This is a genomic window from Catenovulum agarivorans YM01, assembly GCF_000281085.1.
Classification (GTDB): domain Bacteria; phylum Pseudomonadota; class Gammaproteobacteria; order Enterobacterales; family Alteromonadaceae; genus Catenovulum; species Catenovulum agarivorans.
Genome location: NZ_JH767522.1, coordinates 1 through 184951 on the forward strand (window position 1 = coordinate 1; position 184951 = coordinate 184951).

The 184951-nt window shown below is 40.2% G+C and carries 158 protein-coding genes, 4 tRNA genes and 1 pseudogene; 64 read left to right on the forward strand and 99 right to left on the reverse strand.

Annotated elements, in window-relative coordinates; all coding sequences use genetic code 11:
- Together WSC_RS21665 and WSC_RS0102715 are read right to left on the reverse strand one after the other, a co-directional pair.
- On the reverse strand, nt 1–5077 hold a 5077-nt coding region (locus WSC_RS21665), incomplete at its 3' end, for a PKD domain-containing protein (RefSeq protein ID WP_040393795.1).
- A 112-nt stretch (nt 5078–5189) separates the two neighbouring features.
- The gene (locus WSC_RS0102715; RefSeq protein ID WP_016954364.1) at nt 5190–5897 is read right to left on the reverse strand and encodes a sulfite exporter TauE/SafE family protein; all 708 of its coding nucleotides are present in this window, start codon (nt 5895–5897) and stop codon (nt 5190–5192) included.
- 346 nt (nt 5898–6243) lie between these two features.
- Here WSC_RS0102715 and WSC_RS0102720 point away from each other — a divergent pair, with 346 nt between their 5' ends.
- Nucleotides 6244–7437, forward strand: coding sequence for a tyrosine-type recombinase/integrase (locus tag WSC_RS0102720; protein ID WP_016954365.1), 1194 nt, complete (start codon nt 6244–6246; stop codon nt 7435–7437).
- Between the two features lie 305 nt (nt 7438–7742).
- On the opposite strand, the gene WSC_RS0102725 is transcribed toward WSC_RS0102720, so the two are convergent.
- The 13 genes from WSC_RS0102725 to WSC_RS0102785 form a co-directional block, all read right to left on the reverse strand.
- The gene (locus WSC_RS0102725) at nt 7743–8657 is read right to left on the reverse strand and encodes a DUF4861 family protein (RefSeq protein WP_016954366.1); all 915 of its coding nucleotides are present in this window, start codon (nt 8655–8657) and stop codon (nt 7743–7745) included.
- Nucleotides 8658–8782: 125 nt separating this feature from the next.
- On the reverse strand, nt 8783–10252 hold the full coding sequence (gene gnd, locus WSC_RS0102730) for a decarboxylating NADP(+)-dependent phosphogluconate dehydrogenase (RefSeq protein ID WP_016954367.1): 1470 nt from the start codon (nt 10250–10252) through the stop codon (nt 8783–8785).
- Nucleotides 10253–10262: 10 nt separating this feature from the next.
- Complete coding sequence (locus WSC_RS0102735; protein WP_157447168.1) at nt 10263–11177, reverse strand: hypothetical protein; 915 nt, start codon at nt 11175–11177, stop codon at nt 10263–10265.
- On the reverse strand, nt 11170–11784 hold the full coding sequence (locus tag WSC_RS0102740) for a hypothetical protein (protein WP_016954369.1): 615 nt from the start codon (nt 11782–11784) through the stop codon (nt 11170–11172). The genes WSC_RS0102735 and WSC_RS0102740 overlap by 8 nt, the downstream gene beginning before the upstream one ends.
- Nucleotides 11785–11795: 11 nt before the next feature.
- Entirely contained in the window at nt 11796–12449 is a 654-nt protein-coding gene (gene larB / locus WSC_RS0102745) for a nickel pincer cofactor biosynthesis protein LarB (RefSeq protein ID WP_016954370.1), read from the reverse strand.
- A gap of 3 nt (nt 12450–12452) precedes the next feature.
- Nucleotides 12453–13355 carry an ATP-dependent sacrificial sulfur transferase LarE gene (gene larE / locus WSC_RS0102750; protein WP_016954371.1) on the reverse strand — a complete coding sequence of 301 codons (903 nt, stop codon included), beginning with the start codon at nt 13353–13355 and terminating at the stop codon, nt 12453–12455.
- Nucleotides 13356–13364: 9 nt separating this feature from the next.
- Nucleotides 13365–14654 carry a nickel-dependent putative hexonate epimerase gene (locus tag WSC_RS0102755; protein ID WP_016954372.1) on the reverse strand — a complete coding sequence of 430 codons (1290 nt, stop codon included), beginning with the start codon at nt 14652–14654 and terminating at the stop codon, nt 13365–13367.
- Complete coding sequence (locus WSC_RS0102760; RefSeq protein WP_016954373.1) at nt 14655–15140, reverse strand: gluconokinase; 486 nt, start codon at nt 15138–15140, stop codon at nt 14655–14657.
- A 3-nt stretch (nt 15141–15143) separates the two neighbouring features.
- Entirely contained in the window at nt 15144–16445 is a 1302-nt protein-coding gene (locus WSC_RS0102765; RefSeq protein WP_016954374.1) for a TRAP transporter large permease, read from the reverse strand.
- A 16-nt stretch (nt 16446–16461) separates the two neighbouring features.
- The gene (locus WSC_RS0102770) at nt 16462–16935 is read right to left on the reverse strand and encodes a TRAP transporter small permease (protein WP_016954375.1); all 474 of its coding nucleotides are present in this window, start codon (nt 16933–16935) and stop codon (nt 16462–16464) included.
- The gene (locus tag WSC_RS0102775; RefSeq protein ID WP_016954376.1) at nt 16932–17918 is read right to left on the reverse strand and encodes a TRAP transporter substrate-binding protein; all 987 of its coding nucleotides are present in this window, start codon (nt 17916–17918) and stop codon (nt 16932–16934) included. Before WSC_RS0102775 ends, WSC_RS0102770 begins: the two co-directional genes overlap by 4 nt.
- 115 nt (nt 17919–18033) lie before the next feature.
- Complete coding sequence (gene uxaC, locus WSC_RS0102780) at nt 18034–19467, reverse strand: glucuronate isomerase (protein WP_016954377.1); 1434 nt, start codon at nt 19465–19467, stop codon at nt 18034–18036.
- Between the two features lie 13 nt (nt 19468–19480).
- Nucleotides 19481–20953 carry a mannitol dehydrogenase family protein gene (locus tag WSC_RS0102785; RefSeq protein WP_016954378.1) on the reverse strand — a complete coding sequence of 491 codons (1473 nt, stop codon included), beginning with the start codon at nt 20951–20953 and terminating at the stop codon, nt 19481–19483.
- Between the two features lie 394 nt (nt 20954–21347).
- Here WSC_RS0102785 and WSC_RS21670 point away from each other — a divergent pair, with 394 nt between their 5' ends.
- The 3 genes from WSC_RS21670 to WSC_RS21675 all read left to right on the forward strand — a co-directional run bounded on the left by WSC_RS21670 (nt 21348) and on the right by WSC_RS21675 (nt 26354).
- Entirely contained in the window at nt 21348–22817 is a 1470-nt protein-coding gene (locus tag WSC_RS21670) for a glycoside hydrolase family 28 protein (RefSeq protein ID WP_082196102.1), read from the forward strand.
- 108 nt (nt 22818–22925) lie between these two features.
- Complete coding sequence (locus WSC_RS0102795; RefSeq protein WP_016954380.1) at nt 22926–24620, forward strand: glycoside hydrolase family 88/105 protein; 1695 nt, start codon at nt 22926–22928, stop codon at nt 24618–24620.
- Between the two features lie 288 nt (nt 24621–24908).
- Entirely contained in the window at nt 24909–26354 is a 1446-nt protein-coding gene (locus tag WSC_RS21675; RefSeq protein WP_016954381.1) for a sulfatase family protein, read from the forward strand.
- A gap of 49 nt (nt 26355–26403) precedes the next feature.
- Here WSC_RS21675 and WSC_RS0102805 read toward each other — a convergent pair whose 3' ends face one another.
- Nucleotides 26404–27645: a hypothetical protein gene (locus WSC_RS0102805; RefSeq protein ID WP_016954382.1), complete on the reverse strand. Its 1242-nt coding sequence runs from the start codon at nt 27643–27645 to the stop codon at nt 26404–26406.
- A 544-nt stretch (nt 27646–28189) separates the two neighbouring features.
- Here WSC_RS0102805 and WSC_RS0102810 point away from each other — a divergent pair.
- From WSC_RS0102810 to WSC_RS24810, 10 genes are all read left to right on the forward strand, one after another.
- Nucleotides 28190–31081, forward strand: coding sequence for a TonB-dependent receptor (locus tag WSC_RS0102810; protein ID WP_016954383.1), 2892 nt, complete (start codon nt 28190–28192; stop codon nt 31079–31081).
- A gap of 129 nt (nt 31082–31210) precedes the next feature.
- A complete protein-coding gene (locus WSC_RS0102815; RefSeq protein WP_016954384.1) occupies nt 31211–32908 on the forward strand; it encodes a right-handed parallel beta-helix repeat-containing protein in 1698 nt (565 codons plus the stop codon).
- Nucleotides 32909–33013: 105 nt separating this feature from the next.
- A complete protein-coding gene (gene tatA / locus WSC_RS0102820; protein ID WP_016954385.1) occupies nt 33014–33241 on the forward strand; it encodes a twin-arginine translocase TatA/TatE family subunit in 228 nt (75 codons plus the stop codon).
- Between the two features lie 61 nt (nt 33242–33302).
- Nucleotides 33303–34997 (forward strand): right-handed parallel beta-helix repeat-containing protein, encoded by a 1695-nt coding sequence (locus tag WSC_RS0102825; RefSeq protein ID WP_016954386.1) that lies wholly within the window; start codon nt 33303–33305, stop codon nt 34995–34997.
- 64 nt (nt 34998–35061) lie between these two features.
- Nucleotides 35062–36759: a right-handed parallel beta-helix repeat-containing protein gene (locus WSC_RS0102830; protein ID WP_016954387.1), complete on the forward strand. Its 1698-nt coding sequence runs from the start codon at nt 35062–35064 to the stop codon at nt 36757–36759.
- Between the two features lie 133 nt (nt 36760–36892).
- Nucleotides 36893–37159, forward strand: a complete 267-nt coding sequence (gene tatA / locus WSC_RS21680) for a twin-arginine translocase TatA/TatE family subunit (protein ID WP_016954388.1) — start codon at nt 36893–36895, stop codon at nt 37157–37159.
- Between the two features lie 6 nt (nt 37160–37165).
- Nucleotides 37166–37489: a Sec-independent protein translocase protein TatB gene (tatB, locus tag WSC_RS0102840; protein WP_016954389.1), complete on the forward strand. Its 324-nt coding sequence runs from the start codon at nt 37166–37168 to the stop codon at nt 37487–37489.
- A complete protein-coding gene (gene tatC / locus WSC_RS0102845; protein ID WP_016954390.1) occupies nt 37486–38217 on the forward strand; it encodes a twin-arginine translocase subunit TatC in 732 nt (243 codons plus the stop codon). Before tatB ends, tatC begins: the two co-directional genes overlap by 4 nt.
- Before the next feature lie 54 nt (nt 38218–38271).
- Entirely contained in the window at nt 38272–39105 is an 834-nt protein-coding gene (locus tag WSC_RS0102850; protein ID WP_016954391.1) for a type 2 periplasmic-binding domain-containing protein, read from the forward strand.
- A gap of 373 nt (nt 39106–39478) precedes the next feature.
- On the forward strand, nt 39479–39664 hold the full coding sequence (locus tag WSC_RS24810) for a hypothetical protein (RefSeq protein WP_157447169.1): 186 nt from the start codon (nt 39479–39481) through the stop codon (nt 39662–39664).
- A gap of 77 nt (nt 39665–39741) precedes the next feature.
- Here WSC_RS24810 and WSC_RS0102860 read toward each other — a convergent pair.
- The 4 genes from WSC_RS0102860 to trxA all read right to left on the reverse strand — a co-directional run bounded on the left by WSC_RS0102860 (nt 39742) and on the right by trxA (nt 43789).
- A tRNA-Arg gene (locus WSC_RS0102860) sits at nt 39742–39818 on the reverse strand.
- A gap of 88 nt (nt 39819–39906) precedes the next feature.
- A complete protein-coding gene (locus WSC_RS0102865) occupies nt 39907–41862 on the reverse strand; it encodes a CASTOR/POLLUX-related putative ion channel (protein WP_016954393.1) in 1956 nt (651 codons plus the stop codon).
- A 132-nt stretch (nt 41863–41994) separates the two neighbouring features.
- Nucleotides 41995–43263 (reverse strand): transcription termination factor Rho, encoded by a 1269-nt coding sequence (gene rho, locus WSC_RS0102870; RefSeq protein WP_016954394.1) that lies wholly within the window; start codon nt 43261–43263, stop codon nt 41995–41997.
- Nucleotides 43264–43459: 196 nt separating this feature from the next.
- The gene (gene trxA, locus WSC_RS0102875) at nt 43460–43789 is read right to left on the reverse strand and encodes a thioredoxin TrxA (RefSeq protein ID WP_016954395.1); all 330 of its coding nucleotides are present in this window, start codon (nt 43787–43789) and stop codon (nt 43460–43462) included.
- A 106-nt stretch (nt 43790–43895) separates the two neighbouring features.
- Between trxA and rhlB the strand changes: the two genes are divergently transcribed.
- Both rhlB and gppA read left to right on the forward strand, forming a co-directional pair.
- The gene (gene rhlB / locus WSC_RS0102880; RefSeq protein ID WP_016954396.1) at nt 43896–45158 is read left to right on the forward strand and encodes an ATP-dependent RNA helicase RhlB; all 1263 of its coding nucleotides are present in this window, start codon (nt 43896–43898) and stop codon (nt 45156–45158) included.
- A gap of 18 nt (nt 45159–45176) precedes the next feature.
- On the forward strand, nt 45177–46670 hold the full coding sequence (gene gppA, locus WSC_RS0102885) for a guanosine-5'-triphosphate,3'-diphosphate diphosphatase (RefSeq protein WP_016954397.1): 1494 nt from the start codon (nt 45177–45179) through the stop codon (nt 46668–46670).
- Between the two features lie 1126 nt (nt 46671–47796).
- Here gppA and WSC_RS0102890 read toward each other — a convergent pair.
- The gene (locus WSC_RS0102890) at nt 47797–48636 is read right to left on the reverse strand and encodes a DUF6279 family lipoprotein (RefSeq protein ID WP_016954398.1); all 840 of its coding nucleotides are present in this window, start codon (nt 48634–48636) and stop codon (nt 47797–47799) included.
- A 23-nt stretch (nt 48637–48659) separates the two neighbouring features.
- Complete coding sequence (locus tag WSC_RS0102895; protein ID WP_016954399.1) at nt 48660–49148, reverse strand: DUF4760 domain-containing protein; 489 nt, start codon at nt 49146–49148, stop codon at nt 48660–48662.
- 111 nt (nt 49149–49259) lie between these two features.
- Here WSC_RS0102895 and hemC point away from each other — a divergent pair, with 111 nt between their 5' ends.
- From hemC to WSC_RS0102915, 4 genes are read left to right on the forward strand one after another with little or no spacing between them, the layout of a single operon-like run.
- Nucleotides 49260–50192, forward strand: a complete 933-nt coding sequence (hemC, locus tag WSC_RS0102900) for a hydroxymethylbilane synthase (protein WP_016954400.1) — start codon at nt 49260–49262, stop codon at nt 50190–50192.
- Nucleotides 50176–50943 (forward strand): uroporphyrinogen-III synthase, encoded by a 768-nt coding sequence (locus WSC_RS0102905; protein ID WP_016954401.1) that lies wholly within the window; start codon nt 50176–50178, stop codon nt 50941–50943. Before hemC ends, WSC_RS0102905 begins: the two co-directional genes overlap by 17 nt.
- Nucleotides 50933–52207 (forward strand): uroporphyrinogen-III C-methyltransferase, encoded by a 1275-nt coding sequence (locus WSC_RS0102910; RefSeq protein ID WP_016954402.1) that lies wholly within the window; start codon nt 50933–50935, stop codon nt 52205–52207. The genes WSC_RS0102905 and WSC_RS0102910 overlap by 11 nt, the downstream gene beginning before the upstream one ends.
- On the forward strand, nt 52200–53399 hold the full coding sequence (locus WSC_RS0102915; protein WP_016954403.1) for a heme biosynthesis HemY N-terminal domain-containing protein: 1200 nt from the start codon (nt 52200–52202) through the stop codon (nt 53397–53399). Before WSC_RS0102910 ends, WSC_RS0102915 begins: the two co-directional genes overlap by 8 nt.
- Nucleotides 53400–53464: 65 nt before the next feature.
- Here the strand turns inward: WSC_RS0102915 and WSC_RS0102920 are convergent, their stop codons facing one another.
- The 4 genes from WSC_RS0102920 to nudC form a co-directional block, all read right to left on the reverse strand.
- Entirely contained in the window at nt 53465–56488 is a 3024-nt protein-coding gene (locus WSC_RS0102920) for a TonB-dependent receptor (RefSeq protein WP_016954404.1), read from the reverse strand.
- Between the two features lie 194 nt (nt 56489–56682).
- On the reverse strand, nt 56683–58080 hold the full coding sequence (locus WSC_RS0102925; RefSeq protein ID WP_016954405.1) for an SLC13 family permease: 1398 nt from the start codon (nt 58078–58080) through the stop codon (nt 56683–56685).
- Between the two features lie 135 nt (nt 58081–58215).
- A complete protein-coding gene (gene hemE / locus WSC_RS0102930; protein WP_016954406.1) occupies nt 58216–59283 on the reverse strand; it encodes a uroporphyrinogen decarboxylase in 1068 nt (355 codons plus the stop codon).
- Nucleotides 59284–59496: 213 nt separating this feature from the next.
- Complete coding sequence (gene nudC / locus WSC_RS0102935) at nt 59497–60324, reverse strand: NAD(+) diphosphatase (RefSeq protein WP_016954407.1); 828 nt, start codon at nt 60322–60324, stop codon at nt 59497–59499.
- 164 nt (nt 60325–60488) lie between these two features.
- On the opposite strand from nudC, the gene WSC_RS0102940 reads away from it, so the two are divergent.
- A complete protein-coding gene (locus WSC_RS0102940; protein ID WP_016954408.1) occupies nt 60489–60965 on the forward strand; it encodes an Rsd/AlgQ family anti-sigma factor in 477 nt (158 codons plus the stop codon).
- Between the two features lie 242 nt (nt 60966–61207).
- Here WSC_RS0102940 and WSC_RS0102945 read toward each other — a convergent pair whose 3' ends face one another.
- Nucleotides 61208–61978, reverse strand: coding sequence for a BamJ family beta-barrel-assembly machinery protein (locus WSC_RS0102945; RefSeq protein WP_016954409.1), 771 nt, complete (start codon nt 61976–61978; stop codon nt 61208–61210).
- A 242-nt stretch (nt 61979–62220) separates the two neighbouring features.
- Here WSC_RS0102945 and WSC_RS0102950 point away from each other — a divergent pair, with 242 nt between their 5' ends.
- Entirely contained in the window at nt 62221–63081 is an 861-nt protein-coding gene (locus WSC_RS0102950) for a WD40 repeat domain-containing protein (protein ID WP_237716276.1), read from the forward strand.
- Nucleotides 63078–63293 (forward strand): SlyX family protein, encoded by a 216-nt coding sequence (locus tag WSC_RS0102955; RefSeq protein WP_016954411.1) that lies wholly within the window; start codon nt 63078–63080, stop codon nt 63291–63293. The genes WSC_RS0102950 and WSC_RS0102955 overlap by 4 nt, the downstream gene beginning before the upstream one ends.
- Before the next feature lie 80 nt (nt 63294–63373).
- Here the strand turns inward: WSC_RS0102955 and WSC_RS0102960 are convergent, their stop codons facing one another.
- Nucleotides 63374–63586, reverse strand: a complete 213-nt coding sequence (locus tag WSC_RS0102960; protein WP_016954412.1) for a YheV family putative zinc ribbon protein — start codon at nt 63584–63586, stop codon at nt 63374–63376.
- 52 nt (nt 63587–63638) lie between these two features.
- Between WSC_RS0102960 and WSC_RS0102965 the strand changes: the two genes are divergently transcribed.
- Together WSC_RS0102965 and WSC_RS23860 are read left to right on the forward strand one after the other, a co-directional pair.
- Entirely contained in the window at nt 63639–65561 is a 1923-nt protein-coding gene (locus WSC_RS0102965) for an ABC transporter ATP-binding protein (RefSeq protein WP_016954413.1), read from the forward strand.
- 382 nt (nt 65562–65943) lie between these two features.
- Nucleotides 65944–66438, forward strand: coding sequence for a DUF2390 domain-containing protein (locus WSC_RS23860; protein ID WP_016954414.1), 495 nt, complete (start codon nt 65944–65946; stop codon nt 66436–66438).
- On the opposite strand, the gene WSC_RS23865 is transcribed toward WSC_RS23860, so the two are convergent.
- The 5 genes from WSC_RS23865 to panP all read right to left on the reverse strand — a co-directional run bounded on the left by WSC_RS23865 (nt 66406) and on the right by panP (nt 75071).
- Nucleotides 66406–69213, reverse strand: a complete 2808-nt coding sequence (locus WSC_RS23865) for an EAL domain-containing protein (RefSeq protein ID WP_016954415.1) — start codon at nt 69211–69213, stop codon at nt 66406–66408. The genes WSC_RS23860 and WSC_RS23865 overlap by 33 nt on opposite strands.
- Nucleotides 69214–69376: 163 nt before the next feature.
- Complete coding sequence (locus WSC_RS0102980) at nt 69377–70174, reverse strand: CLCA_X family protein (RefSeq protein ID WP_016954416.1); 798 nt, start codon at nt 70172–70174, stop codon at nt 69377–69379.
- A 6-nt stretch (nt 70175–70180) separates the two neighbouring features.
- Nucleotides 70181–70933: a 23S rRNA (guanosine(2251)-2'-O)-methyltransferase RlmB gene (gene rlmB, locus WSC_RS0102985; RefSeq protein WP_016954417.1), complete on the reverse strand. Its 753-nt coding sequence runs from the start codon at nt 70931–70933 to the stop codon at nt 70181–70183.
- Nucleotides 70934–70936: 3 nt separating this feature from the next.
- Nucleotides 70937–73402 (reverse strand): ribonuclease R, encoded by a 2466-nt coding sequence (gene rnr / locus WSC_RS0102990; RefSeq protein WP_016954418.1) that lies wholly within the window; start codon nt 73400–73402, stop codon nt 70937–70939.
- 1 nt (nt 73403) lies between these two features.
- Complete coding sequence (gene panP / locus WSC_RS0102995) at nt 73404–75071, reverse strand: pyridoxal-dependent aspartate 1-decarboxylase PanP (RefSeq protein WP_016954419.1); 1668 nt, start codon at nt 75069–75071, stop codon at nt 73404–73406.
- 168 nt (nt 75072–75239) lie between these two features.
- Between panP and WSC_RS0103000 the strand changes: the two genes are divergently transcribed.
- Nucleotides 75240–75554 carry a YebG family protein gene (locus tag WSC_RS0103000; protein WP_016954420.1) on the forward strand — a complete coding sequence of 105 codons (315 nt, stop codon included), beginning with the start codon at nt 75240–75242 and terminating at the stop codon, nt 75552–75554.
- Nucleotides 75555–75821: 267 nt separating this feature from the next.
- Nucleotides 75822–77996: a DUF6351 family protein gene (locus WSC_RS21695; protein ID WP_016954421.1), complete on the forward strand. Its 2175-nt coding sequence runs from the start codon at nt 75822–75824 to the stop codon at nt 77994–77996.
- 93 nt (nt 77997–78089) lie between these two features.
- Here WSC_RS21695 and WSC_RS0103010 read toward each other — a convergent pair whose 3' ends face one another.
- The 5 genes from WSC_RS0103010 to WSC_RS0103030 form a co-directional block, all read right to left on the reverse strand.
- Entirely contained in the window at nt 78090–79319 is a 1230-nt protein-coding gene (locus WSC_RS0103010) for a hypothetical protein (RefSeq protein WP_016954422.1), read from the reverse strand.
- A gap of 30 nt (nt 79320–79349) precedes the next feature.
- Nucleotides 79350–80156, reverse strand: a complete 807-nt coding sequence (locus tag WSC_RS0103015) for an outer membrane lipoprotein-sorting protein (protein WP_016954423.1) — start codon at nt 80154–80156, stop codon at nt 79350–79352.
- Nucleotides 80122–82461: an efflux RND transporter permease subunit gene (locus tag WSC_RS0103020; RefSeq protein ID WP_016954424.1), complete on the reverse strand. Its 2340-nt coding sequence runs from the start codon at nt 82459–82461 to the stop codon at nt 80122–80124. The genes WSC_RS0103015 and WSC_RS0103020 overlap by 35 nt, the downstream gene beginning before the upstream one ends.
- A gap of 33 nt (nt 82462–82494) precedes the next feature.
- Complete coding sequence (locus WSC_RS21700; protein ID WP_016954425.1) at nt 82495–83274, reverse strand: TetR/AcrR family transcriptional regulator; 780 nt, start codon at nt 83272–83274, stop codon at nt 82495–82497.
- Between the two features lie 183 nt (nt 83275–83457).
- Complete coding sequence (locus tag WSC_RS0103030; RefSeq protein ID WP_016954426.1) at nt 83458–84426, reverse strand: CobW family GTP-binding protein; 969 nt, start codon at nt 84424–84426, stop codon at nt 83458–83460.
- 227 nt (nt 84427–84653) lie between these two features.
- Between WSC_RS0103030 and WSC_RS0103035 the strand changes: the two genes are divergently transcribed.
- Genes WSC_RS0103035 through WSC_RS0103050 form a run of 4 tightly spaced genes read left to right on the forward strand, consistent with a single transcriptional unit; the run spans nt 84654 to nt 88798 of the window.
- On the forward strand, nt 84654–86171 hold the full coding sequence (locus tag WSC_RS0103035; RefSeq protein WP_016954427.1) for a YifB family Mg chelatase-like AAA ATPase: 1518 nt from the start codon (nt 84654–84656) through the stop codon (nt 86169–86171).
- 50 nt (nt 86172–86221) lie between these two features.
- The gene (locus WSC_RS0103040; RefSeq protein ID WP_016954428.1) at nt 86222–87400 is read left to right on the forward strand and encodes an FAD-dependent monooxygenase; all 1179 of its coding nucleotides are present in this window, start codon (nt 86222–86224) and stop codon (nt 87398–87400) included.
- 5 nt (nt 87401–87405) lie between these two features.
- Nucleotides 87406–87834, forward strand: a complete 429-nt coding sequence (locus WSC_RS0103045) for a lysozyme inhibitor LprI family protein (protein WP_157447171.1) — start codon at nt 87406–87408, stop codon at nt 87832–87834.
- Complete coding sequence (locus WSC_RS0103050; protein WP_016954430.1) at nt 87827–88798, forward strand: sulfite exporter TauE/SafE family protein; 972 nt, start codon at nt 87827–87829, stop codon at nt 88796–88798. The genes WSC_RS0103045 and WSC_RS0103050 overlap by 8 nt, the downstream gene beginning before the upstream one ends.
- A gap of 120 nt (nt 88799–88918) precedes the next feature.
- Here WSC_RS0103050 and WSC_RS0103055 read toward each other — a convergent pair.
- The 7 genes from WSC_RS0103055 to WSC_RS0103085 all read right to left on the reverse strand — a co-directional run bounded on the left by WSC_RS0103055 (nt 88919) and on the right by WSC_RS0103085 (nt 93148).
- Nucleotides 88919–88993 (reverse strand) — tRNA-Gln (locus WSC_RS0103055).
- 4 nt (nt 88994–88997) lie between these two features.
- Nucleotides 88998–89080 (reverse strand) — tRNA-Leu (locus tag WSC_RS0103060).
- 6 nt (nt 89081–89086) lie between these two features.
- A tRNA-Met gene (locus WSC_RS0103065) sits at nt 89087–89163 on the reverse strand.
- A 706-nt stretch (nt 89164–89869) separates the two neighbouring features.
- Entirely contained in the window at nt 89870–90961 is a 1092-nt protein-coding gene (gene ychF, locus WSC_RS0103070; RefSeq protein WP_016954431.1) for a redox-regulated ATPase YchF, read from the reverse strand.
- A gap of 10 nt (nt 90962–90971) precedes the next feature.
- Nucleotides 90972–91559, reverse strand: a complete 588-nt coding sequence (gene pth, locus WSC_RS0103075) for an aminoacyl-tRNA hydrolase (protein WP_016954432.1) — start codon at nt 91557–91559, stop codon at nt 90972–90974.
- 8 nt (nt 91560–91567) lie between these two features.
- Nucleotides 91568–92179: a 50S ribosomal protein L25/general stress protein Ctc gene (locus tag WSC_RS0103080; protein WP_016954433.1), complete on the reverse strand. Its 612-nt coding sequence runs from the start codon at nt 92177–92179 to the stop codon at nt 91568–91570.
- A gap of 165 nt (nt 92180–92344) precedes the next feature.
- On the reverse strand, nt 92345–93148 hold the full coding sequence (locus WSC_RS0103085; RefSeq protein WP_016954434.1) for a response regulator: 804 nt from the start codon (nt 93146–93148) through the stop codon (nt 92345–92347).
- Between the two features lie 278 nt (nt 93149–93426).
- Here WSC_RS0103085 and WSC_RS0103090 point away from each other — a divergent pair, with 278 nt between their 5' ends.
- Together WSC_RS0103090 and WSC_RS0103095 are read left to right on the forward strand one after the other, a co-directional pair.
- On the forward strand, nt 93427–93732 hold the full coding sequence (locus tag WSC_RS0103090) for an STAS domain-containing protein (RefSeq protein ID WP_016954435.1): 306 nt from the start codon (nt 93427–93429) through the stop codon (nt 93730–93732).
- A gap of 29 nt (nt 93733–93761) precedes the next feature.
- Nucleotides 93762–95414 (forward strand): fused response regulator/phosphatase, encoded by a 1653-nt coding sequence (locus WSC_RS0103095; protein ID WP_016954436.1) that lies wholly within the window; start codon nt 93762–93764, stop codon nt 95412–95414.
- Here the strand turns inward: WSC_RS0103095 and galU are convergent, their stop codons facing one another.
- Nucleotides 95415–96248, reverse strand: a complete 834-nt coding sequence (galU, locus tag WSC_RS0103100; RefSeq protein ID WP_016954437.1) for a UTP--glucose-1-phosphate uridylyltransferase GalU — start codon at nt 96246–96248, stop codon at nt 95415–95417. It abuts the gene before it with no gap.
- Between the two features lie 337 nt (nt 96249–96585).
- Here galU and WSC_RS0103110 point away from each other — a divergent pair, with 337 nt between their 5' ends.
- The 7 genes from WSC_RS0103110 (at nt 96586) to panC (ending at nt 102630) form a co-directional block, all read left to right on the forward strand.
- Nucleotides 96586–97104, forward strand: coding sequence for a cytochrome b (locus WSC_RS0103110; protein ID WP_016954439.1), 519 nt, complete (start codon nt 96586–96588; stop codon nt 97102–97104).
- A 25-nt stretch (nt 97105–97129) separates the two neighbouring features.
- Nucleotides 97130–97702, forward strand: coding sequence for a YceI family protein (locus WSC_RS0103115; protein ID WP_016954440.1), 573 nt, complete (start codon nt 97130–97132; stop codon nt 97700–97702).
- Nucleotides 97703–98412: 710 nt separating this feature from the next.
- Nucleotides 98413–98865 (forward strand): RNA polymerase-binding protein DksA, encoded by a 453-nt coding sequence (gene dksA, locus WSC_RS0103120; RefSeq protein WP_016954441.1) that lies wholly within the window; start codon nt 98413–98415, stop codon nt 98863–98865.
- Nucleotides 98866–98916: 51 nt separating this feature from the next.
- A complete protein-coding gene (gene gluQRS / locus WSC_RS0103125) occupies nt 98917–99792 on the forward strand; it encodes a tRNA glutamyl-Q(34) synthetase GluQRS (protein ID WP_016954442.1) in 876 nt (291 codons plus the stop codon).
- Nucleotides 99793–99894: 102 nt separating this feature from the next.
- Complete coding sequence (pcnB, locus tag WSC_RS0103130) at nt 99895–101268, forward strand: polynucleotide adenylyltransferase PcnB (protein ID WP_237716278.1); 1374 nt, start codon at nt 99895–99897, stop codon at nt 101266–101268.
- A complete protein-coding gene (gene folK, locus WSC_RS0103135; protein ID WP_016954444.1) occupies nt 101261–101743 on the forward strand; it encodes a 2-amino-4-hydroxy-6-hydroxymethyldihydropteridine diphosphokinase in 483 nt (160 codons plus the stop codon). The genes pcnB and folK overlap by 8 nt, the downstream gene beginning before the upstream one ends.
- A 38-nt stretch (nt 101744–101781) precedes the next feature.
- Entirely contained in the window at nt 101782–102630 is an 849-nt protein-coding gene (gene panC, locus WSC_RS0103140; RefSeq protein ID WP_016954445.1) for a pantoate--beta-alanine ligase, read from the forward strand.
- 812 nt (nt 102631–103442) lie between these two features.
- On the opposite strand, the gene WSC_RS0103145 is transcribed toward panC, so the two are convergent.
- The 3 genes from WSC_RS0103145 to WSC_RS0103155 are packed head-to-tail and all read right to left on the reverse strand — an operon-like array spanning nt 103443 to nt 107558.
- Entirely contained in the window at nt 103443–104699 is a 1257-nt protein-coding gene (locus WSC_RS0103145) for a glycosyltransferase (RefSeq protein ID WP_026016632.1), read from the reverse strand.
- On the reverse strand, nt 104695–105669 hold the full coding sequence (locus WSC_RS23870) for an LPP20 family lipoprotein (protein WP_157447172.1): 975 nt from the start codon (nt 105667–105669) through the stop codon (nt 104695–104697). The genes WSC_RS0103145 and WSC_RS23870 overlap by 5 nt, the downstream gene beginning before the upstream one ends.
- An 11-nt stretch (nt 105670–105680) precedes the next feature.
- The gene (locus WSC_RS0103155) at nt 105681–107558 is read right to left on the reverse strand and encodes a GNA1162 family protein (protein ID WP_016954448.1); all 1878 of its coding nucleotides are present in this window, start codon (nt 107556–107558) and stop codon (nt 105681–105683) included.
- Between the two features lie 127 nt (nt 107559–107685).
- Between WSC_RS0103155 and tusA the strand changes: the two genes are divergently transcribed.
- The 3 genes from tusA (at nt 107686) to WSC_RS0103170 (ending at nt 109897) form a co-directional block, all read left to right on the forward strand.
- Nucleotides 107686–107928, forward strand: coding sequence for a sulfurtransferase TusA (gene tusA / locus WSC_RS0103160; RefSeq protein ID WP_016954449.1), 243 nt, complete (start codon nt 107686–107688; stop codon nt 107926–107928).
- 85 nt (nt 107929–108013) lie between these two features.
- Nucleotides 108014–108196, forward strand: coding sequence for a MerR family transcriptional regulator (locus WSC_RS0103165; RefSeq protein ID WP_016954450.1), 183 nt, complete (start codon nt 108014–108016; stop codon nt 108194–108196).
- A 54-nt stretch (nt 108197–108250) separates the two neighbouring features.
- Nucleotides 108251–109897, forward strand: coding sequence for a putative bifunctional diguanylate cyclase/phosphodiesterase (locus tag WSC_RS0103170; RefSeq protein WP_016954451.1), 1647 nt, complete (start codon nt 108251–108253; stop codon nt 109895–109897).
- A 7-nt stretch (nt 109898–109904) separates the two neighbouring features.
- Here the strand turns inward: WSC_RS0103170 and WSC_RS0103175 are convergent, their stop codons facing one another.
- From WSC_RS0103175 to WSC_RS0103240, 14 genes are all read right to left on the reverse strand, one after another.
- The gene (locus WSC_RS0103175; protein ID WP_016954452.1) at nt 109905–110276 is read right to left on the reverse strand and encodes a DUF2750 domain-containing protein; all 372 of its coding nucleotides are present in this window, start codon (nt 110274–110276) and stop codon (nt 109905–109907) included.
- A 6-nt stretch (nt 110277–110282) separates the two neighbouring features.
- Entirely contained in the window at nt 110283–111584 is a 1302-nt protein-coding gene (locus WSC_RS21710; protein WP_016954453.1) for a capsule biosynthesis protein, read from the reverse strand.
- Nucleotides 111585–111618: 34 nt separating this feature from the next.
- Complete coding sequence (locus WSC_RS21715) at nt 111619–113664, reverse strand: capsular polysaccharide biosynthesis protein (protein WP_016954454.1); 2046 nt, start codon at nt 113662–113664, stop codon at nt 111619–111621.
- A 4-nt stretch (nt 113665–113668) separates the two neighbouring features.
- Nucleotides 113669–114934, reverse strand: a complete 1266-nt coding sequence (locus WSC_RS0103190) for an ATP-grasp domain-containing protein (RefSeq protein ID WP_016954455.1) — start codon at nt 114932–114934, stop codon at nt 113669–113671.
- A 3-nt stretch (nt 114935–114937) separates the two neighbouring features.
- Nucleotides 114938–116014 carry a DegT/DnrJ/EryC1/StrS family aminotransferase gene (locus WSC_RS0103195; protein WP_016954456.1) on the reverse strand — a complete coding sequence of 359 codons (1077 nt, stop codon included), beginning with the start codon at nt 116012–116014 and terminating at the stop codon, nt 114938–114940.
- Nucleotides 116011–116874, reverse strand: coding sequence for a glucose-1-phosphate thymidylyltransferase RfbA (rfbA, locus tag WSC_RS0103200; protein WP_016954457.1), 864 nt, complete (start codon nt 116872–116874; stop codon nt 116011–116013). The genes WSC_RS0103195 and rfbA overlap by 4 nt, the downstream gene beginning before the upstream one ends.
- Nucleotides 116874–117911 (reverse strand): dTDP-glucose 4,6-dehydratase, encoded by a 1038-nt coding sequence (rfbB, locus tag WSC_RS0103205; RefSeq protein ID WP_016954458.1) that lies wholly within the window; start codon nt 117909–117911, stop codon nt 116874–116876. Before rfbB ends, rfbA begins: the two co-directional genes overlap by 1 nt.
- Entirely contained in the window at nt 117896–119140 is a 1245-nt protein-coding gene (locus WSC_RS0103210) for a glycosyltransferase (RefSeq protein ID WP_016954459.1), read from the reverse strand. Before WSC_RS0103210 ends, rfbB begins: the two co-directional genes overlap by 16 nt.
- Before the next feature lie 15 nt (nt 119141–119155).
- The gene (locus tag WSC_RS23875; RefSeq protein ID WP_016954460.1) at nt 119156–121339 is read right to left on the reverse strand and encodes a bifunctional glycosyltransferase/CDP-glycerol:glycerophosphate glycerophosphotransferase; all 2184 of its coding nucleotides are present in this window, start codon (nt 121337–121339) and stop codon (nt 119156–119158) included.
- Nucleotides 121336–121761 (reverse strand): FAD synthase family protein, encoded by a 426-nt coding sequence (locus tag WSC_RS0103220; RefSeq protein ID WP_016954461.1) that lies wholly within the window; start codon nt 121759–121761, stop codon nt 121336–121338. The genes WSC_RS23875 and WSC_RS0103220 overlap by 4 nt, the downstream gene beginning before the upstream one ends.
- 3 nt (nt 121762–121764) lie before the next feature.
- Nucleotides 121765–123339 (reverse strand): polysaccharide biosynthesis/export family protein, encoded by a 1575-nt coding sequence (locus WSC_RS0103225; protein ID WP_016954462.1) that lies wholly within the window; start codon nt 123337–123339, stop codon nt 121765–121767.
- Complete coding sequence (locus WSC_RS0103230; RefSeq protein WP_016954463.1) at nt 123339–124523, reverse strand: KpsE/RkpR family capsule polysaccharide export protein; 1185 nt, start codon at nt 124521–124523, stop codon at nt 123339–123341. The genes WSC_RS0103225 and WSC_RS0103230 overlap by 1 nt, the downstream gene beginning before the upstream one ends.
- Before the next feature lie 84 nt (nt 124524–124607).
- Nucleotides 124608–125255, reverse strand: coding sequence for an ABC transporter ATP-binding protein (locus WSC_RS0103235; protein WP_016954464.1), 648 nt, complete (start codon nt 125253–125255; stop codon nt 124608–124610).
- Nucleotides 125252–126055 carry an ABC transporter permease gene (locus WSC_RS0103240; RefSeq protein WP_082196106.1) on the reverse strand — a complete coding sequence of 268 codons (804 nt, stop codon included), beginning with the start codon at nt 126053–126055 and terminating at the stop codon, nt 125252–125254. The genes WSC_RS0103235 and WSC_RS0103240 overlap by 4 nt, the downstream gene beginning before the upstream one ends.
- Nucleotides 126056–126240: 185 nt before the next feature.
- Here WSC_RS0103240 and WSC_RS23880 point away from each other — a divergent pair, with 185 nt between their 5' ends.
- Nucleotides 126241–128967: an alpha-amylase family glycosyl hydrolase gene (locus WSC_RS23880; RefSeq protein WP_016954466.1), complete on the forward strand. Its 2727-nt coding sequence runs from the start codon at nt 126241–126243 to the stop codon at nt 128965–128967.
- Nucleotides 128968–129653: 686 nt separating this feature from the next.
- On the opposite strand, the gene WSC_RS0103255 is transcribed toward WSC_RS23880, so the two are convergent.
- The 8 genes from WSC_RS0103255 to zapE all read right to left on the reverse strand — a co-directional run bounded on the left by WSC_RS0103255 (nt 129654) and on the right by zapE (nt 135957).
- Entirely contained in the window at nt 129654–130139 is a 486-nt protein-coding gene (locus WSC_RS0103255; RefSeq protein ID WP_016954468.1) for a ClpXP protease specificity-enhancing factor, read from the reverse strand.
- Nucleotides 130139–130771 carry a stringent starvation protein SspA gene (gene sspA, locus WSC_RS0103260; RefSeq protein WP_016954469.1) on the reverse strand — a complete coding sequence of 211 codons (633 nt, stop codon included), beginning with the start codon at nt 130769–130771 and terminating at the stop codon, nt 130139–130141. The genes WSC_RS0103255 and sspA overlap by 1 nt, the downstream gene beginning before the upstream one ends.
- A gap of 140 nt (nt 130772–130911) precedes the next feature.
- Nucleotides 130912–131652, reverse strand: coding sequence for a cytochrome c1 (locus WSC_RS0103265; RefSeq protein WP_016954470.1), 741 nt, complete (start codon nt 131650–131652; stop codon nt 130912–130914).
- The gene (locus WSC_RS0103270; RefSeq protein ID WP_016954471.1) at nt 131649–132917 is read right to left on the reverse strand and encodes a cytochrome b; all 1269 of its coding nucleotides are present in this window, start codon (nt 132915–132917) and stop codon (nt 131649–131651) included. The genes WSC_RS0103265 and WSC_RS0103270 overlap by 4 nt, the downstream gene beginning before the upstream one ends.
- A gap of 2 nt (nt 132918–132919) precedes the next feature.
- The gene (gene petA / locus WSC_RS0103275; RefSeq protein ID WP_016954472.1) at nt 132920–133510 is read right to left on the reverse strand and encodes a ubiquinol-cytochrome c reductase iron-sulfur subunit; all 591 of its coding nucleotides are present in this window, start codon (nt 133508–133510) and stop codon (nt 132920–132922) included.
- A 330-nt stretch (nt 133511–133840) separates the two neighbouring features.
- On the reverse strand, nt 133841–134233 hold the full coding sequence (rpsI, locus tag WSC_RS0103280; RefSeq protein WP_016954473.1) for a 30S ribosomal protein S9: 393 nt from the start codon (nt 134231–134233) through the stop codon (nt 133841–133843).
- A 15-nt stretch (nt 134234–134248) separates the two neighbouring features.
- A complete protein-coding gene (gene rplM / locus WSC_RS0103285) occupies nt 134249–134677 on the reverse strand; it encodes a 50S ribosomal protein L13 (protein ID WP_016954474.1) in 429 nt (142 codons plus the stop codon).
- A 179-nt stretch (nt 134678–134856) separates the two neighbouring features.
- Nucleotides 134857–135957 (reverse strand): cell division protein ZapE, encoded by a 1101-nt coding sequence (gene zapE, locus WSC_RS0103290; protein WP_016954475.1) that lies wholly within the window; start codon nt 135955–135957, stop codon nt 134857–134859.
- Nucleotides 135958–136026: 69 nt separating this feature from the next.
- On the opposite strand from zapE, the gene WSC_RS0103295 reads away from it, so the two are divergent.
- The 3 genes from WSC_RS0103295 to WSC_RS0103305 all read left to right on the forward strand — a co-directional run bounded on the left by WSC_RS0103295 (nt 136027) and on the right by WSC_RS0103305 (nt 139204).
- Entirely contained in the window at nt 136027–136464 is a 438-nt protein-coding gene (locus WSC_RS0103295; RefSeq protein ID WP_016954476.1) for a ZapG family protein, read from the forward strand.
- A 114-nt stretch (nt 136465–136578) separates the two neighbouring features.
- Entirely contained in the window at nt 136579–137955 is a 1377-nt protein-coding gene (locus WSC_RS0103300; protein ID WP_016954477.1) for a DegQ family serine endoprotease, read from the forward strand.
- 142 nt (nt 137956–138097) lie between these two features.
- Nucleotides 138098–139204: a trypsin-like peptidase domain-containing protein gene (locus tag WSC_RS0103305; protein WP_016954478.1), complete on the forward strand. Its 1107-nt coding sequence runs from the start codon at nt 138098–138100 to the stop codon at nt 139202–139204.
- Here the strand turns inward: WSC_RS0103305 and murA are convergent.
- Genes murA through WSC_RS0103340 form a run of 7 tightly spaced genes read right to left on the reverse strand, consistent with a single transcriptional unit; the run spans nt 139172 to nt 143751 of the window.
- The gene (gene murA, locus WSC_RS0103310; RefSeq protein WP_016954479.1) at nt 139172–140434 is read right to left on the reverse strand and encodes a UDP-N-acetylglucosamine 1-carboxyvinyltransferase; all 1263 of its coding nucleotides are present in this window, start codon (nt 140432–140434) and stop codon (nt 139172–139174) included. The genes WSC_RS0103305 and murA overlap by 33 nt on opposite strands.
- A gap of 24 nt (nt 140435–140458) precedes the next feature.
- Nucleotides 140459–140713: a BolA family protein gene (locus tag WSC_RS0103315; RefSeq protein WP_016954480.1), complete on the reverse strand. Its 255-nt coding sequence runs from the start codon at nt 140711–140713 to the stop codon at nt 140459–140461.
- On the reverse strand, nt 140710–141006 hold the full coding sequence (locus tag WSC_RS0103320; RefSeq protein ID WP_016954481.1) for an STAS domain-containing protein: 297 nt from the start codon (nt 141004–141006) through the stop codon (nt 140710–140712). The genes WSC_RS0103315 and WSC_RS0103320 overlap by 4 nt, the downstream gene beginning before the upstream one ends.
- Nucleotides 141003–141680: an MlaC/ttg2D family ABC transporter substrate-binding protein gene (locus tag WSC_RS0103325; protein WP_016954482.1), complete on the reverse strand. Its 678-nt coding sequence runs from the start codon at nt 141678–141680 to the stop codon at nt 141003–141005. Before WSC_RS0103325 ends, WSC_RS0103320 begins: the two co-directional genes overlap by 4 nt.
- Nucleotides 141681–141688: 8 nt before the next feature.
- On the reverse strand, nt 141689–142159 hold the full coding sequence (mlaD, locus tag WSC_RS0103330; protein WP_016954483.1) for an outer membrane lipid asymmetry maintenance protein MlaD: 471 nt from the start codon (nt 142157–142159) through the stop codon (nt 141689–141691).
- A gap of 3 nt (nt 142160–142162) precedes the next feature.
- Nucleotides 142163–142945, reverse strand: coding sequence for a lipid asymmetry maintenance ABC transporter permease subunit MlaE (mlaE, locus tag WSC_RS0103335; RefSeq protein ID WP_016954484.1), 783 nt, complete (start codon nt 142943–142945; stop codon nt 142163–142165).
- Nucleotides 142942–143751: an ATP-binding cassette domain-containing protein gene (locus WSC_RS0103340; RefSeq protein ID WP_016954485.1), complete on the reverse strand. Its 810-nt coding sequence runs from the start codon at nt 143749–143751 to the stop codon at nt 142942–142944. Before WSC_RS0103340 ends, mlaE begins: the two co-directional genes overlap by 4 nt.
- Nucleotides 143752–143948: 197 nt before the next feature.
- On the opposite strand from WSC_RS0103340, the gene WSC_RS0103345 reads away from it, so the two are divergent.
- From WSC_RS0103345 to WSC_RS0103410, 14 genes are all read left to right on the forward strand, one after another.
- Nucleotides 143949–144935, forward strand: coding sequence for a calcium/sodium antiporter (locus WSC_RS0103345; RefSeq protein WP_026016637.1), 987 nt, complete (start codon nt 143949–143951; stop codon nt 144933–144935).
- A gap of 6 nt (nt 144936–144941) precedes the next feature.
- Nucleotides 144942–145907 (forward strand): KpsF/GutQ family sugar-phosphate isomerase, encoded by a 966-nt coding sequence (locus WSC_RS0103350; protein ID WP_016954487.1) that lies wholly within the window; start codon nt 144942–144944, stop codon nt 145905–145907.
- Nucleotides 145907–146458: a 3-deoxy-manno-octulosonate-8-phosphatase KdsC gene (gene kdsC / locus WSC_RS0103355; RefSeq protein ID WP_016954488.1), complete on the forward strand. Its 552-nt coding sequence runs from the start codon at nt 145907–145909 to the stop codon at nt 146456–146458. Before WSC_RS0103350 ends, kdsC begins: the two co-directional genes overlap by 1 nt.
- Nucleotides 146455–147009 carry an LPS export ABC transporter periplasmic protein LptC gene (lptC, locus tag WSC_RS0103360; RefSeq protein ID WP_016954489.1) on the forward strand — a complete coding sequence of 185 codons (555 nt, stop codon included), beginning with the start codon at nt 146455–146457 and terminating at the stop codon, nt 147007–147009. Before kdsC ends, lptC begins: the two co-directional genes overlap by 4 nt.
- A complete protein-coding gene (gene lptA, locus WSC_RS0103365; protein ID WP_016954490.1) occupies nt 146996–147505 on the forward strand; it encodes a lipopolysaccharide transport periplasmic protein LptA in 510 nt (169 codons plus the stop codon). The genes lptC and lptA overlap by 14 nt, the downstream gene beginning before the upstream one ends.
- Entirely contained in the window at nt 147505–148230 is a 726-nt protein-coding gene (gene lptB / locus WSC_RS0103370) for an LPS export ABC transporter ATP-binding protein (RefSeq protein WP_016954491.1), read from the forward strand. The genes lptA and lptB overlap by 1 nt, the downstream gene beginning before the upstream one ends.
- 15 nt (nt 148231–148245) lie before the next feature.
- Nucleotides 148246–149751 carry an RNA polymerase factor sigma-54 gene (locus WSC_RS0103375; RefSeq protein WP_016954492.1) on the forward strand — a complete coding sequence of 502 codons (1506 nt, stop codon included), beginning with the start codon at nt 148246–148248 and terminating at the stop codon, nt 149749–149751.
- Nucleotides 149752–149780: 29 nt separating this feature from the next.
- Nucleotides 149781–150068: a ribosome hibernation promoting factor gene (gene hpf, locus WSC_RS0103380; protein ID WP_016954493.1), complete on the forward strand. Its 288-nt coding sequence runs from the start codon at nt 149781–149783 to the stop codon at nt 150066–150068.
- The gene (gene ptsN, locus WSC_RS0103385) at nt 150068–150514 is read left to right on the forward strand and encodes a PTS IIA-like nitrogen regulatory protein PtsN (RefSeq protein ID WP_016954494.1); all 447 of its coding nucleotides are present in this window, start codon (nt 150068–150070) and stop codon (nt 150512–150514) included. Before hpf ends, ptsN begins: the two co-directional genes overlap by 1 nt.
- Nucleotides 150515–150517: 3 nt before the next feature.
- Nucleotides 150518–151381, forward strand: a complete 864-nt coding sequence (gene rapZ / locus WSC_RS0103390) for an RNase adapter RapZ (protein ID WP_016954495.1) — start codon at nt 150518–150520, stop codon at nt 151379–151381.
- 74 nt (nt 151382–151455) lie between these two features.
- Nucleotides 151456–151728, forward strand: a complete 273-nt coding sequence (locus tag WSC_RS0103395) for an HPr family phosphocarrier protein (RefSeq protein WP_016954496.1) — start codon at nt 151456–151458, stop codon at nt 151726–151728.
- A 128-nt stretch (nt 151729–151856) separates the two neighbouring features.
- A complete protein-coding gene (gene mgtE / locus WSC_RS0103400; protein WP_016954497.1) occupies nt 151857–153215 on the forward strand; it encodes a magnesium transporter in 1359 nt (452 codons plus the stop codon).
- Between the two features lie 121 nt (nt 153216–153336).
- Nucleotides 153337–153594: a hypothetical protein gene (locus tag WSC_RS0103405; protein WP_016954498.1), complete on the forward strand. Its 258-nt coding sequence runs from the start codon at nt 153337–153339 to the stop codon at nt 153592–153594.
- Nucleotides 153587–153907 (forward strand): hypothetical protein, encoded by a 321-nt coding sequence (locus tag WSC_RS0103410; protein ID WP_016954499.1) that lies wholly within the window; start codon nt 153587–153589, stop codon nt 153905–153907. The genes WSC_RS0103405 and WSC_RS0103410 overlap by 8 nt, the downstream gene beginning before the upstream one ends.
- A gap of 217 nt (nt 153908–154124) precedes the next feature.
- Here the strand turns inward: WSC_RS0103410 and WSC_RS25565 are convergent.
- The 11 genes and pseudogenes from WSC_RS25565 to WSC_RS0103460 form a co-directional block, all read right to left on the reverse strand.
- Nucleotides 154125–154223: pseudogene (locus WSC_RS25565) on the reverse strand (IS982 family transposase); the annotation flags it as partial.
- An 89-nt stretch (nt 154224–154312) separates the two neighbouring features.
- Nucleotides 154313–154723, reverse strand: a complete 411-nt coding sequence (locus WSC_RS21730; protein ID WP_016954500.1) for a DUF6933 domain-containing protein — start codon at nt 154721–154723, stop codon at nt 154313–154315.
- Nucleotides 154724–154905: 182 nt separating this feature from the next.
- Entirely contained in the window at nt 154906–155214 is a 309-nt protein-coding gene (locus tag WSC_RS0103420) for a helix-turn-helix domain-containing protein (protein ID WP_016954501.1), read from the reverse strand.
- Between the two features lie 348 nt (nt 155215–155562).
- Nucleotides 155563–156894 carry a type II toxin-antitoxin system HipA family toxin gene (locus tag WSC_RS0103425; RefSeq protein ID WP_016954502.1) on the reverse strand — a complete coding sequence of 444 codons (1332 nt, stop codon included), beginning with the start codon at nt 156892–156894 and terminating at the stop codon, nt 155563–155565.
- Nucleotides 156894–157163, reverse strand: coding sequence for a helix-turn-helix domain-containing protein (locus WSC_RS0103430; RefSeq protein ID WP_016954503.1), 270 nt, complete (start codon nt 157161–157163; stop codon nt 156894–156896). Before WSC_RS0103430 ends, WSC_RS0103425 begins: the two co-directional genes overlap by 1 nt.
- Nucleotides 157164–157270: 107 nt before the next feature.
- Nucleotides 157271–158584, reverse strand: a complete 1314-nt coding sequence (locus WSC_RS0103435; RefSeq protein WP_016954504.1) for an ATP-binding protein — start codon at nt 158582–158584, stop codon at nt 157271–157273.
- Nucleotides 158585–158772: 188 nt separating this feature from the next.
- Nucleotides 158773–159648: a DNA adenine methylase gene (locus tag WSC_RS0103440; RefSeq protein WP_016954505.1), complete on the reverse strand. Its 876-nt coding sequence runs from the start codon at nt 159646–159648 to the stop codon at nt 158773–158775.
- A gap of 96 nt (nt 159649–159744) precedes the next feature.
- On the reverse strand, nt 159745–162336 hold the full coding sequence (locus WSC_RS23885; protein WP_016954506.1) for a hypothetical protein: 2592 nt from the start codon (nt 162334–162336) through the stop codon (nt 159745–159747).
- 21 nt (nt 162337–162357) lie between these two features.
- Nucleotides 162358–162918 (reverse strand): hypothetical protein, encoded by a 561-nt coding sequence (locus WSC_RS0103450; RefSeq protein ID WP_016954507.1) that lies wholly within the window; start codon nt 162916–162918, stop codon nt 162358–162360.
- Nucleotides 162919–162937: 19 nt separating this feature from the next.
- Nucleotides 162938–163579 (reverse strand): HIT family protein, encoded by a 642-nt coding sequence (locus WSC_RS0103455; RefSeq protein ID WP_016954508.1) that lies wholly within the window; start codon nt 163577–163579, stop codon nt 162938–162940.
- Nucleotides 163580–163832: 253 nt separating this feature from the next.
- Nucleotides 163833–164702 carry a YicC/YloC family endoribonuclease gene (locus WSC_RS0103460; protein WP_016954509.1) on the reverse strand — a complete coding sequence of 290 codons (870 nt, stop codon included), beginning with the start codon at nt 164700–164702 and terminating at the stop codon, nt 163833–163835.
- A gap of 181 nt (nt 164703–164883) precedes the next feature.
- Here WSC_RS0103460 and WSC_RS0103465 point away from each other — a divergent pair, with 181 nt between their 5' ends.
- Nucleotides 164884–165372 (forward strand): FKBP-type peptidyl-prolyl cis-trans isomerase, encoded by a 489-nt coding sequence (locus WSC_RS0103465; protein WP_016954510.1) that lies wholly within the window; start codon nt 164884–164886, stop codon nt 165370–165372.
- A 21-nt stretch (nt 165373–165393) separates the two neighbouring features.
- Here WSC_RS0103465 and WSC_RS0103470 read toward each other — a convergent pair whose 3' ends face one another.
- From WSC_RS0103470 to WSC_RS0103485, 4 genes are read right to left on the reverse strand one after another with little or no spacing between them, the layout of a single operon-like run.
- Nucleotides 165394–166149, reverse strand: a complete 756-nt coding sequence (locus tag WSC_RS0103470; RefSeq protein WP_016954511.1) for a phosphotransferase — start codon at nt 166147–166149, stop codon at nt 165394–165396.
- 10 nt (nt 166150–166159) lie between these two features.
- Complete coding sequence (pnuC, locus tag WSC_RS0103475; protein WP_016954512.1) at nt 166160–166837, reverse strand: nicotinamide riboside transporter PnuC; 678 nt, start codon at nt 166835–166837, stop codon at nt 166160–166162.
- On the reverse strand, nt 166830–167090 hold the full coding sequence (locus tag WSC_RS0103480; protein ID WP_016954513.1) for a hypothetical protein: 261 nt from the start codon (nt 167088–167090) through the stop codon (nt 166830–166832). Before WSC_RS0103480 ends, pnuC begins: the two co-directional genes overlap by 8 nt.
- 11 nt (nt 167091–167101) lie before the next feature.
- Nucleotides 167102–169195, reverse strand: coding sequence for a TonB-dependent receptor (locus tag WSC_RS0103485; RefSeq protein ID WP_016954514.1), 2094 nt, complete (start codon nt 169193–169195; stop codon nt 167102–167104).
- 240 nt (nt 169196–169435) lie between these two features.
- On the opposite strand from WSC_RS0103485, the gene WSC_RS0103490 reads away from it, so the two are divergent.
- Nucleotides 169436–170389: a GyrI-like domain-containing protein gene (locus WSC_RS0103490; RefSeq protein WP_016954515.1), complete on the forward strand. Its 954-nt coding sequence runs from the start codon at nt 169436–169438 to the stop codon at nt 170387–170389.
- Nucleotides 170390–170402: 13 nt separating this feature from the next.
- Here the strand turns inward: WSC_RS0103490 and WSC_RS0103495 are convergent, their stop codons facing one another.
- The 6 genes from WSC_RS0103495 to WSC_RS0103520 form a co-directional block, all read right to left on the reverse strand.
- On the reverse strand, nt 170403–171794 hold the full coding sequence (locus tag WSC_RS0103495) for an alkaline phosphatase family protein (RefSeq protein WP_016954516.1): 1392 nt from the start codon (nt 171792–171794) through the stop codon (nt 170403–170405).
- Between the two features lie 215 nt (nt 171795–172009).
- A complete protein-coding gene (eboE, locus tag WSC_RS23890) occupies nt 172010–173245 on the reverse strand; it encodes a metabolite traffic protein EboE (RefSeq protein WP_016954517.1) in 1236 nt (411 codons plus the stop codon).
- A gap of 16 nt (nt 173246–173261) precedes the next feature.
- The gene (locus WSC_RS0103505) at nt 173262–174155 is read right to left on the reverse strand and encodes a TatD family hydrolase (RefSeq protein ID WP_016954518.1); all 894 of its coding nucleotides are present in this window, start codon (nt 174153–174155) and stop codon (nt 173262–173264) included.
- A gap of 3 nt (nt 174156–174158) precedes the next feature.
- Nucleotides 174159–174950 carry an EboA domain-containing protein gene (locus WSC_RS23895; RefSeq protein ID WP_016954519.1) on the reverse strand — a complete coding sequence of 264 codons (792 nt, stop codon included), beginning with the start codon at nt 174948–174950 and terminating at the stop codon, nt 174159–174161.
- A gap of 12 nt (nt 174951–174962) precedes the next feature.
- Nucleotides 174963–175859, reverse strand: coding sequence for a UbiA family prenyltransferase (locus WSC_RS23900; protein WP_157447174.1), 897 nt, complete (start codon nt 175857–175859; stop codon nt 174963–174965).
- Between the two features lie 177 nt (nt 175860–176036).
- Nucleotides 176037–177209, reverse strand: a complete 1173-nt coding sequence (locus WSC_RS0103520) for a 3-dehydroquinate synthase (RefSeq protein ID WP_016954521.1) — start codon at nt 177207–177209, stop codon at nt 176037–176039.
- A 777-nt stretch (nt 177210–177986) separates the two neighbouring features.
- On the opposite strand from WSC_RS0103520, the gene WSC_RS0103525 reads away from it, so the two are divergent.
- Nucleotides 177987–184805 carry a starch-binding protein gene (locus WSC_RS0103525; protein WP_016954522.1) on the forward strand — a complete coding sequence of 2273 codons (6819 nt, stop codon included), beginning with the start codon at nt 177987–177989 and terminating at the stop codon, nt 184803–184805.
- Nucleotides 184806–184951 lie beyond the last annotated feature (146 nt).

Genomic DNA, 184951 nt, shown 5'->3' on the forward strand with positions numbered 1-184951 from the left:
CCCCACCACTCATACGATAGTCGCCGTGATAAGGAGAATCACCGGCTGCTATGATACTTGATGTACCAGAACCGCTAATGGTAAATTTTTCAATATCTGATGGAGACAGATCAGTGTCTGCTGCAAAAATCCAGTTTTCAGTTGGGTGCATAGCGATATAAGATCTATGTCGAATAAAACTTTGAGCTATCAAACTACCAGTCTCAGCATTGTAAGCATTAAAGTTTGTCCATTGGCCTGAACCCGAACTAATATAAAGTTTATTTCGACTATCTACCAAGATATCGAAAGGGTCTATGTCTACGCGCAACAAACTAGTCATAGATTCAGATGCAGTGTCAAACACGGCAACATAACCGTATTGTTCATCTTCCTGCCAACAACAACCATGTGCTTGAACAACCAAAGCAACATAAACTTTTGCACCATCAGGTGAAACCGTTATCGCCTCTGGAGGATAAGCTAATTGGAAAGATTTGGTTAATTGCACATCAGAAAAGTTCATCAAATAGACAGTGTTGTCTTCAGGGCTGATGTAATAAACGGTATCAGTTGCTTCAACATAAACGGCATCCGTTATATTTCCTGCAAGCTGATAAGCGCCGCGGTCATCTACCACCTGCCCTTCAACTGAACCAAAAACAACTGATACAAATTGTTTGCTAATATTTGTGTATCCATTAGCGTCTTTTACCTGTAAAGACACGGCATAACTACCACTCAATTGATACTGGTGCTCATAGCTGGTTGAAGTTGAGAACTCACTATCCCAAACACCATCGCCGTTTACATCCCAACGATATTGTAGAACATCATCAGAATCTGCATCTGTACTGCTTGAAGCGTCAAATACATAGGTATCAGTTGTTGAACCATCGGCTTCTGGCGTATAGCTAAAGCTAGCAACAGGAGCTGAGTTATCCGCACAATCCGCGCATGGGTGGTCTAACTCAGACAAGCTATAACTGCCAAAGCTATTTTCTATGATATACAGTTTATCGTTATAGAAAGATATCCACTCAGCCTGAACAACATTTTGCCGTGATATTTCCAACCAGCTGCTGGTGTTATAGGTAATCAACTCTGAGCCTTTTAATACAAACAACAAGCCGTTTGTTGTATCTTCAGCAACAGCAACTATAGCGGATGAATAGCTAGCATCTAATTGAGCAACCACTGAAAAATCTGATATCTCAGCTATTTGCCCCAGCGCATTAACCATATGCGAACCACCCGAGATTAACTGAGCAAATCCTTGAGCATAATAATTTGAAATATAGCCACTAGTCTGGCTGATGCTTGAGCTAGACAAGCTGAAAACATCTATCGAGTTATGGTCATACACAACTGCTTTATCTTTTTGTTCATTCAACAATATTGACGACAAATGATAAATTGAACCTGCACTGGTAACTTCTGAACCTGTGCTTGGGTTGTACATATGCAAATCAACCCATTGGCCTGAGCCTGGAGATACTAACAATCTATTGTCTTTTGTAATTGCGATATCGTATGGATCGACATTAATTTTAAAACTGTTGATAAGTGTATTTGTAGTGAGATCAATCACAGCAATATAACCATACTGGTCTTCATCCCACCAATATGGACTGTGCGCTTGTACAGCCAAAGATACGTACAGCGTGTTATTGTCGTTAGACAAAGCTAAGCTTTCTGGCTTGTAGGCAAAATCAAAATAGCTTTCAGTTTTACCCGTCGCCAAATCCACAGTGTACAGCCTATTATTGACCGCATCCGTGTTGAAGATTTTGCCTCGACTTGGCTCCAACAAAGTATCTGTTGGCGTGTAGTCAAGCAGATTAGCCGTTGAGTCGGTCACTGCTGTTGCTGCGATTTGACCTTGCTCTATCGAGAAACTTAAAGTTTTTTCAGCTGTTAAACCTGAGCTGTCACGCACTTGTAACTTAACGCTTTTACTACCCGGAACAAAAAACTTATGCTTAAAAGATGCGGTTGTTAAAAACTCGCTATCCCATTCACCATCATTATCAATATCCCAGCGATATTGAAGTTTTGTTGCATCATCTTCAGCATCTGAACTAGCCGACGCATTAAATTCAAATTCATCTGCTGTCGTCCCCATACTTGCTGGTGTATAAGTAAAATCTGCCATTGGTTCAGTGCTGATGCCACATGTAGTACATGGGTGGTCAAAGGTAACAAGCTGACTGCCTGAATTATTGTTATTCGCTAATAGGTAAATTTTTTCACCTATGATAGCCATATTCTGCGGATATAAGTTGCTATTAAAAGTTAATGCATCTAACTCAATTTGACCTTTGGTATTGAAATAACTAATTACCCCACTATCAGTGTGAGCAAATACAAGTGAGTTAGCATCATCAAACGCCACGGCGCGTTGAGCACTATACGAAATGTTCGAGTCAATCTGAAAAATTCGAGAAAAGCCTGCTTTCGTGAATATTTCTCCATAATTTGACGCAACATAGTTACCTAAATCAGAAATTATAGCTACATCATCAATTGATTCTGACAAACTAACAGTCGAACTTAGGCTAACTTGATTGCCATTGATAGTGTAGTAATTAACTTCCCGCCAACCTGTGATAAGTAACTGATTGTTAGCTGCATCAACAAGGACATGACTCGAATAGACTTGTGGAACATCTAAAGTAGTTGATTTAACTTCGTCTTGCGAAAAATCTAACGCTATTACTTCATTGTTGGAATCGTCTGAAATAACTAACAGGTCTTTAGTGACTGCATCAATGTCTTCAATACAGCCATGAGTCGGATGCAGTTTAACCTCGCTAAAATTAGATAAGTCTATTTTGGCTATATATTGAGTTAAGCCGTCAGAATAACAGTAAGAATTAGTTTCCGCAGAGATAACAAACAAAGTTTGATTACTTGGATCAATACTTATCGCACGAGGCTGCCCATACACAGGCAAGTACTGCTCAGCCATACCTGTTTGTAAATTAATCTGAATAACTTTTTTGTCTTCAACTGACAACACATAAGCTAGCTGTCTTTGCTGGTCGAATACTGCATAACTTGAACTAAAATCAAATTGATTGGCAGTTGCATCGGTAATAGCTATCGGGCTAGTGATACCTTGAGCAACATCAAAAGTTAATACTTTTTCTGCTACAGCGCCAAACTGATCTTTTACTCCAAGTTTTACAAATTTACTGCCGGCTAATGGAAATCTATGTTCGAAAGTCACTTGGCTAGAATACGCAGTTTCCCAAACACCGTCGTTGTTTATATCCCAACGATATGTCAAAGGGTTGTTGTCAGCATCCACAGTTGAGCTTGCATCAAATACATAAGTTTCACCTGTATCACCTGCACTTGGCGTGTAAGTATAATTTGCCACAGGCGTTGTGTTAGTTGAGCAACTCAAACAAGGGTGATTCTGTTTGACTGTATACAGCTTACCGCCCTGTAAGGTGACTGCGTAACTAAAGTACTGATCCATAGTGTAGATTATTGGCTCTCCAGCTACGGTTAATACCTTAAATGCTTCATTTGATTCTGCGTTTAACAATGTAACCGAACCATTTGCACTGGTTATCGCAACTAAATTCTGCGATTCATCCACCGACACATCAACAATATTTTGCACCGAGATAGAACTAACTACCGAGCCGGCTTCCAAACTATACACATCACCATATCGACTAATGGCATGTTCAAAATTCGGTAATACCCATGCACCATTGCTACTCCAATAAGTATAAGAGTCAGAAACTTGCTGCAAACCACTAGCGGTTACATTTAGTAGAATAATTGAGCTGTAATCGAATAAATAAACTTGGCTATCGCTCTTCTTAACAATTTTATCAATTGAATATTGATTAATGCGTTGACCTATTTGCAATCCCGTCGCTAAATCAAATAAAACTACGCCGTTATAGTCACCTTTTTCAGCAATTAATCTATTGTTGTCAAACATTGCAAAAGCACGCATTTCAAACGGCAACGAATAGGAATTTATTTTCTCCAACGTATCAACTTTAAACGCGTGTAAGTGGCTCGTCCCTGATACGTTGTAATCCGCAAACTCTTCAACAACCACAACATAAATGGTTTGTTTATCGTCTGAAACTTGCATTCGAGAAGGGGTAAAATCAAAGGTCTTTTTGCTAATTTGTTTGCCTGTGGTGATGTCATAGGCAAACAAGGCATTATTGTTTGCATCTAAAGCAAATAGTGTTTGAGTCTTGCTGTCTAACCATGTATTCGACAAATTGCTCGAGCTGTTTTCCCATTCAATCAACATACGGGTGACTGAATCAGAATCGTCGTCTATACCATCATTGTCATCATCTGTATCGGTAAAGTCACCAATACCATCTTGGTCAAAGTCAGAGCTTTCAGAATACTGTAATGGGAATAGATCTAATGTATCGGCTACCCCATCTCCATCATCGTCATCGTCTTGATTATTTGGAATACCATCCATGTCTAAATCAAACTCATCAAAGCTTGCTAAAGTGCCAACAAAATGTTCAATCGCGGCTTGCTGCTCGATTAAACTCCTGCCACCTTCAAAGGTAGCCAATACCGAGTCAATTTGACTCAACTGCGCAAAATTTGTAATCGGAGTATCAAAGTCCTGGAAGTTGATTTGAGCTTGCTCAATAGCGGCAATCGTCGTTTCTGAAATATCAATCCCATTGTTTGGCTGGTTATCATTATCAAGCGTTTGTAGTAGTCGCAGTAAATTAACAACCTTTGCAGCGTTAACATCTCTCGTTTCCATTAGTTCTAGCGGCGTCAATAAAGCCTGAGCTTGAATATCAGGAAACTCTATGCTGCCCAAATTAAAAGTAATAGTATCATCGGCGTGATAATTAAATTCACCGCTTTGGTTGGTTTTTCCAGATAGACCCGAAGAGGTTTGATAACTGATATTGTTGATTGGGCTGTCGGTTAAAACACCAACTAATTTAACTTTGTTTGAACCACCGTTCGACCCGCCACCATTTGGCTGCTCTGGCGTCGATGAAGAACCACCGCCACCACAGGCTGATAAAACAGAAATAAGGCCTGCGACTAATAGTCCATTCCTATTATTTTTTTTCATTTTCCATATCCAAATTGTTGTGATAAAGCTTAAATTTCAACCATGTATAATAAATTTATCTTGCGCAAAAGCCAAATCATTTAGTCATTAAATAATATGAATTAATTGATAATCAAAGGTATTTATAAAACAGCATCAAACTTGAAATTGTACTCATAGCTAGAATGCCATAACGTACTTGCTTCGCAGGGATTTTATTAATAATCAGGCGTGACGAATAAAAACCTAAAAACACCCCAGGCAAAGTAAAAGCGGATAACTTAATTTCGGCCCAACCAAACTTGCCAATAATAGCCAAAGCGGTTAGCGCAATAATACTGGAGCAGATAAAAAATACTGACATATTGGCGCGTATGGTTTGCGGCAATAAGTTTTGCCACAGCAAAGCAATTGGCGGCCCGCCAATTGCGGTAATAGTGCCTGATACAGCAGAAAAAAAACCGGCTATCACACCTGATGTGCCATTGATTGGCAACTTGAGTTTCATTAGCGACAAACTAATCAATATCAGTAGCATGGTTGAAAACATCAAAGCAAAAGTGCGCTCTTCAATACCGGCCAACACACTTGCCGCAGTGGCAGTACCAATTAACGCACCAACAATTGGCCACTTGAGAATATTGCTATCAATATAACTTTTATTGTCACGCGCGATAATCCAACACAAAAAGATCGAATTCAAAATCATAGGTGCAGGGATCATCTGGGGCATCACCATAAAAATCAGCGGAACGCTCAGAATACCCAAACCATAACCGATAATGCCTTGAACAAAAGCACCTAAAAATAATAGAAAGTTTACAATTAGAATTTCAAACAAGATAAATACTCAAGATCGCGCAATTACCTTCAAGGGTAACATATTTTCACAGTTACTCTGCTAGCAATTATGTTAATAACGCATATCAGAAAAACTTGGTAGCTAAACGATTGAAACAATAACAAGAGGATGTGTATAGCAAAGAAATGGCGCGCCTGGAGAGATTCAAACCACATTCCAACAACACACCAAGACACCCAACAACCACTTCAAAAACAGACACCTACAAAACAAAGACATCCAATTCAAGCCCTGAAGATAACGGGTATATATTAAGGTATTAGGGTACCAAATAGGGTATTTATAATCTATTCTTTTTACATTCCATACATGAGGTTCAGCCAACGTGAAGCGAAACTTAACAGACTCCACAATCAAAAAGTTAGAAGCACAAGAGAAAGGTTACAAAACAACTGATGGTGGTGGTTTATACATATATACCACGACGGCCGGTAACAAATCCTGGCGGTACGACTTTAAACTAAATGGGAAATACCAAACAGTGGTTCTAGGCACCTACCCTGAACTGAGCTTACTTGCTGCAAGAAAAATGCATGACGAATATAGAGACAGTGTTAAACAAGGTATTCACCCTAAACTTAAAGCAAAAAGAGATGAACAATTATCAAGGCCTTTTAGCTACTACGCACTAGAAATGCTTAAAACCCAAGAGTTAAGACAAGCCACGGAAATTAAAAAACGCAAAACAATGGAGAGACACTTGTTTCCAGTGCTAGATAAAATGGACGTGACTCAAATTACGGCTAACGACCTGCTTGATCTAATCAAACCAATTGCAAAGCAAGGCAAACGCGAAACAGCACAAATTTTAGCGACTTACTGCCGGCAGACATTTGACATCCTACTATCAAGGCAAATGATAAGCATTAACCCAGCAGAAAGTATTAGTCGGTTAATACCTAAACCCAAACCGCCGACTAATTTTGCCCATATTACGGATGAAAAAGAATTCGCCAAAATACTAATTGGTATTGAGAACTACGAAGGTGACTTTGTTGTAAAACAAGCATTGAAATTGATGGTACTTATATTCTTAAGACCATACAACATGAGGTTTTTAAAGTGGGAATACATTGATTTTAACGAAAAGCTGATCACCATTCCTGCTGACGAAATGAAAATGAACAGATCGCACAAAGTACCATTAGCTACACAAGCTATCGAAATTTTAAAAGCGGTGCAACCATTAACTATTGAAGATAAGTTTGTATTTGCTTCGGAGCGAAGCCGGAAAAGTAAGGTGATGAGTGAAAACACGCTAAACCAGGCGTTAATGCGGGTGATTCATCCAGAGACAGGCAAACCATTAGGCAGAGGTGTGATCACATCACACGGAATCCGCCATACGGTTTCAACCATGCTAAATGAGCTAAAATATGACTCAGATGCCATTGAATTATCGCTGGCACACATGGATAAAGACCGTATTCGCTCAACTTACAACAAAGCTGAATTGTTGCCGGAAAGAACCATCATGATGCAAGAGTGGGCGGATTATGTAGATAATTTAAAGAATTGATACAAATGAACTTTTAGTGGTAATAAACATTGCTAGAACCAAGGGTGAAAAAACTCCATAGGGCCTGTAATATGTATAAGCTGTATAAGCCCTACGAAAATGATTATTCACTTCCACCAGTACAAATATAAAAAAGCAGATGAAAGCAAACATCCTCCTATTTACACACTGCCGAAAATTTATGTGTTACCTTTGTCTTCTGGTGGGGAATTATAGTCCAGTGCCAGCACGGCAGACATCAAGGATTCAACTTACAACTACACCACGGCAGTTGTAACTTGCTTACTATATTTTGTTGAGCCGAATTATTTAGCCAATCCATTATTATTTAAATACGCTTGCCATTGAGCAAAAGTAACAATATCTTCAGCTTTTTCCCAGCCATAACCAGCTTTGTATTCAATTTGGCCTTTGCTATCGGTTTCTAATAAAATTAATGCGTGGCCTGTGTCACGAGTACCATTACTTAAAACCGTTTCAAAACGATTGATTCTTGCTGGGTCAACCACCACTGCCGTACCTAAACCGTAGCCGTCCATCACTTCCCAAGCAGCAAACCAACCTTTTTCTTGGCTTGTTACTGTCGTTGCTTTTTCATCGTGCGTGGTTATACCTACAGTAACAGGTAAATTAGTAGCTACTTGGCCATCAACAAAAAAGGTTGATTTTACATAAAATAAACGCTGACCGAGCTCTATGCTGATTAGTTTTTCTTCTTGGTAAGTTTTACCTTGAATATCGTGTTCATAATATAGTTTGAAACTGGTTTTAGCTGTGCTCTGCTCAAGCATTGTCCATCTAACCCAAGTTTCTAACGGCTCTCTTTTTCCGTTTAACCATAATGACGTGCCACCACAACCAGCAGTTGAACCAACATGGTAATTGTCTAAACCTTCGCCGTGGTCTTCATGATAGCTAATGCGTTGCTCTAAACTTTTTTTGTACCACTTGTTAACGATTGGATAGTTGACCCGTTTTAACCAACAATCAACACCAGAATTTTCAGATCCCCGACGCTTTGCTGGACCAAATGCTCTGAAGGCGACTAAATCATTTTCCCATGCAAAATCGTCTTTTCGCTCTGGTACATAGCGTGCAAATGTTGTTCTATTGTCTACTTGTTTTTCTACTATTGCACCTTCACTATTTGATTCATTTGTTAAAGTACAACCAATGAGCAAAGATGTGGTTAACGCAGTTAATACACAGGTTCGAAACATATTAGCCTCTCAATTTTTCTGATTTAGAAAAGTAAGGTTGGATTCTAGATAGTTAGAAAAAAATAGCACCGCGACTGCGGTGCTGGTTTACCCACTCAATGTGAAGATACATGGGTATAATTTATTTACACATCATAAGTGGTTGATGCAGTGTCACCACCACGGCCAGTCCAGTTAGTATGGAAGAACTGACCACGTGGTGTATCGATACGCTCATATGTATGTGCACCGAAGAAGTCACGCTGTGCTTGTAATAAGTTCGCTGGCAAACGTTCACTTCTGAAACCATCAAAATAGGTTAATGCAGCACTTAAACATGGAACCGCTAAGCCACTTGCAATGGCTTGTCCCACTACGTTTCTCCAGCCAGATTGTGCATCTGTTACTGTTTGACAGAAATAATCATCTAATAAAAGATTGTTCAAATCTGGATTAGTGTCAAACGCAGTTTTGATGTTACCTAAGAATGCTGAACGAATAATACAGCCACCACGCCACATTAATGCAATGCCGCCGTAGTTTAATTTCCAATCAAATTCTTTAGCAGCTTCTTTCATTAACTCGTAACCTTGAGCGTATGAAACAATTTTAGAAGCTAACAATGCTTGGCGTAAATCTTCGATAAAGGCAGCTTTGTCGCCAGAAAAACTAATTTGTGGACCTTTGATTTTTTTCGCAGCTTCTACACGTGTTGCTTTTTGCGCAGAAATACATCGTGCAAATACTGATTCAGCAATCAAAGTTAGTGGTACACCTAGATCAAGTGCAGTTACACCTGTCCATTTACCTGTGCCTTTTTGCCCTGCTGTATCTAAAATTTTCTCAACTAAAGCTTCACCGTTTTCATCTTTATAAGCGAAAATATCACGGGTAATTTCAACTAAGTAGCTGTCTAATTCAGTTTCATTCCACTGTGTAAAAACTTCATGAATTTCATCTGCGCTCATACCTAATAAGTTTTTCATTAAGTAATATGCTTCACAGATTAACTGCATGTCGCCGTATTCAATACCATTGTGGACCATTTTTACAAAGTGACCTGCACCTTCATCACCCACCCAGTCACAACATGGAATGGTTAATTCACCATTTTCATCGGCTACTTTTGCAGAGATAGATTGGAAAATATCTTTAACTGCTGGCCATGCTTCTAGTGAACCACCCGGCATAATAGAAGGACCTTTTAATGCGCCTTCTTCACCACCAGAAACACCAGAGCCAACAAATAAAATGCCTTTTTCGGCCAATGCTCGAACGCGGCGATTTGTATCAGGGTAATGGGTATTACCTCCATCAATAATGATGTCGCCTTTGTCTAAATACGGCACCAACTGCTCAATAAAATCATCAACTGGTTGACCAGCTTTAACCATTAACATAATTTTGCGCGGAGTTTCCAATGAAGCAACTAGCTCTTCAACATTGCTTGCACCACGGATATTCTTGCCTTCGGCGCGACCAGATAAAAACTTTTCAACTTTGTCGTAGCTACGGTTATATGCTGTTACCGTAAAGCCTTTCGACTCCATGTTTAAAATTAAGTTTTCACCCATTACGGCTAAACCAACTAGGCCGATATCTGATTTATCTTTCATAATAAAAATCCTAATATTCTAAATATTCACTAAAATTGACCCAAAGCTTCTCGTTTTGTAACGGTGTCTCTTTGGGTAAAATCGAGTTGTTGATTGGAATAACTTTCCACTTGTGCTGACTAATTATTTTTAATGTATCTAAGTATTGGTTGGTTGTTTGAAAGTATGCATCAAACTCTCCACTGTCTAACGCCTTTAACATCCCCTCTTCTATCAGCTCTGCTAGTTTGGGGTTAGACTTACTGACGAAGGGGTAAACAGCCGTTGGTAAATGCAATAATAAAGAAGGCTCCAGAGCCAGTGGTAAATTGGCATGCTTTTTAAGCTCTGGTGTAATTTCCATCACACCTCGTGGAATATAATCAAAGCGGCCACCTTCCAGCATTGGATATAAATTATGCACCTTAGTCGTCAATACTGAGTTGATGTCTTCAGCTTTAAACACTTTGGTTGTGGTCCAAAACCGTCCAACACCCGCTTTTAATTCTTTGAACTGAGTAAAAGTTCGTATTCCATCAAATTTTTGTTCGTTTCCTTGTCTAATCATTAATACTCTATAGCTCATGAGTCCTTTATACATAGGTACTCGTACAGGAATAAACCTTTCTTCAAATTCCTGGCTGGTGGCAAGCCACATTATGTCAATGTCACCAGAATCCATTCTTGTTAAAGCTTGCTCACGGGTCATTTTTTCATCTAAAGATTTGAGTTTCGGAACTTGTAAATCTGCATGTTCTAATGCCATTTCCAAGATGCGCGTGTTGTATTGTTGCAAAGCTGCTTCTTCAACATAATAGGTAATCGTACTCGCTTGAGCATTTACTTCGCAGGCAAAAAAAAGCGCGGCGACCTTGAGAATCTTAAGTAAAAGTATTTTATTTATCACTTTATTTACAACCAACATATTGCATAACAAACTATGCACCGAGCAACCAATAACCACCAAAACCAACCGACATGAACCCCATCCCATAGGTAAATCGAGACCTTAATCTAACAGAGGATTGAATATACCGAGTTTGCACCAACGCTAGCATAAAACCGAAAGAAGACATACCGAGCATACATCCTAGTGAAAACAATCCAACATGCTGCAAAAATTGTGTTTGTAACATGCTTGGCAACAATGCCAGTACAGGTGCACTGCCCGCTACACCATGCAACATGCCAATAAACAGAGGGGTATGGTCATGCTCAGCCAATCTGCTTTTGGTTAGATCAAAACTTCGATGAGCAACAGTTCGTAGCAAGCGAATGCCCAGATAAATCAACAACAGTCCTACAGCCAGTTCTGAGCAATAGACTAACCAGTTTGGTAACTTCAACCCAATAAATACAAGCAATGCTGACAAGAACAATAGCATACCGCCGTGGCCTAGCCCCCACTTACTGGCGTAGCGCAATATATGCGATATTTTGGTGCTAGTATTTGCGAAACTAGACATAGCTATAACATGATCGGCATCTAAGGCATGAACTAGACCAACAAACAAACCTAACGCAACAACATTAAGAAATTCTGCTTCTAACATAAGATCTCCAATTAGCTAAATTGACGCAGGATTTTCACTGCCGCTGCTGCTGCACCAAAACCGTTGTTAATATTGACAGTCACAATCCCCGGCGAACAGGATGATAGCGAGCTTGATAAAGCAGCTTGTCCACCCGCAGAAACACCGTAGCCAACTGCAGTAGGAACCGCTATTACTGGAGCGGAAACCAGTCCAGCCAATACACTGAATAGAGCCCCTTCCATACCTGCTGCAGCAATAATAATTTTGTACTGCCTAATCGTTTCTATTTTGTCGAGTAAACGCCATAAACCAGCAACGCCAACGTCTGCAATTACCGGGGCTTCTATAGCATTGAATAGTAAGGTACGCTGGGCTTCTGTCGCCACTGCCATATCCGAAGTCCCAGCACAGACGATACACACTTGTTTGTTAAATTTTTCGATTGGAGACAAGTTAGCAATTGCAGTTTTTGAAACAGATTCATAATCAAGTTGCTGACGGATATCAGGTTTAAGCGCTAACCATTGCTCGCTAGATAAACGTGTCATAAGCAACGGAGATTTTGCCGCTAAATTATGTTCGACTATAGCTTGTAAATCAGAATTACTTTTGCCTTCACAAAATACCGCTTCAGCAATGGCGGTACGATTTTTTCGTTCCGAATCCCAGATAAAATTATTCATGTTTTAACTCACTTGTCTGATTTCAATCTGCTGCCAGTGAGCAGATTTTTCATGTAAAAAGGCTGAGCCTTTTTTGTACTGGCGCACTTCAATAAAAACCCGACCTTGGTTAAAACAAGCTTGTGCTATTTGCGTCTCTAATATGGACAATTTATTTTTTAGCGGCAATTCAGTTAGTTCAACAACTACACCTTGATGTGTTATTCGGCATCGAATATCTTTAACTTGTGGCACAATTTCACGCACTAGTCGTTCTGTGGAATCTATAAAAATAAGATCTTCGGAAGTAACTTGTATACCCGTTTCAATTCTGCTGGCTAAACAAGGTTGTGCAGGTAAAGATTGCAAGTCTGTTAGCCCAAAATAAGCAGCTAACTGATATATTTCGGTTTTCGAAATGTTAGCTTCAACATATGGATGACGGACTTTGTTTTCGCTTGCAGCAACTAAGCCAGGGCGATAGTCAGCAAGATCATCAACATTGGTGCCAGAAAATATAGTGCCAGTGGAATGATCTTGAATACGTTGATACAAGCTACTTTTACAAAAATAACAGCGATTAACGGGATTACTCTGATAGCTTGGATTATCCAACTCTTTCGCATCTATTATCTGTAAGTTCCACTTATAATTGTGCGCGTACTCTTTGAGTCGAGTTGTTGCCGATAGGGGCACAGCAGGCGACGAGGCATGTAGTGCATTTACATTACAAGCAGAATACTTGTGCAAAATGTAACTCAGTAACATGCTATCAACTCCGCCACTGAGCGCGACTGATGCGGCAGTAAACTGCTGTGTAAATGCGAGTAAATTTTCCAACTTCGCTTTTAAGCCTGTCGGCATGGCGTTGGTGTTTTGGATAAACATATCCCCAACAATATCTAGATGAACATGTTTATCATGCATACCAACTTCCTATTTGTTCTCGAAGTTTTCTTTAGTTGCCCACAAGCCAAGCGCAGGATTGCTGACGTAAAAAATCTCTTCACCGTCTGGCATTGTGTTCCAACCGTTTTCAAACTGTTCAATTGGGTAACGTTTAATCATGTCATCGTAGTGACAATATTGATAATTGACCTGTTCAATTTCTGCTTGAGTCACTGCATCTTTTGGGCAATAGGTTACTGAAAATCTATTATCACTAGTGCCATGAATTAAGTGCGCAGCTGCAGAAAGGTTCGCTTTTAAATCTGGGTTTTGTTCAATCGCGGCTAAAGTTTCATCTGTTGTTTTGTAACCAAATTTGCGGATAAGCGCATCAATTGACATATCTTCCCCAAAACGTTTAAGCCCGGGTGCCAAAACAATAAGTTCACCTCGATCTGCAATCGCCATGCGGGTACGGTAAATCGATTTATTACCTAACCAAGTGGTTTTAAACTCAGTTGGGTCTAAATACACAACCGCTTTTTTAATCGGCTTATCTAATAAATTTAAGTTGTGTTGTTGGCTTAACAAACAAGCTTGTTCGTAGGTTTGGTAACCATCACCACAAAACACTCCTTTTAACGCCAATTTGCCGTTTTCGCTTCCCAGTACAGTTAAAATAAAATCAATCGGTAAATGGCTTAAAAATTGGTCAAAACCTTCATTTAATGCGCTACGTACGGGTGTACTAATACGCCCCATAATGCGCTCCATGCCATACGCCGCACCTAAAAAATGTGATTTGTGTATGGTGTCTTCACCACCTACTCCCACTAAGATGTTTTTGGTGTAGTTAGCCATACCAATTACTTCATGCGGCACTATTTGTCCAACGGAAACAATGGCGTCCCATTTTGGATCTAACAACATTTTATTTACCCCGACATCCATGGTGTAATCTAATTTGCCTTCGGATAATTCATTAATGCGCTGTGCCCCAATTTGCCCAACCACTTTGACATCTTCACGCCAGTAATGCGGATAAAAAACATCTTTTGGGATATCGTCACCAAACATCATGTCTAGCTCTGTGTCCGTCATAGGATCGTGCGTGCCCAATGCTGGCATAATTGCAACTTCGCAACTGTCTTTTAACTTATGGTACAAATAGCTAGTAATAAAACCGGCCTTTGAATGAAAACGAGTTAAATCTGGCGGCAGCAACAATATTTTTTTAGCTTGGCTTAAACGCTGGTTAATATAGTTATCAATAATTTCGGTTAGCTGCGCATCATCAATCAAGCCAGCTTTGGCAGTTTCATGAATAGAAAAATTCATTTAAATTTCCTCGATAATTTGCTTTACAACCACTTCTAACGGCTGATTGATATCAACAATAATTGCTTGATCTTGCGCTGGCTCTTCTAAGGTCGCTAGTTGAGATTTCAATAAATCAGATTTCATAAAATGCCCTTTACGTCCTTGTAAGCGGGTTAATAGAATCTCGAAACCACCTTTTAAATATATAAAAGTTACCAAGCCTGATAAGTTGCCAGCTAAACGCTCACGGTAGTCGTGCTTGAGCGCAGAGCACGCCAACACTGCACCGCCTGAAGCTTGCCAACTTTGCATTTGTTCATTTAATAGTTGTAACCAAGGCCATCTATCTTCGTCATTTAGCGCTATGCCCGCTGACATTTTGTCGACGTTGCTTTGTGGGTGGTAATCATCCGCATCATAAAACGGTATTGCTAACTGTTGGGCTAACAACTCACCAACACTGCTTTTTCCACAACCACTTACACCCATTACTACATAAATCATTTCTTAGCCCCCTAAGCCAAATACGCTTGGTAAAAACTCACTAATTGCTGGTACATAAGTCACTAGCATCAATACAGCTATCATGGCCAAATACAGTGGGATAAGCGGCTGAACCAGTTTTTCAATTGATGTTTTAGCAACTGCGCAACCAACAAATAAAACAGAGCCAACAGGTGGTGAAACCAAACCAATAGATAAGTTGAGTACAATCATAATGCCAAAATGCAACGGTGATATGCCTAAAGCTTCAGCAACTGGTAAAAAGATAGGCGTGAAAATCAATACCGCTGGAGTCATATCCATAAATGCGCCTATAACCAACAAACAAACATTAATCAATAACAATATTAATAAGGGGTTATCGCTAAGTGCTAATAGAAACTCACTAATGGCTTGTGGAATATTCACATAAGACATTATCCAAGACATAGCAGATGACGCGCCAATCAACAACATAACAATGGCGGTGGTTTCGGCTGATTTAAGTAAAATGTCTGCCATTTCACTCATTTTCACTTCTTTATAAATGATGACAGACAAAATAAGCGAATAGATAACCGCGATTGCCCCCGCTTCGGTTGCAGTAAATACGCCCGCGATAATGCCGCCAATCACAATAAAGATCAGTAATAAACTAGGAATCGCAGCTTTCACTTTTTGAGCAACAATGTTCAACGGCAAGCGCGCACCAGTCGGATAACCTTTCGCTTTTGCATAACCTGCGCACACCAGCATCAAAGACAAGGCCACTAAGATTCCTGGTAGATAACCTGCTACAAATAAAGCTGCAATCGAAACGCCACCACTTGCCACCGCGTAAATAATTAAAATGTTACTGGGTGGAATTAACATACCTGTTGTTGCAGATGTACAGGTCACAGCTGTAGCAAAGTTCTTGTCGTAACCATTTTTCTCCATTTGTGGGATCATAAAACTGCCGATTGCACTGGTAGCAGCAACTGCTGAGCCGGATATTGCACCAAACAAAGTACAAGACAACACATTAACTAAAGCTAAACCACCTGGCAAAAAGCCTATTAAGGCCATTGCACATTCAATTAATCGTTTAGCAATACCACCTCGTCCCATAATAAGTCCAGACAAGACAAAGAAAGGAATAGCTAATAATACAAAACTATTCACCCCTCCCGCTAATCGTTGAGCAACAGTGGTTACAGCTGGCGCATAATCAATTGTAAACAACATAGTGACGGCCGTTGCTATACCTATACTGAATGAAATGGGTACGTTTAGCAGTAACAAAACAAAAAACGTGACAACTAACACTAAACCGGAATAATCCATAATATTGCTACAGCCCCTATACTTTCGATGCTAACAGCTTGATTTTGTTCAAGCCAAATAAAACGATAACCAAACCAGACAAAGGCACCGCGAAATAGACATAACCCATTTTTATTTCTAGGGCCGCTGAGGTTTGAATGGGGTCCATGGTTAAATCCACCAAAGAGAATCCACCAAAAACCATAACGTTTAGTGCAAAACCAACCACTAAAATATGCGAGAGCATAGCGGCAAATATTTGGCTTTTTTTCGACAACTTGTTCACCACAATATCTAAACCTAGGTGCGAGCCCGTTTGATAGGCGTATGCTGCACCAAATAGACTCATCCAAATCAAAATAAAGCGCGCAGCTTCTTCAGTAACAGAACTAGGCGACTGCAACACGTAACGAGAAATAACCTGCCAAGTCACGCCAATAACAATTAACGTACTCAGTAACACTAATAATTTCTTTAATAAACTTTCGACATGTGAGGTCACAGTATTCATAATTCGTCCTCATTCATTTGAGCAATTTGCGCCAAATACCGACCAATACGTGTACCTTCAAAACTCGCATGGAAATCTTGTACAGCTTGAATAAACGGTGTTTTGTCAGGATAAATAACTTCCACACCGGCTTTTTTCACTTCAGCTAAGGCTTGTAACTCACCTTCTAACCAAAGTTCTTTTTGAAACTCAACCGAGTCGGCTACCGCTTTATCTAACCATTGCTTTTGTTGGTCGGTTAAATTGTTATAAACGTGTGCGCTACCCAAAATCACATCTGGTACGGCAGTATGTTCATTTAAAATATAATATTTGCTGATTTCGTAATGACGTGACAGGTAAAACGAAGGTGGGTTGTTTTCCGCTCCATCAACAACGCCTTGCTGTAGAGCGGCATATAATTCACCGAAAGAAATAGGTGTTGCGGCTCCACCAAAAGCATTGACCATCTTCACCGCAGTTTGGCTTTCCATTACACGAATTTTTTTGCTGGTTAAATCTTCAGGTGAGTCAACTCGAGTATCCGTCATGTAAAAGCTGCGACTGCCAGCATCGTAATAACCTAAACCAACCAAGTGCGCTTTACGAGTTTCGCTTAGCAAATTTTGTCCTACCTCACCATTCAACACAGACCATTTGTGTTCACGGGATTGGAAAATATACGGCAAGCTGAAAATTTTCATTTCAGGCACAAAACCTTCAATGGTTGCAGCAGAAACTTTGGTCATGGCCAAACTACCAATTTGCAACAGCTCAACCATTTCACGTTCGTTGCCTAACTGAGCACTTGGGTATATCACAATATCCATTTCACCATTAGAATAATGACGTAGGCGCTCAGCCATATAAATCATAGCTTTATGTACACTATGCTCAGTATCTAAAGTATGCCCTATCCTAAGTGTTGTTTTACTTTGCTCACCACTACAGGCTGTGAGCAACAAAAACACACTGAAACAAAAAAGTGTTTTAATCCACTGCATAAAAACCTCAAAAAAAGGAGACAGCCAAAGAGCAAGCTGCCTCCACAACACAAACGGGAAACGAGTGTGAAATCAAACCTCAAAAAATGTTCGCTGCTGAAAGTTAATGTTATATCTATTTATTGCTCGTATTTTGATACGCTTCTTTTGCTAACCGGTAAGTAAGGTCATGTGCTAAATCGAATGCAGCACTTTCAGAAATTCTGTGCTCAGCAACCATTTGCGCTAAAAAACGACAATCAATACGACGCGCAACATCGTGACGAGCAGGGATAGATAAAAATGCACGAGTGTCGTCATTGAAACCAACAGTGTTATACAAACCAGCAGTTTCGGTAATTGCATGGCGATAACGTAACATGCCTTCAGGTGAATCATGGAACCACCAAGCCGGGCCTAACTTTAACGCTGGATAATGGCCTGCCAGTGGCGCAAGCTCTCGTGTATAAGTTGTCTCATCTAACGTGAATAAAATAATGCGTATATCAGTAGAGTTGCCATATTTGTTTAACAATGGCTGCATGTTATGCACAAACTCAGCTTGAACTGGGATGTCTCCACCTTTGTCTCTGCCAAAGTTTTTGAACACCTGGCTATTATGATTACGATAAACGCCTGGATGAATTTGCATGACCATTCCATCTTCTAAACTCATACCCGCGAGCTCAGTCAACATTTGTGCACGAAACAATTCAGCTTGTTCGGCAGTGAAATTGCCTGAACGCACTTGGTTAAACAAACGTTCACATTCACTGGGGGTTAAATCAGCAGTCTTAGCGGTGGCGTGGCCGTGATCACTAGCTGTCGCGCCATGTTCACGAAAAAACGCACGGCGGTTACGTATTGCAGCTAAATACCCTTGCCAGCTCGCACAATCTTGGCCCGTTTTTTCAGCCAACAGATGCAAGTTGTTGGCAAAGTTACCACTTTCAGGGTCAACAATATCGTCTGGTCGGAAAGTGGTAATAACAGTTTTATCTATGCCTGTTCCTTTTAACTGAGCATGGTATGTTAAATCGTCTAAACCACCTTCTGTGGTTGCCAGCAATTCAATGTTGAATTTATCTAACAAAGCGCGCGGTTTAAACTCATCGCTGGCTAAAATTTCATTGATACGGTCGTAGAAATAATCGGCAGAGTCTTCAGTTAATTCGACTTCAAAACCAAATATGCTGCACAAAACGTGATCCATCCACATCCGTGATGGGGTGCCATGGAATAGATAATAGTGTTTGGCGAAACAACGCCAAATTTTTCGGTAGTCAGTTTCAACTAAACTCCCATCTAAACGCTTAATCCCCAAAGACTCCAAACTAACACCTTGGCTATACAACATTCTGAAAACATAGTGGTCTGGAATAATTAGCAATTCAGTTGCATTTGAGAAGTTGTTATTTTCTGCAAACCAACGTGGATCTGTGTGACCATGCGGACTAACAATTGGTAAGTCTTTTATAGATTGATATAAATCACGGCTGATACACTTGAGTTTGCTATCAGCACTAAACAAACGATCATCATGGATTGAGTATGGAGTAAAGCTGGTCATTTAAACCTCTAAATTATAATTGTGTGTTAGCTAATGAAGCTAAAAATGAATCTATTTCACTGTAAGCCTGTACGACCGAATCAACGAATTTCGGGTTTGCCAATAAATCTTTTTCAACAATGCCTTCAATCGATAAGAACGCTGCAACATCTTGTTTAGAATCACCCGAAAAGCCACGAACCACGACTTGCATCTGTTGTTTTTTTGGGTCTGAAATTTCGGTTTGCTGTTCAACGCTAGAAACTATAAAACGAATCCAAGCGGCAACAACTATGGACAAACGTTCAATTGAACGGCCTGTTGCCAAATTCTCTTTGATTGGTTCTAATGTGCGAACCGGAATTTTTATCGAGCCATCTGCTGCGATCTGGTTTAATAAATGGCGGATAGAGGGATTGTCATAACGCTCAAGAATCGCTTTTGCGTAGTCTGCTAAATCTAGCCCAACGGGCGCATCGATAGATGGAATGATTTCGTGTTCAAGCAGGCCACTAATAAAAGCTTTAATTTGGGTGTTATTAATCGCGTTGTATACAGTATCAATCGACAATAACGAACCAATATAAGCAAGTGCCGAATGAGTACCGTTTAAAATACGTAATTTGGCCTTCTCAAAACCAGCTACATCACTAGTAAAGGTTACGCCAGCTTTTTCCCATTGAGGGCGCTCAATGCCTGGAATATCTTCTATTACCCATTGAGCAAAAGGTTCTCGTTGAACTGGTACACTATCATTAAATCGACAGTTTGTTTCAACAGCTGAAACAGTTGTAACTTCCGTTTTTGGAGTAATACAATCTACCATAGTGTTCGGAAAATGTGCGTTGGCTTCAATCCATCGAGCTAACTCTGGGCGAATCTCGTTGGCCAGAGCAACCGTCGCTTTTTTCAACTTGTCGCCATTGTGCGGCAAATTATCACAAGCAATTACGTTAAATGCAGATTGAGACTTTAGAAAACGAACGTAAAAACCCGCAACCAATATACCTATCGCCGTTTTAGGTTCAAGAACGTGCTTGATATCGTGTTGTACGTTGGCCGAGTTTATGTCCAACTCGCCAGCTTCATTCAAACAATAACCTTTTTCAGTTACAGTGAGAGATACTAACTTAACTGATGGCAATGCTAACGTCTCCAAGATTTCTTGCATCTGTTTCGAAGCCACTAGAGCTTGCTTAATACAGCCAACAATCTGAAAGTTTTGCTCCTTGCCACATCTAACATTGGTGTACAAACCATCTTGTGCATTTATTTGGTTTTTAAGTTGTTCATTACTAAAAGCAACAGCACATATTCCCCAACGTAAATCACCGGTGAGGTTTAGTACCTCTTCATTAAATACCGCCTGATGAGAACGATGAAATGCACCTAGACCAAGGTGAACTATGCCGACCTCTAGTTTACGCCTATCATAGTTCGGTATTGCTATGCCTAGGTTAGCAACTAAGGTTGCGTGTTGAGTTAAATATTCATCGCTAAGCTGCATACGGTTACCTGTCAAAAATTAAAAAATTAAGTGCTTAAAAAGCTTTCCACCAAACCAAACTGGCAAAATAGCCTGCTCACTCAACTGATACATGTACGAAAATTTAAACAAGTGAGGCTCAAGCGAATTCAAACTCGTGCTATTAGTAATCTGCGAAAATTACCCGCTATTCACTCGTTAAGATGTTTGTTAATTTGTTTAACAATATTCATCCATCCAAGCGCACCAAGTCAACGTTTAACCTGATTTTAACTGTTTACATAACCGTTACAGGCCATGTTTCACGGGGCTTTTAATTGACACTCACCTATATTTTTGTAAGTTTCAACAAGGTAAATATTTAGTTAAAAACTTGAGTTTATCGAATAAACTTTTTAAATATCAGGATAAAAAAATGGCGATTAATGAAAGACGAGATTTACTAAAAAAAGCTTTGGCCCTTGGAGCAGTTTCTTCCGTGGGAATGAGTCTATCTTCATGTGCATCAGCAACAGGTACCAAGGCGATGCCAAACTTAGCTTCTGCAGATCCACAATTTGATATCAACACCGCTTGGTCAAAAGCTGATGAAATTGTCAACAATATCAAGCTACCTGTTATTCCGAAAGTCAGATTGAATATTGTTGATTTTGGCGCCAAACGTGGACAATCATTTGATTCACTTCCAGCATTAAAATTGGCCATTAAAGAATTAGCGCGATTAGGTGGTGGCACCATAGTCATTCCAAAAGGTATTTGGCAATTAGATGGCCCAATCCACTACGTCAGCAACATGGAAATCCATCTAGAAGAAGGTGCTCATGTTAAATTTGGCGCAGGTGGCGAAAATTACTTACCTCTAGTTAAAACTCGCTGGGAAGGTACTGAGTGCTACAATTATTCACCATTTATTTATGCACTAGCATGCCACAATATAGCGTTGACTGGTAAAGGGAAAATTGATGGTCAAGGGTTCGATAATTTTTTACCGTGGCGTAAAAAGCAAAAGAAAGACCAACGCAACCTAAGAGATATGGGTAGAGATGGCGTACCAGTTGAAGACAGAATTTTTGGCCCTGGCCACTACTTACGTCCACAATTTGTGCAATTTTTCAATTGTAAGAACGTATTAGTAGACGGAGTTACTTTAGTCGATTCACCATTCTGGTGTGTGCATCCGGTTTATTGTGATCAAGTAATAGTTAGAAACATTACTATCGATAGTGATCACATCAACAGTGATGGAGTTGATCCTGATTCAAGCAGCAATGTGCTTATTCAAAACTGTGTATTTTCAGTTGATGATGATGGCGTTGCCATTAAAGCCGGGCGCGATCAAGACGGTTGGCGAGTAGGTAAGAAAAGCTACAACATTGTTGTACGCGACTGTGAATATGTCGGGGCTAAAGGCGGTGGTATGGCCATAGGCAGCGAAATGTCAGGTGGGGTAAGTGACGTATATGTTGAAAATTACAAGATTCCAAAATGTCGTCATATGCTCTACTTCAAAGCAAATAACGATCGTGGTGGCAAAATTGAAAGAGTTTATATCAGAAATTGCCGTTCTGATTACGCTGAGTCGGTTATTATTTTCACCAACGACTACCACAGCTACCGCGGTGGCAACGCACCAACAACCTTCCAAGACATTTTGCTAGAAGACGTTAAATGTAAAGACTCAGAAGTCGGTTTACATATATTCGGCAATGCAAGTGCACCTGTGAATAACGTAGTATTAAGAGACATCGAGATAGGAAACTCAGTTGTTCCGGCACAAATTAAACATGTAAATAATTTACACATGTCAAATATAAAGATTAACGGCAAGAAATTTACCGAGGAAATGGCGCGAGCTCAACCTTTGAAAGCCGACCCTAAAATGTAATTAGTCTCACATATTCCAACATGGCACCTTTAGGTGCCATTAATTCTTAGGATACCAATCACAATGACATTAATAAAACACAGTAATCATAGGATAATCCAATCCTGTGTGAACATCTCCCTACTATGCTGTGTACTATTTGCAAACCCAGTTAAAGCTGCTTCTCCTAAAGAGGTTGCACATACAGTTGCACAGAACATTGTAAACTCAACCCAGTTTACCCTCGTAGATAAACCAGCAAGTTGGTCGCAGAAAGACAGTTATATCATTAGATTTAATGATATAACTGTCGAACCAAATCAAACCTATTTGGCTAAAACCAAAGTTGTATTGGATCTTGATGAATTTGAAAATCAACGAGATCCATCCCAGCAGAAATTGTTAGCACTTAGCCATACGCCAGGTAAACTGAAAGTTTTTCACAATGACAGCTTGGTTTTAGAGTCTACCAGCAAAAAAAATCAGTTTTTTAAAAAAGTAGACTATCAACTCAATCACTATGCCTCAGGTGTAGCGCTTAAATTCGTGGATGGTGACACTATCCAGTTAGAGTTTACCCCTTTTGATGCTAAGCCAAACATCATATTGGCACCAATTTACGCAGATACCGGCATGCGCTCAAGAAAAACTAAATTTTTGTTCGAGCTAGCTGGCAAGAAAGCGCCTTTCGCCTTGTCTAAACAATCACAATCAAGTACTGCAAAATGGGCATTGCAGACTCGGCCAATCATAACTGACATTGACGACAAACTAGATTTTTCAGATTTCCGTTATTTTACAGGCACCATATTGGATGCCATGCAGCAATTGAGTGATTACTACGACACCGACCAATTTCTGGCATATATGGAAAAACATCAATCGTTTTTCTTTACTCATTACCCGAATATCTTAAAACAACGAGAAGAACTGAACGTTATCGCTGGTCCATTCTCGCATGCAGACAGATTCATGCTGTTAGATGATTTTGGCCCCCAAACCGCAGCTTTTATTAATTCACTGGCTCGAGAAGGACGTAACCTATCTTTCTACAAAGAAAAACAAATGTTCTTGAAGCGAGCTCTAGAACAAATTCAGTATATACCTAGACTTGAAGACGGTACTTTTACTCGCGTAACACCTTATCCATATACAGTTCAATCTGATGACCTTTTCATGGGAGGCTTGTTTCTAATCCGCGCTAGTCAGTACTTAAATGACAAAGCTCTGCTAGAAGAAGCTCTTTTGCAGATACTTAACTTTCATAAACACTTGTTTGATGAGCCTACAGGTCTATACCGACATGCATATTATGCGAGCATAGACGAAAAAGCTTCAACAATTTGGGGGCGTGGCGTAGGCTGGATGGCCATGGTATACGTCGAATTGTTAGACATAATTCCGCCTGAACATCCAAAATATCAACACCTATTGCAAAACTTTATCGTCTTCTGTGACGCTATGGTGACCTATCAAAATAAAACGGATGGACGTTGGCATCAGGTATTAAACGATGACACGAGTTACTTAGAAACTAGCGTAACAGCCATGTTTTTGCGTGCTCTTGCAACAGGCGTTGCCGAAGGTTGGTTAACCGACCCAAAATATAAAAAATCAGCGCATTTAGCTTGGAAAGGGTTAACAAGCCAGATCGCACCTAATGGCGATGTAAAAGGCATAGTGCGTGGCACCCCCATATTCCCTTACCCAGAAGACTATAAAAAGCATACACCAAGGCTAAACGATCCGAGAGGATTAGGCGCAGTGATATATGCAACTATTGCTATGGACAAAATGTTAAAAGTTTATCCAGATGGCCAATAAATCTTAGCAGAAAAATGGCTGTACTTGCGGAAAATTGCAAGTCAGCCAACAAAAATGAAACATAAAGGTGTTGCTAAAAACAGCTTAAAGATATTTAGCCAAACACAAAGCTATTCTTTATTTTACAAACACTTGAAAAAGTTACCTCTATGTTCCTTAACTGTTTCCAAACCTCTCAACTATTGCCCAATGGGGATAGTTAGAAAATACTGGTAACAACATACTTACGTATAAAAACATTGCATGTGGAATTCACATGCAGAATATTAATGTCTAGGAGTTTGCAATATGGCAATTTTATGTCAGTTACAAAACAATATTTTCCCCAGAAGTTATAGCAGTTTCTGGGTACAACGCATCAACAGTTTGTTACTGTTAAGCTTAACGCTTTTGTGTATCTGTACACCGATAAATCTTCATGCTTCAACAGCAAAACCAAACATTTTAATCTTGGTAGCTGACGACGCAAGTTGGCGCGATTTCGGTGTTTATGGTAACGAACTTATCGATACACCAAATATCGATCGTATAGCAAACAATGGTTTTTTATCAACCAATGCATTTTTAACAACGTCTCAATGTTCCCCTTCTAGAATTAGCATTTTATCTGGCCGTTATCCTCACTCTACTGATGCTGAAGATTTACATATGCCAGCTCCTGAAGGTTTAAAACTAATCCCTTCATTTTTAAAAGATTTAGGCTACTCGAGCGCGTTAATTAGAAAATCACACTTGGGCAAGAACGGTGACAAGCAATTTGATTTTTATAGTAAAAACCTAGCTGATTTCCCAGAATTTTTGAACAAAAACGGTGACAAACCATTTTTTGCGTGGATTGGTTTTAAAGACCCACACAGGCCTTACCGCCCTACAAACATTGAGCCACCACAGAAGCCAGAAAATGTTAAAGTCGCACCATTCTTAATTGATGATACGGCAACCAGAGGAGACCTAGTTTTATACTATGAATATATTCGACGCATGGATGGGAAAATTGGTGTTTACATCGATGAATTACAACAAAGAGGTTTATTGGAAAATACACTCATAGTGTTCATTTCTGACAATGGTGCCCCATTCCCACGAGAAAAAGGTTCACTATATGATAGTGGCGTCAAAACCCCTTGGGTTATGCAATGGCCTGCTAAAATGCCTGCAGGTAAATCGAGTGATGCCTTAATCAGTGTTATCGACCTTGCGCCAACCTTATTAGACTTAGTGGGCATTAAGCAGCCTGCAAGCATGCAAGGTACGCCAATTAAAGGTTTAGTTGAAGGTAACCCAGCACCGCGAGATTATGTATTTTTTGAACGTAACTGGCACAATATCGACGAGCATATGCGAGGTGTTAGAAACCATAGATATAAATTAATTCGTAATGCTTACCTTGAACACCCACACGGCACCGCATCTGATATCGGTGACAGTCCTTCTTACTTAAGTTTAATTAAAGCACGAAACAACCAACAACTAACCAAAGCACAAGCTAGGTTATTTGAAATGCCACGGGCAGAATATGAGCTTTATGATGTTGAAAATGACCCGTATGAATTGAACAACTTAGCAGGGCAGGCTAAATATGCAGCCATTCAAGCTGAGCTAACAAAAGCGCTCGACAAGTGGCTTGCAGAAACCAATGACTTTCCGCCAAGTGAACGCCGTAGACACAACAATACCGATCTACACAGCGGCGTGAAGTTTGACCAAACCAAACTTCCACCACGCATAAACTAACCTAACAACAGGCTTGGGTAGAACCAACATTATCTACCCAAGCTCTGTTTTAAAGTGCGCCTTCAGAAATCTCTAATACCTGCTTAATTTCACTCTTATAATCAGCATAGTCATAACCATTTACTTCATAAAGCACATCGAAACTAGCTTGCAAATTTAAACTATTTGCTTCAAGTGCATTCTTTAATATCTCAAAGTCACTAGCGTAAGTTACAGCCCGAGTTGCTTGCATGATGCCAGTGTCAGTAAACCCGGTCAAAAACAGCCCTAAAGTACCATTATCGCGATTAAGTTTTGCAACTACGCCGAAGTCCATATGCTCTCCTTGCACATTACCAACCCTTCGATATTTGTTTTGATTTTTATCCGACAATGACTTTTGACAATCCTCTTCACAAAAATAATTGGAAGTTTCAAAATAGCTCCCTAATATCCCCATGGTTTTATACATACCTAAATAAATGAAGTTAGTATCACGTAATACTTTTGGATCAAGATCAGACAATGTTGTTATCTCATATTTAATACCGTTAAGTTCCAACATTTTGGTCACTTTAGTCAGTGTATACGCGGAAGATTGCATTAAAAAACGGTTGGAAGTTTTGCTGATATTTCCCGAACTTTCATCGAATTCTTTCAACCAATGAGTAAACCCTTCATCAGAGTTTACTTTTGGGTTTCTGGCCAAGAATCTTACGTTAGAATTTGGTTCCCTGTAATGGAACAAATATAAATCCCCCAAAACAACATAAGTTAATTTTTTGTTTTTGCCAAATTCAGACCAAAATAGATTTGCTGGATTATTCATCGTAGGTTTATTCGAATATTGCAAAAAATTGCTCGTCCATGACAAAAGCAGCAAGACACTCAAAGCAATAATAATCCATGTCCGTCTGTGAATTTGTTTGATATCAGACAACCCCCAACGAGTCTCTGTAGCTTCAACTTGATCTGTTGGGGTTAAAATCACTTCATAGCCACCTTTGGGAATAGACAGGCGGGCACTTATTTGACGCTCCTTGTCGGCGTTATAGATATCATCAATTTTTTTTCTGAGTTTATGTACATAAACTCTAACCAAAGAATCATTCGATGGATCATAACTTGTGTCTTTTCCAAAAACTTCAACACCAATAGAAATTTCTTTGGGCACCTCATTGTTTAAAGTTGAATTCACCAAATAAACAAATAATTTTGTAAAAATTGCTGATTTAGTAAATTGTTTAGCTTCTAAAAGACGCGATGCTTCTATTGCAATCGGGTCGTCGCTCCCATTAAAACGATCGGTCATGGCATAGCCCTATGGTTCTATATACAAGTTTCATCGATACGCAGCTAAGCAGCTAATTAAGCATTAGACAGGAAAACGTATGTAGTTAGTTAAAAATACGTGCCTAACAATTAGCTTGGATAAGTTAAACACAAATCTAATTATAACAGTTCTTTTACTTTTCGACCGAAATCCCAGTCCTGTGTAAGTGTTAAGCTGGATGCATTATTATCCTGAAAACAGCTGGATTATCAAATATGACCAACGTCCATTTAATGTAATTGCATTGGCTTTTTCATATTAGGACGTCTAATATTTAGTGATATTTCTTCTAGATACCATAGGGACAAAAATAAAAACTTGCATTTAAATTCAATTACTTACAAAAATCACCATTTTATCGGTAAATAAATAAAATTGCTAACCGTTGTGGTATTAACAGGTAACTTAGCGTTAACAATATGTTATTAACCGTTCTCCAACCCCCGTATTGTTGCGACAGGGTCGAAAAAGTTTAAATTTATGTAACGAACCAATTAAAAACAGTAACAACGGGTAGCAACAAATGAACAAAACACGTAACAAATTATCTTGGTGTATATCGACAATACTGTGTGCAAACTTTGCGGGGCTTTCAACTGCAGCTATGGCACAAGACGAAACAAAAGCTGAAGAGCAATCAATAGAAACAATTGAAGTTACTGGTCTGCGCAGACAATTGCATGCTGCAGCTCAAATTGAAAGAACCGCTAAAAACGTGGTTACAGTAATGACAGCCGATGATGTTGGTAGTTTCCCAGATCAAACCTTAGCTGAATCACTCTCTCGTCTAGCAGGTGTAGCAGTAGAGGGTGAAGAAGGTGAAGGACGCTTTATTTCAGTTCGAGGCCTACAACCAGCATTTGTTCAAGTCACTATCAATAATGCTCAATTAGGTGCATCTGATCCAAACGGAAAACGCTCGGTTGCGTTAGATGTTGTACCAGGCGACTTATTCCAAGAAGTTTCCGTCGGTAAAACATTATTACCAGATACAGATCACGATTCACTTGGTGCCAAAGTAGACTTACGACCTTTATCTGCATTTAGACGTGGAAAAGGCTCTTCGGCAAATATTTCTTTACGAACTCAATATAAAGAATTAGCAGAACAATTCGATCCAGACATTCGTGCTGACTTTACCAAAATCTTCAACTCCGGCGATAGTCGTTTTGGTATTGCTGCTGCAGTAAGTTACTCAGACTTTGCAGTACAAGGTGACCAATTACGCTCAACCTCAGGAAACGGTATTGAAAAAACCCTAAGCGCAGAACAAAAACAAGATAACATCGCAGATGACGAGCAAGTTATTTGGGCCATCCAAGAGCTAGACCAACGAATGGAGCGAGGCTCACGTGAACGTGTAGGCGGCACATTAGTGTTGGATTTTGAGCCTAATGATGCATGGCGTCTTCAACTATCCGGTATCTACGGAACACTAGACGATGATGATATTCGTGTACAGCAAGAAGTTGCGTTGCGAGGTGCAAGTGACAGCGAAACAATAGAAAGCGAAAAAGGTCACGGCATATTTAGTGACGTAAATATTGAGCGCCAAATGTTCTTCGTCCCCACTAAAGAAACAACTCAAGCGATTCATTTTGAGGGCGATTATCTATTTGGTAACGATGATTGGAAACTGAGTTTTGCCGTTGACCACTCAACTAATGATTTTGAATTTGGTCAAGCACGACGTGGTACCTGGATTCTTCGCGACACAATCGTCGATGCGACCTGGAGCGCAACCGATGCAGAATATACATTTTTAGGTACAGGTGATTTTGATAAGCCAGATAAAATTGATTATACATTTGTGCCAACACCAGCAGATTTCGAGTTAGTACAAATAGGTGCGGTCCGAGAGACCCGCCATGACGAAATAAACTCATTTAACATTGATTTACAACATGACTTTTATATTGGTGATAGCTTTGCCACATTTAAAGCTGGTATAAAATCCCGTGAGCGTGAACGTGGCTACAGTCGTGGTGCCAGATTTGAATCCATTAACACTAACGAAGAAAAAGAAGCTATTGAAAGCTTAGGTATACCAACAACATTAGATGGCTTACCTACCTTCGTGCCAGAAACAGGTTTTGACATCAACGGTGGTATACCTGGTGGTGCAGTATTTCCAACTATAGAGTTTGCCAGAGAATACTTAGAAACCGCACGTGCAGCTGTGGGTATCGAGCCAGACGCAACCACCGAAGATTATCAAGCTGGTGAAGATACTGACGCAGCATACGCCATGTTATCTGTTGAGTTATTACCAGAGCTTGAAGTTATCGCTGGTGTTCGCTACGAAAAAACTCAATATTCAGCTACAGGCTTAACCGATCGCTCTATTAGATTAGACAGATTAAACCCTGAGTCAGATCAAAATGACGAAATAATCACGGAAGATCTAGCTGACACATCAGCCTTTGAAACATACCGCCACAGCTACGATAATTATTTTCCAGCAGTGCATATTAGATATGATTATTCTGACGAAGTGGTTGCAAGATTGAGTCTTTCAAAAGGCCAAGTTCGCCCAGGCTTTGGCGAGGCCAACGGCATAATCGAAGAAACTTATGAATTTCTAGAACAAAGTGCTGATGTGAGTAATGAATGTTCTGGCTATACCAGTTTTACCTTTGAAGACAACACCTACTCTGTCTGCTCTAATCGTGAAAACTACACAATTAAAACTGAGGGTGGTAATCCATTCTTAAAACCACAAATTGCCAATCAAATTGACTTTAATCTGGGTTGGTATCCGTCTGCAGAATCAAGTTTAACCGCTTCTTTCTACTATAAGGACATCAAAGACTACATTATCCGTGTATCTACAAGTAACTCGGAACTGTTTCCATTGTTAGGTGGAAGTGAGGTAGACCCACTAACAGGCTTAGCTGCAACTGAGTTCATTAAACCTGTTAATGCCACTAGTGCTAAGTTGTTTGGTGCAGAACTAAATGGTCGCTACCAATTTAAAAGTCTTCCAGCACCATTTGATAACTTTTTAGTGACCGCAAATTTGGCGTTTATTGATGGTGAAACCAGCTCACCATTTATCGCAAACGGAGCCAAGATGTCGCTACTGGGGCAAGCTGATTTTATCGGTAATATGGCGCTCATTTACGAAGTTGATAAATTCAATGTTCAACTATCAGCTAAATATCGCACGGAACGTTTAGTTGAGATCAATGCAGATGTTCCTGAACGAACTGTCTACGATGAACCTGCGTTTAATTTAGGGATATCAGCACGTTACGACATAAGCAAAAAGCTTAGAGTATTTGGCAACATCCAAAACATCACAAATGAAACAGCTCAACGTTATTTCACTGGCGATGAAAGATCTGGGCGATTAGTTAATCGACGTGGTGAATTTGGTCGCACTATGCGAGTCGGAGTCGATATTAGATTCTAATCATCTTCAACTGGTGCCCGCTTTGTCTCAACAGAGCGGGCGCTAGCCTTATGTGTAAGCACATTAAGCAAGTAGCTTAAACCCACAAAACATACATACAACTAACATACACAACTAGAGGTATTTACTATGTCCATTAATAGACGAGAATTTGTGAAAGGTGCGGTTGCTACAGCTGTAGCAACCGCAGTTTGCGCTTCTATTGGCTTTTCTAACAGTGCCTACGCACTTGATTTAAACCATGAATTTAGTGCATACAACACCAACACCCCTGACTTAATTGTAAACGGAAATCAAGGATGGGGAATAACTCAGGTTAAAGTCCGCATTCCCGGTGCTTCTACAGTTAAAATCGCTACTAAATCACGGCCAATTGTAAATGGCGGTTCACTTGGTACCAGTTTAGTGATTGGTAAAAGTAGAATTTCCAACCACGAAATATCTGTACCTAATGGGCATGTCCTAACGGGTATAAAAATTAGCGCTGACGGAAAGTTATATGATGTGGCATTAAATACGGCTCCATTCCCAGCTGGATTGGAGGTTGGCAGCATTGTAAATGGTGGAGATACAGATCTACCGAGCGGTTCATTTGCCAAAGCTGCTGATGATGAATACATTACGGGTATCACATTGAAGGATACGTCTGGCGCTACATCTCCTACGCATTTGGGTCTTAAAGTTCAGAAATTATTAAGAAAAACCAGCATTGCTAATCAAAATCTAGTTGCACGAGTTAGAGATGACCTCATATTTTCTCAGTGCTTAAAAATCCATGTGTCTTCATCAAATGGTGATGATGCCAATGATGGCCTATTGCAAAGTACACCAGTAAAAACCTTAAATCGAGCCAAAGAAATTTGCCAGTTAAATACATCGGAGCTGGGCTTTGTTATTTTACTTAAAGGCGGTGATACCTTTAAAAATAACGATAATCCAATGACCAGTGCGATACTTACAGATCGCTTGCAAGCGGTGAAAAAAGAAAAATTCGCTTTCACTTGGGATCTAGACAAACACCTATTAATAACCACCTATAACAACGACAATCTCGCTGTACTTGGCAATGGCGGTTATGTAAAAGACAATCAGGCTGCTTCTTGTATTGGCGTAGATGCAAACTGTAAAAAAACCGTGGTATTTGAAAACCTCCATTTTACAAAGTGGCAAATTTACCCAATTTATTTATATTCGTATCGTCCAGATTTAGACAATACACTGACGGTACAGGACTGTTTGTTTACTGAAAACGGTACTTATTATTTCCCAGATGAAACCACTATCGTCAACAATTTGCCTGTATTTGGCGGCTCAATTATTCAAGTAAGACGTTCAGATGATGTGATTATTGCTAACAACATTATGAAAGATAATCATATTGCTCCGTATCATGAAACCAATACAGGCGGTAATGTCTACGATAGGTATCATGCCTTCTATATCGCAGATTCACTCAGAACCCAAGTATTTGACAATACCATAATGAATACTTCCGGTTCACCCGTGAAAATACGCACAAACAGTAGAGATGTGCGGGTAAGCAATAATGGATTTTATTACGCGGGAACTTCAACCCGAACCAACATAGTACAACAAGGCTGGTTGCGATTCAGTGGTGACTACAATATAGAAAAACGACCGCAAGACTGCACAGTTACTGGCAACGTGTTTTATGCTCCATTCCACACAGATGACTTTAATAATAATCAAACCAGTGGCGCCATTGTTTCGGCAATGATGTCTACATCCAAAGACTATATGACACAGGTTCATGGTTGGATGGGCAACAATGTCAGCGGTAATGATTATCAAGAGCAGTTTGAATAACGCGTCAATTTAAAACGCTAAATATTTATGCCGTTTACACGTGTAAACGGCATTACATCACGAGCATTCCAACCTTGTTACAACCCATTACCTAAGGAGCCAACTATGTTAGGTAGTATCAGTATATGGCAACTCGCCATTATATTAGTCATTGTCGTTTTACTGTTTGGTACAAAGAAATTTAAAAACATTGGCAGTGATTTAGGTGCGGCATTAAAAGGCTTTAAAAACGAATATAAAGCTCAAGATAGCACCAACCAAGATGACTCCGATTTTGCAGTAGCAAATCAATCAATACAAAACGAAAAGCCTCTATCTAATAGAAACGTTTAACAACCCCATTGTTGACTCATCGCCATTGATAGTGTTTCAACCACAACCAAGGTATTTACCTATGACCATGACTAGACGAAACTTTGTAAAAGGTGCAGTGGCGACAGCAGTAGCTACTGCAGTTTGCGCATCTATTGGATTTTCCCGTAGTGTTTATGCAATTAATTTGATCAATGAGTTTAGTGAAAACAACAACAAAACCTTGGATTTAATTGTAAAAGGCAATCAAGGATGGGGTATTACCCAAGTTACAGTAAATATTCCTGGCGCTTCTAGTATAAAAATAGCCACAAAATCTCGCCCCATTTTAAATGGGGGGTCACTTGGAGAAAGTATAGTTATTGGCAAAAGTAGATTGTCAAACCATAAAGTATTAATACCTACAGGACATGTTTTAACAGGTATAAAAATTAGCGCAGACGGCAAGTTATATGATGTGTCTTTACACACAAGCCCGTTCCCACAAAAGTTATTTGTTGGCACTACAGTTAATGGTGGAGACAACATAACAACGGGCACTTTTGCCGAAGCGGCTGACGGCCAATACATCAAGGGTATTACATTAAAAGCAACAACTGGTGCGCCCCCGCCGACTCATTTAGGCCTTACAGTTCAAAAGTTATTAAGAGAAGTCAATATTGCGGATCAACAGCGCAATGCACTTATTGAAAGTGACTCAATGCTTTCTAAATGCTTGAAGATTTATGTTTCGTCCTCATTGGGGAATGACACAAATGATGGCTTAGAGCCAAACAAGCCAGTAAGAACTTTAAATAGAGCCAAAGAAATTTGCCAATCCAATTTATCTAAACCTGGTTTTGCAATTTTGCTTAGAGGTGGCGATACCTTTAATAACAATGACATGCCCATGACCAGTGTTAGACTCGATAAGCGATTACAGGCGGTGAAAAAAGAAAAATTCGCCTTTATCTGGGATCTAAATAGACACTTGTTAATGGGGACATATGGTAACGATTCGCTGGCAATAATTGGTAATGGTGGTTATGTAAAAGACAACCAAGCATCTTCTGCTATTGGTGTAGATGGCAACTGCAAAAAAACCGTGATATTTGATAACTTACATTTCAAAAGATGGCAAATTTACCCCTTTTATTTATACGGTTACCGTCCCACGACTGGTAATGCACTCATCATACAAGACTGCGTCTTTACCGAAAATGGTAGTTATTATTTCCCTGATGAAACAACCATAGTAAACAAACTGCCTATATTTGGTGGTGCAATTATACAAGTCAGGCGTTCTGACGATGTGATTATTGCTAATAACATAATGAAAGATAATCATATTGCGCCATATTACGAGAAAAAAACCGGTGGCAATGTTTATGATAGATATCACGCCTTCTACATTGCCGATGCCACAAGAACCCGAGTTTTAGACAACACCATAATGAACACCTCTGGCTCACCAGTCAAAATACGCTACGAAAGTAGAGATGTTCGAGTGAGCAACAATGCTTTTTATTATGCCGGAACTTCAACCCGAACCAACATAGTACAACAAGGTTGGTTAAGATTTAGTGGCGAATCTAATCCAAAAAAACGGCCACAAGAATGCTCCGTTACTGGCAACGTATTTTACGGCCCATTCCACACAGATGAATTTAGCAACAATCAAACTGAAGGCGCAATTGTTTCTGCGATGATGTCGACATCAAAAGACTATATGACCCAAGTACATGGCTGGATGGGCAACAATGTCAGTGGCAATGACTACCAAGAGCAGTTTGAATAACACACAAATTACAAATTTTAAGCGGTTACATATCATCTACACAAACAACAAAAGGTATTTTGCTATGAGCATTAATAGACGACAATTTGTTAAAGGTGCTGTTGCCTCTGCGGTGGCTACTGCGGTTTGCACATCTATTGGATTTTCCCGCAGTGTTTATGCGGTTGACTTAGTTAATGAGTTCAGAGAATACAACAACAAAACCTCAGATTTAATCGTAAAAGGGAATCAAGGTTGGGGAATAACTCAAGTTAGAGTACGTATTCCTAAAGCTTCAAATATCAAAATTGCAACAAAATCAAGACCCATTATTGATAAAGCATCTCTTGGCACCAGTATTGTTATTGGCAAAAGCAAAAAATCAAACCATGAAGTAACCTTACCAGATGGCCATATTCTAACTGGTATAAAAATTAGCGCAGATGGCAAGTTATATGACGTATCTTTACACACTGCACCATTCCCTGAGAAGTTAAAAGTCGGACGTGTGGAAAATGGAGGCGACGCAGACCTCCCAAGTGGCGATTTTGCTAAGGCACCGGAAGATCAATACATCACGGGTATAACTTTAAAAGCAACCACTGAAGCAATTCCTCCTACTCATCTAGGTCTTAAAATTCAAAAATTACTCAGAAAAGTCAATATAGCAGACCAACAACGTGAGGCCCGCGTTAGAAACGATTCAATATTTTCTCAATGCTTAAAAATTTATGTTTCATCGTCTACCGGTGATGATGCTAATGATGGCTTTCCGCACACCCACGCAGTGAAAACATTAAACCGAGCCAAAGAAATTTGTCAATCAAACTTGTCTGAACCTGGCTTTGTTATATTGCTTAAAGGCGGCGATACATTTCAAAACAATGAAAATCCAATGACCAGCACTACACTCAGCAATAGGTTAGAAGCGGTAAAAAAAGAAAAATTCGCTTTCACTTGGGATTTAGATAAACACTTACTGGTGAGTACATATGACAACGACGAGCTCGCTGTACTTGGCAATGGCGGTTATGTAAAAGACAATCAGGCTGCTTCTTGTATTGGCGTAGATGCAAACTGTAAAAAAACCGTAGTGTTTGAAAACTTACATTTAAAAAGATGGCAAATTTATCCAATCTATTTATTCTCATATCGCCCTGATATGGGCAATACACTAACAATACAAGACTGTTTGTTTACTGAAAATGGTAGTTACTATTACCCAGAAGAAACAACCGTAGTAAATAAACTACCTATTTTTGGCGGTTCGGTCATTCAAGTAAGACGTTCAGATGATGTGATTATTACGAACAACATTATGAAAAATAACCATATAGCGCCTTACCACGAGACTAAAACCGGAGGGAATGTCTATGACAGGTATCACGCCTTCTATGTTGCAGATTCAGCAAGAACTAGAGTGTTAGACAATACCATTATGAATATATCGGGGTCTCCGGTCAAAATACGCACTAAAAGCCGAGATGTACGCGTTGCCAACAATGGTTTTTATTACACCGGGGCTTCAACTCGAACCAATATTGTTCAACAAGGCTGGTTGCGCTTCAGTGGCGACGCTAATGTAGAAAAACGACCACAAGAATGCACAGTCACAGGCAATGTATTTTACGCCCCTTTCCACACAAAAGAATTTGACAACAATCAAACCAGCGGCGCCATTGTTTCGGCAATGATGTCCACATCCAAAGACTATATGACCCAAGTGCATGGTTGGATGGGCAACAATGTCAGTGGCAATGACTACCAAGAGCAATTTGAATAAGTGTTTTTAGCTTGATAGTCGAAAAATGGTGCCGCTCACGAAAGTATGCGGCACTTCTTACATGATTGGGGTTGTTTAGCCGTGTAGCTTGCACCTTGTAGATTTTTTTATAAGCAAAACTTAGGAGTTCCTTATGTTAGGTGGTATCAGTATGTGGCAACTCGTTATTGTATTGGTCATAGTTGTACTATTGTTTGGTACAAAAAAATTAAAAAACTTAGGTGGCGATTTAGGCGCCGCGATTAGAGGCTTCAAAAAAGAATATGATGGAGATGAGCAAAATTCGGCACAATACACCAATAATTTAACTCCAGGCATAACGTCTAATGTTACTGAACCGTCCTCTGCTAAGGTAGACGCTACCCTAGCCGACTCCCTTAAAACCACCAAGCACGAGTAGTTTAGTATGTTAGATATTGGTTTTTGGGAGCTAGTTATAATAGGTGTTGTTGGACTCACAGTGTTAGGCCCAGATAGACTACCGAGTGCAATTCGCAGCGTAACATCTGTCATTCATAATGTTCGCCAAACAGCAAACAACCTTAAAGCTGAGTTAAATCATGAACTAAAGGTGAATGAATTGCAGCAGCAACTCAGCGAAGCCAAATGCAAAGAGGCTTTGGGACTGAATGAAGATAAAAGAAACTCACATGACCAAGAGAGTACCGACCTAAACAACTCAGAACATGTAAAAGCGAGTGGCTCAACTCAAAGCGCAGGCAAGTTATGAACAAATCACAACCTCTGATTAGCCATTTGATTGAGATTAGAAATCGGTTATTAAAGATAATATTAACTGTGCTGATAATTTTTATTGTTATGGTCGGGTTTGCAAACAACATTTACTCGTGGACTGCGCAGCCACTGCTGCAAGCACTGCCCGAAAATAGCAGCATGATAGCAACAGGCGTGGCCACTCCATTTTTAACGCCGTTTAAGTTAACCATGGTATTGTCTATTTTTGCCGCCATGCCATATACGCTTTATCATATTTGGGCTTTTATTGCCCCTGCCTTATATAAGGATGAAAAACGCTTAGTCGCTCCTCTAATGTTTAGTTCTTCTCTGCTGTTTTATAGCGGTATAGCGTTCGCTTATTTTGTGGTGTTTCCTTTAGCTTTTCAGTTTTTTGTCGGTACAGCACCAGAAGGTGTCACAGTATCAACCGATATCAACAGTTATTTAGACTTTGTGCTCAAGTTGTTTTTTGCTTTTGGCATTTCATTTCAAATACCTATCGCAATTATCTTGATAGTTTGGACAGGTATATCAACACCAGCGGCTATTGCCGAAAAACGCCGCTTTGTTGTGGTTGGCGCTTTTATTGCTGGTATGTTGTTGACGCCTCCAGACATAATTTCGCAATCACTACTTGCTATCCCCATGTGGTTTTTATTTGAATTCGGTCTGGTATGTGCTAGGTTTTATTGTAGATCAACTTGTGAGGGACCAAATTAAGCCACCTAACAATCTTTAGGTGACAGATTATCACCTTAAACTAGGGGGTTTATAGTGTCAGCGACAAAAGCAGGGTTTAATGACTTCCTCCACCTTAGCCCAGCACTTAGTTTGCTTTTAGTTGCATGGCTAACACCCTCACTCGCCATTTCGAAAGACATTGTTCTTGTAACACCAACAAGCTCCCCAATTGATGTCAGTGGAAACTATGCAAGTGCTCTTTTGCACGAAGCTCTCGAACTGGCAGCACCAAGCACATACAAGATTAGCTATAGTGAGCGAGTGGACGAAGCAAGAGCAGCAAAACAAATGCAGCAGGGAAGAAGTGTACAAGTTATGTGGGCAGCAGCTCGTACAGATTGGGAAGCGTCGTTAATAGTAGTAAAACACCCCATATTAAAAGGCTTAATGGGGCAACGCGTACTGCTAATAAACCGACAGAACCAACTACAATTTAGCAAAATAGAGTCAGTTGAAGAGCTCAAAAAACTTAGATTAGGTGCAGGGCATACTTGGTCAGTAACAGCAATTTTTCAACACCACCAGTTCAATGTAGTGACTAGCTCTAGTTATGAGGGATTATTCAAAATGTTAGCAAAAGACAGGTTTGATTATTTTCCTCGTGGTGTAAGTGAAGTACTAAACGAATTCGATGCTCGTAAAGCGCTATATCCAAACATGGCGATTGAAGAAAGCATTATACTCCAGACTGATTTACCCGTTTACTTTTATGTTACTCCGGTTGATCCCATACTTGCTCTGGATATTACGAATGGTTTAAGTGCAATAATTGAAAATGGCAGGTTTGATGAATTATTCAACCAACACTTTGCAGCTCTGCAAAAGATGCTCCAACTTAGCAAACGCAAAATTTTTCAGCTAAAATAGAATCGTACTTCCGCTCTATCTTCAGATTTAATAATCTCATAATATTCGAATAAATAAATGAATAACGCGGATAGACGATCCAAGTAAATTAGTGATCCAAAGGCGTCAATATCTGCCCACCTAACTTATCAGATTTCATAGGTTAACAACAATCACGTGAAATTCGAATCACAAGCAAGATAGCAACAATATAGAACAATGCTCTGAGCTATGGAGTTATATATACAATCATAAAAACTACAATAGCTTATTGCCCGCATTAATAGCGCCAACGAACACAAAAGAACAGTACTATTCGGTAGTTAACTTCCTAGACGCGTTATATATTAAGAGTAAAGACACACATGACCTAATGCTTATAAAAATAAAAAAGATGTGGGCACAAAAAGTCTATAGAAAAAATCAGCATGAATATCAATATCTAAACTTTAAATTAAAAAAAGAGTTGGCTGACATGCTAGAAGCCCTAACATTCAACGATAAGATGGAAAATAAACCATATATTGAGCAGTTAATTAAAGCTGAATATCAACGCAAATTTCAAGGCCAAAAAACATAATTAGGGTATAACTAAGGGTATCAGCTCAAAACCCAAACAATAAAAACCTTTAAATACAAAAAGTTGAAGTGAAAGGCTGGCGCGCCTGGAGAGATTCGAACTCCCGACCAAGTGGTTCGAAGCCACCTACTCTATCCAGCTGAGCTACAGACGCGCAATGCAGACTTGTGATTCTAGCTATCTAAATAAAAACTGCCAGCAATTTTTGCAGCTAACAGTTTAAATGTTTAATTTTTATTCGTTTATTCGCCTATCACAATTAATAAATCATTCGACAGCGAGGATATCCTTCGCTCAATTGCCGGGTTAAGTAAAATCGCTTGTTCAGTCGCTTCTGCTTGGAAAACACCTAATAACAACTCGTTATGGCTTTCGACAATTGGCTGCAGCTCTTCAACTTTGAGCATTTGTTTGTCGGTGTAATTACCCAGTGGCTTAAGGTAAATTTGAACTCCTTCTGCTTCCATTAAAGTATCAAACAAAACTTGATGCTCAGGAATTAACGCAATTTGAGATAACAAATGGCTCATCAATAAAGGCGTAATAAAAGTATCGGTTTTAGAGTGCTCCAAAAAGTTTTCATTTGACGGATCGCTCAATTCAATCAACACGTGTGGACGGTTTGGATATTGCTCTAGCACTTCATCGAGCGCCATGGAACCAACTAATACGCGCGCATCCGCCTCTTCGGCTGAATCTAACCTATCACTATAGACCAACAAGATAATATCCTGCTCCTGCGGGCTAAACTGTCTGACTTCGTTTTCCATCATGTAGTCAGCTTCTTGTAAAGTTAAATTAATGCGTGAACTGAATTTGCCCAATTTATTAATTTCTTGCTGACGTACTTGCGCAGACATAGTCGAGACTAAAGTCACATCAAAACTTTCATTAGTGTAGCTATCAAGCTCATGGATAATGTTAGGTACACGACGGTTCCAACCTAACAGCAAAAGTTTTTTGCGCGGTTTAACCTCTTTATTGTTGGTTTTAACTTTAGTTTTGTTCGGCAATACTGTTGGCCGAGCTGGCTGGATAGTCGGCTCTAATTGGCTCACATTCGATGCAACATAAACTAAGCTATCACTCGGGACAATTCGATGTTTTGCTTGTTCGCCCACAGCCAAATTAAAGCTCTGGCTAGTTTTGTCAATAAAACCAACTAGAATGGCGTTTTTGTGGTACAAACGCGCTTCCGTCAGGGCTTTCCCTATATGAGAACTAGCGTCTTTGATAAAAAAGCGCCCTTGATTTTGGCTATTGAGTAAATGGGTATACACCTTTAACAAATTTGGTGCGACTGCACATTGTGCCATTAATCGACTGATGGTTTGGTCGGTTACAACTATATTAGCTTGACCTTCATAAGATTTTTTCGCCAGCTTGGTATGGCGCACATCATCTAGTTCAACCACTAAACGCGGAAATTGGTTTGCGCCTTTAGCCAATACATTTAGGGTTAATAAACTTTTTATCGTTTCCACATCTGTCGTGACCAGTGAATCTGATCTTTGGTATTTGTTGGATAAAATAACCGCTGAAGCCTGTAAACAAGCGGCCCTGTGAATGGCTTCACTTTGCAGTGCATTACCAGAACGCAAAATTAATTGGCGCGACCATTTAGCTGGCAGTGATACTTCGGCTAATAATTGTTGATGAATAACAGCATTGGCTTCTTCGGCCAATAACACCAGAGTTGGATTTTTCTCTTTGTGCTGCTTTTTGTAAAAGCTTCGATTAACCTCAACACCCAATAATTCCCGAATAATAGGCACAACTCGAGTACTCATGCCTAAAATGACGATATGCTGTTTAATCGAAACAGGTGTTAACCCTTGTTCAAGCCGCTCCATAAATGCAATTAACCAACGGGTCATTATCGCAACCAGTGTACCCATAAATAGCACGTAACCACACAAGGTTAATAAGGTTGAAACTATACGCTTCCACGCCCCTTCATCATCACCTAAATAACCCGGATCGGTTAAACGCAAAAACGCCCACCAAATATCCTCGGCTAAGTTACTTTCATGCCCACTAATAGGTGCCAACAAAAAGCCACCGACCATAGACACCAAAGCAATCACACCAATTATCACAAATAATTGATAACCAGCGCCTTTAATTAATTGGCGTTCAACAAAAAATTTTAGGCGGTCAATTGGCTGCAATACATTAACATTGAGCGGAAGCGGCATTGAAAGAATTCCTTTATGAGTCGTGATTATCGCGGTTAATCGCAATAACGAAAAATGGCCGATGCAATAACTAAAAATTTAGCATTGCATCAGCCATTTTGAAACTATTTAGTTAACGCGATATGTCGCTGATTAACTACCTTTTTGGCGTTTCATCGCATCGAAGAATTCATCATTGGTTTTTGTCATAGACAATTTATCAATTAAGAATTCCATTGCGTCAGTTTCACTCATTTCATGCACTATCTTACGTAAGATCCACATTTTTTGTAGCTCTTCTTGTGAAGTTAATAACTCTTCACGACGCGTGCCTGAGCGGTTGAAGTCGATAGCTGGGAATACACGTTTTTCCGCAATCTTACGGTTTAAGTGTATTTCCATATTACCTGTACCTTTAAACTCTTCGTAGATAACTTCATCCATTTTAGAGCCGGTATCAATTAACGCAGTTGCGATAATAGTTAAACTACCACCTTCTTCTACATTACGCGCAGCACCAAAGAAACGTTTAGGTTTGTGTAATGCATTTGCGTCTACACCACCTGTTAATACCTTACCAGATGAAGGAATGACAGTGTTGTACGCACGTGCTAGACGAGTGATTGAATCAAGAAGAATCACGACGTCTTTTTTGTGCTCAACTAAACGTTTAGCTTTTTCAATCACCATTTCGGCAACTTGCACGTGACGGCTAGCAGGTTCGTCGAATGTTGAAGCAACCACTTCACCATTAACCAAACGTTGCATTTCAGTAACTTCTTCAGGGCGCTCGTCAATTAACAACACCATTAACACACATTCTGGGTGGTTAGCTGAAATAGATTGTGCAATGTTTTGTAGTAACATGGTTTTACCCGCTTTTGGCGGAGCAACAACCAAGGCACGTTGGCCTTTACCAATTGGTGAAGCTAAATCTAAAACACGTGCAGTAATATCTTCGGTACTACCGTTACCACGCTCCATCACCATACGCTCGTTGGCGTGTAGCGGAGTTAAGTTTTCAAATAAAATCTTATTGCGCGAGTTTTCAGGCTTATCAAAGTTAACTTGGTTAATTTTTAATAATGCAAAATAACGCTCACCTTCTTTTGGTGGACGAATTTTACCCGCGATAGAATCACCTGTGCGCAAATTGAAACGACGAATTTGTGAAGGTGATACGTAAATGTCATCTGGACCGGCTAAGAAAGACGAGTCTGCTGAACGCAAAAAGCCAAATCCATCCTGCAAAATCTCAAGCACACCATCACCAAAGATGTCTTCGCCACTTTTGGCATGCTTTTTCAAGATTGCAAAAATTATGTCTTGTTTACGTAAACGCGCCATGTTTTCGAGTCCCATAGACTCGGCTAGCTGGACCAATTCGTTAATAGGTTTGTTTTTAAGTTCCGTTAAGTTCATATTGGTGGGTTCTTATCTCAGAGACTGGCTGAAACAGTACTTGCTTGATTAGGATTAACAGGGAAAAATAATTAGACGTTGCACTTCGAATAAGTAACAACTAAAAAATAAGGTAGCACTTAAAATTAAATAGATCCAGAAAAAAGAAGCTCTTTTTTCTAGAGCTTCAATTTTCTAGTGATTAGCTAACCTAAAATTATAGGTTTTCGTCTAACCATTGCTTAAGTTGAGTCTTTGATAAAGCACCAACTTTAGTAGCAGCAACACTACCTGATTTGAACAATAATAAAGTAGGAATACCACGCACACCATATTTAGCTGGTGAAGCGTTGTTTTGGTCAATATTTAATTTACCTACTGTTACTTTGTCCGCGTAGTCGTTAGCAACTTCATCCAAAATAGGCGCGATCATTTTACAAGGACCACACCATTCTGCCCAAAAATCTACTAATACTGGCTTTTCAGAGTTTAATACATCAGACTCAAAGCTTGCGTCTGATAAAGTTAAAATGGCATCAGAGCTCATTAATTTCTCCAAATTTTGCGGCTAAAACCGTTGAGAATAAAACAGACTGTTTTTTTAATCTATTCGGATTCTTTTTGCAAGCTGAAACTGATATGCTTGAGCAACTATGACAATACAAACTCACTTATCACAGGTTGAATTTGCATCATTAAATTTGCATGCAAGTGTTCACCAAGCGTTAGCTGAAGCTAACTATAAACACTGTACACCTATTCAGGCTCAGAGCTTGCCAGTTGCATTGGCAGGCGGAGATGTTGCGGGTCAAGCACAGACTGGTACGGGCAAAACTATGGCTTTTTTGGTGGCAATGTTCAACCATTTAATGTCTAACCAAGCCCCACAGGACAGGACTTCAAAACAAATTCGCGCCGTAATACTAGCCCCTACGCGTGAACTGGTTGTACAAATTCATAACGACGCAGCTTTATTAGCAAAACATACAGGTTTAAAGCTGGCTTTAATTTATGGAGGCGAAGGTTATCAAGCGCAAACAGAGCAGCTTGAAGCTGGTGCAGACATAGTCATTGGCACAACCGGACGTATTATAGATTATTATAAGCAAGGTCTTATTGATCTAAGCAAAATTGAATCTGTGGTGTTAGATGAAGCCGATCGCATGTTCGATTTAGGTTTTATCAAAGACATTCGTTTTTTATTCCGTCGCATGCCTGCAGCTAAACAAAGACTGAGCATGTTATTTTCCGCTACCTTGTCTATGCGTGTACAAGAATTAGCCTACGAACATATGAATAGTCCAACCCATGTGCACATCGCACCTGAAGAAATGACTAATACGCGCATTAGTGAAGAATTATTTTATCCGGCTAACGAAGACAAAATGTTGCTTCTTCTAACTCTTATAGAAGATGAATGGCCAGATAAAGCGATTGTGTTTAGCAATACCAAACACGGTTGTGAAGATGTTTACCAATGGCTAAAAGCCGACAAGCACAGAGTTGGTTTATTGACAGGTGATGTCCCGCAGAAAAAACGTTTGAGCATTTTAAAGCAGTTTACTGAAGGTAAATTAGATATCTTGGTTGCAACGGATGTAGCAGCACGTGGTTTACACATTCCACAAGTGACTCATGTATTCAACTATGATTTACCAGATGACTGCGAAGACTATGTGCATCGTATTGGTCGTACCGGCCGAGCGGGGGCAACAGGTCATGCAATTAGTTTAGCCTGCGAAAAGTATGTTTATAACTTGCCAGCTATTGAGGAATATATAGATCATGCTATACCTGTAAGTAAGTATGATCCAACTGCATTGCTGGATGATGTAACTGCACCAAAACCACATTATAAAAGACGTATGCAAGGCGGACGTACCGACAGTAAACAAAGAACAAGAGGTCGTCGCTAGTTAAGGAGTATTGCCTATATGGCCGATCAGCATTATCCGATTTATGCTGCTATTGATTTAGGTTCAAACAGCTTTCATATGTTAATTGTGCGCTCTGTTGAAGGGAGCGTGCAAACTATAGGCAAAATTAAACGAAAAGTTCGATTAGCTGCTGGATTGCAAGATAATGGCGAATTAGACCAAGCCGCGATGGCGCGTGGTTGGGATTGTTTGTCATTATTTGCTGAACGCCTACAAGATATTCCTGCCAAAAATGTTCGTATTGTCGGCACAGCGGCGTTGCGCTTAGCGCAAAACGCCGATGTGTTTTTAGATAAAGCCGAAGAAATTCTCAATCATAGAATAGACGTTATTAGTGGTGAAGAAGAAGCTCGGCTTATTTATGTGGGCGTTGCTCACACCTCTGGCACCTCAGTTACAAAACTAGTGATTGATATTGGTGGTGCTAGCACAGAGATGGTCTGTGGCGAACGTTTCACCCCTATTGTTGTTAACAGCCTAAACATGGGCTGTGTTACTTACAAAAAGCGTTTTTTTGAAAACGACCAAATCACGCTACGCAATTTTGAAATGGCCACAGCTGCAGCACAATCGCAAATGTCAGGTAAATTACAACCTTATATGGCATTTGGCTGGCAAGCCTGTTTAGGCGCGTCGGGCACACCCCAAGCCATTCAAGAAGTATTAATTGCCCAAGGTGATAATGAAATGATCACCTTAGACAAGTTATTAAAATTACGTGATGCCTGCATAGACTGCGGCCATATTGATAAACTTAATATTATTGGTTTAGCCCACGAACGCCGTCCAGTATTTGTCAGTGGTTTAGCTATTTTAATCGCCATTTTCCAAGCGCTGAATATCAGCTATATGGTAGTGGCTGGCGGCGCCCTGCGTGAAGGCATTATCTACGGCATGATCCCTTGCTTGCAGCAACAAGACATCCGCCAACGCACTTTAACCAGTTTTATTCAACGTTATCGTTTAGATAAAGAACAAGCTTTTCGCGTTCGCGATATTGCGTTAAGTTTATTCGACCAGTTGCACGTGCATTGGGCGTTAGAGCAGCATGACAGCCGCGCTATTTTGGAAGCAGCCAGTGTATTGCACGAAGTTGGCTTAACTGTAGATTTTAAATTTGCCGCACGCCACGCCGCTTATATTTTAAGCAACACGGCAATCCCAGGTTTTAGTTTGGCACAACGCAAACTGCTTATTGCAATTGTTAAGAACTACCGCGAAGACATAGATATGGCTGAAGTAAACAGCCAAACCATGACCAGTCCAATATTAGCAGGCCAATTAACACGCTTATTGCGCTTAGCTGTGTTGTTAACCATGCGGCGTAAAGATGAAGTTTTACCAAAAGTGAAACTGTGCAGCACAGGTTTAAATGACTTAAACTTAACCTTTGAAGCCAATTGGTTAGCCGTGCATCCACTGATGGATAGCGAGTTGCAACAGGAACAAGAATATCAGCAAAAAGTAGGATGGCATTTTACTTTTAGTTGATGAGCGCTCTCTCGAATTGCATCCGTGCAATTCAAGTTTGGTTCGTTATTCGTAATTCCCACTAATTCATTGCTATTGGGTTTGTGGCAGAGACGCCGGCAGGCAAATGGAGTATTCCTCGCAAAAACGCTGCTAGTTCGTCCGTGAATCGCTCGCACAAAACTTCCATGTTTTGTGAAGTTTTGCTCGCAACACTTCCATTCACCTGCCTTTACAATTTTATGGCTGTAAAAACAACCGTGGCAATATTGCCAGATTGAAGCCTGTTTGAATGCTGGTTTATTGCTATTGGATTGGTGGCAGAGACGTCAGCAGGTAAATGGAGTATTCCTCGCAAAAACGCTGCAAGTTCATCCGTGAATCGCTCGCACAAAACTTCCATGTTTTGTGAAGTTTTGCTCGCAACACATCCATCCACCTGCCTTTACATTTTTATGGCTGTAAAAACAACCGTGACAATATTGCCAGATTGAAGTCTGGTTGAAAGCTGATTCATTGCTATTGGGTTTGTGGCAGAGACGTCGGCAGGCAAATGGAGTATTCCTCGCAAAAACGCTGCAAGTTCGTCCGTGAATCGCTCGCACAAAACTTCCATGTTTTGTGAAGTTTTGCTCGCAACACATCCATTCACCTGCCTTTACATTTTTATGGCTGTTTAAATGCTGATGGAATAGGCTAGAAATGCCGACAAAACTCATTTATTGCAGGTAGAAACTTAGCGCCATCATAGCCAGATTGAAGTCCGTTTGAATGCTGATTTTCTAAAACTTCAAAAAGTTAGGGATATCTTTTGTGAGCAGCCAGGGACTGGCGAAAAGCGATTTTAGAAAATTATGCTTCAAACGGGCTCGGTTACATAAATTCCAGCACCTTGAATTTTTGTGTAAACGGGCTGGAAATACCAGCGACTTGTTTGTTAAAAAGGTAAATGAGCATGTTGTGAGCAAAACTTCTCAAGAGAGGGACATCTTGTGAGAGCGCCCCATGGATGGGCTCGCAGCGGTTTTGTGAACAATATCTTATTCACCTTTTGTATTCTGTGGCAAAATTTTTCAGCAATTCAGGTCGTTAGACTCCCGACTAGCGACCAATAATAGGCAAACAACGGTTTGGTAAAATTTATAATTCAATAATCCTGATGTAATTTTCGAAAGGTCGACTCGTAATCATCTAACTCAGACAATAAATGGCGCTGTTGCTTGTCGGTTAAACCCAGCATTAATTTGTGGGTATTTTTGACATACAAACCGCGATTGCGCATTACGTTTTGCTGCAAAACTTCACTACGTAAATCATATGGGCGAGCAATTAATTGGCTAACTTTGGCTACATCAGATGCCAACAAAGCTTGCTCAAATGCCGCCAACCAATCATTTTGATACTGCAACCATTGACCGCGAGTGCCAACATATAAATCACTCTGCTGCGCAATTAACTGTTTCTGCTGTTTATTTAAGCGACCAAACCAGTCTTGATATTGTTCGACTTGCTTCTCGATAAAATTTTGATGTTTTTCTTCATCCGTTTGTTCATCCCACTCCTGCTGTTTTTCTTGGTTATTTTTGCGGATGTTACTGATTAACTGCTGCTTTTGTTCAGCAGATAAACTAACCGCGAGTTGGGCTAATTCTGGTGCGACATAAATAAGTACATCGCGCCAATACTTTTCAAATGCATTTACATGCTCAAGTAATGCAGCTTCATTTAATCCACCTTCGCCTACACCTTGGTTAAATTGCTGTTTAACCAAAGCAAACTGAGCTTGATACATAGGCAATTGCTGGCTTCTATGCCATTGATGCCACTGTTTAAATTGCTGATCAAACCTATCCTGCTGCGCGGAAGTTAAATCGACAAAGTCGTCTAAATACCAATCAGCCCACCAGTGCGCACGGTTGTACATAAACGACAAACTGCAACCGGCTAAGCTGAACATTAAAACGAGCAGAATAATTTTTTTAAACATGACTTTCCTTGTGTGTTGATGGGCTAGGCAGCGTCCGCCCAAGTTTGCACTATTGTTTGAGTTTTTTGATATAACTTGGGACTCAAATCTAAGCGTCTTTGTTCAATATATTGCTGAAAAAATTTGAACGCATAAATGATAGTATTGCCCATACTATCTTGGATCAGTTTTTCTTCGTATACACCATTTAATACGCCCGCAGCCAAAATCTCAATTTGATTTAGGTACATATGCACATCAGCGCGCAATTCTGAATCTTCTGCAAATGCTTGGTTAAGCTCGGCTAAACAAACTTGGTGTTGTTCACCTAGATATCCAAGTTTATGGCTGATATGACGCAAACTTTGATTTTTGCGAAAGTCTGCAATTGCATTTTGGGTAAGCACCATACGCTCCCATTCGTGTGAGCGCGCATGTAAATTAAATTGTTTGCGTGCATAAACAAAACCACTGGCAATAATGCCAATCATTAAAAACTGCACACTGATGTTAAGAACTTCGTAAATAGTCATAAATTTCGCACAAATTTCCCTGAGATATTTTGCAGTATACCTTGGGTCAGGCAGTTAGATAAGCTAAGATAAAGCCAGTTTTTAGCTAAATTCAAACAGATAGCCTCTCTTATGTCGAAACATTTAAAAATAGCCACCCGCGATAGTTTGTTAGCACTCTGGCAAGCTGAATATGTCAAATCTCGTTTAGAAGCCGCCCATACAGGTTTAACTGTATCACTGGTTAAAATTAAAACCAAAGGTGACAAAATATTAGATACACCACTGGCTAAAATTGGTGGCAAAGGGCTATTTGTAAAAGAGCTAGAAGTTGCTATGTTAAACGGCGAAGCGGATATTGCAGTCCATTCGATGAAAGATGTGCCTATGGAATTCCCAGAAGGTTTAGGCCTAGCGGTAATTTGTGAGCGTGAAGATCCGCGTGATGCATTTGTTTCCAATAACTATAAATCAATTGATGATTTACCTGAAGGTGCGGTTGTGGGCACTTCAAGTTTGCGTCGTCAATGCCAGCTGTTAAAACACAGACCAGACCTACAAATAAAATCACTACGCGGCAATGTACAAACTCGCTTGCGCAAACTAGACGAAGGTGAATTTGATGCCATTATTCTCGCGAGTGCCGGACTGATCCGCCTAGAGCTAGAAGAGCGCATCCAACAATTTATTGATAGCGACCTAATGTTACCAGCTGTGGGTCAAGGCGCTGTAGGTATAGAATGTCGGATAGACGATCAACAAACTCTAGATTTACTCGCAGTGCTTAACCATGCGGATACAGCCACTATAGTGACAACAGAGCGTGGCTTTAATACACGTTTAAATGGTGGTTGCCAAGTGCCAATTGCAGGGTATGCCGAGCAAAAAGGCTCTGAAATATTTTTCCGCGGTTTGGTTGCATCCGTAGATGGCAAACAAGTGTTCTACACAGAAAAATCTGGTTTACCAGAAGAAGCAGAACAAATTGGCATAGCCGCAGCAGAAGAATTGCTAAAAGCAGGTGCAAAAAGCGTGCTTGATGAAGTGTATGGGAACAAACAATAAGGTTTTACACTGTCGGCACGGCAGCAGCGCCCAACAACTCAACCAAAATTTAATAAGCGCTGGTTTTGAGCCTGTACACTTAGCACTATTTGATATTGTAGACGGCAGCGATTGTATATCGCTGTCTTCCAACAATTTTTCAGCGCAACTAACAAACATAGACTTAGTCATAATCACCAGCCAGTACGCGGTTGAAAAACTGACTCAGCAGTTACACCCAAGCGACTTAACAAAGCTACAACAAAAAAACACTATTGCAGTTGGTGATAAAACGGCAAAACAACTTAAAGCCGCGGGTTTTCACAACGTCCTTTTGCCTGAGAATAATGATTCCGAAGGCATACTCGCCCACCCACAAGTAAAACACAGTCAACAAGCAATATTGCTTAAAGGTGAACAAGGGCGTGATGCAATAGAACAAGCATTTAAACTGGCTAATAAAAAATTAACTACCTACAATATTTATAAACGCCAATGGTTAACTTTAACCTCAACTCAATTACAAACAGCATTGAGCTGTGATTATTTTGTCTTTACCAGTGGTGAAATTGCGTTAAAGTTATATCAAGCAGTTGAAAAACAGAATAAAAGTGAATTAAAGCCGTGGCTTGATGTCTGCACTTTTGTTCCTTCACAGCGTGTTGCATCTCAGCTCAGCCAATATGGCGCATCTGATGTTATCAATATGCAAGGCGCAAACAACTTAACCATAATTCAAGCTTTACAGGCGCATAAACAATATGACAGATAAAACGGAATCTGCGACTAACAAAGATACAATCACCACCGCAGAGCAAAACAATCAGCCAGCTTCTGAGCAAAGTGAAACACAAGTAGCTGAACAAACAAGCAAGCAAAAAGCTGATATCGACAAAGCGACCGAAACAGCAGAAGTAGCAGAGCCTGTTACACCAAAACCAACAGTTCAACCAGTCGCAACGCCCGCAACTGTACAAGCAGAAAAACCTGCAACTCAATCAAGCGGCAAAGGTATTGCTTGGCTAAGTTTATTAATAGCTCTGACAGCAGTAGGTGCAAGTGGTTACCTGTATTGGCAAGCACAATACAAACCACAAAATTGGCTGAGTCAGCTTAACCAAGTTGATGATAAACTTGGTCAAATCAGCAGCCAACAACAAGAATTTAATCAGCTTGGTCAGCAAGTACGTCAACAGCAACTCAATCAACAGCGTCAATTTGAGCAAGATTTACAAAACCGTCTACAAACATTTGCCAACGACTTAGCTCAGTCGCAACAGCAAACTTATGCAAATCAACAAGCTGAGTTATCCAGCTTGTTAAATCAAGTTAAACAAAACAGTCAAAACAACAAAAACAAACTATTACTCGATGATGTTGCCTATCTAGTAAAACAAGCGCAGTACAAACTGGTTTTAGAGAAAAATCCAGCAGCTGCGCTATTGGCTATGCAATTGGCTGCGAAGACTATGCAACAAAGCGACTTTAGCCAACATATCGAATTATCCGCAGCCATTAATCAAGATATTGGTGTGCTTACTGAGCTGGCAAAACAACAAAATCAAGATATGTATTTAGCTTTGGCACAAATAATAGGTCAAGTTCGTTTATTACCTATGCAACAAACTGAGCTAGGAACAGAGAAACAAGCGCACGCTGATCTCAAACCCACTACAGAAACCAGTTGGCAGAACTTAGCTATCGTTTGGCGTGACTTTTTAGAATTGTTCACACCGAAAAAGCGTAACGAAAGTGTCGAAGCTTTATTAACCCCAGAGCAGAGTCAGAATGTTGAACTGAATTTAATTAGTGTTTTACACCAAGCACAATGGGCGGCTTTAAATAAAAATCCACAAGTGCTGTCAGCTGCACTTAAACAAGCGGCAAATTGGTTGAGTATTTATTACCAAACCAATGATATTCGCGTGATGGACACGATAGACAAGTTAATTGAATTGTCTGAGCAAGATATCACGGGGCATTTTGACAAAGTAAAGCTGGCGTCACTTGAATTGGTGGTACAAAACCATGATTAAGATGCTTATTCTATTTATTCTAACCTGCTTGTTTTTGGCATTAGGCGCAGTGTTAGTTGAAGAAAAAGGTTATGTATTAATAAACCTTGCTGGCTATGTATGGGAAGCCAGCTTTTTTGGTTTCTTGTTTGTATTGTTACTGGCGTATCTGGGCTTTAAAGTAATTGAAACTTTTTTAATAGGCTTATTTAGAGCGCGCCGCAACTTTAGTGCATGGCGCAGTAAAAGCAAACAAGCATCTAGCCTACAAAGTCTATCTTCTGCAATTGAAGCTTTGTTTAACCAACAATGGAGCCGCGCACAAACCCTGAGTTTAAAACAAGTACATAATAGCCCTATCCCAGCTAGCCATTATTTAATTGCCGCCGAAGCAAGCAAACAACTAGGTGAGTTAGACGAAAGCAGTTTATATCAATTACGAGCGCAACAAGGCGGTAGCGAAAACGATAAGCAGTTAGCCACAGCTAAAAGTTTAATCAATGAAGAAAAATTTGCGCAAGCCATCACCACAATTGAAAAGGTACTAGAGCGCAATAACAAAGATTCAGCCGCTTTGTTATTGCTCGCGCAAGCTTATCAGCACAACCAGCAATTCGAATCACTGCAAAACATATTGCCAAAAGTAAAAAAATACACAGATATTAGCCCTACCGAGCTAAAAGCTATGTGTTTTGCTGCTTACCAAGCTCAGTTTAACCAAGCAGTAGAAGAGAAAAATTTATCTTTACTTGAGCAAAGTTTTAAACAAATTCATAAGCTGGTTGAGCCAAATCAGCCGATATTGCAAGTGTATTTAGCCGGCTTAATTAAATTAGAAGCCAACCAACAAGCAGAAAAGTTTTTTATTAAGTTATTTGAACAAACAGATAACCTTACTCAGCTTAATCGCCAAAATGAAAACAACCTCAAGCTGCTAAACGGTTTGCAGTTTACTCAACCACTTAAGCTGATTGCTTGGTTAGAAAAACAACTGAAAAAACAGCCAGACGCCGAGTTACTTAAAATAGCCTTAGCTATTTGTGCCTTGAAAAACTCTGACGTACAACTGGCGCAGCAAGCTATGGAAAGCGCGATTAAACAGCTAAAATCACCATATAGTTATCAGCTAATGGGCGATATTTATCAACAAGCCGGTATAGAGGGCAAAGCTAAACTGTGTTTTCAAAAGGGTTTAGAGCTGGCGATTAATTAAAAAGATTAAAGATAAAACAAAGGCAGCTAACGCTGCCTTTATAGTTGGAACTACTTAAGTCTAACTTATAATGAACCGCGGATACCAAATAGGAATTGGCGACCGTTTACATAACTCTCGTACGGTAAATGTAATTGAGTATCTACCCAAGTATTTTTCTTCTCATTGGTTAAGTTGATAATTTCGAAAGATAACGACATATCATCATTTAACGCATACTTAGAAGAGAATTTCCATGTACCCACTTCATCAGCACCACGACCATAGTTACCTTCGTTATTACGCGCGGCAAACTCTTTGGCATAGGCTGTGCGGTAGTTGTAAGAAATACGTGCACCCCATACATCATCTTCGTAATATAAAGTTGCGTTAAAGGTATTTTTTGAGGTACCAACTGGTTCAACTTGTAATGTTTCTCCAGTAAATGGGTTTTCTTCATCTACTTTAAAATCAATATAAGTATAGTTGGCTAAAATACCTAAATTGTTGAATGGCTCAGGTAACATATTAAGCGGCTGTTGGTAAATAAACTCAGAACCCCACATACCTTCAGCAGGCATATTCATTAACTGAGTAATTTCCCATTGTTTATCCGCTGACCATCTATCAACATCACCACCAATTCTTGCAAACCAATCTTCAGATACAGTACTTTTGGCTGCTTGTTTGCTCAACAATGCAATGTCTTTATAAAACACAGTTGCAGCAAGCAAAGACTCTTGCGCAAAATACCACTCTAAACCTAAGTCATATTGAGTGGCCTTTTCTGGTTCCAAAGTTGGGCCAGCGCCTACAGTAATTTTACCATCACCACCGTCAGTGTCACCGTAGCTAATCGAAATAGTTGGGCGAAGCTCAGTTAATGACGGGCGAGAAATTGCTTTTGAAGCACTAAAACGAGCAACTAGGTCATCAGTTAAATCAACAGCTAAATTGAATGAAGGTAAAAACTCTTCACCTGTACTTACAGTTTCAGTCCATTGCACACCAGCAGAAGGATCATTTAACAAATAAGTTGTTGTGCTGTAAGTACCAGACTGAACTTTCCATGCTGTATTAGTATTGTCTAAATAACGTACACCAAAGTTACCGCGTACGTCCATACCACCTAAGCTCGTATTGAAGTCTAACTGAGCGTATACAGCATCAACTTCCTCTTTGATACGGTAAGCTTCAGCATAACGCTCGCGAGCTTCAAAATATGGCGCATCACCATAAGCAGCTAAAATTGAGTTGAAATCTGGGGCAAACCATGTTGCTTGAGTTAAGGTTGAAGTATTTGGTACTTGCGCTGAATTACCAAACTCTTCACCTAACTGGGCTAAACTAGAGCCATAACTAGAATCCACTCGGCTGATGCTAGTGTCTCGAATCAACCCTGTTTCAGCTGTCTGAGTTTTCGACGCATCGTTCGGATCGTACGCCCAACGCCAATTATTACGGCCATTGTGGAATTCTGTTTCAAAGCTACGGCTATTTAGACCCGCTTTGAGGGTTAAATTTTCATTGAGCTGCCACACAACATCAAGTTTGATACTAGTGTTTTCACTCTCAATGGATTCAACCTCTTGACGCACTAAGCCAACTTGATAGTTGTTTCCATCAGTCATTAAATTTTCTAAATCATTTTTACTATAACTACCTTTTGCGTGAGATGGAGCAAATGCAAAAGATGCCATATCGCTATTGAGTGAACCTTGGGCTAAACCATTTGGAGTTTCATTCAACAACGCAACTGGATCAACGTTAGAATCAAAGCTGTATGCCAAATAAGAATCTTCGGCATCTAATGCCAGGGTGCGTTTATAAGGCACGTCTAAATCGGATGTACCTTTACCAACTAACAATTTAACTTGTAGTTCATCACTAATAAACCACTCAGCGTTAAATGACAATTGGTTAAACGTAGAAGAATACTTGTCTTTACGTGATTCAGAGCGAATAGTTGCATCAGAGAAAGCACCCGCAACAATAACACCTCTGTCATCAACCACTAAATTTTCAGCGTATTGGCGTGCAGAGTCGCTCACGACACCACTACTGTTCGCATTGTCTCGGAATAAAACTTCGTATTGATACTCGTTAACGTCTGTATCTAATTTAGCATGCAAATAATCTAAAGTTAGTACTAGATTGTCCATTGGTGCGAATTGCAACGCACCGGTGGCACCTAAGCGTTTTTGTTGTTGACTGTAAATAGAATAACGAGGAATACGCGGCATCCATAAACCATCTAAATCCTCATTGTCGTATATGTCGTTCTCACTAATAATTGTACGTGGTACTGCCAATAAGTGATTGGTTCCACCCTCAGACACTAATGTGCCATTTGGATCATATTTCGGGTTTAGCTTAGTCCAACGAACTGTTGTAGTCCCTTCTGATTGCACTATACCTTCAGAATAAGCAAGTGAACCTAATACGCCGAATTTATTATCCCAATTCTTAGTTGCCATAAATGACATACGCGGAGTTGTTTCTGCAGCAATATCGTTGTATCTAGCATTAACGTTGTATGAAAATTTTGCATCTTGGTATTGGAAAGGACGTGCTGCCTGTAGGTTAACATTACCACCTATACCACCGTCTTCTAGTTCTGCTGAAGGGGTTTTATCTACATCTACTTGGGTAAATAATTCAGATGCAAAAATATTAAAATCAAACGCTCTGTCTTTGTTCGAACCACCTGCAGCATCCGAACCACCGCCGGCCGCAGCCGATTCCATGCCATTTATGGTTGTTTTAACAAAACGTGAACCTAAACCACGTAAAGAAATTTGACGGCCTTCACCACCATCTTCTTCAACTGAAATGCCCGGGACGCGAGCTAAAGAGTCAGCAATGTTCAAATCAGGGAACTTGCCTATATCTTCAGCTAAAATAACTTCTTTTGAACCGACTGTATCACGCTTGGCCATCAAAGCTGCGTTTAAGCTGCTTCTAAAACCTGTGACTTTGATTACTTCAGCTGCTTCTTCAGCAGCTGATTCACTATCTTGCGCATGTGCAAATGTACCGGTAGCTAAGCCACCAGCAACAAGCATGCTTAAATATACTTTTGATAATTTAAAGGTATTTTGGTAACTCATTGTGTATCTCGCCTGTATGAAAATTGACTCAAACGATACTGAGCAGTCTCTAACGACTTTCACGGTATGTTAATTTGCCACCGGTAGCATTTCTACAAAGTGAAATACAAAAATTTCGGTTTGGCGAGGCGATTAGATAGCAAGTGTGCCACCGGTGTCAACATTTTTTTAAACTAGTTAACAAATTATTTTTATTAGGTGAGTAAGGTTAACGAGAGCAAGCTAATAATCATGGCTAAAATCAAATTTAATACCAGACCTTCACGCATCATGGTTTTTATATCAAACTTGTCTGCACCATAAACAATTGCATTTGGCGCGGTAGCTACGGGCAACATAAAAGCACAACTAGCACTCATAGCAGCAGGGATCATCAGTAATTTAGGATCTATACCTGCAGCAACACCCGCGGCGGCCAACACTGGCATCAACAAGGTTGTTGTTGCTGTATTACTTGTCACCTCAGTGGTAAAAGTAACAGCCAAACAAATCATTAATATCATTAGATAAGTTGGCAATTGCGCTAGACCAGTTAGACCTTGCCCCATCAATTCACTTAAGCCACTTTGGCTAAAGGCTTTGGCGATACAAATACCACCGGCAAATAACAACAACATGCCCCAGGGAATTTGGTTAGCCGTGTTCCAATCTAATAAATAACTTTTTTCGCCTTGATGATTTGTACCTTGTATGCAAAACATCGCGGCAACACCCAATAATGCTATAGTGCTATCACCAACTGTATTGTTGCCAATTAAACCGCTCCAACCTCCAAAAGGTTCGCTGCGGAAGATCCACATAGCAGCGACAATGCAAAATATCCCCAGAACCCGCTTTTCAGCTTGGCTCCATTCACCAACTTTAGTTAAGGTTAACTCGACTTTTTTGTCTAAGCCACGAGACAACCACAGCGCCATTAACGGAATGGCAATCAATACTATGGGTACACCTATTTTCATCCAATCCAAAAAGCTGAATTCAGTAGAAAACTGCTGCTGATAAACTGCAGCAAAAATGACATTTGGCGGCGTGCCGATCAAAGTGCCCATACCCCCAACACTTGCGGCATAAGCAACCCCCAACAACAAAACAATGCCAAAACGCTGTGAATTACAACCTTCGGCCAAAGCCAGTACTAAAGGCAATAACATTAAAGTGGTAGCGGTATTACTTACCCACATACTTAAAATAGCTGCAGTTAGCATGATGCCAAAAAGAATTTTTCTAGGATTATCTGCGCCAAAAAGCTGGATAAGGTTAACCGCTAAACGCTTATGCACACCTGATTTTTCCATGCCTTTAGACAGCATAAAGGCGCCCATCAACAGCAAAATAACATGAGAGCCCAAAGACGATGCAGCCGTTTTATGATCTATCACCCCAAACAATGGAAACAATGCTATGGGTATCAGTGAAGTAGCCGGAATTGGCAGCGCTTCGGTTATCCACCACACAGCTGTTAATGTGGTTATGCCTATAGTGGCACATATTGTGAAGCTCAAATTAAAACTGACTGCAATGAGTACAGAAATCACGGCCAAGGCAGGCGCTAACAATAATAATTTGATGTTTGAGGTCGATTCCGTTTTCATTTGTCTAAGCCGCTGTTTCCTATCGGGAATTGTCTATAGCTTAATAGTTGTCACAAATGATTGGAAGGGAAAACATAAAGGTCGGCGCAGTCTTTACGACTACGCCGAAACAACCTTCAGAATTGAACCAGCAGTTTACTCTGAATGGTAAACAGGGCTTAGCTCAGTAACCGCTTTGATAAAGGCCTCAGCGTTTTCTGGTTTTACTTCAGGGGTAATACCATGGCCTAAATTAAATACGTGCCCAGTACCTTGGCCATAACTATCTAAAATCATTTGTACTTCTTGACGAATTGTTTGTGGTGATGCGTATAGCACAGATGGGTCCATATTACCTTGCAACGCAACTTTGTCACCAACACGACGACGCGCTTCACCAATATCGGTTGTCCAGTCTAAACCAATACCATCACAACCTGTGTCTGCGATCCATTCTAACCATTGACCGCCACCTTTAGTAAACAAGGTTACAGGAATACGATTATCACCTGAGCCTAAATTTAAGCCATCAACAATTTTTGCCATGTAATCAAGTGAAAACTCTCGGTAGTTACGCGGAGACAATACCCCACCCCAAGTATCAAAAATCATTAATGATTGTGCACCAGCGTCAATTTGCGCATTCAGGTATTCAGTAACAGATTCAGCCAATTTAGTTAATAACAAATGCAAAGCTTCTGGCGCTTCATAACCCATGCGTTTAACTTTTGAGAAAGTTTTACTGCTACCACCTTCAACCATATAAGTCGCAAGTGTCCATGGACTACCAGAAAAACCAATTAGCGGTACATCACCATTTAATGCGGTACGAATGGTTGAAACTGCGTCCATCACATATTTTAATGATTTATTTGGATCTGGCACAGGCAATGCCGCGATATCTGTTAAGTCATTTAGCTGTTTGGTAAAACGTGGACCTTCACCAGTTTCAAAATATAAGCCCATGCCCATAGCATCAGGAATAGTTAAAATATCTGAAAACAGAATTGCGGCATCAAGCGGATAACGGCGCAATGGCTGCAAAGTGACTTCACAAGCCAACTCTGGATTTTTACACAGCGACATAAAATCACCCGCTTGTGCTCTGGTCGCACGATATTCTGGTAAATAACGGCCTGCTTGGCGCATCATCCAAATTGGCGTGCGGTCTACCTTGCGTTTTAATAAAGCATCTAAGTATCTTCTGTTTTTAAGTTCAGCCATTGTTTTTCCCAACTCACGTTCAGTTAACACACGCCGTGGCGCAATATTTTAAATAAAAAGTTTCTTTTAGATAATTTTGTTGCATCAAAATTATACATTTGTTATAAATATGTCGCGCTAGTGAAGATAACAAGCAGAAGCTCGAATAATCGGGACCTCAAGCACTAACATTCAGCCTTACCTTTGTAAGGCTTTTTTGTTTTTACCAAACAATTATTGACCGCCAGACAAATAATTTTCAACTAACTGACCAATCATCTTACCTGCAATTGAATATTCACCGGGCGTTTCTGGTAAAGCATCCAAAGTATACCAAGCTGCTTCAGCAATTTCCTGCTCATCTATGCTAATTTCGCCAGATTGATGATCTGCCACAAAACCAACCATAATTTGATGCGGGAATGGCCAAGGTTGACTACCTACATAGCGAATATTGTTAACCTTAACGCCCACTTCTTCTTCAACTTCACGAGCGACAGCTTGCTCTAAAGTTTCACCTGGTTCAACAAATCCGGCTAAAATTGAAAACCGCCCTGAACGACTTTTTTTGCCGCGAGCTAACAATAGCTTGTCACCATCTAACACAGCCATTATCACGCATGGTGATAAACGCGGATAACATCTATGTCGGCAATGTTTACAATGCATCGCCAGTTCCCACGAAACAGCATACATGCGCTTGCCACAGCGGCCACAAAATTTATGCGTTGCCAAAAAATGTTGAAATTGAATCGCTTTAGCGGCTATTGAGAACAAGTGTTCTTCCAGCTGAGTTTGGGTGATCAACTCACGAAATTCAATAAACTCAGCAGGGTATTCAGCAGCCAGTACCACAGAGCCAGCGTTAACCATATAAACTGGATGTCCTGCATGTTCACCCACTTGCATTGCCGAATTTGCTTTGAAGTCAACAAACAACTCGTCTGCGCTGCCGTAAGGCAACCAAGGTGTTGATGCTTGCAACCAGAGTTCATCTTGTTGAACAACAACCCAATATGCAGCTGATGAAAAGTCATTTTTATTTGGGGTATTTATCAGCATATTCGCAACTCATCTATCATTGTTGTTTTTTGATATTTCATTTCTTTATATTTTGTTAAATTTTTAGCACTTTTTTAACTAATTTGCCTTTGCTGTATTGCATTTTTTTCTCTGATGTCGTTAGATATCAACTCAGGAAGTAAGCCAAAAGGTGATTATCATTTATGTTGACAGAATTGCAAAAAGCACAACAAAAATACGGTGGCGCTAATAAAATAATTGACAGCTGGTTAGAGGAACGCAGAGATTTATTAGTACGTTACTGTAAACTTGCTGGGTTGCCGCCATTTGAAGCGGAAAAAGGTCAATTACCTAGTCATGAAGAAGTTATTCAATTCTGCCAAGTTCTTGTAGACTACTTATCAGCAGGCCACTTTGAAGTATTCGATAATATTGTTTCACAGTGTAAAGTCAATGGTGGTGAAAGTTTAGAATTAGCCAAAACCTTATGGCCTAAGATAAATACGACGACAGATATCGCACTTAAGTTCGATGCAACTTATGCAGAACTAGATGAAAACGCAGACTGGGGTAGTTTTGATACAGACTTGTCTGATTTAGGCCAAGCATTAGAAGACAGATTTGATTTTGAAGATCAGCTAATCAATAACTTGTTTACTAAGCACTCAGAAGTTGCTTAAAGGCTAAATTAATCAAGTAAAAATAAAGCTCAAAACACACAGCAAGCACACAGGGATATTAAAAAAAGCGGACTAGTTAACTAGTCCGCTTTTTTATTTTTGGCTCAATTAATAAGGTTTGAGCATAATTATCACAAAAACGCTGTAAATATATCCCTATACGCTTCGCTTTTTCATCCCTGAAAAAGAGATTTTGCTCTAAATTATTGCTCCAACCTTCTTAAGAACCTCAAATGAAATTTTTAGCCTTCGATTGAGATTAACTCAACATCAAAGATTAAAGTTGAGAATGGAGGAATGCTACCCGTACCATTTTCACCGTAAGCTAGGTTGTAAGGAATGTAGAAACGGTATTTAGAACCAACATTCATCAACTGAACACCTTCAGTCCAACCTGGGATAACACGGTTAAGTGGGAATGAAGCTGGTTGACCACGGTCAACAGAGCTATCAAACTTAGTACCGTCGATTAAAGTACCAGTGTAGTGAACAGTTACAGTATCAGTTGCAGCTGGTTTTTCACCTTCACCTTCAGTTAATACTTCGTACTGTAAACCAGACTCAGTAGTTTGAATGCCGTCTTTTTTAGCGTTTTCAGCTAAGAAAGCTTCGCCTTGCTCTAAGAACTCTTTACCTTCGTCAGCACGCTTAGCAGCGTCTAATTCTTGGTGTTCTTTTTGTAATTCTTGTAATGCAGCTTGGATAGCCGCTTGATCTAATTCAGGGTTACCCGCTAAAGCGTCAGCAACACCTTTTTTAACCATTTCGATATCTAGCGTTAAACCAACACCATTGATTTGCTCAACAGTTGATTTTAATTGAGTACCAAAGTTTACACCCAAGCCATAAGCTTGTTTTTCTTTTAAAGTTTGCAAAGTTACTGCCTCTTTTGTTTGAGTTTGTTCAGTAGTTTTAGCTTGCGTATTTGCTGCCTTATCTGCTTCTGCGTCTTTACCACAACCAGCCAAAACCAAAGCCGCTGCCAATGCGCTCACAACTCCCAATTTTTGCATATATAACACTCCAAATTGACTATAGCCTTAATCCAATTTCACTTTAGCTAATAAAATTGCATTAAGATTTCAGCGAGAAAACCACTTATACTAATGATATCTGCGCGATTAACAATAAATAATCCATGAAATTAACAATAATTTATCATTTCATGCTTTTGTGTTTAGTTCAGCTATTGCTGGCTTGTTCTAAGCCACATGCCACAGCTGAAATAAGCTTCAATCATGCTCCACATGGTAGCGTGAATTCATATTTATCCGAAGATGGACAATATAGTGTCAGCATCAACCACGACAATACTGTGTATTTTTGGAACCTGAAAAAACAGACTTTGACCTATGTATGGCAACAAAGTTCACAGCTAAACGATCCAATTTATTTGGCCCATATAGCGAGCAACAACCACTACGTAGTCACCGCCGCATCTAGTGCGTTTGCACTTTGGGACGCTCACAGTGGCAAAAATTTAGGCTACTGGCAAGTAAAAGATGCAAAAATCCGCGATATCAAGGTGAATAACAGCGCGACTTCGATATTCATCGCCCAATCTGATGGAAAAGTAATCGTGTTTAACCCGCAGCAGCAATCTCGCCTTGAGTTTTATGGCCACAGTCACAGCGTTAATAGCTTAGATATTGATGACAACGGCGACTGGGTGTTATCAGTAGCAGATGATTATTCGGCTTTGTATTGGCAGGCACAAAGTGGTGAAGTGAGATATAGGTACACTATGCCCAGCCGCATTCACTTTGGCAAAATACTCAACGATGAATTGGCTTTTATAAGTACCACGACGGATCTGCAAATTGTTGATTTAACTTCAGGTACAGTCAAAACCCAGCTCACGGGATTAGACAAAACTTACACAAGTGCAGCGTATTTCTATGCCGAAAAAAGCTACTTGATTACAGGACACTCACAACAACAATTAATGTTGTGGAATGTGCAATCTGGAAAATTGATTAAAAGTTGGACAGCACAAGCAAAATCGTCACGCGCTTTTGATGGTGGTATGATCCAAAGCATTGCAATTGATTCACTACACCCATATATAGTTAGCCAAAGTTCGATAGGCCTTACTGAATACTGGAAAATACCATGACCGACCAATTAGAAAACCGCATTGATGATTTAGAAACCCAGTTGGCTTTTCAGGAAGATACTATTCAAGCACTTAACCAAGCTTTAGTCAGCCAACAAACTCAGATTAGTGAACTTGAACATACCTTGCGTTTGTTAGCGAAAAAATTAAAAGGCATGCAGCCAGACGCGGTCGCGTCTATGTCAGAAGAAACACCACCACCGCATTATTAGTGCAGTTAAACCGACCTAGGTTTGAAGCATAATTTTCTAAAAACGCTGTTCACCATCCTTGGTCGCTCTGGTAATCAAAGCTATTCAGGTTTAAATACGCCAATAACATCGTTTTGTTTAACTCCAGCTTTGGCGACTTGAGCTTCGGTTTGGCTTTGAGTGTGACCACAATCAACACATTCAATACGCTCAACACCGTTGTCAAAAAACAACAATAAACTATCTTGGGCCTTGCACTTTGGACAAACGGCACCTGCGATAAAACGCTTTTTAAATTTCTTATCCACTTTCAAAAATTCACTCACCTAGTATGATACGCGCATAGTTTACCAGTAGATTGTATGTATGATCACCCTTAATCAAATTTCATTGCAGCGCGGCCAAGCATTTTTATTAGAACAAGCTAGCGCAACCATTCACGCCGGCCAAAAAGTCGGTTTAGTTGGCAAGAACGGCTGTGGTAAATCCAGCTTGTTTGCTTTGTTTAATCAAGAGCTGCAAATTGATCAAGGTGATTTTTCGCTACCAACTAACTGGCAAATAGCCCATGTTAAACAAGAGACTCCTGCCCTGAGCAAAAGTGCAATTGATTATGTCATTGACGGTGATAGTGAATATCGCAATTTATGCGCACAAATTGAAAAAGCACAAAATGCCCAACAAGGTGAAAAGGTTGCTCAACTCTATACAGAAATGGAGCATATCGACGGCTATACCATTCATTCACGCGCTGGCCAATTACTCAATGGTTTAGGTTTTAACGACAAACAGCACGATTTACCTGTCAGTGATTTCTCCGGTGGTTGGCGTATGCGCTTAAACTTGGCGCAAGCTTTGATATGTCGTTCAAACCTATTATTACTCGATGAACCAACCAATCACTTAGATTTAGACGCGGTTATTTGGCTGGCGAAATTTTTAACTCAATACCCAGGCACTTTAATTGTTATCTCGCACGATCGCGACTTTTTAGACCAAGTTTGCAGCCATATCATTCATATTGAGAACAAAAAAACCTATACTTACACAGGTAACTACAGTGCGTTTGAGCGCCAACGAGCAGCTCAACTAGAGCAACAACAAGCTATGTTCGAGCGCCAACAACGTGAACGCGCGCATATGCAGTCGTTTATCGACCGCTTTAAAGCCAAAGCGAGTAAAGCGAAACAAGCACAATCGCGTATGAAAGCTCTAGCAAAAATGGAAGAAATCGCCCCAGCGCATGCTGATAGCCAATTTCATTTTGAGTTTTATCTGCCCGAGAAAAATCCAAACCCACTAATTAATCTAGACAAGGTAGTTGCAGGATATAGCGACAACATCATCCTAAATAAAATAGCGCTTAACTTAGTTCCGGGTAGTCGCATTGGTTTACTCGGTCGTAACGGTGCGGGTAAATCGACCTTAATAAAATTGTTGGCCAATGACTTAGACGCGCTCGCTGGTGATGTGCGCCGCAGTGCAGGATTAAATATCGGTTATTTTGCTCAGCACCAGTTAGAACAGTTAGATGACGAAGCATCCCCTTTATTACATTTACAACGCTTAGCACCTAAACACACAGACCAACAATTAAGAGATTATTTGGGTGGGTTTGGTTTTAATGGCGATCAAGCGACTAGCGCGGTAGCGCCCTTTTCTGGTGGTGAAAAAGCCCGTTTGGTGCTCGCTTTATTGGTGTGGCAAAAACCGAATTTATTATTACTCGATGAACCAACCAACCATTTAGATTTAGATATGCGTCATGCATTAACCGTTGCTTTGCAAGGTTACGAAGGTGCTATGGTCATAGTGTCGCATGATAGACATATTTTACGCAGCACCTGTGATGACTTTTACCTAGTAGCCAACGGCCAAGTTAGCCAATTTGACGGTGATTTAGATGATTACGAAACTTGGTTAGTTGAACAAAGCCGCCAAGCTAAATCAGCCGAAAAATCGGTTGATAAAGTAGAAAACAAAACCAACTCTGCGCAAAATCGCCAAGACAAAAAACGCCGCGAAGCTGAATTTAGACAACAAACGCGTCCTCTGCGTAAAAAGCTGGAGCAGGTCGAACAACAAGTCGATAAGCTACAAAGCGCGTTATCTGATATAGAAACGCAACTTGCTGACAATGATTTATATTTGGCTGAAAATAAAGACAAATTAACTAAATTGTTGGCCGAACAAGCTGAAATCAAACCTAAGTTACAACAAGTCGAAGAAACTTGGCTTGAATTGGAAGAGGAATTGGCTGAGTTGCAGGCGCAATTTGACGCTGAGTAAGAATTCGCGGCACAGTCGTAGGAAATTACGCACAACTCACCAAACGCTGTACACCATCCTTGGTCGCTCCGGAATTATGTCCCTATAATTCAAGGTTGGTTCGTTTGTACACAATTCCCATACTCAGACGGCTTCGGCGCCGCGACCAGAAAATATAGCAACTCCTTAGTTTACCGAAAGGCCATTCGAGAGCTAATTTTCTAAAACTTCAAAAGGTAGGATACCTTTTGGGAGCGGCCATGGATTGGCGAATAGCGTTTTTAGAAAATTATGCTTCGGGTGGTCTTGATTCCACCAAAACTTGCAGCGAATATACACAGTGCTGCAGCAATTCAACTTGAATAGATTCAAATCAGATTTCATCAAACAAAACAGGAAAAACATGACCAGCACCACCACAAACCCATATTGGCCAATAATCTGTGAGTTATACGCAAATAAACAAATACAGCAACAATGCTTAAGCTGGCAAGACAACTATGGTGCAAACGTAAACTGGCTATTGTTAGCAGCGGTTTTACAACAACAAAACCATAGCTATACACAAACGACACTCGAACAAACCAGTCGTCAACTTGAAGAGTTTAGCCAACAACACACGCAACTTATCCGTCGGTGTCGCTACAACTGGCGCAGCTTAGAGCAAAATCCAAACTACCAACAAATAAAACAACAATTGCTAAATACTGAATTAGTGTTCGAACAATTAGAACAACAACTGATATTAGATTCGCTTAATAGCGCAAACGAACAAGCAGAACAAATCCAACAAGACGAGATAAGCTCAGCCCCATTTGACTGGTTAGTTGAATATTACCAATTACCCAAACAACAAACGACTATATTAATGGCACAAATCAGCAGCTTGATGCTGTAAATCATGGACATGCAGCACAAGTTCTTCGGCGGGAATAGGACGGCTAAATAAAAACCCTTGGGCCACATCACATTCAAGTGATTTTAAAAAGCGCACTTGGTCTAGATTTTCGACACCTTCGGCGACAACTTTGTACCCTAGGTTTTTAGCCATAGCGATAACGGTACGAACTATAATCTCATCTTCCTGCTCTATACCTATATCTTGAATAAACGACCTGTCTATCTTAATAGTTTCAACTGGTAATCTTTTTAAATAAGCTAAAGACGAATAACCTGTGCCAAAATCATCAACAGAGAAATGCACCCCCAGCTGTTTCAGTTGCTGCATTAATACAAAAGCTTTTTCACCATCTTCCATCATGGTGTTTTCAGTTATTTCTAATTCTAAGCAGCTAGTAGATAATTTATGTTGAGCTAACGCAAGCTGTAAAGTTTCGACAAACTTTACATCTTTCAATTGTGTTGGAGACAAATTAACTGCAAGTTTGACCTGCTGCAATCCTTGTTGATACCAATAAGTGTAATCGGCTAACGCTTGCTCTATCACCCATTGGCCAACGGGCACAATTAATCCTGTATCTTCCAATAAAGGAATAAATTTATCGGGTAACAAAATGCCCATTTTAGGGTGACACCAGCGCAATAAAGCTTCGACGCCTAAGATATTGCCGGTTTGTAAACAAATTTTAGGCTGGTAATACAAAACAAACTCTTGCTGTTGGATCGCTCTGTGTAACTCAGATTCTAAGGTTAATCGCTCAAACGCATGCGCATTCATTTCCTGTCGATAGAACATATAAGTATTGCGCCCCGCTGCTTTGGCGCGATACATAGCGACATCGGCATTTTTTAGTAAAGCTTGGCTGTCTTTGCCATCTTGTGGATAAACCGCAATTCCAATACTCGTTGTGACAAACAACTCGCGATCTGCAAGTTTCACAGGCTGGTTTATCAACTGAATAATTTTTTCAGCTGTGTGCCGTATTGCATTTTCATCTTTACAGTCATTCAAAATAACCGCAAATTCATCACCACCCAAACGTGCAACCGTATCACTGCCACGTAAACCTTTTCTCAGCTTATTCGCGACCTGTTTTAACAGAACATCACCTATATCATGGCCTAAAGTGTCGTTAATACGTTTAAAATGGTCGATATCAAAAAATAATAACGCCATTTGTTGCCTATGACGTTTAGCATTTAACCAACCCGTTTTAAGTCTGTCGTTAAACAAAGCTCGATTTGGTAAACCAGTTAAAACATCGTGGAAAGCTAAGTGGCGCAAGTTGGCTTGAATTTCCATACGTTCGGTAATGTCTTTACCGGTTGAAACAAAATGGGTGATTTCACCTTGGTCGTTTTTTAGTGGCGTAATGGTTTTTTCTTCATAATAAATTTCACCATTTTTTTTGCGATTGGTCAGCACATCTCTATATGCCTGGCCTTTTAAAATGGTCGCCCACAAATTTTTAATAAATGACTTGTCATGTTGACCTGAGTTAAACACATCTGGCTTGTTGCCAATTAACTCAGCTTGGCTATAACCCGTGGTTAAAATGGTTGCCTGGTTGACATATTCAATCGTGCCTTGCCTGTTGGTGATTAGCACCATATCGGCACTCTGCTCTAATGCACTGGATAACTGATGCATTTTACTTTGTGCTTGTTTACGTGCACGAATATCTAATAATGATGCCCGTAATAAACTACGACCTTGCCATTGGATAGATACCAAACGTAATTCACAATCAATTAAAGTCCCTGATGCATGTTTTATTTTAATCTCGGCCATAGGTGCTAAACAAGAGTTGGCGAGCTGCAACAGACTATCAAATGCATGACCGTAACCAACTAATTTACCATCTTTTTCAGCCAATAAATCTTGAATCGAATAATCATAAATACTTTGACCTGTTAAACCAAAAATAGCTTGAGATTTAGAGTTAGCCTGGAGAATTTTTCCACTGTTAGGATCAAATAAAACAATGGCTTCTGGTGCGTTTTCTATTAAAGCTTGGTTGGTTAATTCGATTTGTTCTAAAGCTGTTTGCGCTTGGCGATATTGAGTAACGTTACGCAGTACACTCACTCTAACTGAATCGCCACGATACATCATGCGTTTGCAAGTCCATTCGATATTGAGTGCTTTTCCTGTTGTGGTTTGAATTTTTATTTCGAGTTTATTGATGCTTTCGCTTTGCATCGCTTGAATAACCAGCTGTTTAACTTCAGGCATACACATGGCAGTAAAATCACGTTGCATCAATTCAGAGCGACTACCTTCAAGCATGCGACAGCTCGCATCATTGAGCTCTATAATTCGCCCACCTTGATGAATAATAATGCCATCTAGCGTTACTTTGTCGAACAACTGCAGTTTTTCTTTTATCTCTGTCAGCTCTTGCAACATGGTTTGGCGCTGAGCATCGTCCACTATACCTGCGATTGCGCCTTTATAATTACCTGATTCATCAAAAACCGGCCAAGTAACCAACATGGTATATATGGCATAACCTTCTTTATGTTGGAAAATTGCTTCGTGCTGTTCTTCATAGCCTTGGCGGCGACGGGCTAAATTAACTTTAGCAGCTTCGACACCTTTAATATCCAAGAAGTTAAACAGGTGTTGATTGAGCATTTGCTCTACGCGATAACCAAGCATATTGGCCATACTTGGATTGACATATTGGGTAATGCAGCATTCGTCTATTACCCAAATACCATAGCGGGCGCTTTGCACTATTTTTTCAAAGAATGCATCTGTGTATTCCATGTGCGAAGACCTAACATTAGGAGGTGGGTGGTTATTTACGAATTTATAACACTACATTTTCATTTAAACAAGTTTTAGCGATATCCTGCTTAAATTTCATCCAAAAACTCAGTAATTCTCTGCCAAAATGTCAATCAGCAGAAATAACTAACCATTTTTACGGCTAATAGCCTGTGAGGTTAACTGAGGATAAACCGCGCCCCAATTGCGCAAAGTAGCGGCTAAAAGCATGATTAATAGCAGCTCTATGCTGCTCAGTTGGAAATAACCCAAGTTTAGCTTCTTGCGTTTGTTTAGTGCCGCTAACAAGGTATTGGTTTTTCAACTGATGGTCTTGGACAAAAGCTTCAAAACAACGCGCAGCAAGTTCTTCTGGCAACGCGTAATATACTTGAGCAAGTTGTTTATCCACTTGCGCACAATGGGCAAATAATTTACTGGCAGACTCACCATCACCAGAGAGAAATATTTGTTTATAGATATCAACTAACAATAGATTCAACGGGTGTTCAATCAAGGAGTTGTCTAACAACCAAGCATGCGAGGCAAATTTCTGTTTAGCCCGTTTAAACACTTTGTCGGTAATATAGTGGTCAAATGCATGAAACCATTCATGTGCTAAAGCCCCTGCCCCAGCATTTTTAGCCAGCGCGAGCATATGCCGGTTTAACTCATAATGAGCTTGCACACCTGGCTGCCCACCAGTACCAAAAGCGAGCGATAGGGTATTGCGTAAAGATAAAACTTGCGGCGGTACTTGCAAAATTGTCGCTAAATCCATTAGCGCATCGTAAATAAGATTGGCTGCTTTAGTTTGTTCTTGTTGAGTTACCCAGCGACCGATATGAATGGCTCTAAAACCAAATTGGCGACGGATATCGGCAAAGCTAACATCTGCTTGCCGATATTGCTGACCATTTCTGTAGTAGTTTTTGCTGGCTAATGCCCCAGAATTAACCAAGAGAAATTAAAGGTTGTGCGCTAAACGTTGACGGACAATTTCAAATAAAGTCACGCCAGTGGCAACACTTACATTTAAGCTAGAAACACTGCCTGCCATAGGAATTGAGATAAGCTCATCACAGGTTTCTCGGGTTAACCTGCGCATACCATCCCCTTCTGCGCCCATCACTAAGGCAATCGGCCCTGTCAGTTTTGCTTGATAGACATCTTGGGTGGCTTCACCTGCGGTTCCAACGACCCATACACCCATTTGTTGGATGGCTTTAAGTGTGCGCGCTAAATTCGTCACTTGAATAAAAGGCACAGTTTCAGCAGCACCACAAGCGACTTTTTTCGCAGTTGCATTTAAGCCAACAGATTTATCTTTAGGTGCAATTACCGCATCAACACCCGCAGCGTCAGCAGTACGTAAACAAGCACCTAAGTTGTGTGGGTCTGTTACACCATCCAACACCAATAAAAAGGCCGGTTTAGTTAAATTTTCTAATAAGGTTTCTAGATCATTTTCATTTAACACAGGAGCAGGTCGAACACGTGCAACTATGCCTTGATGTTGTGGGCTTTGACATTTGTCATCAAGCGCTTTGCGCTGAGCAAACTGGACAGACACACCTTGTTTGCGTGCCAAATTGATAATGCTGTTTACTCTATCATCCTGACGACCTTTTAAACAAAAGAGTTCAATAAATCGTTCTGGATGGGTATTCATTAATGATTCAACTGCATGTATGCCAAAAATAATTTCAGATTTGCTCAAAGCTTATCTCCGCTTTTTAGCCGATTTTCGACTGGTTTTCTTTGCATGTTTTTTACTCGTGCTAGAGGCTTGTTTGCCACTGCTACTTTTTGAACTTTTATTGGCACTTTTACCTGTGCCTCGGCCTTTACCTTTCCCTGCTTTGGCTGGCCAAGCGTCACTTTTTTCACCACGCTTTTGTTGGTATTTATTATCTGACAACATTAGCTCTTGGGTTTTACTGCCGGCTGATTTTTTTCGACTTGAACTGCGTTTGTTATCCACTTGTTCTGAGTCTTTCGAGTTTCGACTGCGCCTGAGCTTTTCTTCTTCACTTTGGTATAAAACAAAATCGATTTTGCGCTCGTCTAAATTAGCCGACAAAACTTGAATGGTGACTTCATCACCGAGTTTATACACTTTGCGCTTTTGCTCACCGATTAATCTTTGTTTAGCGTTGTCGTAGATATAAAAGTCGTTATCAAGGTTAGCCACATGCACTAACCCTTCTACGTGAATATCATCTAACCGGACAAAAAAGCCAAAGCTGGTTACAGCTGAAATCACACCATTAAATACGTCACCAACATGATCTTGCATAAATTCGCATTTCAACCAACCAGCAACATCGCGTGTCGCTTCATCAGCTCTGCGTTCTGCCATTGAATTATTGATACCAAGCGCTTCTGCTTCAGCATCCGAATAACTGTGTTCACCACAACCAGCTTGCATCTGTTTCTGTTTGAGCAAAATGGCTTTAATGGTTCTGTGTACCACTAAATCTGGGTAACGGCGAATTGGCGAAGTGAAATGGGCATAAGCAGGCAAAGCTAAACCAAAATGACCATTGTTGTCTGGGCTATAGACAGCTTGTTTCATTGAGCGCAATAACATGGTTTGGATCAACTCTTGGTCTGGTCGGCCCTGAATACGATCAACTAATTGTTTAAAATGTACTGGTTTAATTTCACCAGCGAAGAAGTTGCTTTCAATGCCCAGCTCAGCCAAAAACTGTACAAATTGAGTGAGTTTTTCTCCATCTGGTGCGTCGTGCACTCGGTATAAAGCATTGCCATCGTGTTTAGCGATAAATCGAGCGGCAGCAACGTTAGCTTGGATCATACATTCTTCAATGAGCTTATGGGCATCATTGCGCACCACCAGCTCAATAGAATCAATTTTGCGCTGCGCGTTAAAAATAAACTTAGGCTCAGCGGTTTCAAATTCGATTGCACCACGCTGATGTCTTGCGTCTTTTAACGCATTGTACATAGCGTGTAATTCTTGTAGATGCGGCACTAAGCTTTGATAACGCTCAATCAGCTTTTCATCACCTTGCAAAATTTGACTAACTTTGTTGTAGGTCAGCCTAGCGTGTGAATTCATCACAGCTTGGTAAAACTGATAACCTGACAAACGCCCCTGCTCACTGACAGTCATTTCACAAACCATACACAATCGGTCAACTTGTGGGTTTAACGAGCACAAACCATTCGACAGCTGCTCAGGTAACATAGGTACAACTTGATCAGGGAAATAAACAGAAGTACCACGTAGTTGTGCTTCTGCATCTAACGCTGTTTTCGGGCGCACATAATAACTGACATCGGCAATTGCCACCCATAAACGCCAGCCACCTGACTTTTTCCGCTGACAAAAAACTGCATCGTCAAAATCACGCGCGTCTTCACCATCTATCGTCAATAAGGGTAATTCGCGTAAATCAACTCTGTCTAATTTGTCTTTTTCACCAACAAATTCTGGCACTCGCTCTGCCGCTTTTAAAACTGCATTTGGCCATTCGTGTGGAATTTCGTATTTGCGCAAGGCAATTTCAATTTCCATACCGGGCGCCATATGTTCACCTAGTACTTCAGTGATCTTGCCCGTAGCATTCATTTTTTTATTTGGTCGAGTTAATAAAGTAACCACTACCATTTGGCCGCTGCGAGCACCGTTTTTATGCTCGTTGGCAACAATAATTTCTTGGCTAATGCGGCTGTCATCTGGCATCACATAAGCAATGCCATGTTCAATAAAAATACGTCCAACAATAGATTCATTACGTGCTTGTAATACACGTACAACGCGACCTTCTTTGCGCCCTCTATTATCACTACCCAAAGCTTTGGCTAAAACTAAATCACCATGTAATACGGTCGCCATTTGGCCTTGCGCTAAATATAAATCTTTTTGCCCTTTGGGCAGGCTAACAAAACCAAAACCATCTTTATGACCAACCACTCTACCCACGACTAAACCCAACACCTCTGCTGTTGCATAGTTTTGTTGTTTATCAATAATCACCCGTCCTTCAGCTTCTAAAGCTTTTAAACATGCTGTTAGTTCGTGCTGAGCATCTTTGTCGTTGATATTAAATTGATTGCACAATTCAACATAAGAAATAGGCTGAGATTGCTCGCTGACAAATTGGCTAACTTTTTCCGCCAATAGTGGATGATAATTGAGTTGGGTTGAAGATGAATTCATTCTAATTGGTTGTTAACCTCTGGGTTAATTGATTGAGTTTAGGCAAGGCAATTTCGCTTTCTAATGCCAATACTTGTTGTTCAGCTAAAATATCTCGCAATATAAGCTCTGTTGTCAGTGGATTAGCCAACACCACTCGAAAAACCGTCACGACCTGACCATGGTATTTTGCGACATTAATCCGTGTTCGGCTAACAAAAGATTTACCCGCCTCTCGCTGACGTTTTTGTACAAAACGAGTTAAGTCGTCCAAATACTCATTGATAGTTTGTGTTAGTGCTTGATCTGCAGAACCCAATAAGGATTTTACAGCTGCTGGAACATATCTATAGGTTAATATGCACAACTCAGGCTGTGTGACTAACTCGAAATCTTTATGTTGTTGAATGATACCGGCGAAATATTGCGCTTTTTGTAAGCTTTGGTCAATCAACAATTGGTAGCCTTGCCGCCCCAATATATTCAGCGCCGAATAAACTAGCATAGCCATTCCTGGGCGTGAGCCTTCAAGCGTGTGTGAACCTAAATCTTTAGAACCTTTACGTAACACATATTCTGCATGATGCTCAATTTCACTGGCGAGTTTCGGCGACTTAAACAACACCATACCTGCGCCCATAGGCACATACATTTGTTTATGCGCATCTATGGTCACACTATCTGCTTGCTCAATGCCAGTTAATAAATGTTTGTGTTGTTCTGAAAATAAAGTTGCCCCACCCCAAGCCGCATCAACATGAAAGTGACAGTTTAACTCTGCTGCTAAATCAGCTAATTCATCGAGTGGATCTATAGTGCCGGTTTCGGTTGTGCCAGCAACACCAACAATGGCTAATACTGCAATTTTTTGCTGTTTGAGTTGATAAGCTTTTTCACGCATTTTTGCCACATCAACTCTATGCTTGTCATCCACATCTATCGCGATTAAATCATCTCGGCCTAAACCTAATACATCCGCAGCTTTAGCTAATGAATAATGGCCACGACGCGACACCAATACCGCCATGCCTTGGTATCCATAATGCAGCATAGCTTTAAAAATGCCTGCTTTAGCCACACCAGAAAACTGACCATCGGCTTTTAATAACTGATTGCGTGCAACCCATAAAGCACTGATGTTGGCAATTGTGCCCCCAGAACAAAATGCACCTAATGAATCCGATTCAGAATGCATAAAATCAGCGTAAAAAGCTGGATTATTGTGATAAATCAATTTATGCATCATGCCCAAAACTTGCCGCTCTAACGGGGTAAAAGCTTTGGAGGTTTCAATTTTGACCAAGTTTTGATTCAGCGCAATCATGATTTTTGACAGCGGCAACATAAAATAAGGCAAAGCCGATGTCATATGACCAATAAAACTTGGTGCGGCTGTGTGCACCGACTGCGCAACCAGTTTTTCTAATAAAAACTTGGTATGCTCAGAAACAAATGTTGGCTGGTCAGGAATGCAAGGATCAAAAAAATCACGTTCAATATCGCCAAGCGAAATTGCTTTAGCCACAACGTGTTCTTTGAGAAATCCAGCAAGGTTTTGCGAGATCTCGCTGTCTATTTTACCTAAGGTTGAGTCAGGTGCTTCTGGTACCGTAAATATACGATGAAGCGACTCTATATCGGCTTTTGCTACCTTATTATTTTGTTCTTTCACCTGTGTTTGCAACTGCATCACTGTCACGAATCTGCCAACTTTAATTAAGTTTAGATAACTTGTCTCGTATCTGAGTAATTATTTTCACTATTAGCATAAAAAATCGCCTGTTAGATGAATAAAAACTGTACACAGGCGTCATTATGCATTAAATTAACTGTATAAATAAACAGTTGGAGAAAATAAATGGCTGTAAAAGCACTATGGCAATGTGATCGGGATGGAAAAATGTTTACTAATAAAAAAGATGCAGACGCACATGACCAAATGTTGGAATTAGCCGAGGCGATTGCCAACGCAATTGAAGAAAATGTGCCTGGAATAGAAAGTGACAAACTTGACGATATTGGTCGTTTAGTTGCGCGTAACAAAGACTTATTCGCCAAAGCATTTAAAGGTAAAGCATCTGAATTAACCAAATTAGATTTTGCTGAACCAACAACTGATGCAGAAGCTTCTACAGACGCGAACAAAGTAACTAAATTAAACAAAGTTAGTTAAGCAGTAGCCAACTACTCTAACTTTCCATCGACAGCTAAGTAACCTTATACTTAGCTGTACTTTTTTATTGCCTAACTTCACAACCCTCCCCTAAAGTCTGTTTAGTTAAATAGTACAGGTTTTCTGTACAAAATTTACTCGAACTTCTACACTTAACTAAAACAACCGTTAACCATTTATTAACATCACCCCAGGGTCAAGCGAGTAAATTGTCGATCCTAAAGCTGTGAGGTCTCTGTGATGATAAGAGTAAAACGGCTGACAGGGATGCTTATAGCCATTAGCGCAATAATAGGTTTTACCACTGCGTTTATTTCCAATAAACAAACCAATCCACAGATGATCACCGCGCTACCACCTGTGGAAACTGCACCTGTGTTAATTCCAGACAAACATATACGTCACACGCCAAGGCCCGCAGATACCTTTAACTACCCTATACAACTAGGTGAAGTTGGCCCGCTTAAACCACTTTATTCAGGTGATTTGCAATATCCTTTTGTTTGCATGACAGAAAACTCTGGGTTAGGTCAACCATTAGTCGACAATCAACATGGTTGGGGCACACCTGTATTTAAACATAATAGCGACCGGTTTAACCGAGATAATATTGTCGGTTATAGCAAAGACTGCCAAATACCTTCAGGGTTGAAATATTATGTTATAGATGGCGAAGACATTAGCCAGTACCAACAACAACCAATTGAAAAGCATCAAACTTTGGTACGAGTTGAATATGGTGTGATCCATAGATATGTCTATTTAATTGCAATGCCGATCACAGCCAATGAAATCAATGACAGGAAGTCTAAGTCTTTGTGGAACAATAAGTTAGTTTACCAATTTGCCGGTGGTGCTGGCATAGGGTTTAAACAAGGAGATATGCGCCCAGCTAAATTAATTGAGCGACGTCTTAGCCAACTAAAACAAGGTTATGCTGTGATTAGCTCAGGTGCTAATCGCACTAGCCATAGTTACAATATGTTAATGGCCGAAGACACAGCATGGCGAGTAAAACGTCAGTTTATCAGCCTGTATGGTGAACCTTTATACACAGTCGGTGTTGGAGGCTCCGGCGGCGGCTTAGCACAATACTTAATGGCACAAAATTCACCAGGCTTAATTGATGGTGCGCTGCCGCTTTATTCTTACCCAGATATGGTATCGCAAGCTTTATATGCGCTGGACTGTGATTTATTAAACAACTACTACACCTTCAAAACCGATGAACCTGAAACATGGCAAAATTGGCAAAAACGTCAGCAAATTGAAGGATTAAATGCAGATAACGGCAAACCACATAAAGGCGCATTTTTCCAACCGATAAATCAAATTTTAAGTGGTGTAATGCCAAGCTACCCTAAAGGCAATAGTGAATGTATAAACGGCTGGTTTGGTTTATACGCTTATATTCATAACCCACGCCAAGGCTGGTTAAACAATGCGGTATCTGACGACTTAAAAAAACATGTGCATTGGAGCCACTGGCAAGATCTGGTTAACGTCTATGGTAAAAATGAACAAGGTTTTGCCCGGCACATATGGGGTAATGAAGGAGTGCAATATGGTTTGAAAGCCCTACAGCAAGACCGGATAACACTTGAGCAATTTATTGATATCAACAAAAAAATTGGTAGCTGGAAAGCACCCGACAAAATGCAAGCAGAACGCATTGCTGATATACCAGGGATCAACCTCAAAATTTGGTTGTCGCTTTGGGGCAAACACAACGTCCAACTGCCTGATAGCAATCAAATTGCGCCGCGCAGTAAAACTGATCATATAGCTGTTGAACGAGGATACAGATACGGACAAATTTTCGCTGGGCTTGCTGACATTCCTATTTTAGATGTGCGCCATTATTTAGAAGATAAGTTTGATATGCACCATGTATCAGCCACTTTTGCAGCCCGTATGCGCATGCTGCAGACTCAAGGCCATTATGATAACCAAGTGGTGTGGTTAGCGGATGAAAAACACAATCCAGTTGATGACGCTTTTGCAGTGATGGATCAATGGCTGCTCAATATGCGCAACGGAGATGATGTTTTAAGCGCCAAACCGACTAATTTAGTCGACCAATGTTTTGATGCTCAAGGTGGTGTCATCGCCGCTGGTCAAGATGTATTTGATGGACCTTGGAACAACAAAGAATTAGGCACTTGCAGCCGAATATTCACTGTTTATTCGACCAGCCGCATTCAAGCTGGCGCTTCGTGGCGTGGTGATAGTTTTGACTGTGCAAAAATACCGGTCGCCCAAGCGATTGAACAAGCTTGGTATGGTCGGCATGATATGAAGAATCAACAGCCAATATTAGAACAAATATTCCCAACAGGTGTTTGTGATTATAGCCAAGCAGACTTAGCTAAACCGGCCGATCTAGCGCTATTTTGGCCAGATACTGATTTAACTCAACAAACGGCTCAAACAGCAAATTGAACGGGTGACTAACCTGACCCCTGGATAATAAATAAAAACGCCCCAGAGCAGACTGCTATGGGGCGTTGTCGTATCCAACTGGTAACTAGCAGATTAGTAATACCACTCAACCGCTAACTGGACAAAATCTTCGTTGGTAAAGGTGTAACCTACGTCTGTCGGATCTTCTGAATTAAATAACCACATGTCTAAGGTGATTTTGGTTGAGTCACCAACACGGGTACTGGCTTCAATAAATAATGAACGACTATCAGAAAAATCTAAATCTTGCGTCCAACCGGCTAAAATTTCGGTCGAACTAATATCATTTAACACTATACGGGCGGCAAGTGACATATCATTTTGCGTTGGCGTTGTCGCATCCGTACCGCGCTCATCCCAACCATACTCAGCCACAATGCCTAAATCAGTGTAACTGCCAAACACACCAACAAAGGTATATTCAAAACCACCGACCATAGCATTGTAATCGTCAATCAGATCGCCTGAACGATTTATCGCTTCTAACTTCCATATCCAATCTAAATAAATATATTGAGCGACTGCACCAAACTGATTTATTTGTGGATAGAAAGGTGTCAATTTACCTGTGAGTAAACCTTGTGCATCCGTTTGTGGAATAATAGTTGGCTCACGCGAGGTACCATTAAACCAGTTTAAACTGATATCTAAGTCATCATAGGTATTGCGCCAATTCAAAGCGAAATCTATATGGCCAGTTTTATCCGACGATTCAAACAGAGCATTGTCTGTATCAATGATATAAGCACCACGTAAACGCCCTTCTTTACCCGGGAAAGTACGCTCGCGGAAACCTGGTAGGATAAAAGCGTCTAATGTGCCCCAATCTTTGAGAAAAGTTAACTGAACCATAGGTTGGCCCAGTTTCTCTTCACCATCAAAAGCTTCAACTGTGTCCGTTTGGTTAATAATATCAACAAGGTGAACGGTTTCTGTTACTCCCCAAAATACTTTGCTAATACCCATGCGCATTTCCCAATCACGCTCCACATGTAGCCAAACCGCTTCGCGGATATCCACATGGGTACGTTCACTATCTTGGCTGTCTATGCGCACATAAGGTTTAAAAGTTAAACTGTTATTGCCATCTGGCCATTGCCAATAGAATTCTGGCTCAGCTGTAATTGAATACTGGCTATCTGATTGCATTGGATCATGCGAGTGTTCTGCATAATAACGCGCCTCGGCACCAACATAACCACGTAATTCAAATTCTGTAGTATCTTCAGCAATAACAGCGGCTGATAGACTGCTACAAACAGCCGCAATAACAGCGGAAGTAACTTTTTTTAACCTTTGCATAGGTTTGTCCTATTTTGTTTATTTTCTAGCTTAGCGCGCTCGTCTAAGTGCATTTTGTTCAAAATCGCGCGCTTCTAATCCCACTCTAAATTTGGTTTCTGCGGTAATTAAATCTGTGCTTTTACCCGTTTGATGATTAACCATAGATAACTTATGCGCACGCCAATATTTGTCCAAATACAAACGATAATCGTACATAGTTAAAGTTTTAAGTAGCGCGTGTTTTCTGTCATAAAACTCAACTTTTTGCGCTCTATGATGTTTTTGGTCAATCCAAACAATTTGTTTAGTATAACCTGAATACCTATCCGTTGGGATGGATTCTAATACCCAACAGTTTTCGCCATTAACTACTTCGTCACGCAAATATTTATAAGTATACTTTGCCACCTCAAAAGACGCTAAGTCTTCATAAGCGAACTCACTACCCATAAATGGACCTGATTTATTGCGTGATGCAATACGTTTCACACGTTTGAGTGCAGGCAAATACAACCATTGATCATCGGGCTCATTAATGTGTGAATGATTTAAAAATGCAGTACCGGCAACATCTCTTGGTTGATCAAAAATGGTTAAACCTTTATCACCATCACCATCAACTTCAAGAGCACGCGTACGTATCTCCCGGACACTTTCTTCACCTTGGGCATTACGCAAGATCATTTGCGTTTCAGCTTCGCTATCCCCCCAACCTTTGTCGGCGGCTTTGCGCTCAGTTGCAATACGTAGACCTTTTTCTTCTGCTGTTTCTGCAAACAGATTATTTGCGAACAGCAGAGCCCCAATTAAGCTGACCGATTTAAGCCAAACTTTCAGATTGTTTTTGTTCAACATTTTCCACTCCACTAGAATAAACTTTTTTATCAAACACTAGTAAAAACGCAGGTAATAATAAGAAATCGACCACCAGAGCTAATACCATAATAATAGCGGTTAATAAGCCCATATCACCATTCAACGCAAACGAAGATTGCGCTAATACCATAAAACCGACAAATAAAACTAAAGTTGTGATCCACAGGGCTCGACCAACACTTGCAAACGCATATCTAACTGCTTGTTCAGCATTTTGACCTTTTTCACGCGCTTTTTTATATTTACTTAAAAAGTGCACTGTATCATCCACCACTATACCTAAACACATACTGGTTACTATAGATAAACCTAAATTTACTTGCCCCACAAATATTGCCCAAATACCAAAACCCATGGCGGCTGGTGCTAAATTGGGGAGTAAACTAATGAGACCAAATTTGACTGATTTCAGCGCGAATACCAACAATATGCTGATTAGAACCAGAGCAAGCGCACTACCCATCAACATACTTTGCATATTTTTTTCGCCTATATGGGCAAACATCAATGAAGGGCTGGCAGCTGTCACTTGAATATTCGGTGCATTTTCAGCAAACCAAGCTCGTACGGCATTTTCCATATCCATCACTTCTTTTGAACCTAAATTATCCATGGCAATACTGAGTCGCATGCTCGACTTATCAACGTTTAGTTGGTTATTTAGATCCAATCCATATGGCAATGACATTTCATACATTAACAAAAACTGCGCTGCAATTTCTTGCTGCTCAGGTAATTTATACATAGTAGGATCATCTGCATTCATGTTCTTATTTAACCGTTTAAATGTATCAGTTAAGGTCAAAACATGATCAACTGTTGGTTGTGCTCTTAACCACTGACTAAACTCTTCAACAACAGCTAAAAATTCAGGATCATTTATGCCACTTTCTTTGTTGGTATGAAATGCAAAATCAATGGTCGAGACACCTTGTAAATTGTCGTCCATAAAATCAGAAGCTTGGCGAAACTTAATGTCCTCACCAAAATACTCTACCGGTACATCATTGACTTTATTTAGTGGCACCATAGCTGATATTGCTAAAACTATTACAGCGGTTACTGGCAGTATCAGTTTGTGCTTACGTACAACCCAATCGGCAAATTGATCCATCATAGTTAATTTGCCGTCTCCTGTATTGGCTGGTTTGATTGGAAATACGTAAAGTAAAGCTGGTAATATGGTGATTGCAAAAACAAACGCCATAACCACACCAAAAGCGACTAGATTACCTAAATGGCGCAATGGCGGCACATCAGAAAAGTTGAAGGTTAAAAAGCCGACTGCGGTAGTTAAACTCGTAATAAAGACTGGTGATAAATTTAGTTTAAGTGCTTCAACAATAGCGCGCGACTTTTCCATCCCTTGGCGTAAATTGTAATTTACTGAAGCAATAATATGCACACTATCGGCAACAGCAAGCGTCATAATAATAGTTGGTGCACCTATAGTCGCGGTTGACATATACATGCCAGTCCAGCCAAAAAAGCCCATTGCTGCTAAAATTGAAAACGCGATAACAATTAGCGTGGCGACCGTTGCTAATATTGAGCGTAACAAAATCGCTAACATAATTAACACAGCCAAAAACATCCCAGGAACAAGTGTCTGCAGATCTAAAATCGACTCCTCGGCAAAACTATTGTTCATCATAATAATGCCGGTTAGATGAAAATCGACTTGAGGGTAGAGTTGTGCATATTTGTCAACTAACGCTCGTACCGAAGCTGTCACTTCCATAACATCAGCTGTTTGGTCGAGTTTATCAGGCAATTGCACTGTCACATTTATCATAGTGATATGCCCGGTCGGTGAGACAATGCGATTAACCAACAAAGGCTCATGCAAAGTCACTTCCTTGGCTTTGTCTATCATTTGCTGGGTGATTTCAACATCAGCAAACTCACCAACCAGATAATCTACAATTAAATCATCACCTTCAGCTTCTGTGTGCTGATAATTAGTAATTGAGTCAACCCGAGTTGAAAAAGGCGTTTGCCAAGCGTCTTCGGTCATTTGCATAACCAAAGTAAATACGTCTTTATTGAAGACATCGCCAGATTTAGGCACAACAACAATAGCTACATTGTCGTTTTTGCTAAATGTACGTTGCATGCTTTCAAACTCTTGCAACTGAGCATTTTCAGGCCCAAAGAAGACTTTATAGTCACCGCGAAAATATAAATTTTGCGCGCCTGCAGCTAGGGTAAAAGCAACAATGCAACCAAGCACTATTACCCAAAATGGTCGCTTGACCATAGTTTCTAACCACTGATGTTTCATAGTTATCCCATCCTCTTGGGCCATTTATTTAAATTAGTTAAGCATTTCTACATAGTCGGCAAAATGCTGCTCAATTTTCTGCCAACTGTTTTGATAATCGTAATCGCTGCTGACTGGTTGCCAACCCATACCATCAAACATCAGGTTGATGTTAAATAACACTCGATTGGTTTCGGTTAATCTAGATATCGCAAAGCTTTCAGCTGCATTTTGTAATAATAAGTTCGTGCCAAACGAACACGCCCAATTGGCAAAAGACACATAAGCAATATATTGTTTGTCAATGTTCAAACTGCCGTCTTCAAGACCTTTAACAAAAAAAGAATCGCACAACTGAGCTATCTGTTTGTCCATTTTTTCTAATTGCTCAAGCCTAGGTTTTGACGCTTTTTGTTGTACTGCCGGCGTTTTGCAATTAAGTACACACATATACAAAGCAGGTTCTAACAAGCCATACAAGTGGTAAGCATAATGCACGGCTAAAGCTTGTTCACGAGAATTGCCGGCAAAACTTTGTGCTTTTAGCATCAGCTCGGAGCATAAGCCCATGGAATGCACACCTAATGCGGCTAATAGGTCTTCTTTGCAACAGAAATGATTATAGATAGTGCCTTTGGAATAAGGCGATAAAACAACCAACTTTTCCATGGTCAAATTATTTAAGCCAACTTCATCAACCAATTGATGGGCAAGTTGCAATAACTCTTGCTCACGCTGGAGAATTTTTTCGGCTTTATTACGTGGTGACGACCTATCGACACTATCGCAGTGTCTTTGATATTTTTCTCTTAGTCGATTTAACCAGCATCCCATTGTTGACGTTCCGTTTATTTTTGACACTACGTCAAATTTATACACACCGTCATTTTAGTCGAAAAACACGACAATTAAATAATTTGTTTTAGACGTTTTTAATCTATATAAATTTAAATAGGTTTTATCAAGCAGGGCAGTAGTTGTTACAACTACTGCGACAAATTAATCTAAAGCTAGAGTTTAGCTTAATAAGTGAGTAAAACTTGGTTGGTTGATCTGCTTATCAGTGACAATTTCAAGCACAGCATTATCTAATAAACGAGCGGGTTCAAATCTGACATCGTCAAGTACCGCATTGATTTTCAGCACCCCTTTACTGGTTTTAACCACAGCTTTTACCCTTTGCGCTTTAAGATCAGATATCCAATCTAACAAATCAGTCAACTCAAACTCCACTTCTTGATCAAGCAACCAGCCATAACTCCAATAACCGTCAGAAAAATGTGAGCGCATTATCCAATGTTCACCTTGCGGTATTTCTAGCGCTGCTGTGACAGCTTTATCAACTGGTTGATGATGTTCACTACTTGTGATGGCTGATGGTTTGCTCGCACTTGGTCTGTCTAACCAAGCTAAATCCGCTTGGCCATAACTGATTTGGCCAATCTGCTGCGCATTTGGATAATTACTGCTCCACTCAACAAAAGCAGCTAATTGCTCAGGAGTCGCTTTTTCAACTTTATTGGCAATAATCACATCGGCAATTTGTGCTTGGGCAATAAAGTTTTCATTTTCTAAATATCTTGGATCTTGCACTGTTGCAGGATCAACCATAGTAATAGTTGCTCTAACGTCTAAGTACTTAGAAAAAATCTCATCTTGCAAAGTTTGCATGATTTGTTTCGGATGGCCCAAGCCTGTTGGTTCAATCAAAATACGATCTGGCTTTTGTTTAATCAGTTCATTTAAACCAACACGCATGCCAACCCCTTGCACACAACACATGCAACCACCAGGTACTTGTTTGAGTAAAGCGCCTGAATCTTGTAATAATGCGCCGTCCACGCCAATTTCACCAAACTCATTTACCAATACAGCCCAAGTCTGTTCAGCTGGTTTATGTTTAAGCAAATGTTGGATAGTGGTCGTTTTACCGACCCCTAAAAACCCTGTGATCAAATTAGTTGGTATTTTTGTGTTTATCTGCACTCGTTAGCACTCTTTATCTGTTTATGGCTATATGATGTTTTTTATCCATTTTTACTTGGCTATATTAGCCACAAGCGGCTGCACTATTCAACCAGCTTTATTGATTAATTGACCTTTTAACACGCTTTTGTTTCAATGCTATTTACTCGTGTTGCTTAAAGCAGTTCGGGTTTTGCTTGTTTTATGGAAAAACTTGGTTACATCACCAGGTTAAAGTTGAGGGAATAATGTCATTAGCTATAGTTTATAGTCGCGCTCGTGTCGCCATTGATGCGCCACTTGTTCAAGTTGAAGTACACATATCTAACGGTTTACCGGCTTTTAGCATAGTTGGCTTACCAGAAACCACTGTCAAAGAAGCAAGAGACAGAGTCCGCAGTGCTATTATCAATAGTGAATTTGAATTCCCTGACAAACGTATAACAGTTAACTTAGCCCCAGCCGATTTGCCCAAAGAAGGCGGTCGATTTGATTTGCCGATTGCAGTTGGTATTTTAGCTGCAAGTCAGCAAATTCCACTTGAAGCCATTGCTGATTATGAATTTGCCGGCGAACTAGCATTATCAGGGGAATTACGCGCTATTTTAGGTGAAATCCCACTAACAATGGCTTGCCATCAAGCCAAACGCAAAACCATTTTACCCTCAAGCAATGCACAAACCGCAGCGCGTATTCAACAAGCGCAAGTTTTTGGCGCAAATAACCTAATAGCCGTTAAACAACATTTAACCGCTGAACAAGTTTTGCAACAAGCGCAATGTCAACAGGGTCAACACCAGACTGAACACGTGTTAGATATGCAAGATGTTATCGGCCAACCACATGCGAAAAAAGCTTTAGAAGTTGCCGCAGCAGGTGGCCACCACATGTTGATGTTAGGTCCACCTGGTACAGGCAAAACCATGTTAGCCGAACGTTTAGCGACTATTCTGCCCCCTTTAAGCGAACAACAAGCAATAACAACCGCCGCAATTTATTCAATAACGGGTAAACAAATTGAAAACGATAACTGGTATACCCGCCCTTTTCGCTCACCGCACCACACTTGCTCTGCAGTCGCTTTAGTTGGTGGTTCAAGTCAACCTAAACCCGGCGAAATATCACTGGCTCACAACGGTGTATTGTTTTTAGATGAGTTACCAGAGTTTGATCGTAAAGTATTGGATGTTCTGCGTGAACCGTTAGAATCAGGCAAAGTAACCATCAGCCGCGCCGCAAGGCAAGTTGATTTTCCGGCTGAGTTTCAATTAATTGCAGCGCTCAATCCATCACCATGTGGTCATTACAACGATGAACACATGCGCTCGACCCCAGAACAAATGTTGCGTTACTTGAGTAAATTATCAGGTCCATTTTTAGACAGAATTGATATTCAAATTGAAGTTGCTCGTTTACCCAAAGGCAGTTTACGTGACAACTTAGAGCGCGGCGAAACTTCTGCGCGCATTCGCCAACGAGTCTTCGCAGCGCAAGCTGCGCAGTTAAACCGCCAAGGTAAACTTAATTGTGATTTATCCAACAGAGAATTAGAGCAATATGCGGCGATTAGCCCAACTGACGCTGACTTTCTCGAAACTGCGATCGAAAAGCTCAATTTATCCATTCGCGCTTATCATAGGTTAATAAAAGTAGCACGCACCTTGGCAGATTTAGCCGACGCGGAACAATTAGACAGAAGCCATTTAGCTCAAGCACTTAGCTATAGAGCTATGGATAGATTATTGATCCAGCTTCGTAATTTATAAGATTGATTATGTTATTATGCACAGCAAATGAATCGGCTTGGTTTTAAACTGTGCAAAATAATAACTGTGATATTGTAATTGTTGGCGCTGGTATGGTGGGTGCAACCCTTGCATCTGCGTTAAAACAACTAGGTTATTCATGCCTATTGCTCGACAAAAGCCAACCAACATTTGCTATCAATAGTCCAACGCCAGATTTACGCGTATCGTCTATTAGTTTGTCATCCGTCAATTGGTTAACTGAACTAGGCATTTGGCAGCAGTTAGACCCGTCACGAATAAATGCGTTTACTCAACTATCGATGCAAGAAAAACAACATGCGAGTTGTCATTTTAATGCCTCTGATATTCAGCAACAGCAGTTAGGCTGTTTTGTTGAAAATCAACATCTGCAATATGCTGCGCTGCAACAATTTTCTGAGCCTGTGCGAGTTGAAACAATCACGGATATCAACCAAACTGCAGATGGCTGGGTACTTGATACTGAGCAACAACAAATTCATTGCCAATTATTAATTGCGGCCGATGGCGCGCAGTCACAAGTACGTAATGTATTAAAACAACCAACCAGTGGTTGGCAATACAATCAAGCTTGTTATTGCGCCAATATCCAACTCACAGGCGATTCTGGTCAGCATACTTGGCAAGTCTTTGATAACCACCAAGCTCAAGCGCTGGCGTTTTTACCTTTGTACGATAATTTCGCCACACTCATAATTTACGACCAGCCGGCAAAAGTGCGTCAACTAGCCCAACAGTCAAACGCTGAACAGGCTCAATATCTAAGCCAGTTATTTAGCCGTTATTTAAACGACTCAGATTTTCAGTTTCTCGCTAGTGCATCTTTCCCACTACAAAAAATGACTGCCGCTAACTTAGCCAAAGATAACTTAGTTTTATTGGGTGATGCAGCTCATACCATTCACCCATTAGCTGGCCAAGGGGTTAATTTAGGCATTAGAGATGCACAATTGTTGTGCCAAACACTTTCAGCGCTAAAGGGGGATTTATCCGCGATACATCAACAAAATTTTTGGCGACAATTTCAATTTAAACGCAAACTTGATATAAACAGCATGAGTTACTTAATGGATTTGCTCTATTATAGTTACTCAAGTCAATCACCTATATTAAAAGGCATACGACGCAGTTTAGTCACTGGACTGAATCAATTACCTTTGGTTAAGTCAAGCATCTTAAAAGCTGCAATTGGGGAGTTTCAAGGTTAATGCTATTGGTTAGATCACATAAAAACGTTATGGTAATTATTTTATTAGCTGGATTGACAAGTTTTACTGCGATTGCAGAAAGCGCCAAAGCCAAAGCGAATAAACTTATCGAAAACTGCAAAACCAATAGTGCCAGCCAAACAGCTTACGCTATTTGTTTAGATGAAACCGAAAAACAAGTTTTACGCGAATTACAAACATGGATTGTCGATGCTGAAGACAAATTAACAGCACAAGTAAACAACACTGGTAACCAAAGCATGTTAAGTGAATTTAAACGTGCAAATGCCCACTACGACAAATTTATCGAATCACAATGCCGCAGTGTATTTTTTCAAAACCTGACCTCTTCTGAAGCAGCAAGTAAATTTAGAGCATGTAAAATCACCAAAACAATCCAACGCATAGAACAATTGAAAGAAGAAAGTGAGTAGTAAATTAAAGCCTAACCTTGCGTGGTTATACCCTATCGCTTTGCTCAGCCTAGTTGTATTTTGGTTGGTCAGCGACAAACCGCTCGCTGCGGGTGAATTGTTCGCGCAGTATTGGACCTCTGCACTCACTATGGTGTTTGGCTCATTTGTCGCCGGAATTACTCCATTAGGAGGTGGTGCGGTTGCATTCCCAGTCTTAACTAAAGTTTTTGCGGTAAATGCCATAGATGCTAAATATTTTAGTTTAACCATACAAACTATAGGCATGGGCTTTGCGACACTGTTTTTTATCAGTCGAAAAGTTAAAATTCACTGGGAGCTACTCGGCTATTGTTTTCCAGCAGCCTTGATCGTATTGCCTTTTGCGTTGAGCCAAACAAGCTTAAGCGCACAGTGGTTAAGATTTGCCTTTAGTGAATTTATTTTAGTGACAGCTTGGGTGTTATGGCTGTGCAACCATAGCCTATATGCGCGTAGGCACGAACTAAAATACAAACCACTGATCCTATTCGCCACAGCCGTGTTAGGTAGTTTTTTATCCGCCAGTTTAGGCTCTGGCTCAGATGTTGTATTGTTTTTTGTATTAGTTTATGTGCTGAAATACCCAATTAAAGAAGCTATTCCGAGCACTGTAGTGTTAATGGCATTTAACGCAATTTGCGCATCAATCTGGTTGGTTTTTATCGAATCAATCGAACTATCCGACTTTGTGATAAATAGTTGGTGGACAGCTTGTATTGTTGCCGCAATAGGCGCGCCGCTAGGGGCTTTTATGCTAACGGTATTAAAAGAACATACCCTACGAAAACTTATCTACCTGGTAATCAGCTTAGAGTTGCTTAGCACCATATTCAACCAATCTTTAGACATAGAGTTACGCTATTTAGTTGCGGCCTCTAGCTGTGTGCTCTTATTAGCAATAGCGCACAAACGCTTCCGTAGTAAACCAGCCAAACAGAAATAACGAAAACTCGGGACAATAACCAAGGTGAGCTTTGAATAACTTTGTTTTTCTAGATGAAGATCTAGCAGGAAACCGAGTTTTTTGAGTGAAAGTATTTTTGAATTTATCTAGAAGATTAAATGGCTGGGGTACCAAGATTCGAACTTGGGAATGGCGGGATCAAAACCCGCTGCCTTACCGCTTGGCGATACCCCAGCAATGGTGCGGAAGGAGAGACTCGAACTCTCACACCGAAGTACTGGAACCTAAATCCAGCGCGTCTACCAATTTCGCCACTTCCGCTAAAAATGGTGGCTACAGCGGGAATCGAACCTGCGACCCCAGCATTATGAGTGCTGTGCTCTAACCAGCTGAGCTATGTAGCCACTAACCTCGCCTCAGCGAGTGGCGCGTATTATGCTGATATGACTGGGTCGCGTCAACCCCTTTTTTTCAACTTTTCACACTGTTTTTGTAGTTTTTGTTTATTTAATTAAAAAAGAAGCAAAAGACGTATATAAAACGAACAAAACAGTAAAAAATCACCCGCAAGTTAGTGCCTATCGAACTTCAATTAACTTTTTAAACTAAAAAATAATTATCGGTTGATGCACACCCTCGGACATCAATAGCTGTGTAAATATTTCGATGTATAACCGCATAACAAGCCGATCTGGTCACGCACATTAAATTTAAAATTAACGGAGTGAGAAACTTTGCTGATAATTTAGGTTAAATAATCTTAACTCTGGATCAATACGATAAAAATGCAGGGAAAGCTGGCTGGAAATGTTTTTCAGAAAACTTCAAACAACATGGATGTTGTTTAGGAGCGTACCGATTTAACTTGTTGGAGCAGCGACAAGATTGCTAAAAGGTAAGTGGATATATTGACAACAAAACTTCACAAGGAAGGGAAGCCTTGTGGGAGCGGCTCACGGACGAGTTTAAAGCGTTTTTGTTGGCAATATTCCGCTTGCCTTACTTTAAACTCTGAGCGAGCAGCAATTCCAACACACCAATCTCAAATCCACAAAAAAGCCAGCATATTAACTATGCTGGCTTTCAAAAATCTTAAATATAATCGGGTGATTAAACGTTAAAGCGGAAGTGAATTACATCACCATCTTTAACAATATAATCTTTACCCTCTAAACGCCATTTACCAGCGTCTTTCGCACCAGACTCACCGTTATTAGCAATGTAATCATCATAACCAACAACTTCAGCTCGGATAAAACCCTTCTCAAAATCAGTATGAATTTTACCCGCAGCTTGTGGCGCAGTAGAATTAATTTTAATCGTCCAAGCACGCACTTCTTTCACACCAGCAGTAAAATAGGTATGTAAGTTTAATAAGTCGTAACCAGCGCGAATAACACGGTTTAAACCTGGCTCTTCTAAGCCTAAATCGGCCATAAACTCGTCTCTGTCTTCATCATCTAGCTCAGACAACTCAGCTTCGATTTCAGCACAAACAGGCACAACAACCGCATTTTCTTTAGCTGCGATTTCACGCACTAAATCTAATAATGGATTATCTTCAAAGCCGTCTTCACTCACATTGGCGATGTACATAGTTGGTTTAATGGTTAAGAAGTTAAAGTGCTTAATAACTGCCAACTCATCTTTAGTTAACTCAACTGAACGCAGCATCAAACCATCATCTAGTGCTGGCTTAATTTTTTCTAAAACTTCAATTTCTGCTTTAGCATCTTTATCACCACCTTTTGCGCGTTTAGCAGCGCGCAGCATGGCTTTTTCAGCAGTATCTAAGTCGGCTAAGGCTAACTCAGTGTTAATCACCTCAATATCGTCAGCAGGACTTACTTTACCAGCAACATGCACAACATTTTCGTTATCAAAACAACGAACTACATGGCCAATTGCATCCGTTTCACGAATATTTGCCAAAAATTGGTTACCTAAACCTTCACCTTTTGAAGCACCCGCAACCAAACCAGCTATGTCAACAAACTCCATAGTTGTAGGTAAAATTTTCTGTGGGTTTACAATTTTTGCCAACGCGTCTAAACGCATATCTGGAACAGGTACAACACCGGTATTTGGCTCTATTGTACAAAATGGAAAGTTGGCTGCTTCGATGCCAGCTTTAGTTAACGCATTAAACAAAGTCGATTTACCCACGTTTGGTAAACCAACAATTCCGCATTTGAAACCCATAAGTAAAATCCTATGCTTTAAAACTGTGAAGACGATTCATTGCTTTGTTGAATCCGTCTTTAAACCATAATTCTGTACAACGCGCAGCTTCATCCACCGCAGCATCAATTGCCGTTTGCTCGCTAGCAGGCGCTTTACCTAACACATAACCTGTCACTTTATCTTTATGACCAGGATGACCAATACCAAGACGTAAACGTAAAAATTCTTTATTATTGGCTAAACGGCTAATAGTATCGCGCAAACCATTGTGCCCACCATGACCACCACCACGCTTAAATTTAGCAACACCGGGCGGTAAATCTAATTCATCGTGAGCGACTAAAATTTGTTCAGTAGGTATTTTATAAAATTGCGCCATAGCGGCAATAGCCTGACCACTTTTATTCATAAAAGTTGTAGGTATTAACAGCTTAACGTCTTGGCCATTAATTGTGACTTGTGCGGTAAAACCGTAAAATTTATTTTCGAGCTTGAGAGTCGCATTGTAGCGACGGGCGATTTCTTGGACGAACCATTCGCCAGCGTTGTGACGGGTATTTTGATATTGTGAGCCTGGATTAGCCAGACCCACAATCAGCTGAACTGAATCAGACATGCTATTGCTTATTCTTCAGCAGCAGCTTCTTCTTCGTCTTCAGCAGCGCCTTTTTTCTTCTCAACAGTTACGATAGCAACGTCGTGATCAGCACCTTTCGCTAACTCAACAGAAGAAACACCAGCTGGTAATTGAACGTCAGTTAAGTGTAAAGTTTCGCCTACAGCAACTTTAGCTACATCAACTTCAATGAATTCTGGTAAATCTTTTGGTAAACAGCTAACTTCGATTTCAGCAGCATGGTGAGCAACTACACCACCTGCTTTAACTGCAGCCTCTTCATTGATGAAGTGTAAAGGAACGTTAGTATGTAACGCTTGGTCAGCTGCAACACGTTGGAAATCTAAGTGAGTAACTTTTGGCTTGTACGGGTGACGTTGCATATCTTTAACGATAGCTTCAACTTTTTCACCGTCGATGTTCAAGTTCAAAATTTGTGAGTAGAATTGCTCTTGCTCTTGAGCTTTTAATACTTTGCTGTGCTCTAAAGTTAAAGAAACAGCTTCTTTACCAGCACCGTATAATACAGCTGGCACTTTGTCTGCGTGACGTAGGCGGCGGCTCGCACCTTTCCCTATTTCTGCACGCACACTTGCGTTTAATTCGATAGTAGTAGACATAACATCTCTCCAAAATAAAAAATAGCGTGATTATTCTGCGACCAAATAACCACATAAGCCCTAATTAATGGCATAGCATAATTAGGGCGGCGTAGTTTAGCATTCAGAGATAAGTGAAGGAAGTATTATTTTTAAGCGACTTCAATTAACTTAGGGTTAAGTTAATCAGTGATCATGATTAAGAATATTAAATAAAATTTGTTTAACCATTGATGGTTCAAACGGTTTATCACATATGGCATTTACGCCAGATTGCGCAATGTTCGCCAAATGCGTATCGTTCGCTTCAGAAGACACCATAAGCACAGGCACATGCGAATGTTGGCCAGATGAGCGAATGAATTCAGTTAACTCACGGCCATCGACTTCCGGCATATTGTAGTCGGTCACGACCAAATCAAACATTTCATGTTCAAGAATATTTTGCGCTTCCGCACCATTTTCCGCTTCAGTAATACGTTGTACACCTAAATTTGCCAATACACGTTTGATATGATTACGCGCCAAACGGCTATCATCGACAACCAACACACGCACATCATGCACGTCAAACAAATCTAACTCTAGTTCGTCTGGTACCAATAAATCTAACGTAGAGTTAATCGCTGTACCTAAATGCTCTGGCGTAAAAGGTTTAGGTAAAATTGCCACAACACCAGCTTGTTTAAACTCTTCAAGTTGGCATTTACGCCATTCGCTTGATACCAACATAAACGGAATATCCGCTAAATTTTCAGTATTCTTAATAAACTGAAGTAGTTCTAATCCTGTGCCATCAGGAAAATGTAATGCTGAGATAACCAAATCAGGATGACTTTTTTCTAAAGCCGTTTTGGCAGAATCAACATCAGTTGCTTCTCGAATATGCACTATCTCTTCTTTTTCTAGATGTCGAGCAATCACCTTACGCTGTGTAACAGAAGGCTCTACTAACAATATGGATAAATCTGATGGGTCTAACTGGTGCATATACTTGATTCCTACTTCTACGGCTTGACGCTGACGACCTAAGATAAATTAACAATATCGATATCCAAGCTAGATTAGATAATACTCTTAGGTTAAATTCAAGCGCCTAGCTTACTTCAAATAATTGAAATTTTATCCGTTTTTGAATTTCACATCTGCTAGAGTGCTGCTAAACTCATTTACATATGAGCTTTTTAGCGTCAACTTACTGACCACAAAAACTTCATCCCCAAATAAAAATTGTTTTAATAAAATTATTCTACAATAGGTTTATCAACATGAGTTTAAGTAAAAGCCTTTCGTCTGATGGCAAAACTTTCACTATTCAAATTGCCGGAAAGTTTGATTTTAATTTAGTGCAAGAATTTCGCGCGGCGTACGCCAATGTTGGCGATACTAGCCCTCAAGTTGTGATTGATTTACGTGACACTGAATATATGGATTCATCCGCACTCGGTATGTTGTTAAATATGCAGAAAAACCTAGGTGCTAAAGTCAGCGGAATTAAAATAGCCAACTGCCGCCCACAAATCCGTAAGATATTACAAATATCTCGTTTCGATAAAAAATTTGAGATCGATTAAACTAAATTAGCATTTGCGGGAGTGCATACATGCATATACTAGTAGTAGATGATCAGGATTTAAATCGTGCTATGCTGCAGTATATGCTAGAGCAAGAGGGGCATGAGGTTTCTCTAGCTGTACACGGTAAAGACGCAATTGAACGTTTTGAGGATATTAACCCTGATATAGTTCTATTAGACGTTATCATGCCGGAAATGGACGGTTTTGAAACAGCTCCAATCTTAAAAAAACTCTCTGGCGACCTTCACCTCCCAATCATATTTATTACTTCGCTAGACGATCAAGACTCTATGTTGCGTTGTTTAGATGTAGGCGGTGATGATTTCCTCGCAAAACCTTTTGATAAACTTATCTTATCTGCAAAAATAAAAGCTCATGGCCGCAGCCGAGAATTATCCGCACGTATCCACGAACAGCGTAACCAACTAAAATTTCACCAATTACAAACTGACCGCGAGCACCAAATTGTCGAACATATCTTTGCAAATGCACTGAGCAAAAATAATGCAAGAACAGAAATTGTTGAGCACTATCTAGCACCTGCTTCGACGTTTAATGGTGATTTACTGCTGACTAGTCGTAGTCCTCTGGGCGGAAATTACGTATTTTTAGGCGATTTTACTGGGCATGGATTAGCCGCAGCGGTTGGTGCTCTACCTACTGCACAAACCTTTTTTGAACTAACCCAAAGAGGTATGTCGGTAGGTGATATCGCGCGAGCGATAAATTTGCGTTTACTCCAGTTGCTGCCAAACGACATGTTTTGCGCGGCCTGTATTGTCGAATTATCTTGCAGTGGCAAAGCTGCATCGGTATGGATTGGCGGCATGCCAGACATGTTAATCATTGACACAAAAAACGGTGTTAAAAACCGAGTACCATCGCAACATATGGCGCTAGGTGTACTCAATGACGATGAATTTGAGCATACACTAATTAACTGTGAGCTCACACCTGCAGATAGATTAGTGATATATACAGATGGTATCACTGAAACCATGAATTCTGCAGATGAAATGTTTGGTCAAGATAGATTTGAAACCTTATACAATAATAATCCAAAAGCCGATATTATTGACGTTATTCAAACACTAGACAATTACCGTGGTAAAGAGCATCAATTAGATGATATTTCAATTGTGCAGGTAAACTGTTTAACGTCACCTAGCCCACAAACAAAAACTCAAAAAAACATCCCTCCATTACCTTGGAAAGTTGCAGTAGAGCTCACACCAGAAGAAATTCGCCATACAGATCCTGTTGCGCAAATTTTAGATATGGTTTCAGCTTTTCAGGGCATGGAAAAGCACAGATCAACTTTGTTTTTGTTATTAGCAGAAATGTACAACAACTCGGTCGATCATGGTTTATTGAAGTTAGATTCTGATGTTAAAAACGAAGATGAAGGTTTTTTTGAATACTATCTGCAAAGGCAAGCAGCGTTAGAAAATTTAACCCAAGGATATTTACGTTTACAAGTTGAACATCAAGCTGAATACAACTCAATTCAACTTTCAATCACTGACAGCGGCAGTGGTTTTGACGCAGACAAAATCAAAGAAAGGTTAAAAGACTCAGACCATCATGGCCGCGGACTCAAACTTATTTGTGAACTAGCCAAAAAGCTCGACTATAAAGATCAAGGCCGCACCATAATAGTTGACTATCAATTGGATTGATTAGTCGCTGTATACATTTTCAAATACATAGTTAGTAGCATCAACAAAACCTTTTACGCTACCACAGTCAAAACGCATACCTTTAAACTTATAACCAATTACCTTGCCTTGTTTAGCTTGTGCTAACAATGCATCTGTCAATTGGATTTCACCATTTTTGCCTGGCGGTGTATTGCGAATAATATCAAAAATATCAGGCGTTAAAATATAACGACCGATAATCGCTAAGTTTGATGGTGCATCTTCTACCGCTGGCTTCTCAACCATGTCGGTAACGCGATATTGATCATCGGAAATTTGCTCACCAGCAATTACACCATATTTAGAAATAGTTTCTTTTGGCACTTCCATTAAAGCAACCACAGAACAACCAGTTTCTTGATGGATTTTCGCCATTTGCGCCATAACACCTTCACCACCCACTTCTTCTGGTAAACAAAGGTCATCCGCTAAAATAACGCCGAAAGCTTCATTACCCATAAGGGTTTCGCCACACAAAATTGCATGACCTAAACCTTTCATTTCAGGTTGGCGAGTGAAAGAAAAAATACCGTTATTCATAACATAACGAATAGATTCTAAGTACTTTTCTTTGCTAGTGCCGGATATTTCACGCTCTAATTCATAAGAAATATCAAAATGATCAGCAATCGCTCGTTTAGTTCTGCCTGTTACAAAACCAACATATTTCATACCCGCCTCAAGCGCCTCCTCAACACCATATTGGATAAGAGGTTTATTAACTATAGGCAACATCTCTTTTGCTTGAGCTTTAGTTGCTGGTAAAAAGCGTGTACCGTAACCCGCAGCTGGGAATAAACATTTTTGAACCATACTTGGTTTCCTTTTGTTGTTCATCATTATGTATCTATTGCGCATATATACGCAGTTCATATGATAATGCTATGACATCACTACAATCTCAAGACGTTTGCTTAGAAATTTTAGCAAAAACAGCGCAGGCTCATGACCAATGTACCAAAATAGTGCAAATCTTAACCAAAACGCCTAACAATGCTAGCTGAGCAAATACCGTTCCGAAATTACCAATGAAGGCATTATTGAACTATTAACGTAAAAAGCACGTAAATTAACTTGCGTATTGAACTCTATATATGCTTAATAAGAATAATTTCTATTTGAAGCATTTATACAGATAGGGACAGATAACATGACCAATAAATATTCATTGATTTCAAGACTATGCCACTGGCTGAGTGCGGTATTGGTATTAGCACTATTTTTTGTCGGCATCTGGATGGTCGAATTGAGTTATTACGATGATTGGTATCAAGTTGCACCAACACAGCATAAAAATTTCGGCATCATATTGGCTGCACTAACCATAATCAGGATTGTTGCACGCTTTACCTCAGACAAACCAGCTCCAATAGGGGAAAAATGGGAACAACTAACGGCGAGTATCACACATAAGTTAATGTATTTATTACTGTTAACTATATTGATCAGCGGCTATTTAATTTCAACTGCAAGTGGCAAACCTATTTTATGGTTCGATTGGTTGCCTATTCCAGCAACTATAGCCTATGCAGACACTCAAGCTGACTTAGCCGGCGATATTCACCAATATGCCGCCTATGTGTTAATCGCACTTGTGGTATTACACGTCGCCGGTGCGATAAAACATCAGTTAATCGATAAAAAACCTCTATTTAAACGCATGATTTAATACTTAAGACAAGGAAAAATGATACATGAAAAAACTACTTTTCACCCTAGCGACACTCGTATTTGCCGCCAATACCTATGCAGCAAACTATGTTATTGATGATGACAACAAAGGTGCGCATGCCTTTATTAACTTTAAGATAAAACATTTAGGTTATAGCTGGTTAACTGGCCGTTTTAACCGTTTTTCGGGCTCCTTTGAATATGACGCAAACAAATTAGCCGATAGCTCAGTGCAAGTGACTATCGACACCAGCAGTATTGACAGTAACCATGCTCGCCGCGACAAGCACTTGCGCAGCGACGACTTTTTAGATGTAGATAAATTTCCAAAAGCGACTTTTGTTAGTACAAGCATTAAAGTGGTGAACGACAATGAGTTTAAAATCATTGGTGATTTAACCTTACATGGTGTGACTAAACAAATCACAATTGACGCTGAAAAAGTTGGTGAAGGTAAAGATCCATGGGGCGGTTACCGTGCTGGTTTTGCAGGCACAACTGAAATTGCCTTAAAAGATTTTGCGATTGAAAAAGATCTAGGTCCTGCATCTACCCATGTAATTTTAGAATTACATGTTGAAGGTATGCGCAAATAAGCTCATTGTTAGCCTTGGATAGCGGCACCCCCTGCTGCTATCCAAATTAACCACTGTTAATTTTTTTATATAGTTCAATAAATTAAACACCTCTGCTTATAAATATTCATTCTAATAATTAGACTCTTCAGACCAAAACAATCACACCTGTAAGATATATCTGACAGAAAAAGTAAGTTAAACCTGTTTGGTTTTCCTGCTAGATACCACAGCCAATACACAACCCATTGATTTAAAATAAAAATAACCAATAAGTCATATTATTTTATCTTTAAAGCATGGTTATTTTCCTAAATTTGTTAGATCCACTGCAGTAAAAAAGCACTAATATTTAACTCGTACGGAGACATCAGGAAACAACAAGGTTGTTGTTTGGTTTAAGTGACTAAACCAAAAAGGACAGGACACAACAGGACGTTTTTTATGGACATGAGTCCATATCCATGGATAAGTGCAGGATGCCTTTGGAGTAATGCAGCTAACCGTTAAAAACGCCTCAACTTTTTCGAGGCGTTTTCTTTTTTCTCTTCTTCATAAAGAATTCTTCTTTTAACCATTGATAATGAGTGACACTGCCCATATAAACTTGGCACAAATCTGATCTCGGGCTATAAATAAGGTTTAATGCTAATTTATCATTGCCTACTCAGACTCTTTTTGTTATAGATAGCCGCCTAGCGATCAGCTGGCTTAGAATTAGGAGAAGTGATATGCCCACTGGAACAAAACCAAAAGCAACCGGCATAATAGCTCAAGCAGGTTTACAACCTTATCAGCTAAGCGCTGGTGAAGATTACATGAATGAAGCTCAGCTTGAGCATTTCAAAAAGATACTGGCAACTTGGAGAAGCCAACTGCGTGCTGAAGTGGATAAAACCATGCACCATATGCAAGACGAAGCAGCTAACTTTCCAGATCCAGTAGATCGCGCTTCACAAGAAGAGGAATTCAGCTTAGAGCTGCGTACTCGTGACCGTGAGCGTAAGTTGATTAAAAAAATCGAAAAAACTTTACAGTTAATCGAAAATGAAGATTTCGGTTATTGTGAAGAGTGTGGTGTGGAAATTGGTATTCGCCGCTTAGAAGCCCGCCCAACTGCCGATTTATGTATCGACTGTAAAACTCTAGCTGAAATTAAAGAAAAGCAAAACGCTGGTTTATAACCGTGCATTATGCATGCTTGAACATTCAAGCATGCTAGCTTTTAAAGCTGTATGACATATATAGGCCGTTTTGCGCCCTCTCCGTCTGGACCTCTCCATTTTGGTTCATTGATTACTGCACTCGCAAGTTACTGTGACGCCAAAGCACACAATGGCTTATGGCTAGTCAGAATGGAAGATATAGATCCCCCTCGTGAAATGCCCGGCGCCAAGCAGCTCATTTTACAACAACTCGAAGCCTTTGGTTTACATTGGGATCGACAGGTTATTTATCAAAGCGAACGGTTAGATTTATATCAGCAACAAATAGACACCTGGCTCAGAGAGCATCTAGCTTATGCTTGTAGTTGCACCCGCAAGCGCATGAAATCAATTAATCACCAGTACGATGGTTATTGCAGAGATAAACACAATTCCGCAGACAACTGCGCTATCCGCTTTATCAACAACACCACGATAAACCAATTTAACGACCAAATTTATGGGTTATGTGAATTACCAAGATTACATGCCCAGCAAGACTTTATCATCAAACGCAAAGATGGTTTAGTTGCATATCAGATAGCAGTTTGTATGGACGATGTTGCTCAGGGTATCAGCCATGTGGTTAGAGGCTACGATTTACTTGACACAACCATTTGGCAAAAAGCCTTAATCGCTCAACTTGGCGGCAACACACCAGAATACGCACATATTCCGCTCGCATACGCCGACGATGGCAGAAAGCTGAGTAAACAAAATGGCGCTACTGCTATAGAAGTCAATCAAGCGTCGAGCCTGTTACATGCAGCATTAGAGCATTTAGGCCAACAACCACCTAAAGCCTTATCTACAGAAAACGTCGAAACCATCATTTCATGGGCAGTAAAACACTGGCAGCGCGAAAAAGTACAAAATATTGCAGTAAAACAACTGAATAATGCTTAAAAAATTCTCATTTGCGCTCGCTTGTTATATTATTGCGCCAATTTTTTCAACTAAAAGGTAAAACCCATTATTACTCGTGTCTTGAATTTGTGTAAAAAAGTATTGAGCGGACAAAATAGCTCGGTCAAACCAACCGCCGAATTACAGATTATTCCGCGTGCAGAGCACAACATATCACGTAAAGATATCAGTAAAAATGCGCTGAAGGTGTTATATCGCCTGAAAGATGCAGGGTATGATGCTTATTTAGTCGGTGGTGGTGTACGCGACTTGTTATTGGGTTTAAAACCCAAAGACTTTGATATAGTCACCAATGCAACGCCTGAGCAAATCAAAAAATGTTTTAGTAACTGCCGCTTAATCGGTCGCCGCTTTCGCTTAGCTCATATTGTATTTGGCCGCGAAATTATTGAAGTTGCCACCTTCCGTGGTCACCATGAAGCTGACGCTGATAGTCCACATAAATCAGATGATGGTCAGCTGTTACGTGATAATGTCTATGGCGATATAGACGAAGACGCAGAACGTCGAGACTTCTCAGCAAACTCGCTCTATTACGATATTAAAGACTTTTCTATTCGCGACTACTGGGGTGGTGTTGCTGCCATTGCTAATCGTGAAATAGCCTTAATTGGTGATCCTGAAACACGTTACCGTGAAGATCCTGTACGCATGTTACGCGCTGTGCGCTTTGCACAAAAGCTCGACATGCACATAACACCTCGTACCGCTAAGCCGATTTATAAACTTGCGCCTTTATTACAAAACATTCCAAAAGCGCGTTTATTTGAAGAATGTTTAAAACTATTTTTAGCTGGTAAAGGTTTAGATACCTATAAAAGTTTAATTGAGTTTGGTTTATTCCAGCAAATATTCCCAAATTTAACCGAATCAGTTAAAGATGAAGATGCTGCATACCAGTTAATGTGTATAGCACTGCGCAATACTGACACCCGCATTAACAACGAATTGCGGGTAACTCCAGCATTTTTATTTGCTGCCTTTTTATGGCATGAAATGGAACAAGCTTGTGAGCACTACCAAGCGCAAGGTATGCCTGCACAAGATGCATTGCACACAGCGGCAAGTGCCGTGTTAGATGGTGGCCAGTACAATATCACTATTCCAAAAAGGTTTTCTACGACCATTCGTGATATCTGGGCACTACAACCTAGGTTAGAAAAACGCGCCGGTAAACGCTGTTTAAAATTGTTAGAACATCCAAAGTTTAGAGCGGCCTATGACTTTTTATTGTTACGTGCCGAAATCGCTCAAGGTGAACAAGCATCAGAGCTAAACAGCATTGCCACTTGGTGGACAGAACTGCAAAAATCAGACGCGGGCAAACAGGCTAACTTAGTCAACGAGTTATCCAATAACTCAGAAAGACGCCCACGCCGTCGTCGCAATAACAATCGACGTCCATATAACAAAAAACGCCGTAGTAACACATCACAATCTGACAGCAATGAATAAAGTTTATATTGGTCTTGGCAGCAACTTAGCCAACCCGCAGCAACAAATTACTAATGCGTTAAATGCCTTGGCAGAATTAGTTGGCGTATCAGATTTACAAGTTTCTTCGTTATACGCCAGTAAACCTATGGGTCCACAAGACCAACCTGACTACGTCAATGCAGTAGCCTGTTTTAACTGGCAAGGTGAAGCATTAGATTTGTTAGATAAATTACAAGCAATTGAACAGCAACACGGCCGTGTACGCAAAGCCGAGCGCTGGGGTCCTAGAACGCTGGATTTAGATATAGTCCTGTACGGTAACCAAGTTATTAACTCAGAGCGTTTAACCGTACCGCATTACGGTATGCAAGAACGCGCATTTGTATTGTATCCACTTGCACAACTATCACCGGAATTAATATTACCCTGCGGAACTAAACTTGCTGACTTATTAACAAAAGTACCCGCTGGCGATCTAACCATAATTAACTAACTTCTATTTACGAATATCACAGTCTGCTCGAGAAACTTATGCAAACTATTAGCGATTTAACTCAACTTAGACAACAAATAAAAACTTGGAAACAGCAAGGTGACAAAATTGCATTTGTCCCAACTATGGGTAATTTGCACCAAGGGCATATCTCGTTAGTTGAAGAAGCAAAAAAACATGCAGACCGAGTCGTCGCCAGTATTTTTGTCAACCCTATGCAATTTGGCGCAGGCGAAGATTTAGATAAATACCCGCGCACCCTACAAGCCGATAGCGAGCAATTAATTGCCGTAGGTACAGATTTATTATTTACCCCAAGCTCACAAACTATGTATCCCAAAGGTTTGGAAGTACAAACTTACATTGAAGTACCAGGGGTGTCTGACAATTATTGCGGCTCATCTCGCCCTGGGCATTTCCGTGGTGTAGCAACCATAGTGAATAAACTCTTTAACTTAGTTCAACCTGACGTTGCTTGTTTTGGTGAGAAAGATTTCCAACAACTGCAAGTTATCCGCACTATGGTTGCTGATTTAGCCATGCCGATTGAAATTATTGGGGTACCGACTGCACGTGAGCATAATGGTTTGGCTAAAAGTAGTCGTAATGGTTATTTGTCGGCAGAGCAAAAAGAACAAGCTGGTGTGATTTATCAAAGCTTGTTGCAAGCTGCTGAAAAGCTTAAGCAGCAAGCGTCACTGGATGATGTTAAAGCCTTTATTGCTGAGCAAATTAGTCAGCAAGGTTTAACCATAGATTATGTTGAAATTGCTGAGCGCAATAGCATGCAGGATGCAGTTGCAGGCGATAAGCACTTGGTTATTTTAGTTGCGGCGTTTCTTGGGCAAACTCGTTTGATTGATAATTGGCAGGTTGATTTAAATTAGCCGCGTCACTATGGTGAAAATCGGCTGGAACACCCGGGCAGAGAGTCGTCGAGCTAGTTAGAATGCTTTTCGCAAAAACGCTTCAAGCCCATCCCTGGGCCGCTCTCAAACGGTATCCCTACCGATTGGAAGTTTTGCGAAAAGCATTCTAACCAACTCTCCTTGCATCTGTGGTGACATTCAAATTCACGTGAAATAAAACTGAAATACCTCGTTGCTGTTCAGCTGGAATTCCTTACCCACTCTCCAATCAGAGTGTTTATTCGCAATTCCCATCCTCACTAAACTTCTTCTTTGTTGCCAGAAATATAGCAGCGACAGCATTGCTAGATTGAAGTCTGTTTGAATGCTAATTTTCTAAAACTTCAAAAGATAGGGCGAATCAAAACCGAAGCACCGCTTCGCAGTTTGATGAGGTGGAGCCAAGAAAGGCGACAGGGCCTGACCTTCATGGATGAATAGTCTACTCAAGATTTGCATGAGATCAGAAAAGCGTTTTTAGAAAATTATGCTTCAAACAGGCTTGATTGCACATACTCCAAGCTCCCACCCGCCTTAACTTCTGTGCAAACAGGCTGGAAACCCCGAATAACTCACCAAATTCTTTCATCGCTGCTTTAAAAATAGAAGCGACAACTGTGTTAAAAAGGAGGATGAGCATGTTGTGAACAAAACTTCACAAGAGAGGGATATCTTGTGAGAGCGCCCCATGGATGGGCTCGCAGCGATTTTGTGAACAATATCTCATTCACCTTTTGTATTCTTTGGCACCATTTCCTAGCGATTCAAATCGACAGATTCACCTTTGGTGGCTAAGCATTTTTAGCCGCTATCCACTGCGCCATATATTGGGTACTTTTCATTGTATGATGCTGCAACATAGCACCAATAATATTCTGCGCCCTATGCGCAACTAAATCTTGCTGAATGGCTTCAATACGCGCACAAAACTCTGGTAAAAAACTACTTTCCCGGAAACGCTGCAACATGCCCCAAGCTTTATCTTGTGCAGCCTGCCACAACACTTGATTGTTATATAACTCAACAGCCTTGCTGGCGATAAGCTCAGCATCGTCGGCAACAGCGCCAGGCCAATAGCTATTGCGAATATCATCAACAGACACAGCTGAATCAAAATAACCTTCAATGCCCACACTAGTCGTTACACTCGGTGTACCTAACTGCATAGCCTCAAACAACTTACCTTTAAGCCCTGCACCAAAACGCAAAGGCGCTAAACAAATACGCGCATTGGCAACTACAGCATTAGCATCGTCCGCCCAACCTTTAACCAAAAACCTTTGTTTCGGGTTGTGCAAATCAGTCACTTTTTTGGCCGGATAAGCACCATAAATATGTAGCTCAGCATCTTTAATTTGTTTGCTAATCAGCGGCCACACCTGCTGTTTTAAAAACAACACGGCATCCCAGTTAGGTTCGTGTTTAAAGTTACCAATAAAAACAAAATGCGCTCTATTTTCAAATGGTTTAGCTTGAGTCTGTAACTGAGCGAGCTGCTCGTCTTCAACCACAAATGGCAAATGAGCCAAAATATGAGCAGGCACTTTAAACTGATTAACCAACAAGTCCATTTCGTAATGCGAGATTACTAACGACAAATCACAGCGCCAAATTGAGGCTAACTCACGTAACACTAAATCTTGTAAATAATCACTTGGCTGCAATGGCCGCTGCTGTTTATACGCCTGCATACGAATATGGCGTAAACTCCACAAATCTTCCAAATCAAGAATCCGCAGCGCATTCGGGCAATGTTTAGCCACCCGCCAACCAAATTGTTCTTCAATCATAAAACGATCAAACAACACAACATCAGGTTGCAACTCGACAATAAAATCATCAAAACTCGCACAGTTCAGTTTAATTTCAGCTTTAGTTATGCCGAGTTGTTCAAATGGATATCTATGAATGCTTTCGCTGGCAGCGCAGGCAAAGGTGATTTGGTAATTTTGCGCAAGAAAGGTTTTAAGCAATTTCAGCATATATTGGCCAGCGGCCGATGAGTTCGGCTCTGGCCACACATAGCCAATTACCAGCAGTTTTTTAATCGAGGACAATAATTACCCCTGCATCATTAAAAAACTGACTCGCCATTAACTGTTCTAATTTTGCGGCAGTTTGTTCACTGACCACAATATCCGTCCGGCTGTCTTTCGACTGCGACGCTTTAATAATCCACGGGCGCTCACCCACTTTCGGGTGACGCTGCGCAAAACTTAAGTCGCGAGTAAATAAAGAAACTAATCGACCGTTAGCTAAAATGGCTTCTCTAGCTTGTTTTTTCGGGTAAAGCTTTTTACCCGCTTTTGAATAGATTTTTGGTGATAACGAAGGTACAAAATGACCGCCACGCACATCAATAATCAAACCTGTCGGCAAGGTATTAGACTCAGCATTAGGAGCATTGTTTTGATTAACCCCTTGCTCTAATTGCACTAAGCGTGTTTCTAACTGCTCAAGTCGACGTAAAATTTGCTCATTAGACGTTGCAGCATGCGCTTTGGATGGCATCAACCAAGCTAAACTTTGGCCAACACCGTCTAATAGATAATAAAACGCAGTTTTTTGACTATCTTGATCGAAGGCTGGTTTGTAAATACTCTGAGAAAAATTACCAGCCATAGGTGCTGCAACTTTAACTCGACAAGTCCCGTCAGATAAAGGTGTTTTTTCCGTGATCATAGCGTTGCGTACCACCCCTTCAACCGAGGTGCTTACCTGATCACTCGCCAACATATACTTTTCAACTACAGTTGTTGCTTGTACACGTACACCTTTAGTTGCTTCTAATAAATTACGCTGAGCATCCGCAATTGCCGCACGACACGCCAACAAAGGAATAACATGCACAGGTTTATTTGGTGGCGCAGCGCCCATGCCTTCAGCAACTATTTGGCCTTTAGACCAATTTACCGCGCCAGCTGCACCCACAAACTCAGTGTACTCTGCAGTTTGCTCAGCCGCGACAGTGCAACTAACAAGCGCGGCCAATAATGAGATAGTTTTTAAAGCTTTCATTTGCATATCCATTAATAATTAACCTCGCCTAGAACTGTCATTTGGCTTGCATCAGGCGACCAAAAGTTGCCTTTCGCTTCTACAGGATAAATTGACGAGCTTTGTATATGGAAAGGTTGATTGTCGGCAAACGAGGTTTGTTTAAAAGTGACTTGTGCATGTCCTGAAACAATAACCCCCGCGGTGTTACTGCCCTGAATTTTGCTTTGTTCCACCCAAACATTGGCGGTGCCAGAAATATCCAACGCACTAAACTGATTGCCAGTAAATTCGCACTGGCTTATATGTGGTTTACCCGCTTGAATTGTCAGCGCAACATCAGCTCCTGATACACGTAAGTGTTTCAGCTCAACCGTTTGGGTAGATTGCAAATTAGCAAATTGGCTAAAGCCTGCCGACTGTGCAGCTTTTACCACAACAGGGCGCGACACATCACCATACACCATAAACTGGCCATTAATTTGGATATGAGCATTTTTGCTAACAATAATTTCAACGCCCGGCTCAACTAACAAAGCGGCCGACTCAGCTACCAACATAGGCTGACGTAAATAGTAAGGGCTATTGGCTAACGTCATACTCATTGGCTGCTCAATTTTAGCCGGCAAACTGCTCGGTAATGGCGCTACAGTATTAAAACGCAAATCAGGTAAAGGTTTAGCGCTAATTGTCGCAGGCACACTTTGGTTGCCTGCCGTGTCTAACGCAACAACTTCTAATTCATAATTGATGAAATTAGATAAGCCGGCCAACTCAATTTGTTTTGCTGTGGTTTTACGCACTAACTGTCTTTGGTTATTGTTGGGGTCTAATAAATACACTTGATACTCAGCCACGTCTAAATCTGTGCTCGCCCAAGTGAGTTTTAACAATTGGTTATGGCTAGAAGCATTCAACTGTTGCGGCGCTTGTGGCGGCTGGTTATCTATAGTTAATAAACCAAAAGGACTTAACCAACGGCTAATATTGCTGTTTTGATCCATCAGTACGCCTTCAACTACCACGCCAGTTGCATTGGCTTTTTTCGAAACCGGAATTTTCCCTATGTATTCACCTGGTTCAACTTCTTGCAAATCAAAACTACCAACACCTTCTATTACGGCTTGTGCACGCATACCAGCTTGGCCTTGAATGCCCACCTCTAAAATATCGCCGTATTTCAAAATTTTATTCATGCCATTATGCACAACAGCGGTAATACTTGGCCCGGCTTTGGTGGTGAGTCGTTTTGGGTGCGGCATGACACTCGCAAGTTCACGGCCTACATCATCTGCGGCACGCAACAAATTTTCTTCTTTTAAATGCATCGCAGCAAGCGCCGCATTTAACAACAAACCCACAGGTGTGACAGATGCACCACCGGCGCGACTGGTTGCTGAATCGGATTCTTGCCACAGGATTTCACCATTACGGTTAATCAGCGTAAGTTCTACACCTACTTTAATTTGAGTAATAACACCCGCAAACAAACGTTCAAAATCAGTAATTGAACCATATAACACAGCATCCACTTCTAGAATATCCGCTAGGCTTGCCGCATCCATCTGATATGCCGTTGCTAGCTCAACATTCGCTAAACGCAGTTTGTCGTCCACCGCTTGCCAATGCAACATATGGTAATTTTTTGAAGAAATATGGTTGAAGATAACACGGCGAACAATCTCAAAAGCACCCGCTGATTCCGTGCGGTTTTCAAAGGGTAAAATAGCCAAAGTGCGGGGCAATTTACTTTCTGACAGCTCAACCTTTTCTTTGTCTTCTTCAAGTAAATTTTCAATTTGATTAAGGGGTGCGTTAACCAAAACTGCGTCTTCATTACTAACAGCACAACCAAACAGCAAAAACAGAGGCATTAGCACAGGCAGGCATATATGCCGAACATATTGCATTGTTAAATTCCTTTGTGAATGTTCAACTTATTTTATTGTAAACCATAATAGCCAAGAAAAGTTGTGACGCTGTACAGATTTAATCATAATATGCTGCTTAACTGACGAATTAAACAAATCAGACCGCATGAATCCATTTGAAAAACATGATCATAAACTCAATGCACTTGGCTTGCGCTGCCCAGAGCCAGTGATGATGGTACGCCAAGCCATTCGTAAAATGGCCAGTAACGAAACCTTGTTAGTAGAAGCGGATGATCCTTCAACCACACGTGACATCCCTAGTTTTTGTCGTTTTATGGATCACCGACTAGTAGCGCAACAAATTGAACAACGTCCCTATTTATTTCTGATCCAAAAAGGGTTATAAAATAGTTAACAAGGCTAGCGCTTATGGCATATATAGTCTTTAATTAGGTATTAATATCGCAATTAAACTAACAAGAAGGTATTTTATGAGCTTAATGACTGTTGCTGAAGTAGCTGAATTTCTGGGTGTGCAAGATGTTAGAGTATTGCGTTTGGAAAGAGAACATTTGTTAATTGCCGCCGATAAAAACGAAGAAGGCGCACCTTTGTTTGAAAAAGACAGTGTTGAAAAGTACAAAGAGCTGGCACAAAGGCTAGGTGGTATTTAACCACCAAAACACAATTTATCATGAGGTACCGAGTGCTCGCACTCGTGATTTGATATGGACATGACATCAATTTTAACCACCACCCTCTCACTGTTTGCCCTATTATTTGTGGCACAAACATTTTTAGCGATTCGTTTTCGCACTTTTATCAATGGCATATATTCACTGCTTAATTTAACCAGTTTAATAGCAATTGGCTTAATTTGTTTTACTGACTTTCTAGCCGAATATTCACAAAATACACTCGTGCTAACCGCCTTTGGTGTTTGGGCTGGTTTTCAAACTTTTTTGCTCAGCAAAACCTTTATTCAACTGGTTGGCGCATCAAATGGCAGTGAAATAGGTGTTAGCCATAAGCCAACTCAGCAGGCGGTCATGCACCACTTAGCCTTACATGATGCAACCACGGGTTTACCCAACAAGCATGCACTGCATAAGTGGAGTAAAAACTCGCCAAAAAGCCAACAAGTTTTGTGCGTGATAAAACTCAGTGAATTTGCTCATGTAAATCAAACACTCGGATATCAAACTGCAGATTTAGTCCTTATTCAAATAGCTAAACGAATAAATAAAGCGCTACAACAAATAGATGCAATTGAGTTTATTGAATCAGACAAAAAATTAGTCGCACTCGGTGGCATCCGTTTCGCTTTTGTACTTGATACACAAGGAAATACACACCTTTATCACAGTGTTTATCAAACTATACGTACAGCTTTGCCTGACCCTATCCCATATGAGTCTATGATGTTAAGTCTCAGTTTCGCAATGGGGGTTAGTGGTAAAATTGCCAATGCAAAACAAATTGACGACTGCATCCAACAAGCACAAACCGCAGTCGATTATAACGGCAAAAATAATGATGGCTTTGCGATATATTCAAATGATATGGATATCTTTAATCAGAACCAGCAAAAGCTACTGGCTGATTTAAGCCAAGCGGTCAAATTGCAACAGTTAGCGCTTTTTTCTCAACCTATAGTAGATCTTTCGACAAAACAGTGTGTCGCAGCTGAAAGTTTAATACGTTGGCGTCACCCTGATATGGGGTTGATAGAGCCTGAAAGGTTTATTCAGCTAGCAGAACACACAGGGGTAATTTACTCAATAACCCAGTGGGTGGTAAAAACTTCTCTTGAAGCCTGCAGTCAATGGCATCAGCAAGACCTTAAAATAAATGTCAGTATAAATCTTGCTAGTAAAGATCTACTCCAACATGAATTTGTCGACTTTATTAGTGAACAATTGCAAAAGCATAATTTAGCCGCCCATTTTGTTATTTTAGAAATAAGAGAACAAGCATTAATGCAAGAACCTGCGATAGCGCATAGCATAATAGAGCGCTTGGCTGGAATTGGCATTAAAGTGGTTATTGACGACTTTGGAACAGGCTTCAGTTCGTTAGCTCACCTAAGAGCTTTACCTTTACACGGTATAAAAATAGACCGCCAATTTATTAAACTTATGAGCAAAGGCACTAAACATAAAACCTTAGTGAATACTATGGTCGATTTAAGTCGTAATTTGCAGCGTAAAGTGTTTGCGGAAGGCTTAGAAGATCCAGAACAGGAGAGTGTATTAAAATCAATGGGCTGTAACTTTGCTCAAGGCTTTATTTATAGCCGCCCTCTGGAGATAGACGGCTTAGTAATTTGGGCAAAACAGTGGCAAGCGCAATTCGATAACTTGCCAGACGAGTAGCCAAACACTATTTTTTTAGTGGTTGGCTTTTAATCACGTTTTGGATTTCACGTACTAAAATTTCAACTTCAGTTACACAGGCATTTTCGGTTGCGTCGAGCCAGTCTAAACCAACTAATAAATCGTCTTGGACTAAACCTTCAAACCATTTATCTTTAAACACTTCGTAATCAATTTTGTATGGTTTGAAGTTTTGATAACCCGTATTAGCTTGAATAAAAGCAAGTGCCTTTTCTTCACTTGACCAAAAAGGCATAACGCCTTGGCCATCTTCGCCTTGAGGGGTTGGTATGCCTTGTTCATCCATAATGGTAAACAACTGTAAATCAGCTGCAACTTGCTGGTAAAAAGGATATTCGATTTGGCTTGTATTTGTCATGTTGGGTTAACCATTCACAGATTCAAATTCATCCTCGTCATCAAAAAAATGTGGCTGAGGCGCATTATTAGCGCGAGCTAAATATGCATAGTCAGCAACCTTGACCTGACGATTCATTAAAAACTCAATTACGTTGGCACAAGTTACATCTATGTCTCGATAAAAACTACCGTTAATTTGTGTATGGTCTTTTAACGCTTGCTTAAATTTAGTGAAAAACCTTGGGTTAGGCGGACAAGGAGATGCCCAGAAAAAGTTAAGCGGATACTGACTGGTTAAACCTTCAACATTGTAATTTGCTCTACCCATAACTTTAGTTGGTTTAGAATGATGCAATGACGACAAACCAACCGTACTGTTAATAGTGACAGTACCGCAGCAGTTTTTCAGCATAGTAGGTAAATGCAATTCATGCCCATAAATAACACGTTGCTGAATACCTAATTTAGCCGCAATGCGACGAATTAATTTGCCGTAATGACGAAAGCCACGATCCATAGGGTGATGTTTAAACACCAATTTTTTATCTTGTGGCGCATGTTTAGCAAAAGAAACCATAACTCGACGGATAAACTCGTTCACATCCTTATAGTCTGAATGCGAATAAATTTGGCTGTCGCAGTGCACTTGTAAAGGCACAAAAAAGTATTGATTAGCCCAATGGTCGACAATCCATTTATCTAAATTGCTTTGGAAGATTTTATATTTCCATTTGCGATAAATGGAATAAGCCCAGTATTTTAGCTCTTCGACGGCAGTATAACCGCGGTGATGACCATCGTTTAGCAACCAATATTTACTGGTAGCTTTAGCTGTGTAATAACTTACGCCATAATACAAACGGTGGAAAAAAGTTTGACCAAACGTACGCTCTGGCACTCGAGCCAATTCGTGAATTCGCCCAAGTGTGCCTTGAGCATGCGCGCTAGCAGATAAATCTAGCGTTGAGTTCGCATTCACACCGCCTTTTTCCAGCGTGATATGATTAGGCCTTACATAACCTTCTTCAAATGCCCAAAAGTCGATGTCAAATTTATTGCAAACATCTTTGGCTATTGAATGATAATGGCGGCAATCACCATACACGACAATTGCATGGATATTATTGCGCCTAACGAACATAGATAAGTATCGCTGCCAGCTAGATAAACGACCTCGATAATTAAAAACATGATCTGCCTGAGAGAATATTGCATCACCACCATTAAAATTAATTTTAAAAGTAGTGTTGCCTAATTTAGACAAATGTTTCGCTAGAGTGCCAAAAAATGGCCCTAGCGGTCCTTGTAAAAACAAGATATTGCTCATACTGTGCAATGATTCCCTTAACTAGGTACAACCATTAACCAAAACGGTTAACTAATAATGCTTCAAAAACAAAACGTATTTTACGCCATTTTCGAAATAAAAATGTAGTAATTTGTGACCGAGCAGCAAATTTTTCGCTCTGTCCAGCAAATTGCTGCACAATAAGCTCAGGCTTAGTATAAAAACCGGATTGCCAATCAATATAATCTGGGTAGTCAATTAAACTCGCATGCACCAACTCAGCTAACTTTAACTTACGATTGCGCCTATCAACTTGCAGCGTATCATGCGTTAACCCCCAACCAGCATAAAAAGGTAAACCATAACAATAAACTTGTTTGCCACGTAATAAAGCTTCAAACCCTGATAACGAAGATAAAGTATGCAACTCATCAGCTTGTTCAATAAGCTGAATAATTGACGCTTGCTCAATTTGAATATCCGCCAATTCAGCAACATCGCCAGCGGGTATTTGTCCAAGGCGGTTACCGCTTAAAACATCAGGGTGAGGTTTATAAATAATATAGTCATCTGGCCTTTGCTGACGCACTTGCTGCAATAAACCCAGGTTAGTTGAAATATCAGGGCAACCCGTTTGAATAGACGCGTCGTCTTCTACTTGACCCACAACCAATACAATTTTTTGCCCTACTTTAGCTGTGATCGCCCAGTCTGACGAGTCTTCAACATTATATTTAGAGACTTTGCTTTTATTTAGCAATTCAACTAAATGTTGCGCGCGTACAAGCTCTGCAGGTGTAAATTGTTTGTTTTGCAGAATATCTTCGAGTCGACTCGGATGCTGCGGATTAAAATAGATGCCTAGATTATCCACAACCAAAGAAGATGGGCGGCGTAAATCAGCGCCTAAACCAACCGAACGGACAAAACCATCTTCAATGCGTAAGATATTATTTTTAAGCATAGCGGGTGTATGCTCAGGAACCTCTTTTGCGCCCCATAACAACAAAGCGTCATGCGCTTGAGGGTTAATTTTGTTTAATTGCGTCGAGCTAACAAAAGTTACTTTTTTAGCATATTTACGCAAGAAATAGGGTAAAAAGGCTTTTTTCCACAAGCTAAAATTACAACAATACAAAGTATTAAATTGCATTGCTGTTTTTTGTAGCTGGATAAAATCAACAACATCTTCAGGATCACAGCGCTGGTGCGTAAGCGGATTAACATAACGCACGTAACAAAAGTAGGCTGCATAAACTAAATCGTCAATACTAATACTTTGGCTTTCTGCTCTTAATTGTTGGCGACGCTGTGGAATGTTTCCACGATCATCTGTTAACCCCCAGCCCGCATAAAAAGGTGCACCAAAGGTGATAACTTGTTTATTGTTAAGCAGTGCTTCAAAACCCATTTGCGAACAAACTGTATACACCTTGCTTACCTGCTGAATAAGTGCAATTGGGTTACACGCCTGATAAATAAATTGCACTCTATTGCAAGTTGCCCATTCAGGCTTAACAAAACCTGTTTTTTTTCCCAACAAAACATCCGGATGAGCTTTGACATAAATGGTCGCTGATGGATTTTCATCTATCGCTGCTTGCAACATTTGTTTAAATGAATCTGCACTGGCATAACTATATTCAACCGATAAATCACCAAAGGTTTGGTCAACCACTAATACCGCATTTTCATTTAACGAAGGTACTTGTTCAATTCGCCCACATAGATTGTATTTAGTTATTTGATTATCGATTAAACTTTGGCGAAATGCCTGCACGCGCGAAAGTAAATTTTGATGCTCGCGATTACTAACAAACTCATCATTCGACAAATTTAACCTAGCACTAAAGCGCTCCGGAATGCCAGCTGCGATATACGCTTCCATATCAGACGGGTTAGTTGCATCGTAATAAATACCAGTGGTATCTACCGAAAGTGACAATAAATTAGACTTAGCAGTTGGGTGGTTTAGATAGCCGATAAAGCCGTCTTCTACCCGCCAGAAAGGTAAATTGTGTTTGTCAGCATAAGCTTTGGCACGAACGGCTGAGGGTTTAAGGCCCCAGCCGGCTACACTATTCTCTAGTCCCCAATCAATAGACATATTTTTCGACATTATTTCAGAGTGTCAGCAATGACTCTACCGCATCTACTGAAAAAACAGGAATACCACAATTCGCTGAAACATCTAACCTTTCCGCAAAAGAGTCATCTATGAATATCGCGTCTTTTTCAATAATATAATTCGATTTGGGCGAAGCATCCGTTATATGGATAATTTCACTGAACAAGTCAGAAATCCTCAATTCTCTCAGTTTTCTATTTAAATCTCCTTTATGCCGCGTAATGAGGCTGACCAACTTCCCGTCATTGTGAGCTTTGTAGATTAGAGCCACCAATTGCAAATTAATTTTATTTTCGTTTATATATAAACAATCGTCGAAATCGCAATAAAGCTTGTTGAAACTTATACTTAACGTGTATCTGTTTGCTAAACAACGATGCATAGAAACATTGATGTCTTGCTCAAGCACTGAGACACTGTAGCCGTTGAATAGATACAAACTCAATTCGGCATAATTAATCCCTCTAACTCGGTTCAAAGCCATACTACCTGCAATCCGCACAGCAATTTCAAGTAAGCAAAGCTCTCCATGTATATCTTCTTTCACCTGAAAAAACCAAGCACCTTTTAACTTTAACGCACCATTAATTTTTTCAGCGAATGCCTTAAATTTTTCTAAGCCTTTAGCTACGTTCTCAGTAGATACTGCAATTCCATTCTTTACTGCTTTTCTTTCCCTTGGCTGAGCGGACAATAACTGTCCGGTGCCGTCAGTAAAACAATCAACTGTATATTCAGCCCCAGGTAAATATTCACAAATGACCATTCCTTCTGAATATCGGAATTCAAGTTCAGAATTGTCATTAATTTTGTATGCTCCTTGGCTGCCCTGTCCTACATCTGGTTTTATAAATACCGGAAAGTCAGAGACTTCACCAAATTGATAGGTTTTCGGGGTACGCACTACACCTTGCAGGCAGGCATAAGTTCTATTTTTGCTTCTTGCAATTTGGCAAGTCTCCAAATTGGGAGCAACGACAACACACCCCAATTCTCTCTCAATACTTTTTATAGCAATTGTCGCATCGTCATGAGCGGGAATTATGAAATCAATGCTATGGGACTGAACAATATCTTTGATGGCCGATTCAAATTCTGGGTCGCCAAGAAAAGGGACACCACTAATAAAATGTTCAAAGTCATACTGAGAATGGTCTGCAATCGAATTCGCACCAAACAAAGTTATATTTTTAACGTTTTTTAGAGATCGCGATATTTCCATACCAATCTCAGTCCCGCAAGGGACAATTAATACATTCATAGGCTATTCAATTGTAGAAATAATAGTTTGACAAATTGCGTCTATATCAGAGTCTTCCAATCCAAAGTAAGTTGGCAAACATAACACTCTAGTTGAAATAGACTCACTGTTAGGGCATTGATAATCTGTACTACTGAAGAAATTAAGAGAGTTTAAAGATGGGTAAAAATACCGCCTCGCAAACACTTGTTTGTTGCTAAGAGCGTTCGAAACTTTTAATAGAACTTCTTCAGATGGAAAGACTACCGGTACATAAGCTGCGTTATACTGTACGCCTGCAGAAATATCTTGGAATTGCAAATATTTACAAAGTTGTTCTTTATATCGGAAATAAACCCTTTGCCTATCTGCCAATATTTCATCTATATCATCTAATACAGCTAAACCAGCGGCCGCGTGAAACTCACTCATTTTGGCATTAATACCCACATGCTGAGGTACGTGATTTTGACCAATTCCAAAATTAATTAACTGTTTTGCCAGCTCATAGTGTTCGCTTTGCTTAAAAACGATAAAACCACCTTCAACAGAGTGAAATAATTTAGTGGCGTGCAAACTTCCAATTGATGCGTCTCCCGCCAGCCAAAGATTTTCGCTCGAGGAAAGCTTCGAGCCAAACGCGTGGGCACCATCATACACTGTACGCACACTGTGCTCTTTCGCAAACCTTTCAATATCATGAGTTTTACATGGATTTCCAAATACATGAGTTGCTAGCAATCCTTTAGTTTGCTCTGATGCGGCAAGGGCATTTGGATCTAGGTTCCAAGATTTAGGGCATATGTCTGTGTATACGCAATCAGCACCTTCCCACGCAACAGCTGAGCTAGTGGCAACAAACGAAAATGGGGTCGTGTGTACTGCTTTAGTGATGTTCAATGCTTTTAGAGCAATTTGAATAGCTAAAGTGCCATTTGCTACTAATAGCAAATGTTCAACACCTAGATAATCCTTTAGTCGACGTTCAAGTTGTTGGTGTAACGGGCCATTGTTGGTTAACCAACAAGATTGATAAATAGAATCAATGTACGCATCCAATTTCGTTCTATTTGGCAGGTAAGGTTTGCATACTGGAATCATGACACTATATTTCTCAAGTATTGACCGTAGCTATTTTTCTTGTAAAACTCGGCCTGTTTTAGTACACCTTCTTTCGTGATCCACCCATTGTTATAAGCAATTTCTTCTAAGCAAGCTACTTTATACCCTTGGTGGTTTTCAATCATCCTCACAAATTCACCAGCGTCAAGCAATGAGTCATAAGTCCCTGTATCTAGCCAAGTAAACCCCCTTCCAAGAAGTTCAACTTTTAATTTTTTCTGTTGTAAATACACATTATTGACAGACGTAATTTCTAATTCCCCGCGAGCAGATGGTGTTATTGATTTGGCGATCTCCACGACCGATTCATCATAAAAATACAGTCCTGTGACCGCGAAGTTAGATTTTGCTTTGCTAGGCTTCTCTTCGATGCTTACAACGTTCATGTCTTGATCAAATTCAACAACACCGAACCTTTCGGGATCTGTAACTTGGTAACCAAAAATTGTAGCCCCTTCTTTGGACTGTTTAGCTCTAAGCAACTTTGGTGACAAATTAGCTCCATAAAAGATATTGTCCCCAAGCACCATGCAAACAGGTTCACCGTTTATGAATTGCTCTCCAACAATAAAAGCATCTGCTAACCCCCTTGCTTCTTCCTGTACAGCGTAACTAATCTCAAGCCCAAACTGCGTACCATTCCCTAATAGAGATCTAAATTGTTCTATATAACTCGGAGTCGATATTATTAATATTTCTCTGATATCTGCCAACATTAGCACTGATATCGGATAATAAATCATTGGCTTGTCATACACGGGTAGCAATTGCTTTGAGCAACTAGTTGTCAACGGGAAAAGCCTAGTCCCTTCCCCTCCAGCCAAAATAATTCCTTTCATTATTTATTTCCACCTTGATATAAAGGAGCCCACCATGACTCATTGTTTAAATACCATTGGATTGTCTTTTTTAAGCCACTTTCAAAAGATTCTTTTGGCTTCCAGCCCAACTCTCTTTGGATTTTGCTATTGTTGATGGCATAGCGAAAGTCATGTCCTGGCCGATCATTGACAAATTGAATAAGCTCTTGGAACGATTCGGCATTCTTGGTGGAAACACCTAATTCTTCCAATTGTTGACATATCAGGTTAATGACGTCGATATTCTTATACTCGCAGTTCCCACCAATGTTGTAACATTCACCAGCTTGACCATTGAATGCAACCTCAAGCAATGCCGCGGCATGATCTTCAACGTACAACCAATCTCTAACCTGCAAGCCATCTCCATAAACGGGAACCTTATATCCATGGATAAGATTAAGTATCGCTAACGGAATCAACTTCTCAGGAAAATGAAAAGGTCCATAGTTATTGGAACAGTTGGTTATGACTGTAGGCAACCCATAAGTCACATTCCAAGCTCTAACTAAATGATCTGACGACGCTTTTGAGGCAGAATATGGGGAATTAGGTAAGTATGCTGAAGTTTCTGTGAACGGGAGGTCTTCCATATCTAGCTCACCGTACACCTCGTCAGTAGAGACGTGATGAAATACAAAGTTTCCTTTGCTTTCCGTGTCTAAAGTGTTGAAATATGCTCTAGCAGCTTCAAGGAGATTGTAAGTACCAACAACATTGGTTTGAATAAATTCCCCTGGACCTGAGATAGACCTATCAACATGAGACTCAGCAGCTAAATTCATAATAACATTGGGTTGAAATGCTTTTACGACATCAAATATATCAGGAGATGTTATATTTATTTTTTTAAATGAGTACCTGCTAGATCCTTCAACGCTCTTGAGTGAAGCTAAATTTCCCGCGTAAGTCAACGCGTCTAGGTTCAACACTTCATGTTGGGTGTTATTAACTATATGGCGAACAACAGCACTTCCAATAAAGCCTGCGCCACCCGTTACTATAATTCTTGCCATTCTATCTTCTCGCACAGTATATGTTTAATTGAATCTCTATGTACCTGAAGCTTTTTAGCTTGAGTTATCCAAATTAGCCTCAAAATACATTCATCTAGTTTGGGAATATTACATTTTTTGCCTGCAAGCAAATCATACAAAATCGCCAACAATTGCCTTTTAGATAAGCTCCCGCGCTTAAAAAATAGTACAACTTCTCTTACACAATTCATTGCAGGTGCACTTCCCAAGCATCGCTCAATAAAGCTAGCAACAAGTATTATGCTATGGATCTTGGTAGCCTCTAGAACAAAACTCTTTTTTATAGCCCAGCTTCCAAAGCTTCCAACACCTTGGGGTAGTTTGTTGTTTTCAATTTGGTTAGACACATTTGAAATGGCTTCCCCTAATTGATTCAACTCACTCTTGATTTTTGCTAAAACAAACTCAAAAATTTCAGGTTCAGTTTTGTTTTCTTCCAAGATATAAACGGAATTAGCAATTAGATTATGCTTTTTAGCAAGATATCTTACAAATAACTTCGAAGCGGCCCCTTGGTCACTACAAAAATCAAAACGAAGAGACTTTCCCAATTGGTGTACTCGGTATTCTATCAAAGGCCTAGAGTCATATTGCACCCACCCCAACGACAGAGCTCGCCAAAAATAGATGTGGTCAACGTTATTATCCATCACTCGGATCGGATCGATTTCACCAAATTTTTCATGGAGGTGCTTTCTAAAAGCATAACTCGCTCCAAATATAGGAAAAAATCCCATTTCAACCGCTTTGTTTACATCAAACTTAGTTGAGTGTATTGAGGTTGAATATCGAGTCTTGCCTAAATCATTTCCATCTTCGTCAACTTCATTAGCATTAGACACAACGAGCATACAATAAGGGTCTAAGAAAGCGTCCGATATACACCGTAACCGTTGAGAACTGGATATATCGTCTCCATCAGCCACAACCACTATATCTCCAGAACACTTTGCAAGGCCAAAGTTAAAATTTGCTACGCTCCCAACGTTTTCTTCGTGCCTAAAGTATTTTACAGTTACATGCTTTGGCACTCGAGACAACTCATCTTTTATACACGTATCCGTGTTATCAGAAGAGCAATCATCACAAATGACAAACTCAAATTCTTGTTCATAACACTGTTCAAAAATAGAGCGCAACGTAGTTCTTATGTAATCTTGCTGATTATATGTGATACAAAGAACTGATATCGAATTCTTGGCGTTCAAGATATGCTCAAAATCTTAATATTTGTCAGGCAAATCTTTAAAGACTTGCTCCACAACATACTCAGCTGATTTACCGAGTTCTAGAGAACAATAACTCTGGATAAACTGCTGGTATTTATCACAATAATTTTCAGCAACACTGTCAATTTGTTGAATACCTTTGATTAAATCATCTTCAGTTTTGTAAACTGGTCCAGGAAGTTCATTCTCAGGATCGATGTAAAAACCTCTCAACTTAGATTTATATCTCTCTAGGTCATACATATAAAACAAAATGGGCTTTCGCGTTACCGCAAAATCGAAAAAAATCGATGAATAATCAGTAATCAAGACATCGGTCACCGACAAGATTTCGGTAGTATCATCATAGTGAGATACATCTATGACAAAATCAGAATATTTACTCAAATTAGCATGCTTAGCAATCAGGTGGTGAAAACGAACCAACAATACACAATCATCCCCTAGCTGCTCTCGGAAACGCTCCAGATTCATTTTCACATCCATTTCAAATGACCACCCACTACCAATTCTTCTATCATCGCGCCAGGTAGGTGCATATAGAATTACCTGCTTATCAAGCGGGATTTTCAATTTATGCTTAATATTTTGAACCAAATTACTATCTGCTTTTACTAGTAAATCATTCGATGGATAGCCATGAGTTAACATTTCATTTTCAAAATTAAAGGCTCTTTTAAAGATTTGAGCTGAATATTGATTCGCTGCTATTAAATAATCCCAATTTTTAACCTCTTGCAAAAATTTGTCTCGAGCAGCTGTTTCAGGACCAGCTAACTCAATATCAAGCCCTAATCGTTTTAATGGAGTGCCATGCCATGTCTGCAAGTAGGTCGTATGCTTTGGCTTAACGGGCAGAGAAAATGTTATATTGTTTACCCAATAACAAGCTCTTGCTAAATACTGAAAATACTCAACGCTACCTCTATGAACTTGAATGACATTTCCCGGAATATCGAGTGTTTTTTTCCCTTGGTACACCCATACAGCTTGGAAATGTTTATCAGTCTTCAACAAGTATTCGTATATATACTTGGGATTGCCTCCGTAACATTTGCCAAAGTTGCTTTCAAAAACTATTAGGGTTTTATTTGGCTTAGATTTTTCAATATAAGATGTAAAAGGATGGGCCTTTCGCACGACAGCTTTTCTATAACCCTTAACTTTTGCAACTACGTTATTAAAAGTCGCTCGTCCTTTATTTCTAATACCGTAATAACTTGCTCTAATCGCGAAATTAGTTGGAGAACTTGCTTCTTGAATAAACTTAGCCATAGCACGGTGATATGGCCCTAGACTCTTAATACTGTTCAAATCTAACTGACTAATATAGTCCTTTGTAGCTTGATAAAAACTCTTTCTAAAGCCAAAACGTTTACTTTCATTAAAGTGCCAAAATACACGCTTCAAATTATGCTCATCAACTAGGTGAGGTTTATTAAATGTCCCTCTACTTTGCAATTCAAATTTTGAAACCAATATTGATTTAACACGATCTTCGATATGTCTAATTGAAGTCATTTGGTCTGTAATTGACTGCCTGCCTCCACCCCGCTGTCTCCATTTGTACGTGACAAAGGGGATAAGGCATACATTACTTGTACTTGCGTAACAGGCATACATAAAAGGTCGGTCAGCATATAAAAGTTCAGGATCCATCCAAATTTGGTTTTCTCGCAAGAACTCGGTTTTGAAAAGCTTGCCTAAGTACATGCCGTCTTGGAGCAACTGTGGTTTGCTCTCTAAATTAGTAGACTCTAAGTGAGATATATAATTACTATCAAAACACACTTCTTCACGATCTTCCTTACAGTGCCATTTAGATATAATTCCCGAAACGATATCACTGCCGTATTCTTCCGCGTAGAAGAATAACTTGTCGATACTAGAAGGTGGGCAAACGTCATCACAGTCGACAATCATGGTATATTTGCCTCTGGCAGCCTTTAACCCTCTATTGATAGTCGTTGCTCCACCAACATTACTCTGATCAATTACAATCAATGAACTATATCTTTGAGATAAATCGTTTAGAATTTCAAGTGAAGAATCAGGGCTGCCGTCGTTAATCGCAATAACTTCTACGTTTAACTTATGACCAGTACACAGACTATCAACACACTCCTTCAAAAATTCATCTGCTCCATAGACAGGCACAACAATTGACAAATCGATCATGATGATGCGCCCTCCACTGAATTTTTGTTAAAATAACTCAAAATCCCATCAATAATCTCTGAAGTAGAAACACCTTCAGTTCTAGGCAAATACACGACTTCACACAATTCTCTGTAGTGGTCAAATTTCCCTTCCCAGTCATTACCCATAACAAGAATGTCTGCGTTGTGAGCAGCTATATAGTCACCTTTTAATTCAAGTGATTCTTCAAGAAAAACATCATCTACACAGTGAATGCTATTAATAATCCTCATTCTTTCTTCTTGGCTAAATACAGGGTTGCGACCTTTTTTGCTATAGTTGAGCGCATCAGAAGAAACTCCAACAATTAACTTATCTCCTAACTCTCTCGCTCTTTCCAGTACGTTAACATGGCCTACATGGAAAACATCAAAGGTTCCAAAGGTAATAACTGTTGTCATATTCTACATCCCCAACACTACCGCAGCACTCACCGCGATCTGGTAAATAATTTGTGTTATATCTTTGCTAAATTGCAGGTACTTAGTATCCACTTTCGGCAGTATGAATATTTCATCACCGCCAACAATTTTAGCGCGTTTAAGTTTGCTGGTATCTTCAGCTAAATACTTTTCAAATTGACCGTTTTTATGCATAACAATCACGTAAGTTGAATCTTCACTTTGGGTGTAACCACCAGCTGAGTTTATATAATCAATGACACTTGAATCAGCTTCGTGGGTAATTGCACTTGGAAACACCACTTCACCATGCACCAATACCAGTGATGATTTGCTCGGTATGCGGATAATATCACCCTGCTCCAAATGGATATCTTTGAATACGTCTGCATTAGTCAAAATAACTTGACCACGTGGCTCGATATTTTTGGCGCGTTCAACCCATTGTAAAATAAGTTCGGCTTCTTTGGCTCTAAGTGCGGCGGCTTCCGCCGTATCTGAACGTGCAGTCAGTACGCTAGATTCAAGTGACTGCAAAGACGACTGCAGCATTTCTTTTTGCCGCGCTTTTACACTGTTTCTGAATAGTTGAATGCCAGATAAATCAGACAGGTTGTTTAGCTCTATTTGGTTAATCAGTTCAGTTAAAGTTGAACCATGTGGCAATACATACTCACGCTCACTTTCGTGTTCACCTTCAACTCTGACACTTATAGAGCGCGCTTTTTGGTCTGAAACAAATACTACTTTATCACCACTGTACAAAGGTGCTTCACTCGCTTGACCAATAGCATAATAGTCAACAAACTGTTCTGTGCCTGAGTTACGATAAATACGCACATGTGTAACCGTTGGGTCTGGTTTCACCATTTGTTTTACATATGCCAAATTAGTTTGGGCTTGTTCAAACTCTATTGAGCTTGCTTTAGCAACTAAACCTTCAACTGCTACGTGTTTTTTACGTGGGCTAACAAATATGGTGTCTCCGTCGCGTATTTGGTGCGGGGTCATTAAACCTTGGGTTAAAAAGGTATATAAATTAAAAGTTTCAATTGGCTGGCCACTTCTAATTAAGCGAATGTCTAAATAACTACCGGAAGTTGGGTGTATACCTTTGGCTTTGTCTAAAAAGTACAACACTGAATCTGACGATAAACCTGCATACAAACCTGGCTGCATTACATGACCGGTAACATATACTTTGACCGGTTGGGCACTTTCTAGCGTTGCATATATATGCACATTGCTTTGGAAAACCTGTTTTACCCGGTTTACCACAACTTGATTTAACTGGCTATTTTTCACCCCACTTACATGCACAGGGCCCACTTTAGGGATAAAAATATTGCCTTGTTTATCAATTTCAAAAATAGCATCCAGGCTAGTGCCACCCCAAATTTGCACTCGAATTTTATCGCCTATCGCTAATTGATAGTCTGGGTTAAAACCGTTAAACGACTGGTTAGCAAAGTCGCCATTAAATAACCAGTCACCATAAACTGGCGCAGCTTGTTGTACATTTGCACTTGCTGTAAAAGGTAAAAACAACAGGGCAATAATTATTAAATATTGTTTCATTAGTCTTCTTTATGCTCTTTTACTGTTGCAAGTATCATTACCAATATGCCGTACATCATCGCCAGCAATACTGTTAAGGTAACAAACCAATAAATTCGTCTTGGGTATAGTGCTTCATCTGCAATAGTTGCATGCTCTACTACCAATAAATGTTTGAGTTTTTTGTGCACTTCGGCACGTGTTGTTTCCAAACCAAGTAACGCGGCTTTATATACATCGGCAGCAAAATCTATCTGCATTTTTAATTGGCGATATTTAATGTCGAGCTCATTTAATGCTGTGTCTGAGTCACTAATTAACTTAAGTTGCTGCTCACCAATTTGTGTTTCAATCGCTTTAATTTGATTTTTTAACGTAACCACTTCGGCCGCGTTCGGGTTCATATAACTGAGCAGTGCTTCAAGTTCAGTTTTTTTGCTGATTAATAATGAATTCAATTCAGCAATGCTACCTAATACAGCTGTGCTTTGTTGTTCCGTGCTATAAACTTGCTGCTTATTCTGAAACTCGGTCAACTGACCAGTTAAGTCAGATAAATTTTGATGCGAACGATTGAGCTCTTTTTCAACAAAAGCAACTTCTTCAAGCGCAATTTGATGACCAAGCTGATTAATAAAAGTTTCAGCATGCTGAATAATTTCGCTGATTACTTGATATGAATAATCCGCCTCAAAGGTACGTACTGAAACTGTGATTAACCCAGAAATATCATCAAATTCGACTTGCACTTTATCTAGATAAAATTGGTAGAAGTCTTCAAAAGTAGCACCTGTTGCCAAACGGCTAAACCAATCAGCATTTGAGTTACTAAAGTGCGTTCTTAACTGAACATTTGTATCTAGGTGTTTAAGCATATCTTTCGACAAGATATGTTTTTGAATTAGATAAGCATCTTTCGACTGGCCACCATCAATGCCAAGCAAAGGTAGAGACGCACCAGCGGCCAAGTTAGGTTCGTCGGAGGTTTTAATCACTAAGGTAGCGGTAGACTCATACTGGTCGCTAGCAATCACAAACAAATAGATAGCTAACGCAACCACAGGCACAACCAGCCAAGCAACATAATGGAACGACAGCACCATTTTTGATGATGTATCTGCTCCTTCTTTTGCTAACCTAAAGCCAATTGAGTCTAATAAAAAAGCTTTGGGTGAACGGAATAACTTTTTTAACTTCCGTGCCATCTAAGTACCACTAAATTCAGTTCGAGTCATAAAAACGCGCCATTATATCAAGATATCTGCACACTTGTAGTGAAAATGTCATAATTAGCATTGATATTGCTTAATTCCATCTTCAACATTGTCGAAAAAGTGTAATTGACGATCTTGCAAAACAATTGCCATATCACATTGTTTACGCAAAGTAGACATATCGTGAGAAACCATGATTACGTTGGCATTTTTGCGTTTTTCCGCCATAGATTCTGCACATTTTTTGCGAAATGATGCATCACCCACAGAGGTTATTTCATCAATTAAATACAGCTCAAAATCAAACGCCATACTTAAAGCAAATGCCAAACGTGATTTCATTCCCGACGAATAGGTTTTAATTGGTAACTCAAAATAATCACCAATTTCCGAAAATGCTTGCACGAAATCACAAGTTTTTGCAATTTGCCTATTACCATAAACACGACAAACAAATTCAACATTTTCTCGCCCAGTCATACTACCTTGAAAACCGGAGGCCAAAGCCAACGGCCACGAGATACGCTTATTTGAGCGAATTGTGCCTTTATTGGGAAAGTCGATGCCGCCTAATAAACGCAATAAGGTAGATTTACCCGCACCATTTGGCCCAAGTATAGCTACATCACGTCCTTCGGGAATGGTAAAAGTAACATCACGCAGTACGTACTTTTTCCCCAGTTTAGTTAGGTAATATTTGGTTACCTTATCCAACTCAATCATGTTGCTATCATCCGTGTCCAATGCATACGATATAAGCGCATGGCGATAAACAAACTAACCAAAGCACAGCAGAATAAATACCACAAACTTGCATGGTCTGAAGTGAAGTTTTCAATAAACCCAGCTCTAAACAGCTCAACCGCATGTAACACTGGATTCCAAATTAGGTAAACATGGTATTTTTCAGGGATCATATCCAGGGTAAAGAATATGCCTGAAATAAACATCATAGGCTTCATTAAAATGCCTAAAAATTTGTCGCTTTCAGGGAAAAACTCAATAGCAAATGAGGCAATCATACCAAATGAGGTGGCAAAAATGGTTAACAGCACAACTATCATTAAACAATATAAAATATCGTATATTGCTACTTGATAACCAGCCCACCAAAACAAAGCAAACAAACTGACTGAGGTAAATAAAAATATACCCATCTCAAGGATTACGCGTGCACAATAAGTATTTATTGGTTTTACATAACGGTAGTGGAATAAGCCTCGGTTTGCTGAGCAAGCATTTTTGCATTGATTAAATAAATTTTGAAAAAGTAAAAAAGGCATAATGCCGGTGTAAATAAAAATTGGCGTTTCTACCCCACCAAAACCTTCACGTGCACGCACACCAAAGATCACTGAAAAAATAATAACGTGCGCAATAGGTTCTGCTAATGCCCAAAACACGCCCAACCTATAAGTGCCAAAACGGGTTTTTAGCTCGCGTAAAAAAAGCGCAAAGATTACGTCACGCATCACCTGAAATGGGTTGCGTTGTATTCTGTATTGAGCGGGCTGAAATGACATTTGTAAAACTCTCTTGTGTGATCGCTGCGCATTATAACAAACAAGCCCGATTTTACAGTGGGTTTAAATGTTAAAAGATGTACGTCTGACTACATACGTATGCATAGCGATTTTTGCTTCTAAAATGGCTAGACTGAGTCATTGACATTTTATTAACACTTTACACACATAAAGCGGGGTGACCCATGTTCAAACTATCAAAAAGCTCTATCGCCATAAGTTCTGTTTTATTAATGACGATAAGCTTATCAGCCTGTAAAGACACTAGCGTAGATATTGATGTCCCTAAAGAGCCGGCGCCAACACCAACTCCAAGTCCTACGCCTACCCCGACACCAACGCCTAGCCCAACTCCGACGCCAACAAACACAGCACCTGTTATTCATATGCTTGAAACTTCGGCAGTCGATCAAGATCTAGCGATTGAATTGCAATGGTCAATTGCTGATGGTGAGCAAGACAGTTTAACTTGTGAGATAGACAGTGGCGATAACAGCAACCCTATTTTAATATCTGATTGCGCCTACTTTGGTCAATCAACCTTAAGCTATAGTGCGGCGGGGCAATATCGAATAAAACTCAGCATAGATGATGGTGAATTTACCGCTGAAACAACATTAGATGTAACCATTGCCGAACCACAGCCACAATTTACCCTAGCGCAAAGTGCTACTGTGCCTGCTCCAATATATTTACGCGGATTCGAAAATGATTGGGGGATCACCAACCAACTCACTTTACAAGACGGCATTTATATTATTGAATTTGATGGTACTTATGCACAACAAGCGGCTAAAGTTGCTAGTGAAGATTGGTCAACAGTTAACTGCGGCGGTTTTGCGCTTACTGCTAATGCAAGTCCAATAGACCTAACCTGTGGTGGCAACCCAGATAATGGTTCAATAACATTCGAAGAAGATGCCATCTATCGCATTGGTGTAAGTTATCAAGAAGATGGTAGTGCACAGATGCAAATGTTAAAAATTGCGCACGCATTGCCGGATGAATCTGGATTAGGCCAAGCCGGTACTTTAAATATCCATTATTTACATAGCAGCGAAAGTTATTCTGGCTGGGGATTACACATTTGGGGCGATGCGATTGACGCGTCAATCGCGACAGATTGGGCAACACCACGCCCGTATGCCGAACAAAAAGATGACTACGCTGTGTGGCAAGTACCAATTGAAGACGCTGGCGCAACTTTTAACTTTATAATGCATTTTGGTGATGTAAAAAGTACCGAAAGCGATTTATCACTAGTTGCCTCTAGTTTCGGTAATGAAATTTGGATAGTACAAGACACAGCCACTATTTATAATAACGAAACCGATGCTCGTGCGGCATACAATGCTTTATTACAAAACTTAGGTAACCAATCTGCTAACTTAGATTTATCTGCTGTCACAACCACAGATACAAGTTCAGCTGTTAGTGATGCTTGGGTTGATAGTGCACAATTTGCTCAAATTTATGTGCGTGCTTACCAAGATTCAGACGGCGACGGTGTCGGTGATATTCAAGGTTTAATCAGCCGTTTAGATTATTTAAAAGATAATGGTATCAACGCCATTTGGTTAATGCCTATGATGGAAAGCTCTGACAATGACCACGGTTATGCAACAACTGACTACCGCAAAATTGAAAGTGACTACGGCTCACTAGATGACTTCAAGAGCTTATTAACCGAAGCTCATAATCGCGATATCGCAATTGTTCTAGATTATGTAATTAATCATTCAAGTAATCAAAATCCTTTGTTTGTTGATGCTATGTCTTCCCCCAACAACGACAAACGCGACTGGTATATTATTCAAGCTGACAAACCGCTAGGTTGGAATATTTGGGGTGGTGATCCTTGGCGTACTAGCCCAGGTGGCGCTTATTACGCCGCATTCGCTGACAGTATGCCAGATTATGATTTAACTAACCCTGAGGTTATCGCTTTCCATCAAAATAATCTCAAATTCTGGTTAAACATGGGTGTAGACGGTTTCCGTTTTGATGCGGTAGGTGTTTTAGTTGAAAACGGTAAAGATGCTTTAGAAGATCAACCAGAAAACCATGTGATTATGAAAACCATGAAAGACACTATTGAGTCGTACGACAATAGATATATTGTCTGTGAGTCACCTTCTGGTTACGCTGCGTTTGCCAACTACAATTCTTGTGGCCGCGCATTTAACTTTGCAGCGGGTCACGCAATTATTGGTATGGCTAAATCTGGTGTTGTGTGGGATGAATTGTTAAATGAACTGGCCGCATCTAATACCGACCAAATGCCAATGATTTTAGCCAACCATGATTTCTTTGCGGGCGATCGTGTATGGAATCAACTTTCTGGTAATACGGCTCAATATAAAGTAGCAGCGGCTACTTATTTGTTAGCTTCATCAAACCCATTCACTTATTACGGTGAAGAGATTGGTTTGGCTGCAGCCGATAGTTTATCGGGTGATTGGAGCATTCGTACACCTATGAGCTGGACAAACGATGCGAACAATGCAGGATTTACCACAGGCACGCCGTTTAGAGCTTTATCTAGCAATGTTGCAAGCAACAATGTAACCGCGCAACTCGCAGATGCTGACTCGTTATTAAATTATTATCGCGATTTGTATCAAGTTAGAAACGACCACTCGGTTATCGCGACAGGCACGCTGAACGTGCAGAGTAGTGGTGGTGACAAGGTACTTAAATTAGTTAGAACGGGTACTGGTACTGAAGCAGTTATTTTAATTAACTATAGTGATGCAGATGAAAGTGTCACGGTTGATGTAAACCACAATGATGCTGTTTATAGTGATAAGTTAAGTGGTTTAGTTGATGTTAGCTCTAGTTCAAGTGGTGAGTTAACTGTAACTGTACCAGCGCAATCAGCTGCTGTGTTTGTTCATACTGTAGCAAACTAGTTGTTGATGTTTTTGCACTATCTGGGTTACTAGATAGTGCAAATTTCCATTAAAACCCACAGCTCCTACACCCCATTGCTGCAAGATCTTTTCCGTATAATCAGAAGGTAAATGGGTATTGCTCATAAAAACGCTTCAAGCAATTGTGCAAAAACTAACTTAACCTTTCTAGCCGCAAGCCTTCGGCGCTGGCTAATCTGAGCACTTTACCCACTCGAAGCATGATTTTCTAAAAACGCTGTAAATCCGTCCCTGGAAGCTCCCAAACGTCATCCCAGACGTTTGAAGTTTTAGAAAATCAGCATTCGAGTCGGTAAAACTAAGCATCGACAGTGCTGCTCAGATAAAACATTGCGCGCCAAACGAACATTTACGAATTCAAAATAGTTTTACGAAAGTAATTTCAACATATTGCACTATACAAGCAGCAACTAATTGCTGGGGAGAGGTGGTTGAGATGCTTTTTGCAAAACTTCACAAGAGAGGGGCGAATGAAGACCGAAGCACCGCTTCGCAGCTGAATGAGGTGGAGTCATGGAGGACGACAGGATGGAGGCTTCAGGGACGAAAAATGCCTAAAATTTTTTCATGAGACATATTTTGCAAAAAGCTTCTTAACCTGCTCGACTTTGTCTGCCACCAAACATGCAGCGAAAGGAATAAAGGCGACTCGAGAGTCAAATCGCCTATTTAATCACTTTTAAATGACTAACTTTTGCAGATTTCTTCGGCTTGTCTTTCGACTCAGCAGCAGTTTCAACCGGAGCATCATCTGGTTGACTACCATCAATAGTTGTCAACTCAGGTTCCGCAGGCTGAGGTGCAAACTCAGGTTTAGGCTCAGGAGGGAATGGCATGCCTTCACCATTTTCACGTGCATAAATATACAACACAGCCGAAATAGGCACACTCACATGCCTAGGTGTGCCACCAAAGCGCGCATTAAACTCAACGCTCTCATCTCCAATAGACAAAGCACCAGTTGCACCAGACGAAATATTTAAGACAATTTGACCGTCTTTAACGTACTCAAATGGCACTTGCACTCCCGGAAACTCAGCGTCTACCAATAAATAAGGAGTACAACCATTGTCTTCAATCCAGTCATGTATCGCCCTTACTAAATAAGGTTTACATGCCGACATGGACGATTGTGTGCCAGTTGGATTCATTATTTGCCTCGCATTTCTCTTTCGTCATCAGTTAAAGCAGCTTGGAAAGACTCGCGTTCAAATACGCGATTCATATATTCTTTCACTTCTTTACTGCCTTGACCAATCAACTCAATGCCAAGTTTAGGTAAACGCCATAATAATGGTGCTAATACACAATCAACCAAGCTGAATTCTTCGCTCATAAAATATGGCGTTTCTTGGAAAATTGGCGCGATAGCTAAAATGCTTTCACGTAACTCAGCGCGTGCTGCACTTGCTTCTTCAGCAGAACCATTTTCAATTTGCTCAACAAGCTTGTACCAATCGTTTTCGATGCGGTGCATCATCAAACGGCTGCTACCACGAGCAACTGGGTATACAGGCATTAATGGTGGATGTGGGAAACGCTCATCCAAATATTCCATAATGATATTAGATTGATACAAAACAAGTTCACGATCTAATAAAGTTGGAATAGTGCCATAAGGATTTAATTCAAATAATTCCTCAGGTTTGTTATTTGGATCAAGTAATTTAATTTCGACACTAATTCCCTTTTCAGCCAACACAATACGAACTTGGTGACTGTGTAATGAAGTTGCATCAGCATAAAGCATCATTACAGAACGTTTATTGGCAGCTACAGCCATGAATATCCTCCAAAGTAACAAACAATTCGGCTAAAAAGCCTACTTCAATGTGATGTTAAACTCACATTACTAGATACGGCAAATGGGGGCTAGGCCCCCATCAAAAAATACTACAAATTTTGTGGTCAGTGCACTAAATTTTAGTGAACATCACGCCAGTATTCTTTCTTCAATAAGTAAATAAATACAAAGAAGACAGCTAAGAATACTAAAACCCAAGTACCAATTTTATGTGACTCAAGTTTTGAAGGTTCACCAACATATTCTAAAAAGTTAACCAAGTCATGCATTGCTTGGTCAAACTCTTCAGGTGTCATTGAACCTTGAGTTTTTTGCACTAACTTAATACCAGATAAAGTTTTTTCGCCATCAACTTCAGTGTAAACATACTCTGCAGTTTGTGTACCTTGTAATGGTTCAAGTACATGTGGCATACCTACATCTTTAAACACAGCATTGTTTACACCAAAAGTTTTGCTTTCATCAATGTAGAAAGATTTTAAATAGGTGTAAATCCAATCTGGGTTACGTAAACGTGCAATCAAAGTTAAATCTGGTGGTTGTTTACCAAACCATTTTGCTGATTCTTTTGCAGGCATAGCGTTGGTCATTTGCTCGCCGACTTTTTGATCGCCAAAAATTAAGTTTTCTTTAACTAGTTCTTCAGGAATACCCAAATCTTGTGCAGAACGATTATATCTATGGAACTGCATTTGGTGACAACCTAAACAATAGTTAGTGAACAAAGCTGCACCACGCTGTAATGACGCTTTGTCTTCTAAATCAATTTTTGCTTTTTCTAACGGATGTTGATAACCACCACCTGCAGCGATAGCTAAACTCGGAATTAAAGCAACTAAAGCAATTAATAATTTCTTCATTTCGATATTCTCGCTGGTAATGGTTTAGTTTTTTCGTTTTTACTGTACAACCACAAGAAGCCAAAGAAGCCAAAATAAAGCAAGGTGCTAATTTGTGACATCAAAGTAAAAGTAGGTGTAGCTGGTTTTAAACCTAACCAACCTAATAATACGAATACAATTGCAAACACAGTTAAGTTCAACTTATGTAAACCACTACGGTATTTAATTGAACGCACTTTACAACGGTCTACCCAAGGTAAAGCAGCTAACATTGCAATTGCACCAAACATAGCAAGAACACCTAATAACTTATCAGGTACCGCACGTAAAATTGCATAGAAAGGTGTGAAATACCAAACTGGCGCAATATGCTCTGGTGTTTTTAATGGGTTTGCAGGTTCAAAGTTTGGTGGCTCAATAAATAAACCGCCCATTTCTGGGTTGAAGAAAATAACATAAGCACAAGCCGCACAGAACACTGTGAATGCAACTAAGTCTTTTAACACTATGTGTGGGAAGAAAGGTACTACGTCATCAATAATGTCGTATTTACCTGTGTAGTACTCATGAATGTTGTATTTAGTTTTTTCTTCTTCTTTCAAAGAACCTTTAGGATGTTTAATGTTGATACCTTGAGGGTTGTTAGAACCGACCTCATGTAATGCAACAATGTGTAAGAACACCAAAATAACAATGACTAATGGCAGTGCGATAACATGCAATGCGAAGAAACGATTTAGCGTTGCACCCGAAATAACATAGTCGCCACGGATCCATAAAGTTAAGTCATCACCAATTACAGGAATTGCACCAAATAGTGAAATAATTACCTGTGCACCCCAGTATGACATTTGACCCCAAGGTAATAAGTAACCCATAAAGGCTTCAGCCATAAGCGCTAAGTAGATGAACATACCGAATAACCACAATAATTCACGTGGTTTTTGGTAAGAACCATACATCATGCCGCGGAACATGTGTAAATACACAACTACGAAGAAGGCTGACGCGCCAGTAGAGTGCATATAACGCAATATCCAACCATAGTCGACATCACGCATAATATATTCAACAGACGCGAATGCACCCTCAGCACTTGGTACATAGTTCATGGTTAACCAGATACCAGTAACGATTTGGTTAACTAACACAACAGTTGCGATAAAACCGAAAACATACCAGAAGTTCATGTTTTTCGGTGCTGGGTATTGTAATGCATGCATGTTTGCAACACGCATCATTGGAATGCGATATTCAATCCAATCGAGTAAATTTTTCCACATGATTATGCAGCTCCCGAGTCGTCACCAACAAGAATTGTATTCTCGTCTAAGTACTTATGAGGTGGAATAACCAAGTTTAACGGTGCTGGTACACTTTGGAATACACGGCCAGCCATATCAAACTTAGAACCATGACAAGGACAGAAGAAGCCCGATGGTACACCTTCAACTTGAGCAGCAAAACTGTCAGCCAAGTATTGAGGTGAACAACCTAAATGAGTACAAATACCAACAGCAACAAAAAACTCAGGCTTGATTGAGCGATGTTGATTTGTTGCGTACGTAGGTTGTTGTTCGTTTTCTGATGCAGCATCACGTAATTGACCTTCATGTTTAGCAAGCTGCGCTAACATTTCATCAGTACGTTTAACCACCCACACAGGTTTACCACGCCACTCTACTCTTAACATTTGACCAGGTTGGAGTTTGCTCACGTTCACTTCTACCGGTGCACCCGCCGCTTTGGCTTTTGCACTCGGATTCCAAGACGCGATGAAAGGCACAGCTGCTCCGACAGCACCCACCCCACCAACAACCGAAGTTGCGACGGTTAAGAAGCGACGGCGACCGTTATCAACAGGCGCATTACTCATTCAATCTTCTCCGAGACTAGATTTAAAAAATTGACTGTCCTAGCATAGTACTTGGCTGAAAAAACAGCAAAAATCACCCACAGCTAGGGGCAGAAATAAAATAATGCGAATGATATAAAAAAAACCGTATAACTGACAAGGAAATCACGGAAAAAGCACCAAAATAACCCAGATATTTTGTGATTTATTTGTTTGTGATCAATTAGGCTTAAATTATCAACACATTCGCAGCTTGTTCGCTGGACAAAAACAACACATTTTGTCGCAAATTTTGCTTATAAAAAAACCCGGACAAGCCGGGTTTTTGCAAAAGTTGGTATACCAAACGAATTAACGTTTTGAGAATTGTGGACGCTTACGCGCTTTCTTAAGACCAACTTTCTTACGTTCAACACGACGCGCATCACGGGTAACAAAACCAGCTTTGCGTAATGCAGGACGTAATGATTCATCAAATTCCATTAATGCACGAGTGATACCGTGACGGATAGCACCAGCTTGACCAGTGTTACCACCGCCAGCTACTGTTACGTACAAATCGAATTTTTCAGTCAATTCAACTAATTCTAAAGGTTGACGAACAACCATACGTGAAGTTTCACGACCGAAGTATTCTTCGATAGAACGTTTGTTGATTGTGATGTTACCTGTACCTGGTCTTAAAAATACACGAGCTGTTGAGCTCTTACGACGACCAGTACCATAGTATTGAGAGTCTGCCATAGTAATGTCTCCGAATTAGATGTCCAAAGTTTGCGGTTGTTGCGCTTGATGGTTGTGCTCAGCACCTGCGTATACTTTAAGTTTACGCGCCATTGCACGGCCTAATGGACCTTTCGGAAGCATGCCTTTAACAGCGCTTTCGATGATCATTTCTGGTTTTTTCTCAATTAACTTATCAAAAGTAATTGATTTTAATCCACCTGGGAAACCAGAGTGTGAGTAATACACTTTGTCACTACGCTTAGCACCAGTTACCGCTACTTTTTCAGCATTGATAACAACGATGTAATCACCAGTATCTACGTGAGGAGTATATTCTGGTTTATGTTTACCGCGTAAACGACGCGCGATCTCAGTAGCTATACGACCTAAAGTTTTACCGTCAGCGTCAACTACAAACCAGTCGCGCTTTACAGATTCAGGCTTTGCAGAGAAAGTTTTCATTTCGAATTTGACCTAAATACAAAAAATTCCACATTTTTGAGGCAGTATGCCTCCCCTAGTTTATGCAAAAAACCCCTTCGAGAATTTGAACAAAGGCCCTCTTTCATGCCTTACCGGGTTTGGGAGGCGCGCATTATATAGGACGGTTAAAAAAAGATCACCTATTAATTCAAATTTGTTTACGCCAAATGAGGTTTAGCCAAAAATTCTGTCGACTGCATTTCTTGTAAACGGCTTAAACAGCGTTTAAATTCAAAACTCAATAAACCTTCTGTGTATAACTGTTCCATTGGCACTTCTGCCGCAATTATCAATTTGACGTTCCGCTCGTAAAACTCATCAACTAACGCGATAAAACGTCGCGCAATATCATCTGTGCCATTGCCCATTTGTTCAACATCACTTAACAGTACAGTATGAAAACATTGGCTTAGTTCAATATAATCGTTTTGACTGCGTGGTCCATCGCATATAGCTCTAAAATTAAACCAAACGAGATCTTGTGCAAGTTTACGCACAGCAATTTTTCGCTTTTCAATTTCAATAAAACTATCTGTTGTAATGTCGCCAATCGCCATTTTTGTAAAATAACTATCTAAATTCGCCATAGCCGGACCATCACACGGAGAATGATAAATTTCCGCCTGAGTCAGAGTACGTAACCTATAATCCACGCCACTATCAACATTCAGCACTTGGCAGTTTTTTTCAATTAAATCAATCGCCGGTAAAAACCTTTGTCGCTGCAAACCATTACGGTAAAGACCTTTGGGTTCGATATTTGATGTGGCGACCAGCACCACACCATGCTGAAACAAAGCTTGAATTAATCCAGCTAAAATCATTGCATCGGTAATATCCGAGACAAAAAATTCGTCAAAACAAACCACTTTTGCTTCTTTAGCTAATTTGTCTGCAACAGTCAGCAAAGGGTCTGATTGGCCATCAAGTAACTTTAGTTCATTGTGCACTCTGTGCATAAAACGGTGAAAATGCACACGCATTTTTTGTTCTGTCGGTAAACCATGATAAAACAAATCCATCATATAGGTTTTACCACGACCAACGCCGCCCCAAAAATAAAGCCCTTGTGGAACTTGATTTTTCGGCTTGCGAAACAGATATTTAAGGGAAGCCTGCCAAGACTGGTTTGGAGTTAAATATTCAACCACTTGATGATGCAGTGTATCTAAATACTTGATTGCGTTTGCTTGCGCGTCATCCGGCAGCAATTTTCCAGAAGCTAAATCTTGTTGGTATTGTAAAAACGGGCTAGTCATAACAGGCAAAACACAAGTATATTGAACGATAAAGTGCTAATGCTAATATTTTTTTTGAGGTAATTCACCATGAGTTGGTTAATAGACATTATAATTTTCGCTGCTGGTTTAATCACTGGATTATTGGCCGTGCGTTTTTTCCCACAAGTATCAGGCAAACATCATAAGTTGTCTGAAGAGCTAGCACAGCATGTCAAAGCACAAGAATCATTTAAGCAAGATGTTGATACATATTTAGCCTCTGTCAATCAAGCAATGCAACAAATAGCCCAGCAAGCAAACCAAGCGGCTGCTGAGTCGCAACAACAGTTTACAAAATTAGCTGCAACGCAAAAAGAACATAAAGAATTTGTGCCATTTTTTGGCGATGACACAGCCGCTATGATCGCACAAAGCCAAGCAGAAGAAAGCGCGAAGAAAAACCGCGTCGACAGTAAAACAGACTCTATGCCGCTAGATTATTCAGAAAATAAAATGGGCTGGTTTAGCGAGCAAAACCAAAAGTAAACTGAACTTTTTTCCACTGGAAAGGGTCTTTATTGCAACTATGCGTTATTAGTCGCTGAATAACATCAGCGCCTAACTAACCAGTTAGTTATTTAGATTTTAGGAGAATTGAAGTTGAAAGCTAACTATTCTAAGTTATTTAAAGTTTCGGTGTTAACGGCTAGTTTGGCACTAGCACCTGTTGTTTCTCACGCAGCATTGCCTTGGTTTGGCAATAGCGACAAACAAGAGATGCCAACTTTAGCACCTATGTTGGAGAAGGCGACGCCTGCGGTTGTGAATATTTCAGCGACAGGCATGAAAAAAGATGCGCAGCGTGTGCCTGATGTATTTAGATATTTTTTCGGCCCAAATGCTCCGCGCCAACATCCTCAAGAAAAGCCATTTCAAACAGCAGGTTCAGGTGTCATTATTGATGCCAAAAAAGGTTATGTGGTGACGAATCATCATGTAATTGCCGATACAGACAAAATTTTGGTCACACTAAAAGATGGTCGCCAATTTGAAGCAAAAAAAATCGGCTCGGATTCTGAAAGTGACGTCGCTCTTCTGCAAATTGACGCAGACAGTTTAACCGATATACCACTGGCTAATTCTGACAAATTGCGTGTAGGTGACTTTGCTATCGCTATAGGTAACCCATTTGCAATAGGTCAAACCGTGACTTCAGGTATTGTGTCTGCACTTGGCCGCAGCGGTTTAGGTATTGAAGGTTATGAAAACTTTATTCAAACCGATGCCGCAATTAACAGTGGTAACTCAGGTGGTGCGTTAGTCAACTTTAATGGCGAGTTAATTGGCATTAATACAGCAATTCTTGGGCCTAATGGCGGCAACGTTGGTATTGGTTTTGCCATTCCAAGCAACATGATGAAAAACCTAGTCGATCAAATTGTTGAATTTGGTGAAGTGCGCCGTGGTGTGCTAGGTATTTCTGGTGACAACATTGACGCAGGCATTGCCAAAGCGTTCGATTTACCGACAACACAAGGGGCAATTGTCCGTCAAGTATTTGAAGGCACAGCGGCTGAAGAAGCAGGTATTAAACCTGGTGATGCGATTGTTAGTGTCAACGGACGTAAAATTCAAACCTTCTTTGAGCTCAGAGCGAAAATTGGCACTATGGGGGCTGGTAATACCGCAGTGTTAGGTATTATTCGTGACGGCAAAGAAATGGAAATTAAGGTTAAGCTTAAAGAAGCCGAGGGTGGCAATGTAGCTGCAGCCAGCATGCACCCTGCACTAGACGGCTCTGATTTAGGCAATGGTAAAACTAAATCTGGCGAAAAAGGCGTGGTGGTTAACTCAGTTGAAGATAGGTCAATCGCTGCTCGCTTAGGCCTTGAAGAAGGTGATGTGATTATTGGGGTAAACCGTGAACGTGTAACCAATATCGCCCAGTTACGCGATAAGTTAGACGAGCACAAAAACGGTATTATTGCCTTGAATGTAATGCGCGGAAATACTCAGCTATATCTAGTTATCCGCTAAGCTAATATTTGTAACCCAAATAGTCGCTCAAAAAGTGGTAGGTGTATGTCACCTACCACTTTTTTGTTTTTAAACTCGGTAGCTTTTAATATACTCAAGTTTCAGCCATTCTAAAATTCACAACAACTAAATAACGAACCTTATGAAATTTAAGATTTTTCAGCAGTTACAATTTATTATTAATACCTTAGCGATAGCTGTTGTTCTTACGCTCATACTGTTCGCAGCTTTTCCTGAATTTAGGCAAAACAACTTAATTTGGCAGAGTATTTTTAACGAGCCTACGACTAAACGAAAACCCATTTCGTTTGCCCAAGCTGTAGCGCGTGCAGCACCAGCGGTTGTAAACATTTATACCCAAGGGTTTGAACGTGACGAACGTTTTTACAATAGTAAACGCGCTATTCGCACGCTCGGCTCAGGTGTTATTGTTTCAGAAAAAGGTTTTATTTTAACTGCTGAACATGTGGTTAAAAATGCCGACCAAATATTGGTTGCACTACAAGACGGGCGTCAGTTTGAAGCACAATTAATAGGGAGTGATCCTTATACCGATTTAGCGGTACTTTGGGTGCAAAGTGAAAACTTACCAGTTGCGCCGATTGATCCTAACCTCACTTCACAACCAGGTGATTTAGTTTTAGCTATAGGTAATCCGTATAACCTAGGTCAAACCATTACTCAAGGCATAGTCAGTGCAACCGGCCGTGCGGGTTTAAGCTCAAATTATGCCGACTTTATTCAAATGGATGCAGCTATTAACGATGGTAATTCTGGTGGCGCGTTAGTCGATAGTGATGGTTATTTAGTTGGCATTAACTCTTTCAACTATGCGTCTGCACGCCGTGACAACCAAGCGCAGGGAATATTTTTTGCAGTACCTGCTAGATTAGCCTTAACTGTATTAAGAAAAATTGCCACTGATGGCCGTGTGGTACGTGGATACTTAGGTTTATCCGGCAAAGAAACTTATATTCAAACCAGTGATGATTTAGTCACACCAGTTGGCATTATTGTCACTATGGTTGAACCTGCAGGACCTGCTGCGCTAGCTGGCATTCAGCCGAACGATATTATTATAGAGATCAACCAACAAAAGATTGTCAGCCGTGCGCAAGCGTTAGATTTGATTGCAGAAACGCGCCCAGGTACAGAATTGCCAGTAACAGTGATCCGCAAAGGGGTTAAATTGCAAATCACTGTCACTATAATGGAATTACCCAGACACTCGCTGAACTTTAGCTCCTAAATTATTCAGCTTAAGTTCGAGTGACTCGTAACCTCTGTCTAAATGGTAGATGCGGTTTACTGTGGTTTCATCATTAGCAAATAAACCAGCGATAACCAAACAAGCAGATGCGCGTAAATCAGTCGCCATAACCTCAGCACCTGATAAAGTTTCAACACCACGAACAATCGCAGTATTGCTTTCTAGTTCAATGTCAGCGCCCATACGATGTAATTCAGGTACATGCATAAAACGATTTTCAAAAATAGTTTCGTGAATTGTGCCTGTACCTTGCGCAACACAGTTCAGCACAGTAAATTGTGCTTGCATGTCGGTTGGGAAAGCTGGATGTGGCGCGGTTTTAATATTTACCGCTTTAAGCTGACGACCCGCCATATCTAAAGTAATGCTGTCTTTAGTTGTGGTTATTTGTGCACCCGCTTCTTTTAGCTTAGTGATGACAGCTTCCAACAACTTAGCACAAGTATGTGTACAGGTAACTTTTCCACCGGTAACAGCTGCCGCCACTAAAAAAGTGCCGGTTTCAATTCTGTCTGGCAAAATGGCGTGTTTACTTTCAATTAAAGTAGCTACACCTTCAATCGTTATAGTATCAGTGCCGGCACCATAAATTTTTGCGCCCATGGCATTTAAACAATTGGCTAAGTCAACTACTTCAGGTTCGCGAGCGGCATTTTCAAGTACAGTCGTACCTTCAGCTAACACTGCTGCCATCATTAAATTCTCTGTGCCAGTTACGGTTACAGTATCAAAGAAAATGTTCGCACCTTGTAACTTTTTACCATGAGTGTCAGCAACTATATAACCGTGTTCCACTTTTACTTCAGCACCCATTTGTTGCAGGCCACTAATATGTAAGTTAACTGGGCGAGCGCCAATTGCACAACCACCAGGCAAAGAAACTTTTGCATGACCACAACGCGCAACTAACGGGCCTAAAGCCATAATAGACGCACGCATGGTTCTAACCAATTCGTACGGCGCTGTAGTTGAGCTTATGTCACTAGCATCAAATAAATAACCGTCAGCCAATTTCTCGGCTTTAATCCCTAGTTCAGCCAACAAACTTAATGTTGTTTTAATATCTTTCAGCTGCGGCACATTGGTTAAAGTAACCGAATTAGGGTTAAGAATAGTGGCAAATAAAATTGGCAAGGCCGCATTTTTTGCACCTGATATACGCACTTCACCTTGCAGCGGTGAACCACCTTGAATTACAAATTTATCCATACGGATTAAGGCTCCAACTACAACTTAAAAATTGAGCTTTTTATGTTTTTGCCACTCGTCAGCGGTAAAGGCTTTGATTTTTACAGCATGAACAGTGCCGTCTGCAATCATGTCATTTAACGGTTGGTAGACCATTTGCTGACGTTTAACTGGACGTAAACCTTCGAACACGGCAGAAACAATAATTATATTCAGATAATAATTGTCTTCATGTTCAACGATTAATTCTTCATGCTCAATTGCATCACCGACTAATTGTTTAATTTGTTCTAAATTCATTCTGTTATTCCTACTATTTCAGCAACATCATACAGCTCAGCTAACTTGCGTAAATTTTCGCCATAATGAATAAAATTTGTTTGTATCTGCTTGCTGGCAAAGTGTTGTTTTAGCTTAATTAAATAAGCTAAACCAGCAGTGTCAATTCTTCCAACCTCAGCTAAAGAGATATCTATCACACAACCTTTATCACAAGGTGCTTGTGGAATAATTGACAGGTCGTTTTCTCGGGTTAAGTCACCGTCTAACTGCCAAAATTGATGATTCAGCTGTTTTTCTGCCAATTTAATCATGACTGAGGATCACTTGAATCAGATTTAAATGTCAGCTTTTGTTCCGCTTTATCTTTTAAATCTTTAATAATGCCAGTTATGCCCATTCTAGGCATAGCAGCACCAATTTCTTTACGTTTAGTACTTAATACCGAAATACCTTCGGCTTCCATATCAAAAGCGCGCCATTGGTTATTGCGATATATAAGTTTAAAAGTAACGTCTATATCAGGGCGGCCAGGTTCAACTATTTTACTGCGTACTACAGCTATTTTGTCTTCTTCACCCGCCATGGTTGGCTGCACTATAATGTCTTGTGTTTCACGATATTGAGTGAACAACTGTGCGTAAATTGTCACTATATAATCGGAGAAAGCATCAACAAATGCTTTTCTATCGTCCGCTTTAACATCACGCACATATTTACCCAATACTTTAAACGCAGCATATTCGTGGTCAATATAAGGTAATAATTCTTCACGAATAATTTGTTTTAATAGTTCAGGATTTTGTTTAACCTCAGACCAACTTGCTTTAAAGCGCTTAAATGCAGATTGAGTTACTTTTTCGAATAACTCTCTTGGGTCTTGAATATCAGCATATTGTGCTTGCTCAGCTGCATAAACAGCAGTTGAAGTAAATGTTGGCACTAAACAAGCGCAAGCTAACGCAATCGCGCTGACTAACTTTTTCATATTCACCTCTAGTCATCACCATTTTGACTAAATAAAAACTGACCAATCAATTCTTCAAGTACCAAAGCCGATTTTGTATCTTGAATGTAAGCACCTTCACCTAGAGTCTCAATGCCATCCATCATAAAACCTGGCTCTAAACCTAAATACTGCTCGCCTAACAGACCAGCCGTCAAGATGCTAATAGAGCTGGTTTCCGGAAAGTCTTTGTAATCTTTAGAAATATCCATAGATACCACAGCCATAAAAGACTGAGTATCTAGATTTATTTCAGCGACGCGACCAACAACAACCCCACCCACTTTGATTGGTGAACGAACTTTCAACCCACCAATATTATCGAATTTAGCGTATAAACGATAAGTTTCACCGTTTGATAAACTCCCTGTGTTTGCAACACTGAGTGCTAAAAATAAAAACGCAGCAATACCTGCAGCGATAAAAGCACCAACTAACACTTCAACTTTACGGTTGCTCATTTATTATTCCCCGAACATTAACGCTGTTAATACAAAATCTAATCCAAGTACAGCAAGTGAACTATGCACTACTGTTTGTGTAGTTGCTTTACTGATACCTTCAGAGGTAGGTATACAGTCGTAACCTCTAAATATCGCAATCCAAGTTACCACCAAAGCAAAAGCAAAACTTTTAATCACACCATTCATGACATCGTCTTGTAAATCGACCGCGGCTTGCATAACACTCCAAAAATTACCGCTATCAACCCCTAGCCATTCTACACCCACTAGGTGTCCACCAATAATTCCGACTGAACTGAACAATAAAGCCAATAACGGCATACTTATCATGCCAGCCCAAAATCTTGGGGCGATAACTCGACGAAGTGGATCAACCGCCATAAGTTCTAAACTAGATAACTGTTCAGTCGCTTTCATTAAACCAATTTCGGCAGTAAGTGCAGAGCCAGCTCGACCAGCAAATAATAAAGCAGTCACTACAGGGCCTAATTCACGTAATAACGACAAAGCAACCATAGGGCCTAAACTATTTTCTGCGCCGTAACCGACTAAAATAGTATACCCCTGCAAACCCAATACCATGCCAATAAACAATCCACTGACCAAAATAATCGCCAGAGATTGCACTCCAACCACTTGTAATTGTTTTATCAACAAGGGGCTATTTTTCTTGACATCAGGTGCGGCCCATAAGGCATTAAACAACACCAAACCCGCTCGACCTGTGGTTGCTGTCGCCGAGATAGTGTCCCTACCTAATTTTGCTAATGCATCAACTATCATGCTTTAAATACCTCAGCTAATTGAGCATCAAATGACTGTGCTGGATAATGAAACGGCACAGGGCCATCTGACTCACCCGCCATAAATTGATGAATTAATGGAGACTCAGAGTTACGTAATTGCTGTGGTGTTCCCTGACCTATCACTTTTTTATTTGCCATAATATAAGCATAATCAGCAATACTCATCACTTCACTGATATCATGCGATACCACAATAGAAGTTAATCCAAGCGCATCATTGAGTGAACGGATTAAGCGAATTAGCACGCCCATAGAAATAGGGTCTTGGCCGGCAAATGGTTCGTCATACATAACCAACTGCGGGTCAAGCGCGATTGCGCGAGCTAATGCGGCTCGACGAGCCATACCACCAGATAATTCAGTTGGCATTAGTTCAGCTGCGCCTCGTAAACCCACAGAGTTGAGTTTCATTAACACCATAGTGCGAATGATATCTTCTGGCAATGAACAATGTTCACGTATTGGAAATGCAACATTATCGAATACCGACATTTCAGTAAATAATGCGCCACTTTGAAACAACATGCTCATTTTTTTACGTGCCGCATATAATTGCTGGCGATTGAGTTTGTTGATTATTGCCCCATCAAAATCGATATTTCCTTTTTCTGGTTTAATCTGCCCGGCAATTAAACGCAATAAAGTGGTTTTACCTATACCACTGGGTCCCATAATCGCTATGACTTTTCCTCTAGGTATATCTAAGCTGATGTCATCATAAATAACCCGCTCACCTCGGCTAAAAGTCACATTTTTAAGTTGTACTATATTATCGTTGGACATTAAATTTCCCTGATTTTTCTGCCTAAAGCAGAGCTGCGGCGTATTCTAGCAAATATACTTAAATGAAAAACCAAAAATGTCACATTCCACACACTGCGCCGATTTTTTTATCTAACAACCAAGTAAAATTAAACACATCATGCATATTCAACTAATTTGAGTATAATGGCCGCACAGCATTCAATTTTAAGGTCTTTATGCTCGAAAATGTCATTATATTGCTCGTTAGTTTAGCCGCCCTGATGTGGAGTGCCGACAAATTTGTTTATGGTGCAGCAGCGTTAGCACGCAATTTAGGTTTATCTCCACTCATCATAGGACTAACAATTGTAGCTATGGGTTCCTCTGCACCTGAAATGATGGTAGCAGCCAGCGCTTCGTTAGCGGATAAAGCCGATACTGCAATTGGTAATGTAATTGGTTCAAATATCACCAACATCACCTTAGTACTGGGTGTTACCGCCTTATTAAAACCTATGTTAGTTGGCTCAATTACTGTGCGCAGAGAGCTACCTTTTATCTTAGCCACGTCTCTAATTGCCGTTTATTTTATCTATGATCTGCAATTTACCCGTACCGAAGGTATTTTATTAGCAGTGTTATTTTTTATCACAATTGGTTATTTGGCTTATGCATCTATTCACAAAACACCTGAAGAAGCCGCTAACCCAGATTTATATGAAGATGAAGTCAGTGACGACGTACCTGAAGGTGTGCCAATTCACATGGCTATTTTCTGGTTAGCACTAGGTTTAACCATTCTGTTATTAAGCTCAGATTTTCTCGTCGATTCTGCGGTATTTATCGCTAAAGAATTTGGTATCAGTGACTTAGTTATTGGCCTGACCATAATTGCGATTGGTACATCACTCCCAGAGCTAGCAGCATCCATTGCTGGGGTTGTCAAAGGCGAAGATGATCTTGCATTAGGTAATATTGTTGGCTCAAATATCTTCAACGCTTTAGCTGTATTGTGTATTCCAGGGATCATAGCTCCTGGTGCAGTTGATCCTGCAGCAGTTTCACGTGACTCATTGATCATGATCGCCGTGACTGTACTGCTGATATTGATGGCAATTGGCATAGGCAAAGGCCCGCGCAGTATCAACCGCATGGAAGGCGGTGTGTTATTAGCATGTTTTATTGCATATCAGTATTTACTATTTGGCATGGCAAACGGGTAGTAGTTGATGAATGCATTTATAAACAGTGCGAAAAGAGTCATTGAAATTGAACAACAAGCTCTCGCACAACTCAATAGTGACTTAGACGAAAACTTTGCGTTAGCCTGTGAAACATTGCTCAATTGCAGTGGAAAAATTGTCGTCACCGGCATAGGAAAATCAGGCCATGTTGGGCGAAAGATTGCAGCAACACTAGCCAGCACAGGTTCGCCGGCGTTTTTTGTTCATCCAGCTGAAGCCAGCCATGGCGATTTAGGCATGATAGGCAAACAAGATGTTGTGCTCGCGCTATCTAATTCAGGCGAAAGCCAAGAATTAGTCACTATTTTACCTGTGATAAAACGCATAGGCGCAAAACTAATTTCCCTTACGGCCAACGCAAGTTCAAGCCTTGCACACTATTCAGACGTGCATATTTTGGTAAAAGTAAACCAAGAAGCTTGTCCACTTGGCCTAGCACCAACCGCAAGCACAACTGCCGCTTTAGTCATGGGTGATGCCTTGGCGGTTGCCTTGTTGGAAGCACGCAAATTTACCGCTGAAGACTTTGCAGTTTCTCATCCACTAGGGAGTTTAGGTCGAAAACTCTTACTGCGTGTTGAAGCCTTAATGCATGCAGACGATCAACTGCCGATAGTCGCTGAAGATGTCACTATTGCAGAAGCTTTATTTGAAGTTTCACAAAAAAGTTTAGGTTTTGTCGCTATTATCAATAAAGCAGGTCAATTAAGCGGCATATATACAGATGGTGACTTGCGCCGAACTTTAGATAAACGCATCGACATTCACAGCACTCAAATTAGTCAGGTGATGACCAAACACGCGGTTACAGTTACACCAAGTATGTTAGCAGCCGAAGCGCTGAAATTAATGGAAGACAAAAAAATTAATGGTTTTGTTGTGGTTGATGACAATAACCGTCCAATCGGCGCAATAAACTTACATGACTTACTCAAAGCTAAGGTACTTTAATGCTATTTAACTCTATCTATGGACCAATCAAACAAGATATCGCTGACAAGTTTCAACAAACTAAACTGTTTATTTGCGATATTGATGGTGTATTTTCTGATGGCCGTATTTATTTGGGCAATCAAGGTGAAGAGTTAAAAGCATTTCACACCCGCGATGGTTTTGGCATTAAAGCTATAATCAATGCTGGCATTCAAGTTGCCGTGATCACAGGGCGAAAATCGCAGATAGTTGAAAAACGTATGAGCTCGTTAGGTATCCAGCATATTTATCAAGGACAAGAAGATAAACTTGCAGCCTATGCTGAATTAAAAAGCCAACTGAATATCACAGATAAACAAATCGCTTATATTGGTGATGACGTACCTGATTTAACAGTGATGCAGCAAGTTGGTTTAGCAATCGCAGTGAACGATGCACACCCAATTATTCAACAAATTTGCCATTATCAAACCCATGTCCGTGGTGGTTTTGGAGCTGTACGTGAATGTTGTGATATTTTCTTACAAACGCGTGGCGTATTAGAGCAAGCGCAAGGTATGAGTGTATGAAGCGACTGCTGCTGTCAGTTTTAATTATTGTTGCGATCAGCCAATACTTTTGGCTGCAATGGAGCACGCAACCGCAAGAAATTGCAGCATTTGATCGTGTCGCATTACCCGATTACCAAATAACCGCATTAAATAGAACCGAATACGACCAAAGTGGCCAAATTCACAGCAAACTCAACGCACGTTCATTAGAACATTATCAAGAACTTGAATTTACCTATTTTCAGAATCCAAGATATATTTTATATTCGAGCGACCAACAGCAACACTGGATCATCAGTGCAAACGACAGTGTTATATACGACAACCGCCAATTAGAACTTGAAGGCAATGTTGCAGTTATGGCTAACAAACCAGACGATTGGTTTGATACACTGTATGTAAATAGGCTCAACATGGATTTAACCGCACAAACCATATCAACCAGTGCAAAAGTGACTGGTGTCGCCAACAAAATGACCTTTAGTGGCCAAGGTTTACGTGGAAATTTAAAAACCCAAGAGTTTGAACTCGTGGAGCAAGTACGGGCAGAATACTTTGTTAAACAATAAAATTATCACACTTTTTATCGGCAGTATTATCTGTGCACCGAGTGTTGCGCTAGAGGCAGACTTTAGTCAAAACATAGTCATAGATGCGAAAAAGCAACAACTCGAAATAAAAACCAATACTTTAAGTTTTTCTGGCGACGTAGAAGTTAAACAAGGTTCGTTGCGCATGAAAGCGGATAGATTAGAAGTTATCAAAGCGGATGAAGACGACCCAGAAAGCCAAGACATTTTGCGGGCTATAGGTTTACCTGCTAGTTATAAACAAGTGCTAGACAGCGGCGAAACTCTGATAGCAACAGCGAAAAATATTCAATACAAAGTAAAAGACCGCATTTTAACCTTGTCTGGCAATGCCAATATCTCACAACAAAACAGCCAAGTGAGTGGCGATATTATTGAATATGACTTAGTCGCGCAAAAACTTGTCGCTTCCGGAAATAATCAAAAAGGGCAAAAAGTCCGTACCGTATTAACACCAAAAAGTGGTGACAATTAATGCCCAAGTTAATCGCAACCAACTTAGCTAAAGCCTATAAAAAACGCCAAGTGGTGAAAAGTGTCTCACTGCAAGTAGAGTCTGGCAGTATAGTTGGTTTATTAGGACCAAACGGCGCTGGTAAAACCACCACCTTCTACATGATAGTCGGTTTAGTTGAGAATGACGCCGGGCAAATTTTATTAGACGATAAAGACATGACCTACTTCCCAATGCACGAAAGAGCACGTGCCGGCGTTGGTTATTTACCACAAGAATCGTCTATATTTAGAAAGTTAACGGTCACACAAAATATCTATTCAATATTAGAAATGCGACCTGAGCTTACCAAAAGCGAAAAACAAGCTAAACTTGAAGAGCTACTTGAAGAATTTCATATCACCCACATAAGAGATAGTCAGGGCATGGCATTATCCGGTGGTGAGAGAAGACGGGTAGAAATCGCCAGAGCGCTAGCGGCCGATCCAAAATTTATCTTATTGGACGAGCCATTTGCAGGGGTTGATCCTATATCCGTCATTGATATAAAAAGAATTATCACCCATCTTAGAGATAGGGGTTTAGGTGTACTAATAACAGACCATAATGTGCGTGAAACGCTCGATGTTTGTGAAAAAGCCTATATCGTTAGCCAAGGACAGTTAATTGCCTCTGGTGCACCCAACGATGTGCTGAATAACAAACAAGTACGTAACGTATATTTAGGTGAACAATTTAAACTATAACGAATCGTCTAATTAATGAAACAAACTATTCAGTTAAAATTTGGTCAGCATTTAACTATGACCCCGCAGTTGCAACAAGCTATTCGATTGTTGCAATTGTCATCGCTTGATCTTCAGCAAGAGATCCAAGAAGCGCTTGATAGCAACCCTTTGTTGGAATCTGAAGAAAACCGCGAGGACTTCGAATCATTAGACGCGTTAAACGAAGCTAAACAACAAAAAGAAGAAAAAAACGGCAAAGATAATACCGAATCAACCGAAGATGCAGTGCCCGACAGCCGTGACGAACTATCACGCGAAGATATTCGCGAAGACCTTGCAACCGATAGCACTTGGGATGATCACTTCACTCAAAGCACAGGTACAGGTTCAAATGGCGCAGCACCGGATGATGACATGGTTTATCAAGGTGAAACCATAACGTCAATTCGTGACCATTTGTTATGGCAAATGGATTTGACGCCATTTTCACCAGTAGACAGGGCAATCGCCATAGCCATTATAGATGCAGTAGACGACTCAGGTTATTTAACAGTTAGTGTTGAAGATATCATTGAAAGTTTAGGCATTGAAAGCGAAGAAATAGACGATTTAGTTGAAGTTGAAGAAGTAGAAGCAGTACTTAAACGCATTCAACTATTTGATCCAGTTGGTGCTGCGGCCAGAGACACCAAAGAGTGTTTGCTCGTACAACTGAATCAATTTTCAGCAGATACGCCCTATTTAGCCGAAACTAAAAAAGTAATTAAAAATTATATCGAACTTTTAGGTAATAGAGACTACCGAACTTTAGCAAGGAAGACTAAACTAAAAGAAGACGAGCTAAAAGAAGTGATGAAACTCATCCACAGCTTAAACCCGAGACCGGGTAACGCAGTGGTTGCAGAAGAAGCTCAATATATAGTGCCGGATGTAGCAGTAAAAAAAATAAAAGACGATTGGATAGTTGAATTAAATCCAGACAGCATGCCAAAACTCAAGATCAATGCAGAATATGCAGCTATGAGTAAAACCGCACGCAATACGTCGGATTCACAATTTATCCGTTCGCATATGCAAGAAGCAAAATGGTTTATAAAAAGCCTTGAAAGTCGTAACGAAACTTTGTTAAAAGTAGCAAGGTGTATCGTCAAACAACAACAAGGTTTTTTTGAGTACGGTGATGAAGCCATGAAACCTATGGTGTTAAATGATGTTGCCGAAGAAGTTGAAATGCATGAGTCGACCATATCTAGGGTAACGACACAAAAATATATGCACACACCACGTGGTATATTTGAATTGAAATACTTCTTCTCAAGTCATGTCAGCACTGAAAATGGTGGAGAATGTTCATCAACCGCAATACGCGCTTTGATTAAAAAACTGATTTCTGCTGAAAACACAGCAAAACCGTTAAGTGATAGCAAGATTGCAGAATTGTTAGCGGATCAAGGTATTATGGTTGCTAGACGCACCATAGCTAAATACCGAGAGTCGTTGTCAATTCCGCCGTCAAACCAACGTAAGAGCCTTCTTTAGAAGGCATAAACCAAAAAAGGAAAGAGCCTATGCAAATCAATTTAACTGGTCGTCATGTTGATATTACTGACTCACTAAGAGATTACGTCGACAACAAGTTTGCAAAGCTTGAGCGTCATTTTGATCACATCAATAACGTGTATGTTATCCTCAACGTTGAAAAGCTAAATCAAGTAGCAGAAGCAACGCTGCATTTAAACGGTGGCGAAGTATTTGCCAACGCCGAGCATACGGATATGTATGCCGCAATAGATTCCTTGATTGACAAGCTGGATCGCCAAGTCATCAAGCATAAAGAGAAAATGAAACGCCATTAATGGACATTCAATCTTTTTTATCCAAAGACTGCACTGAATGTGCAGTCTCTGTTTCTAGCAAAAAACGAATTATTGAGCACATAGGTCAAATAGCTGCACAACATATCAGTGAAATGACCGAACAAGAAATTACCGCAGCTTTGCTCAATCGAGAAAGATTAGGCAGTACAGGTATAGGTAATGGTATCGCCTTACCGCATGGCCGTTTAGCCAATACCACCAAAGCATTAGCGATATTAATTACCACGTCAGATCCCATTGATTACGACGCGATAGACAACCAACCGGTTAATGTTTTTTTTGCCCTGTTAGTGCCAGAAAATCAATGCAACGAACATTTAAAGTCGTTAGCGGCAGTTGCGCAAAAACTTTCGGATAAAAGTATTTTAAAACGCATTCGAACAGCGCAGAATAGTCAGGAACTTTACCAAGCTATTACGGAATAAACTATGTTACAACTTGTCATATTGTCAGGTCGTTCGGGTTCAGGTAAATCGACCGCACTTGATCAACTTGAAGATGCAGGTTTTTATTGTGTAGACAATATTCCAATTCAGTTATTGCCGTTTTTACCCGATGCATTAAAAGGCAAATATAGCCGTATCGCGCTGAATTTAGACATACGTAACATATCTGATTGGCAACAAGATTTAAGTAATATCATTACCCAACTGAAAGGCGTCGCCGATGTTGTTGTGGTTTATATGGATTCAAGCAATCAAACCTTATTAAAACGCTATTCTGAAACGCGCCGCGTCCACCCACTTTCGTTAATGCAAGCTGGATTAAGTTTAGAAGAAGCAATAGTTGAAGAAGGTGAATTACTGCGGCCAATTCGTGAAATGAGCGACTTGTTTATCGATACCAGCGAGCTGAGCATTCACGATTTAAATAAAATTATCACCAATAAAGTATTAAACAAAAAAGCAGGCCATTTAAGGTTAGTCTTTCAATCGTTTGGTTTTAAATTTGGTATACCAACAGATGCTGACTACGTTTTTGATGCACGTTTTTTACCCAATCCACATTGGGATGAAAGTTTACGACCACTGACAGGTTTAGATAAACCAGTACAAGACTTTTTAAAACAACACGAAGAAGTGCAAGCTTTTATCGACAAAATCTGTAGCTGTATTGAAGACTGGTTGCCTATGTTAGAACAAAACAACCGTAGTTATGTCACTGTCGCGATCGGCTGTACCGGTGGTAAACATAGGTCAGTTTACGTAACCGAAGCGATAGGTTGGTATTTTGCTTCACGTCACTCAGACGTCGCCATAGTTCATCGTGAACAAAATAAACACGATAGATAACAACCACCAAATTGCAAGTTAACCGCCATATTATCTGCAGTTCTGTAGGCCCCGCCCTGTTAGAGGTTTTATAAGTGCAACTCAGCAAAACATTACTGATAAAAAACAAATTGGGTTTACATGCCCGTGCGGCAACCCAATTAGTTAAGGTTTCACAAGCTTATCCATGCGAAATCACCATTGAATGTGACGGCAAATCTGCGAACGCAAATAGCGTTATGGCGTTATTAATGCTCGCGGGTGCTACAGGCACAGAAGTAACTGTTAGTTGTAATGGTGAACAAGCTGAACAAGCACTACAAGCGGTGGAAGATTTAATCAACGCACGCTTTCATGAAGGTGAGTAAGTCTTTGTATTTTAAAGTGGCTTGCATCTAATACTTTAGTTAAACTATTGATAATCATCAGCGCCCCAAATTTCGTTATTAATTAGTCTTTGATTGGGGAATAAACTGCCAAGGAGCATTGCAGTTATATGCCTGAAGCATACGAGCAATCATTATCCAGCCAAACCTTGCATGAATTAACCGCGTCGTTAAACCGCGGTATGTTCGTGCACGTGCGTAATGCGCTGCATAATATGCCCGCGTGTGATGTAGCATTTATTTTAGAATCGTCGCCAGTAAAATCGCGTATGGCGTTTTGGCAACTTATCGACTCTGAATTTCACGGCGAAATACTTGAAGAGCTGAGTGAAGATGTAAGAAACAGCATCTTACGCCAAATGATGCCAGAAGCAGTTGCCGAAGCAACTGAAGGTATGGATACAGATGACCTTGCCGATGTTTTACGTAGCTTACCTGAGCAACTTTACCAAGATGTTTTAAGTTCACTTGACGCGCAAGACAGGCACAGAGCAGAAGCTGCGTTAGCCTACGAAGAAGATACTGCTGGCTCAGTAATGAATACTGATACAGTAACTATCCGTCCAGATGTAACGGTAGAAGTGGTGTTACGTTATTTACGCCGCCGTGCTGATTTACCAGAAAACACTGACAGCCTGTATGTAGTAGACAAAGATGACTGTTTAATTGGTGACATCAGTTTGTCGTCATTGGTTACGTCTCAACCTGAAACCGTAATTGAACAGTTGATGAATACTGATTTAGTGCCGATTCCTGCAACTATGCCAGAAAGTGAAGCGGCACAAATGTTTGAACGACATAACTGGATATCGGCGCCAGTTGTTAACGAACAAAATCACTTGTTAGGCCGTATTACCATTGATGATATGGTTGATATTATTCGTGAAGACGCAGAACACTCAATGATGAGTATGGCGGGTTTAGATGACGAAGAAGACACCTTCGCGCCTGTTGTACAAAGTACGCAAAAACGCTCTATTTGGTTGGGGGTTAATTTATTAACCGCTTTGTTAGCAGCAACGGTTTCTAACTTTTTCGAAGATGTATTAAGCCAACTAGCCGTATTAGCTATTTTAAACACCATAGTGCCAAGTATGGGTGGTGTAGCAGGTAATCAGACCCTAACTTTAGTTATTCGCGCTATGGCCTTGGGGCACATTTCTGAATCAAATACCCGCAGCTTATTACTAAAAGAACTGACAATTGGTTTTTTAAACGGTTTAATTTGGGCGGTACTGATTGCCACTGTGGTCGGCATTTGGAAACAAGATTTTACCCTAGCTTGGATTATCGCCTTTGCTATGTTGATGAATATGATAGCCGCCGGTATTTCAGGTGTAACCATTCCACTTATATTAAAGAAATTTAATATTGATCCAGCATTAGCAGGCAGTGTTATTTTAACCACTGTCACAGACATTGTTGGTATCTTCGCTTTCTTAGGCACCGCCAGCTGGTTGTTAGTTTAAACATATCGTCCCCGACATCCAACCTCAAAATAGTACAAAAGTGCACATCCGCCTGCACTTGCCTCACATGTAAACACCTTTGCTCTGCTCTATTTTATTGATCAGCTCATTGCAAAATGTGATGGCACAAAATACTTCACAACTAAAAGCAGACTTCAAACAAGCCTATGAAAACTTCCAAAATGCTCAGAAAAATAATGATATCGAGCAAGTCAAATTAACAGCTCAAAAAAGTTACGAACTAGGCTGCCAAGCCTATGAAAGATCGAGTGAGACATGCCAAACCGTCACACTAAATTTTGCCAAAATAATGGAAAAACTAGAAAACGTTGAAGCGTCCGAAAAAAATCTACCGCGATGCCATAGAAAAAATGGGTGATGTATACGGGAGTGACAGCATTGAAGTTGGTGAACTTGCGTTATTCGCTATGACTAACATTTATCCAGGCTCAGATAATGATGCAATTGATTTTATCGAAGGATTTTTGAGTGATCGAATAGAAGATGCCGCGAATGAACTAGAAGATACTGACCCTAGAGCCGCTGGAGACTTTTGGCTTAGAGCGATTCAAATATACTTCAGGCACGGCTATAGAAAAAAGGAAATTTTAAAAGCGTATAAACTATTAAACAAACACAAGGATGAAGAAAACATTAAAGCAATGGAATCACTTAACGACTCTGAACTTTAAAGGCTTGAAACCGCGATTTCATTTTCTTTGGCTAAATAAGGACTATTTGATTATTTAACCCCAGTTCGGGATAAAAAATCAAAAATGTCAGGAACTAAAAGCCTGTTCCACGATCCGATCTTTCGACCAAAAAACACCAGAAAGATTAGGAACAGGCATGAATAAATTAGTTGAACTCTTCTGTGATGTCGATGAGTGAAGTTATGACGATTCTTATCCTTTTTTCACATGTCTCAATTAGGTGGGCTAACCATTGTGGCTCGAATAGCACACAAAAATCATCGACATCTACATAAATTGCGTCTAAGTTAATCATGTCCTTGGTTATCAAAATTTTTCTTGGTCGAAAAGATCTGATCACCACAAGGGTATTTAGTTCAATTTCTTATGCGCAGATCAGGTTAATTAATGAACCACTCTGTTGTTAGATATAGAGTTATCACTTAATAATTTCAACATAGCATCAACAGGCCAAATACAGTCTTTTTGTCCTTTCACATTGCAAGGCTTTCCAGCTAACCAAGCTGCTGTTTTATAAGGTGAGCATTCAGTAATTTTTGCATTGTCGTACCAAAGCATATGCTCAATATCACCTTTCATCTGATTTAGTGTTCCTTGTACACTACGATCACTCGATTTATGAATAGACACAGGTGCAAGTAGATCTTGTGCGCTTTGCATCTGCTCTTCATTTGCGCCGATCTTCAATAATGTATTCATAAAACAATCAGCAAAATGACAATCAAATGCGGCGAAATCAGGTTTGGTTAAACCAATAATAAACACTGGAAAACGGGTTTGATTATGTACCAGCAACAGGTAATTTAGCGATAAGTTTTTGAGTGTAATATAAGTGAATCATGTTAAACCGTAATCCTTAGTATTTCAGCGGCTTGCACCTTTAAGTACTGAGATTTTTCTAATATGTGTTTAGCCAAACTATCAAAGTATTGAATATCTTCAGGTATAAAGATGTTCGCTGTTTTTTGAAGCCACGGCTACACCCATTCACTTTCAGTAGTTATTGAATGAGCCGCGTCTGTTTGAGAACCAGAGTTAACTAACATGTTAGTGGTTAATTTAATGCCCAAACCATTTAATACAGAGAACATGGCTGCCAATGTGCAATTGGCGTTGCCATTTTCAAGACGGGATAATGTGTTAATGCCAATACCACACAAAGCAGCACAATCAGCCATTTTTATGCCTAGTTTTGTACGCTTAGCTTTGATTAGCTGCCCCAATACTTCCGCATTATTAATAAACTCCGTATTAGGTAGGTCAGAAACAGTAACCTTCTTTGCCATATTTGCTTACCTATAAAAATAAGATGCGTGAGTAATTAATCACCACATACAGTGATTATAGATACAATGAAGCATTACTCAATTAAATTCACCAATAACGGTGAATTAATTAGGTGGGTTGTGCATTTGTTATTTATTCACCGATAACGGTTAATTATAGTCGCTCAACTTAAAAGACTATATTTACCAATATCCTCTCTTGCACGTCGATTAAGCGCTGCGTAATAACATCATCATGCTCACTTTTTCATTCGGCTGTAGTACTCTTAATCTAAGTCTGGGGTCAGATCAATTTCGGCTCTAAAAGAATTTTTTGAATCTGTGTCACCAATAATGTCACAGCTTTGTTTAAGTATGCATGCTTAGCTTGTTTGCTTGAGCTCTCATTCCTGTAAAAATCATATCTGATAAGTTACGAGGAAAGTCTTCGGGAAGCTTGGCGACGACATTTTCAATAACAGTGTCAAGAACTGCAAGCACTGAATCAATAAGTCCAATTACTTCTGCTTCGGTAAATCCAACTTGTTTGCCTTGCTGAATAAAATGACGATATTGAATTTTCTGTAATTGATAGTAATTTTTGCTGCCACGAATAGCCATCGCCATTTTGACTTTCTGTTTAGCAATTTGATTTGCCTTATTACCAATAAGCGGGTGAATTGAAAGTACATCATATAATGGCGTGAGCTTGTATTTGTTGTTCGGTAAGTGAGTAATGCTAAAGTTTTTCGCGTGACCATCGGTTGCTGCAAGCAAGTAAAATACAATTTGCGCTTTAAAAAAGTATTGTTTATCTAAAGCAGCGTTTTCACTACTAGCAAGTAGCTTCATACAATCTTCGATACTCAGCCCACCATCACTTTGATATTTAAGTAATGGTGACAATCCTGTTGCTTGACAAAAATCTTCTTGAGGCAAGCGAATAAACCATGAACCATCACTTGATAATTTTCGATCAAAGCGCTCTACAATAAGTGCTTTTTTACCTGCAAAAAAACCAATATCACAATGGGCAATAGGAATACCAAATTCGGCGATTATCTTTGAGCATAACCATTCATTTTCAACAGAAGCTTCCATGTCAGCTTGCATGTTGCCAACCAACCCCATTGGCAGTTTAAATATATGGGTAGTAGGTGTTTCACCTAAAGGCTCACACCATTGGTTATTATGCCAAAGTAACGCGGTTTTTTCTTGAGCGCCAGCCAATGAAATTCTTAAGTGATCATCGTCGTTTAAACGACCCAAAGGATAGGTGTCAACCGTTTTATTCAGTATTTCAGTAACTTGCAGATCAGTTAACGCTTTATACTGAATTTGTTTAATGTTCTGAGGCTGATCACCTTCTGGTAATAATTGAATAGCGCCAACACAATCACGACCTAGCTCTACGAGTAAATCAAAGGCTTTAGTACTAGCAGTATTAAACCGCCTTGCCAATCGTTCACGTATATCCCTGCTATCAGGCAACAAATTATCAAAGTAAAATGAAACCACATCGCCTTTAATTGGTTGGTTTCCTGGAGTGAAAGGTAATGATAAAGACAAAGGGCGACCACGCGGATTTTCTAGCCATTCATCAGCGTATTGCAATTCGTCGACACCGGACTTTACTCGCCAAGTACCAACAAACTCTGCATTCATCCATATAGTTAGCGCTTTTACTTTACGTTTTGCCATCACCATTCATCCTGCAAGAGTTCGCTATTAGATAAATTATTCTCCAGTGGCTTATTTTTTTCTACAAATTGTAACTTTATGCCCAAAATCGAAAGCACTTTAAACAGGCGCTCTATTGTGGCTTTTTGTGGAGCGCTTTCTAGGGCTTGATAGCTTTGTTGACTAATACCAAGTTTTTCGGCTAGCGCTTTTTGCGAAAGCCCATTAGTTTTTCTAAAGCCAATAAGAATTGGTCTAATTTGTTCAAGGGTATTAATTGTGTAGTTCACGCTAACCACCAAAACAATGTATAGGCTGTTTTATTAAAAAACAGTATATAAGCTGTATTTTCAAATAACAACTTATAGGTTGTTATTTATATTTTTGTTCTTGCCGCCTACCACCTCAATGGCAAATACTGGGTAAAGTACAAAGGCATTACAATATTAGTTTGTTCTAGAGCCGATGAGCCTTGCGTACCTGTTAATTTAAATGTTTTGCTTGGTGCACACTTCTCAATGTAAGACGCTAACGATTTAGCTCGGGTACGCTTGCCACTTTTAACTTCTACAGGAACAATATTGCCTTCATCCGTTGCTAGAATGAATTCGATTTCGGCACGAGCATCATTCCAAGAATAGCTAGGATCAACTCCAATAGCAGTTAGCTCCTGCTGAACAAAATTTTCAGCAACATATCCCTTATACTCGTAGTTTTGCTGTTTAATTTCTTTATAACTACTGCCCAGCATATGGTTGAGCAAACCCACATCAAACAAAAACAGCTTAACCATATTCTCTTTTTTATAAGCCGCTAAAGGCGACTTGGGCAGCCCTTCAATTGGATAATTCGCCAAGGCTAAGCGGCAATTTTTTAACCAGTGAATTGCCGATTCAAAATCGCTGTAGCGAGACTTACGCTCATGCACATTTTTAAATTTAAAGCGCTTAACCGACTCATCTGCAACCAGCGACAATTGTGCGGGAATATTATTAAATACTGACTCAATTATAGTGGCATCAAGCTTACCTGAGTATTTGCCAAAATCGCGACGATAACCTTCAACTAAATCAGCATGAATTTTAGAAACCCTTTCAACACGCTGTAAAATGCTCGATTCTTTATACTGATACCAAGCAGCAACAGCCTCTGGCATACCTCCTGTAAAAAAGTAGTCCGTTAATTTATCCATCAATTTACTGTGTGCAGCCGCAGAATTCGCTTGGGCATCAAAAGCTTTGATCAACGCTTGCTCGTTTGATGCATAAATAAACTCTTGGAATGTTAATGGCCGTAAGTTGTATTGTTCAACTTTGCCAACTGGAAATGTATTTAATAAACCAATGTTCGAGCCACTAGCCGTAACAAAATAAGACGGTGCTTTTTCGGCAAAATATTTTAAAGAGGTAACGGCGCGCTTACATTCGCCAATCTCGTCTAAAATAAGCAAGTCGGTTTCCGGATTAAAGGCCTGATTAGTCATTAACTCAATATTCATTAGCAACTCATCAGGTGATAACGAAGCATCAAATGCTTCTTTATAAGCAGGATTTTCTAAAAAATCTATACGAACAACATTCGCAAAATTGCTGCCAAACAACTCTTTTAGCAGATAAGTTTTACCTGTTTGACGCGCCCCATCAATCAATAAAGGTTTACGCGAAGGTCGGTTTTTCCATTTCAGTAAGGCATTAAGTAAAGTGCGCTGCATGGTGTTGCCTGCATTTGAGACGATTAATTGAACAATATAATAGCTCAAATTACATTTTAATGCGCATAAAAGTGTTTAAACTTACATTTTTATGCGCATTAAAATGTAAAACTGTCGATATACTCAATTCACAGAGATTGTCAATATACAGTTCGTCACAACATGGCGAAATTACAAAGACACAACTCTCATTTACAATTTTTAAACTTCTTTAACTGATCAAAGGTAATATCAGGCTGGAAATCACAGCGCTTTAAATTTGGCTTATGAATTATAACTTCAGAGCCTTTTCTTTTAATTTGAGCTGTATATGTCAGGCCAAATGCCTTCGGGGAAAACTCAGAGTAAATATCGTTTATTTCAGGCGTGTCATCATAAGTGACAATCCATGGATGTGAGAGCTTTTTGACGCTTTCATATAATAGATAGTGGTCCTTGTGCTCAAAAAAATTTTGATACAATCCTTTCCCTTTTACATAATATGGAGGGTCTATATTTAAAAAACATTCTTGTGAAATTGTCGGGACAACATTATCGAGAAAATACACTGCGTCAAAATTAGTCAAGACAATATCGTCTTTTCTAGCTGCAATAGCATTGATCTTCTCGATCAAAGCAGCCTTATTAAATCGGCAATCCAGTTTATATTTCCCGTCCTGATGTTTTCCACCAATTACTCCGGCTTTAATTATCCCGGAGCGGTTTGTCCTGTTTAGAAATAGAGTTGAAAACCCCAGTTCTAATATTGAATCACTTTTGTTGTCTTGAATTGCTTTTTGACTGTGCCATTCCTCAATTGTAACTGGAGTATTAATAATCAACTCACACAATTCATCTGTATGGTGGAGAACCGAGTACCAAAAAGCATAAACAGAAGCATTTAGATCATTTATATAAACCCTATTTACATGCCCTCGTAGTAATAAATACCACGCTATCGCACACCCCCCAGCGAAAGGCTCAACATAACAAGCGCCCTCCAAATTATTTAATTTAATAGTTTCTAACACATAGGCTGTTAATTTTGATTTCCCACCAGGGTACCTTAAAGGTGAATAAAACATTATTTTTCCTATGTAATTATTAGAATTCAGCAGAAGACTATAATAGCACTAATACTCTTCAGCAGAATTATGAATCTTTATGTGATAGCCGCTTGGCTATTCTAAATCTAGCTGAAGTTGCTGAGGTGTTTCCGATATACTTATTTTAACTTTTAAATCAGCCCCATTTCGATCTATTTCAGCTTTAAATTCAAACGTTGACCGTTGGGAGTCTTTTGTTTCAATATTGAACCTAGAAATTTGAACTGGAATTGGAGTATTTCCACAAAACGGAATTGTTAAAGTAAATTGCTTTATCGATTTATTATTTGAAGTTCGAGTGTCACTGTGCAGTACAAAACTGGGTAATGGGAGCTCTTCAACTTTGCTAATCGTTGTATTCACTTCATTTATTAACGGTGCAGGAACTAGAGATTTGTTCTCCTTTTTGCTATGCGCTGTTGAAGCAGACAGTGCTGTTTTCCTCAACATTAATGATTCATTAAATCCACCTCTCTTTTCATTTTTCCTTTTTCGTTCTTCTTTAATATCTTCTTCAGTGATTTTTAATTGCTGTTGCAGAGAATTTATTACCTCTCTTAAATCCGCAAGTTCCTCCCGTATTTCGCTTATTGATTGAGCATTTAGGACTTCATAGCTTTCTTCAACAATTTTCCTTTTTAGCGCTTCTAAATACGCATCTTTTTCTAATTTAATTACCTCAACCTGCTCGCCACCAGATACAATTGATTTTGGTATTTCGTCTCGAACTAATTTATTGAACACCAGTTCTTCATCTTCTGTTGCATACAAGTCACTACATTCAACCGTTGCGCCATGCTTACTCAGCATATAAAACGCATGTGAGAGAATTCCTCCTGCAAGTTCGATAATTAAATTGTTTTTTTTGGCTAATTCAGCTAATTCGTGCGCAAATGTTTGGCTTCGAACAAGCTCTGGATCTGAGGGTTCGACCACAACCCTGGAGTTCCTCACGATAGTATTTTTGTTATTTTTAAATTTATCCCAATCTTCTTTTACACATATTTTATAAATTTGTTCATTCGCATTTTTCTTTTTCGGTGCTGCTTTGAATTCAAAATCTTGAGGCTCCCATTGCGTATGGTACCAAGGCATTACTTTATGCTGAGAGAGGGATTCTGGCATATCAATAAACCACATAATCACTACTGGTTTACCAACTACTCTTGCTATTTTTCTTGAATTCCACGCTATTTCAGCGACCCAATTAGAGTATTGTCGAGAGCTACTCCAATCAGATATGCTACTGCTCCAATCAGATTTTTGGTCCGTTTGATGTAATACCCAAGAACCATGTTTATCTGGTGCTATAAATTTATCTTTGAACCTCAACCTTTCATCAATTTTCAGTGAGGCGGGAACACTGCTATTTGGTGAAATTTCAATCACTTTAGTATCAACATCAAATACATCATGTGAGTACCAATAAAGTCCTTCTGGTATTCCCCAGAGAGATTCAATTCTAACTCTTCTACCATCTGGTTCAGCCAAAGACCAAGCCGAGGATATTGCGGGTACAAAATGATGGGCGATGAGACAAAGCCCTGCTTTTCCGATTTCTTGTTCGGTAATTTTTAATCTAAATTGATTTAGTAACCACGATTTAGCGTCAGAAAGATTGCGCAATTCGTCGCTTCTTGGCAGCATCGTTTTTTTATTTTCTGGAAGAGATGTACCATCTGTTCTAATTACAAGGGGATTACAGGTCAAAATTGTTAAGTCTTCTGACAACTCCTTTGTAAGTTCATTATTTAACAATTTACTTATTGTATTTTGATCATCGCATATAAAAAAATTAACCACTTGATAGCCAATCTCTTTGTAAATACGAGTGTTGTATAACTTAGAATATTGATTAAAATCACTTTCAGAAGCTATCTTAAATATTTTTAGATCTTCAACGTTAGGAGTTTGATATTCGTAGATCCGAATATCATTTGGGTTTATGCCTTGTTTTTTCACTCCGTCCAGATCGGCCTGAACAATATACAGTCTTTCGGCATCACACACCCACTCAAAATGCACCCGCATTTTATGAATATAATGAGCCCATTTTGCAACGTTTTCTAAAGCTTTTTCAAATTCCATTTTGCTGGCAAGTTGTAGCTCACTAGTAGTAGCTTCTGAACTATCTCTCCAACTTCTTAAATTAATGCTACCTGTAGATTTTTTTCCTGAATTACCAACCTCTGCTTCAGTCTCCCATACCCAGTCTCTGGCATCATGATACACTCTTCGTTCATTGGACAAATGCCCCTGCAAGCCGTTCTTGATGAATTCTTGGATAATCCAATAACCATCGAACTTGGGTAGAATTGTTTTAGATGTGTCAAAATCAGATAACTGTAAGGGAAAGGAGTCATGAGTACCACGGTCTAGAATATTTTCATCATTCTGATTTGATCGAATAATTATTTTTGTATTTAAACTGATTGATACACCTAATTTACCAAAAAAATTCTGAATATCTGTAGCTGATATCGAATCTATTGATTTCGAGTGCACTAGAAAAAAAGGTGGGTACCAAGCCTTCGGGAGAAACAATAACCCAAAAGCTTTCAAACCAACCTTATGTGGTGTGATTTCTGAGCCTTTTAGGGTGCTTAACAAACTATTTTCGAAAATATAAATTTCTGTGTCTGTATTGATAGCTCTCGAATCATTCATCCATGGAAACCTAAAAATTTTCTAAGCTTTTTGCTTTGCAAAAAGCGTTTCGGCTACTTCCTGCATTTTAGCTATAGCACTATCAGCGAAATACCCAGTTAAGAACCCAATAGCAAAATATCCTGATGGCTTGTCAGTATTGATCTCTAATCCAATAATTCCGGAATCAAATAAAGTCCCAAACGCGAGAGCAACGCCAGCGGAAAGAAGGGGTGAGAAAATTCGCCATAATTTACGATCTAGGTGCCAATGACCTCGAGCTACGACTTTATATAAATACTTCAATCCAAATATGGTACCACCAAACAATCCACCTATGAATATGAAGATATATTGGTCGATTTGAGTTGCGCAGGTTAGACAGTCGTAGGTTAGTACTCTGTATATGTCACCTCTCCAAGCTAAAACCATTAGGAGCAAAGATAAGAAAAATAATGCCCCCATCCAAATTGCTTCAGTTTTTATTTTTTTGCTTGATTCTTCACACCATTTGCTTTGCCATTCATATTTATTGCGATCATCGGTGTTTATGTGATCATTGATAGTTTTTTCTGTCGAGTCTCTTTGAGAATTATTACCCATTAGCATTATTCCAAATTAGCTAGATGTAATTAGCGCAAGTATTTTCTTTATCTGCTAACAAGGCCAGCGATTCGGAAGCATTGTCTAGGAATTGATCAATTCGGTAATTATATAAATGAGGAATGCCTAATCCCGCAGCGATAACTTTTCTAAAGAATTGTGAGGTTGGTTGCTCTAACTTCGAAACATAAACTAAAGAATCTTGATTGGGAACATCATTAGAGAATGACAAATATTCGCAAGTAAGTTTATGAAGTGAAGAGCTTTTACATTTCTCCCAATTTATCTCTGGATCAAAGGACTCTACCGCTCTTTTTAGATCGAATTTAAGAGGAACTATATGAATGTGAGCGTGATCGACGCCACACCCTGTAATTGAACCTTCAGAACTCGCGCCATGCTCAAAATATACACACTCACCGAAAACCTTTACTAATTTTAGGTGAACGGTTTTAACAAAAGCCCAAAAATCAGAATCCAAGTAATAACTGGACATGTTAGGTACATGCTCTTTTGGGAATATTACTGTCCATCCTTTAGTTAAGGCTCCTTGAGTAATAAATGCTGCAAATTTATCATCCTCGAACCAAGGTCTGTCAATAGCTCTAGTAGAAACACTAGAGCTATTCATATAACCGCAAAACTTACATTGCTTATTCATAATTTTCACCGAATAATAAATTTCCTCGGAACACGTTACTAATAGCGACACGGCTACATTCATACTTACTGTTTTCTATTTATAATTATAGCAGCCGTCTATTTACTGAGAATGAAGTACTGTATTCCTCTTTAGTAGGATAAAACAATTACAGTTAATTTTTCAAAAACCTAATTAAACTTACTTCTATTAATTTTTTATCACAATATTAGCGGAATCCAAACAACTGATTGAAAATTTTCAATTTAACAGTTTACTCAATGTTCTGAATTTGTTCACGCATCTGCTCAATCAACACCTTAACTTCAACAGCTGCATTGGTCACTTCTGTATTAATTGACTTCGATGCTAACGTATTCGCTTCGCGGTTAAATTCTTGCATCATAAAATCTAAGCGGCGGCCGCAGGCACCACCTTTTTTCAATATTTTGTCGCGGCTTTCTTTTATGTGCGAATCTAAACGGTCAAGCTCTTCGGCTACATCTACACGTTGCGCAAGCATAATCAATTCTTGTTCTACGCGGCTTTCGTCAACTTGCTCTTTTAATTCAGCTAAACGTGTGGTTAAACGCTCACGTTGCCAAGCTAATACTTGTGGCATTTGTTCGCGTACAATTGCAACCTGGCTTGCAATACCTTCTAGGCGTTGCTCGATAAGGGCTTTTAAGTTTTCACCTTCGCTGGCACGTGCGGCTAAAAAGTCTTTAATGGTTAAATCGAACTCAGCTAATAATTGAGCTTGTTGCTCGTCTAAGTCTTGTTCTTCAGCTTGCATCACCCCCGGCCAACGCATTAGGTCTACTGGGTTAATTACTGCATTATTCAGCTGGGCTTGAATTTTAAGGGCGTGGTTGCACAGTTGGTCAACTAGGTTTTGGTTTATGGTTAAGTTGCCCGTGCTTTTGTCTGTGTCGGTTATGCGTAAGTTAATTTCAACTTTACCACGCTGCATGGCTTTGCGAATTTTTTCGCGCAGCACTGGCTCTAATCCTCTAAATTGTTCTGGCAATCGAAAATAGGTTTCCAAGTATCTTTGGTTTACTGAGCGGATTTCCCATGCAAATGTGCCCCACTCTGTTTTTTGCTCGCGACGAGCAAAAGCCGTCATACTGTGAATTGCCATTGAGGTTAGATCTCCAAAAAAGATAAAAATTGAATAATAGCTAAGGCGTTTACTATAGCATATTCAATCTCTTCTACATGTAGTTGTTTTTGATCGCAAATCAACCTGCAGCGTAAAATTGTCATTCTTTACATACCTGCTATGATTCGCGGTAATTTTCAACTCTAATTCGAGATAACAAATGCAAGTTACTAAAGATACAGTGGTGCAATTTCACTACAGCTTAAGCGATGAAAGTGGCAAACAATTAGAATCAAACATGAATGCCGATCCTATTGCTTATTTGCATGGCCATAACAATATGATGAAAGGTGTTGAAGCAGCTTTAGAAGGTAAAGCGGTTGGTGAAGAGTTTTCAGTAACTCTACCGGCTAGCGAAACTTATGGTGAACGCAATGAGTCAGAACAAGCGATTCAACGTGTTCCAGCTAAACATTTAATGGGCGCTAAAGTTTGGAAACCTGGCATGGTTGCTGTGGTGAATACTGAGCAGGGTCAACGCCAAGTCACTGTGGTTAAAGCTGGTCGTTTTATGGTGACTGTTGATACTAATCACCCTCTAGCTGGCAAAACTTTAACTTTTGATTTAAAAGTAACAGATGTTCGTGCAGCTACCGCAGAAGAGTTAGCGCACGGTCATGCACACGGTGTTGGTGGACATCACCACTAATTGCTAATTTGCAAAGTTGGCTTAAGCCAGCTTTGCAAACCAAAGTTTATTTAAATATTCAAATACCTGAATATATTGCAACAACAAGTCTTGGTTAATGCTGCTTTGGCTGTGCTTTTGGTATTCATCTACTAGCTGATTTTGCTCAGCAGTATTGAATTGATTTATACAAATACTCGCAGCTAAATCATATTCAGCACTTGCCATACGGGCGTATTCCCAATCAACCAAATAAGTTTTATCACGCGTTTTTAATATATTGTCGCGCGATATATCCCCATGGCAAAACACTTGGTTTGTACAGTCACTATCTAACTGTTTTGCGAGTTCTAATAGAGTTATATCTATTTTATCGGCTGAAGCCAGCGCTTGAATATCCGCAGCAAGCCGCTGCGGGATAATATTTGGTTGGTGAATTTGTACTAGTTGGCTATCACTGCTGTGTGTATGTACCAAGAGTAAAGCAATATCTTCAATACATGCTTGTGTATCCGTTTGCACATATTCAGTCACCAACAATTTGTGCTGAGTATTTTGCAATAAACACTTTGGTGTTAACTGCGCCTGTTCGGCAATACTTCTTGCTTGATGTTCATGCTGAATATGCGCAGCGTCTTTATTGTTTAGCGATTTAACAAACAAGTTTTGATGTTGATTACTGCCGTCTAACACCTGTAGCTTAAAACATTGATTGCTATAACCTTTGTTTATTGGCTCAATATTTAGTATTGAGCCAAAGTTTTGTTCGATTAGCAGTCGCTGAGCGATAGATAACATGATTAATAAATTAACCCGCTTGTTGCGCTAAATAGCCAGCTTGCTGTTGTTGCTGGTATAACGTGCGCCATTGCCAATACGCCCAAGCAGCTAATACTGTGTAGCCGGCAAACAATAACATGGTTAAATTGAGTGATTTTTCGCTATAAATGTACAAACCTGCAATATCTATCACCACCCAGTACAACCAAGTTTCAAGCAGTCGAATAGCAATTAAGTAGGTAGCGTACACACTAAACACTGTGGTGAAAGTATCTAAATAAGCAAAATCAGCTTGGGTGTAATTCTCCATTACGTAGCCCAAAACCAAGGACACAAGCGACAGTACCGCAATTAGCTTAAAATGCAGTTGTAATGGCCAAGACTGCACTGGCGCAACGTCATCAGGATGTTCATCTTCGATGACAGTTGCTTCTTCATCGTCTAATGAAAAAGCTATTTGCCGCCACTGCAACCACCCATATACAGCCATAGCTATGTAATAAACCTGTAAGGCACTGTCCATAAACAGGTTTACATCCAAAAAGATGTAACAATAAATACCACTAGCTAGCATAGCAGCGGGCCAGCACCAAATGTTGCTTTTGCCCGCCAATATCACATAAGCCAAACTGGCTATCACTGCAATCAGCTCTAGCCAGTTCATTGCTAATACCTCATTGGCAATTGAGTTAAATAGCTCACTCATCAATATGCGACCTGTCGCCCATTATGTATTTACACACAAATACAGCTCGACCGATTTCTTGATAAACACGTTCCATTTCAAGGGTTAAACAGTTCATCACTTGGTGGTACTCACCAAACACTTGTGAACTCATACCATTGGTTTTAATCCGAATATCAGGATATTGACGAATGCGTTTAATAAAGTCCCAAATTTGTTCTTCAAACTCTTGTTGAGCCAAGGGATACAAACTGATTTCGACTGATAGTTGCATTTAACTTTTCCTTAAAACGATAATTCAGCAGTTACACCAAAACGACGTGGCTCGGCATATTGATACCAGTTTTTCGCCGTGTACTCGTCACGCGGATCATTACCAAAATAGAAGCCTTGAATTGGATAAGTTTTGTCTAATAAGTTACGTGCCCATAACTTAAATAACCAATCGCCTGCTTGGACATTAACGGTTGCATTCACTAGATTAGTTTTAAATGAGCGCGTTTCATAGATATCCGAGAAATAATGATCATCTTTACCTTCAACTTCAGCGCTTAACCAGATGTTGCTAGAAACTGAGTGGTTAAATCCAACTAAATAAGTGTAACTAGGTGCTTGCGACAATTCGCGTTTAACTGTTACTACTTCCGACTCATCATCGCTTAATGTTTGAAAATCAAACTTAGCATCTAATAAACCTAAATTTGCGTACAAACTCGTTTCAGCGGTTAACATCCAACTTAATTCAGCTTCAATGCCTTGAGAATAGCCAGTATCAGCATTGGTTGTTAGCGGGGTAAATTCAGTACTACCGTCTTCGCGTAATAACTCGTTATAACGAGTTAACTGCACATCTTCTCTATCCATATAAAATGCTGTTATGGCTAAAGACAAACCATTTTGTTGGTATTTATAACCAAACTCATAGTTAACTAGATATTCAGGTTCAAACACTCTTTGCTCTGCTGCAACCGAGCCATCTAGGTTTACCCCACCAGCCATGTAACCACGATTTACTGCTGCATAATAGTAGTCTTGGCTGTTTGGACGATAACCCAATACCATTTTGCCACCTAACATATCGTAACTTTGATCGGCAGCTAAACCATCATTGTTGGCATAACTATAGTCGTGCGATTCGTATCTAGCACCTAGAGTTAATTTCCAGTTATCGGCAAATTGGCTATCTATTTGGGCAAACGCAGCTTGTTTGTCGTTCTCAAATTCAGAAGTAAAATCAGCGTCTAAATATGTGTATTGGCGAATTAAATCATCGGTTGAATTTAACCAATAAACACCAGCAACCCATTCAGTTGAACCATTAAAAATAAGCCCTTGTTCAGTAGAATTGAAACGCAACTCTAATGATTTATTCTCTTTGTCATGCAGATAATAGTCGGTAGATGAATATTCCCAATCTGGCGCTATACCAACATATGACCAGTCTTCGTCATAACCATATACTATGTCGCTGGTTGCTAAACTCGCAATCGCATTTAACTCTATCGCAGAACTAAGCTGATAGGTAAAGTCGCTGCTAATGCTAGTTGATTTCTGTTTATCTTGACCGGGCTGGTCAGACAAAGTATTACGGTTATTATCTAAACTAAAAGCATCGTAACCATTATCAATATCAACATGGGCTAAAGTTAAATCCCACACGATATTGTTTTGATTGTCGTAGCGCAATTTACCACGCATGCTAAGTTCGTTTCTGTCGTTGGTATCACGTCTATCTAAATAAGTATTTTCAATAAATCCATCTGAAAAATAACGGTAAGCAGAAACGCGATATAACCAGTTATCCGATATAGCATTTGAATAGGCAATACCCACTTCTTGGCTATTGTAATTGGCTAAACCAAGCGTTAATTGGCCAGATTGGTATGCTGTTGGTTCATTCGATTTTAAGTAAATTAAACCTGCTAACGCACTTGCGCCAAAACGTGTGCCTTGTGGACCGCGGTAAATTTCAACTTGGTCGATATCATATAAAGTCGCAGCTGTACCCATGCTGCTGAAATCAACATTATCCAAATACAAACCAACCGGGTAGTTTGTTGGTGCATTGTATTCTGAGCCTGCGCCTAAACCGCGAATTTGCACAAAACGCGCTCTGTTGCTACCACCGTTAAAGTTTACATTCGGTGCTGTATTTAATATAGCTTCAAGATGATTGGCTTCACGTCTGTCTATGGTTTCGGCACCAATAATAGACACAGAAGTTGGTGTGGTATAAATATTTTGGCTACGAAAGTCACCATGGATCTCAATCACTTCAACTTGTAGCTCAGATTCTTGCGCATAAAGGTTGGTAATAGAGCTGGCAACTAAACCAGTGGTAATAAATGCTTTGGCTAGTGGAGAAAATGTAAATTTCATTTAATTCTCAAATATTGATGCAAGTGAAGATACGCACGTAAGCCAATAAGAGAATAGCAGTCCTTTCACCATCCCTATTCAGCATTACCTGCACAGGTTCTAAGGGTTTTTCTCAGTTTTGTTTTGTATAAAAACATAAACACCCCTTGGTTGCGGCGCAGTTTAACAAACATTCATTAAACAATCATACAAACTTGACTATACTCAAAGCTAAATTTAAAAAAATATGTAGGGATACTTATGTTTTCTATACCATTTACCGTTGAAAAATCAATTGAGATCAATAAACCCGTCAAGCAAGTTTTTAATTTTGTCGCTGATTTTGCCAATTGGACTTGTTGGTCACCTTGGTTAATTCAAGAGCCAGATTGCCCAATAACTCGCCAAGGAGAAGCGGCAAGCCTTGGTCATGCGCAAGCTTGGGATGGCAAACAAATTGGTAAAGGGGAAATTAAAATATCTGCGCTGCAGCAAGATGCACATTTAAATTACGACTTAACTTTTTATGCCCCGTGGAAAAGCCAATCAACCACACAATTTGTTTTTGAACCGATTACTTTAGCCTCAGGCGAAGCTGGCTGTAAGGTAACTTGGTTGATGCAAGGCAGTTTGCCGATATTTATGTTTTTCTGGAAAAAACTAATGTCGGCATTAGTTGGCAGTGACTACGATCGTGGCTTAAAAATGCTCAAAGAACAGCTAGAAACAGGCGCTGTTAGCTCTAAAGTATCAATCGACGGCATACAGCAACAACAAGCTTTTTATAGTTATGGTTATCGGGTAAAAGGCTCAACTGAAACCGTATCTGCTGACGTTGGCCCTGTTTTTCAAAAACTCTGTAGTGCGGGTTTTCCACAGCCTGATTTAGTGATCACTCAAGTTGAAAAGTTTGATTTTGTTAAGAAACATAGCCAGCTAATTGTCGCTATGGCCTACCACAACAAACCCGATTTTAACTTTCCAGCAGATGTAGTTGAAACCTATATCCCAGAGCACAAAGCATTAGCAGTTACCCATACAGGCAGTTATTTGCATCTAGCTAATGGTTGGGCAACTTTAATGGGCTATTTGCAAAATCGTAGCAACAAGCTCAAAGCAAATAAAAAAATCCCAGAATACGAAGTGTATTTAAACTCACCCGCAGACGTTGCTGAAAGTGAGCTTAAAACTGTGATTTATGCGCCGGTGAAATGAGCTGTTGTTAAAGTCAGTCATTCGCTGTTAACACTTGTTTTATTAGCTGATTCACATCGGTTATTTGATATTGCTGTTGGCCGATTTTTTGTTGCAACCACTCGGGCATAATCAAAATTGCCCCTTGGTTTGCATCATCTGTGATACGGCCGTGACTGCCATTTACTAAGCTAGCATCGAGAGGAATAACATCCATCAACATTCTAAAACCGAGCTTTTTCTTGAGGATGCGTTTAGCAACAGCGAACAATGGAAATCTAATTTTTGGATCTATATACATTTCCACCGGATCGTAACCGGGTTTACGGTGAATATCGACGGTACGTGCATAATCTGGTGCTTTGTTATCATCCAACCAGAAATAATAACTAAACCAAGCATTTGCTTGGCTAATAACAACTAAATCACCACTGCGCTCATGCGCTAAGCCCATTTCTGTTTGTTGCCGTTTATCTAAAACTTGTTCTATACCATGGGCTTGTTCGAGCAGACTTTTAACTTCTGCAAGTAGGCTTTTGTCGTTTAGATAAACATGCGCACACTGGTGATCGCTTACTGCAAATACTTGACTTGCACCACAGTCGAGGTTTTCTTGCCCGGCTGTTTCGCGTACCTTTATCCAACCTTGTTTGCGCAATAAACGGTTAATGTGGACAACTTTATCGACTTGAGTTATGCCGTATTCTGAAACAATTAAATAGTTAGGATTAAACTCAGCTAAACCTGCCATTAACTCACCAATCACCTGGTCAATAGCAGCAATTTCTTTGCTGATGTCTGGATGATTAGGCCCCAATTTCTGTAAGCAATAATCTAAGTGCGGTAAATAGACGAGCTGTAAGTTAGGTTTATTCAGTTTAAATTCTTCAACCGCCGCTTGTGCTATCCAACGACTTGCGCCTATACCTGCTTTTGGCCCCCAAAAGTTAAAGAATGGAAAAGTGCCTATGTTGTTTTCTATTTGTTGATGCAAACCAGTTGGGGTTGAATAACAGTCGAATATTTTGCCGCCGTCAGCCAAATAATGTGGGCGCGGAGTAATACTCGCATCCACATTGGCGTACATGTTGTACCACCAAAATAGTTTAGAAACTTTAAAGTTGGGCTGCTCAGCTTTGAGTTGGTCGTATACTTTGTCGCCTTGGACTAATTGATTAGCTTGTTTCCAAAACATGACTTCGGCTAAGTCTTTAAAATACCAGCCATTGCCGACTATGCCGTGCTCGCTTGGTTGTTTACCGGTTAACATGCAAGCTTGTGAGGTAGTAGTTACCGCTGGAAATTGCACATGCAGTGGCTGTGCTGCATAGCCTTGTTTTAGCAACTTGTTTAGGTTCGGCGTATGTTCACCCAGCATATATGGGCTTAGGGCGACTACGTTTAATACAATTAGTGGGGCTGTCATGTGTGTTTTATTTCCAAGTTATTTATCTATTTATCAACCCATTGGTTCGTGCTTTACAAAAGGCTCAGGGCACTAACTACACGCAGACTCGCCGTGAATATATCCCTATAGGCTCCGCGATAGCATCCATGCTATCGAGGGTCTGCTTAGTAGTCAGCGCCCTAAGTCTAGGGTCTAGCTTATTGATGCAAGATTTTAGAATCTAAATTCTCAACTTATTTTAATAAACCAAGCCGCTGCATTTGTTGTTGCAAAAATTCCAGCTCTTGGGTTAAACCCACAATTAAATCACCACTCGACAATGTTTTGTCTTCAACAAAATTCAGCCAAGTGTAGGTTTCAACCTCTAATTTAGGTTTAAGCTGCGGGTTTGTTTGTAAAAAATTTAACGTAGCGATAATCGCCTGCTGGGTTGTAGCTATTTCAATATCTGCCGACAAAGCTATTTTCTGCAAATGAATAGGCACATGGTAGTGAATGCGGCATTCTAGTTTAGCTGCTGTATTTAAATGATCCGCTTGGGCTTGTTTAAGTGCAGCCAAAGACAAATCATTAATCACCGATAACCCGCCGTCAGCTTGTTTTACTTTGCATTGGTGCAAAAACTTCTTATCAGCAAAAATGCTTGTGAGTTTTTCAGCCATGCCTTCCACTGATAAATCCGCACTAATCGCATTAGATATTTGCACTTTAACCAGTTGAATACCCGCTTGGGTGATTTGTGTCAGCGAGTATTGAATGTCTTCAAACAATACAGCTTGATGGCAAGTGTCGTAACAACAGCCCAAATAACGCAATACAGTGCCAGCTGCGATATTTTGCAGCTTAGCTAGCGGTAATAATTGTTCGGTGAAAAATCCAACGAGTTCAGATGTTTTCTCAAATACACAGTCCGGTTCCATTTCCAAACCAATTTGAATGCACTTACCAGTTTGTTGTTCAAGCTTTTGCAGCATACAAACCAAACGCAATAAGTTTTGCATGGCTAAATAATTAAGCCCATCATTCCACTCTGCTTTATATGCCAAAGGCAGGGTTGAAATAGCGCCAACTTGTTCTGTTTCAGGTAAACACTCAGCCAAAATACACGCTAGTTTATAGGTGTAATCAAGCCTTTGTTCACTTGCCCAAGTCGGTTGATAAACAGATTGTTTCACCACGGCTTGATGAAAATCGCCAAACGGAAAACCATTTAAACTGGTTAAGCGTATTTTTTGGGTGGCTAATACAGTTTTAAATTCAGCTAACTGCTGTGGATGTGCAACCAGTTCATCAGCGGCTTTGGCTGATAACCACAAACCGCTGCTGATAACCGGCCAACCAAGTTGCTCGCGCACTTGGCTTATATAGTTTTCAATATTGTTTTGCACCTGCGCAGCCGTTTCGCCCGGATGCACATTACTGCAATAGGCGAGATCGCTGTTCAGCCAGTTGGCTTGAGTCAATGACATTATTTAACTGCTCGGGTTATTTGTTGGGATCTTGCTCAACTACTGGCTCTTGCCCGCGTGTTACCCTGTTGTCATTAAAAGTTTTGGTTTGATCTATTGCAGTTTTGCGCACCATATCTAGTGAAATACGCCCACTTTGTGCAAAAAAGTTAATTGGATTTTTAAAAGTAACTAACTCAACTTCGGCTTCAGAAAAACCAGACTCCAACATAGCTTGCGCTGTTTTTGGTACTTTAAGTGGATCACTAATGCCCCAGTCTGCTGCGCTGTTTACTATCATTTTGTCTAGGCCATATTGTTGCAACAAAGCAACCATACGCGGCTCTGACATTTTAGTATTTGGGTAAATACTGTGGCCGCGCCAGCAACCTGTTTCCAAAACTAAAGGTAAAGTTTGTTCGTTCAAGTGGTCAACCAACACCATTTCTTCGTTAATGCCACTTTCTTTAATCACATCTAACGTGCGTTTGGTGCCGTTTACTTTGTCGCGGTGAGGGGTGTGAATTAACACAGGTAAATTAAGCGACTTAGCTAATTCTAGCTGTTCAGATAAAAATCTATCTTCTTCTGGCGTCATATCGTCGTAACCAATTTCGCCTACACCTACAACATTATCTTTTTGGCAGTAACGCGGTAATAACTTCATTACTCCTTCGGCGAGTTCAACGTCATTCGCTTCTTTTGGATTTAACCCCATAGTACAAAAATGCATTATGCCAAATTGTGACGCACGAAAATGCTCCCAGCCAATTAGCGTATCAAAATAATCCACAAACGAGCCTAACTGAGTGCGCGGTTGGCCTAACCAAAACGCAGGCTCAATTACGCCAACAATACCTGCAGCAGCCATATTTTGATAATCGTCAGTTGTACGTGAAAGCATATGAATATGTGGGTCAAAATACTGCATTTGTTATCCTTTAATTTGCGCGAGTAACTCGGGTTTATGTTTAGCGAGTAATTGTGTTATTTGTTGTTTATGCCCTGCGTCTTTTTGGTAAAAATGCTGGGTATAACGTTCTAATTCTACTTGGTGCTGATCGTTTAAATTGTGCAATTGAATGGCAAACCAAATGGAAGCTGGTGGCGTTCTATCTGCCAACGCCTGTTCAATCACATAAGCAAAACACATATTAGATAGTTCAGCATTTTGCCTTGTGTTTAAGTTGGTTACCGAACTGATATCCAAGCCCATAAATAAGGCTTTTAGAACCATTTGATTAAAGTTTAGTTCCGGAAAAAATTCGGCTGGATACGGATTTTGCAGTGCAAGCGCGCTAAATTCGACAGTCGCATTGCAGCGACCAGCTTTGATTGCAGTTGCCAAAGCTTGGCCATTTGGGTCAATAAAATTTAAGCCTTTGAGCAAAGCTGTTTTTTCGCTTTGATCGCCAAACTGATAGTAACTTTTAACTAAATAAGCAATGTCAGGGCAAGTTTGTGCAACTTGTACTAATAACAATAAACGTATGGTTTCAGCAAAATCGAAATGAGCAAATCGAGCGACTAACTCGTCATCACCATTAAAAGACTGATCTGGCACTGAGCGCTTAACCCCAGCCGAAATAGTTAATAATTCATCAATTTGTTTTTGTGGATCAGCCTCAACTAACTTTTGTTTAGCAGATAATAACCAGTCAATTTGCGCTTGTGATAAATGTTGGTCTACCCATTGTTGCAGTTGGACAATTTGTTGTGATTGCATGTTAACCACCCATTAGGTCATGTAAAGTTTTTGCGCTAAATAGCGGCATGGCAACAATAAAACCAACAACAATAGTGCAATTGCATAATGCCCTGCCATAGCTACAAGCATAGCATCAAATGGGATGACTGCGATTATCATCCATTTAATCGTCAACTGAATTTGTTTAGGGGTGAAGTTAGTGGTGAGTAAAACAAAACGCTGCAATAAAAATAACGCTGCGACTGTTAATAACAACCATGAAACTAAACTTGACCAACCCGCCAATTGAAATACCGACCAATGCAAATAAACCAGCGGCAAATAGGCTAACGCCAATAATAACTCAACCACCAGCAAGGTGTTTTTATTGCTTGCATGGGTTTCTTGTTTACTTAAAAAAGTCACAGCGCTGATATAAAAGAAGATGGGGCTGGCAATTAGCAGCGCAAAGAAAATATCAAGTTGCGCTGTGGTGACAGTGATAAAACTGGCACCCAATAACCAGTTAAACAAACGGCAACTGGCCATGGTAAAGGCCCCCAACAATCCTTGTTTAAATACCGCGTTATATAAAACTATGCTTAAAGTTAAACACACGCCTAACACTAAGCTGGTTAAATTGTTGGGGTTAAATAAATAACAAGCGCCTAGCGCGATGCAAAACAATACAGCCACCAGCTTTTGCGCTGAGGTTAAACTTATTTGTCCACTTGGCAATGGGCGAAACGGGCGCTCTTGCGCGTCTTCTGCAAAATCTAAACAATCGTTTAGCGCCATGCCTGCATAATAAAAACACATGCTAGCGACAACCAAATACAACAATTGCCAAGTCAATTGCCCACCACTAACAATAGCAGCCGCAGCAACAATATTTGTTATCGCAGTGATGCCATTTGGCGCACGAATTAACTGTAAATATGCTTTCAACTTACTATTTCCAAATAAATTTATCCTAAACCACATACATTATTAGCTTATCCAAAGTAGTTGGAGTCGCAGCTAGGCGGCAAATAAACTCGACCTTGGGAGCTTAGGCCACTAAGTGACTAAGGCGAGTTTATGCAGCCAACAACGCTGTGGCGTCAAATACGAAGGATAAGGATACTAAGCGACTTCCGTCCAGTTGAGATACTCTTGTAACTGCAACGCCTGAATCGCATCTTGCATTACAGCAATATCGATTTCTCTAACCTCAAAACCACAACCAATTTGCAACAACAAAGTAATACACAAACGGCCGCCTAAATGCTCTTTAAATTCATTTAATGCTTGTTTTACATCGAGTTGATAAATAGCTGGGTGAGTTAATTCAAACCCTAAGGTTTCTAATAAAATTAGAATTTGTGCTAGTTCGTTTTGTTGAATATAACCCATCAAGTGCGAATAAATACTATCCAACGCGATACCTATAGCGACAGCTTCACCATGGCGTAAACTGTTGTTAGAAATTTCTTCTAATTTATGCGCTGACCAATGGCCAAAATCAAGTGGACGCGCCGAGCCAAATTCAAATGCATCACCACTGGTCGCGATATGATGTAAATGCCACTGAGCACCTTTATAAATCATGCTTTCCATCGCGGTTTGCTCAAATTTAGCCAGAGCATCTTTGTCGCTGTATAACTCGTAGAAAAAGGCGCGATCTTTAATTAAAGCAACTTTAATCGCTTCAGCTATGCCAGCACGTTTGTCGCGTGGCTCTAATGTATCAAGTAAATCATGATCGTTAATCACAGCAAATGGCGGGACAAATGTGCCTAAATAATTTTTGCGCTTGTTATAGTTAATGGCATTTTTAACACCAACTGCCGCATCGTTTTGCGCAAGTACTGTGGTTGGCATTCTAATTAAACGAATACCACGATGTGCAGTTGCAGCTGCATAACCCACAGCATCTGTTACCGCACCACCGCCAATGACTAAAATGTATGAATGTCGATCGATGGCAAATTTTTCAACCGCAGAATAAATTGTATCTAAAACTTGGGTATCGTTTTTACACGCCTCACCACCAGCAATTTGAATGGCAGGTAAACAATTTAACCCATGCTGCTGCATGTAGCTGTATATTTGCGAGATCAGTTGTGGCTGTTTCGCAACCACTTGGTCGTCAATAACGGGTAAAATTTTTGGCTGTTCGTCCTGATTATCAATCAACTCAGCTAAAGCTGAATTATCCAATGCAAAACTATTGCGTAAAAACATCACTGGATATTGATACTGCACAGTAAAACTCTGCTGAATTGTTTTATGCTGTGTTGGGTACAAATCTGCCATACAGACCCCGCTATCTAGTTTGTGGAACAATTTTGTGTGTGCAAGCTGCGCCAATAAAATGTTAACGCAAGGTTAACTATACGGCTTTTTAGCTTGGATTAAAAACTTGTCAATGCACTACAACTTATGAATACGTATTCATAAAATCAGACTATTGAATACGTATGCAAAGAAAAATAGGCCATTGCACAAGGGGTTACACACAACCTTACAAAAACACATATCCATTTGATTTTAAAAGAAATAAAAACAAATTAATTGCACATTGTCAACAATAAAAGTAAATTGACTACCTCAAAAAGCAAATTTCATACACGCGATTCTGCCAAGTCATAGAGTGCAAAAAAACGCCTTTTTCAGCCAACTGTATATTCCAATTGGACAATTCACTTAAACAAAAAAGATACATTTAGTTATAAATTTAATTTAACAAAATGGGCAAGAATTAAGACAAAATACGAGTTAACTTAATGATTTATATCAAAATAATTTAAAGTCAGCATAACAGGAATACAACAAGCTAAAAGACAGAGTACTCATAAGAGTAAACAAATTCACTTTGTCAACATGTAAACAACAGGTTAACCAGAACCCCAGTTCGAAGCTTTTTGTTACACTCTGGTTACATAGATCCAACTATTTTGCTGTGTTAATTTTTGTGATGAACAGTGCGCCTATTTGAACAAAAAGACGCTTTGTTCAGCTACGGACACCCACGGAAGATCCGAAGTCACGGCCCTAATACAAGGGAACTTACACACAAAATGAGGTGGATATATGCACACAACAAAGGATACAGGGCGAGTTAAACACGCCTTGCATTACTATCTGTTGCCAGTGTTAAGTGTTTCAGTTATGAGTTGCACACTCAGTTTTGAAACCCAAGCCGCGGTAACAGAAACGTCCATTTGTTATGACAATAACAATGGTTATAACGATCCTAAAATTCATATGTGGAATTCAGCCCCAGCTGGAGCAATCGCAAATACTAACTGGCCAGGTCAAGATATGACCCAAGAGGGCAGTTTTTATTGTTACGATCCAGGCGTGGCGGTTAATTCACTTAACGTAATTTTTAATGACAACGGCAACCCACAAACTGCCGATTTAAACATGGCTGGCGCCACAACTTGTTATCAAAACAACCAATGGCAAACACTGGCCGATTGTGGATTGATTTCAGTTAATCAGCCACCGGTAGCCAATGCAGGTGCAGATGTTACGGTTAATTTAGGTGATTCAGTCATTTTAGATGGCAGTAACTCGAGTGACGCTGACGGAAACATTGTTAGCTACCAATGGGACAATGGTTCAACCGGTGTGTCTCCAACAACCACGTTTAACAGCGAAGGTACTTTTACTATCACCCTAACGGTAACGGATGATCAAGGTGCAACAGCCACCGACTCTGTGGTTGTAACAGTGATTGATACCAGCAATGCACCTACGGTCACGGCTAGTACTATCTGTTATGACAATGCCGCAAACTTTGCCAATCCAACCGTATATTTATGGAATGGGCAACCTCAAGGTGCATTTGCCAATTTAGGCTGGCCGGGCGAAGCATTAACCGCCACCGGCAATTTTTACTGCTACGACACTCAAGCTGATTTAACTTCGATCAGTGTTATTTTTAACGACAATGGTGCAAACCAAACGGCTGATTTAGCCGCGACTTGGCCAAATGTTTGTTATCAAAACAATCAATGGACCACATTGCAATCTTGTGGATTAAATGTCGGTACTGGGCCAGATCCTGTCTACAATTATCCACAAGGCAAAGCAATTTATTACATCAATGTTAATAACTTTGCCGCACCAACCGCGCATACTTGGGATTTTGTGCCTGCTGCAAGTTGGCCAAATTCAAACTGGCCTGGTCATGCAATGGCCGAGTTTGGTGGGCTTAATGCTTGGCATTTAGACATTCCTGAAGATGTTGTTTCAGGCAAAGTTATCTTTACTGACAATGGCGCCAACCAAACAGCCGATTTATATTTCACTGGCGATAACCTGTGTTACAACAATGGTGTTTGGATGACAGCGACAGCTTGTGGCATTCCAACTCAAGCATCAGCTGATGCAGGACCTGATAGAAAAGCCAACCAAAACAGCCAAATAGCTTTAACTGTGGTTGCTGGCAATGGTGATTTAGCCGCAACAACTTGGCAAAGTGATGCTTGGTCTGGTTCATTAATGGGCGAGTCTGTGGTCACACCTGAACTAACAGTTCAAGGTACATACACAGTGACTATGACTTTAGCTAGCGGTGAAACAGATACCTTTGCATTAGAAGTAGTTGCAGCAACTCAAGCATTGCCTGAGCGTCCACAATTACTTAAACCGCTTAACTTCCCACTGTCGGGCAGTGTTTCATCTGGTAACTATACCTATGAATCAGCATTCCCTGCATTAGATGGGTATTTTGCATCACCTGTGCATGTAACCAACGACGGCGTAAACGACCTTATCTACGTAGTTGACAAACCGGGTACATTATCAGTATTTGCCAATGATCCAGCGGTTACCCAAGCACAAGTAACCACCTTATTGGATATCAGAGGCGAAGTGCGCGACTACCACGAGCAGGGTTTGTTATCAGTCGCTTTCCATCCAAATTTTGCCAGCAATGGTTACGCCTACATTTTTTATATTGAAGGCAACAACGACAACGAAAGTGATAACGGCGTATTTGGCGATGCTGTACTTGAACGCATCACCTTAAACGATACGACCTTGCCAACAGCAGCAAGCGATAGAGTAGAAATTTTGCGTATTGCGCAGCCAGGGCCAGATCACAAAGGTGGTATGATGCAGTTCCATCCGTCTACTGGTGAATTCTACTTAAGTATTGGTGATGGTGCTTATGGCGATACGGCGATCACACCAACTCAGCCAGATCCACGTACTAACAATAGTTCACAAGAAACGGATAACCTGCGCGGTTCATTTATCCGCATCATAATGCGTGATACACCAAATGCACAAGGCTTGTACTACGACATTCCAGCTGACAACCCATTTGTCAATGACCCGAATGTACGAGATGAAATTTGGTCTTACGGCCATCGTAACCCTTGGCGTTGGGCCTTTGATACTGTATTGCCTTACACCTTATGGGAAACTGAGATCGGCCAACAAGGTTTTGAAGAAGTAAACATTATTCAAGCGGGCAACAACTATGGTTGGCCTATCTGTGAAGGTAATACCCACAGAGGCAATGACGGTGGTGATGCTAACTTCAGCCGCGACTGTACTAATGATTTAACCGGCCCAATAGGTGGTTATGATCACAATACAGGTTCAGTTTCTATTATCGGTGGTTTTGTTTACCGCGGTAGCCAATTGCCGGGTTTAACCGGTCGCTTTATTTACGGCGATTATGTCAGTAAAAAAATCTGGTCTGCGACCGAAGGCGACACAGACGTATTAGTCAGTGATGCTTTCCCAAGTAATATTTCGTCATTCGGCACAGATGTGAGCGGTGAAGAAGTATTTATCAGCTCACACGGTGAAGAATACGGCGGTTTATCGTCAATTTACCGCATGGTAGACAGTGATGTGCAAGCAGCAGTGATTCCTGCAACCTTATCAGCAACAGGTTTATTTGCTGACTTAACAAACTTAACACCTGTACACGGTGTGATTGAATACGATGTTAATTCTGACGGTTGGTTTGACGGTTTAATCACGCGCCACTTTATTGCTGTACCAAATGGCGAAACCATTAACTTTGATGCCAATAGCGTGTGGGATTTACCTGTAGGTTCAGTATTAGTTAAACACCTAGACCGTCCAATTAATGCAACTGACTCAGTACCTTATCAAACCTCAGTATTGTTCCGTCAAAATGCTGGCAACTGGGCTGCGGCAAACTATTACTGGAATGCTCAAGCAACAGATGCTGACTTGGTCAACCAAGCATTTGAAGAAACGGTTGAACAATTCTACGACCAAGCGCCAAGCTTAGTCCAACATCGAGTGCGCTCTGGCGCTGAATGTTCGTCTTGTCACACTGGTACAGGTAGTAAAGAGCCTATTTCAATTGATACTAAACAATTGAACAAAGATTTTGATTACCAAGGTGTAGTAGCAAATCAGCTAGACAGCTTCAACCAAGTAGGTATTTTTAATCAAAATATCGGTTTTGCAGCTAACTTAGCAGAATTACCTGATCCAACTGACACCAGCAGAACGGTTGACGAACGTGCGCGCGCTTATTTAGATACCAACTGTGCACATTGTCATGGTGGTGGTTTTATGGATATGAACTATGAAACTGACCTAAAAGACATGGAGATTATGAACATCAAGCGCGGTGCGGTTTACCGTATGTTACCGTTCGATCACTCAGCGAGTATTATCTACAACTATCAAACTGACGATGCTAACCGTATGCCGAAAGGCAGTTTAATTACTAATCCATTAGCAAGCACACTAATTGCAGATTGGATTGACGGTGTTGGCGCAAGCCAAACGACAATGCAAGTAACGGCGACAAGTAGCTCTGTCGGTATTGGCGCAACGACCACAGTTTCGGCTATGGCATTGTACGACAATGGTTTTGAACTAGTACCAACTGCAGGTGTAACTTGGTCAAGCAGTGATACTTCGGTTGTGACTGTTTCTGGAACAAGTGGCCAAGCGACAGTACAAGGTGTGAATAGTGGCTCTGCAACTATTACAGCCAGCAGTGGTGGTTACAGCGGTAATATTGTTATTAACGTGGTAACAGGTCCTGATGCACCAACTGATTTAACTGCAGTTGCCGCGTCTGATACTAGCATTAGCTTATCTTGGACTGATGTCGCGACAGACGAAGTAAACTACCAAGTTAGCCGTGCAACCTCTGCCACAGGTCCTTTCACGCTAGTGTCAACGCTCGCAGCGAATACTACAGGCATGACAGATTCAGGTTTAGCACCTTCAACTTTATATTATTACCAAGTTGTGGCTAAAGGTGCATCGGTTGATTCTGCCGCTGCTAGTGCCAGCGCACAAACGCAAGATCCAGCTCCTATTGATGGTTTAACTATAGTTGCACCAGCAACTGTGCAGTTAATTAGTGGTGAAACTCGCCAGTTAGTTGCAGTAGCAACAGCGGGGGATGAGACAGTTTCAGCAACATTAAGCTCAAGCTGGAGCAGTGCCGACAACAGCATAGTCTCTGTATCGAACTCAGGTTTATTAAGTGCAGGCTCTACTGCGGGTGTCACTACTATTACAGTGACAAACCAAGGGATCAGCACGAATATTCAAGTTGAAAACTTAGGTTTAGCTCAGTACTTATACTTTAACTTGCCATCGGCATGGGCAAATCCAACTGTATATATCTGGACCAACGAAAACGGCACAGAAACAACACGTTCAGCAGCTTGGCCAGGTAATGCAGCGACGACCATGTCTGATGAGTTTGGTGGTACATGGAGCCGTGTGGTCTTGCCTGTTGCTTGGGCAAACAGCAATGGTGACATTAGCGTCATTTTTAGTAACGCAGGCGCTGACCAGTCAGAAAACTTAGTAACAAACATTGCTAACCCAAGTTTTTACGACCAAGGCTGGTTAGCACAAGCGCCAACTGGTAACGGCAGTGAAGCAGGTACACAAATCCAAATCGGCAACGGTGAAATCACCCTATCCGGTAGTGCCGACTTAACAGGTAAATTATTCCCTGTTGGCACTGTGTTAGATGTAACAGCTGATGAAGCCGGTACAGGTTTAGAGTTTAAACAATGGGAAGGCTCAGGCGCTGCATATTTGGTAGATGCAACAGCTGCAAATACACAAATAGTCGTTGAAGACGCCCTATCCTTTACTTTGTTGGCGGTATTTGGCCCTGCAACCGATGACCACTTAGTTGGCCGTACTTACTACAATGACCAAGGTTGTGCAGGTTGTCACGGTGCCGACGGTACAGGCTCACCACCGCTGTTAGGTTTAAGCAGTCAATATACCTTAGCCGAGCTAACTGACTACATTCAAAGCAATATGCCAATTGGCAACCCTGGTATGTGTACTGGTGAATGTGCAAGTTCTACCGCCGCTATGATTTTAGACGAAGCTTTCACTGCACCATCCAATACCTGTAATTTGGATGATTTGGACGACGTAGTGCCACAAGACAGAAGCTATCGTTTATTATCTACCTTGGAATACAACAACTCGGTACGTGACTTACTAGGTTTAACAACAGATATTGATGTAACCTCAGGTAATGTTCCGGCAGATATTCCAGCAAATGGCTTTAAAACCAATGCAAACACTGTCTTTACCAATGATTACGCTAAAGGTTATGTATTAGCCGCTGAAGCAGCAGCGTCTATGGTGACAGATATGTACAACCTAACCTCAGGCTGTAGCGACATTAACTGTTTCTTAGATGACTTTGCTAAACGCGCATTTAGACGGCCGTTAACAGCAACGGAAAAAACTTCATTAACAGGTGTATACAACGACCAAGGTCAATTAGCGCTGTTAAGCACTATTTTATCTTCGCCAGCTATGTTGTATCGCTCTGAAGTAGGTGAAGTGAATACCGAGGGTTATTTCGAACTAACTGATTACGAAGTAGCTACCCTACTAGCTTATACCTACTGGGCAACTACACCGGATAGCTGGTTAATCAGCAAAGCCGACAATGGTGAACTCAGTACACATAGCCAAATAGCTTCTACGCTAACAATTATGTTGCAAGACGCTAAAGCTGAAGCAGCCTTTGAACGCTTTATTACCGGTTGGTTGAATTTAGATAAAGAAATTAAAACGGTTGATTTATCTGACAGCTTAAAAGCCGATATGCGCCAAGAAACCATTGAGTTTGTTAAACGCATCGTCTTTGGTGGTGGTGAATACTCTGAGCTTTTAACCGCTAAATACAGCTATATGACAGAACAACTTGCAACGCACTACGGCTTCAGTTGGCCAGGTGGTTCAGGATGGCAACGTGTCGACTATGACGCAACTGAAAGCAACGGTGAACGTGCTGGTGTTATGGGTCATGCAGGTATCTTAGCGATTCAATCTGCGTCAGAAAAAACCCATCCGGTTAAACGTGGTTTATTCGTACGTAAAAACTTAATGTGTCAGGAATTCCCGCCACCACCAATTGGTGCTGAGTTAAAACCTCAGGAAGACCCAACACTTACAGTGCGCGAGCGTTTTGAAACTGCGCATTTACAAGATGGTTGTGAATCGTGTCACCAATTTATCGACGGTATAGGTTTTGGTTTAGAAAACTACAATGCCTTCGGTCAATACGTTACAACTGAAACAACAGACGCTGGTGAAGTGAAACAGATTAATGCCGCCGGTTACATTGGTAGCTTAACCTCTGCTGAAACCTTCTTATCAGCCAGTGAACCAGTGGTCACTTATCAAGGTATGGACGAACTCGCTCAGCTAATTGTTGATAGCGATCACGGTAAATCTTGTTACGCGCGCCAATGGTTTAGATATTCACGCGGCTTACATGAAGACTCTAACGACAACTGTACTCTGCAAGCTTATGGCGACAGCTTTAAGTCTTCTAGCAGTGCAAACTTGTTAGATTTAATGGTTGAGTTTACTCAAACCAAAAACTTCACATTGCGTAAATAAGCGAGGTAGATGGATATGAATATCTTAAAAAACAAAATGCAACGTCGTGATTTTTTACGCACTATGGCAAAAGCAGGTCTAACGACCGCTTTTGCTAGCCAATTTGCTTTTTCATCTAAAGCCTTTGCGGCAGCGGGGGACGCCCA

Bases quoted from the DNA above. Each gene is read 5' to 3' on its own strand.
- WSC_RS0102725 (WP_016954366.1), bottom strand. From the start codon at position 8,657: ATGTTTCGAACCTGTGTATTAACTGCGTTAACCACATCTTTGCTCATT.
- gnd (WP_016954367.1), bottom strand. From the start codon at position 10,252: ATGAAAGATAAATCAGATATCGGCCTAGTTGGTTTAGCCGTAATGGGT.
- WSC_RS0102740 (WP_016954369.1), bottom strand. From the start codon at position 11,784: ATGTTAGAAGCAGAATTTCTTAATGTTGTTGCGTTAGGTTTGTTTGTT.
- larB (WP_016954370.1), bottom strand. From the start codon at position 12,449: ATGAATAATTTTATCTGGGATTCGGAACGAAAAAATCGTACCGCCATT.
- larE (WP_016954371.1), bottom strand. From the start codon at position 13,355: ATGCATGATAAACATGTTCATCTAGATATTGTTGGGGATATGTTTATC.
- WSC_RS0102755 (WP_016954372.1), bottom strand. From the start codon at position 14,654: ATGAATTTTTCTATTCATGAAACTGCCAAAGCTGGCTTGATTGATGAT.
- WSC_RS0102760 (WP_016954373.1), bottom strand. From the start codon at position 15,140: ATGATTTATGTAGTAATGGGTGTAAGTGGTTGTGGAAAAAGCAGTGTT.
- WSC_RS0102765 (WP_016954374.1), bottom strand. From the start codon at position 16,445: ATGGATTATTCCGGTTTAGTGTTAGTTGTCACGTTTTTTGTTTTGTTA.
- WSC_RS0102770 (WP_016954375.1), bottom strand. From the start codon at position 16,935: ATGAATACTGTGACCTCACATGTCGAAAGTTTATTAAAGAAATTATTA.
- WSC_RS0102775 (WP_016954376.1), bottom strand. From the start codon at position 17,918: ATGCAGTGGATTAAAACACTTTTTTGTTTCAGTGTGTTTTTGTTGCTC.
- uxaC (WP_016954377.1), bottom strand. From the start codon at position 19,467: ATGACCAGCTTTACTCCATACTCAATCCATGATGATCGTTTGTTTAGT.
- WSC_RS0102785 (WP_016954378.1), bottom strand. From the start codon at position 20,953: ATGCAGCTTAGCGATGAATATTTAACTCAACACGCAACCTTAGTTGCT.
- WSC_RS21670 (WP_082196102.1), top strand. From the start codon at position 21,348: ATGGCGATTAATGAAAGACGAGATTTACTAAAAAAAGCTTTGGCCCTT.
- WSC_RS21675 (WP_016954381.1), top strand. From the start codon at position 24,909: ATGGCAATTTTATGTCAGTTACAAAACAATATTTTCCCCAGAAGTTAT.
- WSC_RS0102805 (WP_016954382.1), bottom strand. From the start codon at position 27,645: ATGACCGATCGTTTTAATGGGAGCGACGACCCGATTGCAATAGAAGCA.
- WSC_RS0102810 (WP_016954383.1), top strand. From the start codon at position 28,190: ATGAACAAAACACGTAACAAATTATCTTGGTGTATATCGACAATACTG.
- WSC_RS0102815 (WP_016954384.1), top strand. From the start codon at position 31,211: ATGTCCATTAATAGACGAGAATTTGTGAAAGGTGCGGTTGCTACAGCT.
- tatA (WP_016954385.1), top strand. From the start codon at position 33,014: ATGTTAGGTAGTATCAGTATATGGCAACTCGCCATTATATTAGTCATT.
- WSC_RS0102825 (WP_016954386.1), top strand. From the start codon at position 33,303: ATGACCATGACTAGACGAAACTTTGTAAAAGGTGCAGTGGCGACAGCA.
- WSC_RS0102830 (WP_016954387.1), top strand. From the start codon at position 35,062: ATGAGCATTAATAGACGACAATTTGTTAAAGGTGCTGTTGCCTCTGCG.
- tatA (WP_016954388.1), top strand. From the start codon at position 36,893: ATGTTAGGTGGTATCAGTATGTGGCAACTCGTTATTGTATTGGTCATA.
- tatB (WP_016954389.1), top strand. From the start codon at position 37,166: ATGTTAGATATTGGTTTTTGGGAGCTAGTTATAATAGGTGTTGTTGGA.
- tatC (WP_016954390.1), top strand. From the start codon at position 37,486: ATGAACAAATCACAACCTCTGATTAGCCATTTGATTGAGATTAGAAAT.
- WSC_RS24810 (WP_157447169.1), top strand. From the start codon at position 39,479: ATGTGGGCACAAAAAGTCTATAGAAAAAATCAGCATGAATATCAATAT.
- WSC_RS0102865 (WP_016954393.1), bottom strand. From the start codon at position 41,862: ATGCCGCTTCCGCTCAATGTTAATGTATTGCAGCCAATTGACCGCCTA.
- rho (WP_016954394.1), bottom strand. From the start codon at position 43,263: ATGAACTTAACGGAACTTAAAAACAAACCTATTAACGAATTGGTCCAG.
- trxA (WP_016954395.1), bottom strand. From the start codon at position 43,789: ATGAGCTCTGATGCCATTTTAACTTTATCAGACGCAAGCTTTGAGTCT.
- rhlB (WP_016954396.1), top strand. From the start codon at position 43,896: ATGACAATACAAACTCACTTATCACAGGTTGAATTTGCATCATTAAAT.
- gppA (WP_016954397.1), top strand. From the start codon at position 45,177: ATGGCCGATCAGCATTATCCGATTTATGCTGCTATTGATTTAGGTTCA.
- WSC_RS0102890 (WP_016954398.1), bottom strand. From the start codon at position 48,636: ATGTTTAAAAAAATTATTCTGCTCGTTTTAATGTTCAGCTTAGCCGGT.
- WSC_RS0102895 (WP_016954399.1), bottom strand. From the start codon at position 49,148: ATGACTATTTACGAAGTTCTTAACATCAGTGTGCAGTTTTTAATGATT.
- hemC (WP_016954400.1), top strand. From the start codon at position 49,260: ATGTCGAAACATTTAAAAATAGCCACCCGCGATAGTTTGTTAGCACTC.
- WSC_RS0102905 (WP_016954401.1), top strand. From the start codon at position 50,176: ATGGGAACAAACAATAAGGTTTTACACTGTCGGCACGGCAGCAGCGCC.
- WSC_RS0102910 (WP_016954402.1), top strand. From the start codon at position 50,933: ATGACAGATAAAACGGAATCTGCGACTAACAAAGATACAATCACCACC.
- WSC_RS0102915 (WP_016954403.1), top strand. From the start codon at position 52,200: ATGATTAAGATGCTTATTCTATTTATTCTAACCTGCTTGTTTTTGGCA.
- WSC_RS0102920 (WP_016954404.1), bottom strand. From the start codon at position 56,488: ATGAGTTACCAAAATACCTTTAAATTATCAAAAGTATATTTAAGCATG.
- WSC_RS0102925 (WP_016954405.1), bottom strand. From the start codon at position 58,080: ATGAAAACGGAATCGACCTCAAACATCAAATTATTATTGTTAGCGCCT.
- hemE (WP_016954406.1), bottom strand. From the start codon at position 59,283: ATGGCTGAACTTAAAAACAGAAGATACTTAGATGCTTTATTAAAACGC.
- nudC (WP_016954407.1), bottom strand. From the start codon at position 60,324: ATGCTGATAAATACCCCAAATAAAAATGACTTTTCATCAGCTGCATAT.
- WSC_RS0102940 (WP_016954408.1), top strand. From the start codon at position 60,489: ATGTTGACAGAATTGCAAAAAGCACAACAAAAATACGGTGGCGCTAAT.
- WSC_RS0102945 (WP_016954409.1), bottom strand. From the start codon at position 61,978: ATGCAAAAATTGGGAGTTGTGAGCGCATTGGCAGCGGCTTTGGTTTTG.
- WSC_RS0102955 (WP_016954411.1), top strand. From the start codon at position 63,078: ATGACCGACCAATTAGAAAACCGCATTGATGATTTAGAAACCCAGTTG.
- WSC_RS0102965 (WP_016954413.1), top strand. From the start codon at position 63,639: ATGATCACCCTTAATCAAATTTCATTGCAGCGCGGCCAAGCATTTTTA.
- WSC_RS23860 (WP_016954414.1), top strand. From the start codon at position 65,944: ATGACCAGCACCACCACAAACCCATATTGGCCAATAATCTGTGAGTTA.
- WSC_RS23865 (WP_016954415.1), bottom strand. From the start codon at position 69,213: ATGGAATACACAGATGCATTCTTTGAAAAAATAGTGCAAAGCGCCCGC.
- rnr (WP_016954418.1), bottom strand. From the start codon at position 73,402: ATGAATTCATCTTCAACCCAACTCAATTATCATCCACTATTGGCGGAA.
- panP (WP_016954419.1), bottom strand. From the start codon at position 75,071: ATGCAGTTGCAAACACAGGTGAAAGAACAAAATAATAAGGTAGCAAAA.
- WSC_RS0103000 (WP_016954420.1), top strand. From the start codon at position 75,240: ATGGCTGTAAAAGCACTATGGCAATGTGATCGGGATGGAAAAATGTTT.
- WSC_RS21695 (WP_016954421.1), top strand. From the start codon at position 75,822: ATGCTTATAGCCATTAGCGCAATAATAGGTTTTACCACTGCGTTTATT.
- WSC_RS0103010 (WP_016954422.1), bottom strand. From the start codon at position 79,319: ATGCAAAGGTTAAAAAAAGTTACTTCCGCTGTTATTGCGGCTGTTTGT.
- WSC_RS0103015 (WP_016954423.1), bottom strand. From the start codon at position 80,156: ATGTTGAACAAAAACAATCTGAAAGTTTGGCTTAAATCGGTCAGCTTA.
- WSC_RS0103020 (WP_016954424.1), bottom strand. From the start codon at position 82,461: ATGAAACATCAGTGGTTAGAAACTATGGTCAAGCGACCATTTTGGGTA.
- WSC_RS21700 (WP_016954425.1), bottom strand. From the start codon at position 83,274: ATGGGATGCTGGTTAAATCGACTAAGAGAAAAATATCAAAGACACTGC.
- WSC_RS0103035 (WP_016954427.1), top strand. From the start codon at position 84,654: ATGTCATTAGCTATAGTTTATAGTCGCGCTCGTGTCGCCATTGATGCG.
- ychF (WP_016954431.1), bottom strand. From the start codon at position 90,961: ATGGGTTTCAAATGCGGAATTGTTGGTTTACCAAACGTGGGTAAATCG.
- pth (WP_016954432.1), bottom strand. From the start codon at position 91,559: ATGTCTGATTCAGTTCAGCTGATTGTGGGTCTGGCTAATCCAGGCTCA.
- WSC_RS0103080 (WP_016954433.1), bottom strand. From the start codon at position 92,179: ATGTCTACTACTATCGAATTAAACGCAAGTGTGCGTGCAGAAATAGGG.
- WSC_RS0103085 (WP_016954434.1), bottom strand. From the start codon at position 93,148: ATGCACCAGTTAGACCCATCAGATTTATCCATATTGTTAGTAGAGCCT.
- WSC_RS0103090 (WP_016954435.1), top strand. From the start codon at position 93,427: ATGAGTTTAAGTAAAAGCCTTTCGTCTGATGGCAAAACTTTCACTATT.
- WSC_RS0103095 (WP_016954436.1), top strand. From the start codon at position 93,762: ATGCATATACTAGTAGTAGATGATCAGGATTTAAATCGTGCTATGCTG.
- galU (WP_016954437.1), bottom strand. From the start codon at position 96,248: ATGGTTCAAAAATGTTTATTCCCAGCTGCGGGTTACGGTACACGCTTT.
- WSC_RS0103110 (WP_016954439.1), top strand. From the start codon at position 96,586: ATGACCAATAAATATTCATTGATTTCAAGACTATGCCACTGGCTGAGT.
- WSC_RS0103115 (WP_016954440.1), top strand. From the start codon at position 97,130: ATGAAAAAACTACTTTTCACCCTAGCGACACTCGTATTTGCCGCCAAT.
- dksA (WP_016954441.1), top strand. From the start codon at position 98,413: ATGCCCACTGGAACAAAACCAAAAGCAACCGGCATAATAGCTCAAGCA.
- gluQRS (WP_016954442.1), top strand. From the start codon at position 98,917: ATGACATATATAGGCCGTTTTGCGCCCTCTCCGTCTGGACCTCTCCAT.
- folK (WP_016954444.1), top strand. From the start codon at position 101,261: ATGAATAAAGTTTATATTGGTCTTGGCAGCAACTTAGCCAACCCGCAG.
- panC (WP_016954445.1), top strand. From the start codon at position 101,782: ATGCAAACTATTAGCGATTTAACTCAACTTAGACAACAAATAAAAACT.
- WSC_RS23870 (WP_157447172.1), bottom strand. From the start codon at position 105,669: ATGAAAGCTTTAAAAACTATCTCATTATTGGCCGCGCTTGTTAGTTGC.
- WSC_RS0103155 (WP_016954448.1), bottom strand. From the start codon at position 107,558: ATGCAATATGTTCGGCATATATGCCTGCCTGTGCTAATGCCTCTGTTT.
- tusA (WP_016954449.1), top strand. From the start codon at position 107,686: ATGAATCCATTTGAAAAACATGATCATAAACTCAATGCACTTGGCTTG.
- WSC_RS0103165 (WP_016954450.1), top strand. From the start codon at position 108,014: ATGAGCTTAATGACTGTTGCTGAAGTAGCTGAATTTCTGGGTGTGCAA.
- WSC_RS0103170 (WP_016954451.1), top strand. From the start codon at position 108,251: ATGGACATGACATCAATTTTAACCACCACCCTCTCACTGTTTGCCCTA.
- WSC_RS0103175 (WP_016954452.1), bottom strand. From the start codon at position 110,276: ATGACAAATACAAGCCAAATCGAATATCCTTTTTACCAGCAAGTTGCA.
- WSC_RS21710 (WP_016954453.1), bottom strand. From the start codon at position 111,584: ATGAGCAATATCTTGTTTTTACAAGGACCGCTAGGGCCATTTTTTGGC.
- WSC_RS21715 (WP_016954454.1), bottom strand. From the start codon at position 113,664: ATGTCGAAAAATATGTCTATTGATTGGGGACTAGAGAATAGTGTAGCC.
- WSC_RS0103190 (WP_016954455.1), bottom strand. From the start codon at position 114,934: ATGAATGTATTAATTGTCCCTTGCGGGACTGAGATTGGTATGGAAATA.
- WSC_RS0103195 (WP_016954456.1), bottom strand. From the start codon at position 116,014: ATGATTCCAGTATGCAAACCTTACCTGCCAAATAGAACGAAATTGGAT.
- rfbA (WP_016954457.1), bottom strand. From the start codon at position 116,874: ATGAAAGGAATTATTTTGGCTGGAGGGGAAGGGACTAGGCTTTTCCCG.
- rfbB (WP_016954458.1), bottom strand. From the start codon at position 117,911: ATGGCAAGAATTATAGTAACGGGTGGCGCAGGCTTTATTGGAAGTGCT.
- WSC_RS23875 (WP_016954460.1), bottom strand. From the start codon at position 121,339: ATGATCGATTTGTCAATTGTTGTGCCTGTCTATGGAGCAGATGAATTT.
- WSC_RS0103220 (WP_016954461.1), bottom strand. From the start codon at position 121,761: ATGACAACAGTTATTACCTTTGGAACCTTTGATGTTTTCCATGTAGGC.
- WSC_RS0103225 (WP_016954462.1), bottom strand. From the start codon at position 123,339: ATGAAACAATATTTAATAATTATTGCCCTGTTGTTTTTACCTTTTACA.
- WSC_RS0103230 (WP_016954463.1), bottom strand. From the start codon at position 124,523: ATGGCACGGAAGTTAAAAAAGTTATTCCGTTCACCCAAAGCTTTTTTA.
- WSC_RS0103235 (WP_016954464.1), bottom strand. From the start codon at position 125,255: ATGATTGAGTTGGATAAGGTAACCAAATATTACCTAACTAAACTGGGG.
- WSC_RS0103240 (WP_082196106.1), bottom strand. From the start codon at position 126,055: ATGTCATTTCAGCCCGCTCAATACAGAATACAACGCAACCCATTTCAG.
- WSC_RS23880 (WP_016954466.1), top strand. From the start codon at position 126,241: ATGTTCAAACTATCAAAAAGCTCTATCGCCATAAGTTCTGTTTTATTA.
- WSC_RS0103255 (WP_016954468.1), bottom strand. From the start codon at position 130,139: ATGAATCCAACTGGCACACAATCGTCCATGTCGGCATGTAAACCTTAT.
- sspA (WP_016954469.1), bottom strand. From the start codon at position 130,771: ATGGCTGTAGCTGCCAATAAACGTTCTGTAATGATGCTTTATGCTGAT.
- WSC_RS0103265 (WP_016954470.1), bottom strand. From the start codon at position 131,652: ATGAAGAAATTATTAATTGCTTTAGTTGCTTTAATTCCGAGTTTAGCT.
- WSC_RS0103270 (WP_016954471.1), bottom strand. From the start codon at position 132,917: ATGTGGAAAAATTTACTCGATTGGATTGAATATCGCATTCCAATGATG.
- petA (WP_016954472.1), bottom strand. From the start codon at position 133,510: ATGAGTAATGCGCCTGTTGATAACGGTCGCCGTCGCTTCTTAACCGTC.
- rpsI (WP_016954473.1), bottom strand. From the start codon at position 134,233: ATGGCAGACTCTCAATACTATGGTACTGGTCGTCGTAAGAGCTCAACA.
- rplM (WP_016954474.1), bottom strand. From the start codon at position 134,677: ATGAAAACTTTCTCTGCAAAGCCTGAATCTGTAAAGCGCGACTGGTTT.
- zapE (WP_016954475.1), bottom strand. From the start codon at position 135,957: ATGACTAGCCCGTTTTTACAATACCAACAAGATTTAGCTTCTGGAAAA.
- WSC_RS0103295 (WP_016954476.1), top strand. From the start codon at position 136,027: ATGAGTTGGTTAATAGACATTATAATTTTCGCTGCTGGTTTAATCACT.
- WSC_RS0103305 (WP_016954478.1), top strand. From the start codon at position 138,098: ATGAAATTTAAGATTTTTCAGCAGTTACAATTTATTATTAATACCTTA.
- murA (WP_016954479.1), bottom strand. From the start codon at position 140,434: ATGGATAAATTTGTAATTCAAGGTGGTTCACCGCTGCAAGGTGAAGTG.
- WSC_RS0103315 (WP_016954480.1), bottom strand. From the start codon at position 140,713: ATGAATTTAGAACAAATTAAACAATTAGTCGGTGATGCAATTGAGCAT.
- WSC_RS0103320 (WP_016954481.1), bottom strand. From the start codon at position 141,006: ATGATTAAATTGGCAGAAAAACAGCTGAATCATCAATTTTGGCAGTTA.
- WSC_RS0103325 (WP_016954482.1), bottom strand. From the start codon at position 141,680: ATGAAAAAGTTAGTCAGCGCGATTGCGTTAGCTTGCGCTTGTTTAGTG.
- mlaD (WP_016954483.1), bottom strand. From the start codon at position 142,159: ATGAGCAACCGTAAAGTTGAAGTGTTAGTTGGTGCTTTTATCGCTGCA.
- mlaE (WP_016954484.1), bottom strand. From the start codon at position 142,945: ATGATAGTTGATGCATTAGCAAAATTAGGTAGGGACACTATCTCGGCG.
- WSC_RS0103340 (WP_016954485.1), bottom strand. From the start codon at position 143,751: ATGTCCAACGATAATATAGTACAACTTAAAAATGTGACTTTTAGCCGA.
- WSC_RS0103345 (WP_026016637.1), top strand. From the start codon at position 143,949: ATGCTCGAAAATGTCATTATATTGCTCGTTAGTTTAGCCGCCCTGATG.
- WSC_RS0103350 (WP_016954487.1), top strand. From the start codon at position 144,942: ATGAATGCATTTATAAACAGTGCGAAAAGAGTCATTGAAATTGAACAA.
- kdsC (WP_016954488.1), top strand. From the start codon at position 145,907: ATGCTATTTAACTCTATCTATGGACCAATCAAACAAGATATCGCTGAC.
- lptC (WP_016954489.1), top strand. From the start codon at position 146,455: ATGAAGCGACTGCTGCTGTCAGTTTTAATTATTGTTGCGATCAGCCAA.
- lptB (WP_016954491.1), top strand. From the start codon at position 147,505: ATGCCCAAGTTAATCGCAACCAACTTAGCTAAAGCCTATAAAAAACGC.
- WSC_RS0103375 (WP_016954492.1), top strand. From the start codon at position 148,246: ATGAAACAAACTATTCAGTTAAAATTTGGTCAGCATTTAACTATGACC.
- hpf (WP_016954493.1), top strand. From the start codon at position 149,781: ATGCAAATCAATTTAACTGGTCGTCATGTTGATATTACTGACTCACTA.
- ptsN (WP_016954494.1), top strand. From the start codon at position 150,068: ATGGACATTCAATCTTTTTTATCCAAAGACTGCACTGAATGTGCAGTC.
- rapZ (WP_016954495.1), top strand. From the start codon at position 150,518: ATGTTACAACTTGTCATATTGTCAGGTCGTTCGGGTTCAGGTAAATCG.
- mgtE (WP_016954497.1), top strand. From the start codon at position 151,857: ATGCCTGAAGCATACGAGCAATCATTATCCAGCCAAACCTTGCATGAA.
- WSC_RS0103405 (WP_016954498.1), top strand. From the start codon at position 153,337: ATGGCACAAAATACTTCACAACTAAAAGCAGACTTCAAACAAGCCTAT.
- WSC_RS0103410 (WP_016954499.1), top strand. From the start codon at position 153,587: ATGGGTGATGTATACGGGAGTGACAGCATTGAAGTTGGTGAACTTGCG.
- WSC_RS0103420 (WP_016954501.1), bottom strand. From the start codon at position 155,214: ATGGCAAAGAAGGTTACTGTTTCTGACCTACCTAATACGGAGTTTATT.
- WSC_RS0103425 (WP_016954502.1), bottom strand. From the start codon at position 156,894: ATGGCAAAACGTAAAGTAAAAGCGCTAACTATATGGATGAATGCAGAG.
- WSC_RS0103435 (WP_016954504.1), bottom strand. From the start codon at position 158,584: ATGCAGCGCACTTTACTTAATGCCTTACTGAAATGGAAAAACCGACCT.
- WSC_RS0103440 (WP_016954505.1), bottom strand. From the start codon at position 159,648: ATGTTTTATTCACCTTTAAGGTACCCTGGTGGGAAATCAAAATTAACA.
- WSC_RS23885 (WP_016954506.1), bottom strand. From the start codon at position 162,336: ATGAATGATTCGAGAGCTATCAATACAGACACAGAAATTTATATTTTC.
- WSC_RS0103450 (WP_016954507.1), bottom strand. From the start codon at position 162,918: ATGGGTAATAATTCTCAAAGAGACTCGACAGAAAAAACTATCAATGAT.
- WSC_RS0103455 (WP_016954508.1), bottom strand. From the start codon at position 163,579: ATGAATAAGCAATGTAAGTTTTGCGGTTATATGAATAGCTCTAGTGTT.
- WSC_RS0103460 (WP_016954509.1), bottom strand. From the start codon at position 164,702: ATGGCAATTCACAGTATGACGGCTTTTGCTCGTCGCGAGCAAAAAACA.
- WSC_RS0103465 (WP_016954510.1), top strand. From the start codon at position 164,884: ATGCAAGTTACTAAAGATACAGTGGTGCAATTTCACTACAGCTTAAGC.
- WSC_RS0103470 (WP_016954511.1), bottom strand. From the start codon at position 166,149: ATGTTATCTATCGCTCAGCGACTGCTAATCGAACAAAACTTTGGCTCA.
- pnuC (WP_016954512.1), bottom strand. From the start codon at position 166,837: ATGAGTGAGCTATTTAACTCAATTGCCAATGAGGTATTAGCAATGAAC.
- WSC_RS0103480 (WP_016954513.1), bottom strand. From the start codon at position 167,090: ATGCAACTATCAGTCGAAATCAGTTTGTATCCCTTGGCTCAACAAGAG.
- WSC_RS0103485 (WP_016954514.1), bottom strand. From the start codon at position 169,195: ATGAAATTTACATTTTCTCCACTAGCCAAAGCATTTATTACCACTGGT.
- WSC_RS0103490 (WP_016954515.1), top strand. From the start codon at position 169,436: ATGTTTTCTATACCATTTACCGTTGAAAAATCAATTGAGATCAATAAA.
- WSC_RS0103495 (WP_016954516.1), bottom strand. From the start codon at position 171,794: ATGACAGCCCCACTAATTGTATTAAACGTAGTCGCCCTAAGCCCATAT.
- eboE (WP_016954517.1), bottom strand. From the start codon at position 173,245: ATGTCATTGACTCAAGCCAACTGGCTGAACAGCGATCTCGCCTATTGC.
- WSC_RS0103505 (WP_016954518.1), bottom strand. From the start codon at position 174,155: ATGCAGTATTTTGACCCACATATTCATATGCTTTCACGTACAACTGAC.
- WSC_RS23895 (WP_016954519.1), bottom strand. From the start codon at position 174,950: ATGCAATCACAACAAATTGTCCAACTGCAACAATGGGTAGACCAACAT.
- WSC_RS0103520 (WP_016954521.1), bottom strand. From the start codon at position 177,209: ATGGCAGATTTGTACCCAACACAGCATAAAACAATTCAGCAGAGTTTT.
- WSC_RS0103525 (WP_016954522.1), top strand. From the start codon at position 177,987: ATGCACACAACAAAGGATACAGGGCGAGTTAAACACGCCTTGCATTAC.